Origin of the sequence: Hyphomonas oceanitis SCH89, assembly GCF_000685295.1 — a bacterium.
Lineage (GTDB): Bacteria > Pseudomonadota > Alphaproteobacteria > Caulobacterales > Hyphomonadaceae > Hyphomonas > Hyphomonas oceanitis.
Genome location: NZ_ARYL01000001.1, coordinates 57538 through 282944, shown reverse-complemented (window position 1 = coordinate 282944; position 225407 = coordinate 57538). Strand labels below are relative to the sequence as shown.

Below are 225407 nucleotides of genomic sequence, written 5' to 3'. Positions count from 1 at the left end.
CGATGCGGGTCTGCGTCGTGCGCTCATTGATCTTTTTCTGCACCACGGCGAGTTCTTCGCGGCTGAGATTGTCGCGCAGCACCTTGTCCATGCGGGACTGGATCTTCTCGCGCATGCCGGAGCGGTCGAATGTGGCGCCGGCCTCGCCCATGCTGGCGCGAACCTTTTCGAACTCGGCTTTCATCTCATTCTGGATCTTTTCCTTGCGGGCAGGCTCGAGGTCGAGGCCAGCGAGGAGGGCATCAGCCGGGTTGCCGCCCGGGCCGCCGGGCCGCCCGCCGCCACTGCGCGGCGCCTGGTCACTGCCGGTTTCGGACGAGATGACGGTCACGCCCTCGCTCGGTGGGCGGAAGCGGACGGCCGCTTCAGGAATGCGCAGCACGCCTTCACGCTTTTCAGCGGTGATTTCCACGTTGGCCGTCATGCCCGGCAGCAGTCGGCCGGAGCGGTTTTCGGCGGCGATGACGACCGTATAGGTGACAACGTTGGAGAGGGTTTCAGAGGCAAGGCGGACCTGTTCAACGGTGCCCTTGAAGGTTTCGGTCGGGTAGGCATCGACCTTGAACGTGGCCGGGTCGCCGGCATCAATGCCGCCAATGTCGGACTCAACGACCGCTGCGTCGATCCGGATATCGCCAAGATCCTGGGCGATCTGGAAGAGGATAGGCGCAGAGAAAGAGGCCGCGACGGTCTGGCCGACATCGACGGAGCGTTCGATGACCACGCCGTCAATGGGGGAGCGGATGATGGTGCGGTCAAGATCGAGCTGTGCCGATTTCAATGAGGCCTGGCGCTGGGTCAGTGTGGCCTCGGACGAGCGCAGCTGGGCGCGTGATACATCGAGCGACGCCTTGGACACGGCGAGGGTGCGCTCGGCATCCTCAAGCGATGAGCGGGCAATCGCGTCTTGCGCGAAGAGCGATTTGACCCGCTCGTATTCTTTTTCGGATTGCGCATAGCTGGCTTCTGCCGACGCAATATTGGCCTTTTGCACATCGAGGCTGGCGCGGGCGCTGGCAATGTCGGCCTGCGCCGAGGCCACGCGGCTTTCGAACGTTTGCGGGTCAATGCGGGCGATGATCTCGCCTTCCTTGACCTCGGAATTGAAGTCGGCGTCGAGCTCGATGATCTGGCCGGAAACCTGCGAGCCCACCTCGACCGTCGTCAGCGCGCGCACGGCGCCGGAAGCGGTTACAAGACGGGCAACATCCCCGGTGTCGACAGCGGCCGTCTCTACCGTGAAGTCGCCCGCTGCGGCTTTGCCCGGTCCGCGCAGGAACAGGGCCCAGACAAGGAACAGGGCCACGAGGGCACCGAGGCCATACAGAAGTTTCGGGTTAATCTTGCGGATCAATGGACTGCACTCGCTCTCGCATCAGGGTCATGGTCAACACGTCCGGCCAACCTGGAGGGGGCCGGGCGCATGGGCCTTTTTATTTCGGAGCGTTGCAACGCGCCTGCCAGATAAACGACCGGCGCACGTCTTTCCGTCGCTTGGAACTGTAATTCCAGTCAACGATAGAGGGAAAACAGCCTGAAAAGGCGTTTTTGCCTATTTCTTGGGTTCAAGACGGATGATGCCGTCATCCTGCGAGCTGGATTGGGCTGCTTCCGAGTCGAGCAGGGCAGCCTCGGAATCCAGGTTCAGGTTAAGGTCAACACTGGGATCGCCGCCGAAATCACCGCCGCCGAACGTGCCGGAACCGATCAGGCGGGATTCGCTGCTGCCGCCGAGATTAAGGTTCATGGAGCCGCCGGACGATGTGGTCTCGCCTGTGGTCGGGCTCGGGAGGTTCAGATTGAACGAGCCTGCCGCGTTTTCATCCGTCGAAACCGTCTGGACGTCTGCGCTGTCGGAGCCTTGCGAGCAGGCCGTGCCGGCGAGAACAAGGGAGGCGAGGGCGAAAGCAGTGATCGATTTCATGTTCATGCACCTGATCTTGCAGCGGCCATCAGCGGTCCGCAAGCTTCTGTTGCACAACGTCCCAGAAAATGGCGGCACTATCAATGCCGGAAAGGGACTTGATGGCCTGCACGCCGGTTGGCGAGGTGACGTTCACTTCCGTGAGGCGCCCGCCGATGACGTCAATACCGGTGAGGATCAGCCCACGGCGCTTGAGTTCAGGGCCAATTGTTTCGCAAATGCGCATGTCGGCATCGCTGAGATCGGATTTCTCGGCCGTCCCGCCGACGACCAGGTTTGACCGGACCTGTCCGCTCATCGGGCGCCGGTTGATCGCGCCGACGGGCTCGCCGTCGATCAGGATGATTCGCTTGTCGCCCTCGCTGACGGCCGGAAGGAAAGCCTGCACCATGACGGGTTCGCGCGAGCGGGTAAAAAAGACTTCGAGCAGGGAATCCAGGTTGGAATCGTCAGGCTTGAGGCGGAACACGCCTGCACCGCCATGGCCGTAGATCGGCTTGACGATGATATCCTTGTGCTTGTCGCGGAAGGCCAGGATGTCCCTCATCTCCCGCGTCACCAGCGTCGGTGGCATGATTTCGGGGTGGAGGAGGGGAAAGATTTTCTCGGGGCTCGACCGCACGCCTTCGGGATCGTTCACAACGAGTGTTTCGCCGGAGATCAGCTCCAGCAGGTGGCAGGCGGTGATATAGTTGAGGTCAAAGGGCGGGTCCTGACGCATCAGGATGACGTCGACATCCTTTGCAAGGTCGAGCTTGACCGGGTCGCCAAAGACCCCCGGTGTCTCGCGCACACGCTGCACCTTTGCCGGGCGGGCCCAGGCCGTGACCCGGCCCTGCTCATAGGACATCTGGTCCGGCCCGTAGACAAAGAGTTCCGCCCCGCGCGCCTGGGCGACTTCCGCCAGCGCAAAGGTGGTATCACCGTCGATCTTGACGTTTTCCAGTGGATCCATCTGGATCCCGACACGCAATGCCATGTGGCGCCCGCTCCCATTTCATGCGGGCGGCGGCTTTAGTGGCGCACCGGCCCTGTCAGTAACTCACTCCGAGCAATTCGGCATCGGTCTCGGTTCCATATGTAGGGCTCGGCGTCGGATTGTAAGAGGGGGCGGCCTGCGTTGTCGGCGCGGCCGGGCGCTGGACCAGCTCACGGATGCGCACATAGGAGACGACCTGGCGCACGCCGCCGACCACGCTGGCCTCTTCAGCGGCGCGTTTCAGTTCGTCAGCCGTGCGGGCCGTGCCCATCAGGTAGACCACGCCGTCATAGGTCTCGATATTGTAGTTGAGGCTTTTTACCGTGCTCGATCCGATCAGGCGGGCGCGCACGCGGCTGGAGATCAGCTCGTCAGACATGTTGGCCATAAAGCCGCCTGCGGGCTCGATCTTGATCTCGTTGGCAACGTCCATGACCCGTGTCGACGTCCATGCGATGCCTTCGGCCTGTACGCGGTCAGTCGGATCATCGACCCGGCCGGAGAGCAGGACGAGGCCGTTATTCACTTCGACATCAACCTCGCCGAAGCGGTTCAGGCTTTCGGCCAGCAGCTTGGTCTTGATTTCGGTGGAAGCGGTCGTGTCGTCCACGGACTCGCCCAGCGTCTTGTCTTTCGCGGCAGCGAGGCCAACAGCGCTGGCGGCGCCGACGGCCGCAACAGCGCATCCTCCCAGAGGCAGGACAAGGGCAAGGGCGGCGGCGGCAAGTCGCAGGTTCATTCTACACACTCCAGTGGCTGGTGGTCCGGGGACGTCGGAATGACACTGTTCCAGACTTACGGCGAAATTCTGGCAGTCTCCAAGTAAATTGCAGTTCACACTGTGTTTGGGCGCATGTGTGACGGGCCTGAGTGTTTGGGCTGGCTGTGCCTCGGCAGGCATGTTAAAGTCCCACCATAGATACAAGAAGGAATTGAGACCCTGACTTCCAGCGCCCCGCGGACACTGCCCGCAAAGAGTGCCACGATTGACGACATCCGCTTGGTTGCCGAGGCTCTTGCCAAGGCCCTTGAGGATGACAAGGCTGAAGACCTCCTGTTCATTGACCTGGACGGAAAATCTTCCCTCGCCGATTTCATGATCATTGCGTCAGGCCGTTCCGGCCGGCATGTCGCCGCGCTTGCAGACCATCTTTCCCATACGGTGAAAAAGCTGACCGGCCGCCCGGCCAATGTCGAAGGCATGCCCAATGCTGACTGGGTGCTGATCGATACCGGCGACGTGATCGTTCACCTCTTCCGGCCGGAAGTGCGTGAATTCTACAATCTCGAAAAGATCTGGGCCTCCGACACGAGTGCCCATCGCGCCACGCAGCACTAGGCGCCTATGCGCCTGACGCTCCTGTCCGTCGGCCGCCTGAAATCAGGCGCCGAACGCGACCTGTTCGATGAATATGTCAAACGGGCGCTGCCGATTGCGCGCAGCCTCGGTTTCCGTGGCATCGAGGAAATTGAAGTCGCGAGCGGTGGCGGTCTGGATACCGAGGCCGAGCGTATCCTCGCGAAGATACCAGCCGGCGCCAATGTCATCCGTCTCGACGAGTTTGGCCGTAACGTGACTTCGCAGGATTTCGCGAGCCAGCTGGGCCGCCTGCGCGACCAGGGCGTGCCGGATCTTGTCTTCCTGATTGGCGGGGCAGAGGGCTATGGCGACGCCGTGCGGCGCGCCGTGCCTGATATCATGGCTTTCGGGGCGCAGACCTGGCCGCATCGGCTGGTCAAGGCGATGCTGGCCGAACAGGTCTACCGTGCCATGTCGATTCTGGCAGGAATGCCTTATCACAAGGCCTGAAGCTTAGGTTTTGAGGGAAGAGTAAAAGAGACCTCGAAGCTGAAAGGTGGGGGGACGCAGCTTCAAGGTCTCTTTATAGATGTCCAGCGCTTGGGAGGGTTCAGTCGGGAGGGACTTACTGGCCATCTGAGAGTGTTTACGTACAACGCCCGATTTTGGTTCCAAAATAATCAGGAAAAAATCAGCCGGCGTAGAGCGATGGATTAGGGGCGAGCGCCATCATCAAAAGCGCCGTCGCGAGAATCCCAAGAGTCGCTACAGAAACGACCTTCGCAATCACATTTGCCTGACCCATTTGTATCACCCTTGTGTCTCGCCAGTGTCCCAAATGGGGACGTGTCTGCCTGATGAACACATTCTAAACGGAATAGGTTCCATGCGTGGCACGTATGGGGCATTTTAAGGGCAGGCCCGCGTGCGCGATTGATCCGGCGTCCGTGTCGCCCTAGACCTTGTCGCGGGACATTTCGGACAGAAAATGGGACGCAGATGGTCACGGCCGTAAAGGACTTCCTGAAGGTTTACTGGCCGTTCGTGCTGGTGGCCTTGCTTGGTGTCTTCGTCACGCTGATGCTGATGGACCCGGCGCCGCCGAAACACATCAAGTTTGCCGCTGGCGCGCAGGGCGGGGCATATTACGCCTTTGCTGAACGCTATCAGCGCCTGCTGGACGAGCAGGGGATAGAGGTCGAGCTGGTCCAGACGGCGGGTTCGGTGGAGAATTTGCGCCTGCTGGATGAGGGGCAGGTGGATGTCGCGCTGGTGCAGGGCGGGCTGGCAAAGCCGGGCGATGCGGCCATGCTGCGCTCGCTGGGCGGTCTTTTTCATGAGCCTTTCTGGGTGTTCGTGCGCGAAGAGGCGGGCGTCACCTCATTTGGCGACCTGAGATCGAAGCGCTTTGCCATTGGCCCGCTCGGGTCCGGCACGCGTATCCTTGGCGTTGAATTGCAGGACGAGTTTGACGGGACATGGCCGGAGGCCTCACGCAATACACTTTCAGGCACGCCGGCAGCCGATGCCCTGATTGCCGGTCAGATTGATGCGGCGGGTTTTGCTGCATCACCGGACGCGCCTTATGTGCAGACGCTGCTGCGGGCGCCCGGCATTTCCCTTTTGTCTTTTGAGCGGTCCGAGGCGCTGTCACGGCGCCAGCCCGCGCTGGCGGCGGTGACGTTGCTCCGTGGTGTGGTGGATATCGGGGCGGACATTCCGGCGCGGGACGTGCCTCTGGTCGCCCCGGTGGCGCAGCTGGTTGTGGCTAAATCGCTCCACCCGGCCATTGAGGCACTGCTGGTCGATTCCGCGAATGCGATCCACCAGGACGGCAGCATTCTGGCCCCTGCGGGCGTCTTTCCGGATCCGAACTGGACCGATCTGCCAGTCAGCCGTCAGGCTGAGCGCTATTATGAGAATGGCCCGTCCTTCCTGCGCCGCTATTTCTCTTTCGACGTCGCGAACTTTCTGGACCGGGCCTGGATTCTGGCCATCCCGCTGCTGACGTTGATGTTCCCGCTCGTAAGGGTGGCGCCGCCGATCTATCGCTGGCGTGTGCGCCGCAAGATCTACATCTGGTACAAGGACCTGCGCGATCTTGAAGCGCGCGGCCGGGCGATGCCGAGCAAGGAAGAGCGGGTAGAGATTACCGATGCGCTGGAAGACCTGCAGGTCGAGATCGGCGAGATGGATGTGCCGCTCTCCTATACCGACGACCTTTACCGCCTGCGCAACCATGTCGAGTTCGTGAAGCATCTCGTGATGAACACGCGGCCAACGCCCGGGCTTGGTATCTAGGCGAGGTTCGCCTCTTTCACTGCCGACAGGAAGGTGCGCGAGACGGGTGCTTCCTTGCCGGATTTGAGCACCAGCCATAGCTTGCCGTCCTCGCGGCGCGTATCGGCAACGCCGTCTGTTGCCACCCACCATGACCGGTGCACCTGAAGCCCGCCGGCACCTGCCAGTTCCCGCATCGCATCGGCGAGCCGCATCAGGATCAGTTCCTCGCCGCGATCGGTGTGGATGCGCAGGTAGTGGTCTTCAGAGGAAATCGCCCAAATCGCTGCGCCGCGATATTTGACCGGCAGGCGCTCAAGGAATGTGGCCCGCGCGTCGGAGGCCTCGGCGGCGCCGAGCGGCGGGGCGCGCCTTGCCTGCGCTACGACAACACCGCTCGCCACCATGACAAGGCAGACAGCGTAGACATAGACGTATTGGATGAGGAGGCCGGTCGCGCTGAAATACCCGCCCAGCGCCAGGAAAAAGGCGACGAGCGAGATCGTCACCGGAACCGCGATCAGGGCCGCCGCTACGCCAACCCTCAGCGCAACATGCTGTTCTGCAAGGTAGCGCTCGAACGTGGCCGGAATGGCCCAGATCGCCGCTGCGCCCCCGACGCACATGGTGATCAGCCACATAAACAGCCGTAGCGTGAAGGAGCCGCCCGTGTCGTAGACGCCAAACCATGTGAACGCCAAGGATACGCCGATAAAGATGGCGGCCGTTCGCAGGAAGGGGGTCAGGCGGCCCGTCATCGGCTGAAGAATCCTCCTGCATTTCGCGCTTCGTGAACTGTTCTGACTGCATTTCACGCAGGATTCCAGTCACTCCGTGCAAACGCGGTGGCGGGCATGCGGGGAAGGGGAGAGGTGTTGGTCACAACCCGCCCCAAGGAGTTTCCCATGACACAGCCTGCCCCCTCCCGGACCCATCGCCGTCCGTTCCGTGACCAGATCCGGCGCAACAAGACCTGGATCGTCCTGATCATCGCGGTCATCGCCTATCTTCTGATCAGCCGCATGATGCTGGAAGCCGCTGGTAGTCCGCCGATCCGTTTCCGCCTGGATGTCTCGCCGCTGATGCGGTCTCCCTGGGTGCTGAAGGCCCATGTCGCAGGCGCGCTGAGTTCGCTCGCCATCGGGGTGTTCCTGCTGTCTTACACGAAGGGTAGGCGCCTGCACCGTGTGCTTGGCTATACCTGGGTGGTGACGATGGCCGTCACCGCCATCAGCTCGTTTTTCCTGACAGGGCTGAATGGCGACCATTTCAGCTTCATCCATGCGCTTTCCGCCTGGTCGGTGATTGTCCTGCCAATGGCCGTGGCGGCGGCGCGGCGGCATGACATCAAGGCCCACCGCAAGCACATGACGAATATGTTCCTGGGTGGCATGATTGTGGCCGGTCTGTTCACCTTCCTGCCCGGTAGGATGATGTGGTCAATTTTCTTCGGTGTTTGATCCATTCTTGCCTTACTGCAGCAGCAGAACCCCGCTACACATATTGGCAATACGTCAGAAAGGCGGGAGGCAGACATGAAGCGCGCAATGGTCCTGGCCGGCTTGATTGGTCTTGCGGCGTGTCAGGCGCCGGGTCCGATTTCGATCCCCGGCCTTACACGTTTATCCGCCAGCCCCGAAGAGGCGCTGGAAGCTTATTACCGCACACTGCCGGATGATTTCTTCCCGCGCGCGCCAAAAGGCCTGCCGCTTCCGCCCGCCGACCAGCCGATCACGCGCCTTTTGGTCGCGTCCTGCCTGAACGAGGAGGCGGCCGAAGCACCTGCGCTTGAGGAGATCGCGAAAGAGAAGGCCGACCTCTTCCTGATGATGGGCGACAATGTTTATGGCGACATGGACGGCAAGCAGGTGCTCAGCAATCAGGCTGAGCTGGACGAATTGCGCGAGAGTTTCCGCGATCTGGCTGCGCGGCCGGATTTTCAGGCCGTACGCGCCGCCCATCCGATGATGGTGGCCTGGGACGATCATGATTACGGCGCAAATGATGGCGGCAAGGATTTTCCGTTCCGGCGCCTCTCCGAGCGCATTCACGAGCGGTTCTGGGGCCTCGAGAAGCAGGATGTGGGCGCATGGCCGGGCACCTATTATGCCCGCACGTTCGGGCCTGAGGGCAAGCGCACCCAGATCATCATGCTGGACACGCGCTTCTTCCGCACACTGCTGACGCGCACGGACGAATATGGTGCGAAGGGCAAGGAACGCTATGTGCCCTCGGCGGATGTGCGTCAGGACATGCTCGGCACTGACCAGTGGACCTGGCTGGAAAACCAGTTGCAGCAGCCGGCTGACCTGCGCCTCATCGTGTCGTCGGTGCAGGTCGTGCCGACCGACGGGCAGGGCTATGAGTCCTGGTCGCGCCTGCCGCTCGAACAGTCGCGGCTCTATGGCCTGATAGGCGAGACCGGGGCCAAGGGTGTCGTGTTCGTATCAGGCGATCGACATGCAGCTTTCCTCTATCGCAAGGAGGGCGTTCTGGACTATCCGGCCTATGAGCTGACCGCGTCCTCACTCAATGCCTCCTTCTCCGACACGACGGACGAGATGGACATCGCCCAGATCGGCGCTGGATATGCTCCGGAAAATTTCGGGGCGATTGATATTGATTGGGAAACCGGCACGGCTGCATTGTCGATCAAGGCCGATGATGGCGCGACCGTTGAGGAGACCACGGTCAAATTCAAATGATAAAGGCGCGGGACAAGCCCGCCCGCCACCAGGAAGTCGATGTCTGACACCCGTAACGTATTCGTCCTGATTCTTTCCGTCATGATCGTCCAGATCGCGGGAGGACTGCTGAGCATGCTGACGCCGCTCGGCCTTGAGGCGATGGGAACGGGGCCGCAGGCCATCGGTGTGATCGCCGGCTTCAATGCGGCCGGCTACATGATCGGTGCCTGGTCGGCGCCGCGCATGCTGGGGCAGGTCGGCAATATCCGCCTGTTTGCGGCGGCTTCCGCGATGAACGCCGTTGCCGTGCTGGCGCTGTCGCTCTGGCATGATGCCGGCTTCTGGGCGATTGCGCGTCTCGTGCAGGGCGTCGCCTTTGCCTACATGTTCACCAGTATCGAGAGTTGGATGGGCGAGGCCGTGCCCGACAAGTCGCGCGGCAATGTCATGGGCATCTACCATACGGGCGCCAAGCTCTCGCTGATGATCGGGCCTTTCTTTGTGGCCGGCATGTCGCCGCTCGACAGCCGGGCCTATGTCTGGGCCGCGCTTTTCCTGACGCTGGCGCTGGTGCCGGTCTGCCTGACCCGGCAGAAGGAGCCGTCGCCGCCGGATCGCAAGTCGATGCCCGTGGCCGAGCTGTTCCGTATTGCCCCGGCTGCCGTGATTGGCGTGTTCCTGGCGGGGGTGATCAATACCGGCACGCTGGCCCTGCTGCCGATCTATTTCGAAGGGTTCAAGCTGGCGGGTGGCGGCACGGCGGCTGTGGCCATTGCTGGCGCGGCAGCCTGGCTCGGCGGCCTTGTGCTGCAATGGCCCGCGGGTGTGCTTTCCGACCGTATTGAGCGGCGCCTCGTTATTGCCGGCATGTGCACAATGTCTGGCATCGCGTCATTGCTGATCGCCATTTTCGGTGTCGCGCTTGGCGAGATCGGCGTGATTGCCGTGCTCACCGTCTGGGGGGCAGGGGCCCTGTCTTTCTATGGCCTCTGTGTGGCGCATGCGATTGACCGCACGCCGCGCGGCCGGGTGCCGCAGGTCATGTCCGGGCTGCTCTTCGTCTGGGCGGCGGGGTCCATTGTCGGGCCGCTAATGTCGGGCACGGCGATGCGCATGGCCGACCGGGTCGGCCTGTTCGGACTGGCAGGCGTGCTGCTGCTGGTACTGGCAGGCCTGATGGTGCTGCGCGTGAAGCAGCGGGCGGCCCCCACGGAAGCCCAGCAGGAAGAGTGGAGCCCGATAACGCCAACATCGCTCGCCTCGGTAGAGCTTGACCCGCGCAATCCGGAACTTGAGGCCTGAAGCTGCATCCAGATACGCGTACCCAGCCAGTTGTCGGCACGAATAAGCCTGTTATACAGCCCCAACCAATAGCGGGGCGGCACGCGGCCTTCTCGCACGCGACGCAACCATCAGGGCATTCCATATGAATATTCACGAATACCAGGCAAAAGCGGTGCTGAAATCCTTCGGCGCTCCCGTTGCCGAAGGCGTACCGGTCCTCTCCCTCGACGACGTCCAGAAGGCGGTCGATACGCTGCCAGGGCCGCTTTGGGTGGTGAAAAGCCAGATCCATGCAGGCGGACGCGGCAAGGGCAAGTTCGTGGAAGCCGAAGCCGGTGAAAAAGGCGGCGTACGCCTTGCTTTCACGAAGGAAGACGTCCTGGCCCACGCCAAAGAGATGCTCGGCCATCACCTCGTGACCGCCCAGACCAGCGCAAGCGGCAAGCAGGTCAACCGCCTCTATATCGAAGACGGCGCCGACATTGACCGCGAGCTTTATCTCTCGATCCTCGTTGACCGTGAATCCGGCAAGGTGGCTTTCGTCGTCTCGACCGAAGGCGGCATGGATATCGAAGCGGTTGCCCACGATACGCCTGAGAAGATCATGACCCTGCCAGTTGATGGCGGCGTGACCGAAGACGATGCCTCGAAGCTCTGCGATGCGCTGAAGCTGGAGGGCACAGCCCGCACCGACGGCATGAAACTCTTCCCGATCCTCTACAAAGCCTTCACCGAGAAGGACATGGCGATGCTGGAGGTCAACCCTCTGATCGTGATGGAGAACGGCCACCTGCGCGTGCTCGACGCGAAAGTCTCGTTCGACGGCAACGCCCTGTTCCGTCACCCGGACATCATCGAGCTGCGCGACAAGACCGAAGAAGACGAGAAGGAAATCGAGGCCTCTGAATGGGACCTCGCCTATATCGCCCTCGACGGCACGATCGGCTGCATGGTCAACGGCGCAGGCCTCGCCATGGCCACCATGGACATCATCAAGCTCTACGGTGAAGAGCCAGCGAACTTCTGTGACGTCGGCGGCGGCGCCGGCAAGGAGAAAGTGGCTGCTGCGTTCAAGATCATCATGAAGGACCCGAACGTGAAGGGCATCCTCGTGAACATCTTCGGCGGCATCATGAAATGTGACGTCATTGCCGAAGGCGTGATCGCGGCCGTGAAGGAAACGAACCTCGCTGTTCCGCTGGTCGTTCGCCTCGAAGGCACGAACGTGGAACTCGGCAAGAAAATCATCGCCGACTCCGGTCTCAACGTCATCTCCGCCGACGATCTCGACGACGCGGCCCAGAAAATTGTCAACGCGGTTCGCGGCTAAGGAATACTCATGTCCATTCTTATCGATAACAATACCAAGATCCTGACGCAGGGCATGACCGGCAATACCGGTTCGTTCCACACCAATCAGGGCCTGGCTTATTACGGCACCAAGATGGTTGGCGGCATTCACCCGAAAAAGGGTGGCGAAATGTGGAAAGCCGACAACGGCACCGAACTGCCGATCTTCTCGACTGTCGCTGAAGGCAAGGAAAAGACCGGCGCCACCGCGTCCGTTGTCTACGTCCCGCCAGCCGGCGCTGCTGCAGCCATTGAAGAAGCCATCGACGCGGAAATCCCGCTGATCGTCTGCATCACCGAAGGCGTGCCTGTGCTCGACATGGTTCGCGTCAAGGCGAAGCTCGCGAAATCCAAGTCGCGCCTGATCGGTCCGAACTGCCCCGGCATCATCACCGCCAATGAGTGCAAGATCGGCATCATGCCGGGCTCCATCTTTAAGAAGGGCTCTGTCGGCGTCGTTTCGCGCTCCGGCACCCTGACCTATGAAGCCGTGTTCCAGACCACCCAGGTGGGGCTTGGCCAGACAACGGCTGTCGGCATTGGCGGCGATCCGGTCAAAGGCACGGAATTCATCGACATGCTGGAAATGTTCCTTGCCGATGACGAAACAAAGTCCATCATCATGATTGGTGAAATTGGCGGCAGCGCAGAAGAAGACGCAGCCCAGTTCCTCATCGATGAGGCCAAGAAAGGCCGCAAGAAACCGATGGTCGGCTTCATCGCCGGTCGCACGGCGCCAAAAGGCCGCACGATGGGCCATGCAGGCGCGATCGTGTCCGGTGGCAAGGGCGATGCAGAAAGCAAGATTGCTGCGATGGAGGCTGCGGGTATCCGCGTGTCGCCATCACCTGCACGCCTTGGCACGACCATGGTCGAGGTGCTGAAGGGCTAAGTCGCCCTGAATTGTATGAGCCAGGGCGGCCGGTTGGCCCGTCTGGCGAGGCCAGGTTCTGACCGCGTCGGCCGTCCTGCAAAAAGTTCCTGGTGACAGGAACACAGCAAGGTTTCGTTCCTATATGATGGGGAACGATTTGGTCCAGAGGACGGAAGACATGGCAGACGACGGCAGCCCGGTGAATGGCGCGCGCAGCAAAGGCAATGCGGCGATGCTCGACACGGCTTTCCTATATGGCGGTTCGGCCCAGTGGCTCGAGCAGATGCAGGCAGCTTATTCGCGCGACCCTTCGTCGGTGCCGGAAAGCTGGCAGGCTTTCTTTGAAGAGCTTGACGACAATCCAAACAATTCTGCGCTGAACGCCGCCGGCGCCAGCTGGAAACGCGCCGACTGGCCGTTGCAGAAGAAGGGTGACGAAGTCGCCGCCTTTGACGGTAACTGGACCGGGCTCGATCCGCGTATCGAGAAGAAGATCAAGGCCGACAAGCCAACCGCGTCGGAAGCCGACATCGCCCAGTCGGTCAAGGATTCCATCCGCGCGATCATGATGATCCGCGCCTACCGGATGCGTGGCCACCTGGCCGCCAAGCTCGATCCGCTCGGTCTTGAGGATTTCGGCGCGCAGCCGGAACTGAACCCCGAGACCTATGGCTTCACCGAAGCCGACATGGAACGCCGCATCTTCATCGATTTCTATCTCGGCCTCGAATACGCGACCGTGCGCGAGATGCTCGACATCCTGCGCCGCACCTATTGCTCGACGCTCGGCATCGAGTTCATGCACATTTCAGATCCGGCCGAGAAATCCTGGCTGCAGGAACGTATCGAAGGCCCGGACAAGGGCGTTGCCTTCACGACCGAAGGCAAGAAAGCGATCCTCGCGAAGCTGATCGAGGCGGAAACATTCGAGCGCTTCCTGCACAAGCGCTATCCCGGCACCAAGCGTTTCGGCCTTGATGGCGGTGAAGCGGCTGTCCCGGCGCTGGAACAGATTATCAAGCGCGGCGGCGCCCTCGGTGTCGAGGAAATCGTTGTCGGCATGCCCCACCGGGGCCGCCTCAACATGCTGGCGGCCGTCATGGGCAAGCCTTACGAGCAGATCTTCTTCGAATTCCAGGGCGGCAACACGCAAGGCGCCGACCAGTTCGGCTCCGGCGACGTGAAATACCACCTCGGTGCCTCGTCAGATCGCACCTTCGACGACAATCATGTTCACCTGTCGATGAACGCCAACCCGTCTCACCTTGAAGCGGTCGACCCGGTCGTGCTCGGCAAGTCGCGCTCCAAGCAGGAAATGCTTCACCGTGAAACCGGCGAGCTGGTGCGCACGAAAGTGCTGCCATTGCTGCTGCACGGCGACGCCGCCTTTGCGGGGCAGGGCGTTGTGGCTGAATGCTTCGCTTTGTCGGGCCTCTCGGGCTACCGCACGGGCGGCACGATCCACTTCATCGTCAACAACCAGATCGGCTTCACGACCAGCCCGATGTATTCGCGCTCGTCGCCTTATCCGTCGGATGTTGCGCTGATGGTTCAGGCACCGATCTTCCACGTCAATGGCGACGACCCTGAGGCCGTCACCTATGCAGCCAAGGTTGCGACCGAGTTCCGGCAGAAATTTGCCAAGGACGTGGTTATCGACATGTTCTGCTACCGCCGCTTCGGGCACAACGAGGGCGACGAGCCCATGTTCACCCAACCGGTCATGTATAACGAGATCAAGGGCCACCCCTCGACCCGCGAAATCTACGGCCAGCGCCTCGTCAGCGAAGGTATCCTGACAGCCGAGGAGCTCGACAAGCAGGTCAGCGATTTCGAGAACTATCTCGATGCCGAGTTCGAGAAGAGCAAGAAATTCCAGGCCAAGAAAGCCGACTGGCTGGACGGCGAATGGAAAGGCCTTGGCCTGCCGGAAGACGATGAGCGTCGCGGCAAGACCGGCGTTTCCAAGAAGCGCCTGCAGGAACTCGGCAAGACGCTGACGACCGTTCCGGACGATATCGAGATCCACAAGACGCTGACCCGCGTCATCGAAGGTCGTGCCACGGCGATTTCCAAAGGCGAGGGCCTCGACTGGGCAACCGCCGAGCATCTCGCCTTCGGCACGCTGCTGGAAGAGGGCTTCCCGGTCCGCCTGTCGGGCCAGGACGTTGGCCGCGGCACGTTCTCGCAACGCCACAGCCATTTCGTCGACCAGACGTCGGGCGAGCGCTACACGCCGCTGAACCATATCAGCGACAAGCAGGCCCATTATGAAGTCATCGACTCGCTTCTCTCCGAGGAAGCGGTGCTTGGCTATGAATATGGCTATTCGCTGGCCGACCCGAACACGCTGACCCTGTGGGAAGCCCAGTTCGGCGACTTCGCGAACGGCGCGCAGGTCTTCTTCGACCAGTTCATCTCGTCGGCCGAGCGCAAATGGCTGCGCATGTCGGGCCTCGTCTGCCTTCTGCCGCATGGCTATGAAGGGCAGGGGCCGGAGCACTCTTCCGCCCGCCTCGAGCGCTTCCTGCAGATGTGCGCGGAAGACAATATGCAGGTGTGCAACCTGACGACCCCGGCGAACTATTTCCACGCCATCCGTCGCCAGATTCACCGCGACTTCCGCAAGCCGCTGATCATCATGACACCGAAATCGCTGCTGCGTCACAAGCTGGCGACATCAGCGCTGGATGACATGACGACGAAGTCCTCGTTCCACCGCATCCTGTGGGACGATGCCGAGACGCCGGGCCGCGAAGGCAAGGTGAAGCTGGCCAAGGACAACAAGATCCGCCGCGTCGTGATGTGTTCGGGCAAGGTCTATTACGACCTGTTCGAAGCCCGCGAGGAAGCCGGTATGGACGATGTCTACCTGATGCGGATCGAACAGTTCTATCCGGTGCCACGCCGCTCGATCATGACCGAGCTGAAGCGTTTCCCCGGCGCCGAACTGGTCTGGTGCCAGGAAGAGCCACGCAACATGGGCGGCTGGACCTTCATCCGTGACGAGATTGAATGGTGCGCCGGCCAGATCGGTTCGAAGAACCCGCGTCCGCGCTATGCCGGTCGTCCGCCTTCGGCCGCGACCGCGACGGGCCTCATGTCCAAGCACAAGGCCGAAATGGCCGCCTTCATCAACGCGGCCCTCGGCCCCGATCCGGTCGACGACAAGATCGTCGCCATCTGATCGCCCTTTCCAGATATTCCAATACGGACCTTAAAACATGACCGACATTACAGTCCCTACACTCGGCGAGAGCGTCACCGAAGCCACCGTCGGCCAATGGCTCAAATCGGCCGGTGACAGCGTCAAGCGCGACGACGTGCTCGTCGAACTGGAAACCGACAAGGTTTCCGTCGAAGTCTCCGCCCCCGAAGACGGCGTCCTCTCCGACATCGTCGCGAAAGAGGGTGACACGGTGGAAATCGGCGCACTGCTCGGCCGCGTGAATGCCGGTGGCAGCGCGGGCAAGGCTGCCCCTGCCAAGGCCGAGGCTTCTGCGCCCGCCAAGGACTCCAAGCCCGCTGCCAAGGAAGAGGCGGCCCCTGCAGCGTCCGGCGGCAAGATGACCGATGTCGTCGTGCCTGCCATGGGCGAAAGCGTCGCCGAGGGCACGCTCTCGACCTTCCTGAAAAAGGTCGGCGACAGCGTCAAGAAAGACGAGACGATTGCCGAGATCGAGACCGACAAGGTCGCGCTCGAAGTGCCGTCGCCTGCTGATGGCGTCATCGCCGAACTCGTCGCCAGCGAAGGCGACGGCGTAACGCCCGGCTCCGTCATCGCGCGCATCAGCGCGGGAGGTGCCGCTTCCGCACCCTCTGCCAGCCCGGCTTCCCCGCCGCCGCCAGCTGCCAGGGCCGCCACCGAAGGCGCGCCCGTGTCGCCATCCGTGCGCCGCATCTCGACCGAAGCCGGTGTGGACCCGTCTAACATCCCGGGCTCCGGCCGCGATGGCCGCGCCACCAAGGCCGATGCCTTGGACTATGTGAACAATGCCGCGTCGAAGGCCTCATCCTCCAATGCCGTGACCGAATCCCACGCACCACGCGACATTGGTCCCCGCGAAGAGCGTGTCCGCATGACCCGCCTGCGCCAGACCATCGCCCGCCGCCTGAAAGAGGCCCAGGACAGCGCCGCCATGCTGACCACGTTCAATGACGTGGACATGGGCGCCATCATGGACCTGCGGAAGAAGCATCAGGACAGCTTCGTCGCCAAGCACGGCATCAAGCTCGGCTTCATGAGCTTCTTCGTGAAGGCCTGCGTCAACGCGCTGAAGGAAGTCCCGGCCGTCAATGCCGAGATCGACGGCACCGACATCATCTACAAGAACTATTACGACATCGGCGTTGCCGTCGGCACCGACAAGGGCCTCGTTGTGCCGGTCGTGCGCGACAGCGATGACCTCTCGCTAGCCGGTATCGAGAAATACATTGCCGACCTCGGCAAGCGCGCCCGTGACGGCGATCTCACGATCGGCGACATGCAGGGCGGCACGTTCACCATCTCGAATGGCGGCATCTATGGCTCGCTGATGTCGACACCGATCCTGAACCCCCCGCAGTCCGGCGTGCTCGGCATGCACCGTATCGAGAACCGCCCGGTTGCGATCAATGGCCAGGTCGTGATCCGTCCGATGATGTATCTTGCGCTCAGCTACGACCACCGCATTGTTGACGGCAAGGAAGCGGTCACCTTCCTCGTTCGCGTCAAGGAAGCGCTGGAAGATCCGGAACGCATGCTGCTGGAAGTCTAGTCCCTGATGGTCAGCCTGTTCGACGCCATCGGCATTGTTGGCGTCGTTCTGACCCTTCTGGCCTACCTGCTGCTGCAGGCGGAGCGAATTGAATCGCGCTCGCGGCTCTATTCGGCGCTGAACCTGTTCGGTTCGGTCGCGATCCTCGTGTCGCTCGCTTTCGACTTCAATCTCTCGGCGGCCCTCATGGAGGGCTGCTGGGCCCTGATCAGCCTTTACGGGCTGGTCAAGGCCGTGCTGTCCTTCCGGCGCGCCCCGCCGGTCTAGGCATCTAGAAGGGAAGGGGCTGCAGGTCCGGCGCCACCCATTCCCGCCGCGCGGCCACCGAGAACAGGACCGGCTTCGACCAATAGGTCAGCAGCCAGTCGGGCTTGCCGAATTCGCCCGCCATCAGATCCTTCAGCACAAAGTGGAGCGGCGTGTCAGCCGCAGCTTTGGTCAGTGACAGGCGCGCCGCCCGCAGCGAGGCCTGCGTGATGGTCTCATGATAGCCTTCCGTGTCGGAATTTATCCCGCCTACGGATTCATTATAGGCGCGGATCATGCCCGGCATGTCGCGCTGCGCGGCCTCGAAGTCGGCGCGGACCAGCCAAAGCGCGGCCGCGAAATGCCCAGCATGGGTCCATTCCGCCTTGGGCAGGGTGCGGTCGACAAGGCCGCGGGCGATGCGTTCAATCTCGGTATCGGATGTAAAGGTCATTTTCAGTGTCCATTCTGAGGCCGGCAGGGTCCCGGAAAAACAAAAGCCCCGCCGGCGGTGGCGAGGCTTGTGGGTCCGGGGCTGGTCCTGCTGGGGTTCAGTCAGGGGCCCTTTCGGCATGCACACGCCCGCTCCGCCCGGAAATCCGGACCTGTTGTTGCTGCTGGAGAGTGTTCATCGTGTGCATATCGTCCGCTTACCAAGGGTTGCAGATGATTTCAAGCATGGGCGGATCAGGTCTTCGCTGTCAGCCAGGTGCGCATCAGAAGTGTTTGCACCAGAGGGGAGGGGCGCTCGAATCCGTTCTGTGCAATCAGCGCTTCGACGGCAGCGGGGGTGTGGACCGCGAAATCGCGCCCGAAGCCTGCGCGGTAATTGTCGAGTCCTTCCGCGTCTGCGCCCGTCTCCCGCAGCATCTGTTCCCATGTCGCATAGAGCCGTCCGCTGGCCTTGTCGGTCATGTCGGCGGCAAGGTCGGCATTGACCAGCAGGGCGCCGGGTTTCAGGCGCGCGGCAATCTCCGCGAAGAAGGCGCCCCGCGACGCATCGGTCTGCAGGAAATGTGAGACGAGCAGGCTCGTGGCGGCATCATGCAGGGGCGCGCCGCCAAGGCTTTCTATATAGCCGACATGGATCGTGCAGCGGTCAAGAATTCCTGCAGCCTCAGCCTTCTTCCGGAACACGTCCAGCATGGCCCCGGCCGGGTCCACAGCCGTGAAGTGCCAGCCGGGATGGCGGGCTGCGAGCGCGATGATTTCCGATCCCGTTCCGGCACCGACGACAAGGATATTGGCGTCATCCGGCAGGGACGCGAATGCAAGGTCTGTGACGAGATGGATCACATCGCGGAATGGTTCTGCGCGAGCGAATTTGGTGTCATATTTTTCGGCGTGCGCCTTGTCGAACATGAGGGTGGGATCGAGTTGGGACATGGAATCTCCGGGTAAGGGCAAGGAAATGTAACATAGTTACATTTCTGTCCTGCGCAATGCCCGCGATTGCCTGTCGCACCTGTCTCCCTTGCCGCCCGTGCCATCCCCATGTAACGGGCAGCACTTAGCCAGACGGGGCAAAGCCCATGACGACCTATACATCCGACCAGCGCCATCATACGGCCGAGACGAGCGAGACCATGGAACAGGTCCGCTACGAGATCGACCGGATCGACCGCCTGCTTGTGGAAATCCTGGCTGAGCGCCAGTCCTTCATGGACGCTGCCGCCCGTATCAAGGGTGACCGCAAGATCGTACATGACCGTCCCCGCATTGAGGATGTCGTGACCAAGGTGCTGGCTGCCAGTGCCGAGGCAGGCCTGTCACCGGCCATCGCGGAGCCTGTCTGGCGCACGCTGATCGACCGCTGCATCGCTTATGAATTCGGCAGCTATGACGCCCGTTTCGGCCCCGGCGACGCCAGTTCGTAAGCGGCCCTCGCGACCGCCTCCAGCGTGTCGCCCAAGATGTCCTTCACATCCCCCAGCATGACGGCGGCGGCCGTGCGACTGGGCGTGGCCTCGCCCCGCCCGAGGCGCTCGGCCTTTTCGCAGATGGAGGCAAGACGCAAGGCACCAATGCCCAGGCTGGCGCCCTTGAGCGTATGGGCGGCATCGGCCCATTGCGAGGCATCCGCCATGGGGTCGAGCAGGCGCGACCATATCTCCGCCTGATGCCTGAAAATCTCGATCACTTCGACCGCCAGTGACTGGTCGCCGCCTGTCATGGCGCTCAGATGGTCCCGGTCAAGCAGGGCAAGCGGGGCAGGGGCAGTATCGGTCATGGGCAGACTCCGGAAGCGCTCTCGCACTCTCTCACGATCATCTTTCCTCAAAGGTTAACGCAATCCGTCGGTCTGTTCACGAACCCTTACGAAGATTTATCGATTGGCGGAAAAGCCCTTTCGCTGTATGATAGAGCCTTCATCCGGGGCCTGAGAGTCGCCCCACGTTTATGGGGACTATCATGATCGGCATCGCTGTGTTCATCCGGAACCTTGTCCTTGCAGGCATTTTGGCCTGGCTGGGGCTCGAATTCGCGCCATCAGAGCCTGATGAAAGCGCCGAGACATCGCAGGCAGAGCCTGTTGTTGTCAGTATGCTGGGTTAGGGCGGCGGCCTGCCGGGCCCCGAAAAAGCCTGTATTCCGGCCTCGCCGCAGGCTTATTGTCGCGGTATAGTTCCAACATGACGGATACGCCTTCAGCTCGCCCGTCCGGCCGGGATCTCCTGGCCAGGCAAGAGGCGTCGGAAAACTTCGAGTACGCCCGGCATGGTGGCGGCTGGATGGTCGTCACGGGATTCCTCATAGGTGTGCTCTGGTTCGTCGCTGTTGCGGCAGGCGTGCTCGGCTTTGTCGGCCTTGATGCCCTGCTGGCCCAGCCACCGGCCATTCTACTTGCTGGTGGCCTCGCCGCGCTCATTCCGGGCATGATCATCATCATGGCCGGCTTCATGGCGCGCACCAATCGCCGCGCCTCTGCCTCCAATGCCCTCGTGATGGAAGCGGCCATTCGTCTGCTCTCGCCCGCGCGTGAGGCCGGTACTGAAGGCATCACGATTGCCGAGCAGATGAAACAGTCTGCCTCCGAGGTCGACCGCGCCATGGCGCACGCGATCTCGGCGATGAAGGCCATGTCCGGCGAGATTGGCGACGAGCGGATGCGGCTGGAATCAGTGGCCTATGCCAGCGCCGACAATGCACGCGACCTTGCCCAGCGTCTTGCGTCCGAGCGGACGGCGCTTGAGGGCCTCGCCCGTGACTTGCGGGCGCAGATCGAATCCATGAACGAAGCGATCCCGCGTCAGGCCCAGCAGATGGTCAATGCGGCCCGCATGGCCGGTGATGAAGTCGCCCGCGCCGATGAAGCGCTCGACGCGCGCCTGCATGGCATGACGGTCGCTGGCGAGTCGCTCGCCGCCAAGCTGATCGATCTGGACGGCCTCGCCCGCGATGCCTCTGTTCGCACCGAAACGCTCACATTCGCCGTCAGCCGCGTTGAAGAGAAACTTGAACAGTCCCGCAAGCTCGTCGACGCCGCCGTGAGGGCAGGGGAGATCGCCGCTGCCGCCGCCTCGACCACCGGCGACGCGTTGAAGGATGCTGTGTCCTCGGCGCTTGATGGTGCCCGCTTTGCCAATCGCGAGATCAACCAGTCGACCCGCGCCGCGGCTGAGGAAGCCGCCAGCGCGCTCGCCCGCCTGCGTGAAGCCGGCGAGCAGGCTGCCGTCGCCGTCCGCGCCGCCGGCAATGCGGCACGCGCCGAGACGGACATGATGAACCGGCGCCTCGGGGCGACGTCATCGGCGCCGAGTTTGCCTGCAACGCCCGCAAAAGCCCCCGAAACGGTCCGGGAATGGTCCGAGACGCCCCCCGCCGCGACCGCAAGCCCACCCGTCAAGCCACCCGCTGCGCCCCCTGAACCCCCGCGCATGAACGGCCACGCAAATGGCAATGGCGCTGTCAACGGCTATACGAATGGCCACGCGCATCCTGCTGCAGACTCTTTCGGCCCGGCCGCCCCACTGCCATCGCGTTCGGCTCCGACACGGGCAGCGCCGCGTCCGAGCATGGAAGACGAACTCTTCGACGCCGCCGCAGACCTGCTGGCCTCTGCCAGCCTCGGTGCAGACGTGGAGAAGGAAAAAGACAAGGATATCAAGGCACCTGAGGCGCCCGTGCACGATGCTGGCCCGGCCGACTCCAATCCGCCAATGTTGCGTCGCCGCTTCGATGACAACGAACCAGCCAAGCCGGCGACACCTGCGCGGCGGGCAACAGATGTGCCTGGCGCGCAAGCCAGTAGCGGCGCGCTCGTGCCATCTCCCGGCCGGTCATTGCAGTCGAGCAGCGACATGGGCTGGCGAGACATCATTTCCGATATGAGCCGCGATGAACCTGCTGCGACGCCGACAGATCGCGAAGAAATTGCCGACGAAATGATCCAGCGCCTGCAGACCTCCGGCATCCTGTTGCCGGAAGCCTTCCGTCCGAAGGCCAAGCGCAAGATTGCCGAAGCGGCCCGCCAGGGCGATCGGGAGCGTCGCGCCGCAATCATGGATAATGCCGGGCGTCAGGTGGAGCGCGTGACCCAGCGCCTGCGCAGTGACCGGGACCTGCTACAGCTCGCCCGCGAGTTCATCTCGCTGGAAGAGGAAGACGCGCTCAACGCACTCGAACAGACGCAGAAGACCAGCCGCAATGCGAGCCCGCGCCTTGCTGCCTACCTGCTGCTGGATGCTGCTGCAGGCGCCAACGCCTCCTAGACGCCGACGATCTCGCCCTTGGTGGCTTCGGTCTTCACCCATTTCATGAAGTCACGCACGTCTGGCGACAAGTGGCGCCCTTTGGGCCAGACCAGCCAATAGCCGAAATCGATCAGCGTTGACCCGTCTGCGAAGGGGGCGACAAGTCGGCCTGAGGCCAGATCTGCTGCGGCAATTGCCTGCTTGGCCAGCGCAACGCCGCGACCGGCAGCGGCGGATTCGATGACGAGAATGGCCTGGTTGAAACGCGGCCCGCGTGCGCCGTCGACGCCTTCGACGCGGCGTGCGCGCAGCCAGCTCGCCCAGTCAGGACAGGACGGATCGTTCTCGCTGCTTTCATCATGCAGGAGTGTGTGGTGACGCAGGTCTTCCGGACGGCGGATCGCATCAGGGCCTTCCAGCAGGGAAGGGGAGCAGACCGGCAGAACGGTCTCGTCGAGCAGCTTTTCTGATTTCAGGCCGTCATAATTGCCCCGTCCATAGCGTATGGCGAAATCGGCATCGGCCATGGTGAAGTCGGTAAGGCCCATGTCGGCCGAGATCCACGCCTCGGTATCGGGGTGTTCACGGTGGAAACCGTCGAGTTTGGGGGCCAGCCACTTGGCCGCAAAGCTGGGTGCGCAGGAGACCATGACGCGTCCCTTGCGGGCAGGCGCCTGCATGATGCGTCCGGCTTCGGATATGCGCTCAAATGCTTCGCGCACCAGCGGCAGGCTGGCCTGCGCGGCATCCGTCAGCAAGACGGAACGGCCCGTACGCTTGAAAAGCGGCGTTCCGGCATAGTCTTCCAGCTGCCGAATCTGTTGTGAAATCGCCCCTGGCGTGACATTGAGTTCGTCGGCCGCCTGTGTGAATGACAGGCGTCTGGCGGCCGCTTCAAAGGCGCGCAGGGCGTTCAGGGGCGGTAGTCGGTCGTTTGGATCGGACATGAATAGTAACTCTAAAGGCTCGCTGTAGGGGTTCACGGTTGCGCCTGAGCCGTCAATAGCCAATTTGACCTTTGATCGATCAGCAATACTAAACAAGAGTGGCCTTCGCATGCGCCAGTTTCCGGCCTTCTTCAACCTTGATAATGCATCCGTTGTTGTTTTCGGAGGCGGGGAAGAAGCCCGTCGCAAGGTTCGCCTTCTGGCTGCGACACCGGCCCGAATTACCGTCATTGTCTCGAAAATTGACGCCGGTTTCGCAGAGGAATTCGCGGGCCGCATCACGATCGCGCCGCCGGAACATGCCGGACCGGCGCTGGATGTGGCGCGCTTTGCCATTGTCGCGAACCGTCTCGATGCCAATGCGGAAAAGGCGATCACCATGGCGCGGCAGTACGGTGTGCCGCTGAACGTGGTCGACCATCCGGAACTTTGCGATTTCACCGTTCCCTCGATCATTGACCGGGGCGATGTGGTCGCCGCGATCGGCACCAACGGGTCGGCGCCTGTCCTCGCCAAGTCCATTCGCGAGAAACTCGAAGCGCTGCTGCCGAAACGTATCGGCGACCTGGCCGCGCTTGCCAGCCGTTTGCGCCCGGATGTGAAAGCCGCGATCACCGACAGCAAGGCGCGCCGTCGGTTCTGGGAAACCGCGCTGACCGGCCCAACGGCAGACCTCGCCTATGCCGGCGATCTTGAGGGCGCCGAAGCCGCCATGCGCGCGCAATTGCAGTCAGGCGCAGCGGCCGAAGGCATCGTGCATATTGTGGGAGCAGGACCCGGCGACCCTGAACTGATGACATTGAAAGCGCTGCGCCTGATCCAGGAAGCCGACATTGTTTATTATGACCGTCTCGTCAGCGACGAAATTCTCTCCCTCATTCGCCGCGACGCCGACCGCGTGCCGGTCGGCAAGTCCAAGGGCGACCATTCGGTGCCGCAGGAAACGATCCACGAGCTGCTGATCGCCTCGGCGCAGGAGGGCAAGCGCGTCGTGCGCCTCAAGGGCGGCGACCCGTTCATCTTTGGCCGGGGCGGGGAAGAGCTGGAAGCGGTACGCGCGGCGGGTGTCGCGGCCACGGTCGTTCCCGGTATCTCCTCGGCGCTTGGCTGCGCTGCGGCTGCAGGTCTGCCGCTGACCCATCGCGACCATGCGCAAAGCCTTACGTTTGTGACTGGCCACGCCCGGGCAGGCGGCGTGCCGGATCTTGACTGGGTCTCGCTTGCCCGGCCTGCGCAGACAGTTGTCGTGTTCATGGGTGTCGGTACATCGGCGACGATTGCGGAGAAGATCATCGCGGCGGGGCGTGCCCCATCGACCCCTGTTGCGGTCATCGAGAATGGCACGCGCGACAATGAAATCCGTGTGTTCGGCACGCTCGCTGAACTCCCCCACCTCATCCAGCGCGCCGGCATCAAGGGCCCCGCGCTGCTCGTCATCGGCGAAGTGGCTGGCCTGCCTGCAGAAGCCATTGCCCAAGCCTTCAAGGAACATGTCGCATGAGCTCCGTTCGCCCCAAGCTGAAGCCCGAAACGCCAAAATCCATCACCGCGTGGGAGACCGCCACTGGTCGCACTGTCTGGCTGAAGGCCGATGGAGGCTGGACAACTGACACCGCGCAGATCGCAGCCTTTACGGGCGAAGAGGCCGAGGAACGCCTCGCCGCCGCTGCGAAGCAGGAAGCGATCATCACCGATCCCTATTTCATGGAAGTCACCGAGACCGGCGGCATTACTGGCCGGGAAACCCTGCGCGAATCCATCCGCGCCAACGGCCCGACCGTAGCCTATGGAGACAAGGCATGATCCGCATCTTTGGCGATTCCATTTCGGGCAACTGCCTGAAAGTGAAATGGGTGGCGACGCAGCTGTCTCTTCCGCATGAATGGATCGAGATCGACATTCTCAAGGGCGAGAGCCGGACGGATGAATTCCTCGCGCTGAACCCGTTTGGCCAGGTCCCGGTCGTTCAGTTCGACAATGGCCGTACACTGGCCCAGTCCAACGCCATCATCCTGCATCTTGCCGAGGGCTCTGACCTGATCCCGGCCGACGCGTTCGAGCGGGCCAAGATGTTCGAGTGGATGTTCTGGGAGCAGTATTCCCACGAGCCGACGATTGCCGTGCGCCGTTTCCAGAAGCTCTACCTGAAAAAGTCAGACGACGAGATCGATGCGGACTTGATGGCCAAGGGCCGCCGTGCGCTTGGCCGGATGGAAATGGCGCTCATCTCCAGCGACTGGATCGCCGGGGGAGAGGCCCTGACGCTCGCCGACATTTCCCTGCTCGCCTATACGCGCCTCGCGCACGAAGGCGGCTTTGACCTGAACGAATTTCCTGCCGTGCACGCCTGGGTCGCCCGCTGCGAGCTAGAACTCGGCCTGCCACACCTTCACGAGGTCACCCATGTATAGATATGACGAATTCGACGCGCAGATCGTCAAGGAACGCGTCGCCCAGTTCCGCGGGCAGGTCGAGCGCCGCCTGTCGGGCGAATTGCTGGAAGACGAGTTCAAGCCGCTGCGCCTGCAGAACGGCGTCTATCTCCAGCTCCACGCTTACATGTTGCGCGTGGCCATTCCCTATGGCCAGCTGAGCGCACGCCAGATGCGCATGCTGGCGCGCATCGCCCGTGAGTATGACCGCAATTACGGCCACTTCACCACACGCCAGAACATCCAGTTCAACTGGGTGGCCCTGAAGGATATTCCGGACGTGCTGGCCCTGCTGGCCGAGGTCGAGATGCACGCCATCCAGACCAGCGGCAACTGTATCCGCAATACGACGTCGGACCATTATGCCGGCGCCGCGCGCGACGAGATCATGGACCCGCGCCCCTGGTGCGAGATCATCCGCCAATGGTCGACCTTCCATCCGGAATTCGCCTTCCTGCCACGCAAGTTCAAGATCGCCGTCACCGGCGCCGCGCATGATCGCGCGGCGATCCGCGTACATGACATTGGCCTTCACATGCGTGAGCGTGATGGCCTGCGCGGCTTTGAAGTGCATGTCGGCGGGGGGCAGGGGCGTACGCCGCACATTGCTGCGCTGGTCAACGAGTTCGTGCCGGAAGACCGGTTGCTCGATTATCTCGAAGCGATCATGCGCGTCTACAACCTGCACGGTCGCCGGGACAACAAGTACAAGGCACGCATCAAGATCCTCGTGAATGAACTTGGCGAGGAAGAGTTCACGCGGCAGGTTGAAGCGGAATTTGCCGCTCAGCGCAGCCATGAGAAGATCGACCTGCCGCAGGCAGAGATCGACCGTATACACGCCTATTTCGCGCCGCCTGAGCTGGCGACGAAGCCTGACACGTCGGACGCGTTCGAGGCGGCCAAGGCGAGCGATAAGGTCTTCGCCCGCTGGGCGCGCACGAACCTGCATCCGCACGTCACGCCGGGCTACACGTCCGTCACGGTCAGCCTGAAGCCGATTGGTGGCCTCGCTGGCGATGCGACCGACGCGCAGATGGAGATCATCGCGAATCTGGCCGAGACCTATGGCCAGGACGATATTCGCGTCAGCCACGCGCAGAATATTATCCTCGCGCATGTTGCCTTGGACGACCTGCCAGCTCTGCATGCAGAGCTGGACGCGGCGGGCCTTGCGACGCCGAACGAGAGCCTGATCACCGACCTGATCGTCTGCCCGGGCCTCGACTATTGCAACCTCGCCAATGCCCGTTCGATTCCAGTTGGGCAGGCCGTGCAACAGGTGTTTGCTGATCCTGACTATCAGGAAGATATCGGCCGCCTGCACATCAATATCTCAGGCTGTATCAATGCCTGCGGACACCACCATGTTGGCCATATCGGCATCCTCGGCGTCGACAAGAAGGGTGAGGAATTCTATCAGATCACCTTTGGCGGCCGCGCCGACGAGAAGGCCGCGATTGGCGATATCGCCGGCCCCGGCCTCAAATCCGAAGACGTTCCCGGCGCCCTCAAGCGCGTTGTAGACCGCTACCGCGAGCTGCGCAGCGGCAAGGACGAGCTGTTTATCGACACACTGGGCCGCATCGGCCATGACCCATTCAAGGAAGCCCTCTATGCCGCTGATTAAGAATGGCGCCGAAATCGACGATATCTGGGCCTATGTTGACGGTGAAGCAGAGCTATCCGAAGGCGGTTGCTTCACGGTTCCGCTGGCACGTTTCCTTGCTGAGGCCTCGACCCTGGCTGAGCGTAATACGCAGGTCGGCGTGCGCCTTGCGCCTGATGACGATGCGGCGCTTCTGGAGCCATACCTGCAGCAAATACAGCTAATCGAGATCGCTTTCCCGAAATATACGGACGGCCGCGGCTTCAGCCAGGCCCAGCTCCTGCGCCGCCGCTTTGGCTATGAAGGCGAGCTGCGCGCGGTGGGCCACGTCCTGCGGGATCAGTTATTCTATATGAACCGTTCAGGCATCGATGCTTACGAGACATCCCGTGCTGCCCTATCTGAAGTGGTAGACGCATTGAAGGAATATTCCGAAGTCTACCAGCCCGCTGCGGGCGGTCGGGTGCCGGTGTTCCGCAAGAGACACGGAAACTAGAGCCACATGCCTTATGGTGACATCATCGCTCGGAACGCTGAAGCGCCCGAGATCCGCCTGGAACGTCTTAATACCGAGCTGCGCGATGCGTCAGCACAGACGGTCCTGCGCGTTGCGATGGTGCGTGAGTGGCCTGAGAGCCTGACCTACGTGTCGAGCTTTGGTGCCGAAAGCGTCGCCATGCTGGCCCTGATTGCCGATGTCGACCCTTCGCTGCCGATCGTGTTCCTCGATACCGGCATGCATTTTCCGCAAACGCTTGATCACCGCGATGAAGTGATTGAACGGCTCGGCCTGACTGGCGTGCGTTCGATCCCGCCGTCGGAGACAGAGCGCAAGGTGCTCGACCCGAAGAACGATCTCTGGAAAACCGATACCGATGCCTGCTGCGCCCTGCGCAAGGTGCGCCCGCTGGAGCCGGCCCTTGAAGGCTTCTCCGCCTGGATCACGGGCCGCAAGCGCTTCCATGGCGGTGCCCGCATGTCGCTGCCGGTCTTCGAATTCGCGAATGGCCGCTACAAGGTGAACCCGCTGGCTAACTGGACGCCGGAAGATGTCGAGCTGATGATCAAGCAGCGTAATCTGCCGCGTCATCCGCTGGTCTCGCAGGGCTATCCATCGATTGGCTGCTGGCCGTGCACCAAGCCTGTTGCTGAAGGCGAAGACGTACGCGCCGGTCGCTGGGCGGGTCAGGCCAAGACTGAGTGCGGCCTGCATGTTGACAAGAACGAGCGCCCTCGGGTGTTCTAAACCAACACTACGGGTGGGGCGTCACACCACGCATTCCCGCAGCGCCCTCTCCGGTTTGGAGGGGGCGTTTTCTTTTCAGGCTCTGGCGGCGAAAACGTGCGCCAAGGCGACAGCCCCGGCCGTTGCCACGTTAATGCTGTCAAAGCCCCCCGACATGGGGATGCGCACCGGAACGGCTGATGCGATAAGATCGTCCGGCAGGCCCGGCCCCTCGGCGCCGAGCAGGACAGCGAGCTTGTCCGGCACGGGGAGGGAGGCGAGCGGCGCGGCATCGGCGCGCGGCGTCATCGCCCAGACCGTATAGCCGGCATCCCGCGCCGCCCGCATCATCTCCGCACCGCTGCCGCCATGGGCGAAGGGCAGCCACAGGGTCGATCCTGACGAGACGCGGATGGCCTTGCGATAAAGCGGGTCGCAGCATTGCGCGTCGAGCAGGACGGCATCGGCGCCAAACGCGGCCGCATTGCGGAAGCAGGCGCCGACATTGTCGTGATTGGACAGGTCGGACAGCATCAGCAAGGTTGTGGGGAGGGGGGATCGCTGCGCGACTTCGCTCAGGGCGAGGGCTGCATCTGCAGCCGTGTCGCCCTTCATGCCGCAGGCCAGAACGCCCCGGTGCATGGGGAAGCCCGCGACCGCATCCATCACGTCCTGCGGGGCGACATAGACTGGCACATTTGCGGGGACATGGGCCAGAATATCGGCCAGCGGCTCCAGCCGTGTTTCGCACAGGAAGAGGCTTTCGACAGCAAAGCGGCCACGACGTAGCAGCGTTTCGAGTGTGACTTTGCCTTCGACGATGAACCGCCCCCCATGGCCTGATGTCAGGTCCTTTTCGCGAATGGACGTGTAGGGCGCGACCCGAGGGTCGTTTGCAACCAGAATGCGTATTGCCTGATCAGGTAACATCTGGTTGGTTCTGTCCTGAAGACGGGAAAAGGGGGGGCGCTTGCATGACCGATACGGCTGGACCGAAGCCTTATGAGCAATCGCCGGCACCGCGCAAGTCCCGCAAGGTGTACTGGATCGTTGGCTCGCTCATCCTTGCAGCCATTGTGCTCGGCACATGCGTCAATGGTGGCATCAAGGCTTTCAAGGCGGTCAGTGCCCGCAGTGCCGCAACGGATGAGATTGTCAGGCAATTCATGGCTGACGGATTGCCGCCGGCCAGCGACCCGATTTACTCTCGCCGGATCGAGATTTCCCAGAAAGCTGTCGACGATACCGACCGCTATATTCGCCAGTATGGCGCTGTCACTGAATTCTCGGCTCCGAATTGCACGATCAGGAGTGCCGCAAACACGGATGCGGCGAAATCAGGCACGTTCGCCGACTGTGCCATGTCTGTCGTATCGGAAAAATCGCCGGGCCGCGTCACGGTACAATGGGTGAGGGAAGAAGAGGCCTGGAAGATTATCGGCTTCAATGTGGCCTATAGCGACCAATCCGTGCTGCTCGACAAGGCTGAGCAGGCCGACAAGATGGTCCCAGAGGCGCCTCAAGCGGCAGCCGAAGCCCCAATGGACCCGGCTGCCGAAGAGTAAGCTTAATTTGCCACGGCGCCTGCGGCTGTCGGCATGCCCTGTTCCTTGGCCATGCGCTTCATGGCCTTTTGCAGTTTCTCGAACGCCCGCACCTCGATCTGCCGGATGCGCTCACGGCTGACATTGTACGTTTCCGAGAGTTCTTCGAGCGTCTTTGGCTCCTCAGACAGGCGGCGCTCGGTGAGGATGTGCCGCTCGCGCTCGTTGAGGTCTTGCATGGCATTGCCGAGCAGGTCCATGCGGGCGTCATATTCCTGACGATCCGCGAAATTCTCGGCCTGGCCCTGGTCATCATCGGCCAGCCAGTCCTGCCATTCCATGTCGCCATCAGTGCCCATGGGTACGTTCAGCGAGGCATCGGAGCCTGACATACGGCCGTTCATCGAGAAGACTTCCGCCTCAGTGACGTTCAGTTTTTCGGCGATCAGGCGCGCCTGTTCAGGGCGAAGGTCGCCTTCGTCGAGGGCTTTCATCTCGCCTTTCAGGCGGCGCAGGTTGAAGAACAGCTTCTTCTGGGCGGCCGTCGTGCCGAGTTTCACGAGGCTCCACGAGCGCAGGATATATTCCTGGATCGCAGCGCGGATCCACCACATGGCATAGGTCGCCAGGCGGAAGCCTTTTTCGGGGTCGAATTTCTTCACCGCCTGCATGAGGCCGACATTGCCTTCCGAAATCACTTCAGCCATTGGCAAGCCATAACCGCGATAGCCCATCGCGATCTTCGCCACGAGGCGAAGGTGGGAGGTCACCATCTTTTCGGCGGCTTCCGTGTCATCATTCTCGAGCCACTTGCGGGCGAGCATGAATTCTTCGTTCTTCTCGAGCATCGGGAACTTGCGGATTTCGCTGAGATACCGGCTGAGGCCCTGTTCGGGGCTGAGGGCGACCGAACTACGTGCAGAAACTGGGTTGGCCATTATAAATCCTCCTTTTGGAACCTATCCCGCACCTGCAGCAATGGTTCCCGTTTAGGTGTTCCGAGTGTGTTCTTAGCCCCGCTTTGCGGCGACGTATTCCCCGGAAATGCGCATGTATGTCATCGCGCTGCAGCATAAATAGGAAATACGGCCTTCCTGTGAAGGTGGCGTGGGCAAAAAAATGCCCCGCTCCGGGGGGGAAGAGCGGGGCAGTTACGGGGTTTGTTGGTTAACGTACCGGAACTCTATGCCCGACTTGGTTCCAACCTCGTCACCGCTGCCTTGAGCGCATCAAGACGCGTGTCGAACTGCTTTTCCTTGCTCCCGGGCAGGCCGGTGGCGAATTGATGCAGCACTTGTCCGACAGACTCGTTCAAGCCGGTGACATAAACCTGCTTGCCGGAGTCTGCTGCGTCCTCGACGATGGTTTCTACGGCCCTGACCGCCGAGACATCGATGAAAGGGACACGGGAAAAGTCGAGAATGATGATCTCCACTTTGTCACTCGCCTTGCTGCGGACATGGTGGCCGAGGTCAGCCGCCGCACCAAAGCTGAGTGGTCCGCCAAAGTCGAACATCATTACCCGGCCGCCTGAGCGTGACAGGATCTGCGTCTCTTCTTCGGTGGAGAGGCGTGGTTCGTCTTCCTGAACGGCTTTGATCTGATCATCGGCAAGGTTCTTGATGAAGGCGAGCGCTGCGAGCACCACGCCAACTGCCACAGCCGTGATCAGGTCGACGAACACGGTGAGCCCAAGCACGAGCACCATGAGGCCCAAGTCCCAGCGAGGCCCTTTATGGGCGCGCTTCAGGTAGGAGAAGTCGATCGTATCGACACCGACCTTTACCAGGATACCGGCCAAAACCGCATGCGGAATCTTCGCGGCAAGCGGGCCAAGGCTTATGACGATCGCCAGCAGCACGAGGGCGTGTGTCATGCCGGAGATGCGCGTGCGGCCACCGGACCGGATGTTGATCACAGTGCGCATGGTTGCGCCGGCGCCGGGAATGGCACCGAAGAAGCCGCCAAGGGCGTTACCGATGCCCTGACCGATCAGTTCCTTGTTCGACTGGTGACGCGTGCGGGTCATGTTGTCTGCGACAAGTGACGTCAGCAAGCTGTCGATTGAGCCGAGCACGGCGAGAATGAAGGCCGCCTTGATGACGATGAGGGCGGAGTCCACATTGACGGCCGGCAGTACGAAGCTTGGGAAGCCCGTCGGGATGTCACCGAGGAGCGGAGCACCCGGGATGGCGATGCTGACCAGCGTGCCGATCACGAGCGCGGCCAACGGGCCGGGCACATAGGCGGCAAACTTCTTCGGCCAGCTGAACACGATGCCAAGCGTCAGAAGGGCAATCCCGACGGCAATGAAGTTAGGGTCCATCAGCGCGCCGGGCACGGCCGTGAAGGCCGGAATCGTGCCCCCGCCATCCGGTTCATGACCGAAGAGACGGGCAAGCTGGAGGGCGATGATGATTACACCGATACCGCTCATGAAGCCTGAGATGACCGGGTAGGGCACCAGTTTCACATATTGGCCGAAGCGCATGAAGCCGAGCAGGATCTGCATGAGGCCCGCAAGGATAACGGCGCCAAAGACGAGTGCAGGGTTGCCGCCGAGCGCGGCATAGAGACCGGCAAAGACGACGACCATGGGGCCGGTCGGGCCTGAGACTTGGGATCCGGTGCCGCCAAACAAGGCAGCAAAGAAGCCAACAAAAATGGCGCCCCAGAGGCCGGCAATGGGGCCGGCGCCTGAGGCTTCACCGAAGGCGAGCGCGAGGGGAAGGGCGACGATGCCGGCGGTCAAGCCGCCGAACAGGTCACCCTTCAGATTCGAAAGGTCAAAATAGGGCGCGCCTTTCGGCTGCGCCCCTGTCTGGGGTGTTGTCATAGACTTTTTCCGTTGTCTGGGGGTCAGGCCGCGCAGTCGTGATCGCCGGCAAGTTCGGCAATCTGGCTGGCATAATGCGCATCTACCCGGATGAATGTGTTTTGGTTGGCGTCGAAGGCGGACACGTCGCCTGTGCGGATGTCGTAGACCCATCCGTGCAGTTCGAGATCGCCCTTGGCGAGGCGACGCGCGACGCTTGGATGCGTACGCAGGTGCTGCAGCTGGACGAGAACGTTCTGCTCGATAAGCATCTGCATCCGGTCTTCCGGTGTGCCGTTCGGAGCCAGCTCGTCGACGATATCGACTGCTGACTTGGAATAGGCCAGCCATTTGCGAACATGGTCCAGCCCTTCAAGGCCATCCGGGTGCATCGCGCCATTCATGGCACCGCAGCCAGTATGTCCGCACACGACGATATGCGGCACTCTCAGAACTGCTACTGCATACTCGATGGCCGCTGTCATGCCGCCGGTATGCTCGGTATGTGGTGGAACGATATTCCCGGCATTGCGCGCGTGGAACAATTGACCGGGTTCGGTTTGGGTAATCATTGCCGTTTCGATACGGCTGTCGGAGCAGGTGATGAACAGTGCTTCGGGCGACTGGCCCTGGCTAAGTTCTTCAAACAGGTCCTGTTTACCGGGATAAACGTTATTCTGGAAGCGGACGACGCCCGCAGCAAAGCGTGGCATGCGAAACTCCTTTTCGATGCGTGGGAGGAAAGCTGGATAGGATGTCAGGTATGACGCGGTGGGCGTCTCAGGTATCGCGCGGCGGATCCACAGCTGAGCGGGTTACCTCGCTGTAGCAGCGGCAAGCACTTCGGCTTTTAAGGTCTGTCGCTGGCACTAAAGGGACGCTCCGGTTCGTTCGCACAGTCGGTATTTCGGGGCTTCCAATACATAGTTCCAATACGAAAACACTCTTGTTTCGATAGTCAAAGTCTATCAAAGTGTCGGCTTCAACCAAAGGAAACCCTGATGCGTCCTACGTTGCGGCAATTACAGTATATCGTCGCCGTGGCCGAGACCGGAAAATTCCACGAGGCGGCGAAAACCCTCAACGTCTCTCAGCCCAGCCTGTCGGCCCAGATCGCTGCGGCCGAGGCGCAACTGGGCGCCGTGCTGATCGAACGCGGGCGCAATGGCGCGATCATGACGCCCACGGGAGAGGAAGTGGTTAGGCGCGCACGCGTAATCCTCACACAGCTGGAAGACCTGAAGACCGTTGCCCGGCAAACCGAAGGGCGTGTCGCCGGCCGCTACCGTCTCGGCACGGTGCCGACAATCGGGCCCTACCTGCTGCCGAGCGCTGTGAAGGAACTCCACCGCCTGTTCTCGGACCTGCGCATGAGCGTCCGTGAGGAGCGCACGATCGACCTGGAGGAGAAGCTCAATGACGGCCGCCTCGACATGATCATCTCGACGCCGGAAGACCATGTGAATAGCGAAAGCATGTCGCTGTTCCAGGAGACACTTTTCATATGTGCCGCGTCCGATGATGAGCTCTCGCAAGGCGAAGGTCCGGTTGATATCAGTGCCTTGCAGGGCAGGGAATTGCTCAGCCTTGGTTTCGGTCACCGGCTCAGCGTCGTGATCCAGATGCTCGCCGATGCAGCGGGCGCGCATGTCAGTACGGAATATGAAGGTACGTCGCTGGACGCTGTGAGGCAGATGTCAGCCATGGGGGCCGGCGTTGCCATCCTGCCCAATCTTTACGCCGTCGTTGAAGCGCAGCGTGACCCCGGCCAGGTCGTGCGGCCGCTGCGCCATCTGCTGGCGACCCGTGATGTCAGCCTGATCTGGCGCACAGGCTCGCCGCTAGGCCGGGATATTGAAGCGCTTGGCCTTGTCTTCCGCGATGTGGCGATGGATATTCTTGAGTCAGAGGCGCTACGGCCTGCAGGCCGGCCGGTCAGACGTCGGTGACCTGTTTATGTGCCTCGGCGAAATATTCGGTTGAGCGCATCTCGTGGAGGCGGCTGGCGGTACGCTGGAATTCGAAACTGCCATCGCCGGACGGATAAAGCGCATCCGGTTCGGCGGCGGCACTCGCCACGAGTTTCACCTTCGCTTCATAGAGCTCGTCGATCAGCATCACGAAGCGAGCGGCTTCGTTGCGGTTCTCAGGCGAGAGCAGGGGGATGCCTTCAAGGAACACCGCGTGAAAATGGGCGCCGATCGTATGATAGTCGCGGGCACCGAGCGGGCGGGCGCACAATTCTTCAAAGGTGAAGCGGGCCGTGCCCGCTGCCTCGCGCGACACTTCCAGCTTTCGGCCTTTGACCTTGAGCGTGCAGTGCTGCGGCGTTGCGCCAAGCGTCAGCCGGTGCCACGCCTTGTCCAGCGCAGCGTCTGCCTCGGGCCCAAGTGGTGCGTACCAGACGGGCGCCTCGCTCAGGCGGTCGAGGCGATAATCCCGGTCGGAGCTCAACTCGAACACGTCGCAATTGGCCTTCAGGATATCCACGAAGGGCAGGAAGAGGGGACGGTTGATGCCATCGGTATAGAGGTCGTCGGGGTGGCGGTTGGAGGTTGCCACGACGGTGACGCCCTCGTCGAAAAGGGCTTCGAACAGGCGCGACAGGATCATCGCGTCGGCGATCTGCGTCACCTGGAATTCGTCGAAGCAAAGCAGGCTCGCGCCTGAGGCGATGCGGTTCGCGGCTGGCGCGATCGGGTCGTCGCCCGCTCCCTTGACGCGCCATTCGGATCGCTTGCGTTCGCTTGCGTCCAGCTTGCGCCACTCGCCAAGCATGTCGTGCACGCTGCCCATGAATTCGTGGAAGTGAACCCGGCGCTTGGAGGTGACAGGGGCCGCCTCGAAGAAGAGGTCCATCAGCATGGATTTACCGCGCCCGACGCCGCCCCACATGTAGAGACCATGGACGGGCGCGGGCTTGGAGAACCAGCCGCCTTTACCCTTATTGGCCAGTCGACGGGCGAGGTCATCAAGGCGCGCGGCAGCCTTGGCCTGCGCGCTATCAGCATCAATCAGGCCTTCGGCGATCCGCGCCTCGTAGCGGTCCAGTACCGAGATCATGCTGTCATCAGCCAATGCGGTGCGCCACTTGTTCGACCAGTTCCCGCCAGGCAGCCGGACGCAGCAGCATTGCGATGACGAGTCCGGTCAGCGCGCCGCCGAGGTGGGCGCCGTGCGCCACCATGGTCTGGTCGCGCTGGGAGAGGATGAAACTGATCACGATGAAACCCACGCCAAAAACGATGGCCCACATGGGGATAGCGAAGAAGAGGTAGAGCATCGCAAAGGGATAGAAGAGGCAAAAGCCCGTGATCACGCCCGATGTTGCGCCCGAGGCGCCGACGGCGCGGTAGTTCGGCTGGTTATGCTTGTCGGCATATTCCCAGACATTCCCGCCCAGCATGGAAGCCGCGTACAGGATCAGGAAGCCGCCGGAGCCTACATAGGCTTCGAGGATCTTCCCGAACGTGTAGAGCACGTACATGTTGATGAAGAGGTGCATGCCATTGACGTGCAGGAAGGCCGACGTGACGAAGCGGAACCATTCCTCGCCTTCCCGGATCGGCTTGATCCAGAAACAATACCGGTCGAACAAGTCGCGATTGTTGAACGCCAGGACGCTGGCGATCACATTCAGGGCGATCAGCACAAGTGTGGTAGGGTAGACGAGCAGGGCGTCCATGGCGTTCTGATCCATCAAATGGGCAAAGCCGCCCGAAGGGTTAACCCGGGCGGCTTAGCAAGGTCATTGGGGAGTCTGCAAGCACAAGCTCCCGTGAGGTGTATTCGCTCAGGCGGCCCGGGCTGGGGCAGCAGCAGCAGGCATTTGCTCAAGCAGGAAGTCCTCGAACGTATCCGGGCGCTGGATAAAGCGATTGAAGGGCAGGCTGGCCTTGAAAACGGCCTTTGGCGCGATATTGGCGCCGCAACGCAGCGCGGCTTCCACAACCTGGTCGCGCGTGTCCATCGAGGAGACAACCGCGATGCGATATTTGCCCATATTGGCGACGCGCGCGATTGTCATGTCCGGGTCGACACTGTCTGGCAGGCCGAGGTCGAGGACAACGAGGTCGAAGCGCTCGAGACGGAGGCGTGCCTCGGCGGCCATCAGTGTCGGCGCCAGGACGAGATCCACCTGAATGCGCGAGCGGGCGGCTTTGTCGGCGGCAATCGCCAACATGTCGCGAACCGGCTCGTGATCTTCAACCCAAAGAACTTTCATACTACTCTACCCCGTAAAGGTTATTGCTGCCTGAGCGTCTGTGTGTGTCTGCGCCCGTCTGAAGATGACCTTGCCACCGGGGCCTTACAGCTTGGTAAAGCAGAACTTTCCGAAGTGTTGAAATCTCAACAGATCGGCATTTCCGGGAAAGTTTTTTGGCCCCTCCAAACCTGCCGCATCCGCTTTCCCGTAAGGGGAGTTCATGTATGCTGAGGGGCAGGGAAACGCATGCGAAGAAAAAAAGCAAAAAAAATACATGACAGACGAAATCCTGCCACCGGCCACCAAGGTGCCGCCTGTATCGGCCTTCCATGTCGATGACAGCGAGGCTGACAAGCATATTGTCGACGTGCTGATCGAGGAGCGCTGCCCGCGTATCCGGGAGCACTGGTCGTGGCCGCTGGTGCGTCCGGCCCTCTACAAGGTGCTCGGTTATGGCAAGGCCCGTCGCATGGCCGACGAGATTGTTCAGCTGAATGGCCGTCAGTCCTTTGATCTCCTGTCAGAGCAGCTTTCCTTCGATCTCACGATAGATGGTATCCAGCGCATGCCGAAAACCGGCCGACTTATTGTGGCGGCCAACCACCCGACGGGCCTAGCTGACGGCGTCGCCGTCTGGGACCTGCTGAAACAGGTGCGCGACGACATCATCTTCTTTGCCAATGCTGACGCGGTGCGGGTGAACCCGAAGTTCGAGGATGTCATCATCCCGGTCGAATGGGTTGCGGCCAAGCGCACACCCGCGAAGACCCGTGAGACATTAAAGCGCGCGGCTGAGGCTTTTAGTGATGAGAAATGTGTCGTCATCTTCCCCTCCGGCCGGCTTGCCCGGCGTGTCGATGGTACGTTGCAGGAAAAGGACTGGTTCTCCACGGTCATTGGTCTCGCACGCAAGCAGAAGGCGCCTATCCTGCCGCTCAATGTGGATGCCCGGAATTCTGCGCTCTACTATCTGTTCTGCGACCTCAATGATGAGTTGCGAGACATTACGCTCTTTCATGAATTGCTGAACAAGCGCGGCTCGAAATTCAGCATGACATTTGGCCAGTTGATCGACCCGGCAAGCCTTGACGGCGATGCCGGTGCGCTGACGGAAAAACTGAAGCATCATGTCGCTTATGACCTTCTGAAGAACGCCGACGCTGCCTTTAGGCCCTGACGTTGCCGCACTGGTGGCAAGCTTCACTTGAACTTGCCTGCGATGCGCTCTAGACGCGCTCGCCATGCTTGAAATCATTCCTGAAACGCCCGCTCTCCACGCCGTCGCCATCGAGTCTCTGTTCGATGTCACATTCGGTCCGGGCCACTTCGCCAAGACCGCCGAGCGTCTGCGCGAATTCTCTCACTCCCTCCCGGCGATCAGCCGCGTGGCTGTGTTAGATGGCGAGATTGTCGCTGTATGCCGTGTGTGGCCGCTTGTGGTCGGGGAGGCCCGAACGCGGGCCCTGTTTTACGGACCGGTCGCCGTGACACCGGAACAGCGCGGCAGCCGGCTTGGTCAGGCTGTGACAGTGGCTGCGCTTGAGGCGGGTGAAGCTCAAGGCTGGCCAGCGGCTGTGCTCATCGGTGCGCCAGCCTATTTTTGTGAGATCGGTTTTGAAGTCACCCCGCGCGGGCAGCTTGTTTTCCCGGGTCCGCAAGATCAGGGCCGCGTCATGGTAAAAAGCCTCGCGGGTGATGCGAGCCAGCTCGCAGGTCTGGTCACGGCGCTCTAGAGAGAGGGCTCAGCCCTTCTTGGGACGTTGATCCAGAGGCAGGGAATATTCCGCCGGCACGCCGTCAAGATACATGCCCTCGTGGAACAGTTCGCCCTGCATGTCGCGCGCGGTGCCGGGGCCGTTCAGGAAGCCCCTCGCGAACAGGCCCGCCATGACGACGCCGCTATCGGGAAGTGTGAGTACGCCATAGCCCTCATAGACGCCATCATTGGTCTTGCCTTGATAGCTCGCCATAAGGGCCGGGCCTTCATAGATATCATCGGCATATTGCTCGATTGGCGGATAAGCGGCAGCGACTTCAAGTGCTCTGGCTTCAGCCGCGCGCGCGGCGAGCTGGTCTGGGGTAGGGGCTTCAGGCAGGGCTGCACTGTCTGACTCCGGAACCGGAGCGACCGGATCCTGCGGCGTTGGCGCGCGAGGGCCGCAGGCAACACACATTATCGCGACCAAGCTGGCGAGCGTCGTTCGGGAATATGGCATGGCGGCCTCCTTGTGATGCGTTGCCAGTGTACCACACTGTGGACTTGGGCGACACATCCGCTCGAGCGCTTGATTGCCAAGCTTGCCTGCGCGCTTTAGTTACCAATCAGGGCGTCTTGTGCATGGGGGTGACAAATGACGGATCTCCGCCTGATCCAGTATTTCGAAGCCGTCTACAGGCTTTTGAGTTTTTCCAAGGCCGCCGAGGAACTGCATCTGACGCACTCGGCCGTTACGCGCGCCATCAAGGCCCTCGAAGACGCCTGGGACACACCGCTCTTCTATCGCACAACGCGCTCTGTTGTACCGACAGAGGCGGGTGAGCGCCTCTATCCGCGGGCGGTGGAATTGCTGGCCTTTTCAGCGACTGTGATGCGCGAGACCGTGTCCGGCGACCGGGAGCTAAAGATTGTCGGTGGGCCTATCGCCTATGACATCCTCCTGCCGACCGTCATCAATGCCTATCGACAGGTCGCGCCGCGCATGCGTGTTCGGGCCGATGTGATGTCACCCCACGCCGCTGTTGAAGCGCTGGTGCAACGACACGCTGACGTGGTTATTTTCAACATGTCGACCCTGCAGGCCATGCCGCACGCCAGCCGACTGCGGTTCAATGAGATCATGTCTGAGCCCTACATCATGGTGTTCCGGCCAAACCATCCGATCATGGACATGGACAACCAGTTTGAATCGCTGCTGGCTTTTCCATGGGCCTTCCCCGGGTATCTCGACTATCTCGATGGCCAGCTGCCGGACGGAATGGCGGAAGCCCTGGCCGGTGCGGATGCGCCGCAATATACGCTCTACAGCCCGACCGCCTGCATGAACCTCTCGATGATGTCAGATATCCTGACGATTGTTCCGGTGTCTCTGGCGCAGGCCAATCTCGATAGCGGCCGCCTCGCAGGAAAGCGGCTTCCGGGATTACCCGACTATCGCGTGGGGCTGGGCTTCCGGCGAGAGGCGGAACAGGAGCCCCATATTCGCGATCTTCTGGGGTGTGTTGATTCCGTTGGACGAACACTCAGCCGCGAAAATGCTCAACGGTTGAAAGAGTTATCGTGAATTCCCCTCAAAGGTTAACTTGAGACTGTTGCGCACAAATAAGCAACAATTACTCAATTGTACTCAGGAGTGTGCTGTCGTAACTGACCTTGGTCTTTGTGATGTGGCGCGTCCCCCACCCAGAGCCGCATCACGGCTAAAAGGCACTTTGCCAGGCAGTGTATCCCCGCTGCCTGGCATTTGCCCCTTTATGAGACCCATTCTCCCAATCGATTGTTTGATGCGAGTTGAAGCGGCTGCTTATTGACCCTCACGCCGCCACGCCAAAATCAACAGGATCACCAGCAGCGCAGCTGCAAGAATGCCTGGCAGCAGCGGCTGGCTCGTGGACGAGCGAACCGCATAGGCGCCGCGCTCACGCAGGCCCAGCCAGTTATTGCCAGCCGCCGCACCGCGTGCGCTGACGCGGCGTATATCAGGAATATCCGTACCCGCCGCATTCAGTCGGAAGACGCCGCCGCCGGTCTGTTTCGAGAAAGGCGCCATTATCTCGGTGCTGGACTGAAGGTCGGCATATTCCTTCGGATTGGCGGGACCGTTCAGGGCCACCGCTTCCAGCCCGCCAGCTTCGGCCCGGTAGAGTCCCAACTGGTCGATAGGCGCTTCGGCCGTGAAGATGCCGGGGGCCTTCTGTCTCCAGATGGGTTCAAGGATGCGACCTTCCGGTGTTTCCAGCTGGAGCGGCGGCGCAGTATCGAGCAGGGTGCGCAGCTCCATCTTGGCGGTATCGCCTTCAGCCACGAGGCTGAGCCGGCGCTCTTCTAGTTCCGGCTCTTTCATCATCCAGTGGACTGTGCGCCGGATCAATTCCGAGAAGGGGCCGCCGCCATCATGGCCACGTGCCCAGAGCCAGATCTGGTCGGACATCAGCATGCCCACGCGGCCCTTGTCGACGCGGTCGACAATAAAGAGCGGCTTGTCGTCCGGCCCGCTCATCAGCACGTCGCCCGCCTGCGCAGTGGCCTCGATATAGCGCATCCAGCCGCCCCATTTCTGGCCATCAAGCGGCGCCGTCACGGCGTGGCGCTTGCCGACTTCAGTGAGTTTCGGGATGAACTCGCCCGTACGGATGCGCCCGGTCGGGGAGGCGGGGAGAACGGCGGCGAGGGGAGAGCGGGCGAGGCTTCCCGGCCCTGCGAAGGGCTCGCCTGCCGCAATCAGCAGCGCCCCGCCATCGGTCACATAGCGGGCCATGTTCGCGAGGTAAGACTGGGTGATGACGCCCCGGCGCTCATACTGGTCGAAGATGATGAGGTCGAAATCCTTCAGCTTGTCCTCGAACAATTCCTCTGTCGGGAAGGCGATCAGCGCGAGTTCGTCGGTCGGCGTGTAATCGGTCTTGTAGGGGGGGCGAAGGATGGTGAAGTGAACGAGGTCGACCGAGGGGTCGGATTTCAAGAGGTCGCGCCAGACACGTCCGGCCTGGTTTGGCTTGCCGGTGACAAGAAGCACGCGCAGCCTGTCGCGCACGCCTGCCAGCGTCGAGGCGGTACGATTGTTCGCCAATGTCAGCTCTTCGCGGCCCGGCGGAACTTCGACGACAATCACATTCTCGCCCCGCCGCTCGATCTCAATCGGCAGCGGCGTATCCTCGCCGGCCTTCACCTTTACGCGTTCGGCCTGTCCGCCATTCAGCGACACACTGAGTTCAACTTCGCCGCCATCCGGGTCATCGACGCGCACGATCAGGTTTGCGGTTTCGCCAACAATCCCGAAATTAGGAGCGTCGACGATCCGGACCCTCCGGTCGCCGCGATCAGGATCGCCCACGACGAGCCCATGAACCGGCCCGATGGCCCTGCCCTGGTCCGCGCCGGTTGGCAGGTCGTGGACCTGACCATCGGTCACAAATATCGCGCCCGCAATCCGGTCGCGAGGAACATCCGCCATCAGACCTTCCAGCGCGCCATAGAGATGCGTGCCATCATCATGCGGGTCGGATTCCAGTATGCGGACTTCCAGCGACGTGTCGGCCTCAAGTTTTGACTTCAGCTCTATGAAGGCGGCATTGGCGGCGCTCGCCCGGTCGCCGAACTGCATGCTCTCGGATCGGTCGAGGATGAGTGCGGCCACCGAGGGCAAGGGCTCGCGTTCTTCTTCCACGAGAGACGGATTGGAGAGGGCGGCCGCGAGCAATGTCAAAGCCAGTCCGCGTGTCAGCGCGGCCCTGCCACGCAGCACGACATAGGCGCCCCACGCTAGTACAGCGACGGCGACGACCAGCCAGAAGACCGGCCAGCCGAGGAATGGCTCAAAGTTGAGGCGTGTCGCATCGATCATTGCGGGTCTCTTTCAGGCGACGGGCCCAATACGTCGCTCAGGTCATTCCCGGGAGCGGTGCCACGCAAATCGTTCGGCGCGATGGCGCCGCCATCCTCGGCGCCCGTGTTGCTGATTTCGCCTTCGCCCTCGCCGAGGCGTTCGAGAAGGGCTGGGAGGTGAACCTGGTCGTCCTTGTAGTTGCCGGTCAGGACATACATCACGAGATTGACGCCAAAGCGGCGCGCCATTTCGCGTTGCTGCGGGCCACCATCAACGGAATAGAGGTCGCGGCCCCGGTCATCCACCGCCCAGGCGGACGCCCAGTCTGCATCCCCGACAAACAGGCGCGAGACGCCGTCGCCGCGCGGAGCGTTGGGGCCGCCGGTTTTCTCGATCCACAGGCGGCGGTTTGCAAAGCGGCCGGGAAAATCGTCAAGCAGGTAGAAACTGCGTGCGAGGACATGATTGGCTGGCACCGGTTGCAGGGGCGGGGCATCGAGCCCCTCAAGCAATTTTTCCAGCGGAGCCACACTCGTGTCCGTGCCAACCGTTCCGCCTGCACGCGTGTCGATAATCAGCGCGCCGCCAGAGCGGAGATAGGTGTTGAGATGCGCAATGGCCATGTCTGACAGCGGCGGGGCGTGGTCGGAGACGTTGAAGTAGATCAGTGGATAGAGTTCCAGCGCGTCCGTCTCGAGGTTCAGGGCATCTGGCTCGGCGGGCTCGACGGACGTGCGTAAGCTGAGCACGGAGGAGAGGCCTGACAGGCCCGCGCGGGTGCGCTCATTGAGGGCGCCATTGTCGGTTTCCACATAGCCGAAGCGCATTGTCAGGGCCGCGTCGATCTCCTTCTGAGTCGCATTGCCGGTGCGCGGAAGCGCATCAACCTGCGGCGCTGTCGAGACGCGGCGGAAGGAGCCGTCCGGCATCTGCTGATAGCGATAGGACTGGGCTTCGGCGCCTTGCGGCAGGGTGGCGGCCATGGCGCAGATCAGGAGCAGGGCCGCTGCGCCCTTTGCCGAGCGCCCCAGTCGGGGCAGGTGACCGGCCACAAGGAGGGCAATGAACAGGTCCAGCACGAGCAGGATGGCGGCAATCGCAAGCAACGGCCCGGCAAGCCGCAGCGAGCGCGCCTCTGCATCACCCAGCAGGCGCGCTGACATCGGCCATGTATCGATCAGGTTTGGTTTGGCGTCGGCACCAGCATTGAGCGCAAGGGTGCCTGAAGGCCCCTGATAGAGGCCCGGCGGATGGGCTTCGGATGGTTTTACCGTGTCGAAATCGCCAGCTTTAAGGGGCGCCGCACTGGCGCCCGCTGCAGCCAGACGACCGTAACCGTCAAGCACCAGTTGCGGCGTGTAGGCGCCCTCGGCGTCGCTGACCGCTTCCCCGCGTCCGGCCGCAATGGAGCGGCGCAGCATCTGCTCGAACGTGGCGGAATAGGGCAGGTTCGACCAGTCCGGCCCGGCGGTGATGTGGAACAGGATCAGCGTGCCTGATCCGCGCGAGTCCGATGTCACCAGCGGGCTGCCATCGGCGAGGCGGGCCCATGTCTTGCGTCCGAGATCCGGTGCAGGCTTCGCGAGCACCTGTTGGCGGATGCGCACGTCTGATGGAATGGGCAGGCCCGCAAAGGGCGATGTTGCGGGGAAGGGCGCCATGGCCTGTGGTTCGTCCCAGGCGAGTGCGCCACCCAGCGCGCGGGAGGATCGGCGCAGCGCCACGGGAAGCAGGTCATCACCCTGAGACGCAAGGTGCGGCCCGGCAAAGCGGATCAGCGCGCCGCCTTGCTCCACCCATTCTGTCAGGCGTTTCGCGTCTTCCGGCTGGATCTGGCCAATGTCTGTCAGGATGATCGCATCGGGCGATGTGGCGACCAGCGATTCAATGCTGCCTTCGGTGATCGAGGCAAAGGGTTCGAGTGCCTTACGGACATAGTGCATATCGGAGAGAAGCGGCTGCGCGGCAGCGCCTGCATCGACGAGACCCACACGGCGCGACCTGTCAGATGAATCCCAGAGCCAGACCGTGCCTGCGCCCTGACGGCCTGTCGCGGTGAAACGCGCCACACGCGAGAGGGCTGCGGCGGGGATGGTGAAGCTGGCAGTGGCCTCGCGCTCGCCGTCCGCAAACACGACTTCCGATGTGGCGAGGGCGGAACCATCCAGCGTGAGGGCGGACACAAAGCTGCGCTCCTCGCCGCGCGGCTGGACGCGGCGCGCGGTGACAGACACCGAGTCTGTCTGCGAGGAGATTCCGGTGATGGCAGCAGGGCCGGTGGGCGGCGCAGCATAGACCGAGAGCGGCGCCATCGCAGCTAGCGCGGCGGCAAAGGCGCGCCCGCCTTCATCCTCAACGCCATCACTTGCCCAGAAAATGCGGTCCGGTTTCAGGCCGGAGTCTTTCAGTCGTTTCAGCGCCTCGGTCCGGTCTGTGCCCCAAGGCTGTGGACGAAGCGAATTCAGGCGCTTGGCCATGTCGGCGCGCGACAGGCGCGTTGCGGGATCGGCATTCAGTGTCTGCGGCGCGGTCAGCAGGAGATGCGCCGGAGCATCGCGCCCGCCCGTATCGAGCGTTGCGGTTGCGGCGTCCACCAGCTCGCTCCAGCGCGGCGCCGAAGGCCAGCCATTGTCCACGACAACCAGCAATGCGCCGCCGGCATCGGCGGCCTCATTCTTCGCGCCGGGCGCATAGACGGGCTGGGATAGGCCGGCGATGGCGGCGGCTGCGGCCAGCGTGCGGATCAGCCAGACCCACCAGGGCGTGCGGGCAGGTGTTTCTTCTTTTGGCTCGACGCCTTCGAGCAGGCGCAGTGACGGCAGCTCGACATCCTTTGGCGCAGGCGGCGTTGCCCGCAGCACCCACCAGATGATTGGCAGCGCCAGGAGCGCGAACAGCGCCAGTGGTGCGCCGAAGAGGAATGGGCCCAGTGCTGTCATCCGCGCGCCCCGAAACTCTCAAGCGCCATTTTCAGGCGGGCGGCGCCATGCAGGCTGGGTGTGGCGGTCGTATGTGTGACAAGGCGCCAGCCGATCTGGGTGGTGAGTGTCTGCAAGGCGTCGCGCTGTTCGGCAAACTTGCGCTTGTACTCGTCGCGCATCGTTTCGGCGCGGCCAAGGATGCGGTCAACCATGGCGCCGGGCCGGTGCAGCTTGACGCGGCCCTGGAACGGAAAATCGAGTTCGATGGGCGCGGCGACCGCCAACAGAACCCCTTCGGGGCATTTGGCAGCGAGCGGCTTCAGGCGCGCCTGCCATTCCGGGATTGGATCATAGAAATCGGACGCAATCACCAGGGTGGCCGATGTGCGTGGCGGCGGCGGGAAGGGGCGGCCCGCGCCATTGGAAATATCCTCCGACAGCCGATCAACCGCGCGTTTGCCGAAGCTCGGCGTGCGGCCAGCGCCAAGCGCGCCGATACGCTCGCCATCCTTGGACATCATCAGGCCAAGCGCCAGCATCAGGAGGCGTGCTTCATCCGCCTTGGTGCGGATGTCGCCTTCGCCCTTCCAGTTGAAGCCCGGATGCGGGTCGCACCAGAACAGCACCGTGCGCGCGGTTTCGAGTTCTGTCTCGCGCACGAACAGGTCGTTGCCCTTGGCCGACCGGCGCCAGTCGACCCGGTCGGCGGCGTCTTCCTGCGTGTGGTGGCGATACTGCCAGAACTGCTCTCCCGTGCCCGCGCGGCGACGCCCTGCGCTGCCGATATGGGCAGCTTCAGAGGCCTCGGCCTTGAAGTTCAGGTTAGGCAGCTGGCGGGCCAGCGCCTCGGCTTCAGCGCGAAGATCGGAGAAGGGAATCATTTATTGTCGCGCGCTCGTATCGGACAGCGACTTGCACTTCCTCTAAGATCACGAAGTGCATTCCAATCTTTATTGTCTAAGGCTTTTTGTGCCGGGACGGCTAATTCTTCGTATTTCTCTAAGACGTAGGTTTGGTCATTTTCATTTGGAAGCACTATTTCGAAAGTTTCGTTGGTTGCCTTGTAGGTCGAAGGTTTGCCTGAAAGCTCACGCTCAAAAAGCACAACCCCACTTTCGGTAGCAAAAGTCCAGGACTTAGGCTTTAATCCAAGAGGGTCTTCAGCGTACCGCATATTTTCCTTTTTTATTTCAAATTGGTGGGCGACGATTTTGGCGGCTAGGCAATCCAATAATTCTCTTTGCTCTTGAGCTTGCGCTAGGAAAGGGCCGAAGAGGATCGGCATCGCCAAGGTTACACTCAATCGCTTGAACAAAATTACGCCACCTTCCGCGCGAGGTCGTTGATCAGGTCGGTCAGGCTCGGCGCTTCGCCGGTCGGGTCATAGCGCATGGCCATGCGGTGGCCGAGGCAGGGTTCGGCGAGCGCTTCGACATCTTCAATCGATGGCGCGAGGCGTCCGCGCAGCAGCGCGCGCGAGCGTGCCGCCAGCATCAGTGCCTGCCCGGCGCGCGGGCTTGGGCCCCAGTCGACGAGGCGCTGAACGCGGGCGTCAGAGGTCTGCTCGGGCCGCGCTTCGCGGATCAGGCTGAGGATCGCCGAGACGATTTTCTCGCCAACCGGCATGCGGCGCACGAGGGCCTGAATGGCGATGAGATGGTCCGCATCGAGCGCCGCGCGCACGGTGCCTTCGGCGCCGCCAGTCGTCTCGATCAGGATGCGGCGCTCGGTATCGAGGTCAGGATAGGCGACATCCACTTTCAAGAGGAAACGGTCGAGCTGGGCTTCCGGCAGGGGATAGGTGCCTTCCTGCTCGATCGGGTTCTGGGTGGCCAGCACGTGGAAGGGCGCGGGCAGGTCATGGCGCATGCCTGCAACGGTCACATGACGCTCCTGCATGGCCTGAAGCAGGGCAGACTGCGTGCGGGGCGAGGCGCGGTTGATTTCGTCGGCCATCAGCAGCTGGGTGAAGATCGGGCCGCGCAGGAAGCGGAAGCTGCGCTGGCCTTCGGCGGTCTCGTCCATGACTTCCGAGCCGAGGATGTCGGATGGCATCAGGTCCGGCGTGAACTGGATTCGTTGGTTTGACAGGCCGAGCGCTGTGCCCATCGCCTCGACGAGGCGCGTCTTGGCAAGGCCCGGCGCGCCGATCAACAGCGCGTGACCACCTGCCAAAACAGCGGCCAAAGCCAGCTCGATGACGCGCTCCTGCCCGAAGACAGCCTTGCCGATTTCGGCCTTCACCTGACGCAGGGTCTCGGTTGCGGCCTCGGCCTCGGCAACTATGTCATTCGTATCGACTGCAGTATCGGCCATATAAAGAGCGCCTCCGGCTTCACGTATCTGGTAAACAAACCTATGTCTAAGGCGTCATCATGGCGGAGTGAGACGTGAAATCCAGTCCCGACAACACATTGAGCCTAGAGGAGACGCTTAAGGCTATCCTGCCGGATGGCAAGCTGTCCGGGAAGCTGCCGCCTGTGGATTCGTGGAATCCGCAAAATTGCGGCGATATCGACATGGCCATCCGCGCCGATGGCAGCTGGTGGCATGAAGGCGGCCGCATGAATCGCGAGCGCATGGTGAAAATGTTCTCGCGCATCCTGCGCAAGGATGAAGACGGGAAAACCTATCTCGTCACGCCCTATGAAAAAGTCGTCGTGGATGTTGAGGATGCGCCCTTCATTGCCGTGCGCGTTGATCGCGCAGGCGAGGCAGGGCCGCAGCAGGCGCTCGCCTTCCTCACCAATGTCGGCGATGTAGCCGTGGCCGGGCCGGACAATCCGATCCGCGTCGAAACCGATGCCGAGACCGGCGAACCTGCGCCTTATGTCCTGGTGCGCGGACGGCTGGAGGCCAAGATCGCGCGACCGGCCTTTTATGAGCTGGTCGATATGGCAGAGGCTGATCCGAAAGACGAAACGGTGCTCGGTGTCTGGAGCCAGGGCGTATTCTTTCCCATTGGCGCGGCAGCCTGAGCCGGATGCCGTATACCAATCTCGATGATTTCCTGACGCGCGCCGCTGCCCGGTTGACGCCGCCCATGGACGAAATGACGCTGCAGGACACCGGCGACCTGGATTTCCTGACGCCGGAAGAAGTGGCCATCATCCGCCCTGCGGCCGTATTGATCGGCATCATCCCGCGAAAGAGTGGCGCCACGGCCCTGCTCACTGTGCGCCCGACAACGATGGCCTCCCATCCGGGGCAGGTCGCCTTTCCGGGGGGCAAGGTCGACCCGATTGACGTGGACGAGGTCGCCGCCGCCCTGCGTGAAGCAGAAGAAGAGGTCGGTGTCGTACCCGAGGACGTGGAAGTGATCGGCAAGGCGGCGCCCTATGTGACCGGCACGCGCTTTCGCATCACGCCTGTGCTGGGCGTGCTTCCGGCCGATTTTGTTCCCGTGCCAGACCCGACGGAAGTGGCCGATGTGTTCGAAACCCCGCTCGAATTCCTGATGAACACGGCGAACCACACGATGGGCCACGCCACGTACAAGGGAAAGAAGCGTGAGTATTACGAGATGCCCCATAACGGCTATCGTATCTGGGGTGTCACGGCCGGGATTATCCGCCGTCTCTACCAGACGCTATATGAAGGGGGCGATTAGGGGTTTGGAATGAGCGTTTAGGGGCTTATCTAGACAGAGACCTGAATTGGAGGGGACTTTTGGCTGGCAGACTCGTTTTTGAGCTCTTTATCTTTTCGATCCCGTTCCTCGTGTTCGGGCTCTACGTGCTGGTCACGACCAATGCGGAAGTCGAGGGGCGCCGCAAATGGCCGATCCAGATCCTGTTCCTGATCGGTTTGGTTCTGGCGACGGCGGTCTGGTTCCTGTTGATCCTGCTGGAAAAGAAAGAGCGCGATGTTTGCCACGAGCCCGCCCGGTTCGAGAATGGTGAGATCATTCCTGCGCGCGATTATCCGTGCGAACAGAATGTACGCGATGTGGGTGTCCCGCTGAAGCGTGATCCGGGCATCGTGCCTCAGGGCGCTGATGGCCCGTCCGATTCGCATGATCCTTCGGAAATCCAGGCGCGCTATCCGGAAACCGTTGAATCCGACAGCCCAGATGACCCCGATTGACCCGATTTCGCCCTCCTGGCTGAGCGGGGAGGGGACGCAGGCCGTCATGGCGGCGCTCGAAGCCGCGCGTCCCGGCGGCTCGCGCTTTGTTGGCGGCTGCGTGCGTAATGTGTTTCGTGGCACCACGCAGGATGACGACGATATTGATATCGCCACGCAGCTGGAGCCGCCCGCAACCATGGCGGCGCTTCAGGCCGCGGGCATCCGCGCCCTCCCAACCGGCATCGAGCACGGCACGATCACGGCCATTTACAAGTCCCGCCCATTCGAGATCACCACGCTGCGCCGTGACGTCGAGACGGACGGGCGCCGCGCGGTCGTCGCCTTCACTGAGGACTGGGCGGAAGACGCCGCGCGCCGCGATTTCCGGCTGAATGCCCTTTATGCCGACCTCAATGGTCAGGTATTCGAGCCGATTGCCCAGGGCGTTTCTGATGCGCTGTCAGGCCGCGTCATCTTCATAGGGGATGCGGATGAACGCCTGCGCGAGGACTATCTTCGGATCCTTCGCTTCTTCCGCTTCAACGCCTGGTATGGCGAGACGATTGACCCGGACGGTCTCGCCGCCTGTGCGCGCCAGATGCAGGGTCTCGACAAGATTGCGGCTGAGCGCATCTGGAAAGAGCTGAAAAAGCTCCTCACGGCGCCTGACCCCTCTGCGGCTGTGCTGGCCATGGAAGAATCGGGCGTGTTGGAACAGGTGCTGCCGGGCACCGAGGCGGGCGGTCTTGTCGCGCTGTGCGAGGCAGAAAAGCGGGCCGACCTCAGCGCAGACCCGATGCGCCGCGTCATGGCCCTATTGCCACGGCGCGGGCGGGAAGTGGATGCGATGGCCGCGCGCCTGAAGCTCTCGAATGAGGAACACCGGCGTCTGTCAGCCTGGGCCAGCGCAGGCATGGATCATGTCGAAGGCCTCGCCCCGCAGGACCTGCATGCGGCGATCTATGCCTATGGACCTGAAGCTGTGGCGGATAGGGCTGTGCTGGAGGCGGCGCAGACAGAGCGGACTGGTTATCTGGCCGCGCACCTTGAAATTATTGACGACTGGAGGCGTCCTGTCTTTCCGGTTGGCGGGGATGACGCCTTGGCCGCCGGACTGATTGGCCCAGAAATCGGTGAGGCCCTGCGTGCGGCAGAAGCGGCCTGGATCGATAGTGATTTCACGATGGGGCGCACAGAATTGCTCGCCCTGATCAAGCGCCCGGATTAGCGCCCCAGAGCGACGCAGTCATGTACGACGCGAACAGCAGCCAACCCAGATAGGGCAGCTGGATCAGGGCTGCCGTGCGTGAATGCCGATCAAACTCGCGCACCATCGCAAAGGCCAGCAGCAACAAGCCGGCCATGATGCAGAAGGCGAGCCCTGTATCCTCAAGCCCGAAAAAGGCGAGATTCCAGATCATTCCCACGCCGAGAAGCATGAAATAGAGGCCAAGCGCGCTGCTCGCGGCCCGGAAGCTTCCGGCCGATTTCGAAACCATGAGCGCGCCAGCTACGACTGTAATCAGTGCCACAGGCCAGGCGGCCATCACGGCTGTTCCGGTCGGCACGAGCGGCGGCTTTGCGAGGCCCGCATACCATTCCAGGGATGCACCGCTGACCACCATCAGGCCAAGGCCGCACGCCACCACAGCGCTGGCCACGACCAGAACCCCGCTTGCCCACGGAAAGGGATATTCGCGTACCACCACCATAGGGTGATTGTACGCGCCTAATGGCCATCCGTCATGACAGATCGTTGAAAACAGGGATTATTTCGCGATGCTGCATTGCGCAGGGCAGGATTGCCTCAGGGCCACTTCACCACGGGCGGCATGCTTGAGAGAATGCTGGTGACATTGCCGCCGGTTTTCAGCCCGAATGTGGTGCCCCGGTCATAGAGCAGGTTGAACTCGACATAGCGCCCGCGCTGGATCAGCTGCTCCTCCCGCTCGGCTTCGCTCCACGGACGGTTCATGCGACGGGCAACCAGTTTCGGGTAGATATCGGCGAACTGGCGACCAACCTCCTGCGTGAACGCGAAATCGCCATCCCAGTCGCCCGAATTGAACCGGTCGTAAAATATGCCGCCGGTGCCGCGCGGCTCGTTGCGGTGGGCGAGGTGGAAGTAGGAATCACAATGATCCCGCATGGCGGTAAAATCTGCGCCGTCATAAGAATCGCACGCCGCCTTCATCGCGGCATGGAAATCCACAGAATCTTCAAACGCCTGATCGCGCTGGTAATCGAGCAGGGGATTGAGGTCGCCGCCGCCGCCAAACCAGCTGTCGCTGGTGACCAGCATGCGCGTGTTCATGTGCGCAGCAGGCACATGCGGATTTCGCGGGTGGGCGATCAGGCTGACGCCGCTGGCCCAGAATCGTCCGTCGGATTGGTCCGCGCCGGGTATCTGGGCGGCGAAAGCTTCCGAAAATGTCCCGTGCACAAGGGAAAAATGGACACCGACCTTCTCGAACACCCGGCCCCGCATAAGGCCCATACGGCCCCCGCCCAAGTCTTCCGTGCCATCTCCGCGGGCCCAGTCGGTAAGTTCGAACCGCCCTGCGGAGCCCTTATAAAGGGGTGGGCCGGCCGCATCTTCGAGTGCTTCAAAGCGGGCGCAGATCTGCTCCTGAAGGGATTTGAACCATGCGCTGGCAAGGGTCTGGCGGGTATTGAGATCGCTATCGGTCATGCTGCTTTTGATGCGCTGTTGGCGCGCCTGCGACAAGCGCACTGTTGTCACAGGCCACAAGTCAGGATAACGCGCGTCGGATAAGTGTTTTACCGGGCTTCCCGTGTCGCCTTGCCGCAATGGGCAGGGGAGGGCGGCTTGTGTAATACGGGGCCAAGATTCTGCCTTGAAGGACGGGTACAGCGTGACTGATCAAACTGCACATTCCCATGACGATGCCGTCGACGAAGATCGCCGCAATTTTATCCACATCGCTACGGGCGCTGTGGCTTTTGGCGGTGTCGCCTGCTTCGCGATCGCAGCTGTCGACCAGTGGAACCCCGCTGCCGATACGCGCGCCGCGTCGGCGCTGGATGTCGATATCTCCAAAGTGCCACTCGGCAGCGAAATTCGCGTTCTGATCGGCGGGAAGCCTTTCTTCATCCGTCACCGTACGCCGGCAGAGATTACCGCCGCCGAGAACGTCAACGTTGCCACGCTGCGCGATCCTGAAACCGATGACGAGCGCCTCCGCCCGATGCAGGACGGCAAGCTGAACCGCGCCATCCTGATCACGTCAGGCGCCTGTACCCACCTCGGCTGCGTGCCGGTCGGTCCTGCGCAAGGCAATGTGGGTGAGTATGGCGGCTGGTACTGCCCGTGCCACGGCTCGCAATACGATACATCCGGCCGCATCCGCAAAGGCCCGGCCCCAACGAATCTCCCGGTTCCGAACTACACGTATGTGTCGGCAACCGTAGTCAACATTTCCCTCTAAGGAAGGATACCTCTGATGAGCGGACATGAATCATCCTACACGCCCAATACCGGCTTCGAAAAATGGCTCGACAAGCGCCTGCCCATCATCCGCTTTGCGAATGACACGGCAATCACGTTCCCGACGCCGAAAAACCTGAACTACTGGTACACATTCGGTGGGATCCTCGCGATCTGCCTCGTGGTCCAGATCCTGACAGGTGTCATCCTGGCGATGCACTACGAGCCGAACGTCAACGGCGCCTTCGCCTCGGTCGAGCGCATCATGCGCGACGTGCCATTTGGCTGGCTGCTGCGCTATATCCACTCCAACGGCGCCTCGATGTTCTTCTTCGCCGTCTATATCCACATGTTCCGCGGTCTCTATTACGGGTCGTACAAGGCCCCGCGCGAAGTCCTCTGGATCCTCGGCTGCGTCATCTTCCTGCTCATGATTGCAACGGCCTTCCTCGGCTACATGCTGCCATGGGGCCAGATGTCCTATCACGGCGCCAACGTCATCACGTCGCTGTTCGGCGCCATCCCGCTGATCGGTGAAAGCCTTCAGACATGGATCCTCGGCGGACCATCCATCGGCAACCAGACGCTCCAGCGCTTCTTCTCGCTGCACTACCTGCTGCCATTCATGATCGCCGCTGTCGTGATCCTGCACATCTGGGCGCTTCACGTGCCGGGCAACAACAACCCGACCGGCGTTGAAGTCCAGGACGTGGAAAAGGACACCGTGCCGTTCCACCCGTATTACACGATCAAGGACGGCTTCGCGATTGCGCTCTACCTGATGCTGTTTGCTGCCTTCGTGTTCTATGCTCCGAATGCCCTCGGCCACGCCGACCAGGCCATCGAAGCGAACCCGCTGGTTACCCCGGCGCACATCGTGCCCGAATGGTACATGCTGCCATTCTACGCCATTCTTCGCGCCATTACGTTCGATCTCGGCCCGATCCCGGCCAAGCTGCTCGGCGTGATCTTCATGTTCGCGGCCATCGCCATCCTCTTCGTGCTGCCATGGCTCGACACGTCGAAAGTGAAGTCGATGCGCTACCGTCCGGTTGCCCGTCAGTTCTTCTTCGGCTTTGTCGTGGTCTGCCTGCTGCTCGGCTGGTGCGGTGCCAAGGCGCCTGACGCGGCTGTGATCCCGGCGCTCCAGGGCGATAAGGTCCTCGTCGTCAGCTATACGGAGAACGGTCAGGAAGCGACCAGCGAATACAAGGGCGGCGGCGAAGCCTATCTTGACGCGAAGCGCTTCATGGCCAGCCTGCCGGAAGATGCCAATCCGTCGCTGGCTGCTGTTGCAGCGCCGACCTTCCAGTTCGCTCAGCTCTCATTGATCCTGACGATCTGCTACTTCGGCTATTTCTTCATGCTCTTCTTCATCGGTCTGACCGAGAAGCCGAAGGAACTGCCGGAATCCATCCACAAATCCGTGCTCAAGCGCCACAAGGCGTCGACAGCAACCGCCGTTCCGGCCGAATAGGGAGCCTCGAGGGAATTCCATGAAAGCGTTCCGCATCCTCGCTGCCGGTCTTGCCGGTCTTAGCCTCGCCGCCATGGCGCACGCCGAAGGTGGCGCCGCAGCGCACCCGCATGAGCCTGAAGGTGGCTGGCCATTCGACGGCATCACCGGCCAGTTCGATATGCCATCCCTTCAGCGCGGCTATCAGGTGTACCGGGAAGTCTGCTCGTCCTGCCACTCGATGAAGCTGTTGAGCTATCGTAACCTGGGTGAGGCCGGCGGTCCGTTCTACGATTCGGACTATCCGAACCCGAACGACAATCCGTTCGTCAAGGCGCTCGCCGCTGATGTCGAAATCCAGAGTCCGACACCGAATGAGGTTGGCGACTATGATTTCCGTCCTGCAATGCCTGCTGACACATTCCGTGACCCTTATGCGAACGTGAATGCTGCCCGCGCCGCGAATAATGGTGCGGCCCCACCGGATCTCTCGGTTATCGTCAAGGCCCGTCATGGCGGCGCCAGCTATGTTTACAGCCTGCTCTCCGGCTATCCGCACGAAGATGCGATCAGCACGCGTGAAGTTACCCCGGCAGCCGTGACGACACCTGCGTCGGACAATGGCACGCCGGATGACCCAAGCGACGACGTCGCTGAAGTGTCGACGCCTGCCGAAATGCAGACGATCATCGACATGTCGAAGGTCCATGTTGCAGGTCACGAAGCGGCTGAAGGCGAGCACGGCGATGCCGGCCTGCTGATCCAGCCTGCTGGCCAGTACTACAATCCCTACATGGCAGGCGACACGACCCCGCAATATATCGGCGATCCGCGCCAGTCACCTCCCGGCGGTTTCCTCGCCATGGGTCCGCAACTGACCCCGGGACGCGTCACCTACGCTGATGGCACCGAGGCGACAACGGAACAGATGGCCCATGACGTGGCCCAGTTCCTGGCATGGGCCAGCGAGCCGAAGCAGATCACCCGCAAGTCGCTTGGCCTGCCGGTCATGATCTATCTGGGCATTCTGTCGGTCCTGCTCTGGTTCTCCTACAAGCGCATCTGGCGCAAGGTCGAGCACTAGGCACCTTGCCGGCAAAGGCACACAATTCAGCCGTCCGCCACGCGACCGTGGCGGACGGCTTTTTGATTGAAGCCCTGACGCGCCGCATCTGGACCGGCCGTGTCAGCGCCGAATCCACCGTCTTTCGCGAAACGCCTGAGAGCGTTGCTGCCCAGCTTGCCAAGGGCGGCGGGGTTATTCTTGAAGTCGACGGTGAACCGATCGGCTCGGGCCGGTTCGTGCCCGTTCCGGGCCCCGGCGGGCAGGGCAGCTGGATCGAGATCAAGCGGATCGGTGTCCTACCGGGCTTTCAGAAGCAAGGATTTGGCGCCGTCATTCTTGATGAACTGGAACGCATGGGCCGTGCGCGAAAGGCTGAAGGTGCGCAGCTCGCCATCAGGGCGGATCAGCCTCGCCTGATCGTGTTCTATCAGGCGCTTGATTACAGGCCCGCAGATGATGTTGTGCTGACGACACCGAACCCGCTTTCCCCGCCGCCTTTCGGCATGCGCAAGATTTTCAGGACTGATAAATGACCCAATGGACACTCGGCATAATCGGCGGCTCCGGACTCTACGAGATCGAAGGCCTTGAGAACCGCCGCGAAGAGACGGTTGAGACGCCCTGGGGCGCGCCGTCTGATACGCTGGTGCGTGGTCGCATAGGCGATGTCGAGCTGGTTTTCCTGCCGCGTCACGGCAAGGGCCACCGCCTCACGCCGACAAGCGTTCCTTACCGCGCCAATATCGCAGCCCTGAAGGGGGCCGGTGTGACGGACGTCCTGTCCATTTCGGCCTGCGGCAGCCTGAAGGAACAGTATGTTCCGGGCCATTTCGTCGCCGTCGACCAGTTCATTGACCGCACAGTGGCCCGGGAATCCACCTTCTTTGGTCCGGGAATGGTCGCGCATGTCTCCATGGCGCGCCCGGTATGCTCCCGTCTGTCGACGCTTGCGGCCGATGCTGCCGCGTCTGTTGGCGCCGAAATGCACCGCGGCGGCACCTATCTCGCCATGGAAGGCCCGCAATTCTCGTCGCTGGCGGAATCGAAGCTCTATCGCCAATGGGGCTGCGACGTTATCGGCATGACGGCCATGCCCGAAGCCAGGCTCGCCCGTGAGGCAGAGCTGCCCTATGCCACGCTCGCCATGGTCACGGACTATGATTGCTGGCGCGAGGAAGAAGAGGCGGTCAGCGTGACCAATGTGCTGGAAATCATGGGAAAGAACAGCGCGATTGCCCGTCAGGCCGTGGTGAAACTGGCCCAAAGCCTGAGCGGAACGGAGCGTACCCCGTCGCCCGACGGCATCGATACATGCCTCGACTATGCCTTGATCACGGCGCCTTCCGCTCGCGACCCTGAATTGCTCGCAAAACTTCAAGTGATTGCAGGGCGCGCCCTGCAAGGTTAAGGTTTCCTTTCAATTGACCAATGGCTGGCCTTGGGAGGCGGCGGGACGATTGAAGGGGACCTCAGAATGAGCGAGTCGGATTTCTATACCTTCTTCACCGGCGGCCTCGGTCTGCTGATTGCCGCTGCGCTGCTGATCGCCTGGCAGCTCTGGCGTGTCCGGGATGACGAACGCGAGGGCGCCAAGTCTGCGCTCGAGGGTGTCAGCCACGAATTGCGCATCAACCTGCAGCGCATGGTCACGGAAGTTGCCCAGCTCGCCGCCAACCATGAGGCTGGCCCGGACGCACTCTTGCCGATCCGCCATCCCCAGCTCGATGGCGTCAACTCCACCATGATCCGCGCCAATCGCAACGCGATTGCGGTTGTCGGGGCGACCTATCAGGAGCTTGAAGCCCGCAAGATGAGCCTCCGCGCGGTTCTCGCACAAGGGCGCGATCCCGCCGCAGCGCTTGATGATGCCATGGACGCGGTGATCAACGGCATTGCCACGCTCTACATGTGGGAAGTCCATAACGGCGCCCGTCCCTCCGATGCCGGCACTGTGCGCAGCTGGCACGTTCGCGACTGGATGAAGAGCCATGGATTCACGCAGGATGCCCTGCCAGGCATGTATTTGCGCGATGAAGTGGTCGAACGCCTGCGCACCTATGGCCTGCATCTGACGCCTCAACCGCTGACCCACACGGCGCATGAATATTACAATATGCAATATGACAGGCATGCCGATATACGCGGTCCGCTCTGGCGCCGCAAAGTGGACAAGGACGTGGATGAAGTCGTTATCGAGGAAGATGACGATGAAGTTACAGCGACTCCCGACGATGCAGTCGCCAAAGAGGCTGAATTGCACTGATCGCCTGAAGGGCGAAACGGGGCGGTTTCGGGGCATTTTACAGGCAGCAGGAACCGTAGCGGTCACTTGGGCGTCAGTTGCTCAGGACCAGCAAACGGAGCCTCGTCATGAAACGCACACTCACCGCAACTGCCGCCATCATGGCCCTTCTTGCCATGCCTGCCTATGCGCAGGTTTCCGGCATCGACACGACCACCACACCGTCAACAGACGCCTCGATTGATATAGACCCGCCGGCCATGGAAACCGGTGCTGACATCATGGCTGACGGCGAGCCCTACCCTGATGATGTGATGGATATTGAGACGCGCGAAGAGGCCGGAATGGCCATTTCTGGACCCGAGGCCAATGCGGAAGCCGAAGCGGCTGCAGACGCTGAAGCCCATGGCGATGCTGATGCCGAGATCGACACTCAGATCGACAATGAATTCGAGCCGGAACCCGATCTGGACATTAGTTCCCACCTCGATCTGAAAGTTGACAAGCAATAGCTCGACCCTCCCGACCTCAGGCGAGCTGCGTCCACCCCTGCAGGCTCGTCATGAGCGGCCCGGCACGCGTTTTTCAACGTGGGCCGGGCCTTTTACGTTTGCGGAATAGGAATAAGGTGCTTCAAGCGAATGCCGCTGCGCTGAGGAGAGATCACATGAAATACCTGATGGCCGCATTGGCCCTTTCATTGCCCCTCGCGGCCTGCGCAACGCCGACTGCGCCAATTGCGTCGGCTCCTGTGGTCGAGGCTGTTGATGCAGCGGCGGAGACGGCCGCAATTGTTGCCGTTCTCAACGCACAGGACACGGCCTGGAACCGGGGCGATATCGACGCCTTCATGGATGGTTATTGGCGCTCGCCCGAGCTGCGCTTTGCCTCTGGCGGCAATATCACGCGTGGCTGGGACGAAACGAACGCCCGTTATCACCGTGTCTATGGCACGCCGGAACTGATGGGCATGCTGACCACGACGGATTATGAGATCGTTATCCTGTCCCCAGACGCCGCGATTGCCCATGGCGCCTGGATGCTGGAGCGCGATGGCGACCGGCCGTCCGGCCTCTATACATTGGTCATGCGCAAGATAGATGGCGAGTGGCTCATCGTGTCCGATACGACCACTTCCGCCGACTGAATCAGATTCCGCATTTGCATGACGCGTCAATGCAGGCAAAAACGCCTGTGGGGACGGAGAGTCACGCATGAAGCGCGCAACACTTGATAACGAGACCAGCAACTTCCAGCTCGAACGCGAGATCGAGCGGCCGTGGTTTCGCCATCTGATCACTGTGCTCATCGTTATCAACGCGGTCGTTCTCGGCGTGCTGACCTACCATTCCCAGCTGCCGCGCGGCGCCGTGATGGCCATGGAAATCTTCGACCATGCGGTCACTTGGGTCTTTGTCGTGGAGATTGGCCTGAAGCTCGTCGTCTATCGGATGCAATTCTTCAAGTCGGGCTGGAATTGGTTCGATTTCGTTGTCGTTGGCGTATCGATGGCCCCCGGTGGCGCTACGTTCAGCGTTCTGCGGGCCATGCGGGTGCTGCGTATCCTGCGCCTCTTGCACATCGTGCCGGTGATGAAGCGCATAACCGAGGCGTTGATGAAAGCGTTGCCCGGTATGGGTGCCATTTTCGCTGTTCTGGCGCTCGTCACATATGTTGGCGCGGTCATGGCCACCAATATGTTTGGCGAGACCGATGATCCAGACGTTGCGCTCCTCTTCGGCGACCTGCCGAAATCGGCCTATTCCCTGTTTCAGGTCATGACGATGGATGGCTGGCGGTTTGAAGTGGTCCAGAAGGTGATCGACGACGGCAATCCCTATGCGTGGATTTTCTTCATTATCTTCATTTTCATCGCCAGTTTTGCCATTCTCAATCTGTTCATCGCCCTGGTCGTTGACGCTCTTGCCTCGGAGCAAAAAGCGCTTCTGGAAGAGGGTATTCACGATATCGAGGAAGAAATCGAAGAGGAGTTCGACGAAGCGGAAGGCCAGCGCGGTGATATCATTAAGCTTCTGACCGCCCTGCGTGCCGAGATTGCAGAACTGAAACAGGCTGTTGAGACGCGCGAGCATTAACCCTGCGTCAAGCTGCGCGCTTTTGCTTCACGCATATGTCAGCCCTGCTCACTCACATTCTGCGCAATTCCTGCTATAAGAGGGCAGGATGAATCTATGGTCTCGACTGCTGGAGGGCGGACACCGCCCGTTTGAACCGGATTCGTCCGATCCCGAACCCGAAGGCAATGATTGCGCGCCCGATCCCAATGATGTCGGCTTCACCGCCGCTGTCGTCGGCCTGGGGGCCAAGCTGGCCATGGCGGATGGTGCGGTGACGGACCGGGAAATCATGGTCTTCTCGCGCGTCTTCCGCGCCGCGCCGGAAGACGCCGACAATGTCAGGCGCGTCTTCAATATCGCCCGCCAGACGGTTCGCGGCTATGAAAGCTATGCGCGCCGCATTGGTCGGAAATACAAGAATCGTCCCTGCCTCTTGGAAGGCGTGCTGGATGGCCTGTTCCAGATCGCTGGCGCAGACGGGGTTATCACCGATCCTGAAATGCAGTTTCTCGCCACGGTGGCTGAGGCTTTCGGTTTCAGCGATGCCACGTTCCGCCGCATCCGGGCGAGCCATCTCGGGCCTGATCGCGACGATCCCTACCATATCCTCGGCGTGCCCCATGATGCGGAGTTCAAGTTTATCCGCGCGGCCTATCGCCAGTTAATGGCCGATAACCATCCTGACCGTGTGGTCCATATCGGTGCCCCGCGTGAGTTCGAAGATGCGGCCCATGCAAAGGCCGCCTCGATCACGGCGGCCTATGCTCAGATCCGTACGGAACGGGGCCTCCTGGTGCGGCCCGACTAGGCAGTTCACGAAATTGGCATCATGGTCGCAGTAAGCGCGATTGACGTGCCGCCATGATGACGCCATCTTGGTAAGCGATAAAAGGATCTGTCATGACACAAAATGCATCAGGCCTGTTTCCCTTCACGCTCGCCAGCGCTGCGCGCGGCGGGATGGCGCTATTCATCCAGGTGATGATCGGCATGGTCCTTCTGGCCGCTGCCGGCATGTTCGCCGTAATGACGGCCTTTGCGGGCCTCATCCTCGCGGGCGCGGCTCTGGTCATGCGTTTTGCCGGTGCCCGCAGCACGCCAACGATGCGCCCTCGCACCGAGGGTGAACCCCTGACGCTCGAAGCGCGCCGCACGCCACGCGGCTGGACCGTTGAATAGACGTACCCACGCAAATGATAAATTGAACAAACGGCCTGCTTCCAACGCAGGCCGTTTTGTTTTTCGCTACTCTTGACACGCATGCGCTACATATGTAGCGTAGAGTGTGACAAGCGCAGTGAGGCACTTATGTCCCAACCCAACTCTTCCGAACTTGCGGTTCTGAAACACCTCTGGAGAGGTGGCCCGCAAAGCGCCCGCCAGGTGCACGACGCTGTTGGACCGGGGCAGGGATGGAAGCCCTCCACCACGCGCACCGTGATTGCCCGCATGGAAGAGAAAGGCTGGGTTGCCCGTGCCGACGTTCACGGCATGGCGGTGTACACTGCCACCCTTGACCGCACCGCGACGCTGGGCGGCCTGGTCCGCCATTTCGCCCGACAGGTGCTGGACATGGACGGGCCGATCCCGGCCGCGCTTTTTGCCGAAAGCCCCCATCTCTCAGATGCCGAGCTAGACGAGCTGGATGCCATAATCAATGCCGCAGAGGACAAGAAAGGCGACAAGGCATGAGCCCGTTGGGTCTGGTCTTGCTCGCCCTTGGCTGGAGCGCCGTTGTCTGGGCGGGTGCCAGCCTGATCTGCCGGATGAAGCCCACGCCGAAGCTGGCGCAGGCAATCTGGCGTGGCGCGGCGCTCATGCTGGTTGCGCCGTTTGCTGCCTCACTGTTTGTGCCGGGCCTGTCCATGATGGGTGTCGCCCCGCTGACGGATGTACCGATGCTGGAGCCGTTGATGGTTGGGCCGGAAGGGGGCGTGGCCGTCTCCGCCCCGGTGTCGGCTTATAATTTGCCGGAGATTGGCACGCTGGTGCTCGGCGTGCTGGCCGCGGGCTGGCTGGTGCGCTTCGTTCTGTGGCTGGTCAGTCAGGTGCGGCTGCAGCGCATCAAGGTGCGCGCATTGAGAACGAACCGGCCGGTCGGTCACTGGGCCGAAGCGCTCGGCCTCTCCCGCGTGCCGGAAATCCGTGTCATACCGCGCGGGTCGCCTTTTCTGGCGGGCGTGTTCAGGCGATCCGTCTACGTGCCATCGGCTCTGATCCGGGGGGAGGGCGCCCAGCAAGTGATCGTGCACGAACTGGTGCACCTGAAACGCGGCGACCTGATCGCCAGGCCCTTGGAGCGGATCGTGGCAGACCTGCTCTGGTTCTCACCCTTTGCCTGGGTAATACGCGACCAGCTCGACTTCTGGCGAGAGGCCGTGGTGGACGATGACACAGTCGAATTAACGGGCGACCGGATCGCCTATGCCCGAACCCTGACGTCTGCGGCGCGCATCTCGCGCGATGCGGCAGTGCTGCCTGTGGCGGCATTCATACTCAGGAAGAAAGGAAACCTGAAAATGCGACTCAACCAATTGTTGACCGAAAAAACCCGGCCCCGCCGTCTCGGCCTCGTCATGGCCGCCGCGCTGGCCTGCGCTGCGCCGCTCGCCCTTGCGCAGGGCATGCTGATCAAGGGCGCCGCCGCCGCGCCGGGCGCGCCGACGCCAGCGCCAGAAGATATGCCGGTAACGCCTGCGCCAGACCTTGTCGTGGCGCCGCAAACCGTACAGGAGGCCTGCAGCCCCTACAATACCTGGTGGGCGGATCGCCAGCCATCTGCTTTCTGGATGGCGCGTCTTGAGGCCTCGCAACAGGACAACCAGAAAGCTGGCCTGAACCTCGGTCAGAACTGGGTTCCCGAAGAAGTGACCAACCCGCAGCCAGGCTATCCCGTCGCTGCGGCGAAAGACAAGATCAGCGGTGCCTGTGAGGTCATGTTCGATCTGGGCACCGACGGACTGCCAAGGGACATGATGGCAGAGTGCTCCGATCCGGTCTTTGTGGAGGAAGCGGCTAGAATGTCGGGTGCGCGCTTCAAGCCCCATATCGGTCCGAATGGCCGTTCGATGGTGGTCAAGGGCCAGCGCTATCCGCTGCAATTCTGCATCGAGTGATGAAGCGGGGATGGTTGGTGATCGGCGGGCTGATGGCGGGCTGCGCCGCCATGCCCAACAGAGCGCAGGAAGTCGTTCGTCACCAGACCATGCGCCTCGAAGGGGGCGCGGAGGCGACCCTTAGGGTGGATTGCCCGCCCGGCGAACTGGGCGTTTCTGCCCGCCACAAAACGAATGGATTATTCGTGGTCACGGAAAGCCGCTCTGCAGAGCCGGGCGTCTGGTGGGTGAGTTTTGCCAACCCGGCACACGTGCCCCTTATCGAGGAAGTGTCGATACGACTCACCTGCAAATGAGGATGTGTCCCTAGCGGTCGAAGAGTTTCGAGACGCTTTCCTCATTGGCGATGCGGCGGATGGCTTCGCCGAGGAGGGGGGCGATCGGGAGAACGCGGATCGACTTGGATTTCAGGGCGAGTGCCGAAGGCTGGATCGTGTCGGTCATGACCAGTTCGTCGAGCACTGAGCCTTCGATCCGCTTGACCGCTTCACCCGACAGCACGCCGTGCGTGACATAGGCGGAAACGGAAACGGCGCCGTGGTCCTTCAGCGCCGCTGCCGCATTTGCGAGGGTTCCGCCCGAGTCGCACATGTCATCGAGCATGATGCAACGGGCGCCTTTGACTTCGCCGATAATGTTCATCACTTCCGACTTGCCGGCTTCAGGGCGGCGCTTGTCGACGATGGCAAGGTCAGCGTCGATCCGCTTGGCGAGCGAGCGTGCGCGCACCACACCGCCGACATCGGGCGACACGACAATGATCTTGTCCTTGTGGAACCGTTCCTTGATGTCATCGACCATGACCGGTCCGCCGAACAGGTTGTCGGTCGGGATATCGAAGAAGCCTTGAATCTGGCCTGCGTGCAGGTCCACGGTCAGCACCCGGTCAGCGCCCGCCGAACAGATGAGGTTGGCGACAAGCTTCGCCGAGATGGGCGTGCGGCCGTCGGTTTTGCGGTCCTGGCGGGCATAGCCGAAATAGGGGATGACAGCCGTGATGCGGCGGGCCGAGGCACGTTTCAGGGCATCCATGCAGATCAGGAGCTGCATCAAATTGTCATTGGCGGGATAAGAGGTCGACTGGATCACGAAAACATCTTCGCCGCGGACATTCTCGTCGATACGGACGAAGATCTCCTGGTCAGCGAAGGATTTCACCTCGGACCGCGTCAGGCGCATGTCCAGATAGTCGGCGATGGCCTCAGCCAAAGGGCGGTTTGCATTGCACGACAGTAGTTTCATGAATCTATCAGCCTTGATTACCCGCCACCCGTGTCGCTTTTGTAACAAAGCCCCGCGAGTCGCAACCGGCAAACGCGGTTGATTTTGCATTGAGTCGCCAGAAAGACTTCGCAGGGTGAATGCGACACCCCTACAGGTTGCGCGTCAGCCCGCGAGCATAATGACCGAGCCGTTGCGGCCATAGTCTGCCTCGCCGCGATTATTCCGGCGCCGGTTGGAAAAATACATGTCTTCCAGCGCACACGTATCGTGGCCGATATCGGTAACCCCGCCAATGCCCACGGCGTCGAGCCGCTGACGAACGAAGCCGGGCAAGTCAAACTGGAACCGGTCGCCGATTCCCGGGCGGAACAGAACTTCGCTGCCCGGCGATCCAGCCATGAACGTGTCACGAAATTCCGGGCCGACTTCATAGCTTGCCTGTCCGATGGTCGGGCCGATGGCCGCATGAATGCGTGCGCGTTCAGCGCCCATGCGCGTCATGGCCGAAACAGTTGCTTCGAGTACGCCGCCCAAAGCGCCTTTCCAGCCGGCATGCGCCGCGCCGATAATGCCGGCTTCTGCATCAGCAAAAAGCACAGGCGTGCAATCTGCCGTCAGGATGCAGAGCCCAATCCCGGGTCTGTCGGTCACCATGGCATCCGCCTGCGGGCGCTCTGTCCAGGGTGTTTCGACCGGAACGACGCTGGCCGAATGCACCTGGTAGCAGGAAAGCAGCTGCCGCGCGCCAAGCGTTGCGGCCACCAAGGTGCGATTGCGGGCCACATTGTCCGGCTTGTCGCCAGAGCCTTCGCCGACATTGAGGCTGTCATAGAGCCCGCTTGAGACGCCGCCCTGGCGGCCGAAGAATCCATGCGTGACACGGGGCAGGCCCGACAGCGCCTCGCTTGTCGTGAACGGGATGCCGGCGCTCATCGGGCTGGCTCGGCTTCAACGCGGCGGGCAGGGACGGGCAGGCTGCACACATCAAGCACCATAGGGGGCACATGCACGACGGCCGGGATGCCGGAATAGTCCCGCTTGGATAGCTTGAGCGCCTCCCATTCAGGGCTCGGCGTTGCCATCACCTCATAAACCGGACGGGACGCTTCGGGCAGATCCGCCGCCAGCGAGGCCTTCAGGATTTCATTCCCTGCGAGACGGTCAGCGCGTGCTGCAAAGGCGTCTTTTGCCGCGTCTTCGCCCTTGTCGAAGAAATCCGGAATGTTCGCCTCGTCTACGGGATCAACCCGCTTCAGGCGGTGTACATTGTCCATGCCGTCAATCACGCGGCCGAAAACGGTATAATTCCGGTCAAGATAGCGGCGCGGCGCCAGCGGAATGAAGAATTCGATGGAGGCCGTGTCAGGGCCTGTATCGCGCGCCATGCCTAGGGCGCCGGGGCAGTTCAGCAGCCATTCCTGCTCGCCCTCGCGCCCGACCGCGAAACCGTCCCGATGGCCAGCTGTTTCAGCAAACAGGTCTGCATTGCCCAGCGTCGTGAAGCCCTCCGCAGGAACGGTGAGCTCTGCCTCCAGCGGCAGGAGCGGCCAGTCGCCCAGCCGTTGTTCGAATTCGAGGCCCGCCTGCGCGACGTGGCCCTCAATGACCCGATAGAAGTATTCGCCGTCATAGGTTCCGGCACGTACCGCCTGCCGGAATTCGGCAACGTGTGCAGGCGCGGCATCGGCGGCCAGTTCAATGGCGACCGGGCCTGTTGTTGTTTCGAGGATAACAAGGTTTTCGGGATCGACGCGGCGCCATTCAGATGCCGGCGCGCCCATATCGCCTGTTTGCGCCATGGCGCACTCCATCAGGGCCCACGCCGCTCCGACTGCACCAATCCACCGCATCCTCTGCATCCCCTTTCAATCAGACCTCTGGCGCAGTTGCCGCTTGGCTGCTAAGCGCCTGCGCCATGTACCAGATAACCGCTAAAGGCGCCCGCGCGCCAATCGAAACTGCATGGGACGCGCTCGCCTGGGCCGATCCGTCGCCTGCAGGTGCCGTGGATGCCAAGGAAGATGGCCGGCTCGCCTGGCGCCTCGATGCCTTTTGCGAGACGCTGGAAGAGGCCGAGGAATGCGTCGAGATCATTACCGAAGCCTCGCCTGAACTGATCGCGCGCATTGAAGAGCTGCAGGACCGCGACTGGGTCACGCTGTCACTCGAAGGCCTGCCGCCGGTTGAAGCGGGCCCGTTCATTGTTGCGGGAAGCCATGCCCTGGCGCGCACATCGCCCGGCAAGATCGCTGTCCTGATCGAAGCCGGCCCCGCCTTCGGCACCGGACACCACGGCACAACGCTAGGCTGCCTTCTGGCGCTGGACGAAGTGCGCCGTAACCGCGCCATCGGCAAGGTGCTGGATCTCGGCACGGGCTCGGGCGTACTCGCCATCGCAGCCATGAAGGGCGGTGCCCATTCTGCCATCGGCACTGATATCGATTTTGACAGCGTGCGCGTTGCCAACGAGAACGCCGAGAAGAACCATGTGTCCGGCTTCACGGCCCTGCACATTACCGGCGCCAATACACCGCGTATCCGGCAGGGCGGGCCGTATGACACGGTCTTCGCGAATATCCTGATGAAGCCGCTGATCGGCCTTGCGCCGACCATAGCGCCGCTCACGGCGCCCGGCGGCACGATCATCCTGTCAGGCCTGCTGCACCATCAGGCAGGCCCTGTGCGCAGTGCTTTTGCCGCGCGCGGCCTCAACTTTCAGCACCGCATCAAGCGGGATGGCTGGTCCACGCTGGTCTTCCGCAAGCCGGGCTGACATGGCTCTGTGAGCTGCCAGCGGCTTTCCAAGGGGCCAGCGCGGCGGTAAGACTGCAGCCATGAGACAGACATTTGATATCAAGGGCGGGCCGCAAGACGGTCGCACCCACTTGCCGCTCCTTCGCAAGGCGCTTTCCGCAATGAATCTCGACGGCCTCTATGTGCCGCACGATGATGAATACCAGAACGAATACCTGCCGGACGCGAATGAGCGCCTCGCATGGGTCAGCGGCTTTACCGGCTCGTTCGGCAACGCATTCGTCTTCACCGATCGCGCCATCCTGTTCGCTGATGGCCGCTACACGCTTCAGGCCGCCGACCAGACCGACCCGAACCTGTTCGAGGTCCAGGGCATTCCCGAGCCCGGCGCCTTTGGCTGGCTCGCCCAGCAGGACATGGCAGGCAAGACAATCGGTTATGATCCACGCCTCATCAGCCCGAACGAGGTGGCTCAGCTCAAAGCCGCTGCAACTTCCGCAGGCGCCAATCTTGTCGCGGTCGCCGAAAACCCGATCGACCGCGCCTGGGAAGGCCGCCCGGAGCAGCCAACCGCGCCAGTCGTGCCCCATGATGTCGCTTATGCGGGCGTGGAGCATGCCGAAAAGCGCGTGAGCCTCGGCAAGGCATTGAAGGCCGACAAGGCCGACGCGACGGTGATCACGTCCCCTGCATCAGTGGCTTGGGCGTTCAATATTCGCGGCGGCGATGTCAGCTGCACGCCGCTGCCGCTTGGCCGCGCCATCGTGCGCGCCGACGGATCAGCCGAGCTGTTCCTCGACGAAGTGAAGGTCAGCGACGCCCTGCGCACCCATCTTGGCAATGGCGTCACGCTGCGCCCGCTGTCTGAACTCGAAGCGGGCCTGCAAGACCTGAAGGGCAAGACCGTCAGTGTCGACCCGGACGTTGCCTCGGCCTGGTTCTTCGACACGCTGGAAGCCGCAGGTGCCAAAGTGCTCAAGCAGCGCGATCCGGTCGCCCTGCCAAAGGCCTGCAAGAACGCGGCAGAAATTGCCGGCACGACTGCGGCGCACAATCGCGACGGCGTCGCCCTGACCAAGTTCCTCCACTGGCTCGATACCGAAGCCCAGAGCGGCAAGGTCACCGAGATCGAAGCCGCCATGAAGCTGGAAGCCTTCCGCGAGGAATATTCCGGCCTGAACGACCTCTCCTTTCCGACCATCTCAGGCGCAGGCCCGCACGGCGCGCTCCCGCACTACCGCGTCTCGACCGCGTCGAATCTGGTTCTGGAAAAGAATTCCCTCTTCCTCGTGGATTCCGGCGGCCAGTATCTCGACGGCACGACGGACGTCACGCGCACCGTGGCCATCGGTAAGGCGAGCGATGACATGCGCAAGCACTACACACTCGTGCTCAAAGGCCATATCGCGCTCGCCGCCGTGCGCTTCCCGAAAGGCACCACCGGCACGCACCTTGATGTGCTCGCGCGCCACGCGCTCTGGCAGGCCGGGCTGGATTACCAGCATGGCACCGGCCATGGCGTCGGCGTGTATCTCGGCGTCCACGAAGGGCCGCACCGCATCGCAAAGCCATGGAACGCCGTGCCGCTCGCACCCGGCATGATCGTGTCGAACGAGCCCGGCTATTACCGCGAAGGCCAATACGGCATCCGTATCGAAAACCTGCAATACATCACGCCGCCAGCCCCCATTCCGGGCGGAGAGATCGACATGATGGGCTTCGAATGCCTGACATGGGCGCCGCTGGCGCGAGACCTGATCGTGGTCGATATGCTCTCGGAAGCCGAGCGGGACTGGGTCAACGCCTATCACGCGCGGGTGCAGGAGATCCTGTCGGGCCGGCTTGAGGGCGATGTGAAGGCGTGGCTTGAACAGGCCTGCGCAGTGATCTGATCGCGTTAACGAAAAAGCGTATTGTTCTTGCTTTGTTCCAATGGTATTGGAACAGGCATGATCCTGTCCATTTCGATCCGCGATTTCGTTCTGATTGACCGCCTGGATATTGAGCCGGGCGCTGGCTTCACTGCGCTTACGGGCGAAACAGGGGCCGGCAAGTCGATCATTCTTGATGCCTTGTCGCTCGCCATGGGCGCGCCCGCTGACCGGTCCTTTATCCGGAATGGCACACAGCAGGCGAGCGTTGCGGTCGAGTTTGGCCCGCCGTCGCGCCACCCTGTCTGGGCCCTGCTGCAGGAGCAGGGCATTGAGGCCTCGATGGACGAAGCCCTGACGCTGAAGCGCGTTATCCGCACCAGCGGCCCGGCGCGGGCCTTCGTGAACGATCAGGCGGTCAGCGCGGCGCTCCTGGCCGAGATCGGCGAAATGCTGGTCGAGATCCACGGGCAACATGCGGCCTCAGCCCTGATGCGGCCCTCCATGCATCGCCGCCTTTTGGACCAGTTTGCGGGCAATGAAACGCTCCTGTCGGCCTGTTCTAAGGCTTTTGACGCCCTGCATGAGGCGCGCGAAACGCGCGCGCGGCTCGAAGCCGAGCAGGCCGATGCCATTGCTGCGCGTGAATGGCTGGGGCAGGCGGTTGAGGAACTTGAACGCCTCGCGCCGGTTTCGGGCGAGGCTGAAGAGCTGACCACCCGTCGCATGCGCCTGATGCAGTCCGAGCGGGTCACCGAGGCCGTCAGCGAGGCTGAAACCGCCATGGATGGCGCAGATATGGAGACAGCGCTCTCGCGCGCTGCGCGGGCCGTCGAGCGCATCTGCCGCTTGCCCGGCTTTGAAGGCTCTGATGAGACGCTCCCTGTCGCGGCGCGAGCAGCCGCAGAGGCGATTGAGCGGGCGATCATTGAAACGCGTGAAGCGGGTGCGGCCGTGTTCGGTCTTGAACGGCTGATCTCTCATGACACCTCTGCGCTCGAAAGCGCCGAGTCACGCCTCTTTGCGCTGCGCGCACTTGCCCGCAAGCATATGACAGAGCCTGAGGCCCTGCCAGACCTGCTCGCGAAGTTGCGTGGCCAGCTCGACCTGGCTGAGGCTGGCGAAGATGCCCTGATTGCCGCGCGCAAGGCAGAGACGGCAACGCAGGCGCGCTACCATCAGGTGGCAGAGAAGCTGACCGTTGCCCGCAAGGCGGCCGCCGGCCAGCTTGAAAAGGCCATCGCGAAAGAGCTGGCCCCGCTGAAGCTTGGCCGGGCCACCATTGGCATCTGTGTTGAGGCCCTGCCGGAAGGAGAGGGCGGCGCTTTTGGCGCTGACCGCGTGGAGTTCGAGGCCGAGACCAATCCCGGCGCCGGGTTCGGCCCCCTGCGCAAGATTGCCTCGGGCGGAGAACTTGCCCGTTTCTCGCTGGCGCTTAAATGCGCGCTGGCCGAGGCAGGCTCGGCCCAGACCCTGATCTTCGATGAAGTCGACCAGGGCGTTGGCGGGTCTGTCGCTGCCGCCATCGGTGAGCGCCTCGTGCGGCTGGCTGGCGCGCGGCAGGTCTTTGCCGTGACACACAGTCCGCAAGTTGCCGCTTCCGCCGCAGCGCAGTGGCTTGTTGAAAAAGACCATGAGAATGCTTCGGGCTCTGGTGGCACACGCGTTCGCGGGCTAGATGACAGCGCTAGGCAGGAAGAAATTGCCCGAATGCTCTCTGGCGCCGAGGTCACCGAAGAGGCCCGCGCTGCCGCAGGGAGGTTGCTGGAGGATGTATGAGCCAACCCGTCCCCGTCGAAGCGCTGACGCCTCAGCAAGCTGAAGAAGAGCTGGCACGTCTGGCCGACGCGATCCGCGAAGCCGACGAAGCCTATTACCAGAACGATGCGCCAAGCCTGACCGATGCGGAATATGACGTACTGCGCCAGCGCAATCTGGCCATCGAGGCACGCTTTCCCGAACTGAAACGTGCCAATAGCCCGACAGACAAGGTTGGCGCCGCTGTCAGCGATGGCTTCAACAAAGCGGCTCATGGCGCGCCCATGCTCTCGCTCGACAATGCTTTTTCCGACGAGGACGTGGCTGAATTCGTTGGCCGTATCCGGCGCTTCCTCGGGCTTTCCGAAGACGAACCGGTCGCCATCACCGCCGAGCCCAAGATCGACGGTCTCTCCCTCAGCCTGACCTATGAGAAAGGCCAGCTCGTGCGCGCCGCCACACGCGGCGACGGACAGGTGGGTGAGGATGTCACCACCAATGCCCGAACGCTGGACGATGTGCCCGAGGCCCTTGCCGGGAAGGGGTGGCCGGACAGCGTCGAGATCCGCGGTGAGGTCTACATGTCTCATGCCGATTTTGCCGCGCTCAATGCCCGTGAGGCCGAGGCCGGCCGTAAGGTCTTCGCAAATCCGCGCAATGCGGCTGCCGGTAGCCTGCGCCAACTCGACATCGAGATCACCAAATCCCGCCCTCTGAAATTCTTCGCCTACGCCTGGGCCGCCGCCAGCGCGCCTTTTGCCGAAACCCAGACCGATGCCATCGCGCTCTTTGCAAAATGGGGCTTCGACGTGAACACGCTCATGACGCGTGCGGAGAGCGTCGAAGGCCTGATCGCAGCCTATCGGGATTTCGAACGCCAGCGCGCCAGCCTCGGCTATGACATTGATGGCGTTGTCTACAAGGTCGACCGGCTCGACTGGCAACAACGGCTCGGCTTTGTCAGCCGCGCGCCCCGCTGGGCCATCGCGCACAAGTTCCCCGCCGAGAAGGCGACGACCCTCCTCGAAGGCATTGATATCCAGGTCGGGCGTACGGGCTCGCTCACCCCGGTCGCGCGTCTGACGCCCGTCACCGTTGGCGGGGTCGTTGTGTCGAATGCCACCCTCCATAATGAAGACGAGATCGCGCGCCTTGGCGTCAAGGTCGGTGACACGGTCGAGATCCAGCGCGCCGGGGATGTCATCCCGCAAGTCCTGCGAGTGGTCCGGGAAGGGTCCGGGAAGCCCTTCGAAATGCCCCATGAATGCCCCGTCTGCGGGTCCGCAGCGGTCCGGGATGTGGACGAGAAGGGCGAGGCAGATGTGCGTCGCAGGTGCACAGGCGGCCTGGTTTGCCCGGCGCAGGCCGTCGAACGGCTGAAGCATTTCGTATCGCGCAAGTCGCTTGATATTGATGGCTTAGGCGCGAAACAGGTGCAGCTCTTCTACGAGAAGGGTGTCGTACGTGCCCCGCAGGATATATTCCGCATTGAGCAACGCATCTCTGAACTAGGCCTGCCGCCACTATCTGCATGGGACGGGTTCGGGGCCCAATCCGCCAAAAAGCTCCTCACGGCCATCGATGCCCGCCGCAAGGTGCCCTTTGCACGGTTCCTGAACGGTCTGGGAATACGCCATGTTGGCCAGACAACGGCCAACCAGTTCGCCCGTCACTTCCTGTCCTGGAACACGTTCTGGACCCTTGTCGTGGCAGCGGCGGAACAGGGACCGGACGGCGAGGCGACAGCAGAGATAATGGGCATAGATGGCATTGGCGGCGCAGCCGTTGGCGCCCTCAGTGCCTTCGTCAATGAGCCTCACAATGCTGAAATGTTGGCTGCCCTCCTGTCCGAAGTTACAGTCGAGGATGAGACGGCAGCGGCCAGCGACAGCCCCGTGGCCGGCAAGACGGTCGTCTTTACCGGCACGCTGGAACGCATGACGCGGGACGAAGCCAAGGCGCGCGCAAGCTCGCTCGGCGCAAAAGTCTCCGGATCGGTGTCGGCGAAGACAGATATTCTCGTCGCGGGCCCCGGCGCAGGCTCAAAGCTCACCAAGGCCGAAGCCCTGGGCGTCAAAACGCTCACGGAAGACGAATGGCTGGCCCTGATCGAAGGGGAGTAAGGCCTATTTTCCGCCCGGAAGGATTTTCTGTATCAGGGTGCGTTTCGGCGCGACGGCCTCAGGATCAAGGCCTTCCTTGGTCAGCAGGCTGTAGCTCATCTTGTACCAGACGCTGGTCGGATAGTTGTAACCGAGCGTGGCGCCCGCTGCGAGTGCCTGATCGCGCAGGCCCAGTGTCAGGTAGGATTCTACAAGGCGGTGAAGGGCCTCGGGCGTGTGGGACGTGGTGTCATAGGTCGTCACCACGGTCTTGAACCGGTTCACTGCAGCAAGGGTCTGGTTCGAGCGCAGGTACCAGCGGCCAATCTCCATTTCCTTGCCCGCGAGCTGGTCGTTGACCATGTCGATCTTGATGCTGGCATCGCGCGCATAGGAACTGTCAGGATACCGGCGTGTCACGTCCTGAAGGGCGGCCAATGCCAGTTCGGTCGTGCGCTGGTCGCGGCCGATATCGACGATCTGGTCGAAATAGGAACAGGCGATGAGGTAATAGGCGTAATCTGCCTCAGACCCGCCCGGGTGCAGACTGAGATAGGACTGGGCCGACGATATGGCCTCGTCATAGTCGCGCGCCTGGTAGTTGGCATAGGCCGTCATGACCATGGATTTGCGCGCCCACTCAGAATAGGGGTGCTGGCGCTCGACTTCATTGAACAGCAGAATGGCGCGAGGATAATTGCGCTTGTCCAGCTGGACGGCAGCGGCGTTGTATAGCTGTTCAACCGGACGCTCGACATAGGCGAGTTCCTGCTTGCGCTTGCTACCGGACTGGCAGCCTGAAATGGCGACTACAGTGGCCAGGATCAGAAGGCTTGGGCGGAGTTTCAGAAGGGACATGCCGGTCGGGAACTTTCAGCTGTGAATGTCTTCAGCTTGATTAGCCTGATCTGTACCGGATTTCCAAGGATCATTGTCATGCGGCGTGTTAAGTGGTCGCAATGAAGCTTCGGCAGACGGGGCTACCTTATACCGAAACGCGGGCGCGCACGGGCATTTCTGCCTCGATATCGGCGTCCGTTTCCCAGCACCAGGCGGACGGCGTGGCCAAAAGCTTGCGCACAAGCGCATTATTGAGCGCGTGACCGGGCTGGACAGCGTCATAGCTGCCAGCAATCGGGGCGCCGGCCAGCATCAGGTCGCCGACGGCATCCAGCATCTTGTGGCGCACGAATTCATCTTCGGCGCGCAAGCCTTCAGGATTCATCACGGCGCCGTCTTCAAGGACGACCGCATTATCGAGCGAACCGCCGCGGGCCAAGCCATTGGCGCGCAGCATTTCCACGTCACGCGCGAAACCGTAAGTGCGGGCGAAGGCAAGGTCGCGAGCGAACATGCCCGGCGCCAGACGCAGCGCCATCTGCTGAATGCCGATGACGGAATCGTCGTATTCGATACGGGCGCGAAGCGTCAGCACGGAATCATCGGAGGGTGACAGCGTTGCGCGTTTCGGGCCATCGATAATCTCGACAGTCTCAAGAATGCGGATGCGGCGACGCGGGGCAGACTGTTTCTTCAGGCCGGCCTGAAGCAGCAACTCGCAGAAAACAGCCGATGAGCCGTCCATGATCGGCACTTCGGGCCCATCAATATCGATGATCAAATTGTCGATACCCATACCAGCGAGCGCGGCCATGAGGTGTTCAACCACTGCAACGGAGACTCCCGCCTCATTTGTCATCGTCGTGCCAAGGCGCGTGTCAGACACGGCGTCAGCATGAGCGTGGATGGTGATGTCGCTGGCATCAAGGTCTGTCCGGCGAAACACGACGCCGGTGCCAACAGGAGCAGGCTTCAGGACAAGCCGGGCCTTTTCGCCGCTGTGAACGCCGATCCCGGCACAAACCGCCGGGCGTTCAATTGTCTGCTGCATCTGCATGCTACTTAACCTTATCGACTCGTCACTTCAGCCTGCAATCTGGAGGGGCTGGGCCACAAGTACAAAACACGCCTTGTTTCGGCGTGTTACAAAAAGGGCCGTGATCTGCATCACGGCCCTGTATTTGTTGTATTTATTTTGAAACAATCTGGCTGGCCAGACCCTGTATTTTATGGCCGGATCAGTGGTTCGCCGAGCGGCGCAGGAAGGCCGGGATTTCGAGGTCTGCATCATCGAACGGTGCAGCTTCAGGGTGGTCGTCCGGCGAAGAGATGATCTGGGCTGGAACGTGCGCTTCAGGCGCGTCGTCATTCTCGCCCTGCGGATTGCGGCGCCAGCCGAACAGGTGGGAGAAGCCTGACGCACCCTGTTCAGGACGTGCCTTGTCCGGGGCAGGGGCTTCCTTGCGCGATCCGAAAACGGCGTCTGCGGTCACTTCATCCTCGCCCTCGGCGCCCTCATAATGGTCCGCTGGCAGGGGCTGGCCCTTGAAGTCGGACCGTGGGTCGCTCTCTTCCGAACGCATCGGCGACGTATGGCCAGTGATCACCACGGGACGCTCTTCACCCTCTGCGGCGCTTTCAGACTTGGCTTCGACTTCTTCTGCAATCGGCGCGGCGATTGGCTGGCGAACAGTTTCACGAACAGGCTGCGGTTCAGCTTTGATTTCGTCGGCGGATTCAATACCAGCGGCAACCACTGACACGCGGATCTTGCCTTCGAGTTCCGGGTCAAAGGCCGAGCCGAGAATGATATTGGCGTTCGGGTCGATCTCGCGACGGATCTCGTTGGCCGCTTCGTCCAGTTCGAACAGCGTCATGTCATAGCCGCCGGTGATGTTGATCAGAACACCCTTGGCGCCTTTGAGGCTGACTTCGTCGAGCAGCGGGTTGTCGATGGCGGAACGGGCGGCCTCAAGGGCGCGGCCTTCGCCTTCAGCTTCGCCCATGCCCATCATGGCTGTGCCCATGCCGCGCATGATCGAGCCGACATCGGCAAAGTCGAGGTTGATGAGGCCGGGCATGACCATCAGGTCCGTGATGCCGCGAACGCCGGAATAGAGCACGTCGTCGGCCATGCGGAAGGCTTCGGCAAAGGTCGTGCGGTCATTGGCGATGCGGAAGAGGTTCTGGTTTGGCACCACGATCATCGTGTCGACATGCTTGCGAATGTCGATCAGGCCCTGATCTGCAAGAGCCATACGGCGGGCGCCTTCAAAGCCGAATGGCTTGGTGACGACGGCAACCGTGAGGATGCCCATTTCCTGCGCCGTGCGGGCGATGACAGGGGCTGCGCCCGTGCCCGTGCCGCCGCCCATGCCGGCAGCGATGAACACCATATGGGCGTCTGTCAGGTATTCCTTTATCTCGGCGATCGACTCTTCGGCCGCTTTCGCGCCGATTTCAGGCCGCGCACCTGCGCCAAGGCCCGACGTCGTTTCAGGGCCAAGCTGGATGCGCTGCTCTGTCTTGGAGCGGTTGAGCGCCTGAGAGTCTGTGTTGGCGACGATGAATTCGACGCCTTGCAGGTTGGCCTCGATCATGTTGTCGACAGCGTTTCCGCCTGCGCCGCCAACACCGAAGACGAGAATCCTGGGCGTGAGTTCATGTGTCATTCGCGTACCTCAATCAACATTCCGGAACCGGTATGAAGAGCACCTTGGCCCCTCACGGCTAAAAGACAGTTAAGTGAGGGCAAATGGTGTCAGAAATTTTCTCTGAGCCAATGGAATGCCTTGTTCACTGCTCCGCTGCCTGTTTCGGTCCCATAATCCTTCACTGCGACGCCTGCCCCAGCTGCGTCCACGAATCCCAACTCCGAATACAGTAGCAGACCCGAGGCTGTGGAAAAAGCAGGCGTTCCCAGTGTTTCGCCAAGAAATTCGGCAATTGTCGGGCGGCCGAGCCGAACAGGTGCGTTGAGGATACGGGAAGCCACGTCGCGCACGCCCGATAGCTGGCTCGCGCCACCGGTCAGAACGATGCGGCGGGGAAGGACCGAGCGCACACCACTGGCATCCAGCGTTTTCTGTACGAGCTCGAATGTCTCTTCGATACGTGGCGCGATGATTTCGGCAATGGCGCCTTTTTCCATGCGCATGCCCTGCAGGCGGCCATCATCACCAAGGCGTGGGGCTTCGATGCGTTCAGCAAGGCCGGGGCCTTCCAGATTGGCTGTGCCGTAGACGGACTTGAGCCGCTCGGCGGCCGCAAATGTCGTGCCGATACCCTGCGCGATGTCGCTGGTGACATGTGTCCCGCCTGTGGGCACCAGGCCAAGCCATGCTGGCGAGCCGTTGAGATAGACCGATACGGCCGTAACACCTGCGCCCATGTCGATGCAGATGGCGCCGTTCTCAATCTCGTCATCAATCAGCGTGCCGGCGCCGCTCGCGATGGAAGAGGGCACGAGGGCCGAGACGCCGAGATGGGCGCGGCCGACGCATTCGACGAGGTTCTTGATGATGGGGCGAGGGGCCGTGACAACAGACAGCAGAATACCGAGCTGTTCGGCATACATGCCCGCGGGCTGGCGCACACCTTCCTGCTGATCGACGCGATAGGCGACAGGCCATGCGGCCAGAACATCGACGCCCTTGGAGGGCGCTTTGGAAAGGGCCAGCGCTTGCAGGCGCTTAATTTCCTTGTGCGTGATCGAACGTCCGCCAATCTCGATAGCGGCCGTTACCAGTGTGCAGGCGAGTTTCGGGCCGGTAATGCCGAGGATGACTTCGCTGATCTGCTCGCCGGCTTCACGCTCGGCATCTTCCACGGCGAGGCGAATGGAGCGCTCAAGGCCTTCCATGTCGGTGATGGCCCCGCCATTGAAGCCGCGCGATTGCTGGCGGCCGCCGCCGAGAATCTGGAAACGGCGCGGGCCGCTGCCATCATTGCGGCCGATCAGGCAGGTGATCTTGGAGCAGCCAATGTCCAGCGCAGCCACTGTGCCACTGCGGGAGCCATTCATGGCGGTGCGTCTGGACTGTACATTTGCCATCAGGAACGGGCTGCCTCTGCAACTTTGATTGCGCCGCCTTCAAGCGCGGGTGACAGGTAGACGCGGCCCTTGTTGCGCAGGTCGATCATGGTGACCGGGCGCTGCAACAGGGCAGTGCGCGTTTGCAATTTTGTCAGGCGGGCGAGGGCGCTTTCCATGCCGGTGTCTTCCGGCAGGCGAACCGTGGCGCCATTCACGAGGCGCACATCCCAGCGGCGATCAGCAACGCGCGTGGCGATGGCGAGCCGGGCGGCGACGTCTGGCGCCTCCTTAAGGGCTTTGACGAGCGCAGGCGCGGCAAGCGGCGCGCCGCGGCCGGCCAGGCGCACGAGGGTCTTGTGGTCATCGGCATTGGCGTCCGGCAGGATGCGGCCGAGGCCGTCGACAACAGTCCATTCCTTGCCATCGTGCCAGAGGGCAACCGGCTCTGCCGCATCTGCGATGATCACGATTTGGCCGGGCCACAGGCGGTGGACACGCACGTTGAGCACCTTGCGGGTGCCCTCGACGCGGTGGCGGATCAGTTTCGGGTCGGCGCGGAACATGTTCTCGCCGGGTTCGATCATGGCGGCGGCGCGCACATCGTCGGCCAGTGCCGGGTTCTGCTCAAGACCGAGCACGGAGACATCATTGACCGACACGCCCGCCATACGGGCCGTGTCATCCATGAAGCCGCCAAAACGCGTTTCGATCTGCGACAGCGATCCGCCCATCCAGGCAGCCGTTGCCACAATGATGGCGATCAGCATGACCAGCCCGAACAGGATGGACGAGACGCGGATCTCTTCGCCCGTCGACTCATCTACGATGGTGGCGGGGCGGCGGCGCGAACGGGAGGGGACAGACTGGTTCCGGTTTACCTTTGGCATGAAGCATCCTCGATCATCCATGCGACAAGCGCTTCGAAGGACATGCCTACGAAAGCGGCCTGTTCGGGGACAAGCGAGGTGGGCGTCATGCCGGGCTGTGTATTTGTTTCCAGGATCACGAGGCGGTCTCTCTTGTCGTCATAGCGAAAATCGGATCGCGTCGCGCCCCGGCAGCCGAGCGCCTGATGTGCCCTGAGAGCTGCGTCCATCGCGGCTTCGGTCACGTGAGCAGGCAGGTTTGCCGGGATCACATGCTGCGATCCTCCAGCCTGATATTTCGCATCAAAATCGTAATAGTCCCTTAAGGTCGTGATCTCGGTAACAGCGAGGGCCCGGTCGCCCAAAACGCCGACTGTCAGTTCGCGGCCGGGGATGAATTCTTCGGCCATCAGATTGTCGCCATAGTGCCAGCCGGAGCCGAGCAATTCCTGCGGCGGGCTATTGGCCCCTTCGCGCACGATCAGCACACCAAAGCTGGACCCTTCCGCGACCGGTTTGACGACATACGGGGGCTTTAGCGGGTGGCTTGCGGCGGCTTCCGCGCGGGTAACGCGCTTGTCAGCGGCGATTGGCAGGCCGGCATCCCGGTAAACGGCCTTGGATTTCAGCTTGTCCATGGCCAGGGCCGAAGCGAGCACGCCGGAATGAGAATAGGGCAGGCCCATCACTTCGAGCAGGCCCTGTACGCAACCATCCTCGCCCCAGGGGCCATGCAGGCCGTTCAGCACGACATCGGGTTTCGCTTCGCTAAGTTGTGCAGCCAGATCGCGCCCGGCATCAATCTCGACGACATCATATCCTGCACCGCGCGCAGCCTCTGCCATCTGTTTGCCTGATGATAGCGAGACTTCGCGTTCGGAAGACCAGCCCCCGTAAATGACTGCTACGCGCTTCATGGCCTGTCCTTCTTGCAAGTTGAGTGCGGGTTTTCTGCCGCTTGCCACCGCCTATGCCGCACGAAAGCGGCATGAGTCAGGCGAAACCGGATCATGCTCCGGCTCAAGTTACGAAAAAGTCACCAAGAGGGGATTGCCAACACATGACTACATATGTAGTCATGTGTTATCGAATTACGATACGACCTGATCCCTAGCGCCGCATGCGTCCCCAAGACAAATTATGCCAGGAAACACGCTCACATGAAACACCCGGTTCCGATTTGCGCAAGCGTCTTCCTTGCACTGGCAGCGCCCAATGCAATCGCAGCCGAGGCGGTTGAAGCGAACACGGGTGAGACGCCGACGGTCTACACACCAGAGAATTTTGCCCAGTTCGCGCCGCGCACCGCCCTTGAAATGGTCGAGCGAATTCCGGGTTTCTCAATCGACGATGATGATGACGGGTCTCGCGGCTTCGGGCAGGCGACCGGAAACGTCCTGATCAACGGACAGCGCGTTTCCGGCAAGTCGAACGGAGCGGAATCCGCGCTCGGCCGGATCGCGATCGCCAACGTGGCGCGCGTTGAATTGCTCGACGGAACGGCGCTGGGCATTCCCGGCCTGTCAGGCCAGGTGGTCAATGTGATCACACGGGAGACGGGCGGCGTTTCCGGCACATGGCACTGGAAGGGCCGGGTGCGGGAAAACCTGCCGCCCACTTATAATGACATGGCGCTAAGCCTGTCTGGCGGAAAGGGCGCGGTCAGCTGGACGGCGGAAGCAGAAAGCGCGCCTGAGCGCGGTGCGGACGCCGGGCCCGAACGCATAACCGACGCAACGGGCGCTCTAATAGAAACCCGCAAGGAAGATTATACCCATGCGGCCGAATATGCCTCTCTCGCCGGATCGCTCGCCTGGAAGCCGGTGGGTGGCAACATCGCGAACCTCAGCGCAAAGATTGGCACCTACGAACCGGACGACAAGGAGATATCGAAGCTGTTTCCCGTCGGCGGCCTTGAAGGGCGACGCCTGTTCCAGGGGTCTGAAGACGAGAAGACAGCGGAGCTGAGCGCCGACTATGCCTTCGACCTCGGACCGGGGCGCCTGAAGACGATTACGCTGGCGCGCCGCGAGGAAAGTCCGACGACAGATCGGGTGCGGGGGGGCAATCTCGATGGCGCCAATGCATTCGACTCCCTCTTCAACCAGACAGTCTATGAAGGCGAATATATCCTGCGAGGAGAATATGCATGGGTGCCGGCGCCCGGCCGTGACTGGCAGGTCTCGCTGGAGGGGGCATTCAACTTCCTTGAGGCCCAATCCCAATTGTTCGCATCGGAAGGCGGGGCGCCGCTGGCCGAGATATTCCTGCCCAATGCAAACTCGCGCGTCGAGGAACAGCGCGGTGAGCTGACTGTGACACATGGCCGTGCCCTGTCAAAAAGTGTCAGTCTTCAGGTTTCCTTAGGCGCTGAAATGTCTGAACTGTCCCAGACAGGGGACGCCGAGAACGTTCGTACATTTACCCGGCCCAAGGGCTTTGCCAGCCTGTCCTGGCAAGTCGACCCGTCCCTGAAGCTGGTTACGCGGATTGACCGCGAAGTTGGTCAGCTCGATTTCTTCGATTTCATATCCTCGGTGAACCTGAACCAGGGGAATGGCAGCCAAGGCAATTCGGAGATTGTTCCGGAGCAATCCTGGAAGGTTAGCCTCTCGGCCGAGAAGGATTTCCGGGATTGGGGGGCGGCGACGCTGACCGTGTTCGGCTCGGACATCGAAGACATTGTCGACCGTGTGCCGATTGGCGCAGGCGACGGGCCGGTAATCTCGATTCTGCATGGCGGGTCGGTGCCGACCTCGACGCGACGGTGAAATTTGCCAAGCTGGGACTCACCGGAACGCAGCTGACCTTTCATGGCGAATGGCGTGACTCCCGTGTCGCCGACCCACTGACCGGCGTGGACCGGCCAATCAACGGTGACACCATCTACTCTCTAAATGCCGAACTGAGGCGGGATATTCCCGAGACGGATTGGGCTGTCGGGATATTCCTCGAATCCTATAACGAGAATAAGGTGTATCGCCTCGACGAAGTGACCCATCAGGGCAATCAGCCAGCCTTTTCCTATGTCTATGTCGAGAACAAGGACCTGCTCGGCATGACAGGCACCCTGACGCTTGGCAATATTCTGAACCAGCATGACTGGTACTGGCGCGAGACCTATGCGCCCAATCGGCTTGGCGCTCTGCTTACCCGTGAAGCGCGCTCGCGCGACTTCGGACCGATCGTCTCCTTCAAGCTGAAAGGTACATTCTAGGCAGGCCGCCCGATGCGGCGCACTTCCCAGCGCAGCTGGACACCGCTGTGATCCAGCACGCGGGTGCGAACGGTCTCGCCAAGCGTTTCCAGATCGGCAGCTGTCGCGTCGCCCGTATTGATCAGGAAGTTGCAGTGCAGCTCGGAGACCTGCGCGCCGCCGACGCGAAGCCCGCGACATCCGGCAGCGTCGATCAGTTTCCAGGCAGATCGCTGGTTCGGCGTACCGGGCGGATCTGGATTGGCGAAAGTCGACCCGGATGTTTTTTCGCGTATCGGCTGGGTCTCTGAGCGGCGTTTCTGCAGAGCTTCAATATCTGCCAGAATGTCCGCCGGAGCGCCGGTGTCATTGCCTTCGAGCAGCAGGCGCGTAACGATCAGGTCGTCCGGCAAGTCGGTGTGACGATAGGAAAAGTGGGCTTCCGGCAGCGCGCCGGGCCGCCCTGGGCCGCGATAGACAATACGGCTGCCGTCACGCCGGATACCTTGCAGGCTGACAAGCGCATCGCGCAATTCCTTGCCATAGCAGCCCGCATTGGTGCGCGTGGCGCCGCCCAGCGATCCCGGAATGCCTGACAGGAATTCCAGTCCCTTGATGCCGTTTTCTGCGGCGGCCTTCGCGACAGACAGGTCCAGCGCCCCAGCGCCAGCTGAAAGTGAGATACCGTCCTCGGCCTCGACGTTGCCCCAGGCCTTGCCCATCAGGCGCACGACCACGCCTTCGATGCCGCCATCGCGCACGATCACGTTGGAGCCAACACCCAGAACCGTGACGGGAATGGCGGGGTCCAGCTGCTTCAGAAATTCAGCAAGGTCATCGGCGTCGGCCGGCAGGAACAGCCAGTCGGCCGGTCCGCCAACGCGGAACCATGTATAGGGGGCAAGGATCGCCTGCGCGATAAGTTTGCCACGAACGGGGGGGAGGGAAACAGCGGTCTTCACGGGCTCTGGCGTCGCCGGAACTTGGCCGCCTGTCAAGCGGGCGGTGGCTTTGCTGTGCCCAAGGCTTGGGCGCTACTGCGCTGAAACCCCGTCGTGGCGCCTTAATTGCCCTGACCTTGTTGACCTGTTGGAACCCGATTGGGACCGTAACCGTAGATCGAAGACAGAGAAGGCTAGCCAGATCGCACCACAAGAGACTTTCAAGCATAAGACCCGCTGGATTAAACGCTTCCGGCCGCCGGTCGTGTTTGCGCTGTTGGCAGTCGCATGCGGCGCGGGCCCGCATTTCCTGCCAGAAGACATTGCTCTTCCGCCTGTCATCGTCAGCACGCTGTCCGTGCTCTCCAGCGTCTTCATCGTCGGCGCCATTGGCTGGGCGATAACCACGACGGTGGATGCGCTGATAAAGCGCCGCCTTTCCATGCTGAAAATGGACCAGCCGGATGACCTGACAGCGCGCAAGCTGGCGACCCGGCTGGACGTCACGCGGCGCGTTTGGGTGGTCATAGGTGCCATTGTCTCCGTCGCTGCTGCCCTGACAGTTATCCCGGGCGTCAGACAGTTCGGTGTTAGCCTGTTTGCCTCTGCAGGCATTGCCGGTCTGGCGATCGGTCTCGCGGCGCGGCCGGTGCTAGGCAATCTGATCGCAGGGCTGCAAATCGCGTTTACACAGCCTATCCGCATCAAGGATGCCGTCGTGGTCGAAGGCGAGTGGGGCTGGATTGAGGAGATCGGACTTTTCTATGTCGTCGTAAAGATATGGGACTGGCGCCGCCTGGTTGTGCCCGTGTCCTATTTTATTGAGAAGCCGTTCCAGAACTGGACGCGGCAATCGGCATCAATCATCGGCAGCGTCTTCTGGTATGTCGACTACCGCGCGCCCGTGAAGGAAATGCGCGAGAAGCTGACAGAGATCTGCAAGTCCACACCACTCTGGGACGGCGATGTGGTGAACCTGCAAGTGTCTGAGACCAAGGACAATGCAACCCTGACCATCCGCGCCCTCGCCAGCGCGCGCAACTCGCCTCAGGCTTGGGACCCGCGCAACGACCTATGAGCCAGGGCGGCGCGCCGAATCCGGCAGCATAGCCAGGTCGCGGGCTTGTTCCACCCATCTATCGCGTGTGATGCGGCCTTTGAAGTGCTGCAGCTTTCCGTCGACCCATTCGATGTCCTGCGGGCTCCATTCGGCCACCTGCCAGAAATAGAACACACCGACTTCGTGGAGGAGTTCGCACAACATGGGACCAACGCCGTTGATGCGCTCAAGGTCATCGGCGTCACCGAAGGCGGCCTCAACGAGCAGGTTGGCCTCGTCATCTTCACGCCGTGCCTCGTTGATCGGGTCGAGTTCGCGTGGCGGCGGGGGAGGGGGCGCGACGGGCGTGGCGGAAACGGCAGGTGAGGGCGAGACCGCAGCAGGCGCTGTCCGTGTTCTCGATGCGCGCTCTGTTTTCGGCGCGGCCGGTTCAGGTCGCGCCCGGAGTGTATGGTGGATGGCTGCGAGACCATATTCGATAGCGTTGAGCCGGTTCTCCATCGCCTCAAGGTCGAGATTTCCCTCAATGGCCTGAACGGCGTCCAGCACAGGCGTGAAGTCTGTCGGCGTCTGCGTGAGAAAGGCTTCCTGCAGGCTGGCGATGCGGCGTTCAACCGGGGCGAAGTCCGGCGTTCCCGGCATGGCTGACCGGATGGCACCCACGGTTTCTTCCAGCGCGGCAAGGCGTTCGTACATCGGCGCGAGGTTTGGTTCTGGGATGGTGAAGGTCGCTATCGCATGTTCAACGCTGACGAGGCGCTGGTAGACAGCGCCCATGTCCGGCATTTCGATACCGGATACGCCCGAGGCGACGGCCGTGATGTCCGCAGACAGTTTGTCCATGTCGCGCTTCTGGGCCGCTTCGAGCCGTTCGCCGAGCTGCTTCAGGCGGGTCTCAAACTCCGAGAGGCGAGTCTGGACCGGGCCAAGGTCGGTCGCAGGGCGGTCAAGGCCGGCAATTGTCAGGTCGAGACGGGCCAATCCGCTGTGCAGCGGGCCGAGATCGACCTCGGGAATCTTGAACGCGGACAGCGTTTCCTCGATCTTTCCGAAGCGGGCTTCGACCGGCTGAAGATCGGTATTGCGCAGCTCGCTGACGGCGCTGGCGATGGAGGCAACAGCCGCATCAAGCGCAGTCAGGCGGTCCTCGAGTTTGGTGAAACGCGGGTCGACATCGGCAAACCGTGTTCCCAGCCCTGACAGGCGCTCGTCCAGAGCGGCAAGGCGCGGGTCTTGCGCGGTCATGCGGCCCTCGATGTCTGTGAGGCGTGAGGCGATGCCGGAGAGGTTTGCATCCACGCCGTCAAACTTGCCATGCAGCGGTGCCAGATCTGTTTCCGGCACGGTAAAGCCGGAGACGGACGCTTCGAGCGCCGCCAGACGCTGGTTGACCGGTTCCATGTCCGGCATGCGCAGCGAGCGGACTGCCGACGAGATCAGCGCCATCCCGGCTTCATAGTCTTCACGGGCCGCAGGTTCGGGGCGAGCCTCGATCGCCGCGAGACGCTCAGTAATCAGCTCATAGGACTCGGTAACGTCCATTTGCCGGTTCTTCAGCCACCAATAGGCAAGGACGGCGCCCAGCACGGCGGCCAGGAGCAGGAGAGGGAAAATCTGGGCAAGAAGAAAGAACATGGTTTTGAACTCGGGATTCCAGAAGGCCCGATCGGGCGGCTTGGGTCAATCAGATGCACGGACGACGCGAATTTCGATCCGGCGGTTATGGGCGCGGCCTTCGGCCGTAGTGTTGTCGTCAATGGGGCGGCGGGCACCAAAGCCTTGGGCGATCAGGCGCTCAGCAGGAATGCCCCGCTCGATCAGCGCCTCGCGCACGGCTTCGGCACGGGCATCACCGAGTAGTTCGTTGGCATTCGCACTGCCCATGCTGTCGGTATGACCTTCAATTCGCAGGGTTCCGGGGCAGTTCGCGGCGGCGTCTGCCACCGACTGCAGCAGGTCATTGCTCGACGGGTCAATCGCGGCGCTGGCGAGTGCAAATTCGATATGCGTCCCGCTCAGCAGGTCTGCCAGCGAGCTGTCGCATGTTGCGACGGCTTCATTCGGCAGGATGTCGACATTGCCAAGACGCCCGACGGGCAGGGGCTGGGCGATGAGCTGTTGAATGCGGGCCACGCCGTCATTCGGCAACTCGCAGCGGAGCGAAAACTCTTCATTGAGGAAAGTCGCAACGCCCTGGTCGCATTGGCCAACGGCCGAGATGCCTTTGAGGGCGACTTCGGCATAGGCCGGATTGTCGGCAACGTGCGTAACCGTCAGCAAATCATCAACGCGTGTGATGTGCTGTCCATCGACAAGGCCTTCGGCGGCGGCAGCGAGCGAGCTGCGGGTCACTTCATCTGGCACGTTGCCTTCGAGTTTCAGGATGCCGTCCGACACCCTGAAGGTCCATTCCGGCTTGCGGGTCGGGATTGTCGACGTAATGGGCGCTCCATAGCGTGCGCGCACGCGGGTCACCGGGCGCTCGTCGCCAAACAGGGCAGGCATGCGCGCCGCACGCACCAGGGAAACGAGCTGTTCGCCTTCCATTGGCGTTGCGGGCTGGCCTTCCAGCCAGACCTGCTGTCCCGAAACCACGGCCTGCGCCCATCCCGCATCATTCGTTTCAATCACCTGCTCGGTTGAGCGGATGACCGACTGTTCGATGACATATTTCGCGAAAGGACCCATGCCGATCCAGAGGAGGACAAGCAGGCCGAAGGCGGGCACGAAACCATAGGGCATGAAAGGCAGGCGCCGGGCCGACCGGTAGCGGATGCGTCGCGACTCCGTTCGCTTTTCCAAGAGGCTGAAAGTGGCCATTATCCCGATCCCGGCGCATTCTGCGCTGTGTCATGTAACAGCGTGCGGCAAAGCGGTGCAAGCCGAGTGTCCTGATACGGGAATCTGCCTTGATCAGCCGAAGGGCAGGGCAGACCACACGCGCATGAGAAGATATATTGCGCCCGCAAGGCCGAGGCCTGCCGCAATCAGCAGAAGGCCGTCACGTGCTGTCAGGCCAAGGCCGAAGAGTAATACGGCGAGACTGGGCAGGACTGGTCCAAAGGGTATCAATCCCAGCGGAAACATTATCAGCGCGGCAGCGATGCAGACGAGCGCCGAAAGGCTGATAAAGGGCGGCCGCGACAGGAAGGCGAGGCGCGGTTTGAGCACCTTGTCCACGGGCCGGGCATATTGGCGCGCATTCTCCACACCCGTGACAAGCGCCGACCGGGGAAATGAGAAATCGAGAATACGCTTTGGCACCCACGGGAAAGCCCGTCCGAGCACGATCTGTCCGGCGATCAGCAGGATGACCAGGGCAACCAGCCAGCTCGTGCCCGGAATGATCGTCAGCGGTGAGATTGCGATAAAGCCAAGCAGCAGCAGGATAGGCCCATAGGACCGCCTGCCAACGGCGTTCAGCATTTCGCGCACGCTGACGTCTTCGCCAGCCGTTTGCTCGCTGAGGCTCGCAAGGAGCGATTCCAGGTTATTTACCTTGGCCATGCCCGCTTCCTAACGCGATCCGATGTGTCTGCACACATGAATCGCGTCAGGGATGGGATGGTTCCCTAGGCGGCCTTGCGCTTGGCCTTGCGGGCTTCGAGCTTGTTCACCGCATGGAGGTAGGCCTTCGCACTGGCGACAAGCGTATCCGGATCAGATGACCGGCCCGTCGCCATTATGCCTTCACCGTTCAGGCGGACCGAGACGGTCGCTTGTGCATCGGTACCGCCGGTGACAGCATGGACCTGGTAGAGATCCAGCACGCTGTCATGCGGGACGATTTCGCGGATGGCATTGAAGACGGCGTCCACGGGGCCGTTGCCGCGCGCGATGGCGTATTTCTCTTCGCCTTCAACCGTCAGGTCGATCTCGGCCGTCTGCGGGCCATCCGTACCGCAGACGACGCGCAGGCGTTTGAACACGATGCGCTCGCCTTCGGCGGCCAGCTGGTCGTCAACCAGAACAGCAATGTCGTCATCGAAGACGTGTTTCTTCTTGTCGGCCAGCGTCTTGAAGCGCTTGAAAGCGTCATTCAGGGCGTCGCCTTCGAGGAAATAGCCCATGCTTTCCAGCTTGTCGCGGAAGGCGTGGCGGCCGGAGTGCTTACCCATGACAAGCGAAGTTTTCGCGACGCCGACGTCTTCCGGCTTCATGATCTCGTAGGTCTCGGCATTCTTCAGCATCCCATCCTGGTGGATGCCGCTTTCATGCGCGAAGGCGTTCTTGCCAACGATGGCCTTGTTGTACTGCACCGGGAACCCGGTGATTCGGCTCACCATGGCCGAAGCGCGCGACAGGTAGATCGGATTGATGCCGGTCGCATAAGGCAGGGTGTCCTCACGCACTTTCATCGCCATGACCACTTCTTCCAGCGCGGCATTGCCGGCGCGTTCGCCGAGGCCGTTGATAGCGCATTCGATCTGGCGGGCGCCATTGGCGACAGCCGAGATGGAGTTGGCGACGGCGAGGCCGAGGTCATTGTGGCAGTGGGCCGACCAGATGGCCTTGTCGGAATTCGGTACGTTCTCGATCAGGCGGCGGAAGAGGGCGCCATATTCATCGGGGTGCGAATAGCCGACCGTATCGGGCACATTGATCGTCGTGGCGCCAGAGGCGATGGCGACGTCGATACATTTGCACAGGAAGTCGAAATCGGTGCGGGTCGCGTCTTCGGCGCTCCATTCGACATCGTCTGTGTGGTTGCGGGCCTGCGCGACGGAACGGCCGACGGCTTCGAGCACGGCATTCGGGCCCATTTTCAGCTTGTGCTTCATGTGCACGGGGCTGGTGGAGATGAATGTGTGAATGCGGGGGCGGGCCGCCTTTTTGACCGCTTCGGCGCAGCGTTCGATATCGCCCGGCGTGGAGCGGGCGAGGCCGCAGATTATGGCGCTCTTGGACTGGGCGGCGATGGCGCTGACGGCGGCGAAGTCGCCGTCGGATGCTGCGGGGAAACCAGCTTCGATGACATCGACGCCCATGTCTTCCATCAGGCTCGCGAGTTCGAGCTTTTCTGTATGGGTCATGGAGGCGCCGGGCGATTGCTCGCCGTCACGCAAGGTTGTGTCGAAAATACGGATATGTGGATTGGCAGTCATGATGTTTGCGGCTCTGCTTAATGAGAAAAAGGGGGGCTGGAAGCATTCCCCTGGCCGCGCAACTGCCTGTTACCTAGGCGGTCGGCTCCGGCCAGGGGCCGGTAAGCAGGAGGCAAAGGGGCAAAATCTTGCACATGGCTGGTTTAATCATCTTGTTTCGGCCCCGTGTCAACTGGGTTGTCGCGGATCAAAGGGACAGATTGCCCCTTCGGACCCATGCGCGTCCGGGCATAAAGCGCGATGGCGGCATAGATCGCGGCGGCGATGAAGGCCGCGACGATGGCAAGGCCCGGATTGCCTTTCATGGCGGCAAACAGGCTCTGTCCGGCAAAGGCGATCAGCGCGATTTTAGGTAGGATACCCAGCGCCATGCCCAGTGCAAAGTTGGTGTATTTCGCCGAGCTGACGCCGAATGCCATGTTCACCATGACAGCTGGCCCCGTCGGGACATTGCGGATCAGCGCGCTGGTGGCAAAGGCATTGCGGCCGACAAAACTCGACAGGCGATTGGCGGTTGCCCCGGCATAGCGGCGGAACATTTGTTCGCCTGCCAGACGGCCGAGCCAGAAGGCCAATGAGCCGGAAAACATGTTGGCAATCCACGCATAGGCAAAGCCAAGCCAGGGGCCGAACACTGCGACAGCTGCTGCAATCAATGCGAATTGGGGCACGCCCAGAAAGGCGGCGACGCAGAAGACGAGAATGATGGCAGGCAGGCCCCATGGGCTGCCGGCGACGGTTTCCATCCAGGCATTGAGCGCTTTCTCGCTCGGCATGATGCCGAGTTTGCCGAGGGCGAAGAGGATGGCGACACCGACCAGCAGGGCTCCGCCGAGGAGCAATGTCCTGCGGGCTGGTTGGCTGGCGGTCTTGTCCATCTCACTCATGGGCGCATCGAATGGAACCAGTGCGCCCGTGCGTCAAGCGGCGCGATGCATCGCGCTTATGCCGCTGCTGCGCCCTCTGCAGCCGCAGCAGCGCTTGCCCAGGCCCATTGGAAATTATAGCCGCCGAGCCAGCCCGTCACGTCCACGCATTCGCCGATGAAATAGAGTCCGGCAAGGTGGCGGCTTTCCATGCTTCGGGAGGACAGGCCGGACGTGTCTATCCCACCGGCCGTCACCTCTGCTGTGCGCCAGCCTTCTGTGCCTGCGGGGCGCACTTTCCAGTCCTTCAGCGCCCCCGCAAGGGCCTCCAAAGTGGCGTGGGATGTGTCAGCCAGGCGTAAAGTGTGGGTATTCCCGGACCATTCCCGGACCAGTTCGGCCAGGCGCTTGGGAAAAAGCGTCTCCAAGGCGGAGCCAAGCGTCTGCATCGGCCGCTCGCGCTTGGCCGCCTTCAGGGCTTCGGCAATGTCGGTGCCTGGCAGGAGGGAAAGCGTCACCGGCTCGCCCGGCGACCAGTAGGAGGAGACCTGAAGGATGGCCGGCCCCGAAAGGCCGCGATGGGTGAACAGCATGGCTTCGTCGAAACTGGCAGTACCCGCCTGGGCGCGGACATCGCAGGCCACGCCCGAGATGGACGCAAAGTCTTCCTGGTCCGCGCCGGTAAAGACGAAGGGCACAAGGGCAGGGCGGGTGGGAATGACGTCATGGCCAAACTGACGGGCAATGTCATAAGCGAGACCCGTCGCGCCCATTTTCGGGATGGAGAGCCCGCCGGTGGCGACCACGAGCTTCGGCGCGGTCAAGAGGCCGCCCGATGTGTCTACCGTGAACAAGCCATCGGCATGGGTAACGGACTTTATCTCTGTGTTGAGATGCAACTCGGCGCCGGACGCTTCCATCTCGTCCAGCAGCATCTTTATGATGGCTCCGGATTTCTGGTCGCAGAAGAGCTGGCCGAGTGTCTTCTCATGCCAGGTGACGCCGTGGAGTGCGAGAAGGTCGATAAAGTCGGCCGGCGTGTAGCGCGCGAGGGCTGACTTGGCGAAATGGGGGTTCTGCGAAATGAACCTGTCTGCGGCCGTATGGATATTTGTAAAGTTGCAGCGGCCACCGCCGGAGATGCGCACCTTTTCCGCAGGCTTTGACGCATGGTCGAGCACGATGGCTTTAGGTCCTGCCTGTCCCATGCGCCCGGCACAGAAGAGGCCGGCTGCACCTGCGCCGAGAATGATGGCATCATAAGGGGAAGGCGGCATGACTGGCATCGCTGGCCTATGCAGCAGCCGGGCCCTGCAAGGCAAGCCTGATCCACCCTGTCAGCGTGACTTGCAAGGCCTCGCGGCGCTGATCGGTGGCCAAGGGCGGCCATTAAAAAAGGCGATCCCGGCGCTGTTGCGGGATCGCCTTTAAATTAGTGCAGGGGTGCAGGCGATCAGGCGCCCGCTTCGTCGCCTTCAGCGGCCTGTGACGTGACATCAGCTGCTGTCTCGCCAGCAGCCTCATGTTCATCAAGTGCTTCCATGAGTTCAGCCGACATGCTGATCTCCTTGGACATGTCAGCAAGGGCCGCATCCATGACGCGCGTCCAGGTCTTGCTCAGGCCACCACCGGTCTTGTCGGAATAATAGCCTTTGAACTGGTCAGTGAAGACGACTTCACCGCTGGCAGGATCTGTAAGGGAGAAGTTGATCTGGACGTCACCGAAGAATTCAACCGTCACAAAGCCGGTTTTGTAGTCGAGCCAGAAACGGGTGAGTTCTGCAGAGACTTCGAGCGACTTTCCGTCGGGCTTGGTCGTGACGGTATGGCCATTGGCCTCAAGCGTCTTGGTGATGACATCGGCGACTGTATCGGTCGGTGCTGTCTTCGTTCCGATGGCACCCATTACCATGCCATAGCCGTTCCGTTTGTCGCCGATACGGGCAGTCTCTTCTGCCTTACGGCTGTCTTTGACTTCTTTCAGCACCAGGACTTCCGGCGACACCTCCGAGAGCAAGGCTGGTTTCGCGGCATCGTCAGCGAGACCAAGAGAAAGATTTGTTGTGCCGGTTGCGCACGCTGAAAGCGAGAGTGCGCCAAGGGCGATCCAGAATGTCTTGAACACGGTGTTTCCTTTTACCTGTAAATGATTTCATACGCGACACGCTTGCCGGACTTTGCCGCAAGCTTTTCCATCGCAGCCGAAAGGCTTTCGGGCGTGATGTTTTCAATATTTTCCGCCTGTTTCCCCACCTCTTTCTGGTAGACGTCCCAGACCCGCTCCTTCCCGTCCTTCATGATGAGGTGGAGCTTGAGGAATGTGGTGAGCTGAGTGCCGTCGAACGAGTTGCGCAGAAGGCCCCAGTCCTTGATCTCAACGCGCAACAGGTGGCTCGCCTCTGCAGCATCCGCCAGCTCCATGCCTTTGGCTTCCAGTGTTGACCGGATGCTGCTTTCTATAATGTCTCTGAGCGGGAGCGCATTGGCCGCTTCCAGATAAGGTTTGGCCAGGTCTGCATCCTGATCAGCATTGATCGCGGAGTTTATCCCGGCCCCGATAATGCCAGCGAAGACTGCGGCTGTGGCGGTTTCACCCATGCGTTCATAGACGACCATGAAATGGCTGTCGGAATCATCGACACTGAGGTCCACTGCGGCAATCGGAATAGCCTGCAGCGTTTCCAGATCATCAGCACAAGCGCTCTGCGCAAACACGAGCGCACCAACGGCTGCAGCCGTAGCAAACAATACAGATCGCATGATTTCCCCCAATAATTCGCAACCTATGCGTGCCAATATTGGGGGTCAAGCTGAAAATTTACATTATGTTAATAAATTCAATTAGGTAGCGCGCACCTCCCAAAAGAAAAGCGCACCCCGGAAGGGGCGCGCTAGGCTTACTCTACGTTTCACTCCCTTTGGAGTGATGCGGTTAGTCTTACGCGGTGACGGACTCGCGCTGTTCGGCATGTTTGCCTTCGCAGATTTCCTCGACGATCTTGGCGTTGAAGTCGCCCAGGTCGTCTGGCGAGCGTGACGTCACGAGGCCGGAATCGACGACGACTGACTGGTCGAGCACGCGGGCGCCTGCGTTCTTGAGGTCCTGCTGGATGGCCGGATAACCGGTCACTTCACGACCATTTACGAGGTTGGCCGAGATCAGCACTTGTGGGCCGTGGCAGATCGCGAAGACAGGCTTCATCTGGCGGAAGAAGGCCGAGGTGAAATCCTTGGCTTTCTGGTTGGTGCGCAGCGTATCCGGGCTGAACAGGCCGCCGGGAATGAGCAGGGCGTCGAAGTCATCGGCCTTTGCATCATCCAGAATCATGTCGACCTTGAATGTATCGCCGTGTTCGCGGTGCTTGTTCGCCTGGATCGTGCCGTGCTTCAGCGAAACGATTGTTGTTTCGCCGCCAGCATTCTCGATGGCTTCCTTCGGTGAGGTCAGCTCGATCTGTTCAAATCCATCTGTGGCGAGGATAGCGAGTTTTCGTCCTTGAGCGCGTTGAGTCATAAGTATGTCTCCTTGCTTCTAGTGTTCTGGTGCGTCAGCAGACCACGCGAGAGGTCTGCGCCGCTTCAGGAATATCCCTGTGCCTAATCAATGCCCGGAACCTGTAATGGTTGCAGGTGAAACTGTTACGCTTGGGTAATGTCCAGAATGAACGTGGGCGGACTTTATTTCGTTTGTCCGCCATCGACCGGCAAGACGGCCCCCGTGACGAAACTCGCAAGTGGGCTGAGCAGGTAGGCGGCGGCCGAGCCGATTTCCTCCGGCTTGCCGAACCGGCGCAGCGGCACTTCGCGGCGGATCCATTTCTTCCAGGAATCTCCGCGCTCGCCTTCGGAGCGGGTTTCCCAGTCACCGCCCGGGAAGATGATATTGCCGGGGGCAATCGCGTTGACTCGCACGCCCGATGGCCCGGCCACGCGGGCAAGTTCCTTGGCGAGGTGGTTCATTGCCGCCTTTGACGTGCCGTAGGTGACGGGTGTGCCGAGCGCGCCGAGGCCTGCGATGGACGTGATCATCAGGACTGAGCCTTCCTCGCGCGGGGTCATGCGGCGCAAGGCTGAACGGGCAAGCTTGAAGGCGGAATCCAGGTTCTGGCTGATGCCGCCATCCCAGGTCTCGTCATCAACTTCAAATCCGGGAGGGCAGGGGTGAAGCCCGACATTGGCGACGGCGCCCCAGAGTGGGCCGAACTCGGTCTCGATGGCGTCGATCATGGAATCGATGGTCTTGGAATCGCGCAGGTCGCCGGCGCGGGCCCAGAGCTTGTCTTCGCCATATTGCCTGGCGAGCCGGGCGCGCTGTTCCTCAAGCGCTTCAGCGCCGCGGGCGGCGATAGCAACCTTGGCACCCTCAGCGAGGCAAGCCTCGACAATACCGAGGCCGATGCCGCGGCTGGCGCCAGCGACGAAGATGACCTTGTCCTTCAGACCGAGATCCATGACTTATTCTCCCTGTTTTCTTGTTTGTATGTCTTGAGGTGGTTGTGGCGCAGCGGCCAGCGGCGCCTTGCGGCTGATGACGAAGGCGGCGCCAATGGCGAGGAAGCCGAGGCTGCCGGCCATGGGCCAGGGGTGTTTCCAGAAGAGGAAGATCGTCCCGGCGGCGGCGAGCGCCATGCCGGCCAGCGCCGCAGCCTTGCTGCGCATGCCGATCCGGCCGGTCTCAACGAAGGTCTGGATCTGGGGGCCTATGCCGGGTCGGGCATAAATCCACGCGGCCCAGCGCGGGTCGGACCTGACAAAGGCAAAGGCGGCGACAATCCAGAAAATGGTCGTCGGCATGACGGGCAGCACCACGCCAATCGCCCCCAGCGCGAAAGCGAATATTCCAAGGATGCGCCAGGCCCACATGCTGGCATACATCGGGCGCAATGCGGCGGCTGGCAAGGTAGATAAAGACTGCAGCGTCGGGGCAGCTTCCTGACAATATCGCAATATTCCTTTGAATTGACCCAATCGCGCCCTGTTGGCGCCGTGCCCAAGCGGTGTATGGATACCAACAGAAAATGCAGGAGAAGTTCATGGCGCAGTTCGGAACGGGCACTCGAGGCAAGTACAAGGCTGTCATGGCAGCCTTGCTCTTCGGTCTGGTTGCGGCGTGCGGGGGCGGAGGCAAGGACAAGCCGGCAGATGATGCCAGCATGGCCGGCGAAGTCGTCCAGCGCTCGCCCAAGGACCAGGTCGCCGCCCGCCAGCGTGAGCAGCGCCGCCAGAAGGCCCTCGCTGCGCAGGAGCAGGAATTCTCCTATTTTCGCTATCGCATCGACACCTCGGGTGAGCAGCCGCTCGCCTGTCTCGTCTTCTCCGCTGCGCTCGACCCCAAGGCCGACTATTCGCCCTATGTTGAATTCCGCCCGGCCTTCCGGCCTGCGCTTAGCGTCGAGGGACGCGAACTGTGCATTGGTGGCCTGACCTTCGGCACCAGCCGCACGGCGACCATCCTGTCCGGCCTACCTTCCGCTGACGGGCGCACGCTGAAGCGTGAAGAGAGCGTGCCGATCGATTTTGCCGACCGGCCGCCTTATGTCGGCTTCAAGGGCGCAGGTGTGATCCTGCCGCGCGAGGATGCTGACGGCCTGCCAATCGAGACCGTCAATGTAGACAAGGTGACCATAAAGGTCTCACGCATCAATGACCGTGCGCTCGCCTTCAAGAGCATCACGCAAGGCGAAACCACGGCGCAGGGCCGTTATTCCTATTCCTGGGGCGAAGACAGCCCGAGCGAAGTTGAAACCGAGCTTTGGTCCGGGACAATGGAGATTACGGCCGAACAGAATGCGCCGGTGATCTCGGTCTTCCCGTTGCAGGACGTGATCGGCACGATGGAGCCCGGCGCCTATTATGTGCGCATTGAGGACGCGGCCAAGCTTGATCCTCAGGAAGGCCCGCCAGCCTCGTCCAGTCGCTGGATCATGCTGACTGATCTGGCGATCACCGCCTATCAGGGCGAGGATGGCCTCGATGTCACCCTGCGCTCGCTGCAGGACGGCAAGCCCGTGCCGGACACGACGGTTCAGCTTGTGGCGATGAACAATGAAATCCTCGCCGAGACGCGCTCCAATGAGCAGGGCCGTGTTGCCTTTGATGGGCCGCTGATCAATGGCGCCGGCAATCTCGCCCCGAAAATGATCCTGGCCTATAGCGCCAAGGGCGAACTCGCGGCGCTGGACCTGGCGCGCGCGCCGGTCGACCTGTCCGAACATGTTGCCGGCGGGCGCCGCACGCCGGGCATCGTTGACGCCTATGTCTATACCGAGCGCGGCATCTATCGCCCTGGTGAGACGGTTGAGATTTCGGCACTGCTGCGCGACCGTGCGGGACGCCAGGTCGAGAAGCGTGCCGGTAATCTGGTGATCTATCGCCCGAACGGGCTGGTCGCGGAAAAGGTGCGTTTTGATGCGCCTGATTCCGGTGCCGTCCTCGACAGTTTCGAGCTGCCCAAGGGCGCCTCGCGCGGCCAGTGGCGCGCAGCCATCGAGATTGACGGCTTGGCGGAAACGTCTGGCGCGGCCACCTTTGCGGTGGAGGACTTCGTTCCCCAGCGTATCGCGGTTGACCTGAAGGCCGACGACAAGACGGCGATGAAACTTGGCGGCACGCGCGAAATCAGCGTCGCCTCGCGCTTCCTCTATGGCGCGCCCGGCGCTGGCCTGACGGTGAAGGCCGAAGCGCGGCTTGAGCCGCAGCCAAAACCTTTCCCCGCCTTTGACGGGTTTGCCTTCGGTCGCTTTGACGCGACATTTGAGGAGCGCATCATCGAACTGCCCGACCAGACAACGGACGGGGCAGGGGCCGCGACGGTGCGGGTTGCGCCCGGCAATGCCGGCAGCAATGCAGGCCGTCCGCTGCGGATCAATACGGTCGTCAGCGTTCTGGAGCCCGGTGGCCGCGCGGTGACAGACAGCGTGCGGATCCCGTATCGCCCGGAAAGCCTTTATATTGGTCTCAAACCCGGCTTCGATGACTCCGTCGAAGAGGGCGGTGACACGGTCTATCAGGTTGTTGCGGTCAATTCCGATGGCGCCGCTGTGGCCCAGCGCCTCGCCTGGAAAATGCTGGCGATCGACTATCATTATGACTGGTATCGCGACGGCGACGAGTGGCGCTGGCGCCGGTCGCGCACCGTGACCAAGGTGAATGAAGGTGTTGTCTCGACAACTGCGGGCGGCACAGCCGAAATCAAGGTCAGCGGCCTCGAATGGGGCAGCCATGAACTCGTCGTCGAGGCCGAGGGCGTCAATGTCGGCGCAGCTGCCAGCGACGATTTCTATGTCGGCTGGGGCGGACGTGTCTCCGACGATGGCGTCGAAGCACCTGACCGTGTCCGTGTCATGGGCCCGGAACGCTCACCAACGCCCGGTCAGACAGCCGAGATCACCATCATCCCGCCCTATGACGGGCAAGCCCAGATCGTGGTCGCGACAGACCGGGTCCTTTCAGTCCAGAACCTCAATGTGACGGCTGGCGGCACACGCGTGTCCCTGCCAGTGACCGAGGAATGGGGCGAAGGCGCCTATGTCATGGTCAACGTCTATACAGAGCGTGACCCTGTGCTTCAGGCCAAGCCGCGCCGCGCTGTCGGCGTGGCGCACGTGCCCGTCAACATGGATGCGCGCACCTTCAAGCTGACCGTGAATGCCCCGAAAGTGGCCCGTCCGCGCGGCGAACAGGTTATCGAGGTCGATTTCGGCGGTGGCCCGCGTGAGCCTGTCTACCTGACGCTCGCGGCCGTCGACGAAGGCATTCTCCAGCTCACCAAGTTCAAGAGCCCGGACCCGGTCGCCTATTATTACGGCCAGAAGGCGCTCGGCGTGGAACAGTATGACGATTACGGTCGCCTGCTCGATCCGAACATGGGCCTGCCTGCCGAAGTGCGCACCGGTGGTGACCAGCTCGGCGGCGAAGGCCTGACCGTTGTGCCAACCAAGTCCGTTGCGCTCTTCTCAGGCCTCGTCGATGTTGGCCGTTCCGGCAAAGCGAAAGTCCGCTTTGACATACCAGACTTCAATGGCGAGCTGCGTATCATGGCCGTGGCCTGGTCGAAGACCGGCCTTGGGCAGGGCGACGCCAAGATGACCGTCCGCGACGCGGCACCATCCGATCTCATCTTGCCGCGTTTCATGGCGCCCGGTGACGAAGCCTACCTCACCGCCAGCATCGACAATGTCGAACTGCCCGCCGGCGAGTTCACCGCCGAGATATCCAGTGCAGGTCCGATCGAAGTGGCTGAAAGCCGCCTCACGCGGACCTTGCAGACGGGCAAGCGCTCTGACGCCCCCGTCCGTGTGGAAGCCAAGAGTGAAGGCATTTCGCAGGTGCGCATCGCCGTGACCGGCCCGGACAAGTATTCTGTCCAGCACACCTATGACATCCAGACCCGCTCGCCCTACCTGCCGGAGACACGCTCGACGAGCGCGCTCATGCAGCCGGGCCAGCAATATTCGATCGATCCGAAACTGCTGGCTGGCTATGTGCCGGGATCAGCGGATGTCACGGTTGGCTTCTCGAGCATCCCGGTCGACCCGGCGACGCTCTATGCCTCGCTCGATCGCTATCCCTATGGCTGTACCGAACAGACGGTCAGCCGCGCGATGCCGCTGCTCTATTCCGAGCAACTGGTCGCAATGGGGGCCAAGGGCTCGCGCGACAATGCGCGTGACCGGGTGCAGACCGCCGTCAATACGATCCTCAACCGTCAGGGGGCTGAAGGCGCCTTCGGGCTCTGGCGCGAAGGCGATGGGTATGCATCGCCATGGCTCGGGGCCTATGCGACGGACTTTATCTATCGCGCGAAAGCGGCCGGTTATAATGTGCCGGATGAAGCGCTCGACCGGGCCTATGGCGCCCTTCGCGCGATCTCGACCGGCGACCAATGGCGCGTCTATGGCTATGACACGGACGTCTATGAGAGCCGTTATTCCAACGACACGCAGGAACAGATGATGTTCCGCTCAGCGGCCTACTCGCTCTATGTTCTGGCCAAAGCAGGGGAGGCGGATATCTCGCGCCTCCGCTACCTGCATGACCGCGAATTGTCGAACATCGACAGCCCGCTCGCGCGTGCCCAGATCGGTGCCGGCCTGGCCTTTATGGGCGACCGGTCCCGCGCGACCTCGGCCTTTGAATCGGCTGAGAAAGCGCTCGGCTACGACAATACCGGCGACTATTACCAGACGCCGCTGCGCGATCTGGCCGGTGTGATGGCTCTCGCCAGTGAAGCCGACATGACAGAGCTTGTGGCTCGCCTCGCCGAACGTCTCGGCAAGGACGTGCCGGAAGCCGATGCCATGACCACGCAGGAAAAGGCGTTCACGCTGCTGGCCGTCAATGACTTCAACAAGGGCGAGAACGCGTTCCGCCTGATGGTCGAAGGCCTCGGTCGCGGCAATGATGACGAGCGCCAATACCTCGTCTCGGAAGCCCAGGTCGCTTCCGGCGTCAAGTTCAAGCTGGAAGGCAAGGCGCCGATGTTCCGCACCGTGCTGGTCACCGGCGCCCCTGAAAAGGCCCCGCCTGCGGCTTCGTCCAAGCTGAAGACGGACAAGACCTTCTACACGATGACCGGTGGCAAGGTGGACCTCTCCCGCGTCAAGCAGGGCGACCAGCTGGTCGTGCGTGTCTCGGTCACGCCGCAGGAAAACCGGCTCAACCCGGTGATTGTGGCAGACTTGCTGCCAGCCGGTTTCGAGATCGAGACCGTGCTGCGTCCCGCCGATGGCCGCCGCGAGGGCGAAACATCCGGTGCGTTCGCCTTCCTCGGCGATCTTGCCTATGCCCAGACGCAACAGGCACAGGATGACCGCTATGTCGCGGCGCTGGATGTCTATGGCGAGCCATTGACGGTGGCGTATGTCGTGCGGGCGGTAACGCCGGGCGACTTTGCAATGCCGGGCGTGGTGGTCGAGGACATGTACCGGCCCAGTGTCTATGCCCGCTCGGCCCCTGGCCGTGTGACCATCACGGGCAGCACCGGAACTGCGGCGGGAGGCAAGTAGGCTGATGGGGCCAGGCAGGCGCCTTCTTGCCGGGTTTGCCCTGCTTGTCGGCGCGGCTTTCGCGCTGGATGCCCTGCTGCCGCCGCCGCTGGAGCGGGCAGGGGAGATCTCGGCCCTTGTCACGGACCGCGCCGGGAAACCCCTGCGCGCCTTCCCGACCAATGACGGCCGCTGGCGTTTCCATGGCGATCTCGACAAGATAGACCCGGAATTCATCGAGGCGCTGATCCGCGTTGAAGACAAGCGCTTCCGCCAGCACCATGGCACTGACTGGACAGGCATGGTCCGCGCGGCGGTGGACTCTGCGCTTTCGGGCCGGGTTGTCTCTGGCGGTTCGACGATCACCATGCAGACGGCGCGGATGCTGGAGCCGAGGCGGCGCAATATCGGCTCCAAGCTGATCGAGATTGTCCGTGCGCACCAGATTGAGCGGCGCTTGTCGAAAGACGAAATCCTCGCGCTTTACCTCACGCTCACACCGTATGGCGGAAACCTAGAAGGCGTGCGCGCGGCCAGCTGGAGCTATTTCGGGCACGAGGCCGACCGGCTGACCGATGACGAGATTGCACTTCTGATTGCCTTGCCGCAGTCGCCTGAGGCACGGCGGCCTGATCGGCGCCCCGAGCAAGCCGCGAAGGCGCGTGACTGGGTCGCCAGGAAGCTCGCCATGTATGGCGTCTTCTCTGCTGATGATGTGGCGGATGTGGCGGCCTCCGGTGTGCCGGGCCGTCGGCGGGATTTTCCGGACCGCGCCTGGCATGGCGCCGCCAAAGCGCTCGCCAGCGGGCCGCGCGGCGATGTTCGCTCGACACTCGATGCGGGCCTGCAGGCGGAAGTCGAGCGCATCGCGCTGACGCAGGCCGAGGCGGCAGGCGCCGATGTTCAGGTCGCAGCACTGGTCGTGCACATTCCCACACGCGCCGTGCGGGCCATTGCGGGTTCTGCATCGCGCGAGCGCCCGGGCGGCTGGCTCGATCTCACGGCGCAGGCGCGCTCGCCGGGCTCGACCCTGAAGCCCTTTATTTATGCGATGGCGTTCGATGATGGCTCTGCTGCGCCCGACACGCTGATCTCGGACCTGCCGCGCCGCTTTGCCGCCTACCAGCCGGAGAACTTCGACCGCATGTTTCGCGGCGATGTTCGTGTGTCGGATGCCCTGCAGCACTCGCTGAACGTGCCCGCCGTCATGATGCTCGACAAGGTTGGGCCGGATCGCTTTGTCTCGCAATTGACGCTGGCGGGGGCGAGCCCGCGCATTGCCGGGTCAGCCAGCCATCAGGCGGGCCTTGCCATTGCGCTTGGCGGGGCGGGCCTGACGGCGCGCGAACTGGCCGTTCTCTATTCTGCGCTCGGCGACAAGGGAATCGCCAAGCCGCTGGTCTGGCGTGCCGATGAGGAAGCCGCCGTTCATGACCAGCCCGGACAGCGCCTGATCGGCGAAGCGAGCGCGGACGAGATTCTCCGCATCCTGCAAAACGGTCCAACACCGGCGGGCCGTGTGCCGGGCCGCCTTACCGAGAATGCGCCGCAGATCGCCTTCAAGACGGGCACATCCTATGGCTACCGCGATGCCTGGGCGGCGGGTGTGGCGGGCGATCTTGCCATCATTGCCTGGATGGGCCGCGCAGATGGCGCCCCCCGACCGGGCGTGACAGGTGGCGACGCCGCGCTGCCGATCCTGTTCGAAATTGCCGACCGCGCCGCGCATCACCTGCGCGACACAGGCGAGGCACGCGGACGGCTAACCAGCGAGAAGCGGTTGAAATCCAAGGGCGCCATCCGCGACTTTGCTGCAACGGCCCCGCCGCAGATCCTTTTTCCGCCAAGCGAGGCGGAACTCTGGGCAGGCACGGTCGATGGCAAACAGGCGCGTGGCTTCGTTCTGGCCGGTCGCGGGGAAGGGCATCTTTCCTGGTATGTTGATGGTGCGCCCTGCGACATCGACGACGCCGGTGCCCCGGTCTGGTCACCGACGCGCGAGGGCTTTTACACGGTTACTGCAGTGGATGCTGCAGGTCGTGCCAGTCGTGTGCGGGTCAGGGTGCTGACCGGGCCTGCCTAAAAACACGGCATTGCCCCATTTTTGACACGCCGCGACAACACGGGGGCAACACAAATCCGTTAAGTCTGCGATTGCTGTCTTTTCGATAGCGGGGCTCATCCCATATGTCGCTGCAGACGGAGCATTTGTCCGCCGTCCGTAGAATTCAAGAGTTTGCCATGCGTATTCGTTCAGCCCCCTTCATTGCCATCGTCGCCGGTGTTGCCGCGACAAGCCTTGCGTTCATTTCGAGCGCAGGCGCCGAAGACAAGCCCGCCAGTGAAGCACCCAAGCATATGTCCTCGGCCGTTTTTGCCGGCGGATGCTTCTGGTGCGTCGAATCCGATTTCGACAAGGTGGACGGCGTCATCGAGACGGTTTCGGGCTATACGGGTGGCCATGTGGCCAACCCGACCTACAAGCAGGTCAGCCATGAAGACACGGGCCATTATGAGTCGGTAAAGGTCACCTATGACCCCGACGTGGTCAGCTATAACCAGCTCGTGACTTATTTCCTGCACCATATCGACCCGACGGACGCTGACGGCCAGTTCTGCGACAAGGGCGAGAGCTATCGCAGCGCCATCTTCGTCTCAACGCCCGACGAGCGCGCAACAGCTGAAGCCGATATTTCTGATGTCTCAGGTGTGCTGCCGTCCCCGGTCGTGACGAAAGTCATCAATGCCGACACGTTCTGGCCAGCCGAAGACTATCATCAGGATTATTACCAGAAGAACCCGCTCAAGTATCGCTACTACCGCGCCGCGTGTGGCCGGGATGCGCGCGTGAAGGAACTCTGGGGCGACGAGGCCACCGGTCACTGATCCTTTGGTGCGGGGCAGGGCGGGGTCTTGAACTCCGTCAGCCCGTCATGCCGCGCTTCCCAAGCATCGTCGTGGCGCTCCGGCGCAAAGCCTGATGCAATATAGAGATGAAAGCGACGCTCCAGCGCGCACCCATTCCGGCGTTTGCCGAGTGGGATAATGATGTCTCCGGCATTCTCGAGCGTCTTGAAGTCGCTACGCATCATGGGTCGCATGTCGGCATGCAGTGAAACGACCAGCACTTTCTCATCCAGCGGCGGCGCCATGGCCACCGTTTCGGAAAAGCTTTTCGGCACGCCATAGCGGCGCCACGAGATCAGCGGCAGCGTGCGCTCCCGGGCATAATAGTCGAGCCCGTGCCAGACCTCGCGTTCGTCGACCAGAACGGATGTCGCGCCAATCTCGGCCGCCTTCTGAAACACGGCCCTCGACGCCGTGTCCCATCCCCGCGTGCGCTTCAGCTCATTGTCGAAGCCGGCCTCTGAGGCTGCCGAGGCAGGCAGCAGGGGAACCGTCACGAACATCACGCCAAGGGCCGCATGCAGCGCAAGGCTGGCCCACAGCCAGCGCACGCCCGTCGGTGCCATCCGGATCAGCCAGGCCGCGACCAGTACGCTCGCTGCCGGCCAGGCGGTTGCCGCCCAATTGGCGTTCGCCCGCGACAGCACGGCCTGCACGAGAATGATGACCAGCACGGGGAGAACGAAGCAGAGCAGCCAGCGGTCGCGCGGCTTCACCTCATCGCCCGCTTTGCGCATGGCACACAGGCCGATGACGAACGCGATCAGGCTGATCGGGCCGAACACGCCCATCTGGTCGGCCAGAAAGGTCAGCGCGTGGTCGGGATGGAACAGCTCGCCGCCCAGATTCGCATTGTCGACGGTGTGGCTGACCGTCTTGAAATCATTCGCGGCGTTCCACGCGATATGCGGCGCGAAGATTGCAGCTGCGACCAGTAGCGCAAGGAGGCCACGCCATGACAGCAGAGCCCGGCGCGTCTCCCGGTCCAGCACGAGCGCCAGCGCGATCCCGATGATAAAGTAGAGCATCGCATATTTTGACAGGAAGCCCGCGCCCACGGCCATGCCGAGGCCCACGGCGCTGACCCAGCGTCCGTCGCCGCTGCGCAGTCGCCAGAGTGCATAGAGCGCCGCGCACCAGAACGGCATCAGCACGCCATCGGTCGAGATAACGGCCGATGAGAGGATCACCGCCGGCATCAGGGCATAGAGGAAGGCGGCATACATGCCCGTGCGGGCATCATAAACAGCGCGGCCGAGCAGGAAGAGGAAGATGGCCCCTGCCGTATGAAGGAAGGGCGCTGCGAGCCGCACGGCCCATTCGCCATTCCCCATCAGTGCCGTCACGCCATGTATCACCCAGGCAATCATCGGCGGCTTGGAATAATAGCCCCAGTCCAGCGTTTCGCCCCATCGCCAGTACTGGGCTTCATCGGCATAGAGGTTCAGCGGTGACACGAGCAGGAAGCCGACCCGCAGCACAAGGAGCAATCCAAGGCCGAAGACCACAGTGCGCCAATAGGTGGAATCCGATTCGCGACTCAGCCCTGCCATGTGGTCTCACCTTGATACATTCTCTGCTTATGCAGTGCGTGGCCCGTCTAATACAGCCCCAAAATCAGGCAAGCCATGCCCTTCGCGAGCCCAAAGCGTGGCTTTTTTGCATCGCACAAAAACCAATGGTCTGATTCACTGCACACTACGTTGAACCTTCAAAAACTTGTCACTAATCCGTCATGCAGGGAGCGTAAGCGACCGCCAACCGACCTGATTGTGAGAGAGCAGGCCGGACCATCATACGGATCAGGGGAAAATGATCATGAATTGGAACACATTCGGTCGCGGCATGGCGGTATCCGCTATTGCGCTCAGCGTCGCAGGCATCGCCTCGGCGCAGGTTACAACCTCCAGCATGCGCGGTCAGGTGACCAATGCGGAAGGCGCCGCGGTGCCAAACGCCACCGGTCGTCATCACACACACGCCTTCGGGTACGATGTCCGCCGCTGTTACCAGCGCGAACGGTGATTTCTCGGCTCGCGGCCTTCGCGTCGGCGGCCCTTACACAGTTGAAGTCACGGGCGGCGAATTCACGCCGGTCACCGTCACCGACATCTATATCGATCTCGACCAGACATACCCGCTGAACCTCACGGTTTCCGGCGAGCGCAAGCTTGAAACCGTCGTCGTCACAGCCAACCAGCTGCAGACCGGTTTCTCCAGCGAAGGCCTGACGACCACCCTTGGTCTTGCAGCTCTCAACGAAGTCGTCTCGATCGACCGCGACATCACGGATGCTGCTGAGCTTGATCCGTTCGCCAGCGTGAACGTCCAGACGGGCGGCGCAAAAGAACTTACGATTGCCGGCGCCAACAACCGCTTCAACACGCTGACGATTGACGGTGTGGCCCTGAACGACCGCTTCGGTCTCAACGCCAACGGCTACCCAACCCAGCGCTCGCCAATCTCGTTCGATGCGATCCAGTCGCTCTCGGTTGAATCGGCGCCTTTCGACACGGAATATAACGGCTTCACGGGCGGCACGATCAACGCTGTCACCAAATCCGGTACGAACGAATTCCACGGTTCGGCTTTCTACTTCAAGACTGACGACTCGATGGCCGGCAGCAAGAGCGGCGACCTGAAGGTCGACCGTAATTTCGAAGAGAAAACCTATGGCGGCACGATTGGCGGCCCCATCATCAAGGACAAACTCTTCTTCTTCCTCTCGTACGACAAGTATGAAGAGGCGGCTGCCCTTCAGCGCGGCCCAACCGGTTCGGGCGCGGTCAACATCGAAGACGTGACACCAGGCGACATCTCCGAAATCCAGGACATCATGCAAAGCGTCTACGGCTTTGACGTGGGCGACTTCGGTGCAGGCGTGCCGCCGGTCGAAGACGAGAAAATCCTCGGCAGCATCGACTGGAACATCTCCAACGATCACCGTGCGAAGTTCACCTATATCAAGACCGAAGGTGCGAGCATCACTGAGCAGAACGGCAACAACTTCCTGCAAGGTGCCGACCTCGCTTTCCCGTCGTCCTGGTACAACAACTCGGAGAAAGTGGAATCCTTCATCGGCCACCTTTATTCCGACTGGACGCCGAATTTCTCGACTGAGGTCAAGATCGCCAAGACGACCCAGGCTACAGGCGCAGACAGCCTGAACGGCGCTGAATTCTTCCTCGGTTCTGTCGAGACCTCCACAGGCACCGTCATCGCCTTCGGTCCTGACCGCTTCCGTCACGGCAACGAGCTCGACCAGGAATTCCTGCAGTACAAGCTTAAGGCTGAATACCTGCTTGGCGATCACACGCTGAAAGCCGGTTTCGAGCGTGAGGAAGTCGATGTCGACAATCTCTTCGCCCAGAACTCGGAAGGCACATATGCCTTCGCGTCCATCGACGACCTTCGCAACCAGATTGCGACGGACGTTTCCTACGCGAACGCCATCACGAACGATGAGAACGACCTGCGTGCGATCTGGGGTTACAATTACAACTCCATCTACCTGCAGGACAGCTGGGATATCCGGAACGACCTGAACCTGATGTTCGGCATTCGCTACGACTATTACCAGTCGAAAGGCAAAATCCGTCCGAACCAGAACTTCCAGGACCGTTACGGCTTCTCGAACACGAACGACATTGACGGGCTGGACGTGATCCTGCCGCGCTTCGCCTTCAAGTGGGATGCGAGCGATGACATCACGGTCCGTGGTGGCCTCGGCAAATTCTCCGGTGGCTCACCGGGCGTTTGGGTCTCGAACAGCTACTCGAACGACGGCGTCATCAACGGCGAAGTCTTCGATTCCGGCACGATCAATGTTCCGAACACACCAGAGGCAACGTCGGGCAACTACATCCCGCAGAACCTTCTGGACCAACTGGCAAACACATCTCCGGATGGTTCGGTCAATGCGCTCGACAATTCGTTCGAGATCCCATCGACCTGGAAAGCCAATCTCGGCGTGGCTGTGAACGTTCCAGGCAACTGGCTGGTCACTGCGGACGTGCTCTACAACAAGCTCGAGAATGCACCTTACTGGTATGACGCGACCTGTACGGCTGTGTCTGCTTCGCCTGACGATCGTCCGGTGTACTCGTGCGGTCAGGGCACCATCAACGGCGTCACGTCCAGTGCGCCGCAAGCCATCCTCGTCGGCAGCGTCGACAAGGGCAACTCGCTCCTCTGGGCCCTTTCGGCCAGCAATGACTGGGAAACACCCGTTGGTGATTTCGACGTGTTCGGCAGCTATACGCATGCTGACGTCAACGACATCGGCATGGGCACTTCGTCGACGGCAACGTCCAACTATTCGGACACGGCACGCTGGAGCTACCAGAACCCGCGCACCGGTACGTCGAACTTCGAAGTCGAGCATCAGTTCAAACTGCGCCTGAACTGGGAGAAGGAATTCTTCCGCGGCTACGCCACGCAGGCTTCGCTGTTTGCAACACGTCGTTCGGGCCAGCCTTACACCTACACGTTCAACACGAACGGTCGTAGCGATGTGTTCGGCATCAACGAAAGCAGCGCGGATGATGCGGGTGCGACACTCTACGTGCCAACCGGTTTCGACGATCCGCTCTTCTCGCCTGACTCGTTCGGTGGTGACGTAGGCCTCCAGCAGGACTTCTTCACCTATATCGCAACGTCCGAACTCAATCAGTACAAAGGCAAGGTTGCGCCACGTAACGGCGACAATTCCCGCTGGTCGACGCTGGTTGATCTTCGCCTCCAGCAGGAACTGCCAGGCGCGATGAAAAATCACCGCACCAAACTGTTCCTCGACATCGAGAACCTCGGCAACCTGATCGACAGCAATGCCGGTCGCGTCGAGCGCACCCGTTACGAGTACAAGCGCCAGGTTGCTGCCGCTTCGATCGTCAATGGCCAGTATGTCTACGGTGATCCAGGTCGCGATGGCGTCTGGGGCACAGGCGACCGCGACGAGTCGACATTCAGCACCTCGACCAATTCCGAGGTCCTGAACCAGTCCTTCTGGCAGATCCAGATCGGTGTGAAATACGAGTTCTAGGTCGCTTCGCGATCCGGAATGCAGATTTGGGAGGGCGGCCTGCTATGCGGGCCGCCCTTTTCCTTGTTTCAAAGGTGTGGCAATGCCAGCGACCATGACCGAAGCAACTTTCTCCCTCCCGCCCGAATGGGCCCCGCAATCCGCCCTCTGGTGCGGCTGGCCGCGCCTTGCTGAAGAATGGGGCGGCAATTATGACGGCGCACGCGCTGAAATTGCGGCACTGATCCGTGCCGCCGCCGCTTTCGTTCCGGTGAAAGTTGCCGCTGGTTCCGAAGAAGCTGCCCGCTCCGCGCAGGCAGCTGTGGGTGACGTGGCGCAAATCGTGGAAGTGCCGACGGGTGACATCTGGCTGCGCGATACCGGACCGATCATCACGCGTGGTGCCAGCGGCTTTCAGGCTGAAACCTTCCGCTTCAACGGCTGGGGTGGCAAATATCTCATGCCGGGCGACACTGAAACGGCTCCCGCGATTGCCGGTGTTGAGGGTGTTCCTGTACGTGCGCATGATACCGTGCTCGAGGGCGGCGCTATCGATGTTGACGGGGAAGGCCGTTTGCTGACCACCCGTCAGTGCCTGCTCAATCCGAACCGCAACGGGGCCTGGACCGAGGCCGATGCCGAAGCCGCGCTGGCCGAGGCCTTTGGCGTTAAAGAAGTCATCTGGCTCGGCGACGGACTGCTCAATGACCATACTGACGGTCATGTCGACAATATCGCCCGATTCATCGCGCCGGGACATGTCCTCTGCCAGCACCCGACCGGTGAGCAGGATCCCAATGGGGAAGTGCTGCTCGCCATTGAGGACAAGCTGCGCACGGCTGGTCTCATGGTCTCGACCATCTCTTCCCCCGGCCCGGTCGATTTCGGCGACGGCGAGCCGGTGCCAGCCAGCCACATGAATTTCACCATCACCAATGGCGCTGTTTTCGTGCCGACCTATGATGAGCGCTTCAGTCTTGTCGCGCTTGCCGAACTGCGTCCGCTCTTCCCCGGTCGCAAGGTGATCGGCCTTCCGGCATTGAACATTCTGCGCGGCGGCGGCAGTTTTCACTGCATGACCCGCGAAATTCCCGCCTAAGAGACCCGCAACACCCCAAGAACGGTCTGCGAATACCCAAGCAAGATCCTGCAGCGCCCCTAACGGATACCGCCCATGACCCGCTCCATTACACTCGCCGCCATCCAGTTCGCACCGTCCGACGACGTTCAGGACAATATCGACCGCGTCGCCGGCTTCATTGAAGAGGCCGCGGGGCGTGGCGCCGATGTCGTGCTGCCGCCGGAACTCTTCTGCGGGTCCTATTTCTGCAAGACGCAGGAAGAGGAACATTTCGCCCGGGCCCTGCCATGGGAAACGCATCCGGCCGTCGTGCAACTCGCTGAAATTGCAAAGAAATGCGGCGTCGTCATACCGGTCTCGATCTATGAGAAGGATGGCCCGGCCTATTACAATTCGCTTGTGATGCTCGATGCAGACGGCAGCGCCATGGGCGTCTACCGCAAGAGCCATATTCCAGATGGCCCAGGCTATCAGGAGAAATTCTACTTCCGTCCCGGCGATACGGGCTTTCGTGTCTGGGACACGCAGAAAGGCCGTATCGGCGTCGGCATCTGCTGGGACCAATGGTTCCCGGAGGCCGCGCGCGCCATGGCGATGATGGGAGCAGACGTGCTGCTCTACCCAACAGCTATTGGCGCAGAGCCGCAGGATTCAACGCTCGACACGGCCGGGCGCTGGCGCCGGGCAATGCTCGGCCATGCTGTGTCGAATGTCATTCCTGTCTGCGCGGCCAATCGCATGGGCGATGAGGGCGGGCAGGTCTTCTACGGCACAAGTTTCATCGCAGACCAGACCGGCGAAGTCGTCACTGACTTCGGCCGGACCGAGGAGGGTGTGATCCTCGCAACATTCGACCTCGATGAGGTCGACCGCGAGCGGGCTGCATGGGGCTTTTTCCGCGACCGGCGGCCGGACCTTTACGGCAAGCTGGTCTAGGCCTGCGTCACGCGGCGGGCCTTGTCGAACCAGTCGGTCATCACGCCGCCCGGCACGCGGGAGAGATCCCTGTACCATTCCGGCAGATTGTTGATTGCGTCAGCCGTATCACCCCAGCGGCGCAGGTTTGCGTCCGCTGCCGTGTGAAAGGCTTCGCGCATCTTGATCTCGTCCATAGGCTGGAAATCGGGCACGGCCTGAGCACTTGCGAAGCTCTTTTGCGCCGTAAGCATCATCTCGAGGGTAGAGGCTGTAAGGGAAAGAGAAGCGCGCCACGGCGCGAGCCAGAGGTCCATCATCGGGAATTTCCTTGTTTCCAAACAGGATAGTAGACACGTTATGGTGCAGTGCACAACAAATCTCGTGCCAAAACTCCTTTCGCTGCCCCGTTTTCGCCGCGAGCGAATGCACATAATATCGAATCATGCCGGATTTCCTGTCCAACCATTTCACGCCTTCGCCCGCTCGCGGGCGGGTCCTCGTGTTCGATTCGGGGGTAGGGGGATTGACCGTCGCGGAGGAGATACGGGCACTGGCGCCTGCGCTGGGCGTCCACTACGCGGCCGATAGCGGGTTTTTCCCCTATGGCGACAAGAGTGACGACGAACTGATCGAGCGTATCCCGCGTGTCGCGAGGATGCTGTGCGATCATGTGAGGCCTGATGTGTTTGTCATCGCCTGCAATACGGCGAGCACGCTGGCGCTGCAGGAAGTGCGCGCCGTACTGGATATTCCCGTTGTCGGCACCGTGCCGGCCATCAAGCCTGCGGCGGCGTTTAGCCAGACGGGCACGATTGGCCTGCTCGCCACGCCGGGCACGATCAGGCGGGCCTATACGGCGCGGCTGATCAATCAGTTCGCGGGCGGCCACAGAGTTATCATGCATGGCAGTATCGAGCTGGTCCGGCTGGCCGAGGCGCATGCGCGGGGTGAGGACGTTCCGATTGAGGCCATTGCTGCAGCCCAGGCGCCACTCTTCGATGCACCTGGCGGGGATCAGATCGACACGATCGTGCTCGCCTGTACGCATTTCCCGCTTGTGCGTGGGCAACTGATTGCCAGCGCGCCGCGCGGTGTCAGCTATGTGGATTCCGGTGCGGCGATTGCCCGCCAGACCATCCGCGTGCTTCCGCATGAAACGGAAGCACGCGGCATTGGCGGTTCAGCTTACCTGACAAGCCCGCCGGAAGAGTCGCCAGACCTGGCGCTCGTTCTCCGGCGTTACGGCTTCCCGGACGCTCACTTCGTGGCTTTGGACCCGATCGCGATGACTTCTGCGCCAACTGCGTTGTAAAGGCTTGGCCAAGGGGCATCGTGAACGATGGCCACTTCGGTTTCGCCAAAGCCGTTGAAGCGGCTTGCCATGGCGCGGCCATAGGCACCGATATTCCCGAACTCGAGATAGTCGCCCTCTGTCAGGCCAGCAGGCAGCCAGACTTTTTCAGGAAACTTGTCGGTCGAATCGCAGGTCGGCCCGTAGATCGTGTACTCAGCCATGCCGCGCAGCTTGCGGCCATTGCCCGTGATCGCGCGGACAGGGAACTGCCAGCGTTCGTGCACGGCATCATAGAGCGAGCCATAGGAGCCGTCATTGATGTAAAGCGATCCGGGCTTGGCCAGTTCGACACGCACGAGCAGGCTTTCGGCTTCAGCGACCAGCGCGCGGCCGGGCTCACACCACAGTTCGGCGTTTTCCAGAACGAACATGTTCTCGAACGAGGATTCCACCATCGAGGCGTAGGCTTCCAGCGAAGGCGGTGGCGTGTCGGCATAGATCGACGGGAAGCCGCCGCCGACATCAACGATGTCCACGGTGACGCCAGCCGAGATGATGATGCGCGAAACGTCTGCCATGGCCGTGGCCCAGGCGGTGGGTTTCATCGCCTGGCTGCCGACATGGAAGGACACGCCCAGCTCGTCCGCATAGCGGCGGGCTTCGCGCAGGATCGCGGCTGCATCGTCTTCGGTTGCGCCGAACTTGCCGGTCAGTGGCAGCGTTGCGCCGTCATTCGACACCCCGATGCGCACGATGATCGTCAGATCCTTCGCATAGTTCGTTTCTTCGAGAATCTTCTGCAGTTCTGCCTGCGTGTCGGTCACAAAGATGCGAACGCCATACTGGTGGTAGGCGCGGGAAACAGCGCGGCGGTTCTTCACGGGGTGAAGGAACGCCATGCGGGCGCCGGGGAAACGGTTGTAGATCAGTTCGATCTCGTTTTCCGAGGCCACATCAAAGCTGTTGATGCCGGCGGCCCAGAGGGCGTCGAGCACGTGAACGCCAGGGTTGGCCTTCACAGCGTAGAATGGCTGAGCCGGGAAGCTTTCCCGGAACCATTTCGCAGCCGCTGTCACCCGCTCAGGGCGGAAGCAGTAAACAGGAACATCGGGCTCTTGCGAGCGCACAATATTATAGGGGGTAGCATAGGAGTGCATGACACCTAACCTCCAAAGGGCTTTTAACCAGCTTCGGGCGTTAGTGCAGGGGGCCCCCAGTTTAAGGGTTGGCCCAGATGTCCGCCACATCCGTATTCGGGCTGTGAGATATGCGATGATGATCTGGGGCGCAAGTAAAAATTTTGAAAGTTTGCAGCGATGTCGCAAAAACGTCATGAAACTTCGACGTGATTGTCATGTCTGCGGCGTATTCCGGCGACCGAAAGCCCGATCCGGGATACGATTCTTCAGGAGACCTGCAATGAAATCTGGCATGACTTTTGGCGCCATCAGCCTAATGGCCCTGGCGCTTGTCGCCTGTGGCAAGACCGACCTCTCTACGCTTGATGCGTCCGAAGCGGCGCCGGATCGTCCGGAACTGACTGGCTCGAGCGAGAAAATCAAGGTTGTGGGTTCGTCGACTGTCTCGCCTTTCGCCACAACTGTGGCCGAGCGTTTCGGCGCGACGTCAGGTTTCCCGACCCCGATTGTCGAGACAACGGGCACAGGCGGCGGCTTCAAGGCCTTCTGTCAGGGCGTTGGCCCGGACCAGCCGTCGATTTCGGATGCTTCGCGTCCGATCAAGGACAGCGAAGCCGAACTCTGCGCCAGTAATGGCGTGACGGAGATCACCCCGGTCGAGATCGGCTATGACGGCATTGTCATCGCCAACTCCAAGGAAGGTCCGGATTTCGACGTCACCAAGACGCAGCTCTATCTCGCACTCGCGCAGGATGTGCCAAACGAGGCAGGCGAGTTCGAGCCGAACCCTTATAAATCGTGGCATGATGTCGATGCCAGCCTGCCGGACGAGCCAATCATGGTGTTCGGCCCGCCGCCAACATCCGGCACGCGCGACGCGTTTGTCGAGCTGGGCATGGAGCATGGCGCCGAAACCGTTCCGGCCATGGCTGCGCTGAAGGCCAGCGACCCGAAAGCCTTCGCTGACCGCGCACACACGATCCGCACCGATGGCGCGTGGATCGATTTCGGCGAGAATGACACGGCGATCATCCAGTCGCTGGTCAAGACACCGACTGCCATGGGCGTGCTGGGCTTCTCTTATCTCGAACAGAACGCTGACCGGGTGAAGGGCGCACACCTTTCCGGCGTGCCGGCCACATTCGAGATGATCAATTCAGGTCAATATGGGCTGTCACGCGTTATGCTCTTCTATGTGAAGGATCAGAACCTGACGCTGGTACCTGGGCTGATCGATTTCGTTGAAGCATTCACGTCTGAGAGCGCATTCGGACCTGATGGTTATCTGGTCGAGAAGGGGCTTATCCCGCTTAGCGATGATGACCGCGCGGCTCAGCGTGTGATCGTCGAAGGACTTAAGACCGCCTCCAATTAGGGCTGGTAGCGCTACGCGCTAGTCAGATTCGCTGACTTTATCCGGGAGGGATTTGCGTTTCGTGGACGCAAGTTCCTCCAGCTCATCTTCCGTCATGGACTCGTACATATCCTTTGACGCGCCGACGAGATCGGACTTCTTCTGCTCACCGCGCTTGGCGGCGAGCGCCGCGCCTGCGGCTTTCTGCTGGGCTTTTGACTTGGCGTGCATGACGGGGCCTCCTGCTTATGTCTGGTTCAGGAGCAACGCCATGTGAGGCGGAAGGTTTCCTGGCCTAAAGGCCTTCGATGGGCGGTTTCTTGCGCCGCCGCAGACGGATCTTCTGCCAGAAGCGACGCCTTGCCGGAGCGGGAAGGGGCTGCAGGTTTTCGATGAAGGCTTCCGCGCAGGCTTTCCAGCTATAGGTCTCGGCAAAGCTGCGGCAGGTCTTGCGGTCCAGCTTCAGGCAGTCGAGCGCGCCCTGACGCAAATCGCCGCCAACCGGAGTGATCGTACCAGCGCCGGAGCCCGGGATCACATCGCGCGGCCCGGTCGCATCAAAGGCCGCGACAGGTATGCCGGACGCCATGGCTTCCAGCACGACAAGGCCGAACGTATCGGTCAGACTCGGGAAAACGAACACGTCAGCGCTAGCATAGACCGTCGCCAAATCCTCGCCGAACCGGCCGCCGAGGAAGGTGACATTCGGATAATTGCGCTTGAGTTCTTCAAGCTGGGGTCCTGCCCCAACAATGACCTTTGAGCCCGGCAGGTCGAGTTCGGCAAAGGATTCGATGTTCTTTTCAACGGCCACGCGACCCACATTCAGGAAGATCGGGCGCGCCAGCCCCTTGAACGGGTCATTTTCTGCACCTTCCGGGACACGGCGGGCCGGATTGAACAATTCGGTATCGACGCCGCGCGTCCATGCGACCAGATTGATGAACTTACGGGCCTTCAGCTCCTCCACCATCGAGGGGGTCGGGACCATCACCTTGCCGGAATACTTGTGGAACCAATGAACAAAAGAATAGCCCCACGATACCGGAACCGGCAGGCGAGCGGCCACATATTCCGGGAACCGTGTATGATAGGCGGTCGAGAAGGGGTGTTTCACCCTGAGGCACATTGTGCGCCCGGCCATGCCGAGCGTGCCCTCGGTGGCGATATGGATCGCGTCGGGCTCGAATTCGTGGAACCGCTCCTCGATCTTGCGGCGCGCAAAGAGCGCCAGCTTGATCTCCGGATAAGTCGGCAGCGGGACCGTGTGGAACCCGTCTCCGGGATGCACAATCTCCCAGATATGTCCCATGGCCTCGGATTCAGCGATGACGCGCTTCATCGTGCGTACGACGCCATTGACCTGGGGGTCCCAGGCGTCGGTGATCAACATGATGCGCATCGGGTCTCCTCGAGGCCGTTTGACGGTCGGCGGCAATGTGGCGGGGTTGGTTTCATACGTAAAGAGGTGGAACAACAGCCCTAAGGCTCGCGTTGGCTTCTATGTGACGATATAGCTGTGCCCGTAAACCCGAATTTTGCGCAGGCTTTTACCGCGCCGTACATCACTCTCTTGAACCCCCTGATATATGGAAACCTATATGCCTGATTCTCTGACCCTCGCCTCCCTCGATTGGGATGTCCTCGATGAACACAAGTTCGACGATGAGGAGGGGCTTCTTGAGGGACTGGTGAAACCGGCGCCACTGGACGATGGCGCGCGCCTTGCGGCAGTGCGCCGTGGCCGGGAACTGGTCGAGATTGCCCGCAGCCGAGGCCGCAAGAAAGGCATGATGGAAAGCTTCCTTGAGGAGTTTGGCCTGTCGAACTCTGAAGGCCTCGCCCTCATGTGCCTCGCGGAAGCCCTGCTGCGTGTTCCGGACGCTGAAACGCGTGATGACCTGATCGCCGAGAAAATCCGCTCTGGCGATTGGGCCTCTCACTTAGGTCAGTCGGAAAGCTGGCTGGTTAATGCCTCGACATGGGGTCTGATGCTCACCGGCTCTGTTATCGGCGTTCCCAAAGCCCTGCAGAAAGGCCCGGGCGCTTTCGTTCAGGGCCTGATCCGTGAAAGCGGCGAGCCCGTCATCCGCGCCGCCATGATGCAGGCCATGCGGATCATGGGCGAGCAATTTGTCCTTGGCCGGAACGTGAAAGAAGCCCTCAAGCGCGGCAAGCGCATGGTGAAGGCCAATGAGGCCGCTCATTTCAGCTTCGACATGTTGGGGGAGGGTGCCCGCACCTCTGAAGATGCCACGCGCTATCTGAAGGCTTATGAGTCCGCGGTCGATGCTGTCGCTGCCGAAAAGGACAAGTCCGTCCTGCCAGAAAAGGCCAGCGGCGTCTCCGTCAAGCTGTCCGCCCTGCACCCACGCTTCGAGGCCGTGAACGAAGCACGCGTGATGGAAGAGATGTATCCCTCCCTGCTGGCGCTTTGCGAAAAGGCGGCCGCTGCCAATATACACCTTTGTCTTGATGCTGAGGAAGCAGACCGTCTGGTGCTCAGCCTGAAACTGTTCGAGCGGCTGGCCCGTGAGGCGTCCCTGAAGGACTGGACCGGCCTCGGCCTTGCCGTACAGGCTTACCAGAAGCGCGCGCTGCTGGTCATCGACAAGTTGTCGCGACTTGCTGAAGAGACCGGCCAGCGCTTTATGGTGCGCCTTGTTAAGGGTGCGTACTGGGATAGTGAGATCAAGCATTCCCAGATTGAGGGCTACCCGAACTTCCCGGTCTTCACGACGAAGCCGGGTACGGATGTGCATTACCTCGCCTGCGCCAAGGCCATGCTTGAGGCGGCGCCCAGTATCTATCCGCAATTTGCAACGCATAACGCCCACTCGCTGGCAGCGATCGACCTGCTCGCTGAAGCGGCTGGCGTGACGCATTATGAGTTCCAGCGCCTGCATGGCATGGGCGAGGCCCTTTATGACGCCGCCGATGCCGGCAAGCGCGTGCGCGTCTATGCGCCCGTCGGGGCGCACAAGGACCTTCTGCCCTATCTCGTTCGCCGCCTGCTCGAGAATGGCGCGAATGCAAGCTTCGTTCACTCGTTCCTTGATCCGGATGTGCCGGTGGAAGACGTGGTCGATGATCCGATCACGCGCATCGAGATCGGCCCGCGTCGCCACCCCGGTATTCCGACGCCGCCGCGCCTTTACGGGCCAGAGCGGCGCAATTCCACCGGTCTCGACCTGAGCCAGAAAGCTGTGCGTGACTCGATGGACAGCGCACTCAAATCCTTCCGCGACAGCCCGGCCATTTCGGCAGGGGCTATTGTTTCCGGCAAGGCCGATACCGGCGGCGGCGACATGGTCCGTGTGCCGTTCGATACCGAGCATATTCTTGGCGCCTGCAAGGAAGCGAGCCCGCAAGCCATCGACAAGGCCCTCAAAGCGGCGGTGAAGTTCCAGCCTTCGTGGGACAAACTCGGCGGTGCCAAACGCGCTGAACATTTGCGCGCGATGTCGGACATTCTGGAAGAGAATGCATCGCGCCTGATCGCCCTGATGTCACGCGAAGGCGGCAAGACGCTCGCCGATGGCGTGGCCGAAGTGCGTGAAGCCGTGGACTTCTGCCGCTATTACGCCGCCCAGGCCGAGCATGAGTTTGAAGGCGCCGTGCGCCTGCCGGGACCGACGGGTGAGACCAACCACATCTCGCTACATGGGCGCGGTGTGTTTTGCTGCATCAGCCCGTGGAACTTCCCACTCGCCATCTTTACCGGCCAGATCGTGGCGGCGCTTGCAGCGGGCAATACGGTCGTTGCCAAGCCTGCTGAGCAGACGCCGCTGGTCGCGTTCGAAACTGTTCGCCTGTTCCAGAAAGCGGGCCTACCGGTCGATGCGCTTCACCTTCTGCCGGGCAAGGGCGAAACGGTCGGCGCGGCCCTGACGAGCGATCTGCGCGTGTCGGGTGTCTGTTTCACCGGCGGCACGTCCACGGCCCGCCTGATCAACCGCGCCATTGCTGATCGCGATGGTCCGATCATTCCGCTGATTGCAGAGACGGGCGGCCTGAATGGCCTGTTCGTCGATACGACCGCCCTGCGGGAGCAAGTGATTGATGATATTATCGTGTCGGCCTTCGGGTCTGCCGGTCAGCGCTGTTCGGCGCTACGGGTTGCGTTCCTGCCGAAGTCGACCGCCAAGAGCCTGATCGAGGGCATTATCGGCGCGATGAACGAATTGAAGCTTGGTGACCCGGCTGAAGCCGATACGGATGTCGGCCCGGTGATTGATGCAGAATCGCGTGAGGTGCTCGAAAAGCACCTTGAAGCCATGGCCAAGGAGGCGAAAGTTCTCCACCAAGTGAATGCTGGCAAGATCGGCGAGCGGGGCTTTGGCTTCGGGCCAGCCTTGGTCGAACTGAAGTCGCTTGACCAGATCACGGAAGAGAAGTTCGGCCCCATCCTGCATGTCATCCGCTACGACCCCGATGATATCGACGAAGTCGGCGCAAAGCTGAAAGCAAAAGGCTACGGCCTGACGCTCGGCATCCATTCACGTCTTGAAAGCTTCCATAATGAAGTGAAGGCGGCCTGCCCGGTGGGGAATACCTATGTAAACCGCTCGATGACCGGTGCAGTCGTGGGTGTGCAGCCATTTGGCGGCGAAGGCCTTTCCGGCACGGGCCCCAAGGCGGGCGGGCCACATTATCTCCATCGTTTCGCCAATGAACGCGTGGTAACAGTGAATATCACGGCGCAGGGCGGCGATGCGGAGCTGCTGAGCCTTTAAGAGGATACCGGACCGATGCTGAAACTTGCTGTCTCTGCCGCCCTGAGCGTGCTGATCCTGACGGGATGCGGCAAGAAGGCTGAAGCGCCGGACGTCGAGCCAACGCCTGCGACAGGCATTTCGGGAGAGGCACAGCCGGCCAGCGAACCTGTGGCGGAGCCGGGCTCTCTCGCGGATGTGCCGCACAAGGCGGAGGTCTCCAATGAGGCCTTTGTCGGTTCCGTCACGGTGGACGATGACCTGTTCGCGGTGGCGCCTGCGCTGGCGGCTGAGCTGATGAAGGATGGCAAGGGACGCATGGCGGCGATGCAGTCCGATGCCGAGACCTACAAGGAAGCTGACCCGGAATATTTCAATGCCTACAGCCTGTCGATCGAATGGACGCTTGCGGCCAAGGCAGGCGATCTCATCAGCATTGAGGGCTTCACCTCCGCCTATACGGGCGGGGCACATGGCAATTACGGGACCGATGCGCGGATCTATGATCTGGCGGGCGGCAAGGAGGTTTTTCTGCGCGACCTTCTGGCAGACCCCGATGCCGCCATGCAGGATGCCCTGCCAGTCGTGCTGAGCGAGATTGCGCGCCTGCGGTCGGAAAAGTCCGGCGGCAGCGGTTCAGAAGCGACATTCCGGGGGGAGGCGGCGGATGCCGTTTCCGTTGACAGTCTGATGGAAGGCGAGATCGGCCTTGTGGCCTCGACAGAGGCGGACGCGTTTGGCGGCTTCGTCGTGCACTTTGCACCCTATGAAATCGCCTCTTACGCGGAGGGCGCCTACAAGGTCGTCGTGCCGCAGACCGTGTTCCATCAATTCCTGAAGCCGCAATATGAAGACCTCTTTGCGGGTGAGCCGGTTACCGAGGAATAGGGCAGGGCCCGAAGTCGAAATCCTGCGCGTTGGAGCCATCTTCCAGGGAAATCCGGGCGGATAGTCCGGCCTCTGTCTTCCGGTAGACAATCAGCTGCGGATAGTCGTGTGCGGGTTCGGCGAAACTGATTGATGTGTCCGTTCTGCTGATCTCGGGGAAGGGCGACGGGCCCTTTCCCGCAGGATAGGCATTCATGACGGCGGGCGGGCCGGGATCGATACGGGTCTGCTCGAAGAAGCTGACCGCGCCGTCTTTCAGGCTCACGGCATATCCGAAATAATAGCCCTGCTCGGAGGGCGACCAGACTTCGCGATAGCTGCCATCCGCGTTCTCCCAGCAGCCGGTGAGCCAGTCGAGCGAGGCCTCGCGCGCTGATGACGGGGCCGATGCGCAACCGGCGATGAGAAGCAGGGCGGCAAGGCGCTTCATGGCTTCACCAGTGTGCAGCCGAGAGCGGGCGTGAAGCTTGCCTCGGACTTCACAAGGCCGCCGAGCACGCTGGCCGTTGTAACCGCGCCGTCATCGGTGACGGTTACGGCGCTGATATCGACGGTGAAATCATCCATGCAACTCTCCATCGGGCGTTCGCCAACGTGGAGACAGGAGCAGACCTGCTTGGCGCCATAGGCGGTGGCCACCTTCGCATAGGCGACCTGATCCTTCAGCCAGAACTGCCAGCCGAGGCCTGCAATGACCAGCACGACAGCGAGTGTGATCAGAAGGAGTTTGACGAGTTTCATGTGATGCCCCCGCACGGTGCGGGAAGATAAGCGCGAAACCGCGTCAGGGGCAACAAGGCGCTATTGCAGGGCGTCATGGTCGATACGCATCAGGCGGAAGCGCGAACCGGAGTCGGGGGCAACATCGATCAGCCCCGGCCAATTCTCACCCGCTGCGAGGGCGCCGAACAGAGGCGCGGGCGCGCGGTCCAGTTCCAGATCCATGCGGCAGACCGCAACATAGTCGAAGGGGGCGAGCGCTTCGCGGCGTCCGTCAGCGTCGTCGCGCGTAAACGTTTGTGCGACCATGCTTATGCTGGGCGCAGCGCGGTGGAAGGGCAGGGAGGCAACCGGATGGTGCCCGCCAGATGTCTGATTGTACTCGGCCAAGGTGAAGGACATGCGCGGGGGCGCCATGACTGTCCCCGGCGGCGCTGTGTCCAGTACGGAAAGGTCTTGGTTCAGGCAGGCATCGCCCTTCATCACCATGATGAGATCGATTGCTGGATCGGTCCGCCTGATCGCGATGATGATGACGGTGATTGCAAGCACGGGAACGACAAGAGGAACAACACGCGTGCGCAGCGAAGAAATTCGCCCATAGGCCTGCACCAGTCCTGGGACGAACAGGGCTGCGAAGGACGCGGCAAAGGGGAAATTCCGGTTCTGCAGGAGTGCCAGTACAACGGCCGCGACAGCGATAGCGTACAAAACGCCCGCGCTAGCGGTCCGGGGGCGCGTCCATGTCCAGATGGCGATGAGCACGCCTGTGAGCGCGACCGGACCAAAAACAAGAACCCTCGGTCCGCCTTCCGCATATAGCCTGATGAAATCATGTTCCTGCAGGACCCGCGATAACCAGAATTCCTTCGCGACCGGGTCGACCATGTATAGCGGGCCATGATGACATTGCGGGAAGGCGATCCAGAGGCCTGCAAGCAATAGGGCGCCCGGCATGGCCAGACTGCTGAAGCGCGCGGCGCGGCTGGAAAAAGCGGTCATGCCCCAGAGCCGGGGTGCGAGGGCAATGATACCTCCGCTCACTGACAGGGCGAGGATCCATGGCGCGGATATGGCATCGCAATAAACCTGTCCCAACCCGGCAGGCCCGATCAGCACAAGGCTGCCGGGCAGGGTCAACAGGCCGAGGGAGAGTCCCGCCTGACGGAACCGGCGTATATGGCCTGCCTCACCGGTCCAGACGGCAACAAGGCCGAGACTGACAAGGGCAATCGCAATGAAAGGTGTGCATTCAAGACCGACGGCAATCGACAGGAAGCTGGCAAGCCCGACCAATAGCCCCGCATGCCGGTGCGGCGATACCAGACCGAGGCTGAGGGCCATCATCAGGACAAGCTGGACATTGTGATGGTCGATCCGGGCAGGATAGAATTCCGGCATGACGAGGAAGGATGCCAGCGCAGCCATAGCGACGGGTATTGCACCTGGCGTGCGGCCAGTCAGGTGTTGCATGACCCTGACCGTGAGGGCTGCATACACCACGAACCATAGCGGGGGCACCACGAGCCGTGCGATGCGAAAGCCGCTGTCAGTGTCCATGAACGGGCTCAGCGCCCATGTGATGAAGACATAGGGCGCATCGACAAGCCGTGACCAAGGCGACTGGTAGACATCCGGCGTCTGCAGGAAGGGCCAGGACGGATCATGCCATTGGCCATCCCGCAGGAGGTCGGCGATCTGTAGCCGGCGGGCGATATCGTCGACATCCGAAAGATAACTGTTACCCGGTGGACCATCCATCAGGAGGAGCCCGGCGCCGACCAGCAGGAAGCAGCCGAACAGCAGCCAGTAGGGGTTATCGGGCCTGGAGCCGGAAGAAGACGATAAGGACATGCAGGGCCTTCAGGACACGAAGGCGCACCATCCGACAAACCCTTTAAGCAAGGCCTAAGTCCGGGAAGAGGCCAGGCAGTATCAGAAGGCCTTTGACGCGTTTCCGCAATTGCCCCTAAGCTTTCGGCAAAGAACAGGGGAGGAATGGCTGTGGGCCATCATGTCTTGAAACGGGCCGCGCTGAGGATCAGCCTTGTTGGGCTTGTGATGATCGGGAGCTTTTGCGCCTCCGCTCAGGAACTGGTGCCGCTGCCGCCGCAGCCGGAAGGGCTGGCCTGGCCAACGCAGGGCTGGGAGACGGGAGAGATGGCGCCGGATGTTGCCGCGATTGTCCAGCCGATGATCGACACGGCGATTGCCGGCGAGAAGGCCGGGCCGATGGGCGAGACGCGGGCGGTTGTGATCATTCATCACGGCAAGCTGGTGGCCGAAGCCTATCGCGACGGGTTCGGGCCGGACACGAAACAGGTCTCGTGGAGCATGGCGAAATCGGTGACGTCGGCTCTGGTGGGGCGGGCGGTGAGGCTGGGCCTGATCAAGGATATCGATGCGCCGATGCCGACGCCGTTCGATGCAGGCGATAAGCGGGCAGAGATCACCTGGCGCCAGTGGCTGACCATGACGGACGGGCTCGACTATACCGAGATCGGCGCGACGGGGATGGCGGACAATGATGTCATTCAGATGATGTACGGGCCGGGACGATTCGATGTGCTGGACTATATCAAGGATCAGGTGCCGGCTTTGCATGAGCCGGGGACTGTCTGGAATTATTCGACGGCGGCGTTTCATTTGATCGGGCATGCCCTGCAGGGGCTGGGGCCGGACTATGACAAACTACGTGATGAGCAAAGACTGGTTGTTGCCCTGAACGATGGTGATCGCGAGGCTGTGCGAAACTGTGAGCGTCTCCGGGTTTTGGGCGATGCCAACTTGCCGGAAGCATGCAAGGACCTGTTAAAGCGCCAAGGTTCTGCGCAGTGACTTGCGGGGCGACGATCTCATCAAGAACCTGTTTGTTGCGACGGGCATGGATGCCCTCGTGGAATATGATGCGGCCGGCACATATCTCGGCGGCTCCCTCGTCTGGGCGTCGGCGCGGGATTTTGCGAAGTTTGGTTATCTCTATTTGCGGGATGGGGTGTGGGATGGTGAGCGCCTTTTGCCGGAAGGCTGGGTGGATTTCTCGCGGTCGCACCCGGAAGGGCCAAAGGAAAACGTCTATGGCGCGGGCTTCTGGCTGACGACGGGCGGGGCCGATCCGGTGCCGTCCTACCAGCAACGTGATGCGCCGCCCTGGGACAGTTTTGCGGCAGAGGGCCATGAGGGGCAGACCATTTTCATCGTGCCCTCGCGCGACCTTGTGATTGTGCGTCTCGGGATCATGTCGAATGAGGGCGAGAACTGGCCGGACCTGTTCCGCTGGAACCAAACGATTGCGGGCGCCTTTCCTGAGGTGACGACGGAATAGGCTGCGCGTGCGGCGCCTGTTGGGGCGCTTGGGGGTGAGGTTTGGTTTATCGGGATTGGGTTTGCGGGTCAGGTGTCCGGAATAGGTCCAACATATCCGTATTCCCGGCGAAAGCCGGGATCTCTTGCGGGTGGGCTGGAAGCCATTGAGAGAGGCCCCGGCTTTCGCCGGGGACACGGATGTGTGGGGGGGTGAGGTTCTCCGCTCAAAGCAGTGCTGAAACTGTGGGACAGCGGTAGTGGGTTCCATGGATGTTTTGGTGTGGTGGACATGTCGTCAGACAAATAGACCACGTCCACGCGGCCATGGTTTGTAACAGCCCAGAGCATTTGCGAACCGGGGCCGCCATTGGCCCTGAACCATGCACGCAAACGCTGGATGCGCAGGAAGATCAGCGGCCAGATTGGCAGCAGATACCATGGCAGGCCCTGCATGGGGCGGAAGAGGCTGAAGTCCGGCATCGGCGTTGAGTATACGCCGGGGTGTTTTGGGGTTGGATAAGTCTAGTCCCCGCCCACCATGAAATGGGCCATGAGGGCCGTGACCGGCTTGGACTTTTCTTCCTGCCAGGCTTCGGCGCGGACCGACGCCATGCGGCGGCCCATCTTGGTTATGTAGGCACGGGCGTAGAGATCCTTGGCGTGGCCCTGGCGCAGGTAGTCTATGGTCAGGTTGATCGGGCGCGGCGGACGGGCGAGGTCTGTCACGAGGAAGACCTGCGCCATGGCCGTCAGTTCAAGGAAAGACGAGATCGCGCCGCCATGCAGGGCCTTGATGGTGAAATTGCCGATCAGCTTCTTGGAGAAGGGGAGGACGGCCGTCATCTCGTCGCCGCGTATGTCGCAGCGCATGCCGAGTTTCTGGGCGAAAGGCGTGCGGGCGAGGAAAGCCTCGACCTCAGCGGCGCGGGGATTGGCTTCATAGGGGGTCATGCGAGCGACTCCAGCTTGTCTGCCGGGCGCGGCTGGTTGATGGCGAAGGCGCCGGCGGCGGTGGCAATCACCTTGTCGCGGGTCTCGTGATAGGCCCAAGCGCGCGTGAAGCAGACCGTGCGGGTGGTGTGGTAGCATTCGGCCTCGCCGATAATGGCGCGGCCCTTGTCGGCCGGGCGCATGTAATCGATGCGCAGGTCGAGCGTGGCAACGAAGCGGAAATCGGGCAGGATGGCACTGCAGGACATGCCGCAAAGATTGTCGAGCAGCGTGGTGATTACCCCGCCATGGATGACGCCCGTGTCCGGGTCACCGACCAGCGTCTCATCCCAGGGCTGGCTGCCCCAGACACGGCCTTTCTCGATGCGCGTGACTTCGAAGCCGAGGTCGCGCGCCCATGGCACGGCCTTGGTCATCATTTTCATGTTCTCACGCATGAGCGTCAGGCGCTGTTCCAGATCTGAGAGGTCGGCAGACATTATTGGAAGATCCTGTCGCGGTTTTTCGGCATCCGACGGAGCGGCAATGGGCCCCTTTGCGGAACTGACGTCGCGTCATCGTTCATGTGCAGGCCTCTTCATTTGACGTTCCAGTCGCCACGGATAACATTTGGGCCATGACGTGGAAACAGTTCACGCAGCGGGAGGAGACGGCCTATGGCATTTGATGGCAGCAGCAAACCGAAAACATGCATCATTGGCGCCGGGTGCTCGGGCTTCACCATGGCCAAGCGCCTGAAGGACAAGGGCCTGCCGTACGATTGTTTCGAGATGTCGGACAATATTGGCGGCAACTGGTATTACAAGAACCCGAACGGCACCTCGTCCTGTTACCAGAGCCTGCATATCGATACGTCCAAATGGCGCCTTGCCTTCGAGGACTATCCCGTGCCGGAGGACTGGCCGGATTTCCCGCACCATGCCCAGCTGCTGCAATATTTCCACGATTACGTCGACCATTTCGGCCTGCGCGAGACGATCACGTTCAACACGGCGGTGACGAATGTGGAGACGCTGCCGGGCGGGCGCTGGAAAGTGACGCTGTCGACCGGCGAAGCGCGGGAATACGATGCCGTCGCCGTGGCCAATGGCCATCACTGGGATGCCCGCATGCCGACCTATCCCGGGCATTTCGAGGGTTACCAGGTCCACTCGCACCATTACCGCGACCCGTTCGAGCCTTATGACTTCCGGGGCAAGAACGTGATGATCGTCGGCGCCGGCAATTCGGCGATGGATATTTCCTCGGAACTGTCGCAGCGGCCGATCGCGAAGAACCTGTTCATCTCGATGCGGCGCGGCGTCTGGGTGCTGCCGAAATACATGGACGGCTCGCCCGCCGACAAGGCGGCGCTGCCGCCATGGTTGCCATCGAAGCTGGGCCGGAAACTGGCGCGCGCAAAGATCAAGAAGACCATCGGCATGATGGAAGATTATGGCCTGCCGAAGCCCGACCATGAGCCGCTGGACGGGCACCCATCCGTGTCCGGCGAGTTCCTGACGCGGGTTGGCTGCGGCGACATCAAGCCGAAGCCGGGCATCCAGAGCCTTGATGGCGACAGTGTCGTATTCACCGATGGAACGCGCGAGCAGGTCGACGCGATCGTCTGGGCGACGGGCTATAATGTGACCTTCCCGTTCCTGAAGCAGAAAGAGCTGATGCCGCAGGAGAACACGTTCCCGCTGTACAAGCGCATGGTGAAGCCGGGCTTCGAGACGCTGTTCTTCCTCGGGCTGGCCCAGCCGCTGCCGACGCTGGTGAATTTTGCCGAGCAGCAGTCGAAACTGGTCGCTGCCGCGCTGACCGGGGAGTATGCCTTTCCCGATGCGGCGGAGATGGACAAGGTGACCGAGGCCGACGAGCAGCTGCACCTTGGCCACTTCTATGACAGCCCGCGCCACCGGATGCAGGTGGATTTCGGCGTCTACGTCGCGGATTTATTGAAGGAAATCAAACGCGGGGAGAAGCGCGCGCACGCGGTTGCCTGATATTAACCTAGCGGCAGGCATAGTCGGGGGAATGACGCGCCTGATCCCCGCCTTCCTTATGCTGTTCATGGCAGCCGCCTGCGCCTCGTCGCCGGCGCCGACACGGGTGGGCGCCTATAATCCGCGCTTTGAGGAGCCGCCGCCATCGCCGCCCATGCCGGTGCCCGGCACGCTGCAACCGAACGCCTATTTGCAGGTGTGCGGTGGCATGACGGTCAGCAATTCGCCGGTCGCTTATCCGGGCGGCTGGGTGGAGGATTTCAAGCCGATTATTGTCGTGAATGGTGTTGTGCTGGTGACGGTGCCGACGAATGATGCCTGCCTGTCGTCAGGCTTTGGCATTCGCGGCGGCACGTTCCATGAGGGCATCGACCTGACGCACCGGCCTGCAGGGCCTGTCTATGCCGCCGCGCCGGGCCGCATCATCGAGGCGCGCATGTCGAGCGGCTACGGGCTTCAGGTGCTGATCGACCATGGCAATGGCGTCTATACGCGTTACGCGCACCTCGCTTATCTCGACCCCGGTGTCGCTACCGGACGCGAGATCGATTACGGGCGCCCGGTGGGCATGATGGGCCAGACCGGCAATGCGCAGGCAATCCACCTCCATTACGAAATCCTGACAGGCAATTATCACAACCCCAAGGGGTCAAAGGGCCTGCAAGTGCGTGACCCGTTCAGTTTTCCTGCCTATGATTACCTCTTCGCGGGGTCTTAGAGGGATATAGGGGGGACGGTATGAGCGAGACTGGCAGCGCCCGGTTTGCCGGGCGATTCCTTGATCCATCCCTCATTGCGCGCACCTATCGCGACCCGCTGGCCTGGATGAGCCTTGCGACGGACCTTGTGCCGATTGCGGCGATTCTCGTGTTCGGCTGGGGCGCGACGCCGCTTGTGGCGCTCTACTGGCTGGAGAACCTCATCATCGGGGCCTACACGATCCTGCGGCTTGGCGGGGCGGCGGTGGTGAGTTTCATCAACCTGGCGACGGCGCTCTTCATGATCCCGTTCTTCACGTTTCACTATGGCATGTTCTGCTACGGCCACGGCCTGTTCATCCGCAGCTTTGCCGGCGGGGAGGGGAACGGGGGCGGCGCTGCACCGATGGACCTCGTGACCTGGGCGCTTGGCAGCGGCGATGGCATGCTCTGGTTTGTCGGGCTGATCATCGTCACCAATGCCGTATTCTTCCTTGTCGACTATATCGGCCGGGGCGAGTTCCGCCGCACCGACCCGCCCGCCGAGATGTTTGCGCCCTATGGCCGGATCGTAACGTTGCATGTGGCCATCATTCTCGGCGCCTTCATCGCGATCGCCACAGACGAGCGACTGTTGGGCGTCCTGATCCTGATCGCGATCCGCGTCTTGTTCGGGATCGTGCTGTCGCTGCTCAGGCGCATGAAGCTGGATGGCGGACTGGGTAAACTGGCTGGAAAATTCGCGCAGCCCGTGTAAAAAGTTGACGCATGGTGACGGATGGGCGCATGATTGCGCCAACAGCCGTCCCATGGCGGCAAAAGGGAAGTACATGTCCAACACAGCTGATTCACTCGCCGCATCCGGCAAGCGGGCCCGTTCCAAGGCTGCCAATCGCCGCGCCATCCTGAGCGCGGGGCGCCGGGTGTTTGCGCGTATCGGGTTCGATGCGACCACCGTGCGGGACATCATCCGTGAGACGGACCTCGCCGCAGGGACTTTCTACAATTATTTCAAGTCGAAAGAGGAAGTGTTCGAGGCGATCGCCGAGGATTCGACCTATCGCTTCCGCACGCGCCTCAGCGATGTGCGGGCGCGGGCGACCACGTTCGAAGACTATATCCATCAAGCCTATCACGCCTATTTCAGCTTCGTTGCCGCCGAGAATGAAGAGGCGATCCGCATGGGCGCCCCGCACATGGCGCTGATCGGCGTGCGCGTGGATACGCCGGAAATGCTGGCCATTGCCGATGAGATCCGTTCGGACCTCGACCATGTCCTGTCGGCGGCAGGCGCACCGGTGACGGATATCGATTTTCTCACCGCTGCCGCCATCGGCATTGCGCGGGAAATGGGCGATCACATGTTGCAGCGCCGCCCGGTGGATGCAGTGGCCGCAACAAAGTTTGCCACGGCCCTTTTGCTTGGTGGTGTGCGCGAGGTCTCCGGCAAGCCGCTTTGAGGAACCGCTTGGCGGACCTTGGGTAAGGGCGGTAAGCTGGTGTGAAAACAGCAGGTGGGAGCCCGGCCAATGAGCCTTCAGCAGACAATTGCGAAACTGATATTCAAACTGCCCAATGGCATGCTGGTACGCATGGCGGGCGGCAAGCCGGTTGTGATCAACGGCAGGACGCTTGAACCGCAGCTGCAAATGGTGGCCTGGAACGGGCGCAACGCGCCGCCACTGTCGACCTTGCCAGCTGAGGTGGTGCAGGCTGCGACGCGCGAGCAGCTGAACATGCTGGCGGCCAAGCCCGAGCCGGGCGTCGCCATCGAAGACTTCACCATTCCGGGCCCTGACAAGAACCTGATCCCGGTGCGGCTCTACCGGCCGGACGATCAGGAACCCGCACATCCGCTGATGGTCTATTACCATATGGGCGGCGGCGTGATCGGCGATCTCGACACGTGCAATGCCTTCTGCTCGATCATTGCCTCGGTGGCGAAATGTCCGGTTCTGTCGGTCGACTATCGCCTTGCCCCGCCGCACAAGTTTCCGGCAGGCATTGATGATGCGCTGGAGGCCTATGAATGGGCGCTGCGAAATGCCGGCAAGTATGGCGCGCCGGAAGGCGTGGCGGCCGTCGGCGGCGACAGTATGGGCGGCAATTTCTCGGCCATCGTCGCGCAGGAAATGAAGCGGCAGGACAAACCAATCCCGGCCATGCAGCTCTTGATCTATCCGGCCGTGGACCTGGTCGAGGAATTCCCGTCGCGCAAGGATTTCGCGGGCACGTTCTCCCTTTCGACCGACACGATGAACTGGTTCATGGAGCAATACCTGCCGGAAGGCTTCGACATGAGCGACCGGCTGCTCTCGCCCGGCCAGACGGGCGACCTGAGCGACCTGCCGCCTGCCATCGTCATTACGGCTGGCCACGACCCGCTGGTGGATGAGGGCGACGATTATGCCCTCCGCCTTGGCCGCGCGGGCGTCTACGTGAAGCACAAGCGCTATGACACGCTCGCCCATGCCTTTACCGCCTTCACGGATTTCTCGCCGGGGTCGCGCAAGGCCTGCGTGGAAATCGCCGAGATGGTCCGCGACATGTATGGCCGCCTGTGAGAGCGCTTGTCTGTCATAAGATCACGGATGACTTTTCCGGGACCGAGGTGCGCGACGTGCCGATGCCGGAGCCGGGCCCCGGCGAAGTGCGCGTGCGCGTCAAGGCGGCCAGCGTCAACTTCCCGGACCTGTTGCTGACGCAGGGCAAGTACCAGCTGAAACTGGAGCCGCCCTTCACACCCGGCATGGATTTCTCAGGCATTATCGATAAGCTCGGCCCCGGCGTAACCGGCCCCTTGCGTGAAGGCACGGATGTGGCTGGCGGCGTACGGGCAGGGGCCTTTGCTGAATTCATCTGCGTGCCGGTGGAAGGCCTTCAGAAGAAGCCGCCCGCAATGAGCTTTGCCTCGGCTGCCTCTTATTCCGCAGCTTACCTCACGGCCTATGTCGCGCTGGTGCGCCGCGCAAACCTGCAGCCGGGCGAGACGCTGCTGGTACATGGCGCGAGCGGCGGCGTCGGCCTTGCGGCAGTGGATGTCGGCAAGCTGCTGGGCGCCACGGTCATCGCCACAGGCGGCTCTGACGAAAAGCTGGAGAAGGTCGTCGCGCATGGCGCTGACTATGCGATCAATGTGAACCAGGGCTTTCGCGACAAGGTGAAGACGCTGACGCACGGGCGAGGCGCGGATGTCATCTTCGATCCGGTTGGCGGTGATGTGTTCGATGAAAGCGTGCGCTGTATCGCCTTTGACGGGCGCCTTCTGGTGATCGGCTTTACCTCAGGCCGTATCGCTACGGTGTCGACCAATATGCCACTCATCAAGGGCTTCTCCGTGGTCGGCGTGCGGGCCGGGGAATATGGACGCCAATTCCCGAAGAAGGGCCGCGAGAATGTCGATACGATCTGGCAATGGGCCCGTGACGGCAAGGTGAACCCGCGCGTGCATGCCGAAGTGCCACTGGAAGAGGCGATGGATGCCTTCGCCATGCTGTGGGATCGCAAGGTTGTCGGCAAGGTCGTGGTGACGCCCTAGGCGGACCAGAGGACGAGGCCGACAATCCCGGCGGCCACAAGCAACACGCCGAATATTTCGCGGGCAGTGACGCGTTCCCTGAACACGAAGATCGACGCGCCGATCATGAAGAAGACTTCGACCTGGCCCAAGGCCCGTACGAGCGCGGCGTTCTGCAAGGTGAAGGCCGTGAACCAGGCGAGCGAGCCCAGCATGCCGACAAGACCGACCCAGGCCGCGCTGCGCCAGCTGGCGAGCAGGCGAAGGGTCTCGCCCGGTTCGCGCAGGCGCAGGAAGGCAAGAATGGCGACGGCCTGAAAGCTGGTCACGAAGGCGAGGGTGACTGTCGCGCGCAGGAACACGCTGCCATCGGCCAGCGACAGTGAGGCGCCGCGATAGGCCACCGCCGAGAGGCCGAAAAGGCCGCCCGCCGCAATGCCGATCAGCGCCTTGCGATCAAGGAAATTGCGTCGGCCTTCCGCATCTGCCGGGATCGAGATCAGGATCACGCCGACAAGGCTGATGAGGATGGCGATCGAAACCGCCAGCGAAAGATGATCGCCCAGCAGGACAATGCCGAAAAGGGCCGTCTGGATCGGCTCTGTCTTGGTGAAGGCCGTCGCGACGGTGAAGTTCTTGTGGGAGAAGAGATGGATCAGCATGCCCGTCGCAAGGATTTGCGCGAGTCCGCCCGCCATGCCGCTCAGCATGAAGGTGATGTTCAGGGGAGGGGCCTTGGCGCCTGTGGACAGCAGGAGGCTGCAAAGCAGCGCCAGCGCCAGGGGCGCAGCATAGACAAACCGGGCCGCCGTCGCCCCCCATGTCGAAAGCGTGGCGCGCAGCTTCTTCTGCAGCGCAGACCGCAGGTTCTGCAGGAACGCTGCTGCAATGGTTATGGGGATCCAGATTTCCATCCGGCGCTTGGACAGCAGCCGGATGGATTTGTCAAAGGTGGGTCAGGGTGCCTTTAGCGCACCCGCGTACATTGGGGGAAAGTGGTCGTGCCCTGTTGCAGCACGGCATAACGGCCCTGGTCCCAGAAGACGACGCGCGACGGACCGATGCCCGATTGGTAACGCATGCCCTTGTCGGCCTCAACCTGTTGCAGCTGGTGCACTTCGCCGTTGAACATGACGGTCGCGATCGTGCCGACGACGCTCGCTTCAAGCTGAAGCGCGCCACATTCATAATAGGGAGAGATCACGTCAGAGCTATACGGCGCTGCATAGGCAGGATCGTTCGCCATGCGCATATCGCCTTGTTGTGAGGCCGAAGGCGGCGTGACGGCGCAGGCGGCAGCTGTGGCGGCGAGCGTGAGTGCGGCGAATGTGCAGGCGCGTTTCATGACGTATCTCCGGTTTTCTATTTGTCCGGGGGAACAGCGGGCAGGCAGCGGAATGGTTCCGCCGCCTGCACAGCGTTCGCCTAGCGGCGGGCCGTGATCGTGTCGCCATTTGGCGCATAGATGACCAATGCGCCATCCTGCGTGATCGTGTACTGGCGCGCACTGCCGATGATGTCGGTAAAGGCGCGTTCCTGGTTCATTAGGGCCGGTGGGCAGGCCTTGCGGGTCATCACCATCTCGGTGAAGCGCAGATCCTGGCCAGTGGCAGCATAGCCTGCGCTGAACGTGTTGCAGCTGGCATTGCCGGTGACGCGGCCATTGCTGTCAAAGTTGATCGAGGCACGCGAGAAGTCGATCACGCCTTGGCGCGAGATGTCTTCCACGACCCATTCAGGCCCACTCAGCATCGCGCCATAGCCGGGATTGGCCGGATAGGGGCTCGCGTCAGGATAGGGCGCCGGATAGGCGTTGCCGGGCGTGCCGCTGACAAGGAAGAGCGTGCCCATGTCGGTATAGGGGCCATAGAGATCGACCGGATAGACTGTGTCGGTTGTCCAGAATAGTTCGCCGGCGGGGCTGCGGATTGTGGCCCGCAGTGTGTAGATGCCGTTCGGGTCAAGGTCGCGGTCATCAACCGTAATGTTGAAGGGTACCGGCACTTGCGCCGTTCCAAGATTCATCATGGCTTCCGCAACAATCGTGGCGGGGACATCCATGCGCGATGTGTCGCTGATCGTGACGGTCGCCGTGCTGCCAGCAGGCAGCGCGATACGCTCGCGATAGGTCAGCTGGCCGGTAACGACGTGTTCTGTAATCTGGTTTTGGGCCGGGTATTGGGTCGGCGTGGCGGCGCAGGCGACGGCCATTGTGCCGAGCGCGACGGAGGCGAGGAGGGTGGTGAGTTTCATGGCGGCGTTTCCCTTTGATGGACTGTCGGGAGGCCGCGTTCTTGCTATGCCAGCGCGCGAGTCCCGTTCGCAGATGCCAACGGCCCTGCGAACGGAAGGTTCCGCGTGCCTACACCGTGCGCTTCGCCTTGTCGGCGTCATTGGTGGCGGTGATGGCGTCCTTGGCGGCTTGCCATTCTGCGTCCCCCCAGGCGGTGAGCTGGGCGAAGTTGCCGCCGGACGCATTGTACATTGCGCCGTCAATGGCGATGGTCTGGCCGTTGATGTATTCGGCGCCGGGGCCCATCAGCAGCACGGCGAGATTGACCAGTTCGTGCATCTCGCCAACACGGCCCATCGGGTTTGCCGCGCCTGAATCCATGCGCTTGGCGCCTTCGGCATCGGGCGAGAGACGTTTCGACATGCCCTCGGTGGGGAAGGGGCCGGGCGCGATGGCATTGAAGCGCAGGCCATAGCGGCCCCACTCGACGGCGAGGCTTTGCGTCATCGTGTTGACGGCGGCCTTGGACATGGCGGAAGGGACAACGAATGGTCCGCCATTCCACACCCATGTCGTCAGGATGGAGATGACATTGCCCCGGTTGCCGCCCTTGATCCACCGCTTGCCGATATCCTGCGTCATGTAGAACGTGCCACGGAACACGATGTTCGAGATCGCATCGAAACCGCGGATCGAGAGGTCTTCCGTGCGCGAGATGAAGTTGCCGGCCGCATTGTTGACGAGGCCGGTGAGGGGCCCGTGCTTGGACCAGATCGCATCATTCATGTCGGTAATGGCTTCAGCCACGCGGATATCGCACGCATGCGGCACGACCTTGCCGCCATGTTTCTCCATCAGTTCCTTGGCGGTCTCTTCACATACGCCGCCGCGCCGGCCGCAAATGTGGACTTCGGCGCCGAGCTTGAGGAAGCCTTCGGCCATTTCCTTGCCGAGGCCGGTGCCGCCGCCCGTGACGAGGATGCGTTCACCCTTCATCAGGCCATCGCGGAACATCAATTGTGACGTATCCATCAGTGTTCTCCCTGGTTGAATTCTGTTATGGACCATAGCTCCAATGGAGCTGGAGGAACGACCATGAAACCCGTCATTTTTGCATTTGTCTCCCTTGCCCTCGCGGCAGGATATGCCGCTGCCGACCCTCTCGATGTGTACGGCACCTACGCGACCGAGGAAGAGAACTCGCACATCCAGATTGCCGATTGCGGCGACGGCACGCCCTGCGGCACGATTGTCTGGATCGACCCGGCGAGCGTCACGGAGGGCAAGACGCCTGCAACGGCCACAGATGCAGACGGCAAGAAAATTCTCGGCCTGACCATGCTGGAAGGCTTCAAGAAGACCGCCAAGGGCTGGGCTGACGGGACGATCTACAATCCGAAGGAAGGCAAGACCTACAGCTCCAAGATGAAGCTGCTGGATAGCGGCATTCTGGAAGTGAAGGGCTGTGTCGGCTTCCTCTGCAAGACGCAGAACTGGAAACCGGTGGGCTGAGGCGGGCTACGCGCGGTTGCGGGCTCGCAGGATGCTAATGGCCATGTGCCAGAGCAGGTAGACTGGAAGGCAAGCCAGTCTCCAGACGATCCAGACAGGTATAAGTACGAGTAGGCCGATCCACATCATTCCGAGTGTGCCCCTAACGAAGTGGGAATGAGTGAGACTACCGAATGCATCGAGGTAGTTTGCCGCATATGTAACAAAGACGTGCGGGTTTTCCTGTTGGGTGGCTGCAGATGACAAGCCGACGAAGACCACGCCGACTGGCACACAGATTATGACGAACCAGAACAGGCTGATGCTCGAAAAATTGAATACCCAGGCAAACACGAAATCAAGCAGCGCTATGATTGCGGGCTGCCTCGGCATTGATTCCTCTGTGACAGCCGTATCTTTTTCCCGCCGTTCCAAGATCGACTCTTTCAGTATTCCGCCCCTGGATCATCTAGGGTGTAACTAGAAATAGAAGATAAAGCTCAAGAAAGCCTTTCCCATAATTCCGCAATTCTCTGGTAGTGGTTTGCTGGAAGGGGACAGTATTCACTTCCGGAAGGGCAGGCTGACCAGCCGCCAGAGTATCCAGACGGGCAGCATGATGCCGGCGCCGGCAAGGGCGGGCTTCCAGAAATTCTGCAGGGCCCAGCCGGCGGCGGCGAGCGTCTGGCGCACAATGGCGCCAATGGCGGCAGGAATATCGACGTCCGGCGAGGACGGGTCGAAATTCGAGGCGAGCACGACAAAGCCGACGAGGATGCAGAGCGCGACCAGCTTGATCCAGCCCCATACGCCAATACCGAAGAGGCGCTTCAGGATCGGACGGGGCGGTTCCTTGACGGGTTTCGGGGGCGGCGCCGGTTCGGCGGGCGGCGGTAGCGGTTCTACAACAGGTGGTTCGCTCTCATTCATCTTCCGCATTGTCTAGCACAGGATTGCCCTTGTAGGCGACATTGACCTGGTGCGGGTAGGGGATGGTGATGCCTTCGCGGTCGAACGCTTCCTTGACGGCCTTGGTCAGGTCGGCGCGTACCTGCACGAATTCGGGCGTCGCCACCCAGGCGCGCAGGCGCAGCTTAACACTCCAGTCGGCCAGCGCATGCACGCCGACCCATGTGTCTGCCTTGGACAGCACGCGCGGATGATCATTAGCGAGGTCCAGCAGCACTTGCAGCGCGTGGTCCATGTTGTCGTCATAGGAGATGTCGAAATAGAGGTCGAAACGGCGCCGCGTCTGGCGCGTGTGGTTGATCAGGGGATCGGCCCAGATCATATTGTTGGTGACGATGACGACCTTGTTGTCGATCTGTTTCAGCGACGTTGTGAAGGGCGAAATATCGGTCACTTCACCTTCCAGATTGGCAAGGCTGACATAGTCGCCGATCCTGAAAGGGCGGAGGATGGCCAGCATGACGCCTGCTGCAACGGATTTCATCGTGTCCTGCAGGCCGAGGCCGATGGCGAGACCCATGGCGCCAAGCACGGCCGCGAGGGATGTGGTCGGGAAGCCGAGCTGCGTCAGCGCCGTAACGATCGCGATGGCGAAAATCAGGTATTTCACCATTGAGCCGGCAAAGGCGAACAGGGTGTCGTCTGCACCCGTGCGACGGTGGGCCTTGCCGCCGAAATTGCGCAGCGAACGCGCGATCCAGTTGGCAAAGAGGATGGCGACCACAAGGATGACCATAGCCGCAATGGCGCCTGCGCCACGCTCTTCGATCATGCTGCGCCAGTCATAACCCGCCAGGCCAAGCGGCAACGGCGACATAAGGATCAAGGCGAACATGCGCGCAACGGAGGCGCCAAGGTCCCAACTTGACCCCTCGAAATCATGATCCTTCGGAGTCACGATCTTGCCGACCAGCACGACCAGCCACTTCACCCCAATTGCAACAATCCAGATTGCCACAACGGCGGCCAGCACAAGCGCCCATTTCAGGACCTGTGGTTCAGCGGCCTGCGCCCAGGCGGGCCAGCCAGTCATGTCGATCTCGGGCATCATGATCGCACTCATGTCACGCGCCGGGGCGGGCTTCAACTGAACTTTCACGCATAGGTGACTGGTGAAACAGCCACACTTGCGGCAGGTGGAAGGCAACAGAGCGCAGGAGCCATCGCATGAACAAACAGGTCGTCCAGCAATATTACGGAGACATCCTGCAATCTTCATCGGACCTGCGCACAGATGCCTGCACCACCGATGCAGCGCCGCCGCTGCATGTGCGCAAGGCACTGGGCCGTGTGCATGACGCGGTTTCGGCGCGCTATTATGGTTGCGGACTGGCCATTCCGGCGCAGCTTGAAGGGCTGCGCGTGCTGGACCTTGGCTGCGGGGCAGGGCGGGACGTCTATGCGCTGGCCAGTCTTGTCGGCCCGAACGGCCATGTCACGGGCGTGGACATGACCCCGGAACAGCTGGCCGTCGCCCGCGAGCACGAGGCCTGGCATGCCGAGGCGTTCGGCTATGACAGACCCAACACGACCTTTATTGAAGGTGAGCTTGAGAAGCTGGACGCGCTGGATCTGGAAGCAGGCAGCTTCGACCTCATCATCTCCAATTGCGTGATCAATCTTTGCTCCGACAAGCCAGCCGTGTTCCGCGCCGCGCACCGCCTGCTGAAGCCGGGCGGCGAGCTTTATTTCTCGGACGTCTATGCCGACCGTCGCATTCCGGCGGACCTTGTGAAGGACCCGGTCCTCTATGGCGAATGTCTGTCTGGTGCGCTCTATTGGGGCGACTATCAGGCGGTGGCCATGGCGGCAGGCTTTGGCGACCCGCGCGTGGTGGACCATCGCCCGCTGGCGATCCTCGATCCGGAACTGAAAGCCAAGGTTGGTCAGATCCGCTTTGCCTCCGTCACTGCGCGCCTGTTCAAGCTGGAGGGGCTGGAGCCGGCTTGCGAGGATTACGGACAGGCGGTGATCTATCGCGGCGGCGTGGAAGGCATGGAGGACGTGTTCATTCTCGATGCCGAACACGCCATCGAGCAGGGGCGCGTGTTCCCGGTGTGCGGCAACACGCTGGCCATGCTGATGGAAACACGCTTTGCATCCTACTTCGACGTGGTGGGCGCAGGTGACAGGCATTTTGGCCTGTTCCCCGGATGCGCGGCGCCGGACGTGTTCGCACAGGGCGATGTGCCGGCGGCCGCACCGGTGGGCGGGTGCTGTTGAGGTCTATTCCTTGTTGACGTTGACCTGGTGCGGATACGGGATCGAGATGCCGGCTTCGTCCAGGGCGTTCTTGACGTTCTGGATCAGCGACCACCGGACTTCCCAATAGTCCGGCGTATTCACCCATGGCCGGGCAATGATGTCGACGGAGCTTGAGTTCAGCTCGCTGACCCGCACCACCGGGGCAGGGTCCGCCAGCACGCGCTTGTCGGCCTTTATGACGCTCTCGATCACGTTCATCGCGTTTTCCATCCCGTCGCCATAGTCGATGCCGAAGACGAGATCGATGCGGCGTGTCGGGTAACCGGCATAGTTCTTGATGATGCCATCTATGGCCTGGCTGTTGGGCACGATGACCTGCACATTGTCGGGCGTGGCAAGGATTGTCTGGAAGAGATTGATCTCCTTCACCGTGCCACCTTCGCCGGCCACTTCGATATACTGGCCGACGCCGTAAGGGCGGAACAGCATGATCATGATGCCGGACGCGATATTGCCAAGCGCGCCCTGCAAGGACAGGCCTATGGCCAGGGTCATGGCACCGAGGATGGCGACGAAGCTGGTCGCCTGAACCCCGAAGAGTTGCAGCGCGGCGATCAGCGTGGCGGCCGTCATGAACCAGCGCACGAGCGAGGCGAAGAAGCTGCCCAGCGTCTCGTCTATGTTCGGACGCTTGATGGCCTGCTTGCGGACGAAGCTGGCCATGGCACCGGAAATGCGCAGGCCGATGATCAGGACGAGGAAGGCGCCGAGCGCTTTCAGGCCATAGCCTGCGAGGGCCGGCCAATGTTCCTCGAACTGGGCTTGCCAGTCGATATTATTCAGAAAGTCCATGAAATGCTCCAGATGTCAGGCGGCCTGCACAGCGCCATGGGCGCCGCGCGTCAGCCGCAGAGAGAGGACGATGACAGTAACCACGCCCGTCATGATGGCGAGCCAGTTCATGTCCGTGATCGTCCAGTTGTTGAGAAGGATACCGAGCAGGCCCCAGCCGAGTGCAACGTAGAACCAGAGGCTACGGCTGATGAAACGGGTAAAGACCCACGCGGCCAGCGCGGCGGGCACGAGCGTGGCCCAGAGCATGAGCCATGGCTGGTCCGTCGCGCCGAGGTTTGAGAAATGGCGAATGGTGAGCGGGATGGAAATGGCGGCGGCCACCGTGATCCAGCCGGAGAGGAGGCCGGTGGCCATGTCCGCCGTGAGCTTGGCGATGCTGCCGCCCATCCCGCGCATGCGGTCGAACTGCCAGGCGGACACCCAGGCTGCGGCAACAATCGGAAACAGGAGCACGAAGTCCAGCGGTTGGGACATGATCAGTTGCGCGCTCAGCATCCAGACCACGTTCATCAGGCCCGCAATGGCGAGCGGCATGGCAATGCGTTCCATCCACGGCTCACGGCGCAGCAGCAGGAACAGCGCGAAAGCGAGATAGGCGGCGAAGATTACGCTCCAGATCGAAAAGAAGACCGGCAGCGGTTGCTCCGGCGCACCAAGGTCACGCGTCGCATTTCCGATCGGCGTACCGATTCCCGCCAGCGGCGCCAACGCGCCCGAAAGCGGCTGCAGCAGCGCAAGGAGAATCAGGATGAAGGGCCGTTGTTTCTGCATAAGGGCTGATATGTACCTCAAAACGCGCCTGTCCACGTCGCCCAACTGAAAAAAGTTTGATGCAGGAAGACGAATTGGCGTTATACGCCGACGCCTCTGCGGAGATTCAACAAAGGAATTTGCTCATGGCAATCAAACCTGCGGCCAAGAAGGCCGCTGCGAAACCTGCAGCCACCAAGGCGGCTGTCGCGAAAAAACCTGCGGCCACGAAAGCGGCTGCAAAGCCTGCCGCGAAAGCCAAGCCTGCTGCAAAAGCAAAACCGACTGCAAAAGCCGCTGCGAAACCAGCTGCTGCACCGGCCAAGGCTGCAACGAAAACGGCAACGACCGTCACACTGCGTCAGATGTCTGTCGACATGGCAGAGACCCACGGTCTCACCAAGAAACAGTCGCAGGAAATCTTCGACGACATGGCGACACAGATCACGAAACGCCTGAAAAAAGGCGAGCGGATCCGTATCAACGGTCTCGGCACGCTGGAAGTGCGCAAGCGCCCGGCACGCATGGGCCGCAACCCGGCAACGGGCGAAGCCATCAAGATCAAGGCTTCGAAGAAAGTCGCCTTCCGCGTTGCGAAGGAACTGAAAGAGACCGTCTGATAACGGATTTCTTTTTGAGCTGATTTGAAAGGGCTGGCCCGCAGGGGCTGGCCCTTTTTTAATGTGCTTGAGGCTGTTCGCCGCTCGCGCGGCGGCCTCTGCGCCTGCGCCTTGCTTGTGTTGGCCGTCTTTATTGACCGTGCTCGGCGAGCAGCGCTTCAAGCGTTTCGATCCGGTCGGCTTCGGCGGTTGGCTTGTCCCAGCGGATGCGGTTGATGCGCGGGAAGCGCATGGCGAGGCCGGACTTGTGGCGCGGCGAGCGCTGCAGGCCTTCAAAGGCCACTTCCAGCACAATGCCCTTCTCCTTGTTCGCCGTGACCGAGCGCACCGGCCCGAACCGGTCGATCGTATTGGCGCGCACAAAGGCGTCGAGCTGTTTCAGTTCCTCATCGGTAAAACCGAAATAGGCCTTGCCCACCGGGGTCAATTCGTCTGCGTCATCCTTCTCGCGCCAGACGCCGAACGTGAAATCGGAATAGAAGCTGGAGCGTTTGCCATGCCCACGCTGGGCATACATCAGCACGGCGTCGACGAGATAGGGATCGCGCTTCCATTTGTACCACAGACCCTTGGGCCGCCCGGCGAGGTACGCACTGTCCCAGCGCTTCAGCATCACGCCTTCGATTTCCGGGGCAGGGGGATCAAGCCGTGCATCATCCAGCTTTGCCAGCGTGGTGATGGGCACGAGCGGCGACAGGTCGAACCGGTCACTCTCGATTGTGAGGATGAAATTCTCCAGCCGTTCGCGGCGTTCGCGGAAGGTCAGCCCCCGCACGTCGCGCCTGCCATCGACCAGAAGGTCATAGGCGCGGATGAAGGCCGGATGCGTTTCCATTTGTTTCTTCGAGACGGTCTTGCGGTTGAGACGCTGCTGCAATGCGTTGAAGGGTGCGACCGTGCCATCGGGATTGCGCACCAGCAGTTCGCCGTCGAGCGTGCCTTCAAAATCCATCGCGGCCACCACATCCGGGAAGGCGTGCGAAATGTCATCGCCCGTGCGCGTATAGATGCGCCGCGTGCCGCGTTCGGCGGACGCCTGCACGCGGATGCCGTCATACTTCCATTCGGCGGCGAAGGCCTCGGCAGTGATGTGCGCGGGGTCGACGGCATCCGGATTGTCCCGGTCGGCCTTTGGCACCAGCGGGTGGGCGAGCATGACCGGACGGAAGGGCGCGGCGATATCGGGGCTGGGACGTTCGGCGCGGTCTTCGAGCCAGGCGAAGAGCGATTCATAGGGCGGCGCGAGGCCGTGCCAGATCTCCTCGATCTCCGTCACGTCCTTGTTGCCGAACTCCGCCAGCGCCAGCTTGGCGAGCCGCGCGGAGACGCCGATTCGCAGGCCGCCGGTCAGCAGCTTGAGGAAGGCCCAGCGGCCCGTGGCGTCGAGGCCGTCGAGCCAGCCGGCGACAAGGCGGGGTGTCTCGGCGCGCGTCGCCTCGTTCAGCGTTTCGACAATGTCCGATAGCGGCGGCGTGCGATTGGCGCCGCGCGTGTCGGGCCAGACGAGGCTGACCGTTTCGGCGAGGTCGCCGACATAGTCGTAGGAAAGCGCGAGCAGTTCGGCGTCCATCCGCCCGTCCATGAGGGAGCGGATCATGGCGGGCTTGGCGTTCGGAATGTCGAGATCGCCCGTGATCGCGCCGAGGGCATAGCCGCGGTCCGGGTCGGGCGCAGCGGCGAAATAGGCTGCCATCAGGCGCAGCTTGCCGTTGCGGGAAGGCGTCAGGACCAGTCGGTCAAGGAGTTCGGCAAAGGCTTGCATGCAGTCCTACATAGGGCCAAACAGGGTTCATGACAGCGTCGGAAACAGGCGCGCAGCCGCTAATGGCCCATACGTCTCAAAGGGAAATTCGTTCATGACGCTCAAGCTTCACCATCTCAACGCCTCGCGTTCGCAGCGCATTGTCTGGCTGCTGGCCGAACTCGGCGTGCCGCACGAGATTGTCCACTACAAGCGCAATGCCGTGACAAACCTCGCGCCGCCGGAGCTGCTGAAGATCCACCCGATGGGCAAGTCGCCGCTGCTGGAAGACGGCGATGTCGTGATCGCCGAGACGGGCGCCATCGCGGAATACCTGATGGGCAAGTATGATACCGACTATCACCTGCACCCGCGCCCCAGCTCGCCGGAATTCCCGCGCTATCTCGAATGGCTGCACGCCGCCGAGGGGGCCATCTTCCTGCCGGGCCTGCTGCAGGTCTATTTTGCCCGCGTCGACATGACGGGCAATCCGGCCAAGGAAATGATGGCGGCAGAACGTGAGAAGGCGGCCAGCACGATCGAGGCGCACCTCGCCAGGTATCCGTACTTCGCAGGGGAGCGCTTCACGGCAGCCGACTGCCTGATGGGCTTCCAGATCCTGATGTCGGATGCGCAGGGCGGCCTCGCGAACCGGCCCGCAACAAAGGCCTGGTTCGAGAAGATGAAGGCGCGCCCTGCCTATCAGAAGATGCTGGAAGTGGGCATCTAGGCAGGGGCCGGGATTCGCCGCCCCTGCCTGCGCAGGGGACACGGAAACCATGTTACGGACCTGAATTTCGAATACCCCATACCTCCTGAAGCCGTGTCCCCTGCGGAGGCAGGGGCGCGGCGGGGCGGCACTATTTGCACACGTCCGGATTGGCATCGCAGAGCGCCATGACCGAGCTCATCCAGCTCGTGTAGCCCTGCAGGTTTGTGTAGCGGCCATTATAGTCGCCGGCGCAGAACTCGCCGGTGGCGCGGTTCTGTTCGACGACGGAGAGCACGCCGACAACGGTCTTTGAGCCATCTGCCTCTGCGACGTAGAGCGGGCCGCCGCTGTCGCCGATGCAGGGGCCTGCGCCGCCTGCGCTGGCGACGTTTATCAGGGATGGCCCGTCAGCGGTGATCTTCAGCTGTGTCGACATCAGGTCGTTCGACAGGTTGCCGCCGTAGTGGGTGAGGCCCCAACCGGCCATGTCGGCCATGGGATAATTGGCGGGCGCCAGTGGCTTCTGCGTGGCGCCGTAGCGGGCGACGGGCACATCGGCGATGGGGGCGATCTGGGCGTCGTCGAGGCGGATCAGGGCGAGGTCATTGGCGTAGCCATTGGACGTCCCGAGATAGCCCGCATGGCAGACGGCGACCGTGGCGCTGGTGACCTTGGCGAGGGGGCTACGGATATTGGCGGCGTCGCCGATGAGGCGGAGTTCCTGGTAGTCGTCGTCAACGCAATGGGCGGCGGTGACGAACCAGTTGGGGGCGATGCGCGTGGCGCTGCAGTGGCCACTGGTGATTGTGCCGTCGGGCTGGGGCGTGCGGGGCTCGAGCTTCACGATGCCGGGGAAGCTGGCGAGACTGGCGGCGAGGCCGTTGACGGCTTCGGGCGCGGCGAGGGTCTCGTCCTGTATCGTGGCGCCGGAAACTGCAGCAATCGTTGGGGTTGGCGGGCTGCCGGCAGGGCGGCCACAGCTGGCGGCATTGAGCGATGCGAGCGTGATTTCGGGCACCTGAACGGCAAGGGCCATGCCGCCCACGGATTCGGGCTGCAGGGCGGCTTCGTCGGGTATTTCCGGACCGCTTTCCGGGACTTCCGTGTCCGTTCCGGGGGCGTTCGCGGGTACTTCCGAGTCCGTTGTGGTGGTACTCGCTGGGGTTTCGGGCACCACTTCGACGGAACTCGTGACGTTCTCGTCGAAGAGGTCGCTCGGTAGCTGGTCGAGCGTGCCGGACGTGTCGTCCGATTTCTCGGCGGCGGTCTCTGGCGGGTCACCCGGCAGGCGGATGGCGTCGCAGGCCGTGAGCGCGAATAGGGCGGCTGTGGCCGCGAGGAGGGCTGGGTGTTTCATGTCGTCCCCTTTGAAAGCACCGATGGCCCTTACTAAAGGGGCCAAGGCGCGGCGGGGTCAACCTGCCTCGTCGTCATAGGCGACCATGCGCAGGGGCCGGGCGCGGCGGCCTTCAAGCTCTGCCCAGCGGACAAGGGCGTCTTCACGGCCATAGGTGACCCAGAGTTCTTCCGGGTTCACTTCGCGCACCGTCTCGGTCAGCTCGTCCCAGTCAGCATGGTCGGAGATCACCAATGGCAGCTCCACGCCGCGCTGTTTCGCCCGCTGTTTGATGCTCATCCAGCCGGAGGCAAAGCCGAGAATCGGGTCGGGGAAGCGCTGGGCCCATTTGCCTTCAAAAGCGCCGGGCGGGGCAATGATGATCTTGCCGCGAAAGGCCTCGCGGGCAGCCTTGGATGTGTCGTCACTTGTGGCGAGGACGAGCGTGCCAAGGTCGATGCCGACGGACTGGTAATGTGCGCAGAGCTTTTCGAGGCTGCCATGGATGAAGATGGGCTCGTCATAGCCAGCAAGACGCAGGTGGCGAATGACGCGCTGGGCCTTGCCGAGCGAATAGGCGCCGATGCAATGGGCGCGTTCGGGAAAGTCCTTCACGCTTTGCAGCAGGCGATTGATCTCGTGGCCCGTATCCGGGTGACGGAAGACGGGCAGGGCGAAGGTCGCCTCGGAGATGAAGACGTGGGTGTTCTCGACGGGCTCGAAACTGGCGCAGGTCGGGTCGAAGCGGCGCTTGTAGTCGCCGGTAAAGGTCATGCGCAGGCCCTTGTGCTCGACGATGATTTGGGCCGAGCCGAGGATATGACCGGCGGGCGCGAGCCAGACGGTGACGCCATTGATCTCGATCGTCTCGCCATATTCGAGCGCCTGCGTGGACTTGGCGAAATTGGCGCCATAGCGGCAGGCCATGATGGCGAGCGTGTCGGGGTGGCTCAGCACTTTGCCATGACCGCCGCGTGCATGGTCTGAATGGCCATGGCTGATGACGGCTCGCTCAACCGCGCCGCGCACCGGATCGAGATAGAAATCCCCCGGCGGGCAATAGAGGCCCCTGGGTGTCGGCTGCAGCAGGAGGTCAGGGCGGAGCATGCCTTGAATGTAGGCGATTGCACAAAGCGGGGAAGGGGCTGGCTGCCGTGCCTTCCGCTTTGGGCTCAAGTGGGGTAGGCGGTTCAGCCGCATTCCCCGCACCGAGGGCTCCTCCCATGCAAGTCGGCATCGATTTCGGCACGTCCAACACGTCCATTGCGTTTCGCAGCGCGGGCGGCACGCAGCTGATCGCGCTGGAGCCGGACGCCACGTCGATCCCGACGGCGGTGTTCTATGGCTCGACGTCCGGCGAATATGCTATCGGCGCAGAAGCCGTGAATGCGTATGAGTCGGGCGAGGAAGGCCGGTTGATGCGGTCGATCAAGTCTGTGCTGGGTTCGTCGCTGATTGACGAGACGACGGAAGTGGGGCGGCGGCGCCTGCCGTTTCGCGATGTGATCGCGCATTTCCTGACGCGGGTGATTGCCCGCGCCGAGGCGGAGACGGGTGAGCGCGTCGACTCGGTGATCCAGGGGCGGCCGGTCTCGTTCAATGATCGCCACCCGGAACTCGATGCGCGGGCGCAGACCATCCTTGAGGCCTGCCTCAATGTGGCGGGCGTGGACCAGGTGGAGTTCCTTGACGAGCCGGTGGCGGCGGCGCGGTCCGTAAGCTTTCAGGCGGGCCGGGAGAAGCTGGTCTTCGTGGTCGATATCGGCGGCGGTACATCCGACTTTTCGGTCGTGCGCATCTCGGCGGACAATGCGGGCTTTGATGTGCTGGGCAGCGCCGGGCTTTACGTGGGCGGCAATGATTTCGACCACATGCTGAGCTTCCATGAGCTGTCGAAACTGTTCGGGCATATGGAGACGCTGTCGCTGAACGGCTTGCCGGTGCCGTCATCGCCCTATTCGATCCTGTCGGACTGGAAGAGCCTCAACAAGCTCTACACGCGCGATGTGCAGAAGCAGATCACCTGGATGAAGATGAACAGCCCGCAGAGCGAAGGCATCCTCGCCTTCGACTATCTGGTGCGCCACCATGAGGCCCACGCCTATGCCAAGCGCACCGAGCAGATCAAGATCGGCCTCAGCGGCGCCGACCAGCAGATATTCGCCTATGACACGCCGGACGCGCACCTCGAAAAGCTTGTCACGCGGGCCGCGTTCGAGGGCCTGATCGACGAGGCGATTTCCAAGATGGATGCGGTGGCGGTGGAATGCCTCGCGCGGGCCGGGGCACGGCCCGAACAGATCACCGATATCGTCATGGTGGGCGGTTCGACCTTCATTCCGCTGGTGCAGGAGAGGCTGGCCGCCCGGTTCGGCAATGCGACGCTGTCAGCGAATGATCGCTTCGGCGCCGTGGCCAAGGGCCTCGCGGTGCATGGCGCGGCGATGGCGAAGGCCAGCGGTTTTGGCATGAGGGCGGAAATTTAACTCAAGGTTCCAACTCACCCGACAGGACCATATCAAGGCACGTCCGGTTTGCACCAAACGCAGCGATTTTGGCTTCGTTTGAAAAAGCGAGTTTTTCGATCTCTATCGCTCTGACAAATTCACCGGTCGCTGCATATGCGCAGGCCAATGTGTCGTTTGCATTCAAGTCCGACGGATCAATAGCATAGACTTTTTGCGAAAGCGTGAGGGCGCGCTGTGCAGATGCTGAGTCTTGGAATTTTTCACTGGTGACGATCATCCAAGAAAGGTTATTATGTGCGGTTGTGCCGTTTGGTCTCAGTTCAATGGCTTTTTCAAAGACATTGCGTGCTTCTTCTTTTTTTCCTTTTCCGGACAATCGTGAGCCAACAAGCCCGAGGTGGTAGCCTTTAATTTCGTCCCGCGTCATATTTCTCAAATAGCCAGCGCGAATTTCAGTGTCTTGATCAAATCCTTGTCGGGAAGTACGCGAGCGCCCCCTTCGAAAATCGTCATCTGTGACAATGGCTGCAGAATTGGTATCCCAGTTAATGTAGGTCCCGTCGTCAAACGTCCATCGCACAAAGTTGTGGTTTGGGACCTCGACAAAAGTGATTGGCAGTTCCAGTGCGTCACCGATTCCCATGATCAAGTAGGATCCTAGATCACAATCAAAGTGGTAGAACATCTCATCTTTATGCGAGTTGAAAAACTTCTCACGGCCTCGGGTTAAGTGAGTCTGGGGTCGAGGTGGCTCCGCAGAAAGCATATCCCTCATGAGCGTCGTTTTGATATGCAAAAGAAAATGATTTTCCACTAACACCTGCTCAATTGCCAGTAGCGCTTTCAGCGCCTCGCCTTCATCCGATCGTGCCTTTTTCACATTGATCTTCTGAGCAGCGAAGGCTTTAAATGTATCGGATGTCAGCTTATCGATCTGGTTTTCGGCAGAGACGTATAAGCTTGGATCGTCAATCTGGGTTTCTACAGTGAAAGCCTGTCTTTCCAATTCCAGCAATTCTCGGGCAAGCGTCGGTTCGTGGTGTTTTTCCGGACTGGATGGGACAGCAGTACACGCGCAAATTGCTCCAAAAAGAGGCGCCAAAAAACAAAGCGATTTCATAATAAGTTCCCCCATGAACTTCTAATTCTTCATACGAAATATGGTGTAATCAGTTTGAAGGCGCCGAAGCCCTGCTCGGGAAACTACCAGCAACTCATCGCTCGATTTGACTTACTCCTAAGCATGCACGGATTGGTTTATAACATTTTCTCTTATAGGGTGAGACTCAAATCTCGTTTCGCCCACTCAGCATGAGAAATTTTCCCATGCGCGGCGCCAAACCCGTGATGTGTCGGTTGCTGCCATTGTAGTGTCTGCCTTTTCCGCAATGACGCAGGAGGGCGGCAATACAGAGGACATTGGTGCCGCGCTCGCCGTGCATTGCGCTTGCAGTGGCAAAAGCCTGATCAGGCTTTCGTGCGGAACAGGGTTTCGGCTGCGCTGCGAAAGGCCTCGGCGTCTTCGGCGCTGTAAAAAGGGCGGGAGGCGAATGTCCTGCCGTCCGGCGCGGTGAGAATGACTTTCCACGTATCCAGTGTTTCCACCCAGTCGAGTTGCTTGACCGAGAAGCGGACCTGATCGCGCGGCGTGAAGGCATGCGTCTCTGCCACGCGGAACGGGCGGTTGAGCGTGATGCGGAGATGGCCGGGCGATATGATCCACCGGGACGAAGCGACGATCATGGCTGCGCCGAGAAAGAATATGCCGATGAGCCACGTGGCGAGCACGATGAGGACAATCACGGGCGAGACAGAACCGGGCGGCCACAGGCCGTGTCGCAGGAGCCAGGCCGGGATCAGCAGCATGGCCAACCCTGCCAGCACCAGCATGAGGCGGACCACAAGCGTGGTGGGAATGTCATGGTCGATCCGGGTGGTGCGCGGTGGTACCATTGCCTTAGCCCGCCGACATGCCGCGCACATGCGCAGCGCGGATGGGCAGCGGGAGTTTCACAAGCGCCTCGTAGATCGTGATCATGGCCTTGCAAGCGGCCATGGCCTGTTCATCCGTCGGGTCCGGCGTGCCGATGTAAGTCGCGCCGCTGGCGGCCTCTGGCGCATCCTGCAAAACCTCGACCATCCATTGCTGAACCTCATCGGGCGGTGTGATGGTGACGACACCTGTGGCGGGCATATTCATGATGTCGAGCGTGATGGCGCTTTCGGTATTGCGCAGTTCAGCCAGCCGGTCGGAATCGATCCGGGGCGCCAGCCCCATCAGCACGCGGGCGCAAGCCTGCGCGTCTGTCTGCTCATATTCGTAGTATGACTGGAGTGTCACTTCGGCAGCATCTGATGCCTGCTGATCCGTGGCGCGGAGCATGGCCTTGCTGGTTTCTTCAAGCAGCATTGGCCTGATCGCCTCGGCTCCGGCCTCCGTTGCCTCAAGATAGGTTGCGCCTGCGCCGCGGGCCTTCGTACCGGCGTCAAGGAAGAGGGGCTCAGTGTCCGGACGCAGGCGGAAGAGCGCAAGTATCAGGGCCACCTCCATTCGTCCCTGGGCAGCGGCCTTGTGGAACTCGGGCAAGACCTGCGCCCTGAATTCGGCACGGCGAAGGGCGAACGTGTCCGCGCCGGTCAGGTCCCGTTCTGCCTGACCGTCCGGCGGCGCCGTCGGCATCAGCGCTTTTGTGACACAGGCTGCCAGCAGCAGGCCTGCGATGATCAGGGCCGCGAGGAGCAATACTTGAGTCTGCGTCATCGACTGAATGCCTCTCCCTATTTGGTCTTCTGCACGACAGGCGTCGAAAGAGGGGCAACGGGGTCAGCGCGAGCGTCAGCCTGCCGACATGCCGCGCATATAGGCCGCGCGGCGGGCCAGCGGCAGTTTGCCCAGCTCCTCATAGATCGTGATCATGGTCGTGCAGATCGCCATGGCCTGTTCATCTGTGGGATCGGGCGTGCCGATATAGGTGGCGCCGGTGCCTGCCGCCGGCTTGTCCCTGAAGACGCCGCCCATCCATGTCTGTACATCCCGCATCGGCGAGACCTCGAAACCGCCCTGGTCAGGCGCATTCAGGATGTCGACCGTGATGGCGCTTTCAGCATTTCGCAGTTCATCCATCCGGTCGGAGGCGATCCGGGGCGCGAGGCCCATCGCAGCGCGGGCGCAATCCTGCGCGTCAGTGGTCTCGAACTCGCGGAACTCCTTGAGCGTCACATTGGCAAAGTCCGAGGCCTGCTGGTCGGTGGCGCGCAGCATGGCCTTGTTGGATTCCTCGATCAGCACTGGCCGGATGGCGTCGCCGCCCGCGCGCCCGGCTTCTTCATAGGTGGCGCCTTCCCTGCGGGCTTTGGCGGCGGTTTCGAGAAAGAGGGTTTCCGTTTCCGGACGCAGCCGGAAGAGGGCGAGGAACAGCGCTGCATCCATCTGGCCCTTGGCCGCAGCGGTCTCGAATTCGGGGATGATCATCGCCTGCAGTTCGGCCTCTTCAGTGCTGAATGTGCCGGTGTCGGCACTGTCCAGCTGTGCTTCGCCGTCCGGCGCTGGTGGTGGCTCCTGCCTGCCGCAGGCGACCAGGAGCAGGCCTGCACTGAGCAGGACGATATGCATGAAATTCCGAGTGTGCGTCATTGGCGGTAAGCCTCCCCGTTTTTGTCTTCAGGATTAGAGGCGTCGTAAGGGACGCAAACGGGTCAGGGCGCGCATGGGGTTGTGCAAATCTTAACTGCCCCGCCATACTTGCGACATGAAGCGATGTGCATAGACTTGCACACTCAACAGGAGAGATTTGCCCATGCGTCCCGCCAGAGCCGTGATCGTGTCCCTTGCTGCGCTTGCAGTGTCTGCCATGCCTGCTTTGGCGCAGGAGGGCGGCAATACAGACGAGATGGACGCCGCGCTGGCGGCTGGCTGGAAAGCCAGTTTCACCTGCTCTGACCTGTTCAATGCCGGTCAGTCCATGGCGGAGATCGAGCAGAACGATCTCTCGGGCATCTATCCCGATTACCAGCGCGCCTATGACAAGCTGCCCGGCGCGCAGGTGAACACGCTGCAGAAGACCGTGTCGGTCACCTATTCGGCGACGATGCCGCCGCGCATTGCGGCCTGGCGCCCCGGCTTTGGCTGTACGCAGCTGCCAATCGGCGCGGATTCGAGCCAGATTGCGTTCCTGCCGCATTTCGCCAGCTGGCCTGCTGCGCCCGCCGCTGACCGGGGCAGCGCCATCGGCTCGAACGTCAAGATCCAGCTGCGCACCGAAGAGGCCGAACGGCTGGAACTGCCGGTCTCATCGGCCTTTGACGAGCGTACCTATGGCAATGGCACGCGCACCAGCGCTGTGCTGGTCGTGCGGGACGGTCAGGTCGTGGCCGAACGCTATGCGCTTGGCGTAGACCATGAGACACCGCAGCGGACATGGTCTGTCGGCAAGTCCATCGCGGCGACCGTGCTGGGCGCAGCGCGTCGCAACGGCATCATCGATATCGACTATCCAGCCGTGGTTGACGCCTGGAACAATGGCGCCGACCCGCGCCGCAACATCACGATCCGCAACCTGATGCACATGGCGAGCGGCCTCGACAGCGGCGAGCGCGGCTCGCGCACCGACCGGATCTATTTCGGCGGCGGACGTGTGGTCGATCAGGCCGCGACCAAGGTGCTGGAAGCGGCGCCGGGCACGCGGTTCAAATATGCCAATGATGACACGCTGATCGCGATGCGCGCGCTGCGCGAGGCGATGAAGGATGATGATGCCTTCCACCGCTTCCCGTATGAGAAAGTGCTGAACAAGATCGGCGCGGCGCACACGACGATGGAGATTGACTGGAACGGCGATTTCATTGCGTCGAGCCAGGTCTGGTCAACGGCGCGCGACCTTGCGCGCGTGGGCCAGCTCTACTTGCAGGACGGCATGTGGGGCAATGAGCGCCTGCTGCCGGAAGGCTGGGCGAAATTCGTGCGCACGCCAGCGCCTGCGCAGCCTGCGACGGGCCCGGGCTATGGCGCGCAATTCTGGCTGATGACCGATGCGCCGGGCGTGCCGTCTGATGTGTATTACATGGCGGGCAACAGGGGGCAGTATGTCGTTATCGCACCGAGCATGAATGCCGTGATCGTGCGCCGCGGCTATGACGCCAATGGCGGTGCAGGCTTCGAGATCAATGACTTCACGCGCGACGTGTTGCTGGCGCTGCAGGCCGCCGATGATGAGCGGGCATGGCAGCGCTCGCAGGCCGAGCTTGAGACGCAGATGGAGAACATGACGCCGAAGGAACGCGCGAAATTCCTCGCGGACCAGCAAGCCGCGCAGGCGATGCAGGCCCAGCCGAACTAGGCCTGAAGGAGCCTATTTCGTGCCCATGCCTGACTCGGGCAGGGGCTTGAGGTTCGAGATCGTCTGGTGTTCGGCTTCGTTGAATTCCTTCATCATGGCGGAGCCGTTGATCGCGACATCGACGCGGGAGATGTGCGTGCGGCCGTCAGGCGCGCGGGCGCAGTCGAAATTCAGCTTGAAGGTTTTGATCTTGGCGATCGGCAGGGGGCGGAACGGCTTTTCCGAGACCATCTCGACGGAGAGGATGGCGGGCTCATCCTTGGCGACGACGACCGTGCCGGTGAGGTATTTGTAGATGTCGTCGAGATCGTCGGGCTTGGTGCCTTTGTGGGGCTTGAACGTATAGGTCGCGGTGGTGGGGGATTCGGTGACGAGGGCGGCGTCGGCGGGGATGTTTTCGCCCAGGCTGCTGCACCAGATGTCGCCGTCGGTGTCAGCGTCCATCTTTTTCACCAGTTTGCGGAAATCGTCGGTCCAGTCCGTTTGGGCTGGCGTGATGACATGGAGGCGCTCGCCTTCCGGTTTGGACGGGTCGACGCGGATCATGGCCTCGGTGTCGCTGTTCTGGACAGTGACGTCGAACATGTAGAGCGGGCCGTCCGCCTTGGCCGCGAGGGCGTCTTCCAGCGGTGTGCCCGCATGGGCCGAGAGGGGCAGCAGCGCCGCGAGGGCGAGCGGGAGGTAAGCGTGGCGCATGATCTGTCCTTCGGTTCGGCGTGAGGTTGTGTCAGTACAGGCTTCACCTGAACCGGGCCTGAAAATAAAGAGGCAACGGACCCGTCTTGCGTTAGTTTAATCCTGACATGCCTGATAGCGCCGCCCTGACATATAGCTTGCCGGAGCCCTTTGCGGGCTGGTTTGCTGCGCGTGGCTGGCAGGCGCGGGCGCACCAGCTGGCGCTGACGGAAGCCGCGCTGGCGGGCGAGAGCGCGCTGCTGATTGCGCCGACGGGCGGGGGCAAGACGCTGGCGGGTTTCCTCGCGAGCCTGATCGAACTGAGCAGGGCTGGTTCATCCTCCCCCGCTTGCGGGGGAGGTGCCCCGAAGGGGCGGAGGGGGGGAAGCCTCAGCTCATCCAGTCGGGTGGGGCGACGTGGGTGCCGCTGGCGGGCATGTCGGGCTGGGGATAGCGTTCGAGCAGCCGGGCGACGATGGCGTCGGCGACGCGGTCGGCTTCGCGCAGGGGTTTGTAGCTCCAGGTTTCAAGCGTGCCGCCGAACCAGCGGGCGGCGCCATGCTGGATCAGGCTATCATGCAGGCGGTCGAACTTGTCGTGGCGGCCTTCGAGGCGCGCAATATGAATCGGCAGGCCGTGCCAGGCGGCGTCCGACAGCATGTTGGAACTGTCCTCGGTGACGATGGCGACGTCAGAGAAAGCGAGCCAGGCGATATAAGGGTTCTGGCCGTCTTCGGGGCCGGACCAGAAGCGGGCGCCAGTCTGGTCTGCCACGTTGCGGAAACGGGTGACCATCTGCAGAGGCGTGCGTCGCGACGTCGTGATGCGCAGGCGCCAGCCGAGGCCCGCGAGCTGGCGCAGCTGGCCTTCGAGGCGCTCGGCGGCGGCCTCGGTGAACGTGTGCGTCTTTGAATCGCCGCCAATGATGACAATGGCGCTCTTGGCGCGCTCGTCGGCGAGATCGGCAAAGGCCTGGCCGGCATCCTCGATCGTGTCGGGCGCGAAATAGGAGGGCGAACCGATCGTCTCGATCACGTTCGGGCCGGTGACTTCGTCATGGCTGGGGGCGACCAGCATGTCGAAATTGGACGGGTCGATATTGGGGTCGAGGATCTGGACGGTAAGCGTCTTCCCGCCAGACAGTTCGCGCACGGCCCGCGTGAAGGGGGCGGAGCGGCGGCCGGCGGCAATCCAGACTGTCGGCCATGGGCCTTCCAGCACGCCGCGCTGGGCCGCAGGGAGGGAATGCGGGAGCAAGGGCCATTTGTCGGCGGGCAGCCATGTCCATGGCGCGCGCGGGCTCAGCGTGACCGGGTCGGCCCGGTGCGCGGCGCCGTCGATGTGGGCGATCTTCATCCAGCGGCGTGTTTCGCCGAGCGCCTGCAGGATTGCGCGCACCTGCGAGGCGTTGCCTGCGCGGCCATCGGACACCGCCCAGACTGAAGGTCCGAGCAGGCCCGCCCCGCCCATTATTTGTACTCGACCTTGGCTATCTCGTAGGCCCGGGCGCCAGAGGGCGCGGAGACCTCGGCTTCGTCACCTTCCTCTTTGCCGATCAGGGCACGGGCGATAGGCGAGGTGACGGAGATCTTGCCGAGTTTCACGGAGGCCTCGTCTTCGCCGACGATCTTGTAGGTCTGCTCATCTTCGGTATCGACGTCGACAATGGTGACGGTCGCGCCGAAGCGGATCTTGGTGCCGGAGAATTTCGAGACATCGATGACGTCAGCCCGGGCGAGCTTGTCGTCAATCTCGCTGATACGGCCTTCGATGAAGCTCTGCTTCTCCTTGGCGGCATGATATTCGGCGTTCTCGGAGAGGTCGCCATGCGCGCGCGCTTCGGCGATCGCCGCGATGATGCTCGGGCGTTCGACGGATTTCAGAGCCTTCAGTTCTGTCTGAAGCGCAGCATGGCCTTCAGCGGTCATGGGAATGCGTTCCATGTCAGGTCCTTTATTTTGTATATTGGCGCGAAATGCTTGTCGCAAAATGAGAGGCCGTCAAGTGGGCCTCGGTCAGACCGATTGCAAGGCGCGCACCGAGATTTCCCGTGTTTTCAGGCTCGTAATGGCCTGAACGGAGGCAATCGAGGCTGAAAGTGTTGTGAAATATGGGATCTTGCGGTTAACGGCGGTCCGGCGGATCGACGCGCTATCGGACAGCGAGGCGGCACCTTCAGTTGTATTAAACATCAGTTGCACGTCGCCATTGATCATGGCGTCGACGATATGGGGCTGGCCTTCAAGCACCTTGTTGACGCGTTGAACAGGCAGGCCCTGCTCCTCAAAGAAGGTGGCGGTGCCGCTGGTGGCGATCAAAGTGAAGCCCATGTCGACCAGTTTGCGGGCCGCTTCGGCAATGGCTTTCTTGTCGGAATCGCGCACCGAGATGAAGACCTTGCCGCTTTCGGGCAGGCGGACGCCGACGCCGAGCTGCGACTTCAGGAAGGCCATGCCGAAATCATCGTCCCAGCCCATGACTTCGCCGGTTGAGCGCATTTCCGGGCCAAGCTGCGGGTCGACACCCGGGAAGCGGGCGAACGGGAAGACGGCTTCCTTGACGGCGACGCGGCGTGGATTGGCATTGGTCAGGTCGAAGCTGGTGAGCGATTCGCCGGCCATGACCTTGGCGGCAATGCCCGCAATCGGTGCGCCGACTGCCTTGGCCACGAAGGGCACGGTACGGCTGGCGCGCGGGTTGGCTTCGAGGACGTAGATCTCGTCGCCTTTGACCGCGAATTGGATGTTGATGAGACCGCACACCTTGAGCGCAAGGGCGAGGGCCTTCGTCTGTTCCGCGAGGCGGGCCTGCAATTCGGCAGACAGCGTGTAGGGCGGCAGGGCGCAGGCGCTGTCGCCGGAATGGACGCCCGCTTCCTCGATATGCTCCATGATGCCGGCCACGTGGACGTTCGTGCCGTCGCAGATCGCGTCGACGTCGACTTCGATCGCGTCTGACAGGTAGCGGTCGATGAAAAGTGAGGCGTCGCCGGAGACCATAAGGGCCTCGGCGGCGAACTTGCGCAGGTCTTCGTCATCGCGAGCGATTTCCATGGCACGGCCGCCGAGCACGAAGGAAGGACGCAGCATGACCGGATAGCCGATCTCGTGGGCCTTCACTTCAGCTTCTTCCACGCTGCGGGCGACGCGCGAGGGGGCCTGCTGGATATTCAGCTTGTCGAGCAGGGCGGCGAAGCGTTCGCGGTCCTCGGCGAGGTCGATGGAGTCGGGGCTGGTGCCGAGGATTGGCACATTCTCGGCGTGCAGCGTGCTGGCGAGCTTCAGCGGGGTCTGGCCGCCGAACTGGACGATCATGCCTTTCAGCGTGCCGGCGCTCTGTTCCTTGTAAATGATCTCCAGCACATGCTCGTCGGTCAGTGGCTCGAAATAGAGACGGTCTGACGTGTCATAGTCGGTCGAGACGGTTTCCGGGTTGCAGTTGACCATGATCGACTCGATGCCGAGGTCTTCCATCGCGTAGGCCGCGTGGCAGCAGCAATAGTCGAACTCGATGCCCTGGCCGATCCGGTTGGGGCCGCCACCGAGGATGATGGCCTTGTCGCGGGTCGAGGGCAGGGCCTCGCAGTCCGGCGCTTCGGTGCCAAACGAGGCGTGCTCGTAGGTGGAGTAGAGGTAAGGCGTCTTGGCGGCGAACTCAGCGGCGCAGGTGTCGATGCGCTTGTAGACTGGGCGCACGTTCAGCGTGTGGCGATAGCCGCGGATCCAGGCTTCTGTCTTGTCGACCAGCTGGCCGAGGCGCTTGTCGGAGAAGCCCATGGATTTCAGCTCGGTCAATGCGCGCGCATCATCAGGCAGGCCTTTGGCGCGGACCTTGGCCTCGACTTCGGTAATCTCCTGGATCTGGCGGAGGAACCATGGGTCGATGGAGGTGACGCCATGCACTTCCTCGACGCTCATGCCTTCGCGGAAGGCCTGTGCAACGACGCGCAGGCGGTCTGGCGTTGGCAGCGCGAGGGCCTGGCGCAGGGCAGCGTCTGTTTCAAACGGCAGGTCATCAAGGCCGCTGAGGCCCGTCTCGAGCGAGCAGAGCGCTTTCTGGAGGCTTTCCTGGAAGCTGCGGCCGATAGCCATGGCTTCACCGACTGATTTCATCGCCGTGGTGAGGACCGGATCGGCGCCCTTGTACTTCTCGAAGGCGAAGCGCGGTATCTTGGTGACGACGTAATCGATCGTTGGTTCGAAGCTGGCGGGCGTGACGCCGGTAATATCATTGTCGAGTTCGTCGAGCGTGTAGCCGACGGCTAGCTTGGCAGCGATCTTGGCAATCGGGAAGCCGGTGGCCTTGGAGGCCAGCGCCGAGGAGCGCGAGACGCGCGGGTTCATCTCGATGACGATCAGACGGCCGTCTTTCGGATTGACGGCGAACTGCACGTTCGAGCCGCCCGTTTCGACGCCGATCTCGCGGAGGACCGCAATCGAGGCGTTGCGCATGATCTGGTATTCTTTGTCGGTCAGCGTCAGGGCCGGTGCGACCGTAATGGAGTCACCTGTGTGCACGCCCATCGGGTCGATGTTTTCGATGGAGCAGATGATGATGCAATTGTCCGCCGTGTCGCGGACGACTTCCATCTCGTATTCTTTCCACCCGAGCAGACTTTCATCGATCAGGATCTGGGCGTTTGGCGAAGCGGCGATGCCAGAGCGGCAAATCTCTTCGTATTCCTCGACATTGTAGGCAATGCCGCCGCCTGTGCCGCCCAGAGTGTAGGCGGGGCGGATGATCGCCGGAAGGCCCACGGTTTCGAGCGCGTCCATCGCGGCCTTGAGGCCCGAGATGCGGTCATAACCCTTGATCTTGCCATTCTCGCCGCGGATTTCCGGTGAGGCGATGATGGCGGCGCGCGGGTTTTCGAGGCCGATCCGGTCCATGGCTTCACGGAACAGCTTGCGGTCTTCGGCCATCTCGATGGCTTCCGCCTTGGCGCCGATCAGCTCGACGCCATGCTTTTCGAGGACGCCGGCATAGTGGAGGTCGAGTGCGCAGTTCAGCGCCGTCTGGCCGCCCATCGTGGGCAGCAGGGCGTCAGGCTTTTCGACTTCGATGATCTTCTCGACAATTTCTGGCGTAATCGGCTCGATATAAGTCGCGTCGGCGAGGTCCGGATCGGTCATAATCGTCGCCGGATTGGAGTTCACCAGGATGACCCGGTAGCCCTCGGACTTCAGCGCCTTGACCGCCTGAACGCCGGAATAATCGAATTCGCAGGCCTGGCCGATAATGATCGGGCCGGCACCGATGACGAGGATCGATTTGATATCAGTGCGCTTCGGCATGGTAATTCTCTCTCCCGGTCAAACGGCTGCCTCATAGCGGGGAGTCGGTGCCAAGGGCAAGGGTAAACAGGTCCGTGGCTGCTATCTCATCTGGCTTTGGGATAGCAGGGGGTAAGAGAGGGTCGTGTTGTCGCAGCAGAGTGACGGCGGCCGATCAAGCCATGCGGCCTTCGGAGTCGATTGACGTGTGCTCCTGGACAAGGCGCCACTCACCATTCTGGATCTCCCAGACGGCAGAAACAGCCTGGCGCTGGATCATTGACGTGCCCTCGTGTGTCTCGCCTTCAAAAAGCGTAAAATAGGCCGCTGATGCGAGGCTCTGCGACGCTCGGATGTCGACATCCGATGCGATACCCAGTTGCCAGGAACGAAACGTCTCGCGCAGGACCGGCATCCAAACGGCTTGGTAAGTATCAAATGAGTCGCTCAAGGCGATATCCGAACCAAAATCACTCATCATGTTCAGATTGCCCTCACCCATGAGCGGGCGCAGGACTTCCATATCTGTCGTGCAGGCGTCGCTCGACCAAGCGTAGACCCATGCGTCTACGCAGTCACGCACGACAGCCTCAGGAGCACGTCGGCTCACCATGGCCAGGAAAGCGGGTGTGTCATCACGGACAGGATAGGCGGGCGTCATGGAGTGTTCCAGGTCTACGTCCGGCTGATGTGCGGACCTGGAAGAAACGGCGTCACTTGGGGAGGCGTTCCGGTATCGGACAAGGTCATTCAAGGGCGGAATCTGGGCGGATTGTGGCAGACGTGATGGGCCATTTCGCGCATAAAAAAAGCCCCGCACTCCTGATGGAATACGGGGCTCATCGCGGCGAAGTCTAATCGCCGATCAGTATGGTACTACCAACGACGCGAGTCGTAAGGGTACCGGTCATATGCGTTGGCATAGCCGTCGCCATCAGCATCACGTTCGTCTTCCTGGTCTTTCACGCCGGGCATGTCGCAGTCTTCAGACTCCGAACAGCCTTTGGCTGCACCGGCTGCACCACCGAGCACACCACCAATAACGGCGCCACGCTGGGCATCGCCATCACCAACATTGTTACCAATCACGGCACCTGCAACGGCGCCTGCTGCTGCGCCATAAGCGGCGTTCTTCTCAGTCGTACCGCTGGATGTACAAGCGGCGAGGACAATGGCGCTCGCGCCTGCTGCGAAGAGCTTCATATAGGTTGTCATTGTGTGCTCCTTATCTTGATCACGGGGTACAAACGTCCTGTGACAAGGAGCGGTTCCATGCTTTCCTGTTACAAGCTGGTTAGGAAAACGGGCGCAATCGCCATCAGGTCCAGCGTTTGGACAGTTTCTGGCTCATAATGTCAGCTTCTTCGCGCGCGGCGCCCTGATACCCTGTGACGCTATCGGCTACGAAGGGATTGGACTGGCGCTCATGCCCGAACGTCGAAATCGGGCCGTGGCCGGGCACGAAACGCATGTCATTGCCGAGCGGCCACAGCTTGCCGGTGATGGAGTCGATCAGCTGCTGGTGATTGCCGCGTGGAAAGTCCGTCCGGCCAACAGAGCCCTGGAAGAGAACATCGCCGACAAAGGCGAGGGCGCCTTCCTTGTTGTAGATCACGACATGGCCGGGCGTGTGCCCAGGACAGTGGGCGACACCAAATTTGGTGCCGCCAAGCTCCAGTTCGTCACCATCGTGCAGGTAGCGCGTGGGAGTGACGTTCTTGCCGTCCGTGATGCCATATTTGGCGCCCTGCGCTTCGACTTCGTCAAGGAGCCACTGGTCGTCCTCGTGAGGGCCGATGATGGGGCATCCCGTGCGCTCTGAAACGGCCGTGGCCGCGCCGGCATGGTCCAGATGCCCATGCGTGAGCCACACAGCGACGATCTTGACGCCGAACTGCTCCGCCGCCGCCATGAGCCGGTCAACTTCGCCGCCCGGATCAATGAAGACGCCTTCCATGGTCGCGGTCGACCAGATCATGGACGTGTTCTGCTGGAGGGGCGTAACCGGAATGATCCGGATTTCGAGCTTGGGCTGGGGCGCTTGATCAGTCATGAGCCAAAGATAGCGACGCGAAGCCGTTTCGTGAAGCATTTCCCGGATTTTCGTGGGGTAAAGGTGCGCGCTGCCCGATCAGGAACGGTAATTCTGAGGCCTGAACAAAAATGACCGCCCGGTCGCCCAAAAGGGTCCAGAGCGGCCATTCTGTCCACCATTCGCAGGCAATACGGATCCCCACCCAGCCTGCGTAATTGCGATTGGTCAAATTTCACGGAGGAAACCCATCCAATTGTAAGTTTTACATACCACTGGTATGATAAGGCAACAATAGGCCAAATGACCAATGGTCAAGCGTACGCCAGAGCAAGCTGAGGAGACCCGCCGCACTATCCTTGCAGCGGCCCGGCATCTGTTTGAAACAAAGGGGTATACGGACACGTCAATCGCGGCGATCGTTCACGATGCCGGCACGACCAAGGGTGCCCTGTTCTACCATTTTGCAAACAAGGAAGCCCTGTTCAGGGAAGTCTGGACCGAGGTGCAGCTTGAAATGGACGCCGAAACGCGCGCCGCTGCGGCTGCAGCCATCTCGTCGACCGATCCCTATGCAGCCTTCCTTGCTGGCACGCGGGTTTATTTCAAATGGGCGTCCACTCAGGCCTACCAGCGTATCGTGCTGACAGACGGGCGCGCCGTGATGGGCCTCGATCGGTGGCAGGAGAATGACGATCGGCTAGGGCGCAACAACGTCGCCAATGGCCTGCGCTATCTGGCCAAGCAGGGCCATATCAGCGATGAGCGGGTCGTTCCGATGTCGGTGATGCTGCTCAACGCGCTGAATGGGGCGGGATTTTCGCTGTCGCGCAAGGATCCGGGCGTAACAGCGGACAATCTGTTCGAGGCTTTCGAGGAATTGCTGCGCGGACTGCGCTAGGTCAGCGGGTCAACGCGATCGATGCCCGACTGGTTGACCCGCCACCAGCCAGCGATTCCATAACGACGCGCCTGGGTGACTTCCACAGCATGGGGAACCGTTTCCGATAGCATGAACACAGCGCCGGCCCCTTCGGGCAGCAGCCGGGCAACTGGGACATCCGCTTCGTCTGCGCCCTCCGGCCAGATGACAAGGGCACCGCCAAGATCATCGCTCCAGGCTTCGTTAAGATAGACGACCAGCGAGATGACGCGGTTGCGCGCCCCTGCGAAACTGTCGACGTGGCGATCATAGAAGCCCTCGACCGGATAGACGGCAAAGCAGGCCTCGAAATCGAAAAGGCCCAGCATCAGGGCGCGGTTCAGGCTTTCACGAATGGGCTCCGCCCAGGCCAGGAAAGCCTTCTGGGCAGGGCTTGATCCATCCATCCAAGAGATGCGGGTGCGGCGCACATCGCGGGCGAGCTGGAACATGTCCTCGCGCCCAATGCCAGCCGGGTCGAGGTCCTGCTCTATGTCGCGCTCGAGGATTTCGGCGCGAAGCGCTGACACGAGCGCGTCCGGCAGCATGTCCGGCTGCCAGCTCCAGCCCTTAAGCGACAAGTCCCCGGCAATGACGCCGAGCCTGTTGTCACTTGGAGGCGCGACAGCGATGTCCATGCGGATCAGGTGTGCAGGACGATCCGGCCTGCGCCGGAAGTCTTAGCCACGATGGTCGGCCATCAAGCCGGCAAAGCGGTCGAACAGGTAGAAACTGTCCTGTGGTCCGGGCGATGCTTCGGGGTGATGCTGAACCGAAATGATCGGCTTGCCCGCGACGCTGAGGCCGGAATTGGTGCCGTCAAAAAGTGACGTGTGGCTCTCCTCGACGCCTTCCGGCAGCGTCGACGGATCAACTGTGAAGCCGTGGTTCATCGACACGATCTCTACCTTGCCGGTCGTGTGGTCGCGAACCGGGTGGTTGGCACCATGGTGGCCTTGGGCCATTTTCATCGTCTTGGCGCCGAGCGCGAGCGCCAGCAGCTGGTGGCCGAGGCAGATGCCGAGGATGGGCGTGCCGCTGGCAATCACGTCGCGGATCATGTCGCCGGAGCGCAGGATGGTCGCTGCCGGGTCGCCGGGGCCGTTGGAGAAGACAACGCCATCAGGCTTCAGCGCCGCGATCTCGGCAGCCGTCGCATCGCCGTTCACGACGGTGCTGCGGGCGCCGACGCTGGCGAGGTTGCGGAGGATGTTTTTCTTCACACCGAAATCCACCACGACGACGTGGAATTTCGCGTCCTCGAGCGCGCCATAGCCACTTCCGGCGGCCCATATCTGCTGGTTGTTTTCGTAGTTCGCGTCGCTGACAACGTCTGCTGCGAGGTCAGCGTCGTCCAGGCCTTTCCAGGCGCGGGCCTGTTCGATAAGGGCATCGGTATCGATACCGCCCTCAGGCTGGTGACAGATGGCGACCTTCTGCATGCCCTTTTCGCGGATCAGCCGGGTCATTGCGCGTGTGTCCACACCCGAGAGGCCGATAATGCCGCGCGATTTCATCCAGGCGTCAAAGTGGCTGGTGGAGCGGAAATTGGACGGCGCGGTGATAGGCTCGCGGAAAATGGCGCCGCGAGCGGCTTTCATGCCTTCGAGGGACGATTCTTCCTGATCGTCGGCATTGGCGCCGACATTTCCGATATGCGGGAAGGTGAAGAGAACGACCTGCGAGGCATAGGAAGGGTCCGTCAGGATCTCTTCATAGCCGGTGATGCTGGTATTGAAGCAAATCTCACCGACATTTGTTCCTGCAGCGCCTGCGCCGAATCCTAGGAAAATGGTGCCATCTGCCAGGGCGACGGCTCCCGTCGCTGGTGAGTCAGCTTGAACTTTGGTGTCTTTAGTCATATCTCATTTCGCTTCCGGGCCGTTTCCCGGTCGTTAACCCAACCGACCGAAGATTTTGTCCGGTTAATGGGGCTGAGTCTGCGCATCGTCAAGCAATGTGGCGCATGCGGCATGTGAAAGGCAATAACGGCATGGGCCGAGAGGATACAACTGATACGATGTCGCTCAAGGCGCGCATCGTCCAGGCATTGAAATCCGAGACCGAAAAAGGCGCAAGCGACGTCCGTATGGCGACGCTGCGACTGATCGAGTGCGCCGTGCGCGACAGGGATGTCTGTGCGCGTGGACGCGGTGTCGGCGAAGGTTGCCCGGACGCGGATGTGCGCTCGGTGCTCGAAACCATGGTCGCCCAACGCGAGGTGTCCGCCCGCGAGCATGAGGAAGCCGGTCGCATTGAAGATGCCATTCGCGAGCGCGAAGAAATCGAAGTCATCCAGAAATTCCTGCCGGTGCCGCTGAGCGGCACCAAGCTTGAAGCGGCGGTGAAAGATATTGTCGAAGACCTCGGCGCGTCCAAGCTCAAGGATGTCGGGCGCTGCATGTCGGCCCTGAAGAAGAAATTTCCCGGCATGATTGATACGGGCAGTGCCGGCAAAGCGGTCCGCGAAGCGCTCTCTCGCTCCTGAGGCAACTCGATATTGAAATCTGTTGAAGCGACTGCGCCCTGCGCGGTTCCTCCACAATTCCTTTCCGAAAATGCAGACTTTAAGGGGAACCGGGCGGCGGCATATCGCGTTGAGCGGATGTTATTGCAAGGAAAGGACCTTACTATGAAACATTATATTGCCCCTATCGGTGCCGTCGCCGCTATCGCCCTTCTGGCTGCCTGCTCCGGCGCTGACACGACCGTTGACACTGCTGGTGTGAACGACACGACAGCTCATACTGAATCCACTGACATGGCTGACGCCACGGTCGACAAAACGACCATGGATGAGGTCGAAGTTGCCCGTGCCTCGTACGTGATGGCCGCTGGCGAATATGAAGCCTCTGAGCTGATTGGTGATGACATCATCGGCGCAGATGGCGAAAAAATCGCTACGGTAGCTGACGTCCTCATCGGCAAGGATGGTGCGCCGGGCCAGATCGTCTTCCGGGACGGTGGTGTTCTGGGTGTTGCTGGGGACCTCGGCACGCTCCCGTTCAGCTCGGTCAGCGTGAAGCTTGATGCCGAAGGCGAGCCAGAAGTTTCTGCCGCTCTCGTCGACGAGTCGCTGGAAGGCGTTGCTGAATTCGAGCAGGATGGCCTGAATGATTATAGCCTCGCTTCCGAGCTGATCGGCACCAATGCCGAACTGGCCGTGGCCGACAACTACACACGTATCACCGACCTGATCATGGATGCTGAAGGCCATGTGAAACATGCCGTCGTTACGGATGGCGTGTCGGGTGTTGCCTCTGACGAACGCCTCGTCATCGACTTTAACGCCATCACGGTTGTTCAAGGCGACAGCGAAGGTGAAGTCATGATCAACAAGACACCTGAGCAACTGAAAACTGCTCCCGTCCTCCACGACATGGACTAGACCTCGCGCCGGATCGTCCGGTACGAAATGAAATGGCCCTGCCGCAAGGCGGGGCCATTTTCATATTGGCAGCCTCTCCGGCTATTTCCGCGTTTCCCGAAATGCCGCAACGCGCTACACTCAATCCAATGTCCCAGACCGTGCGCATCCCCGATGGCTTCGTCGAAGAACTGAAGGCCCGCATCCGGCCTTCGGACGTGATCGGCCGCAAGGTGAAGCTGGTGAAGAAGGGCAAGGAATGGGTCGGCCTGTCTCCCTTCACCAATGAGAAAAGCCCGAGCTTCTACGTCAACGACCAGAAGCGCATATTCAAATGCTTCTCCTCCGGCATGGGCGGCGACGTCATCAGTTTCATCATGGAGACCGAGCGCCTCTCCTTCATGGAAGCTGTCGAGAAACTTGCCGAAGAAGCGGGGATGAGCCTGCCTAAGGCGAGCCCTGAGGCGGCTGAGGAGTACGATCACCGCAAACGGCTACAGGCCGTGTGCGAGGCCGCTGCCGACTATTTTGAAGACCGGCTGCAATCGACTGAAGGCGCGGCGGCGCGTGCCTATCTGGAAGGGCGCGGCCTCCTGCCGGCAGCTTGGCGGCGCCACAGGCTCGGCTATTCACCTGATGACTGGCGCAAGACCATCGAACACCTGAAGTCCGAAGGCTTCACGATGCCGGAGATCCTCGAGGCGGGCCTCGCCAAGGAAAGCGACAAGGGCGGCGAACCCTATGATGCCTTCCGGGGGCGCCTGATGTTCCCGATCCCGGACTCCCGGGGCGGCATCATCGCGTTTGGGGGCAGGGGGTTGACGCCTGACGCCAAGCCGAAATACCTGAACTCCGGCGACACACCGCTCTTCCACAAGTCGCGCGTGCTCTATCGCTACAAGGCGGCGCGTGAGGCGCTCGGCTCGGGCGAGGGCGGCGGCCTGATCGTCTGCGAAGGCTATATGGATGCGATCGCGCTGGCCGAGGCCGGCTTCGGGCACGCAGTCGCACCGCTTGGCACCGCGCTGACCGAGGACCAGATCTCGCTTCTCTGGCGCGCAGGACCCGAACCGGTGCTCTGTTTTGACGGCGACAAGGCGGGGGTCGGAGCTGCCTTCCGTGCGCTCGACCGTGCGTTGCCTCATGTCGAACCGGGTCGGTCGCTCTATTTCGTCCTGCTGCCCGATGGAATGGACCCCGACGACCTGATTCGCGAGCGCGGCCCTGCGGCCATGACAGAGGCCTTGGACAATCGTCTTGCCCTTTCAGAACTGCTCTGGCGCCGTGAGCGCGATGCCGAGCCGCTCGATACGCCCGAGCGCCAGGCCGGGCTGGAGGCACGCCTCGCCGCAGCGTCGGCCCTGATTCAGCATCCCGGCGTACGGGCCGCCTATGAACGCGATCTGAAGGCCCGCATGCGCGATCATTTCTGGCAGGTGCGTCAGGCCAGCCGCAGCAATAATAACCGCAGCACCAACGCCGGTAATAACAGTTACAACAACAGGAAGCGCCCCGGAACGGGACAGAATCCCGCCTCAGGCGAGTCGGGTCAGGCGGCATTGAAGAGTGGCGCGCCAGCCAAGCTGCGCGGCCTTGGGGCCGTTGTACGGGCGATTGACAGTCCCTTCCTTCTGGCGCTCGGCACGGAAACGCTGGCGGCCTCGATCTTCCCTGATCCGGATGTCAGCCAGATACGCGACTGCGTGTTGGACTTTGTGAACGCAGGGAAAGCTATTGACCGCAGCGTCATGAGCGCCCATTTACTCGAAACTGGGAACATGCGCGCTTCCAGATTGCTCAAAGATTATCCTGACACGCCTCAGATAGCGGCCGATGGGCCCGAGGCACGGGAATGGCTTATAGCCCTCGAGCAATACATGGCGGTGAGAGGTTCCGACGGGCAGGATCCCGGCTCTGGCACAGAAGCTGCGAGCGGGGAGTCAACGGCGTCGCCATCTGCGTGGCGCCGAAGGCATCAGCTTGTCGCAGAACGTAGGGCCCTCAAGGCCCGCATGAACGAGGCAGCAGGAAAAGTCGGCGAAAGCTGAAGGCGCAGGGCAATTTTGGGCAATCCGGCAGGGCAGATGCCGGAGCACCCACAGGAGAGAATTGAATGGCAACAGCCACCAAAAAGAAGAACACCGCGGGTGATGGTGAAGGCGAAGACGAAAAGGACGGCGAAACCGCCCTCGTCGATTTCAACGCAACCGACGTCAAGAAAGTTCTGAAGCGCGCCCAGAAGCGCGGCTTCATTACGCATGACGAAGTCAACGCCCTGTTGCCAGCCGAGGACATGACCTCGGATCAGATCGAGGATGTGATGTCCCAGATCTCGGAAATGGGCATTGCGGTGGTCGAGAGCGAGGAAGAGGCCGAAGCCGAAGGCAAGGCGCTCACCAAGATCGAAGACAAGAAAGTTGTCACCAAGAAGGGCAATGCGCGCGGCTCTGACCGCACGGACGACCCCGTGCGCATGTACCTGCGTGAAATGGGCGCCGTTGAACTGCTCTCGCGCGAAGGCGAAATCGCCATTGCGAAGCGCATCGAGGCCGGCCGGGACGCGATGATCCGCGGCCTGTGCGAAAGCCCGCTGACCTTCGAAGCCATGATGGTGTGGCGCGACGAGCTTATCAACGAGCGCATCCTTCTGCGCGACCTGATCGACCTTGAAGCGACTTATGGCGCGGAAAACCCGCCGCCTGAGCCCAAGCCCAAGGAAGAAGAAGACGAAGCCGACGAGGCGAAAGCCGAAGGCGAAGAAGGCGCAACCGACGACGATGAGGACGACGAGGACGATGCTGCGGCAATGTCCATGTCGGCCATGGAAGCGGAACTGCGCGAAGGCGTGCTCGCCAAGCTCGACGAGATTGCTGACGGTTTCGGCCGTTACCGCAAGCTGCAGGACAAGCTGGTTGGCCGTCGTCTCGAAGGCAAGGACCTCACACCCAAGGCCCAGGCCGAATATGACGAGCTGTCGAACAATATCGTCGACAGCCTGAAAACGATCCACATCAACAATGCCCGTATCGAGGCACTGGTCGAGCAGCTCTACGCCATCAACAAGAAGCTGATGGGCCTGGAAGGCAAGCTGATGCGCATGGCTGACGCGCATGGCGTGCCACGCAAGGAATTCCTCGAGAACTATTTCGGCCACGAACTTGAGCCGGAATGGGGCGAACGCGTCAAGGCGCTGTCGGCGAAGTGGAAACGCTTCATCGAAGGCAAGGATGACGAGATCGAGGCCGTCCGCGGCGAGATTTCCGAAATCGCGCAGGAAATCGGTATTCCGATCGATGACTATCGCGTGCTGGTCCAGACCGTCCAGAAGGGTGAGCGCGAAGCGCGCATCGCCAAGAAGGAAATGGTCGAAGCCAACCTGCGTCTCGTGATCTCGATTGCCAAGAAATATACGAACCGTGGCCTGCAATTTCTGGATCTCATCCAGGAAGGCAACATTGGCCTGATGAAAGCCGTCGATAAGTTCGAATACCGTCGCGGTTACAAGTTCTCGACCTATGCCACCTGGTGGATTCGTCAGGCTATTACGCGCTCCATCGCGGACCAGGCCCGTACGATCCGTATTCCGGTGCACATGATCGAGACGATCAACAAGATCATCCGGACGCAGCGCCAGATGCTGCACGAGATTGGTCGCGAGCCGACACCGGAAGAGCTGGCTGAAAAGCTGGGCCTGCCGCTGGAGAAGATCCGCAAGGTTCTGAAGATCGCGAAAGAGCCGATTTCGCTGGAAACACCGATTGGCGACGACGAGGATTCAAACCTTGGCGACTTCATCGAGGACAAGATGGCGCTTCTGCCCGTCGACGCCGCGATCCAGTCGAACCTGCGCGAAACGACCACCCGCGTGCTCGCCTCGCTCACCCCGCGTGAGGAACGCGTGCTGCGCATGCGCTTCGGCATCGGTATGAACACCGATCACACGCTGGAAGAAGTCGGCCAGCAATTCTCGGTGACCCGCGAACGTATCCGCCAGATCGAAGCCAAGGCGCTGAGGAAACTCAAGCACCCGTCGCGGTCGCGGAAGCTGAGGTCATTCCTGGATACGTAGCAGGACGCATGATCAGGTTTAATTTTGCCGTCTCATCTTGAGGTTGAGTGACTTTGCGTGCATGCCCCTAGCTGGGCACGGGGAGAAACCTGATGATGCGCGTGGCATTTTTTGCACTGTTTGGTGCGGTGATATTGGCAGCCAGTGGATGCGGCGGAGGGGGCGGCGGAGAATCAGCCGTTCCTGCTGCGCCGCCACCGCCTCCACCGCCACCCAACATTCCGCCCGTTCTGCAGGTTTCCGTATCAGCGGATCAGTTCTTCTCGGACGAACTTTTCGTCATTAGTGCTCGAGGCTCTTCGGATGCCGATGGCGACCTTTTGAATTATTCAATCACGCAGATTTCGGGTTCCTCCGCCGAGATAACGGATGGACTGATTGGTGCTTTTGAGTTGCAGGCACCCAGTATTCCGGCCGGACGAATTGAAGAATTAGCGTTCGATGTCAGCGTGACTGACGGAAAGGGTGGCAGTGATACCGAGCGTGTGCGGGTATCGGTCAGGGGGTTCTCTGGACCCGGACGACCGGTAGGTATATTCGATCCGCCTCTTACCCTGATTGTCGGCAACGCTCCAAGGCCGGGAACAGTCAATCGAGGTCTACGTGAAGTGATTGCCACTCGGACACCTAACGCGGCCGCAAATTCGAGCACTCAAACAATCTCATTCATCGGAGAACCACTGACATCGAGCTCTTTCGATTACTCTAATGACCGCAATCTGCGTGTTGACGGTACATTCGGGGATATACAATTTGTCGGCTATGGAACGCTGAGCTCAAATATCGGGGCTAGCGGTGGCAGCGAGTTTTCAGTGCTCAGCGAAACAGAGGACAAGCTTCGCTGGTTCATAGCCAGTCGAAACGACGATCCCATTGTTTTTTCAGAGGCTGACAATATTTCCATAACAGACCCATGTCACGTAGTGGGGGCGACGGACTCCAGCCAGGATTTTATATTGGTTGGTCAGCGAAATCGCGGACTATCTGTTGTCAGAATCGTTGCAGTCGATCCAGACGGTGACGGAATAGCGGTCGAATTTGACGATTCCGTTATCTACAGCCTGGATGTCGGTCGCTCACTTTGCCATGTATTCCCAACTGTTTTGCCGGAGCGGGTCAGTCCTGAGTTCGTCAATGGGGACCTCGTTGATTTACCCGGAGTGATTGCCGTTGATTTTGACACAAATGAAATCGTGTTGATTGGCGACACTACGGACAATGGTGCCTACGAAGTGCTTGAGGTGATACCTATTGATACACAATCGACTGAGCCGATGAAGATTGTCGACGTGTTCTCTCGGGGAAATCCAAGTCTGGTACCACGTTACATTGCCATTCTCCTCACCAGCGGTATCCATGATGGTGAACACCGTTTGGTTGTCGTTTCCCAGAGCAACGACACCAAAGAAATATCTCAAGAAACGTTTTCATGGAGTGGCGGAGTGCCTGTTGCCCTCTTGAGCGGCCCGTTTGTCGGCGTAAGACCTAACGATCAAACGCGCCCTGACCTTGTCGTAATTTCGGGCACTTCCGAACAGTCTTTGGTTTTTGAGAATACCGTTCCAGAAGAATCGGGAGTAGCTACTGTCCCGAGCTTTGCAGCGCCTAAGTTATTCGATGTTGGCATTGGTGCTGGATCGGCCGTGGCCGCGATTAGCGAAAACTACACGGACACTGTGGTATTGGTCTCGTTTCCGGATACGGGTGAAATTCGAGAAATCAGACCACCTGGCGACTGATCAGGCAGCCAGCTTCAATCGAAGCGCGCTGCCTGATGGGCCGCCTGTTCCGCTAATTCCCTGTTCCAATAGATAGAGCATGGCGCGCACATAGCGCCCCGTCAGTGCACGCATCTCTTCATTCATTGGGCCGGAACGGGTGCGCAGGATGAAGCAGAGATCGCTGGCAATCGAGCCGAATAGCTGGAATCCAAAGAAGGGCCCCTGGCCCTGACAATCGTGAGCGATGCGGGCACATCAGGCGCCGCAATATCATTTTCCGCGCCCAGTTCGTAGATCAGGCTTCTCAACTGGGTGTGCGTGGATGTCAGCCATTCCTGACGCAAAACGTCGATCACATCGTCAGGAGACGCAATGTGTGGCTTAGGGTAATCCAGCCCTGCGAGCATGTCCTGCAGAGGATCGGCAGACCTGCCTCCGGGCTCTGGTCGGCCGCGCACGCGTACAATGGCGCTTACCAGGTCGCCCTGATCGATTGGCTTGGTGACATAGCCGCTAGCGCCTTTCGACAGGAAGCGCTCACGGTCGCCTGACATGGCATCCGCTGTCAGCGCGATGACCGGAATGTCATGGTACGGTGTATCTCCAGAGCGCAGGATCGCCAGTGCCTCCATGCCATCCATCACGGGCATATGGACATCCAGAAGCACGACATCGAATGTGCCGCGCGCAAGCGCATCGAGCGCTTGCTGTCCATTCTCTGTCTCGGTGATCTGCACGTCATACGGCGTCAGGAAAAGTTTCACCACTTCCCGGTTCACGCGGTTGTCGTCGGCCAGAAGAATGCGCAGGCCGGTGAGCGATGTTGCGGCAATCACGGGCGTCTCGGCGGAGGCCGCCTTCGGGCTATGGAGCGCGGCGGGCTCGGCCATGAATGTCAGTGTAAACGTGGAGCCCTTGCCAGGTTCGCTTTGCGCAACAACGTCGCCACCCATCATGCGCGCAAGGCGCCGGGTGATTGAGAGGCCAAGGCCCGTGCCGCCAAACCGACGCGTTGTAGAGGAATCCGCCTGCGAGAAATCAGCGAAAAGACCGGAGAGCGCTTCTTCGCTTATTCCAATTCCGGAATCGCGGACCTGAACCGTCACGCGCCAGTGGTTGGCCTCCTGCTCGGTGGTCACGCAGACGTTCACCTGGCCGGCATCCGTGAACTTGATCGCGTTCGATATGAGATTGGAGAGGCATTGCCGCACACGGACGGGATCAAAGCGCAGGGCGCTGCTGGCCGAGTCATCGACCGATACGATCAGGTCAATTCCCTTCTCGCGTGCTCTCGGTTCAAACAGGCGCGTGATGCGCTGCACCGCATGGCGCAGATCGCCGTCCACGGCGTCAATCGCCAGCTTGCCCGCCTCGATCTTCGACAGGTCGAGAACGTCGTCAACCAAGGACAAAAGTGTGCGCCCTGAATCCAGAAGGATCTCGACCTTGTCGTGCTGCGACGGTGTAAGCTCGGGGTCTGATATCAGGGACTGCGCCATGCCGAGGATGCCATTCAGGGGCGTACGAATTTCGTGGCTCATCGCTGCCAGGAATTGCGATTTGGCGCGGCTTGCGGCCTCGGTCTCGCGCGCTCGCGCTTCTGCCATCTTGTAGGCTGTAATATCGAAATTGATGCCCGCAATGCCGATCTTGCCGGATGGCAGACGCACGGGCAGCTTTTTCGTAAGCGCCGTCATCTCGGGGCCGATTTTCTCTTCACTGAGGGAAATACCTTTTGCGAGAACCTTTTGGTCCTCCCGCTCAAACCCCTCCCATTGCTCGCGGGGGTAAAGGTCCCGATCAGGATGCCCCAGATAGTCGGTCATCCCCGTGGCCTTCAGGATGAAGCGGTCCAGCGCGGCATTGCCATAGATGAGGTTCAGGTTTTCATCCTTGATGAATACCGGGTCGGGCAGTGCATCCAGGAATGCCTGCAACAGTTCTGCGATATTCTCGACAAGCGGTGATGTCCCATTATTGGATGACATACGCTTTCCCCCGATCTATTTTCGGGTGAAAATAGAGGAAGTTCGCGAATCGAGTGTTAACGCTACCTTTTGGGGCGTGGCCGTTCCGCCTTCGTCCCGTTTAATGCGTGCTCGGCGTTTTTAAAGGCCGGAGAACGTATCGCACTGCCGGGGATCGCCCGTGGTAATGCCCCGGCGCAGCCACTCCATCCTCTGCTCGGACGAGCCGTGGGTAAAGCCTTCGGGCGAAACGCGTCCGGTTGAGCGCTTCTGCAGCATGTCATCGCCGATCGCATTGGCGGTCTTCATGCCTTCTTCTACATCCCCCTGTTCAAGCGCGACTTGGCCGCCCGAAGCCTCAGCCGCATGGGCTGCCCAGACGCCGGCATAGCAATCGGCCTGGAGTTCAAGTGCAACGGAATACTTGTTGGCCTCGGCCTGGCTGCGCGCGGTGTTCTGGGCTTCACGCACTTTGCCAGATGCACCTGTCAGTGTTTGGACATGGTGGCCAAACTCGTGGGCGATGACATAGGCACGGGCGAAATCAGCACCGGATGCACCCAGCTTCGTTTCCATTTCCTGCCAGAAGGAGAGATCGAGATACACGGTCTGGTCGTTGGGACAGTAGAAAGGGCCCATGGCCGCCTGGCCAAAGCCACAGCCGGTATTCGTGCCTTGTGTATAGAGAACGGTATTGGGGGGCTGGTAGCCCTCCATCTGGGTGCGCCAGACGTCGTCGATATTGGTGCCGATGACATCGACAAACTGGCCGGCTTCGTCTTCCGGTGTGCCGACCGGCGCATCGCCCTGCGGCGAGGAAGAGACCGCGGCCTGGTCAAGAACCTGCGCGGTTTGCGAAGGGTCGATCCCGAACACGAAATAGCCGATCAGGGCGATAACAAGCACACCGATGCCGCCACCGGCAACGGCGCCGCCACTCATGCCCCGTCTGTCTTCAACATTGCCGCCCTTGCGTCCGCCTTGCCACCGCATGAAATCCGTCTCCCTGATATGCCGGAGGCCTGTGTCCGGGCTTGCGCAGTCTGGCCGACATTACTGTCTCAGCCCAGCCCGAAACGCACAAGAGTGCCCGGAGTTTCCGCATCGGTCATCGATGGCTTAGCGCCACCGCCGTTTCAGGCGGAAAACTCAGGTGAAATCGGCGTGGGCGCTGTAGGCGCAGGCGCGGCGCGCGGACAGGATATGGTTGCGCTGCGGGTTGCGCCATCCGGCCAGGTTCAGGGGCGGTTCCAGCTGGCGTACCAGCAGGGAACGCGCCTGCGCCGTGTCGCAAGCCAGGGGCAGCTGCGCCACATGAAGGGCCTTGGCCATCCAGTCTGACAGGCGCGCCTCGCTGTCTGCCGTGAAGGCGAACGAGAAGCCATCGTCCCATAGGTTAGTCAGTGCCACTTCGAGTGCCAGCTCGCGCTGCAGCAGCGCGCCGAGGCTGCGTAAGGGCGACGTGGAGCGGTTCGCATTGAGCGTCCCTACGAAATGATCGATATGGGAAGCGCCCGTCACATTGTGGCCGATATAGATCAGTCCATCATCGGCCGTCATCAGGCCGGGAAGGGAAAATCCCTCTACCAGGTAAACACCATAAACGCCGCGGGCCCTCTGCGATTGGCCATGCCAAACAGCCCGCGCTGCCGCCAGCGCGCTCCTTACGTCTTCGATCAACATTACCCCAACTCACGCAACCTTTGAGGGAAGTGTTAACGCTCACTAACCTTTATGTCCATATCAGGAACAAGATAATTTCGACTCATGCTTGCTTTCTAACGCGCTCGCGTGGTCACCCGCCCATCTCGTGCCAGAGGTCCATGGCTTGACAGAGGCCATCCTGCTGCAATGCCGCCTGCGCGCCTGAGTTGAACTGGTCGCTGGCTGAAGCCGCCCAGACTGCTGCTGCAGCATCAAAGCTGGTAAAGCCGATCTCCGACATGCCCCGTTCAATGCGGCTGCAGATCAGACGGGCCGTATCGGCGTCGCCTGTATCGTTCAGGCTGGCGATACGGTCGGCAAGGTCGAGCCGGGAAAAGATATAGTCGTAAACGGTCAGGTCTTCGCCGACATCGAAGGCGAGAATGTCGCCCGAGGGGATGCCCGTATAGTCCGGCTCCTGGCCATCATAGTCAGATGAGGCTGCCGTGAAGATTGAGGGGATGGGCTGGTCGAGATAGACCGCCCACTGGCCGATCGAGCCCTTGCCCTTGGTTTGCTTGATGTTGCCGGCTTCGGGCAATTCGGCCGAGACGACGAGGATCGGCGTATCGCTCCACGATTTCACCGAGAAGGCGCTCGTCGATTGTTCGGTGATTGATTGGCCGAACAGCGTCGTCGATTGCGTATTCAGGAAGTTCGAGGCTTCCAGCATCAAAGGTTGATTGAAATAGGTCACCAGTGTCGAGGCCGGCGCGATCAGGTTGGCCGCCGTCGTCAGCGCGCCCATGACGCTCGCCCCGGCACTGCCCTGGCGCTCGTCTGACAATTGCAGCCGGAAGCGGCCTTCGATTGTCGTGTTGGGGCCTACCTTGAAGTAGGGCGTGGCATAGACGGAAATGCTTTCATTCGTTGTCCAGGCTTCGCCTTCCTTGCTGTCGGACGAGAACGTGGCGGAGAACAGGGCCTTCGTCGCCTTGATGTCCGGCTTGGCGACATCGAATTCAGCGATCAGTGTACGTGTGACATTTCGCGAACCCATCATGCGGGAAAACCAGTTGCGGCTCTCCTTGTTATAGTTGCGCATTTCAAGCGGCTCTTTGCGCTGGCCCGACGAGACGCCCTCAATGTCATAGGCGTCCGGCTTCAGCGTGACGATCTGGATGCGCGTATAGCGGTCCTGAAGCATCAGGCCGTATTCGGAATAAAGCGCGGCTTCGTCGATCGCGACATCGATGAAGGGCAGGTAGTCCTTGCCGGGCTTCGCATTGTTCACGGCGCGGCCTACGGGCCGTCCCGATCCACGTCCCGGGCCGGACGATCCCACCATGGGCGGAGGTGGCGTCTCCACTTCAGCTGAAGGATAGGGCAAGCCGCGATCCGGGCCGTAGTCATCATCCTCTTCACTATAGACCGGCGGAGGCGGAGGTGGAGGAGGGGGCGGTGGTGGCGGAGCAGGGGGAGGAGGAGCCTCTGTTGCCGGTGTCGATCCCCCCGGCGTGACCTGCTTGGATGCACAACCGGCAAGAGCAAGCGAAAGCGCCAGAAGGCTGATCTGTAAATTCTTCATGGCGCGTCCCCGACCGTTTTGATTTTATGGTTAACAAACGGTAACAGAGGCCGGGTGCCAAAGCGAGCCGTTTTGCCGCCCACTATCATTCAACAGAGATTCCGCGCCGATCTGCTGGAACCCGGCTGGATTCGCCTATTTGTGCGGCTGTTTCTCGCGGCAGCGTTTGATCGCATCGGGCCTGAACAGGCTGGCATCCCTTGCCGCCAGCAAGGTCAGGCGAGGCGCAATGTGCTGCTGCGGAGCGCTGATTGTGGCGAGCGCGTCTGCCGGCACATCCGGCGCCGCCAGCGTCAGCTCACAGCCCGCTGCGTTGACCCGCATGGCAAGGCGAGCCGTGTTGATCGCGCTTGTGTCGTTCACGGACTTGGCAAGCACATAGCCGCAAAGCGCCAGAACGAACAGAATACGCATTTTTGCGCCGAGCTTTGGCAGCAGGATCAGTCCGGCAACGATCACGCTGAGCCAGGCATAGTTTGACAGGGTGATGTACCGGTTGGCGAACGCCTGCTCCGGGCCGAACGCCTGCCACCGCCCCAGCGCCGTCAACAGGCCTGCGCCAAGACTGAAGGCCAGCAGGGCCACCAGGCCGCGATAGGCCGCCAGAGATTTGCGGAAGTGCATCCAGCTAAGTCCGGCGATGGTGCCCAGCGCACCAACTGCCGCAGCCGCCACCAGCAGGCTGGCCGGTTTATAGATACGAGCCACGGCGCTCGCGGCGTAATTGGCCAGATAATGCCCAACGCCAAGCATGGTCTCCAGCGCGTTGCCATGCGGCAGCATCGTATCGCCATAGTTGCCGCGCGTTGCGCTGTAATGCAGGAAGAACGCAGCGAACAGGAGCGTCCACGTAAAACCAGCCAAGGCTCTCCGCTGCCGCGTGGTAACCGGCGCAAGGGCGATCAGGAAGAGGCCAACGGGCAGCAGGCACCATGCGGTAGCAAAGCCGTAAATGGCCACTGTGGCGGCTATGGCGGCCAGTCCCATACGCGCCCAGTTCAGGCCGGGCCGCATCAGAAGGGCAATACACCAGACGACCCCGGTCATGCTGGCAAAGATCGCCACCTGCCAGCCCCACAGCCAGTTTGCGGCCTGGTCCAGCGAGAAATAGATAAAGGCCGCCGCCGCCGTCACCCGCAACAGGGAGCGACCTTCACCCAGCTCATCAAGCGTGCGCCGCAGGATTTCGAACAGGGCGACAAATCCGAACGCCGCCAGAAGCAAGCTGATGCAGACATCCGGCCAGTGCGCCATGCCGGTCAGCTCGGCCGTGGCCAGCATCACGATATAGCCGCTCGCGTGCCAATGGCTGCCATGCTGGACGAAAAGGTCCGCAGGCTTCAGCGTTCCGGCCTGCGCCGCGTCCCATAGCGGAACGATGTCCCAGTGATCATGATAAGGCAGCTGGTAGTGGAAGATCAGCGTATAGGCTGCCGTCAGGGCAAAGAAGATGACGGGCGCCGCAAGCAGGCGATAATCGCGGCGTTTCGGGCCATCCGGCGCACGCTCGAACGCAAGGCCCTTGGACAGCATGAAGACGACAGGTGGGATGGTCACAATCGTGGTTGCGAACGCGAGCCAGAGATTGGCCCGGAACACATCCGTCATGATCACGAAGATCAGCACATTCAGCACAGCGCCGGTGATGGCCGCGAAGGCAAAGCCCGGCAGGGCCTGATGGTGAGGCACACGCGAGCCGAAGGTGAAGTGATAGTGTCCGAGGTATGAGACCGAAAAGGCGGTCAGAAAGCCCAAGAGCGTCGCCAGCGACGCGCGCATGCCCAGGCGTTCCGCCAGAAGCCAGAGGATGGCTGCATGGGTAAGTGTCGCGGCGACCCCCACGATGCCGAACCGGACGACCCGTGCAAGGCGCTGCATGGGCGCCAGCGGCTCACTTGGCGCCGTCATCGTCAGTCCCGCCAAAGATATCCTCGATGATATAGATCGGGCGTTGTTTGGTTTCAGCAAAGATCCGCGCAATATATTCTCCCAGCACCCCAATGCTGAGCAATTGAAGCCCCCCAAGGAAGAAGATGGCCGACGCAAGCGTGGCATAGCCCGGAATGTCACGCCCGAATGCCAGCGTCGAGATAACAATCCACATCGCGTAAATCAGCGCGCCCGTCGCGATGACCGTGCCGATGACGGACCATATTCGCAGGGGCAGTGCAGAGAAGGAAATGATCCCGTCCCACGCATAGCTGAAGAGCTTCAGGATCGGCCACTTGCTGCTGCCCGAGCTGCGCACACCGACATCGTAAGGCACGCTTTCCTGCGAAAAGCCGATCCAGGAATAAAGGCCCTTCATGAACCGGTTGGTTTCCGGCAGCGATCTGAGGGCATCGGCGGCGCGGCGGGAAAACAAGCGGAAGTCTCCCGCATCGGCCGGTATCTTCATTTCGGCTGTCGACGCGAAAATACGGTAGAACTGGCGCGACAAGGTATTGCGCAACCAGCCATCATTGCGGCCATTGCTGCGCGCGCCGTACACAACATCAACGCCGCGATCCGCAACTTCCAGCATGGCCGGAATGGTTTCCGGCGGATGCTGCAAGTCGGCATCCATCAGCAATATCCTGTCGCCCCGGGCTTCTTGGATACCTGCCAGCATGGCGGCTTCCTTGCCGAAATTACGGGACAGTTTCACGATGCGCATTTCCGGCACGCGTTCACATGCAGCGATAAGGGCCGCCAGGGTGGCGTCGCGGCTGCCATCGTCCACGCCGACAATCTCGAACGAGCCGCCGATCAGCGCCATTTGGGCGGTCAGGCGTTCGAGCAAGGCGTCGACATTTCCCGCTTCATTATAGAACGGGATGACGATCGACAGGGCAGGAGTGTCTCCACTCGGCGTTGCAGTATGTTTGGATATCATGCTGGACACACCGGACATCTGGAGACATGCGCGTAGTGACATGCAGCCTGGTATTTGACAATGGCGGGCCTTGGGGCGGGCCTATGGGCTAGCCTGACGCCCTTATGTGGCAGAACCATTGCAGGGAGCGTGGCGGGCCTGTTTTTTGCAAGCGTTGCAAAATGGGGCTTTACGCTTCAGATGCTGCAGTGCCATAAGCCGCTTGCCGACGGGGCAGCAGAACCCCATATACTCACTGTGAGCATATTTGCCACGCTGTCTAATCGCCGGGAGGGCACATCCTTGTTGCTCAACATGTTGAAAGCCAAACTTCACTCTGCCACGGTCACCCAGTGTGACCTGCACTATGAAGGTTCCATCTCCATCGACCAGGACCTGCTCGACGCGTCCGGCATCCTGCCGCACGAGCGCGTGGACCTGTGGAACGTCACCAATGGCGCCCGCCTCCAGACATATGCGCTCGAAGCGCCGCGTGGCTCGCGCACGATTGGCGTCAACGGCGCTGCGGCCCGTCATTTCGCTGTCGGCGACAAGATCATCATCGCGGCATTTGCCAGCGTCGAGGCCGAAAAAGCCCGCCAGCATGCACCGACGGTCGTGCTGCTTGACGACGCCAACGAGATCAAAATCCCGGCCTGACCCGCGCCGCGACTGATTTTACAATTTCATGGTTGAAACCCGCGTAACCCTCGCGCAGGTTGCAATGCGAACAAAGCGTTGCGGGGAATCATGCGGGCATTCATACTGGGATTGGTCATCCTGCTTCTGGGCCAGTCGGCACTGGCGCAGTCCGATGCGCCACATCCCGCGCTTGAAGCCTACGGCGAGTTGCCCCGTGTGCGCCACATGGCCATGTCACCGGACGGCGAGACGGTGGCCTTCGTCTATCGCCAGAATGGCTCTGACGTTATCGCCACGCTGGATATTGCCACAAAGGCCATCACGCCGCGCCTGTCGGTCGACAATATCGCCACCCGCAATATCTGGTTTGCCGACGGCAAGCACCTGATCCTCAGCGTCTCCGACACCAAGGACCTCTACGGTTACAAAGGCAGCTTCGAATACTCGGAATCCTTTTCCCTGAACCTCGATACAAACAAGTCGCAACAATTGCTGCGGGCAACGCGGGACATCTATCCGGCGCAAGCCGGCCTCGGCAAGATCGTCGGCGTGGACAGCGAGGCTGGCCAGGCCCTGATGCCGGCCTACATGCTCCGCCAGTCCAATCGGTCAGGCATCCCCGAGTTCGACCTGCTCAAGGTCGATCTGGACTCCGGTTTTGGCAAAGGTTTCAAATCGGGCACGCCCTACACGATAGACTGGTTCGTCGACCCCAAGGGTACGGTCCTCGCTCGCGAGGAATATAACAACTCCACCAACATGTACCGCATCTACAGCGACCTCTCCGACGGACGCGGCCCCATCTACGAGGAGCAGGCATCGCGCCCGCCCTTCAACCTGATTGGCGTCAAGCCAGACAGGTCCGCGCTGATATTCGTCAGTGACGCCGATGAGAATGAAGGCTTCGACGCGATGTTCGAACTCGGCATGGATGGCGAGATCACCGGCCCGGTCCTGGCGCGCGAAGGCTCCGACATGGAGAGCGTCTTCCGCGACAAGAACCGCATCGTCGAAGGCATCCGCTATGCCGGCCCGTCGCCCAGCTACTTCTTCTATGATGAAGCGCTCAACAAGGACGTGCAGGCCCTGGTGGACCGTTTCGAAGGCGGCTCCGTGGAAATCGTCAGCCACAGCCGCGACTGGAACAGGATCCTCGTTTCCGTTTTCAATTCCTATGGCGTTAACAAATACGTCGTGCTCGACCGTAAGTCGGGCGAACTGATCGGCCTGATGGATGACCGCGATGAGATCCCGGTGGAGGCCGTCGGACAGGTTCTGGCGATCTCCTATCCCGCGCGTGACGGGCTCAACATTCCCGCGATCCTCACGCTCCCGGCGGGCGTCAGCTCTGCCGATCTCGCCAACCTGCCGATGGTCGTCATGCCGCACGGCGGGCCTGCCGCTTATGATGCTGTCACGTTTGACTGGATGGCGCAGTATTTCGCCAATCGCGGTTATCTCGTGCTTCAGCCGAACTTCCGCGGCTCCGATGGTTACGGGCGCGAGTTCCTGCATGCCGGTCATGGCGAATGGGGCGCGAAGATGCAGGACGATGTCAGCGATGGCGTGGCAGCGATGATCGCCGAGGGCCTCGTCGATCCGGCGCGCGTCTGCATCGTTGGCGCCAGCTATGGTGGCTATTCCGCCCTGGCAGGCGGCGCCTTCACACCGGACCTCTACAAATGCGTGGTCGCTGTGGCGCCGGTCTCTGATCTTCCCAGAATGATATCGGACGAAGCATCCAATTACGGGTCGCGGCACTGGGCTGTCGATTACTGGAAAGAACTTATCGGCGATCCCAAATCGCCCACCGTCAATCTCGACGCCATCTCGCCTGCCAACAGCGCCGCGGCATTCAAGGCGCCTGTCCTGCTCATCCATGGCAACAAGGACACCGTCGTGCCGATCAGCCAGAGCGAGGGCATGCAGCGCGCGCTCGAGAAAGCTGGCAAGTCCGTGAAGTTCATCCGCCTCGACGGCGAAGACCACTGGCTCTCCGAAGGCGCCACCCGCATCGAGACGCTGCGTGCCATGGCAGACTTCGTCGAGGCCAATATCGGGGCCCGCTAGAAACCGGCAGGTTTCGGCAGGTCCGTGCTGGAAAGGCAGATCACCTTGAAGCGCTCGCCCATGTCCTTCGGGTCGATCAGGCGCTGGGCGGCGTTGAAGATCGCTTCGGCATCGTCCTCATTGGCTTTCACCAGCTGGTTCAGCCGCGCCTGCGCGCCAAGGCCCAGCAGGAACATGCCTTGCGGCGTCGGCCCGTGCACGTCGAGCCCGGCGCTGGCCGCAATCCGTTTCAGGCGACCAAAATCCACGTCGACGGTCAGGTCCGTCTCACCCGGGGCCAACAAGGGCGAGACTTGCTCGCCATCCTTGAAGGCGCGCAGGGAATCCCCCGGCGCCCGGTCCACCGGACCATAGTCGATCAGTAGCGCATGCACAGGCAGGCCATTGGCCGCGCGCGTTGCCAGTTCAGCCACCAGGATGTCGAGCCCGATCTGGACTTCCACGCAATTGGCCGTCTGCGCCGTGCCCTCAGGTGCGCTTCGGCCATCGGCAGCAAGGCCGAAAGCCAGTGCGCCTTCCGCATCCAGCCCGACAACACATTCGCGCCAGTCCTCGCCATCGCGGCGGAACTGGCGTGCGGGCAGGCAGTCGAGATATTCGTTGGCGAGGATGATCGTCGGCAGCGCTGGCACTTCGGATGCCTGCTCGGCAAATTGCGGCTCGTAGACGGCCAGGCGCTCGACCTGCACATCGCGCAGCGCCGGGCTCGGCTCGACGAGATAGAGTTGCATCGCGTCCGCAAACGGCTTGCCCCCCGCCACGAAGGCCATGCGCAGCGCGTCCTGCATCAGCACGCCGCGCCCCGGTCCAATCTCGACCAGACAGAACGCCGAGGGCGATCCAATCGCCTGCCACTCATGCACCACCCAAAGGCCCAGCAGTTCGCCGAACACCTGGCTCGTTTCCGGCGCGGTGATGAAGTCCTGGCCCAAGCCTGGACGGGTGGCATAATAGCCGTCCTGCCTGTCATGCAACGCAAGCTGCATATAGGTCGAAACGGGTATCGGCCCGCCGGTTTCGATCAGGCGAATGAGGCGTTCTTTCAGGGTCATATCAGTCTAGTCAGGTGAGTGCAGGGGCTTTGGCTTGAGCGCGTTCCAGACCAGCCATGCGCCGCCGATCCACATCGGGGTCGACAGGATCATGCCCATGGTCAGGCCGAAAGGCAGGTCGCTGGCGAAGGAATCCGGCAGGCGGAAATTCTCGACGATGGAGCGCCCGGTGCCATACATCAGCAGGAACAGGCCCGCGACGAGTCCAGGCTTCTTCAGCGCGTTGAACTTCCAGATCAGGATCGAGGCCACGATTAGCGGCAGCAGGCCTTCCAGCGCCGCCTCGTAAAGCTGGCTCGGATGGCGCGCAAACTCATGGCCATTATAGACCCATTGCTTCGCCACCCAGTCATAGGCCGGCGGGGTCGAGCCCGGCACGACGCCTTCGGGAAAGACCATGCCCACGGCGGCGTCGGTCTTGCGGCCATAAAGCTCGGCATTGATGAAATTGGCGAGCCGGCCGAACATGATGCCGATCGGCGCCACGACGCCCGCAATATCGCCCAGCGGCAGCAGGTTCAGCTTGCGGCGCCGGGCGATCACGATGATGGCCAGCGTCACGCCGATCAGGCCGCCATGGAACGACATGCCGCCATCCCATATCTTCAGCACGCTCATCGGGTTCGCCGCGATCACGTCCTGCTGGTAGGGCACCATGTAGAACAGGACATAGCCAAGCCGTCCGCCGAGGATGATGCCCAGGATGATCCAGAACATGATGTCGTCGAGATCGTCTTTGGTGGCTGGCGCCTTGCCACCGAACATGGCCGGACGGCTGATCAGTGCCGTCGCATACTGCCAGGCCAGCATGATGCCCGCGATATAGGCCAGCGCATACCAGCGCAGGTGGAACGTCCCGAGCCCGACAAAGCCGAAGTCGATCGACACGAGCGCCGGGCTGATTTCCGGGAAATGAAGGGCCTGCGCTGCCATCGGCACGGCCATCAAACTCACAAGGTCTGTCATGCGGCGTCTTTTCCCTGTCTGGAATGCGTCCTATCTGTTAGGCAGCAGACAATCATGCCCAGCCGCCCCGCGCGAAGGAGTAGCCTCATGGCGAACACAAATCCACTGCTCGATGACATTGCGGGCCTGATGACCGGCGCCATGGGCGCTGCCCGCGCCGCTGGCGAGGAAGCCAAGACCGCCGCCCAGTCGCGTGTCCGCGCGCTGATCGCCGACATGGACCTCGCCGGGCGTGACGAAGTCGAGGCCCTGAAGGCCCTCGCAACCGCTGCGCTTGAACGTGTCGAAGCGCTCGAAGCCCGCGTTGCGACGCTCGAAGCCGACGCGAAAGCGAAATAGGCCCAACCTGTAGAATAGTGCCGTTAACCTGTAGACTTAGGTAGACGCGCCTTTACGCACTTGCTTAGCTGCCCTTGGCCTCGGCACGCGAATCCTGCACCGTGCATACGAGACCGAAAGGGGAACCCATCATGAGTCTTGATCTCTCCCGGAGTGAGATTGATCTGCCAGACCCGCTTGAACGGGTCGAAGAAGCGCTGGAGACGGCTGGCTGGCAGTATGATCGCGACGACGATGGCACGATCCAGGCCGTGGCCGAAACCAAATGGGGCGACATGGGCGCCCTGTTTGCCTATCGCCCGGATCCCTCCGCAATCCATTTCTCGATGACGCTTGACGTCAAGCCGGTGCCTGCGCGCCGCGCGGCGATTGCCGAACTCATCATGATGGCGAACGAGCGCCTCTGGCTCGGCCATTTCGATTACTGGGCCGATGAAGGCGTCATCATCTTCCGCTACACATTCTCGATGCTCGACCGGGATGAAGTCTCCCCCGGCGAGGCCCGCGCCGCCATCGCGGCAGGTGTCAGCGCTGTTGACCGGTTCGTTCCCGCCTTCAACTTCCTCATCTGGGCCGGCAAGTCGCCCCGCGAGGCGATTGAGGCGGTCATGTTCGAAACCCACGGCGAAGCCTGAGACAGACGCACATGGCAGGCAAGGCAGTGTCCGCTCCGACTATCGTAATGATCGGCGCGGGGCGTATGGGCGCCGCGCTCGTGCGCGGCTGGCTCGCCGCGAAGACCAGGTCGCGCATCATCCTGATTGATCCGACGCCGTCCGAGGAAGTGTCGGGCTGGGCCGAGGCTGGCAAGGTCCAGCTGAACCCCGCGCCTCAGCCCGCCGATATCCTAATCCTCTGCGTGAAGCCGCAAGTGTTCACGTCCGTTGTCGAGGACACGTCCGCTTTCGTCGGCCCGAAGACGCTGATTGTCTCGGTCATGGCGGGCATCTTGATGAAGCAACTCGCGGCTGCGTTTGACACGCCCCGCGTGATCCGCGCCATGCCGAATACACCGGGCGCCATCGGGCAGGGCGTGACGGTCATCACCGCGCCGCCCGGAGCTGATGCGGCCGACATTGATGTGGTCACCAGTCTGCTCAAGCCGCTCGGCGATGTTGAAGGCCCCATTGATGAGAAACTCATCTCGGCGGCGGCCGGTGTTTCGGGCTGCGGCCCGGCCTATGTCTTCCTGCTGGCAGAAGTGATGGCCATGGCGGGCGAGGCGGAAGGCCTTCCGAAAGACCTGGCCGCCCGTCTTGCCCGCAAGACTGTCGAGGGGGCCGCTGCCCTGATGGCATCCACCGGCGAAGCCCCGGATACGCTGCGTAAAGCGGTCACTTCACCCAAGGGAGTGACGCAGGCTGCCCTTGACATCCTCATGGATGAGGGTGGGATGCCAGCCCTGATGAGAAAGGCTCTGCGTGCGGCGGCCAACCGTGAAAGGGACCTCTCTCGCCAAAAGGATTAGACGAGGGAATGCCCGTGGCGCGAAATGCAAGCATCATCGACCAAGGCCTCCGCGCCGCGCTTGAACTGGCGGCAGAGAAACCCTGGGCTTCGCTGACGCTCGGCGAGATTGCCCTGCGCGCCGACCTTACCCTGAATGACTTCCATGGCATTGCCACGCGCGAAACGCTGGCGGACGCTGTCGATGCCCATTTCGACCGCGCCATGTCCGCCGAAGGCGTCGCCAGTGACGACCTTCCCCGCGAGCGCCTGTTCGAAGTCATCATGCTGCGCTTTGAAGCGATGGAAGACTATCGCGACGGGCTGAAATCCCTTTTCAGCTATCGAGAAACCGCGCCAGAACATCTGGTGCGTCTTCCCGCTGCCCGCGCCGCCTCTGCCCGCTGGGCGCTGGCCTCTGCCGGGCTCGATGATGACAGCGGCGGTCCGCTCAACCTGAAAGTCCTGGCCACGGCGTTCGTCATCGCCCGTACCGAGCGCGCGTGGCGCAAGGAAACGAGCGGTGATTTCGCACTCACCATGGCCGCACTGGATAAATCACTGCGCGCTGCCGAGGCGCGCATGGGCTGGATATCCCGCTTCACCGGGCGCTCCACGTCCGACACAGCCAAACCAACACAAGAAAACGATGCACCTGAAAAAGGTGCCACTGGGGAGTAGAATACATGAACCGTCCGGGATTAGACGGAAACCCGCTGGAGCTGACGCCCGGCTGGTTTAACGACCTGTTTGAAACAATCGGGATTGATGCCGAAGTAAAGGGCCTGACGGCCAAGGCGATCGGCACGGGCCAGATCGGCGAGAATGTCCGCTTCGTGTTCGACTATGCCCACAAGGGCGAAAACGCCCCCGACACGCTTGTCGGCAAGTTCCCGTCCGGCAGCGAAGCGAGCCTCGCGACGGCCCAGATGCTCGGTCACTACAAGCGTGAGGTCATGTTCTACCGCACCTTCCCGAAAGTGGCGGGCCGCATCACGCCGGGCGCCTTCTATACTGACTATGACGAGGCCACCAATCGCTTCGCCCTCATCATGGAAGACATGGCGCCGTCGGAACAGGGCGACCAGCTGAAGGGCTGCTCGGTGGCTGAAGCCGAACTGGCGCTGGCATCAGCCGCTGTTCTTCACGCCGCCTACTGGCAGGACGAAAGCCTTGACCAGCATGACTGGTTGCAAGGCACCGCAGCTGCGCCGCCGCCCGCGCTGACGCCCGAGCAGGTTGCCGGCCTCTGGACCGGTTTCAAGGAACGCTACAAGGACCAGCTCAAATCTGACGTCATCGAGGTCGGTGATGCTTATGCCGCTGCCTTGCCGCGCTGGAGCGAAGCCCATGAGGGACCCTTCGCGCTGACCCATAATGACTTCCGGCTCGACAACATGCTGTTCGGCAAGCCCGGCGCACCGAAGCCGATTGCGCTGGTGGACTGGCAGACAGCGGCCAAGGGTGCGCCAGCCAATGACGTCGCCTATTTCATCGGCGCAGGCCTCACACGTGAAGAGCGCCCCAAGCATGAGAAGGCCCTGCTGCGCTATTATCATGACCGGCTCACAGAGGCGGGTGTGACCAGCTACAGCTTCAGCGATCTCTATGACGATTACCGCTGGTTCTCGTTCTACGGCATGTCGGTTGCCTTCGGCGCGGCCATGCTCGTCAAGCAGACGGAACGGGGCGACGAGATGTTCCTCACCATGCTTCGCCGGCATGCCGCGCAGGCCCGGGATAATGACGCGCTCGCACTTCTCGCCTGAAATTTTTTTAATGTGAATCGCAATAAAACCGGGGAAAAACGGCATTTGTCCCGGTGCGGGACAGCTTTCCAAACATCCTCCTAACGCGGGGGGCGAAACTCACACGTCTCCTTATGCGTCGGCTTAAATCCGCTCGTGTACACCACTGTCTGAGGGCCTGAAGAAGTCGGGTTACGACATGACCGAAGAATGGTGTGTGGATATGGAAATGCAGAACGCAAACATGACGAGCGTCAAAGGCCCGGACGGCCAGATGCTCACCCTGGCAGACCTGCCATCGCCGGGGATTTCCCGTTGGGTGACGCGCCGCAAGGCAGAAGTCGTTGCGGCCGTTTCAGGTGGGCTGCTTTCACGCAAGGCTGCGTGCGAACGCTACAACCTGACGGACGAGGAATATGAAGGCTGGGAGAAGCTTTACTCCCGCCATGGCATCAAGGGCCTGCGCACAACGCGGCTCCAGAAGTACCGCCGCTAGTCGGTCCGGTATTCGTTACCAACAGCCTGCCCGTTAAACACAAATTTACGGGCAGGCCGCTATCACCTGAATTGAACTCCGTTTTTCCGGAGGATTCAGGAGAGGTTGATGGCAAGCAGATCCGGCAAAGGTAAACCCGGCGCGGGCCCCTCTTCACGGGCGCTCGCGATGGCGGCGTTTGTCATCGCACTCGGCCTGCTCGCCTGGCGCGGCAGTACATTGCTCACCGCCGACCATCCGCTCCCCGCTTCAGCGACCCCGCTCGAAGTCTCCCTCATGAACCTGGTTGATCCCGTCGCCGGACCCGGCAATGCGCGCATCAGTGTCACCACGACCGCCACCGGCGGCCGCACCGTGCTCGTCCTCCTGGACGCGGCCGAAGCAGCCCAGGCCTCCATGATCGAAAGCCTCGTCACCACCGCTGCACGTCTCGACGTCGCCTCGGGTGACTTGCTCGTTATCCAGACAGCCCCCTTCGCGCGCGGCGCGCCCGGACGGCCCGACGCGGAGGCCTATGGCGAGCTTGCGCTCCTCGCGCTGCTTGCAGGTCTCGCCGGCTGGCTCGGCTTTGCCCACGAATGGACTCGGAAGTCCCGGGAATGGTCCGGGAATACCCTGAAGCGCCCCCGGAAGCGCCCGCGCGCTCCCTCGCAACGACCCCTATGCGCCCCCTTCGGACCGTGCCAGTCACTAGTGATGTCGCTGACCTCGCCCGCAAGGATCCGGCTCGCGCGGCTGATATCCTGCGCGGCTGGATGAAGAACGGGACGGACGCCGCATGAGCGCTCTCGCCGTCATACCTGCAACAAACATTACAGCGCGCGACGGTCTCGCCCGCTCCGCCCGCCTGATGCGCGCCCTCGGTCCTGAGGCCGCCGGCATCTGGGCCGAGCTTGAGCCCGATGAAGCCCGCAAACTCACCGCCGCCATGGACGCCCTCGACGACAATATGGACGGCGAAACCGAAGCGGCCCGCAGCTTTCTCGATGCGCACCGCAGTCTCGGTCCTGCAACAAAAACAACAGGTTCCGTCTGGTCACGTCTCTCGGCCCTAGACACTGGGGCCCTCGCTAACCTGTTCGTAGACGAGCACCCCCAGACGCTCGCCTTCGTCCTGTCCAGGCTGCAAGGCGACGCCTCCGCCCGTCTCCTGCGGGCCCTCAGCCCGCGTGTTGCCATCGATGCGATGCACCGCCTGCTGCACCTCGGCCCGGTTCACCCCGGCGCGGCAGCCAGCCTTGAATCCTATATCGCACAACAGATCGACAGCCTGCACGGCAACGCCCGGCAAGGCGGCCATGAAAGCGTTGCCCGCATCTTCGACCGCCTCGACAGCCGCCTCGAAAAATCCTTCCTCGCTGCATTGGATACAGCAGAACCCGGCGCCGGCGAGAAGGTCCGCGCGCTCATGTTCACCTTCGACGACCTGGCGCGTCTCGACGCAGCCGGCCTGCAGACACTGCTCGCATCCGCTGACCGTTCCACCCTGATCATCGCCCTGAAAGGCGCCCGCGAAGAGACCGCCGCGGCCTTCTTCCGTAACATGACCCGCCGCGCTGGCGACCTCCTGCGCGACGAGATTTCTGCCCACGGCGCCGTGCGCCGCAGCGAAGTCGAAGCCGCCCGTCAGGCCCTGGTCTCGCTGGCGCGCGACCTCATGGCTCGAGGCGACATCCGCGCCACTGGCGGCCGGGAAGACGAGGAATTGATCGAATGACCCATCGTGCCGTGAAGTCTGTCCAAGCCTTTGAATTTCGTAGTGATTTTACGCTTCCTGCAGAGCCTCGGCAGCCGCAGCGCGAGCAGATGGACCTGTCAGCGCCGGAGCTGGCCCGCCTCCTGTCGCAAGCCCGGGCTGAAGGCCTCGCCGAGGCAACCCGTCTTGAAGCCTCGCAGACGGAAGAGCGCATGCAGGCCGTCACGCTGAAGCTCAACGAAGCCCTCGCGGACCTCGTTACGCTTGCCCGCCATATCGAGACAGGTGCGTATGAGGGGCTGGACGTCGCCAAGTCGCTGAATCTTATCAATGCCACCGCCCAGCGCATCATCGACGGACAGGGCGACCTGTTTGCGACGCGTTAACGATTTGACACGCACACTCGCTACACTTTAACGGCTAGAGCAGTCCCAAGGAATCGTCCGGCCCATGCAACCTGCCAATCCCGCCCTTGAAAAGTCACTGATGGACGTGCCTGTGCGCGTCGATGTCGTGCTGGGTGAAGTGCGCATGCCGATTGAGGAATTGATGGCGCTGTCGCCTGGCGAGATTGTCGCCCTTGAGCGGCGCACCAATGAAATGATCGACATTTACGTGTCCGACCGCCTGATGGCCCGTGGCCGCCTCGTGGTCGCAGATGGGCAGCTCGGCGTCACGCTGTCCGAAATCGTCGACGAACGGGCGGCCGCTTAGGCCACTGATAAATCCATACATGCCGTGAATGCTGCCCTGTGAGTAAACGGGGCCTTTCGTGAATCTGCTGTCATGTATGGTAAATCCTAACTCATCACAGGCTTTTGTTAACCTTTTCGGGCGTTAACTAAACGTGTTCAGGAACCGACCTGTCACGTGGTGAGGGCTGCGCGGGAAGGTCCACAAGTTACGAGGATGCCGCACCTATGCGCATGAAGATGTTCGCAGCCGAGTCCTTCGAGGCCGCCAAGGCGATGATATTCGCCGAAATGGGCGCCGACGCGGTTATTCTGTCGGAGCGTGAGATTGACGGCGGCGTAGAAGTGCGCGCGGCTACCGACAAGATGGGCGGTGGCATGGTGCCCAACGAGCCCCTGTTCCTGCGCGAAGCGCGCGGTAGCGGCGGTGGCCATGGGCGTGGCATTGAAAACCCGCTGTTCAGCCGCGTTCGCGACGCACTGCTCTGGCATGGTGCGCCACAGCGCTTTGCTGACCGTGTGGCCGCCGAAAGTGCGGGCCGCAACGGCGTCCAGTTTACCGATCCGGAAGACGCAATCGCTGAAGGCGTCTCGCGCCTCGTCGCTTGCGACCCGATCCTGCCCCGGCTTGACCGGGATATCGTCCTTGTTGGCCCTCCCGGCCATGGTCGCACGGCGACCGCTGCAAAGCTGACCCGCCGCGCTGCAGTCGCGCGTTGCGAAGTCATGCCCGTCGCAGCCGACCTTGATGGCACCGCCGGTGGCCAGCAACTCGCCGCTTATCTCGAGCTTGAGCAGGACCAGATCCGCAGCGTGCAAACGCCGGACGCTCTGTTCGCGACGCTCCGGACCCTGCGCGCCCAGAACCGCCGCTGCATCATCGACATGCCGGCGATCAATCCATTCGACGAAGACGACATGGCGAGCCTTCAGGACCTGATTTCCGTCATCCGCGCTGAGCCCGTCCTTGTCCTCTCAGCTGAAGGCCACCCCGAAGACCAGGCGGAGGCAGCCAAGTGCTATGCCCGCGCCGGTGTGAAGCGGGCCATTCTCACCAAGCTTGATGTTGTCCGCCGCCGCGGCGGCTCCATCTCCGCGTTGTCGTCTGCCGGCATCGCCTTTTCGCATTTGGCCGTGACGCCGTTCATCGGCGGCGGCCTGGTACCGGCCGCGCCCTCGCGCCTGGCCGCTCTCTTGATGGAAGACGCCCCCGGCGATGTCATCGCCATGAAAGGAGCCGCGTAGCCCTATGAGTTTCATGCTTCGAAAATCCCAGGATCGGCCGCAAGCGCGACCGACCCCACGCGTGGCCCCCGCCTCGATCATCGCTGTTGCCAGTGGCAAGGGCGGTGTCGGCAAGACCTTCATGGCAATCACGCTCGCCTCGGCCTTCGCCCAGGCCGGTAAGCGAACCCTGCTTGTCGATGGCGACCTTGGCCTCGCCAATGTCGACGTTCAGCTTGGCATCGCACCTGAGACAGATCTGGCCGCCGTTATTGCGGGTTGGGTTGAACTCGATGATGCGGTGACACCTGTTGATGGCGGCGCGGCTGGCGGTGGCTTCGATGTGCTGCCGGGCCGTTCAGGCTCCGGCGCGCTCGCTGAGCTGCCACCGGAAGAAGTTGCCCGTCTCGCTGCCGGTCTTTCGGCGCTTGCCCTGCAATACGACCAGGTCGTGCTCGACCTTGGCGCCGGTATCGAAGCCAACTGCATGCGGCTTGCCCGTGCGGCCGATAAGGCGCTGATGGTTATCACTGACGAGCCAACGTCGATGACGGATGCCTATGCGTTCATCAAGGTTCTGCGTGGCTACGCGCCAAATGTTGAGCCCGTGATCTGTATTAACCAGGCCGACACACGGGCTGCTGGCCAGCGCACATATGAAGCGATTGCGCGAGCCTGCCAGACTTTCTTGGGATTCCGTCCACACCTCGCCGGCATCGTTATGCGCGATCCAAAGGTGCGTGATGCGATCCGTTGCCAGAAGACGCTGATCTCTACTGACCAGCAAGCACAGCCGATCCAGGATGCGATCGCCATCTCCCAGATGCTGATAGGTAACGCCCCTGCGGCGGAGCTTGGCTATTAATCAGTGTGAATAAAGTGGAATTACACAAGGGAATCCGCACATACCGTTAACCTTCGTTAAAGGAAGCGCCTGTAGGATTCACAAGGTTAAACAAAGCGACTAGGTTTGTCGTAGGCTGATTCGGGAGACGAGCGATGCGCGTCCTATTAATTGAAGACGATAGCGCTGTAGCGCGTTCTATCGAGCTGATGTTGAAGGCCGCTGGCTTCAACATCTATACCACCGACCTCGGTGAAGAAGGTGTCGATCTCGGCAAAGTCTACGAATACGACATGATCGTACTCGACCTCTCGCTGCCGGATATCTCCGGCTACGAAGTGCTCAAACAGCTCCGTATGGGCCGTGTGAACACGCCAGTCATGATCCTGTCGGGTAACCCTGACATCGAAGCCAAGGTGAAAACGCTCGGCTACGGCGCCGATGACTATCTCACCAAGCCATTCAACAAGGATGAGCTGATTGCCCGTATCACGGCAATCGTGCGTCGTTCCAAGGGGCACGCTGAAAGCGTCATCCGCACCGGCGAAATCCTGGTCAATCTGGATGCCAAGACGGTCGAAGTCGACGACGAGCGCGTCCACCTGACCGGCAAGGAATACCAGATGTTCGAGCTGCTCTCCCTGCGCAAGGGCACGACGCTCACCAAGGAAATGTTCCTCAACCACCTCTATGGCGGCATGGACGAGCCTGAACTCAAGATCATCGACGTGTTCATCTGTAAGCTCCGCAAGAAGCTGCAGCAGGCCACCGGCGGTCAGCATTATATCGAAACCGTCTGGGGCCGTGGCTATGTGCTGCGCGATCCGCGCCCGAGCTCGCGCTCGAACGAGGTTGAAGAGGCCGCCTGAGGCGCCCTTTAATGCCTGAATTTTGAGAAGCCCGGCTTTCCCAGCCGGGCTTTCTTGCATCCGGAGACATGTTTTTTTGCAGCTCGGCAAAAAGTCTTCAAGTTTCGTGCGTATGTGTCTCTGTAGACTTGGGGATACTGATGATGAGAGCTCGGCCATGATGCTTCGCAAATTTTCCGCCGTCCTTCTTGCGCCGCTGATGCTGGCAGGGTGTGTAACACTGGAGCGGGGCGACGCGCCGGTTCAGGACCTTACACAAAATGCTTATGTCGCCGGTTTCAGCCCCGATGTGCGCATGGCGGGCGGGGATGGGGCGGCTTTCATCGACCGCATGTCGAAGACGATCAAACGCCTGCAGGCTCGGCCAGGCAATGACGCGATCGATATCCTCGCGCTCTCAGGCGGCGGCGCGGGCGGCGCATTCGGGGCAGGCGCCGTCGTCGGCATGACCTATTCCGGCAAACGACCCGAATTCGAGATCGTGACCGGCGTGAGCACGGGCGCCCTGATCGCACCTTTCGCCTTTCTTGGCCCTGAGTGGGACGATGAGCTGACCGAAGCCTATGTCGGCGGCATGAGTTCCAACCTGCTGAGCCGGCCGGGCATCGGCACAATGTTTCGCGTGGGTGTGTATGATGACACGTCCCTGCGTGAAATGGTCGAGCACTATGTGACGCCCGAACTTGTCGAAGCCGTGGCTCGCGAAAGTGCCAAGGGCCGGATCCTGCTGGCCGCGACAACCAATCTGGACAGCGAGGAACCCGTCATCTGGGATCTCGGTGCCATTGCGCAGCAAGGCGGTGAGAAGGGGCGGGAACTGTTCATCAATGTGCTTGTGGCCTCGTCCAGCGTGCCCGGCGTGTTCCCACCAGTCATGTTCGATGTAGATGCGGACAATGGTGCCTATCAGGAAATGCATGTTGATGGCGGCACGACCGTCCCCTTCTTCATCGCGCCACATGCCGCCTTCATCACCGACGAGAAGCTCGACGACCTGAAGGACGTGAACATCTACGTGATCATCAATGGCCAGCTCGCCACGCTGCCGCATGCAACGCCGGTCAGCACAGTGCCGATCACGATGCGCGGGTTCTCTGTTGTGCTGATGTATATGGCGCGCACGGAACTGGTTCTGACGGCCTCCTTCGCGCAGAAGCACGGGATGAAGCTGAAATATGCGAGCATACCGGCCGCCATGCCGTTTGCCGGGTCGCTCGACTTTGAAACGGAGAGCATGCGCAATGTCTTCCATTTTGCGCAGGCCTGTGCGGCGGAAAACCATCTCTGGCTCGATGTCCAGGATGCGCTGGATCGCGTTGGCGGCACAGCAAAAGGCGACGAAGCCGACGAATGCAAATTCGGACCGCCAGTAGAAACGCCTGAAGATCCTGCTGCGCCGACTGGCTAGGTTCAGACGACGTGCACACCCGCTGTACCGGCTTCCATGCGGCCGATAATGGTAGCCCCGATGTGGCCGTGCCTTTCGAATGTGGCGAGCACGTTTTGCGCCGCGTCGGGTGAGCATGAGACGAGCAGGCCGCCGCTGGTCTGCGGGTCGCACAGAATATCCAGTTCAGGGGCGCTCAACGGTCGCTGAATGGTCACAGAAGTCCGCACGGAGTCCCAATTGCGGCCTGAAGCGCCCGTCTTTACGCCCGCTTCGGCCAGCCGCCGTGCGCCATCAAACACAGGCACCCGGTCGGCCTCGACAACGCCCGTGAGTCCGGCGCCGCGACACATTTCCGAAAGATGCCCAAGTAGTCCGAAACCTGTAACATCTGTTGCAGCGTGAACGCCCACCATCCCGGCGAGATCCGTTCCCGGCGTGTTGAGCCGCGTTGTCGAAGCGATCATCTCGGCATAGTCAGCGTCGTCGATGATCCCGCGCTTCAGGGCGGCGCTATAGATGCCGACGCCCAGCGGCTTGCCGAGGATCAACACGTCGCCAGGCCGTGCGCCGGAGTTCAGCAATAGCTTGTCAGGATGAACGAGGCCGAGCGCCACGAGGCCATAGATGGGCTCTGCAGCATCAATTGAGTGCCCGCCCGCAATCGGCGCGCCTGCTGTTTCGGCAACGGATTGTCCGCCTGCGAGGATCGCGCGGATCGTCTCGTTCGAGATTTTGCCTATGGGCATGCCCACAATGGCCAGAGAGAAGATGGGCTTTGCGCCCATGGCGAATACGTCCGACAGCGCGTTGGTCGCGGCGATCCGGCCGAATGTGTGCGGGTCGTCAACGATGGGCGTGAAGAAGTCGGTTGTCGCGACCAGTGCCGTCGTTTCATTCACGCGATAGACAGCCGCGTCGTCGCTGGTCGCGGCATCCACGATCAGGTCGGAACTGCCCAGCGCCAGCGGCATTTCGCTCAGAATGTCAGCCAGTACGTTCGGCGCCAGCTTGCAGCCGCAGCCGCCGCCATGGGCGAGCGATGTAAGGAGCGGTTCTGGTGTCTGGGTGTCGGGCATGGTCTCAAGTCCTACTCTGCCCAATGGGCTTAGCGCGCGGGCCTCTGGCGAGGCAATGAAAACCTGCTAAGCGTGAACACGATGCCTTACCTTGAAACCGTCACTGACCTTGGCCCCGAATCCTTGTCCCGCTTCGATGCCATCATCGACGTGCGCTCGCCCGCCGAGTTTGCTGATGACCACCTGCCGGGGGCAATCAGCCTGCCTGTCCTGTCGAATGACGAGCGCGCCATTGTCGGCACGATCTACAAGCAGGAAAGCCCATTCCGCGCCAACCGTATCGGCGGCGCCATCGTCGCGCGGAATATCGCGCATCATCTGGATACCGCACTGGCCGATATGCCGAAGGGCTGGCGCCCGCTCATCTATTGCTGGCGGGGCGGCATGCGGTCCAACGCGATGGCGACGATCCTGTCGTCGGTTGGCTGGCCCGTTGGCCTTGTGAAGGGCGGCTACAAGACCTGGCGGCGAGAGGTCGTTGGCGGGCTTGAACTGGATGAAATGCCGCTGCCCGTTATTCTTGTCGATGGCCCAACCGGCAGCGGGAAGACGGCGATCCTGAGCGAAATTGCCCAGCAAGGCGGGCAGGTGATCGACCTGGAGGGCATAGCCAATCATCGCGGCTCTGCCTTTGGCGGCTTCGATGATTTGCCCCAGCCAGCCCAGCGCCTGTTCGAGACCATTATCTGGGACCAGCTGCGCCAGTTCGACCTGTCACGGCCGATTTACGTAGAGGCGGAATCGGCGCGTGTGGGCCTGCGCCGTGTGCCCCGACGTCTGTGGCACAGCATGCTGGCGGCGCCGCGTGTCGAGATCCATGTGCCGGCTGCTGCACGCAGCACTTTCCTCGTGTCGGCCTATGGCGACGCGGTGAGTGACAGCGACAGCGTTGCCCGCTCGCTGGACCTGCTGAAGCCGCTACACTCGAAGGAGACAATCGCCGAATGGCAGGCGCTGGCGGATGCGGGCGATCATCGCCAACTGGCGGAAGCCCTGATGCTGGAACACTATGATCCACTCTATGCGCGAAGCCGGAAACGGCGCGAGGATATGCCGGTTCAGATCGTGGAGCTGGACGCGCTGTCGCCAGCAGATATTGCCGCGGCTGCTGAGGCGATCATAGCGAAAGCCTAGCCGCGCGCTTGAGCTGTGCCCATGCGAGCGAGTTCATCTGCGCGTTCGTTGCCTGGGTCGCCGTCATGGCCTTTGACCCATTTCCAGGTGATGTCGTGACGCTGGCAGGCTTCGTCGAGTGCCTGCCACAAGTCCTGGTTCTTCACGGGCTGTTTCGAGGCCGTTTTCCAGCCATTACGCTTCCAGCCCTTGATCCACTTGGTCAGGCCGTCCTTCACATAGGTGGAGTCGACATGCAGCGTGACTTTCGACGGTTGCTTCAGCGCATTCAGCGCCTCGATGGCGGCCATCATTTCCATGCGGTTATTGGTCGTCTGCTTTTCGCCGCCGAACAATTCCTTGCGATTCTCGCCGGCAATGAGCAGGGCGCCCCAGCCGCCGGGGCCGGGATTGCCGCTGCAGGCGCCATCCGTCCAGATTTCGATCAAGTCAGTCATTACGTTTCAGGTGATGGGCTTCGCGAGAGCCGTCAAGCCTGCTTTAGAACACGCTGATGTCGACGTCGCGCAGCTGCTCGTCTGGTCGCACGATGGCATAGAACAGGAAGCCGCAACCCACGCCGGCGAGCGCGCCAACACTGGCACCAGAGACAAGCGCGCCGATAGCTGTCGGGATGCTTTCCATAAGCCCGAAGATAAAGGTTGTGCCGCCCACCAGGATTGCGCCCCAGATAGCGGCCCAGCGGATATAGGGCGTGCGGGCGGCGATCCGGCGATGCGGCATCCTGCCTATCGAGAGGCCCAGCGCCAACCATGCGGCCGGGACTGTCACGAGGAACAGGACGAAATTGAGCGCCGCGAGCTGTAGGCCCGTCGTGACGCCGCTCGTAAACGTGCTTTCAAAGGGCACTGTGCCGCCGATGTTGAACAGGCCGAGGAGGATTTGGACAAACGCCAGCAATAGCCCGCCGATGATCGAGACGCCAAGACAGGCGGCAAGGGCGCTGAGCAAGAGGCCGAGTTTCACGCGCTTGATGTGCGTGTGCAAACTGCCATCCGCATAGGCTGGAGAAGTGGAGCTTGCGGGAATGCCTGTTTCGTTCGTCATGGCGCTCCCTTCGCGAAGCTCATCCACCATAGCCGGCGGCGCTGGTCACCTTGCGATGAAAGGACAGTCGCCCGGCATATTCGAGGGGATTCTTGGGCCTTACGAGGGCGCCTTCGGGCGTGTCGGTCCAGTCGACAAGGCGCGTCAGGAAGAAGCGCAGAGCTGCGCCGCGCGCAAGGATAGGGAGGGCTTCGCGTTCGGCATCCTCAAGCGGACGCACGCTTTCATAGCCCGCGATCAGGGCGGCGCCCTTCGAGAAATTGAACTGCAGGCCTGCGGCCTCTCCCGCAGCGCCATCCTCGAACGCCCAGGCATTGAGACAGACGGCGAGGTCGTAGGCCAGCGCATCGGTGCAGGCAAAATAGAAGTCGATGGCGCCGGAGAAATCGTCGCCGAGGAAGAAGGCATTGTCCGGGAAGAGGTCAGCGTGGATCGTGCCGCGAGGCAAAGGCAGGTTGTCGGGATCAGCCTTTGCGATGGCCGCGATATCTGTCTCGATGCGTCCGGCAAGACCATGCAGCAGGGTGTCGGCGCTCGCCGCGCGGCCTTCCCAGAGACGCGGCCAGGAGGCGGGGCCGAGCGCATTCGGACGCGTTATGCCGAAGTCAGCGAGCGCAAGGTGCATGCGCGCGAGGCCTTCACCCAGCCCCCGGCACTGAACGACGTTCGGCCGACGCGGCGAGAGACCCTCGAGAAAGGAAATGATGACCGCGTCGCGGCCTTCCAGCGTCCGCAGGGCTTTGCCATCCTTGCCCATGATAGGTTCGGGGCAGGGATAGCCCTTAGCCGCGAGGTGCTGCTTCACGCCGATGAAGTAGGGTAGGTCTTCAGCCTTCACCCGCTTCTCAAACAAGGTGAGGATGAAACGCCCTTTCGAGGTTTCGAGAAAATAGTTCGAATTCTCTACGCCTTCGGCAATTCCCTTGAAGGACAGGGCTCTGCCGAGGTCGTATTCAGCCAGGAAGGCGGCGAGCGCCTCGTCGGAAACGTGAGTATAAACAGCCATGGGGGGCTGGCTTAAGCAGTTTTCGAGAGCATGTCACGCTGCAGCGTCTTTCCAGCCAGAAGATAGTGGATCGCGGCCCAGCCATAGAGGGTCGCGAAGATCACGATGGTCCATTGCAGGCCGCGTGCATTCGCGCTGGTACAGGCCGCAGCTTGGTCTGCGCTGAGGTCAGACACGACCTTGCACGCCTCGATCGAGAGGCCAAGATCGGCGCCAGACAGCATCATGGATTTCAGGAAGGTCGAGAGTACACCCGCTAGCGTCGGGCCGAGTCCAATGCCAATCAGGTTGACCGAGAACAGGGTTATCGCGACGGCGGTTGCGCGGGTGCGGCTGTCCACGACGCCAGCCGAGACGGCATACATCGGGCCGAGGTAGAAGTAATGAAGCAGTGCTGCCAGCATCAGGGGCGGGATCATCATGGCAACAGATGGGCTGAGATAGCCCATCCAGTAGAGCGGCACGGACAGGCCCATGCCGAGGGCCGGCATCCAGGACAGCGCCGTCGGATAACGCTTCGACAGCTTGTCGGCGAGGAAGCCGGACAAGAAGACGCCGATGGCTGCCATCAGGCCAAGCACGAGCGAGAAGATCAGCGCTGCCTCAGTGAGTGTCAGATTATGCGTGCGCAATAGGAATGAGGTTGAGAATGCGGCGATGCCGTAGCCCGCGAATGACGCAATGGCGGCTCCGGTGACGACATGGACATAGGTGGGTTTGCGCATCAGCCCCTTCAGCGCAACGATGAAGCCATCCGGTGTACTTTTGCTGTTCGCGTTAGGTGGATCGCTATAGCCGCGAGGCGGCTCCTTGACTGTCAGCCCAATGATGACCGCGAAGATCACGCCCGGCAGGCCGACGGCCACGAAGGCGATCCGCCACCCTTCGACATTTTCCCAGGCAATCAGGTTCTGTGCCCAGGTCCAGCCCCAGTCACCGAGCAGCGCATGGACATTGTGGCCGGTGATATAATCATTGATCGGCCCGGCGGAGAGGCCTGCCAGCATACCGCCCAATGGGACGCCAAGGGCATAGATCGACGCGGCGGTCGCGCGGCTGGTTGGCTTGAAATAGTCTGCAATGACAGACTGGGCGGGCGGCGTACAACCTGCTTCACCAACACCCACGAGAAGGCGGAAAATGAACAGCGTCATGAAGCTGGTCGCAAAGCCGCAGAGCACGGTCATCAGGCTCCACATCGTCAGAGAGACGAGGATGATCAACATCCGGCTCTTGCGCTCGGCCAGGCGGGCGATCGGGATGCCAAGCGTGGTGTAGAACATGGCAAATGCCAAGCCGCCCAGAAGGCCCATATGCCAGTCTTCGAGCTTCAGGCTCATCTTGATCGGCTCGGTCAGGATCGCAAAGATCGACCGGTCGATGAAGTTGAAGATGTAAACGATGAGGAGTGATGACAGCACGAACGCTCGATAGGTCGGCGTGCGATACCCGGTTTCATGGCCCGGGCGGGCTGTGGCGGCGTCGGTCATTGGCGTCTCCAGTCAGTCAGTGCAGGACAGTTGGTTTTTGGCGGGTAGCCATAATGCTCAAAGGGCGTCCGGATTGTAGCGGTCGCGCAGATAAGTCCGGCTGGACATGTAATAGCAGCCTGCGGCAAGAATAAAGACGAGCACGGTTGCCGCCATGGACTGGCGAAGGCCGTCGCCATAAGCGGCGCAGAGCGCAGGGCCAGCCTCACCAAGTTCGAGGACCTTGGCGCCGCACATCTTGGGATCGAACGTTGCTGCCAGGTCGCCGTAGCCGGACAGGCCAATCTCGCGCGCCATGAAGAAGTCGCTCATTGCGCCAACGAAGAGCGGGCCGATGCCGTTACCGATCAGGCTGATGATGAGGAGCAGGACGGCAATGGTCGTGGCGCGCGAACGCGGGCTCACAATGCCTGTGCCAACTGAATATTGCGCGCCGAGATAGGCATAATGTCCAATCGCAGCGATGGCCCAGAGCGCGAACGCCATGCTGAGTGTGGGGCTGAAGAAGGCGGCGATATAGGCCGGTACGGCGATGAGCAAACCCACGGCTGGCAACCAGGCCACAACGGCAGGATAGCGGCCGCTGAGCTTCTCCGACAGGAGACCGCCGATGAAGGTGCCGAACGCAGCGAAGGCTGCCAGCGGTGCGCCATACATGACGGCGGCTTCGCGAACACCAATGCCATGCACGCGCTGCAGGAACGGTGCCTGGAAGCTGATCAGGCCATAGCCAACGAACGCAACCAGCGCTGCGCCAAGCGCGAGCCACCAGAATGTTGGCTTCACGCCGAATTCCTGGAACGCCTCGAAGAAGGGGGCCTTACGGAGGGGGTCTGCATCCGGTGGATCGGAATAACCGCGCGGCGGTTCCTTGATGGTAAGCCAGAGGATGAGGGCAATGATGGCGCCGGGCGCGCCGATCACGACAAAGGCGATTCGCCAGCCTTCAACTGTGGTCCAGTCCATGCCGGAAAACATGAAGCCGAGACCGATTGAATTGATCCAGGCGCCGAAGTCCGCGCCTTTGATCGAGGCAATCGTGCCGCCGAACAGCTGCGCCAGAACGCCGCCGAGGGTCACACCCATCGAGTAGATACCGATGGCATTGGCGCGGCTTTTTGGCGGATAATAATCGGTGATGATTGAGTTGGCGGGCGGTGTGCAGCCGGCTTCGCCAACGGCCACGCCGACGCGGAACAGGAGCAGCCACAGAAAGCCCGTCGCCATGCCGCAGAGCGCCGTCATGATTGACCAGACGATCACGCAAACAGCAATCACCATGACGCGGTTGCTGCGGTCGGCCCACATCGCGATAGGAATACCCATCAAAGCGTAGAAAAGGGCGAATGGCGGCCCGGAGAGCAGGCCCCACTGGGTATCATTCAGGCTGAACGTGTTGATGATCGGCTGTGCGACGACCGAAATGAGCGTCCGGTCGATGAAATTCAGCGTATAGATCAGCATCAGTGCGATCAGGACATATGAACGGTAACCCTTGGTCCCAAAGCCCGTAATCTGTCCGTTCGACGCGGTTGTGTCGCTCATGCGCTGTCAGCCTCCCTGTAATGATTCCCGCGCATCTGACGGCGCTTGTCTATTTTCGCTCACGGTAACCGCCTGCCGATCATCTGCAAGCATTATCGCGGCGTCAGTCTCAGATCAGGCCCGATGAGCGGAAGCTGGTGACGCCGCTTGTGCCAGCGATGAGATGGTCGTGAACGGTGATGTCGAACGGGTCGAGGACGTCGATGATTTCGCGTGTCATGTCGATGTCAGCCCGCGACGGCGTCGTATCGCCTGAGGGGTGGTTATGGACCAGGATGAGGCTTGAGGCTTGCAGTTCGAGGGCGCGGCGGGCGATTTCGCGGGGGTAGACGGGGGCATGGTCGACCGTTCCGTGCCCCATCACCTCGTCGGCGATCAGCTGGTTCTTGCGGTCAAGGAAGAGCACGCGGAACTGTTCACGCTTCTCGTGCTGGAGTTCAGTGCGAACATAGTCGATCAGGGCGCTCCACGACGAAATCGCGGGGCGTTTACGTATTTCTTCGCGGGAGGCGCGCGATTGCAGTTCGGCGATGGCCTTGATGTAGGCGGCGACGGACTCGCCTATGCCGTCCACTTTCACCAGATCAGCGCCGGGCGCGGCGAGAATGCCTGAGAGGCTGCCGAAACGGGCCATCAGGCCTTTGGCGATGGGTTTGACGTCTTTGCGAGGAATGAAAGCCATCAGCATGACCTCAAGCACTTCATAGTCTTCGAGGGCGCTGGCACCGCGCTTCAGCAGCTTGCTGCGCAACCGCTCGCGATGGCCTTGCCAATGCGGCTTTGCGTCTGGCTGGCCGTCTGTGCCCCCCGGCATGGCCTATGGCTTGACAGTGTGGGGCGTATCGAAGCCCTTTGGCGACTTGGTGAAGATTTCGACGCCGGTTTCGGTAACGCCAACCGAGTGTTCGAACTGGGCTGAAAGTTGACGGTCACGCGTTACGGCCGTCCAGCCGTCAGGCAGAATGGCCGCGTCCTTGCGGCCAATGTTCAGCATTGGCTCAATAGTGAAAAACATGCCGGGGCGCAGTTCCGGGCCGGTGCCATAGTCAGATGAGTGCACGACATTTGGCTCGTCATGGAACAGTCGACCAACGCCGTGGCCACAAAAGTCTTCAACGACGGAAAGGCGGTTCAAACGGGCAATCTCGGAAATTGCGCCGCCAATATCGCCGAAACGGGCGCCGGGCTTCACAGCATTGATGCCGGCCATCATGGCTTCATAGGTGACATCCATCAGGCGCTCGGCCTTCCGCTTCACTTCGCCCACGCCATACATGCGCGAATGGTCACCGTGCCAGCCATCTAGGATACAGGTGACATCGATATTGGCGATATCGCCTTCCTTGAGGGGCTTGGGGCCCGGAATGCCATGGCAGATGACGTGGTTCAGCGAGATGCAGGATGCGTGGCGATAGCCGCGATAGCCGATCGTGGCGGACTGGGCGCCATGGTCGAGCACGAAATCGCGAACCAGATCGTCCAGATACTGTGTCGTTACGCCAGGCTTCACTTCGCCTACAAGCATGTCGAGGCATTCGGCAGTGAGCTGTCCAGCCCTGCGCATGCCCTCAAAGCCCTCCGCATCATGGATACGGATTTCGCCAGTGCGCATGGGGAGAAGGGCGGTTGAATCGTTCATCAAAGTGGCTTTCCAGTCTATGGCGGCCAATGTGGCAGCGATTGCGGGAAATTTCTACCCCGCTCCCTGTGAAATCAGGCTTCCAGACTGGCATCCAGACTGATGTCGATGGCGCCCAACGCTACGGATAGTGGGCAGCTTTCCTTGGCCTTTGTCGCGATTGACTGGAAATCCGCCTCACTTGCGCCGGGAACCTTGCCGACGAGCGTGAGGGCGCTGCTGGTGACCTTGAAGCCGCCGCCGTCCTTTGGTTCAACGGTTACGACAGCCTTGGCATCTAGCTTGTCGGCCGGCGTACCGTTATCGGCCAGCATGGCGGAGAGCTGCATGGCAAAACAGCCCGCATGGGCAGCCGCGAGCAATTCTTCCGGATTGGTGCCGGACTTGCCGCTCTCATCCTCGAAACGGGCCTTGAAAGAATAGCCGTGGTTCTGGAGGGCGCCGCTTTGCGTATCGAGTGTCCCGGTGCCCTCCTTGAGAGTGCCTTTCCAGATGGCTGTTGCATGACGTTTCATGGGGAGCTCCTTGCTTTGCGATTTCAGGGTTCAGTAAAGGGAATGCGCCGCGTGGGACGATGTTCCGGCCCCGTCCTCAGCCATGGCGCTTGTCCTTGGGTTCCTTGTTGCTTTGCCGGGGATGGAAGCTATCCTCCCGCAAAATCAACAAGGGGAGCCGAACGCTATGAGACAACCTGCTCACTATCTGAAAGGGCTTGCCGCCAGTTTGCTCATTGTGGGTGCAGCGGCGTGCGCCGCAGGGCCAGCCGGGGCTCCGCCAGAACAGGTCGCGCTGGCCCCACAAGCTGCCGCGGAACCGGCCCCGGCGCCTGCCGACAAGACATTTGACGCGCTGGAAGCTTCTGCCTCCGGAAAGGGCTTTACGTCGGCGGGCCTTGCTGCACTGGACACGGCCATGGCGGCAGCTGTGGATGACGGCGCGGTCAAAGGCATTTCGACCCTGCTCGTGAAGGATGGGCATGTGGCCCACTATTATGAGCACGGAATAATGCGCGCAGCCGATCAGACGCCTATCAAGGAAGATACGATCTTCCGTATCTATTCCATGTCCAAGCCGATCACCGGCGTCGCCCTGATGACGCTCTACGAGCAGGGCGCTTTCAGTCTCGATGACCCGATCACGAAATTCGTGCCAGAGTTTGCCGACCTCAAAGTGCTGAATGGGGTGGATGCAGACGGCAATATGATTGTCGAAGACATGGATCACGTGCCGACCATGCGGGAGCTGATGAGTCATACCGCCGGCTTCGGCTATGGGCTTGGTGGTGACGACCCGGTCAACACGGCTTTCCGCAAACAGGGCGTGCTCGCCTCGCCGGATCTCGACACGTACATCTCCAAAGTTGCCGGCATTCCGCTGATGTTCCAGCCGGGCAGCGACTGGTCCTACAGCACTGCCGTCGATATCCAGGGCTACATCGTCCAGAAGATTTCCGGCAAGCCGTTCGGCGAATATCTGCAGGACACGATCTTCACCCCGCTTGGTATGACGGATACGGCGTTTTTCGTACCAGAGTCCAAGCGCGACAGGTTTTCGGACGTCTTCACACACAATCCTGAAAACGGCGATCTGGTGCCACTGGATGATCCGGGTTTTGCCTATCGCGAAGGCGCATTTGGCATGGAGGCGGGGGGACACGGACTCGTCTCCACGCTCGCCGATTATGCCCGTTTCTGCCAGATGCTGGTGGATGGCGGCGAACTCAACGGCACCCGCATTTTGAAACCTGAGACAGTCACGTTGATGCGCACCAATGTACTGCCGGAAACCTTCCACCTCTTCTCCGACGGCAACAGCGTCAACCCAGAACGCGCTGGTCACGGCTTTGGACTGGACTTTGGGGTTCTGGTGGATCCGGCTCCTACGGGCACTTTGATGCCCACCGGAACCTATTACTGGGGCGGTGCGGCGGGCACCTGGTTCTGGATCGATCCGGTCAATGACCTGTTCTTCATCGGCATGGTCCAGGTCTTCCCGGCGGGCAGCATGGACAATGCCTTTCGAAAGGAATCCGGCGACCTCGTGTATGAGGCCCTTGATCAGTGACTGAAACCCCACCCACCGCAGCCGTCCTGTTGATCGGCGACGAACTCCTCTCGGGGCGCACCCGCGACATCAACCTGCAGCAGATCGCCAAGTACCTGGGACCGCTCGGTATCCCGGTTGTGGAATCGCGCACCGTCTCCGATGTGCAGGCGAGCATCGTAAAAGCAGTGAACGACCTGCGCGCGGAGTACACTTATGTGTTCACGACGGGCGGCATCGGTCCGACACATGATGACATCACGGCGGATGCGATTGCGGCGGCCTTTGGTGTCGGCATCGGCGAGCATCCGGAAGTGATTGCCATGCTGGCCGAGCGCTATGCCGAGATGAAGACCGAGTTCACGCCCGCGCGGCGTCGCATGGCGCGTGTTCCGCATGGTGCAAGCCTTGTCGCTAATCCGGTGTCGGGCGCGCCCGGCTTCCAGATGGAGAACGTGTTCACATTGGCCGGTGTGCCGCAGGTGGCGCGCGCCATGCTGGAAGATATCGGTCCGCGCCTTCGCACGGGCGCCGTCGTTCATAAGGTGACCATTCGCGGCGTCGGCCTGCGAGAGGGCGATATTGCCGAGCCACTTGGCGCGATGGCGGTAGAGATGCCGAATGTCGCGTTTGGTTCCTATCCATGGTTTCGGTCAGTTGGCGACAATGGCGTCCATCTCGTGGCCAGCACGATCCATCCGGACCTGATCGACACGATCACCCAGCGACTGGAAGCTATCATCTCCGCGACCGGCGTCACGCCGGAGCGCGTGATGGAGGAGGCGGGATGATTGCCGCCTTGAAGCGCACGCCGGTAATATGGGGCCTGTTCATTGCGCAGCTCCTGATCTTTCCCGCTTTTGCGCTTTTCAGTGACGCGGTTGGCGGTCGCTATCTCGACACGATTACGACGGGCGAGGGATGTCGCGCCCTGATTGCCGGAATGACCGAAGCCCAGCGGAGCGCGCATTTCTGGCTCACCGTGTTGCTCGATACGGCCTACCCGCTGGCCTATGGCGGGTTCTTTGCGGCCATGGCGCTGCGCTTCTTTGGGCGGTTCGGACCAATTGCTGCCTTGCCGGCGCTGGCGACCATCATTGTCGACCTGACCGAGAACACGGTCCAGGCGCTGGCCCTCTCCGGCGCGGCGGATGCGCTTGACGCAAAGTCATGGTTGACGCCCCTCAAGTTCGGGCTGTTTTTCCTCGCTGCGGCGATCGCCCTCGTCGCGCTGGTCATTGCAATGGCTCATCTTTTCCAAAAGCGGAAAGCCTGACCGGACCGGAGCGATCCACCGCCAACAGATATCAGAAGGAGACGGCATCATGGCCGAGAACATTATCCAGGTTGAGCGCGATGGCGCGGTCGCCATTGTCACGCTGAACCGGCCGGATGCGCTGAACGCGCTCAGCCGTGCGCTGCGCACGGAGATTTCCCGTGTCTTCATGGAGCTGAAGGGCGATCCTGATATCCGCGCTGTTGTCCTGACGGGCGCAGGCCGCGCCTTCACGGCGGGCGTCGATCTGAAAGAGGCGGGCGAGACCGGTTTTGCCCTCGGCGCGGACGGTGGTTCGATTGATATCGCCAAGGCGATCGGCGAATATCCGTGGCCGGTAATCGGTGCGATCAACGGCTTTGCGATTACCGGCGGTTTCGAGCTTGCCCTTATGTGCGATGTGCTTCTGGCGTCCGAGAATGCGAAGTTCGCCGATACGCATGCTCGCGTCGGCATCATGCCGGGCTGGGGGCTGTCGCAGAAACTGTCCCGCCTGATCGGCACGAGCCGGGCCAAGGAACTGTCTTTCACCGGTAACTTCCTCGATGCCGACACAGCTGAACGCTGGGGCCTCGTCAATCGCGTCTACAAGGCCGACGAGCTGCTTCCTGCCGCGCGCAAGATGGCGCATGAGATGACAAGTTGTGATCCGGTCCTGCTGCGCGGATACAAGAAGATGATTGATGACGGGTTCGCCATGCCATTCGGCGAGGCCCTGAAGGAAGAGGTCCGCCGCTCGGCTGCGCATGCCGCCAGCGTCACCGCGGAAAGCGTCGAGGCGGCCCGCAAGAAAGTCACCGAGCGCGGCCGCGGCCTGAACTAGAAGACTGAGGAAACACCAATGAGAGACGTCGTAATCTGTGAGCCCGTTCGCACGGCTGTGGGTGGCTTTGGCGGGGCCTACAAAACCGTTCATGCCCATGAGCTGGCGAGCCACGTGATCCGCGAACTCATGGCGCGGACCAATGTGCCGGCCGAGGCGGTCGAGGACTGCTTGTTCGCGCAATGCTATCCAACCATGGAAGCACCAGCCTTCGGGCGGATGGTGGCGCTGGACGCTGGCCTCACCACGACAACGGGCGGCTACCAGATCGACCGGCGCTGCGGTTCCGGATTGCAGGCCGTTATCAATGCCGTGATGCAGGTTGCAACCGGGGCGAACGATCTTGTCATCGCGGGCGGGGCAGAGAGCATGTCCAATGCGCCTTTCTTCTCGATCGACATGCGCTGGGACATCAAGGGCGATGGCCTGATGCTGCAGGATGGTCTGTCGCGCGGGCGCTACACTGCGGGCGGCAAGTACCACCCGGTTCCGGGCGGCATGATCGAGACGGCAGAAAACCTGCGTCGCGACTACGAGATCACACGCGAAGCGCAGGACGAATTTGCGCTGGCTTCGCATCAGAAGGCGGCGGCGGCCCAGAAGGCAGGCAAGTTCGCTGACGAGATCGTGCCCTTCACCGTGAAAGGCCGCAAGGGTGACACGGTTGTGGCAGAAGACGAGCATATCCGCCCAGACTCCACGCTTGAGAAGCTGTCGTCACTTCGGGCCATCCGGGGCAAGGCGGATCCGGATGCGACCGTTACGGCGGGCAATGCATCGGGCCAGAATGACGGTGCGGCGGCCTGCATCGTCTGTACGCGCGAGGCGGCGGAGAAATATGGGCTGAAGCCGCTTGGGCGGCTGGTTTCCTGGTCTGTGGCCGGGGTTGGTCCGGAAGTCATGGGCATCGGTCCAGTGCCTTCCACACAGAAGGCGCTGAAGCAGGCGGGTATCGAGATCAAGGATCTGGACGTGATCGAGCTGAACGAGGCCTTTGCCTCTCAAGTTCTGGCCTGCACCAAGGCGCTGGGCTTCACCGATGGCGACATGGAAAGGCTCAATCCCAATGGATCGGGCATTTCGCTGGGCCACCCGGTGGGAGCAACGGGCGTCCGGATCCTGACAACCCTCCTGCGGGAGATGGATCGGCAGGAAGCGCGTTACGGTCTGGAAACCATGTGTATCGGTGGCGGGCAGGGCCTCGCTGCCGTGTTTGAACGGGTTTCCTGACAGTCTCGGGCCGGGCTGGCGCTTGCCAAGCCCGGCGGCGACGAATACTCACAAACGGCACGCGGGCGTGGCGAAATTGGTATACGCAAGGGACTTAAAATCCCTCGGCCGCAAGGCCTTGCCGGTTCAAGCCCGGCCGCCCGCACCATGCATTATGGCCCATAGGCACTGTATCCAAAATATCACATTTTGCGGAATCTGAGGCTTTCTGCCCCTGATCGGCCCGGATTCGGCTTCGATCCCCCCATGCAAACTGGGAATGACACCTATATAGCCCTCAACGGAACCAATCGGGCCCGGAAGACATATCTACAGAGCGGATCGGGATAATCTGACTCGAAGGACAAACATGATGCTACGCTCACTTATCGTCTCTACCAGTTTCGCCCTGATGGCGCTCTCGGCGCAGGCCAGCCCTGAGGCTGAAGCCCTGATTGCGGGAACCGCCACGCAGATTTCCAACGCGGAAGCCAGCGAGAGCACAATCAAGCAGGCAGTGGACATTGATGCCATCGCGAACTTCACGCTTGGCAAATATTCGCGCCGGGTCAGCGATACCGACAAGACACGCTTCAAGAGCGCATTCGAGAAATTCCTCGTCGGCACGTTCCAGGACCAGAAGAACAAGCTCAAGAATGCGACGGTCGAGGTGATCGGCTCTGTTGATCGCAATGACAAGGATTCCGTCGTTGAGACCCGCGTCACCCAAGAAGGTGAAGACCCCCAGACCGTCCGCTGGCGCGTAATTGAGCGCAATGGCGAATGGCGTGTCGTTGACGTTGAAGTGCTTGGCCTCTGGCTCGCCATCGAGCAACGCGCCCAGATCGCGGCCATTCTCGACAAGCCGCGCGCCACCATTGATGACGCGATTGCCGCTCTGGATTCCTGAGCCAAACGGCTTCAATGCCATAAAATACATAAGGGCGTCAGCGCAGCTGGCGCCCTTATCTTATTGTGATGCAGCGTTGATTGGGGCAGTTTCCCAGCAACATTATCAGGGGACCCATTCGACAATGTCTTTGAACTTCAAGAGCCAGCTCCAGAATCTGGATGGAATTTACGCCGCCTTGTTTTCCGCTGCGGAGGTCATTTACGCCGAGCTCAAGAAAGGCGCAGGACTGAAGTTTGCGACATCCAGCAACGAGTCCGGCGACGACCAGATCGAGCTGGACGTGATTGCTGACGAAGCCTTCTTTGATGCGCTCAAGAGCGATGGCAATGTCAGATACGTCGTGTCTGAAGAGCGGCCGGGCCTGAACAAGATTTCGGACGGCCGCTACAGCGTGGCTCTCGATCCGCTGGACGGCTCCAAGTCCGCATTGGTGGGCATTCCTTCAGGTGCCATTTTCGGCATTTTCGAGAATGCTGAAGTTGCCAGGGACTTCAACGGCAAGAACATTGTCAGCGGCGGATTCTTCGTCTTTGGTATGAACCTCGAAGCCTACTTTGCGGATGGCGACAAGGTCTACAAGGGCATCTTTAACCAGGACACGTCCGAGTGGAAGGTTCTGCCGATTGAAGGTGGATTGCCGACAGCTGATGTCTTGGCGATTAACGGCCAGAACCAGATGGTTTGGGACGGATGGCTACAGGCGCATTATGCGGACCTACTCAGCACGCACAACGGAACGGCCAAACCCCACAATATGCGTTGGTACGCGTCCATGGTTTCAGACATGAAGCGCATGGTCCTGCAAGGCGGTCTGTTTGTTTATCCACGCGCCAACATCAAGGGCTATGAAGAGGGCAAGCTTCGCCTCGTCTATGAGGCAATTCCCATGTCATTCCTCATCGCCGCCATGGGCGGGTCTTCGACGGATGGCGACCAGTCGATTCTCAAGGTTCCTGTTGAATCCCTGCACCAGAAGACGCCTGTCTTCATCGGGGAGAAAAGCAAGATTGAGCGGGTCGAAGCCGCCAAGAGAAACCACGCTTAACTCAATGCGCTCTGGTCCGGACTAGGCCGTCAGCCAGTCCGGACGGACATAGGGCTCGCCGAGGTCGTGGGCGACGGCCTGATGCGCGATCTTGCCGGCATCGACGGTTAGGCCATGGGCAAGGTGTGGGTTTTCGTTGATCGCCGCGCGCGCCCCTTTGTTGGCGATCTGCAGGACGAAGGGCAGCGTCGCATTGTTGAGCGCATAGGTGGACGTACGCGGCACGGCGCCGGGCATGTTGGCGACACAATAGTGCAGGATGCCGTCGACGTCATAGATCGGGTCTTCGTGGGTCGTTGCGTGGCTTGTCTCGAAACAGCCGCCCTGGTCGATGGCGATGTCGACCAGCACAGCGCCCGGCTTCATCGTTTTCAGTTGCTCGCGGCTGATGAGCTTGGGGGCTGATGCGCCCGGGATCAGGACAGCGCCAATGATGAGATCGGCATCCCTGATCGCTTCGCCAAGCGAGTGGGCTGTCGAATACATGGTCTTGAGGCTGCCGCGGAACTGTTCGTCGAGTTCGGCGAGGCGATTGTTGTTCCGGTCGAAAATGGTGACGTCGGCGCGCATGCCGACAGCGATTTCGGCTGCATGCGTGCCCGAGACACCGCCGCCAATTATGACGACTTTCGAGGGCATGACGCCTGGTACGCCGCCGAGCAGGATGCCCCGTCCGCGCTTGGTGCGCATGAGCGCCCATGCGGCGACCTGGAGCGACATGCGACCCGCGACCTGGCTCATCGGGCGGAGCAGTGGCAGGCCGCCTTCATCATCAGTCACGGTCTCATAGGCGATGGCCAGGCAGCCGGAATCCATGAGCCCCTTGGCCTGCACAGGGTCTGGCGCCAGGTGGAGATAGGTGAAAATCGTGTGGTCCGGTGTGAGACGGGCGGTTTCCTCAGGCTGGGGCTCCTTGACCTTCACGATCAGTTCGCTGTCAGCGAATACGGCTGCGGCGTCAGGCAGGATGGTGGCGCCGACCATGGTGTACGCTTCGTTTGCGAAGCCTGAGCCGAGCCCGGCCCCGGACTGCACGTTCACATGATGACCTGCGCGAACAATTTCGCTGACACTTTCAGGTGTCAGGCCGACACGGGATTCCTGTTTCTTGATTTCCGTTGGGACGCCAATACGCATAATGGTTCTCCTTGGGGCAGGATATGCCTATATACCCCCGTCTTGTGGAATCCTAGTCTGCTTCATGCCGCTTCGTCGATGATCTCTTCGACATCGATTTTTTCTTCCACACGGGAGCTGTCACCAATCGCGAAGCGCTCGGCCTCTTCCTCCATCCATTCCCGCACTTCCGGTTCTGGCACGTCGAGCGTGAGCAGAATGTCGGCCACCATTTCGATGCCCTTGGGCTGGCCGCCAGCAAGGTGGGCGCGCACGCCGATGTCGAGATAGCGCTCAAGGTCGAGCCGGGAGTCGACGGCCACGAAGCGCTTCAGGTCCGGGAAGCGCCGGGTGATCGTGGGCGTCACCTCGCGCGAAACTTCGTACCGTGCAAAGCCGAGCACGACCGCGCGGGCATTGCTGCCGCCGACGGCCTCGACGAGCTTCATATTGCTCGCATCGCCAAAGGAGACCTTGTAGCCATCGGCCACGGCCGCAAGGAAGCGGTCCGGGTCTCCCTCAAGCGCGATATAGGGAATGTCGTGGTCGACCAGCGCGTCGATGGCGAGTCGTCCGGCGGAAGACATGCCGATGACGATGACGGGCCGGTCGGAGATGGACGTGGCCGAGGTTTCGATGGCGGTCTTGCTGCGCTCAGCCAATTTTCGCGAGAGGCGTACGCCGAGGGCGGCCCAGGTAGGCGCGAGCGCCAGGGACAGTGCGACGGCGGCGACGATACTACTCATCACGCCGGAAGACAGGCCGGCCACAATGGCGCCCAGCGACAGGACAACGAGGGTGAATTCCGAGCCTTGCGCGAGCAGGAAGGCCATTTGTGTGGCGCCCGGCACGCTCCATTTGTTCAGGCGGGCGGCGACATAGCCGAGGGCGGTTTTCATGACGAGTATGCCAGCGGCGCTGAGGATCACGAGCGGCAGATGGGACAGAAGGGCAGGTACATCGATGGAGAGGCCGACGCTGATGAAGAAGAAGGACAGAAGCAGCCCGCGGAACGGTCCCATCTCGGTCTGCACCTGGTGGCGGAAGGGTGTGCCGGAGACCGCAAGGCCTGCCAGGAAGGCCCCAAGCGTCAGCGACAAGCCGATGATGGCCGTGGCGCAGGCGGCTGCCAGCACGAGAAGCAGGGTAAAGGCGGTGAACGCTTCGGCATTGCGGGTGGCAACGAGCGTGCGAAAGACGGGGTTGATCAGGTATTTGCCGGCCAGAAGTGCGGCGCAGAAGGCAATAACCGTTTGCACGACCGAGAGGCCGAGGGCGGCATAGAGCGGCACGCTGGCGCCGCCAAGCAGATAGTCGGAGACAAGTCCGGCGAGTCCCTGTGCACCCACCTCGGAATTGCCCAGCGAACTGGCAAATATCATCAGGAAGATGGCGACAATGTCCTGAAAGATGAGGACGTGCGTGGCGGAGCGGCCAATAGGACAGGAGTTCTGCTCGCGCTCGGTAAGGATGCGGGCGACGACGGCCGTGGATGAGAGACCGAGACTGAGACCGACGGCGAGCGCGATGGCCCAGTCCACGCCGATCATGGCTAGCGCGGCGGCAGCGATCAGTCCGGTAAAGAAGAGGTGCATTGGCGCGAGGCGCAGGAGGTCGCGCCGGCTTTCATTCAGCTCGCGCAGGGAGACGTGCATGCCAATGTCGAACAAGAGGAACACGACGCCCAGCTCTGCCAAGAGGTGCGTGGCGCTGCTTTCCTGGATCAGGCCTAGAACGCTGGGTCCGATCAGGATGCCGACAATCAGGTATCCCACGATAGGGCTGAGCCGGAGCGCTTTCGATGCCAGGGCGGCAGCCGCGCCAAAGCCGAGAAGTGTGATTGCGGGAACCAATGCCTCGACTGGGGTCAGTTCTGCGGCCATGCGTCGTTCACGTCTCCTGTTGATGGGGAAGCCCCCGCGGGCCTTCGTAGAACCTAGTGCGTCCGAGGCAGAATTACAAAGGCCGCCAAGTCCATTTTGGACTGGCGGCCTTCACCTTGCTGCGCGTGGGGAGGGCAATCAACTCCACACACAGTACGGGAGGAAGATATTCCCTTGCCTTAGAGGCTCTTCGAAAGTGTCAGCACGAAGCGGTCGTCAGAGATGTCGACATCATCAACATCGGTGCCCCAGTAGCGCAGGTCGACGTCGATACCGACCGGTGTGCTATACGTGCCGCCGAGTGACCAGTTGGTGTAGTCGCCGCCACCGTCGAAGCTGTAATTACCAACGCTGGCGTCGATCGACAGAGCGTCGGTCAGGCCATAGCCAGCAGTTGCGTTCAGGTAGACGTTCTGGTTGTCCGGATCCCAATAGGCTTCGCCGCCGATGGCGAGACCGCTGGCGAATTCATAGCCAAGGGCGCCCTTGATTTCGAGGAAGTCGAGATCGGATTCATCTGCATCCGGGTAGGCGTAGTAGATCACGCCAACATCCCAGCTGATGCCGCTCTCGAGCGCACCGGCAAAGCCGCCGTAGAAGTCAGCTTCGATATTGGTGTCGGAAGCGTCACCGAAATCGACATTCGACGCCCATGTGCCGACGTAGAAGTTGCCGTTGGCATAGTCGAAGCCGCCCTGGATGGCAGGATCTTCGTTGGACTGTGAGACGCCGCGCCAGACATAGTCTGACGTCATGGCTACGTTTCCTGACCATTCACCTTCAGCCATGGCGGTGCCCGTCGTAGCTAGAAGAGCAACAAGGGCGACCCCCGCCCGTGATACCTTGGTTTTCATTGTTAGTACCCCGTTTTCAAACCGCTCCTTATTTGGAGCGCGAGACCGAGGATTGCGCGCGATTCCGCACGTTTCGAACCAAATTCTCTATCAAGGATAGACTGACGTCCGAACGCTGAACTTTTGTGCATCGGCCAATTGGATATGCCTAAGTATCGGGCGTTTGGTGAGATGCTCACCGGGCAGACAATGGGGCGTATCCAAGGTGCATTCCGGCGTCCACGAGCAGGGTTTCGCCGGTGATGTGGCGTGAAGCATCGGTCAGGAAAAACACGGCTGAATCGGCAATGTCGTCCGGCCCGCTCGCGACATGAAGGGGCGTTGACGCAGCGACACCTGCTTCCATTTTCGTGTACTGATCAGCGCTCATTTCGTCCTTGAACCAACGGGTGCCAATGAAGCCCGGGCACACCGCGTTGACGCGGATGGCAGGCGCCAGTGCGCGCGCGAGGGAAAGCGTCATCGTGTTCAGTGCGCCCTTGGTGGCGGCATAGGCAACGGACGACCCGATTCCCGTAACGCCTGCAATGGAAGAGACGTTCAGAACAGCTGCTGCGCGTCCGGCCTGCGAATAGGTCGCCGCCAACAAGTCGCGGCAGGCCTGCATCATCAAGAACGGGCCGACGACATTGACTGCATATGTGTCGAGGAAGTCTTCCTTGCTCAATGCGTTGAGGTCCGAATGATCCCGGGCGTGGCGCGTGATGCCTGCATTGTTCACCAGTATGTCGAGACGGCCGTGCGCATTGGCGGCGTCTGCGAGCTTCTGGCAGCCTTCTTCGGTGGAAACGTCTGCCTGCACGAGCCGCGCCTGCGAGCCCAATGCCTGACAGTCTGCAACAGTGGCCTCGCCATCTGCGACGGATCGGCTGCAATTAATGATTACTTCTGCGCCGCGCTCGGCAAGCTTCAGTGCAATGGACCGGCCTAGCCCTGTTGCAGAGCCCGTAACGACTGCTGTGCGTCCGGAAAGATCACGAAGTTCTGCCATGTGAGGTCCACCCTTGGTTTTCATATTGTTGGGTGACCTGAAGAAGCCTGCCGCCGCGGAAAGTCAAGTTGCGCCACAAATCGAATTCGTGACAAAGCCGTCAACAAACCGGAAACTGTTGCAAATTATACAGGATCATCAAGTTGGAGGCTTGGTGCATGGATCAGGGGTTCGAGGGACTGCTCGCTCAGATCACTGGCGTTATGAAACTGTCTGAAGAAGACGCGCACCGCATTTCAACCGAACTTTACCGAGGCGGCGTAAAATCGCTGACCGATGGGGCCGCCCTGTTCGACATCAATGCCCGCCTCGCCGGAAGCGACACGACTTGGGATCGGCTGTTCGTCAGTGCCGTGCGTGACTATGTTCTTCTCCATAGCGATCCCCGCAACTGGGTCACCGAAGACGAAGCCGACTGGCTGATCGAGCAGATTGACCGTCAGGGCATTTGCCCGATTGCCTCGGAAATAGACCTTCTGTTGCAGATCATGCGCTATGCCGAAGGCGTGCCGGACCGGCTCGGCTATTTTACGCTGAAAGTGGCCTGTGACCGCATTTCTCAACTTGGCAAGGCGACAGCCGAGGATGTCGAGCGGGTTCGCCGGGCGCTGATCGTGCCGGCTGGCGAGGGGGCAGGCTGGGTCACTGGCGCCGAGGCCGAGCTGCTGGTGCGCACCAATGACAAGATCGGCTTTGCAGCCAATGATCCGTCATGGAACGACCTGTTTGCCCGCGCGATTGCCAACCATCTCATGGCGCGTGCTCATCCCGAACCAAAGTCTGAGACATCCATACTTTCGCGCGATCACTGGATTGGCGACATGCGGCCCGAGCCGGGCACCTTTCTTGAGGATGTGCGTGCGGGTTTTTCAGAAGGCGGATGGTTTGCACCAATCAGCCAGAGCGAAGACCGGGCAGAGGCAGCACGCCGCGCAGCCCATGCCGCCGCCCGCCGCGAAGCCGATATAAGTACGGAAGACGAAGCCTCGTGGTTTCTCAAATGCGTCGGCGAGGAAAAATCTGTCAGCCTGGCCGAACGGGCGCTGATTGATTTCCTGAAGCTTGAAGCCCCGGGTTTTACGCAAGGACTTGCCGTAGCATCCTGATCGCTTAACGGTGGGTTCCATGCTCTGGCTAAACCTTCTTGTTGCGAGCGGCATGGTCACGCTGACTTTCACAATCCACTTCGTGGGCCTTGTCGTGTTATCTGCCATACTGCGCGAGCGGCGGGTGCATCCGGTCAACCTGACCTCGGTTTTCGGGCAGGGCGTCTCTATCCTGTTCGTTGTCATCAGCCTGTTCGGTCTGCATTCGGTACAGATATGGACCTATGCCTTTGCCTATCTGGGCCTTGGCCAGTTCAGTGGACTGGAGGAGGCGTTGTACTTTTCGACCTCCGCTTTCACGACGGTTGGGTTTGGCGACGTCGTGCTCGGCGATGACTGGCGTATGCTCGGCGCGGCAGAGGCCGCCAACGGTTTTCTGCTGATTGGCTGGTCGACGGCCTTCCTCGTGGCCGTCACGGCCCGCGTCAGGGCCTTTGAAGCGGATATCGAAAAGCTCGAGGACTAGGCCCGGCTGGCTCGGAAAAGGCGTGTGCCGCCGACGGCCAGTCCCACCAGAATGACACCGCCGACGACAAGGCTGCCCGGATTGGCGCCCAGCAGTTCGAAATACTGGGTGTAGAAGTGAATCGACAGGAAGACGATCGATAGCGTCGAGAGAAAGCCACCGCGCCGGGCTTTCACGATCATGGCGATCAGAAATGCCGCCCAACCGAGCGTGAAGACCTCGTCAGGGATGTCGATCGCCTGCGCCTCCCAGTTCTGACGGGCGCGCCATTCGTCCGGCGCTAACCAGTGCTGGCCGATGTGGTCGCCCCAGAGCGAACCGACCCAGAAGGCGAAATTGACCATGAAAAGCGATGTGCGCGCCGCGATGGTGGCGAGGCTTTCATAGGCGTCCGCGAGCTCGCCGCGCAAAGCATAGAACCCGGCTGTCAGGGCGCCGAACAAGAGGATGGTCAGTGTCGGCTCCTCAACGAAGATGCCATAGCTGGCATGCCAGTAGCCTGTGCCTGAGCCCAGCGTTGCGCCGAGGGCGAGCACAGCGGGCGCCACGAGGAAGGGCGAACGGTACCAGATGGCCGCCGCACCCAGCACCCCCGCGATGGCCAGCGTCGGGTAGAGCGACTCTGCCGATTCGCGGAACTCCCATCCGATCCAGCCAGCAAGACCGAGCGCCCCCATCAGGGTGAGCCCGGCGCCGAGGACTTTCAGTGAGGCGTCGACATCTATGCGTCGCAAGGCCTCAGCCCCGCCAAGCGCGGTCAGCGCAAGCATAAGGCCCGTGGCCGGATTGGGTACAAGTGCGATCGTTCCCGCAGCGACCGAGAGCGCCCCGAAGATCAGGAGCAGGTTGATGAACAGGCTGCCCTTCCGGTCTGGCAGGGCAAAGCCTTTCAGGCGTGTGGCCTCTTCGGGTGAGATTTGCCCTTCATTTACGAGGGCTTCCAGGTCGAGACGAATGAATTGCATGTGAACGCTCACTATCTATTGTGAGCGTTTGCTAACATGCGTAGCTGGTTCTGGCAAGCCAATTTGACGCTTGGGCAGTGTGGACAAGAGCGAGCCCGCAGCTTAACTCGAACCCGATATGAATTGCCAAACAGGCCAGGGGTGAAATGTTCAAGAAGATTCTGATAGCCAACCGCGGCGAAATTGCTGTTCGCGTGATCAAGACATGCCGCCGCCTGGGCGTGAAAACTGTGGTCGTTTATTCCGATGCCGACGCTGGCTCGATGGCCGTGGAGATGGCCGATGAGACGGTCCATATCGGCGGCTCGCCAGCGTCTGAATCCTACCTCGTGGCCGACAAGATCATCGACGCGGTGAAGAAGACCGGCGCCGAGGCCATCCACCCAGGCTTTGGTTTCCTTTCCGAGAACCCGGCTTTCGCCAAACGTCTCGAAAAAGAGGGAATCGGCTGGATCGGCCCGAACGCACACGCCATCGAAGCCATGGGCGACAAGATTTCATCGAAGAAGCTGGCTGCTGAAGCCGGCGTGTCGACCGTGCCGGGCCATATGGGCCTGATCGAGGACACGAAGGAAGCCGTGAAGATCTCCAAAGAGATCGGCTATCCTGTGATGATCAAGGCGTCGGCTGGCGGCGGCGGCAAGGGCATCCGTGTCGCGGCCAATGACAAGGAAGTCGAAGAAGGCTTCCCGGCCGTGAAGGCGGAAGCCAAGTCCTCTTTCGGCGACGACCGCGTCTTCATCGAGAAATTCATCCTCGAGCCGCGCCACATCGAGATCCAGGTGCTCGGCGACAAACATGGCAACTGCATCTACCTGAATGAACGCGAATGCTCGATCCAGCGCCGTAACCAGAAGGTCATCGAAGAGGCGCCTTCGCCGCTGCTCGATCCCGAAACGCGCAAGAAGATGGGCGAACAGGCTGTCGCGCTTGCCAAGGCTGTGAACTATGACAGCGCTGGCACGGTGGAATTCGTGGCCTCCGGCAAGGACAAGGGCTTCTACTTCCTTGAAATGAACACCCGCCTGCAGGTGGAGCACCCGGTCACCGAGATGATCACCGGCGTCGACCTCGTCGAGCAGATGCTGCTGTCCGCCTATGGCGAGACGATGAAGCTCAAGCAGTCTGATATCGGTATCAATGGCTGGGCCGTCGAAACCCGTGTGTATGCGGAAGATCCGTATCGCAACTTCCTGCCGTCCATTGGCCGCCTCAAGCGCTTCCATCCGCCTGTCGAAGGCAAGCTGGGCAAGGGCGAAGTGCGCATGGACAGCGGTGTGCGCGAAGGCGACGAGATTTCCATGTTCTACGACCCGATGATCGCCAAGCTTATCACTTGGGGCAAGGATCGCGACACGGCGCTCGACACACAGGCCGAAGCGCTCGACCGTTTCTACATTGAAGGCATCCAGGACAATATCCCGTTTATTGCGGCTGTGATGGACGAGAAGCGCTTTCGGTCCGGCAATATCACGACGGCATACATCAAGGACGAATTCCCCGAGGGCTTCCACGGCGTCGAGCCGACGAAGCTGCAGGAGACGCAGCTGATTGCATCTGCCGCTTATGTCCACGGCTTCATGTCGCGCCGCGCGCAGCTGGTCACAGGGCGCATGTCGCCCGTACCGGAAGCACGCAAGGACTGGGTCGTCATCCTGGGCGACAAGCATCATCCGGTGCAACTTGAACTGGGTGAGGATGGTGACGCGCAAATCACGATCAATGGCGGCAAGCCGCATTCGCTGGTGACGAGCTGGGAGCCCGGCCAGCACCTGATCGAGGGCGTGCTGGACGGTAAGTCCTTTGCTGTGAAGTTTGCTGACCGGACCGAAGGCTATCTCTTCCGCCATCGCGGCGTGGCCCTGCGCGCGTTGGTTTGCACGCCAACCGTGGCAGATCTGCATTCGCGCCTGCCCGAGAAGGAAAAGCCGGATACGTCGAAACTCGTCATCTCGCCGATGCCGGGCCTTGTCGTGTCGATGGATGTGGAAGTCGGCCAGGAAGTGCAGGCTGGCGAAGCCGTCTGCGTGGTTGAGGCGATGAAGATGCAGAACATTATCCGCGCAGAAGCAACCGGCACCGTGAAAGCGATCAATGTCGAAGCGGGCGCCAGCGTTGCGGCCGACGAGATCATGGTCGAGTTCGCCTGATCGGTCTGAGTTGATAAGGCAATTATAGGCATTTCACTGGCCCCGGGCCGGTGTTTCCGTTACCCTGCGTGAAGGCCATGCAGGGAGAGCCCCATGAATCTTTATCTCAGCCCGAACGGGCGTATCGACCAGTCCACTTACTGGCGCGGCGTGATCACGCTTTTCGTCATCAGCGCCGTTGTCTCGGTTTTGTCGGCGTTTGTTTCGCCCTTTCTCGGCCTGCTTGGACTTGTCGTCGTGTGGCCGTGGATTGTGCTGCATGTGAAGCGTTTCCATGACGCGGATCAGACCGGCTGGATCACGATCGGCATGGTCGTGCTCGCGATCATCCTGTCGACGGTCCTCAGCTTCATTTTGCCTGCCTTGTTCGGCGTGGATGCCGCGGCCTTACAGGCAGAAATGATGCGCGACATGGAAGATATTTCCTCCAGCAACGATCCGGGCGCGGTACTGGCTGCCAGTATGGAGGCTTCCAAGAAGGTCGCGCAGGCGCAGCTACTCCCGAGCATACTGTCGACCGCTATCGTCACTGGCGTGATCGGCTTTGTGATGAGCCTGTTCAAGTCCACCCCTGGACCGAACAAGTATGGCCCACCGCCTGGCATGGGCGCGGTCGACACATTCGCCTGAGCCAAAGGGCAGTGTGATATGTGACTTTCAAGAGCCGGAGGCCGTCTCCGGCTCTTTTGTCTTGCATGAATTTATCGTTTATTGATAAAAGGCGCTAATATGGGCGCCCAATGGCGTCATACCGAGGAGACTGCCCACTCATGGACGTGCAACATGTCCTGCTCAGCCCCAAGGGCCGTATTGGCTCCAGCGACTTCGGTCGCGGCCTGATCCTGCTCACGGGAATCATGATGCTCGTTCAGATCGCTTCAGCACTCGTCGCGCCAGCTTTCGGCATCCTGCAATACCCGCTGGTATTCTCCTATGTCTGCGTGTTCGGCAAACGGCTGCATGATGGTGGCCGCACGGCGTGGTTCTATCTGGCCTTCCTCGCCGGCTATTTCTTCATCGTCACGGTGGGCAGTGCCTTCCTTCTGCCTGTCCTTTCGCCAGATGCCTTCTCGATGCAGGCGGAATTCCAGAAAGTGGCGCAGTCCGGCGGCATTGCGGCGGCGTTCGAGGCCATGACCCAGGACGCTCAGAAACTCGCGCGGCAATCCGTTCTGACCACGATTGTCACCTTCCTGATCGCCAGCGGTATTCTTGGTCTTATCGGCGGACGGCTGAAGTCTGATCCCTCCAGCAATGTTTATGGCCCGCCAACCGCCAGGTCAGACCAGCCCGGCACATTCTCTTGATGCTTTCGCAGGACACATCACCGATGCAAGATTCTTCCGCCATGATCGACCCGCACCGCCCCTGGATCCTTGATCGCCGTGACGACCCGGCTGCGATGAACTGGATCCAGACCCTGTTCAATCCGATGGGCAAGTCCAGCAAGTTGCATTTCAGCCGGGCGTGGACCTTCATGTTCATGGGGCGCCTGCTGCTCTACATCGTGCCGACCTGTGTGGTGGCTGTGCTGGCCGTGGCAGGCGTGCAGACGGCGATGCTGAACAAGCCGGTCAATCTGGGCCCCGTGCCTGTGCCGACGCTTCTGGTGCCCTTCGTCGTGTTCGTGCTGGTGACCGAGTACACATCCTTCGTGGCGCACCTGCGTAGGCTGGCCGAGGCTGGGCGCTCCACCCTGCTGGCGGGTATTGTGTTGATCCCGCTGATCCTTGCCATGCTGGCCTTTGCAGGCGGCGTGGCAGGTGGCATTGCCCAGCATGAGGCGCAGGTCGCCAAGGTGGCGCTGGAAAAGGAAATTGCTGCCGACCCTGCGAAAGCCGCTGCTGCCAAGGCGGAAGAGAATACGAAAGCACCGCAACGGCGTGCCCCGCCTGCTGAACCGCAGACAGCGCGTCAGATGGCAATTGGTGGTGGCCTCGGCATGGCTATCCCTATCTGGATGCTGGCCTCATTCGGTGCCATGCTTTGGACGCTGCTCTACGTCGCGCGGATGCCGAATGGCGGCGTAGGGGAATTCCACACCGGTAGCCACATTCCGGAAAATGAAGGCCTGCGTCGCCCCTACGAAACCGCCTGAAGCGGACACGGAACGGTCACAAGGCGGCTCGCGAAGACGCGTTCAAAGGCATCGCGCAGGGCGATGTCTACATCGTCCATGCTCGCCGGAATGCCGAGATCGACAAGACTTGTGACCCCATAGCGCGGATCAGCGATGCCGCAGGGCGTTATTCCTGAGAAATGCTCGAGGTCCGGCTCCACGTTCAGCGAAATGCCGTGATAGCTGACCCAGCGTTTCAACCGCACGCCGATCGCGGCGATCTTGTCTTCACGCAATGAGCCACCCGCCTGTGTGCGGTCGACCCAGACGCCGACGCGGCCGTCACGCGGGCCTGCCTCTACATTGAAAGCGGCGAGGGCGGCGATGATCCAAGTCTCGAGGTTCTGCACGAACGCGCGAACGTCGCGTCCACGGGCCGATACGTCGAGCAGCACATAGGCCACCCGCTGGCCGGGGCCGTGATACGTGTACTGGCCGCCACGACCTGCATCAAACACGGGGAAACGATCTGGTGCTTTGAGGTCTTCGACCTTGGCGGAGGTGCCGGATGTGTAGAGCGGCGGATGCTCCAGAAACCAGACGAGTTCGGGCGCTTCGCCCTCCCGAATCGCCCGCGCACGGGCCTCCATAAAGGCGATTGCGGCCTCATATGGTATCGGGGCATTGGAAACGGCCCATTCGACGTCAGGAAATTTCTGCATGATAGGTGGCATATAGGCGATAATCGGGGCTTCACAAAGGTTAGCGCGCGCCTTATACGGCCCGTCTGCCTATTACAGACCAGTGTGCGGTCATGGCGGAATTGGTAGACGCGCAGCGTTGAGGTCGCTGTGGGGCAACCCGTGGAGGTTCGAGTCCTCTTGACCGCACCATCTGGCCCTCTTTTAGGGGCCAGCCTTCCGTGACAATCCGCACATCGCAACCTTTCGGTATGGGTCACGTATGTCTTCCAGCGCTGTGGATAATGCGCGGGGGATTTCGGATATGAGTGATTTTCTTGGATATCTGGCCATGGCGACCGGCATTGTTGCTGCCGTGCTGGTGTCAGCCAATCTCAGCCGCAAGATTACAGGCTATGCCTTTATTGTATTCACGGTCTCGTCGATTGTCTGGGTGATTGTGGGCACTTTCAAAGGCGAGCCGCCGCTGATCATACAGAATGTGGCGCTGACAGCCGTGAATGTGTTCGGCATATATCGCTGGCTCATACGCAAAGAGAAGCCGTCATGAAAAAGCCACCCGGAAGGGCGGCTTTTGTCAGGCCTGAATGCGCTGGTGGGTGGGACCCTGGTAGGTCAGAAGCAGGACTTTACGTCGCCGCAGGCTGGTCGCGAGGCGGGCGCGCTGTGCCACGCATGTCAGCGCACACGCGAGGCCGGTAAAGACCATAGCGCAAGCGGCACGGATGTTACCGGTCGATATTACATGGCGCAGGCTAGCGAGGTTTCCGCCTCTCCGAAGGGTGGCAGTAAATGACTGTTGGGGGGAGGACGTTCGTTTCATGCAGTTTAGAACTGCCGATGTGCGTTTTGGTTCCCGCAGATTAACCGACCACTCAGCATCTTTTTAAGCGTCGGCGCAGGGTGTGGAAATTTCGCGGAAATCAGGGAACGCTAATCGCCGTCATCTGTTGATTCACCAAGGGGTTATAATCCCGAACCCAAATGAATGGAGAGGAAAGCATGACTGATACAATGACACGCCCATCCACCCAATCGAACAATGCGCTGATTAGCTCGGCCCGCGTTGAAGGCACGCACGTCTATAACGCGCAGGGCGAAAAGCTCGGTACCGTCGACGCCATCATGATCGACAAATACGAAGGCAAGGTCGCCTACGCCGTCATGTCGTTCGGCGGGTTCCTTGGAATCGGTGAGCAATATCACCCGCTGCCATGGCAATCACTGGACTATGACGAGCGCAAGGACGGCTATGTCGTCAACATGACGACAGAAGAGCTTAAGTCCGCGCCGACATTGGGCAAAGACGAGTACGACCGCCTGAAGGATCGCATCTATGGCGCGGCAATTTACTCCCACTATGGCCATACGCCATACTGGATTCCGATCGCCTAGGATCCCATACAGGTAGATCCGGGGCCGATGCCATTTGCATCGGCCCCTTTTGCATCGCAATGTTTTGCAGGAGGACGCCATGACCGAGATGCTTGATGCCACACTAGAGGGCCGCTTGCTGGCCCAGCGCCAGATTCTCGCTGAACTGCTTGCGGCCTGTGACCGGGCCGGCGGGCCGCTATCAGACTGGGTCAGGGCTTTCGTCGCTGACGACTATGGTCCGAAGGACTATGCAGAAGACCCCGGCGCCGTGCCGAATGCGGCATTCGCGGTGGAAAACATAATTGCTGAGGAGAAGCGGATGCTGGCGTCTGAAACCCAGCGCATCCTCGATGCCGATGCGCGTGGCTAACGGTCACTCGACCTGAGCGATCTTGAAATACTGAAGCATGTCACGGGCGGCCACATAGTCTGGCTTTATGGCGGTCGCCGTTTTTAGGTCTTCATAGGCAAGGGCGATGTCATTGCGTGCCCAGTGGGCCAGGGCGCGATTGTAGTACGCGACATGCTGGCGCTTGGAGCTAACTGTCTGGGGATATGAAAGTACGTCAATTGCCTCATCAAATCGGCCAAGACGGACAAGCACAGCGCCGAGATTGATGGCAATATCCGGCGATGCGGTTGCGCTGGCATTTGCATCTTGCAGATGCGATAGCGCGGTGTCCAGGTTACCCTGCCTCATCAGGATGATACCCGTATTGGCAAGCGTGGCTGCACGGGTGGCAGGTGATAGCGCCTCGTCATTAAGTGCAGCCTCGCAGAGATGCAGGACAGTGTCCGAGTTCTCGTCCGGAACAGCGACACGCTGGGCGCATGTCTCAGCCTGGTTCTGTCCGTAATGATAGATGATCGCTTGCGCATTGGCGGCCGGCACGGATGCGGCGACGACGAAGACTGCGATAGGGAAGAAGCCGAGGATTTTCATCTACTAAGCCTTTCTGTGAGTGCATATACACTATATGGGGTGCGCAAGGGCGCACTGGTGAGAAAAAGCCCCGTCCGGCGATGGGCCAGACGGGGAAGTTGCATGCCGGTAAACGGAGGGCTGGCTGACAGCTTGGGTCGACACGACACACAGAATGAGATTAAAGTGTATATACACTTTAATCTCATTGTCAATGTGAATTTTGCCCGAAGACAATGCAAATAAGTGTTCCGTTGATGCGCCCTCAGAAAACTGCAAATGGACGAAATAGGGTGGTTCCTTCAAAATCTCCCCATGTCCTGCTGCCCGTGAATGGTCTGCCTAAGTCTAAGGGGGCTCGCCCGCTGTGGCGGAAGGCACAGGGCCGTATAGAGGAAGTGCTTGGCGAGGCGAAGCCGCGGTATCTCTCCGCTGCTCTCTTTCTGATACGGCAAGAGATCATCGTCGAAGCCTGATCCGCTCATGACTCCGCTTGCCGAAACGCATTAAGCCCGGCAAGAACAGCGCCATGACGGACACTTCGCAAACCACGCCTCCGGCGCCGGACGCTGCCGAGATTGATGCGGCCCTGCTGGCGGACATGTCGGATGCCGTTGAAGAACGGGACGTCCGCTGGCTGGCCCGCACGCTGCAGCGCATGCACCCGGCCGATGCCGCCGATGCGCTGGAACAATTGCCGTATGACACGTTCGAGGAAGCTGTTGAGCTACTCGGCGGAGAGCTCCCGCCGGACATCCTGATCGAGCTGCGCGATTCCTATCGCGAAGGCGCCGTTGATGTTCTGCCGGACCACGCGGTCGTCAACGCGCTCGACGAGCTTGATTCCGATGATGCGACCACAATTCTAGACGACCTTGAGGATGATCGCCGTGAGCGCATCCTTGAAGATCTTGCTCCCATTGACCGGGCCCAGCTGGAGCGCGGCCTCTCCTATGATGAAGAGACCGCCGGCCGCCTCATGCAGACAGAATTTGTGGCCTTGCCCGAATTCTGGACCGTCGGTCATTCCATCGACCATGCCCGAAAGCTGGGAACGGAACTGCCGGAAGTTTTCTACGAGGTTTATGTCACCGACCCCGCCCACCGCCTGATTGGCGTTGTGTCGCTGGCCACGCTGCTGAGGACGCACCGCGAAGCACAATTGTCGGACATCATGGAAGACCCCATGTCCAACATCACGACCGATATGGATCAGGAGGAGGTCGCCTACCAGTTCCAGAAATACTCGCTGGCTTCCGCCCCGGTAAAGGATGCTGCCGGTCGCCTCGTCGGGATGATCACGGTCGATGATATGGTGGACGTCATCCAGTCTGAAAACACGGAAGACCTTCTCTCTCTTCTCAACGTCAGCTCGGCCGACGGTTCGGACAGTGTCTGGGACACGGTGAAGGCGCGTGCGCCCTGGCTCGCGGTGAATCTTTTTACGGCCTTCATTGCATCCGCCATCATCTCCATCTTCGAGGGCACGATTGAGCAGCTTGTCGCGCTGGCCGTGCTCATGCCGGTTGTCGCGGCACTCGGTGGCAATGCCGGCAGCCAGGGCCTCGCAGTTGCCGTTCGCGCCATCGCCGAGCGCGAGCTGGACGGTCCAGCCGCACGCCGCGCCGTTTTGCGTGAATTCCTTAGCGGTACGGTTAACGGGGTTATCTTCGCCATTGGTGTCGGCATCATCGCCTTCCTCTGGTTCCATCAGGTCAAGCTGGCCCTTGTGATCGCCGTCTCCATGCTGGCCACGTTCATGTGGGCAGGGCTGTCGGGTATTCTCGTTCCGCTGAGCCTAAAGCGTCTTGGGGCCGACCCTGCCGTGGCCTCGTCCGTCTTCGTTCTGACGCTGACAGACGTGATGGCTTTCTTCAGTTTCCTGGGCCTCGCGACCCTCGTTTTGCTGTAATTTGGGGTGTTTCTGAGCAGTGATTTCGCCGCGCAGGCGAACAGGCGCGCCATTTGCAGAGTGGCGCGATAGTAAAAGTCCAATTGTATCAATACGGGAGCCATCGGAATGGCCCGGCCAATGCGAACGTCTCGACAAGGTCTCGAGCTCATCAAGAGCTTTGA

The 225407-nt window shown here is 61.4% G+C and carries 219 protein-coding genes, 2 tRNA genes and 2 pseudogenes (2 of these 223 only partly in view); 119 read left to right on the top strand and 104 right to left on the bottom strand.

Annotation, left to right across the window (positions count from 1 at the left end; genetic code table 11):
- From HOC_RS01365 to HOC_RS01350, 4 genes are all read right to left on the bottom strand, one after another.
- Window positions 1-1354, bottom strand: the 5' portion of a protein-coding gene (locus HOC_RS01365) for an efflux RND transporter periplasmic adaptor subunit (RefSeq protein ID WP_051624404.1). 149 nt of this gene lie to the left of the window's left edge; the window shows 1354 of its 1503 coding nt (coding positions 1-1354); it begins with the start codon at window positions 1352-1354; its stop codon lies off the left edge, out of view.
- 198 nt (window positions 1355-1552) lie between these two features.
- Window positions 1553-1924, bottom strand: coding sequence for a hypothetical protein (locus tag HOC_RS01360; RefSeq protein ID WP_156950334.1), 372 nt, complete (start codon window positions 1922-1924; stop codon window positions 1553-1555).
- A gap of 28 nt (window positions 1925-1952) precedes the next feature.
- The gene (gene gshB, locus HOC_RS01355; protein WP_035535017.1) at window positions 1953-2903 is read right to left on the bottom strand and encodes a glutathione synthase; all 951 of its coding nucleotides are present in this window, start codon (window positions 2901-2903) and stop codon (window positions 1953-1955) included.
- Between the two features lie 55 nt (window positions 2904-2958).
- Entirely contained in the window at window positions 2959-3642 is a 684-nt protein-coding gene (locus HOC_RS01350) for a BON domain-containing protein (protein WP_051624403.1), read from the bottom strand.
- Window positions 3643-3903: 261 nt separating this feature from the next.
- Between HOC_RS01350 and rsfS the strand changes: the two genes are divergently transcribed.
- The 3 genes from rsfS to HOC_RS01335 all read left to right on the top strand — a co-directional run bounded on the left by rsfS (window position 3904) and on the right by HOC_RS01335 (window position 6504).
- A complete protein-coding gene (rsfS, locus tag HOC_RS01345; RefSeq protein ID WP_206741390.1) occupies window positions 3904-4242 on the top strand; it encodes a ribosome silencing factor in 339 nt (112 codons plus the stop codon).
- Window positions 4243-4248: 6 nt separating this feature from the next.
- The gene (locus tag HOC_RS01340) at window positions 4249-4713 is read left to right on the top strand and encodes a 23S rRNA (pseudouridine(1915)-N(3))-methyltransferase RlmH (protein ID WP_035535015.1); all 465 of its coding nucleotides are present in this window, start codon (window positions 4249-4251) and stop codon (window positions 4711-4713) included.
- A gap of 489 nt (window positions 4714-5202) precedes the next feature.
- A complete protein-coding gene (locus HOC_RS01335; RefSeq protein ID WP_035535012.1) occupies window positions 5203-6504 on the top strand; it encodes a TAXI family TRAP transporter solute-binding subunit in 1302 nt (433 codons plus the stop codon).
- Here HOC_RS01335 and HOC_RS20910 read toward each other — a convergent pair.
- Window positions 6501-7241, bottom strand: coding sequence for a LytTR family DNA-binding domain-containing protein (locus HOC_RS20910; RefSeq protein ID WP_051624402.1), 741 nt, complete (start codon window positions 7239-7241; stop codon window positions 6501-6503). The genes HOC_RS01335 and HOC_RS20910 overlap by 4 nt on opposite strands.
- Window positions 7242-7388: 147 nt before the next feature.
- Here HOC_RS20910 and HOC_RS01325 point away from each other — a divergent pair, with 147 nt between their 5' ends.
- The 8 genes from HOC_RS01325 to HOC_RS01290 all read left to right on the top strand — a co-directional run bounded on the left by HOC_RS01325 (window position 7389) and on the right by HOC_RS01290 (window position 17702).
- Window positions 7389-7943 carry a DUF2306 domain-containing protein gene (locus HOC_RS01325; protein WP_241766839.1) on the top strand — a complete coding sequence of 185 codons (555 nt, stop codon included), beginning with the start codon at window positions 7389-7391 and terminating at the stop codon, window positions 7941-7943.
- A gap of 75 nt (window positions 7944-8018) precedes the next feature.
- Window positions 8019-9188, top strand: coding sequence for an alkaline phosphatase D family protein (locus HOC_RS01320; protein ID WP_035535007.1), 1170 nt, complete (start codon window positions 8019-8021; stop codon window positions 9186-9188).
- Between the two features lie 39 nt (window positions 9189-9227).
- Entirely contained in the window at window positions 9228-10472 is a 1245-nt protein-coding gene (locus HOC_RS01315) for an MFS transporter (RefSeq protein ID WP_035535004.1), read from the top strand.
- 124 nt (window positions 10473-10596) lie between these two features.
- Window positions 10597-11784, top strand: a complete 1188-nt coding sequence (gene sucC / locus HOC_RS01310; protein WP_035534999.1) for an ADP-forming succinate--CoA ligase subunit beta — start codon at window positions 10597-10599, stop codon at window positions 11782-11784.
- Between the two features lie 9 nt (window positions 11785-11793).
- Entirely contained in the window at window positions 11794-12696 is a 903-nt protein-coding gene (gene sucD, locus HOC_RS01305) for a succinate--CoA ligase subunit alpha (protein WP_034736184.1), read from the top strand.
- Window positions 12697-12856: 160 nt separating this feature from the next.
- Window positions 12857-15865 carry a 2-oxoglutarate dehydrogenase E1 component gene (locus tag HOC_RS01300; RefSeq protein ID WP_035534996.1) on the top strand — a complete coding sequence of 1003 codons (3009 nt, stop codon included), beginning with the start codon at window positions 12857-12859 and terminating at the stop codon, window positions 15863-15865.
- A gap of 37 nt (window positions 15866-15902) precedes the next feature.
- Window positions 15903-17435, top strand: a complete 1533-nt coding sequence (odhB, locus tag HOC_RS01295) for a 2-oxoglutarate dehydrogenase complex dihydrolipoyllysine-residue succinyltransferase (RefSeq protein ID WP_035534993.1) — start codon at window positions 15903-15905, stop codon at window positions 17433-17435.
- A gap of 6 nt (window positions 17436-17441) precedes the next feature.
- Window positions 17442-17702, top strand: a complete 261-nt coding sequence (locus HOC_RS01290; protein WP_035534989.1) for a CBU_0592 family membrane protein — start codon at window positions 17442-17444, stop codon at window positions 17700-17702.
- Window positions 17703-17706: 4 nt separating this feature from the next.
- Here the strand turns inward: HOC_RS01290 and HOC_RS01285 are convergent, their stop codons facing one another.
- Both HOC_RS01285 and HOC_RS01280 read right to left on the bottom strand, forming a co-directional pair.
- Window positions 17707-18135, bottom strand: a complete 429-nt coding sequence (locus HOC_RS01285; protein WP_035534987.1) for a hypothetical protein — start codon at window positions 18133-18135, stop codon at window positions 17707-17709.
- A 233-nt stretch (window positions 18136-18368) separates the two neighbouring features.
- Window positions 18369-19067, bottom strand: coding sequence for a class I SAM-dependent methyltransferase (locus HOC_RS01280; RefSeq protein ID WP_035534983.1), 699 nt, complete (start codon window positions 19065-19067; stop codon window positions 18369-18371).
- A 146-nt stretch (window positions 19068-19213) separates the two neighbouring features.
- Between HOC_RS01280 and HOC_RS01275 the strand changes: the two genes are divergently transcribed.
- Window positions 19214-19558, top strand: a complete 345-nt coding sequence (locus HOC_RS01275; RefSeq protein ID WP_035534980.1) for a chorismate mutase — start codon at window positions 19214-19216, stop codon at window positions 19556-19558.
- Here HOC_RS01275 and HOC_RS01270 read toward each other — a convergent pair.
- Window positions 19519-19911 carry an Hpt domain-containing protein gene (locus HOC_RS01270; RefSeq protein ID WP_035534977.1) on the bottom strand — a complete coding sequence of 131 codons (393 nt, stop codon included), beginning with the start codon at window positions 19909-19911 and terminating at the stop codon, window positions 19519-19521. The genes HOC_RS01275 and HOC_RS01270 overlap by 40 nt on opposite strands.
- Window positions 19912-20093: 182 nt before the next feature.
- Here HOC_RS01270 and HOC_RS22065 point away from each other — a divergent pair, with 182 nt between their 5' ends.
- Window positions 20094-20237 carry a hypothetical protein gene (locus HOC_RS22065; RefSeq protein WP_156950333.1) on the top strand — a complete coding sequence of 48 codons (144 nt, stop codon included), beginning with the start codon at window positions 20094-20096 and terminating at the stop codon, window positions 20235-20237.
- Between the two features lie 77 nt (window positions 20238-20314).
- Window positions 20315-22393 (top strand): phage holin family protein, encoded by a 2079-nt coding sequence (locus tag HOC_RS01265; protein ID WP_156950332.1) that lies wholly within the window; start codon window positions 20315-20317, stop codon window positions 22391-22393.
- Here HOC_RS01265 and gcvA read toward each other — a convergent pair.
- The gene (gcvA, locus tag HOC_RS01260; protein ID WP_035534970.1) at window positions 22390-23322 is read right to left on the bottom strand and encodes a transcriptional regulator GcvA; all 933 of its coding nucleotides are present in this window, start codon (window positions 23320-23322) and stop codon (window positions 22390-22392) included. The genes HOC_RS01265 and gcvA overlap by 4 nt on opposite strands.
- A gap of 109 nt (window positions 23323-23431) precedes the next feature.
- Here gcvA and cysG point away from each other — a divergent pair, with 109 nt between their 5' ends.
- The 6 genes from cysG to HOC_RS01230 are packed head-to-tail and all read left to right on the top strand — an operon-like array spanning window position 23432 to window position 28609.
- Window positions 23432-24823: a siroheme synthase CysG gene (gene cysG, locus HOC_RS01255; protein ID WP_035534966.1), complete on the top strand. Its 1392-nt coding sequence runs from the start codon at window positions 23432-23434 to the stop codon at window positions 24821-24823.
- Window positions 24820-25125, top strand: coding sequence for a DUF2849 domain-containing protein (locus HOC_RS01250; protein ID WP_035534965.1), 306 nt, complete (start codon window positions 24820-24822; stop codon window positions 25123-25125). Before cysG ends, HOC_RS01250 begins: the two co-directional genes overlap by 4 nt.
- Window positions 25122-25733, top strand: a complete 612-nt coding sequence (locus tag HOC_RS01245) for a glutathione S-transferase family protein (RefSeq protein WP_156950331.1) — start codon at window positions 25122-25124, stop codon at window positions 25731-25733. The genes HOC_RS01250 and HOC_RS01245 overlap by 4 nt, the downstream gene beginning before the upstream one ends.
- Window positions 25726-27384 (top strand): nitrite/sulfite reductase, encoded by a 1659-nt coding sequence (locus tag HOC_RS01240; protein ID WP_035534963.1) that lies wholly within the window; start codon window positions 25726-25728, stop codon window positions 27382-27384. The genes HOC_RS01245 and HOC_RS01240 overlap by 8 nt, the downstream gene beginning before the upstream one ends.
- Window positions 27371-27859: a DUF934 domain-containing protein gene (locus HOC_RS01235; protein WP_035534961.1), complete on the top strand. Its 489-nt coding sequence runs from the start codon at window positions 27371-27373 to the stop codon at window positions 27857-27859. The genes HOC_RS01240 and HOC_RS01235 overlap by 14 nt, the downstream gene beginning before the upstream one ends.
- 6 nt (window positions 27860-27865) lie before the next feature.
- A complete protein-coding gene (locus tag HOC_RS01230; protein WP_051624401.1) occupies window positions 27866-28609 on the top strand; it encodes a phosphoadenylyl-sulfate reductase in 744 nt (247 codons plus the stop codon).
- A 75-nt stretch (window positions 28610-28684) separates the two neighbouring features.
- Here HOC_RS01230 and HOC_RS01225 read toward each other — a convergent pair whose 3' ends face one another.
- Window positions 28685-29518 carry a TrmH family RNA methyltransferase gene (locus HOC_RS01225; RefSeq protein WP_035534959.1) on the bottom strand — a complete coding sequence of 278 codons (834 nt, stop codon included), beginning with the start codon at window positions 29516-29518 and terminating at the stop codon, window positions 28685-28687.
- 44 nt (window positions 29519-29562) lie between these two features.
- Here HOC_RS01225 and HOC_RS01220 point away from each other — a divergent pair, with 44 nt between their 5' ends.
- On the top strand, window positions 29563-30153 hold the full coding sequence (locus HOC_RS01220) for a hypothetical protein (RefSeq protein WP_035534956.1): 591 nt from the start codon (window positions 29563-29565) through the stop codon (window positions 30151-30153).
- Window positions 30154-30155: 2 nt separating this feature from the next.
- Here the strand turns inward: HOC_RS01220 and rpoH are convergent, their stop codons facing one another.
- The 3 genes from rpoH to HOC_RS01205 all read right to left on the bottom strand — a co-directional run bounded on the left by rpoH (window position 30156) and on the right by HOC_RS01205 (window position 33660).
- The gene (gene rpoH / locus HOC_RS01215; protein WP_035534953.1) at window positions 30156-31070 is read right to left on the bottom strand and encodes an RNA polymerase sigma factor RpoH; all 915 of its coding nucleotides are present in this window, start codon (window positions 31068-31070) and stop codon (window positions 30156-30158) included.
- A 245-nt stretch (window positions 31071-31315) separates the two neighbouring features.
- Window positions 31316-32968, bottom strand: a complete 1653-nt coding sequence (locus tag HOC_RS01210) for a SulP family inorganic anion transporter (RefSeq protein ID WP_051624400.1) — start codon at window positions 32966-32968, stop codon at window positions 31316-31318.
- Between the two features lie 23 nt (window positions 32969-32991).
- A complete protein-coding gene (locus HOC_RS01205; RefSeq protein ID WP_035534950.1) occupies window positions 32992-33660 on the bottom strand; it encodes a carbonic anhydrase in 669 nt (222 codons plus the stop codon).
- A 288-nt stretch (window positions 33661-33948) separates the two neighbouring features.
- Between HOC_RS01205 and HOC_RS01200 the strand changes: the two genes are divergently transcribed.
- Window positions 33949-34896: a hydrogen peroxide-inducible genes activator gene (locus tag HOC_RS01200; RefSeq protein WP_035534947.1), complete on the top strand. Its 948-nt coding sequence runs from the start codon at window positions 33949-33951 to the stop codon at window positions 34894-34896.
- On the opposite strand, the gene zapE is transcribed toward HOC_RS01200, so the two are convergent.
- The 3 genes from zapE to HOC_RS01185 all read right to left on the bottom strand — a co-directional run bounded on the left by zapE (window position 34883) and on the right by HOC_RS01185 (window position 37172).
- The gene (gene zapE, locus HOC_RS01195; RefSeq protein ID WP_241766836.1) at window positions 34883-36025 is read right to left on the bottom strand and encodes a cell division protein ZapE; all 1143 of its coding nucleotides are present in this window, start codon (window positions 36023-36025) and stop codon (window positions 34883-34885) included. The genes HOC_RS01200 and zapE overlap by 14 nt on opposite strands.
- Entirely contained in the window at window positions 36018-36647 is a 630-nt protein-coding gene (locus tag HOC_RS01190) for a rhomboid family intramembrane serine protease (protein WP_241766834.1), read from the bottom strand. The genes zapE and HOC_RS01190 overlap by 8 nt, the downstream gene beginning before the upstream one ends.
- A gap of 93 nt (window positions 36648-36740) precedes the next feature.
- Window positions 36741-37172 carry a response regulator gene (locus HOC_RS01185; protein WP_035534944.1) on the bottom strand — a complete coding sequence of 144 codons (432 nt, stop codon included), beginning with the start codon at window positions 37170-37172 and terminating at the stop codon, window positions 36741-36743.
- Between the two features lie 256 nt (window positions 37173-37428).
- Here HOC_RS01185 and HOC_RS01180 point away from each other — a divergent pair, with 256 nt between their 5' ends.
- Both HOC_RS01180 and HOC_RS01175 read left to right on the top strand, forming a co-directional pair.
- A complete protein-coding gene (locus tag HOC_RS01180) occupies window positions 37429-38331 on the top strand; it encodes a 1-acyl-sn-glycerol-3-phosphate acyltransferase (protein ID WP_035535198.1) in 903 nt (300 codons plus the stop codon).
- A gap of 64 nt (window positions 38332-38395) precedes the next feature.
- On the top strand, window positions 38396-38887 hold the full coding sequence (locus tag HOC_RS01175) for a GNAT family N-acetyltransferase (RefSeq protein ID WP_035534941.1): 492 nt from the start codon (window positions 38396-38398) through the stop codon (window positions 38885-38887).
- Window positions 38888-38896: 9 nt separating this feature from the next.
- Here the strand turns inward: HOC_RS01175 and HOC_RS01170 are convergent, their stop codons facing one another.
- Window positions 38897-39370, bottom strand: a complete 474-nt coding sequence (locus HOC_RS01170) for an MORN repeat-containing protein (protein ID WP_035534939.1) — start codon at window positions 39368-39370, stop codon at window positions 38897-38899.
- A 135-nt stretch (window positions 39371-39505) separates the two neighbouring features.
- Between HOC_RS01170 and HOC_RS01165 the strand changes: the two genes are divergently transcribed.
- Window positions 39506-40435 carry a LysR family transcriptional regulator gene (locus HOC_RS01165; protein WP_035534935.1) on the top strand — a complete coding sequence of 310 codons (930 nt, stop codon included), beginning with the start codon at window positions 39506-39508 and terminating at the stop codon, window positions 40433-40435.
- Window positions 40436-40675: 240 nt separating this feature from the next.
- On the opposite strand, the gene HOC_RS01160 is transcribed toward HOC_RS01165, so the two are convergent.
- From HOC_RS01160 to HOC_RS01140, 5 genes are read right to left on the bottom strand one after another with little or no spacing between them, the layout of a single operon-like run.
- The gene (locus HOC_RS01160; RefSeq protein ID WP_035534933.1) at window positions 40676-42715 is read right to left on the bottom strand and encodes a hypothetical protein; all 2040 of its coding nucleotides are present in this window, start codon (window positions 42713-42715) and stop codon (window positions 40676-40678) included.
- Window positions 42712-45636 (bottom strand): DUF4159 domain-containing protein, encoded by a 2925-nt coding sequence (locus HOC_RS01155; protein WP_084146068.1) that lies wholly within the window; start codon window positions 45634-45636, stop codon window positions 42712-42714. Before HOC_RS01155 ends, HOC_RS01160 begins: the two co-directional genes overlap by 4 nt.
- Window positions 45633-46499 carry a DUF58 domain-containing protein gene (locus tag HOC_RS01150; RefSeq protein WP_035534932.1) on the bottom strand — a complete coding sequence of 289 codons (867 nt, stop codon included), beginning with the start codon at window positions 46497-46499 and terminating at the stop codon, window positions 45633-45635. Before HOC_RS01150 ends, HOC_RS01155 begins: the two co-directional genes overlap by 4 nt.
- The gene (locus HOC_RS01145; RefSeq protein ID WP_035534930.1) at window positions 46496-46933 is read right to left on the bottom strand and encodes a hypothetical protein; all 438 of its coding nucleotides are present in this window, start codon (window positions 46931-46933) and stop codon (window positions 46496-46498) included. Before HOC_RS01145 ends, HOC_RS01150 begins: the two co-directional genes overlap by 4 nt.
- Window positions 46934-46935: 2 nt before the next feature.
- Window positions 46936-47934 carry an AAA family ATPase gene (locus HOC_RS01140; protein ID WP_035534927.1) on the bottom strand — a complete coding sequence of 333 codons (999 nt, stop codon included), beginning with the start codon at window positions 47932-47934 and terminating at the stop codon, window positions 46936-46938.
- 74 nt (window positions 47935-48008) lie between these two features.
- On the opposite strand from HOC_RS01140, the gene HOC_RS01135 reads away from it, so the two are divergent.
- From HOC_RS01135 to HOC_RS01120, 4 genes are read left to right on the top strand one after another with little or no spacing between them, the layout of a single operon-like run.
- Window positions 48009-48596, top strand: a complete 588-nt coding sequence (locus HOC_RS01135; protein WP_035534924.1) for a DUF1285 domain-containing protein — start codon at window positions 48009-48011, stop codon at window positions 48594-48596.
- 5 nt (window positions 48597-48601) lie between these two features.
- Window positions 48602-49228, top strand: coding sequence for a CoA pyrophosphatase (locus tag HOC_RS01130; protein WP_035534921.1), 627 nt, complete (start codon window positions 48602-48604; stop codon window positions 49226-49228).
- Window positions 49229-49287: 59 nt separating this feature from the next.
- A complete protein-coding gene (locus HOC_RS01125; RefSeq protein ID WP_035534919.1) occupies window positions 49288-49704 on the top strand; it encodes a DUF6111 family protein in 417 nt (138 codons plus the stop codon).
- Window positions 49691-50914 carry a CCA tRNA nucleotidyltransferase gene (locus tag HOC_RS01120; RefSeq protein ID WP_035534914.1) on the top strand — a complete coding sequence of 408 codons (1224 nt, stop codon included), beginning with the start codon at window positions 49691-49693 and terminating at the stop codon, window positions 50912-50914. The genes HOC_RS01125 and HOC_RS01120 overlap by 14 nt, the downstream gene beginning before the upstream one ends.
- On the opposite strand, the gene HOC_RS20905 is transcribed toward HOC_RS01120, so the two are convergent.
- Both HOC_RS20905 and hemF read right to left on the bottom strand, forming a co-directional pair.
- Window positions 50898-51347, bottom strand: a complete 450-nt coding sequence (locus HOC_RS20905; protein ID WP_162174794.1) for a TspO/MBR family protein — start codon at window positions 51345-51347, stop codon at window positions 50898-50900. The genes HOC_RS01120 and HOC_RS20905 overlap by 17 nt on opposite strands.
- A 146-nt stretch (window positions 51348-51493) precedes the next feature.
- On the bottom strand, window positions 51494-52378 hold the full coding sequence (hemF, locus tag HOC_RS01110; RefSeq protein WP_035535190.1) for an oxygen-dependent coproporphyrinogen oxidase: 885 nt from the start codon (window positions 52376-52378) through the stop codon (window positions 51494-51496).
- A 184-nt stretch (window positions 52379-52562) separates the two neighbouring features.
- Here hemF and petA point away from each other — a divergent pair, with 184 nt between their 5' ends.
- The 14 genes from petA (at window position 52563) to HOC_RS01040 (ending at window position 63388) form a co-directional block, all read left to right on the top strand.
- A complete protein-coding gene (gene petA / locus HOC_RS01105; RefSeq protein WP_035535188.1) occupies window positions 52563-53135 on the top strand; it encodes a ubiquinol-cytochrome c reductase iron-sulfur subunit in 573 nt (190 codons plus the stop codon).
- Window positions 53136-53150: 15 nt separating this feature from the next.
- On the top strand, window positions 53151-54611 hold the full coding sequence (locus tag HOC_RS01100; RefSeq protein WP_035534913.1) for a cytochrome b: 1461 nt from the start codon (window positions 53151-53153) through the stop codon (window positions 54609-54611).
- Window positions 54612-54630: 19 nt separating this feature from the next.
- The gene (locus HOC_RS01095; RefSeq protein ID WP_035534911.1) at window positions 54631-55674 is read left to right on the top strand and encodes a cytochrome c1; all 1044 of its coding nucleotides are present in this window, start codon (window positions 54631-54633) and stop codon (window positions 55672-55674) included.
- Between the two features lie 62 nt (window positions 55675-55736).
- Window positions 55737-56189, top strand: a complete 453-nt coding sequence (locus HOC_RS01090) for a GNAT family N-acetyltransferase (RefSeq protein WP_162174793.1) — start codon at window positions 55737-55739, stop codon at window positions 56187-56189.
- Window positions 56186-57064, top strand: coding sequence for an S-methyl-5'-thioadenosine phosphorylase (locus HOC_RS01085; protein WP_035534905.1), 879 nt, complete (start codon window positions 56186-56188; stop codon window positions 57062-57064). Before HOC_RS01090 ends, HOC_RS01085 begins: the two co-directional genes overlap by 4 nt.
- 66 nt (window positions 57065-57130) lie before the next feature.
- Complete coding sequence (locus HOC_RS01080) at window positions 57131-57919, top strand: hypothetical protein (RefSeq protein WP_035534902.1); 789 nt, start codon at window positions 57131-57133, stop codon at window positions 57917-57919.
- 107 nt (window positions 57920-58026) lie between these two features.
- Entirely contained in the window at window positions 58027-58410 is a 384-nt protein-coding gene (locus HOC_RS01075; RefSeq protein WP_035534899.1) for a hypothetical protein, read from the top strand.
- Between the two features lie 155 nt (window positions 58411-58565).
- Window positions 58566-59045 carry a YybH family protein gene (locus tag HOC_RS01070; protein WP_035534895.1) on the top strand — a complete coding sequence of 160 codons (480 nt, stop codon included), beginning with the start codon at window positions 58566-58568 and terminating at the stop codon, window positions 59043-59045.
- 67 nt (window positions 59046-59112) lie between these two features.
- Window positions 59113-59994, top strand: coding sequence for an ion transporter (locus HOC_RS01065; RefSeq protein WP_035534892.1), 882 nt, complete (start codon window positions 59113-59115; stop codon window positions 59992-59994).
- An 88-nt stretch (window positions 59995-60082) separates the two neighbouring features.
- Window positions 60083-60784 carry a molecular chaperone DjiA gene (locus tag HOC_RS01060; protein WP_035534889.1) on the top strand — a complete coding sequence of 234 codons (702 nt, stop codon included), beginning with the start codon at window positions 60083-60085 and terminating at the stop codon, window positions 60782-60784.
- Window positions 60785-60876: 92 nt separating this feature from the next.
- Entirely contained in the window at window positions 60877-61155 is a 279-nt protein-coding gene (locus HOC_RS01055) for a hypothetical protein (protein ID WP_035534886.1), read from the top strand.
- A 129-nt stretch (window positions 61156-61284) separates the two neighbouring features.
- A complete protein-coding gene (locus HOC_RS01050) occupies window positions 61285-61668 on the top strand; it encodes a BlaI/MecI/CopY family transcriptional regulator (RefSeq protein ID WP_035534882.1) in 384 nt (127 codons plus the stop codon).
- Complete coding sequence (locus HOC_RS01045) at window positions 61665-63092, top strand: M56 family metallopeptidase (RefSeq protein WP_035534880.1); 1428 nt, start codon at window positions 61665-61667, stop codon at window positions 63090-63092. Before HOC_RS01050 ends, HOC_RS01045 begins: the two co-directional genes overlap by 4 nt.
- On the top strand, window positions 63092-63388 hold the full coding sequence (locus tag HOC_RS01040) for a hypothetical protein (RefSeq protein WP_035534878.1): 297 nt from the start codon (window positions 63092-63094) through the stop codon (window positions 63386-63388). Before HOC_RS01045 ends, HOC_RS01040 begins: the two co-directional genes overlap by 1 nt.
- A 10-nt stretch (window positions 63389-63398) precedes the next feature.
- On the opposite strand, the gene HOC_RS01035 is transcribed toward HOC_RS01040, so the two are convergent.
- From HOC_RS01035 to HOC_RS01025, 3 genes are all read right to left on the bottom strand, one after another.
- Window positions 63399-64334, bottom strand: coding sequence for a ribose-phosphate pyrophosphokinase (locus HOC_RS01035; protein WP_035534876.1), 936 nt, complete (start codon window positions 64332-64334; stop codon window positions 63399-63401).
- A gap of 144 nt (window positions 64335-64478) precedes the next feature.
- Window positions 64479-65249 carry a peptidoglycan editing factor PgeF gene (pgeF, locus tag HOC_RS01030; protein ID WP_035534874.1) on the bottom strand — a complete coding sequence of 257 codons (771 nt, stop codon included), beginning with the start codon at window positions 65247-65249 and terminating at the stop codon, window positions 64479-64481.
- A complete protein-coding gene (locus HOC_RS01025; protein WP_162174792.1) occupies window positions 65246-66166 on the bottom strand; it encodes a peptidylprolyl isomerase in 921 nt (306 codons plus the stop codon). The genes pgeF and HOC_RS01025 overlap by 4 nt, the downstream gene beginning before the upstream one ends.
- 65 nt (window positions 66167-66231) lie before the next feature.
- Between HOC_RS01025 and HOC_RS01020 the strand changes: the two genes are divergently transcribed.
- The 4 genes from HOC_RS01020 (at window position 66232) to ligA (ending at window position 72822) form a co-directional block, all read left to right on the top strand.
- Window positions 66232-67089 (top strand): 50S ribosomal protein L11 methyltransferase, encoded by an 858-nt coding sequence (locus HOC_RS01020; protein WP_035534868.1) that lies wholly within the window; start codon window positions 66232-66234, stop codon window positions 67087-67089.
- Between the two features lie 61 nt (window positions 67090-67150).
- Window positions 67151-68962, top strand: a complete 1812-nt coding sequence (locus HOC_RS01015) for an aminopeptidase P family protein (RefSeq protein ID WP_035534864.1) — start codon at window positions 67151-67153, stop codon at window positions 68960-68962.
- A gap of 57 nt (window positions 68963-69019) precedes the next feature.
- Window positions 69020-70720, top strand: coding sequence for a DNA repair protein RecN (gene recN, locus HOC_RS01010; protein ID WP_035534860.1), 1701 nt, complete (start codon window positions 69020-69022; stop codon window positions 70718-70720).
- Window positions 70717-72822: an NAD-dependent DNA ligase LigA gene (gene ligA / locus HOC_RS01005; protein WP_035534857.1), complete on the top strand. Its 2106-nt coding sequence runs from the start codon at window positions 70717-70719 to the stop codon at window positions 72820-72822. The genes recN and ligA overlap by 4 nt, the downstream gene beginning before the upstream one ends.
- A 3-nt stretch (window positions 72823-72825) precedes the next feature.
- Here the strand turns inward: ligA and HOC_RS01000 are convergent, their stop codons facing one another.
- The 6 genes from HOC_RS01000 to HOC_RS00975 form a co-directional block, all read right to left on the bottom strand.
- Window positions 72826-73659 (bottom strand): outer membrane protein assembly factor BamD, encoded by an 834-nt coding sequence (locus tag HOC_RS01000; protein WP_035534854.1) that lies wholly within the window; start codon window positions 73657-73659, stop codon window positions 72826-72828.
- A 127-nt stretch (window positions 73660-73786) separates the two neighbouring features.
- On the bottom strand, window positions 73787-74692 hold the full coding sequence (gene lpxC / locus HOC_RS00995) for a UDP-3-O-acyl-N-acetylglucosamine deacetylase (RefSeq protein WP_035535186.1): 906 nt from the start codon (window positions 74690-74692) through the stop codon (window positions 73787-73789).
- Between the two features lie 187 nt (window positions 74693-74879).
- Window positions 74880-76313 (bottom strand): cell division protein FtsZ, encoded by a 1434-nt coding sequence (gene ftsZ, locus HOC_RS00990; protein WP_035534851.1) that lies wholly within the window; start codon window positions 76311-76313, stop codon window positions 74880-74882.
- Between the two features lie 89 nt (window positions 76314-76402).
- Entirely contained in the window at window positions 76403-77695 is a 1293-nt protein-coding gene (gene ftsA, locus HOC_RS00985) for a cell division protein FtsA (protein ID WP_035534848.1), read from the bottom strand.
- Complete coding sequence (locus tag HOC_RS20900; protein ID WP_051624397.1) at window positions 77695-78564, bottom strand: cell division protein FtsQ/DivIB; 870 nt, start codon at window positions 78562-78564, stop codon at window positions 77695-77697. The genes ftsA and HOC_RS20900 overlap by 1 nt, the downstream gene beginning before the upstream one ends.
- Window positions 78552-79460 carry a D-alanine--D-alanine ligase gene (locus tag HOC_RS00975; RefSeq protein ID WP_035534842.1) on the bottom strand — a complete coding sequence of 303 codons (909 nt, stop codon included), beginning with the start codon at window positions 79458-79460 and terminating at the stop codon, window positions 78552-78554. The genes HOC_RS20900 and HOC_RS00975 overlap by 13 nt, the downstream gene beginning before the upstream one ends.
- Window positions 79461-79703: 243 nt before the next feature.
- Here HOC_RS00975 and HOC_RS00970 point away from each other — a divergent pair, with 243 nt between their 5' ends.
- The gene (locus tag HOC_RS00970) at window positions 79704-81314 is read left to right on the top strand and encodes a TonB-dependent receptor plug domain-containing protein (RefSeq protein ID WP_035534839.1); all 1611 of its coding nucleotides are present in this window, start codon (window positions 79704-79706) and stop codon (window positions 81312-81314) included.
- Window positions 81311-81760: a hypothetical protein gene (locus tag HOC_RS00965; RefSeq protein WP_035534837.1), complete on the top strand. Its 450-nt coding sequence runs from the start codon at window positions 81311-81313 to the stop codon at window positions 81758-81760. The genes HOC_RS00970 and HOC_RS00965 overlap by 4 nt, the downstream gene beginning before the upstream one ends.
- Here the strand turns inward: HOC_RS00965 and murB are convergent.
- A complete protein-coding gene (murB, locus tag HOC_RS00960) occupies window positions 81757-82737 on the bottom strand; it encodes a UDP-N-acetylmuramate dehydrogenase (RefSeq protein WP_241766831.1) in 981 nt (326 codons plus the stop codon). The genes HOC_RS00965 and murB overlap by 4 nt on opposite strands.
- A gap of 220 nt (window positions 82738-82957) precedes the next feature.
- Here murB and HOC_RS00955 point away from each other — a divergent pair, with 220 nt between their 5' ends.
- On the top strand, window positions 82958-83758 hold the full coding sequence (locus HOC_RS00955) for a mechanosensitive ion channel family protein (RefSeq protein ID WP_241766830.1): 801 nt from the start codon (window positions 82958-82960) through the stop codon (window positions 83756-83758).
- Here the strand turns inward: HOC_RS00955 and HOC_RS20895 are convergent.
- The 11 genes from HOC_RS20895 to HOC_RS00900 all read right to left on the bottom strand — a co-directional run bounded on the left by HOC_RS20895 (window position 83753) and on the right by HOC_RS00900 (window position 94574).
- A complete protein-coding gene (locus HOC_RS20895) occupies window positions 83753-85375 on the bottom strand; it encodes a hypothetical protein (RefSeq protein WP_051624395.1) in 1623 nt (540 codons plus the stop codon). The genes HOC_RS00955 and HOC_RS20895 overlap by 6 nt on opposite strands.
- Before the next feature lie 45 nt (window positions 85376-85420).
- Window positions 85421-86560, bottom strand: coding sequence for an OmpA family protein (locus HOC_RS00945; RefSeq protein ID WP_035534834.1), 1140 nt, complete (start codon window positions 86558-86560; stop codon window positions 85421-85423).
- Between the two features lie 93 nt (window positions 86561-86653).
- On the bottom strand, window positions 86654-87247 hold the full coding sequence (locus HOC_RS00940; RefSeq protein ID WP_035534831.1) for an exopolysaccharide biosynthesis protein: 594 nt from the start codon (window positions 87245-87247) through the stop codon (window positions 86654-86656).
- Between the two features lie 65 nt (window positions 87248-87312).
- Window positions 87313-88845, bottom strand: a complete 1533-nt coding sequence (locus tag HOC_RS00935) for a 2-isopropylmalate synthase (RefSeq protein WP_035534828.1) — start codon at window positions 88843-88845, stop codon at window positions 87313-87315.
- 143 nt (window positions 88846-88988) lie between these two features.
- Complete coding sequence (locus HOC_RS00930; protein WP_084146064.1) at window positions 88989-89732, bottom strand: TVP38/TMEM64 family protein; 744 nt, start codon at window positions 89730-89732, stop codon at window positions 88989-88991.
- Between the two features lie 56 nt (window positions 89733-89788).
- The gene (locus tag HOC_RS00925) at window positions 89789-90988 is read right to left on the bottom strand and encodes a BaiN/RdsA family NAD(P)/FAD-dependent oxidoreductase (RefSeq protein WP_035535172.1); all 1200 of its coding nucleotides are present in this window, start codon (window positions 90986-90988) and stop codon (window positions 89789-89791) included.
- A gap of 176 nt (window positions 90989-91164) precedes the next feature.
- The gene (locus tag HOC_RS00920; protein ID WP_035534825.1) at window positions 91165-91836 is read right to left on the bottom strand and encodes a YajG family lipoprotein; all 672 of its coding nucleotides are present in this window, start codon (window positions 91834-91836) and stop codon (window positions 91165-91167) included.
- Between the two features lie 11 nt (window positions 91837-91847).
- Window positions 91848-92471: a hypothetical protein gene (locus tag HOC_RS00915; protein WP_156950329.1), complete on the bottom strand. Its 624-nt coding sequence runs from the start codon at window positions 92469-92471 to the stop codon at window positions 91848-91850.
- A gap of 178 nt (window positions 92472-92649) precedes the next feature.
- Window positions 92650-93225, bottom strand: a complete 576-nt coding sequence (locus tag HOC_RS00910) for a type 1 glutamine amidotransferase domain-containing protein (RefSeq protein ID WP_035534820.1) — start codon at window positions 93223-93225, stop codon at window positions 92650-92652.
- A 164-nt stretch (window positions 93226-93389) separates the two neighbouring features.
- Entirely contained in the window at window positions 93390-94163 is a 774-nt protein-coding gene (locus HOC_RS00905; RefSeq protein WP_035534817.1) for an SDR family NAD(P)-dependent oxidoreductase, read from the bottom strand.
- A gap of 3 nt (window positions 94164-94166) precedes the next feature.
- Window positions 94167-94574 (bottom strand): YbaN family protein, encoded by a 408-nt coding sequence (locus tag HOC_RS00900; RefSeq protein WP_162174791.1) that lies wholly within the window; start codon window positions 94572-94574, stop codon window positions 94167-94169.
- A gap of 170 nt (window positions 94575-94744) precedes the next feature.
- Here HOC_RS00900 and HOC_RS00895 point away from each other — a divergent pair, with 170 nt between their 5' ends.
- From HOC_RS00895 to msrA, 3 genes are all read left to right on the top strand, one after another.
- Entirely contained in the window at window positions 94745-99718 is a 4974-nt protein-coding gene (locus HOC_RS00895; protein WP_035535166.1) for an alpha-2-macroglobulin family protein, read from the top strand.
- Window positions 99719-99722: 4 nt separating this feature from the next.
- Window positions 99723-101780: a penicillin-binding protein 1C gene (gene pbpC / locus HOC_RS00890; RefSeq protein WP_035534815.1), complete on the top strand. Its 2058-nt coding sequence runs from the start codon at window positions 99723-99725 to the stop codon at window positions 101778-101780.
- Between the two features lie 158 nt (window positions 101781-101938).
- Window positions 101939-102583: a peptide-methionine (S)-S-oxide reductase MsrA gene (msrA, locus tag HOC_RS00885; RefSeq protein ID WP_084146063.1), complete on the top strand. Its 645-nt coding sequence runs from the start codon at window positions 101939-101941 to the stop codon at window positions 102581-102583.
- On the opposite strand, the gene HOC_RS00880 is transcribed toward msrA, so the two are convergent.
- On the bottom strand, window positions 102577-104157 hold the full coding sequence (locus HOC_RS00880) for an ArnT family glycosyltransferase (protein WP_035534813.1): 1581 nt from the start codon (window positions 104155-104157) through the stop codon (window positions 102577-102579). The two genes, msrA and HOC_RS00880, sit on opposite strands and share 7 nt — an antisense overlap.
- A gap of 265 nt (window positions 104158-104422) precedes the next feature.
- Between HOC_RS00880 and HOC_RS22555 the strand changes: the two genes are divergently transcribed.
- The 4 genes from HOC_RS22555 to aguB all read left to right on the top strand — a co-directional run bounded on the left by HOC_RS22555 (window position 104423) and on the right by aguB (window position 109641).
- Entirely contained in the window at window positions 104423-104629 is a 207-nt protein-coding gene (locus HOC_RS22555; RefSeq protein ID WP_206741517.1) for a hypothetical protein, read from the top strand.
- A complete protein-coding gene (locus HOC_RS00875) occupies window positions 104598-107645 on the top strand; it encodes a TonB-dependent receptor (protein ID WP_206741516.1) in 3048 nt (1015 codons plus the stop codon). The genes HOC_RS22555 and HOC_RS00875 overlap by 32 nt, the downstream gene beginning before the upstream one ends.
- Before the next feature lie 94 nt (window positions 107646-107739).
- On the top strand, window positions 107740-108723 hold the full coding sequence (locus HOC_RS00870; protein WP_035535160.1) for an agmatine deiminase family protein: 984 nt from the start codon (window positions 107740-107742) through the stop codon (window positions 108721-108723).
- Between the two features lie 75 nt (window positions 108724-108798).
- Window positions 108799-109641 carry an N-carbamoylputrescine amidase gene (gene aguB / locus HOC_RS00865; RefSeq protein WP_035534810.1) on the top strand — a complete coding sequence of 281 codons (843 nt, stop codon included), beginning with the start codon at window positions 108799-108801 and terminating at the stop codon, window positions 109639-109641.
- Here aguB and HOC_RS00860 read toward each other — a convergent pair.
- Window positions 109638-109940 carry a hypothetical protein gene (locus HOC_RS00860; protein WP_035534808.1) on the bottom strand — a complete coding sequence of 101 codons (303 nt, stop codon included), beginning with the start codon at window positions 109938-109940 and terminating at the stop codon, window positions 109638-109640. The two genes, aguB and HOC_RS00860, sit on opposite strands and share 4 nt — an antisense overlap.
- Window positions 109941-110065: 125 nt before the next feature.
- Here HOC_RS00860 and murI point away from each other — a divergent pair, with 125 nt between their 5' ends.
- Window positions 110066-110935, top strand: a complete 870-nt coding sequence (gene murI, locus HOC_RS00855; RefSeq protein WP_035534805.1) for a glutamate racemase — start codon at window positions 110066-110068, stop codon at window positions 110933-110935.
- Here murI and HOC_RS00850 read toward each other — a convergent pair.
- A complete protein-coding gene (locus tag HOC_RS00850) occupies window positions 110881-112074 on the bottom strand; it encodes a type III PLP-dependent enzyme (RefSeq protein WP_035534802.1) in 1194 nt (397 codons plus the stop codon). The two genes, murI and HOC_RS00850, sit on opposite strands and share 55 nt — an antisense overlap.
- Window positions 112075-112336: 262 nt before the next feature.
- On the opposite strand from HOC_RS00850, the gene HOC_RS00845 reads away from it, so the two are divergent.
- Window positions 112337-113431: a substrate-binding domain-containing protein gene (locus HOC_RS00845; RefSeq protein ID WP_035534799.1), complete on the top strand. Its 1095-nt coding sequence runs from the start codon at window positions 112337-112339 to the stop codon at window positions 113429-113431.
- An 18-nt stretch (window positions 113432-113449) separates the two neighbouring features.
- Here the strand turns inward: HOC_RS00845 and HOC_RS00840 are convergent, their stop codons facing one another.
- Together HOC_RS00840 and HOC_RS00835 are read right to left on the bottom strand one after the other, a co-directional pair.
- Entirely contained in the window at window positions 113450-113641 is a 192-nt protein-coding gene (locus tag HOC_RS00840; RefSeq protein WP_035534796.1) for a DUF3008 family protein, read from the bottom strand.
- 64 nt (window positions 113642-113705) lie between these two features.
- Entirely contained in the window at window positions 113706-114812 is a 1107-nt protein-coding gene (locus tag HOC_RS00835) for a glycosyltransferase family 4 protein (protein WP_035534793.1), read from the bottom strand.
- A 199-nt stretch (window positions 114813-115011) separates the two neighbouring features.
- Here HOC_RS00835 and putA point away from each other — a divergent pair, with 199 nt between their 5' ends.
- Together putA and HOC_RS00825 are read left to right on the top strand one after the other, a co-directional pair.
- A complete protein-coding gene (gene putA, locus HOC_RS00830; RefSeq protein ID WP_035535158.1) occupies window positions 115012-118146 on the top strand; it encodes a bifunctional proline dehydrogenase/L-glutamate gamma-semialdehyde dehydrogenase PutA in 3135 nt (1044 codons plus the stop codon).
- Window positions 118147-118161: 15 nt separating this feature from the next.
- Window positions 118162-119013: a DUF3298 and DUF4163 domain-containing protein gene (locus HOC_RS00825; RefSeq protein WP_035534790.1), complete on the top strand. Its 852-nt coding sequence runs from the start codon at window positions 118162-118164 to the stop codon at window positions 119011-119013.
- Here the strand turns inward: HOC_RS00825 and HOC_RS20890 are convergent.
- From HOC_RS20890 to HOC_RS00810, 3 genes are read right to left on the bottom strand one after another with little or no spacing between them, the layout of a single operon-like run.
- Window positions 119000-119443 (bottom strand): DUF6265 family protein, encoded by a 444-nt coding sequence (locus tag HOC_RS20890; RefSeq protein ID WP_051624392.1) that lies wholly within the window; start codon window positions 119441-119443, stop codon window positions 119000-119002. The genes HOC_RS00825 and HOC_RS20890 overlap by 14 nt on opposite strands.
- The gene (locus tag HOC_RS00815) at window positions 119440-119754 is read right to left on the bottom strand and encodes a hypothetical protein (protein ID WP_051624391.1); all 315 of its coding nucleotides are present in this window, start codon (window positions 119752-119754) and stop codon (window positions 119440-119442) included. Before HOC_RS00815 ends, HOC_RS20890 begins: the two co-directional genes overlap by 4 nt.
- Before the next feature lie 60 nt (window positions 119755-119814).
- Window positions 119815-121587 (bottom strand): hypothetical protein, encoded by a 1773-nt coding sequence (locus tag HOC_RS00810; protein ID WP_035534787.1) that lies wholly within the window; start codon window positions 121585-121587, stop codon window positions 119815-119817.
- Window positions 121588-121737: 150 nt separating this feature from the next.
- Here HOC_RS00810 and HOC_RS00805 point away from each other — a divergent pair, with 150 nt between their 5' ends.
- Together HOC_RS00805 and HOC_RS00800 are read left to right on the top strand one after the other, a co-directional pair.
- Window positions 121738-122571, top strand: a complete 834-nt coding sequence (locus tag HOC_RS00805) for a serine hydrolase domain-containing protein (protein WP_162174790.1) — start codon at window positions 121738-121740, stop codon at window positions 122569-122571.
- A 1-nt stretch (window position 122572) separates the two neighbouring features.
- Entirely contained in the window at window positions 122573-123058 is a 486-nt protein-coding gene (locus HOC_RS00800) for a serine hydrolase domain-containing protein (protein ID WP_051624389.1), read from the top strand.
- Between the two features lie 503 nt (window positions 123059-123561).
- Here HOC_RS00800 and HOC_RS00795 read toward each other — a convergent pair.
- Both HOC_RS00795 and HOC_RS00790 read right to left on the bottom strand, forming a co-directional pair.
- Window positions 123562-123990, bottom strand: a complete 429-nt coding sequence (locus tag HOC_RS00795; RefSeq protein ID WP_035534785.1) for a PaaI family thioesterase — start codon at window positions 123988-123990, stop codon at window positions 123562-123564.
- Window positions 123987-124469: a PaaI family thioesterase gene (locus HOC_RS00790; RefSeq protein ID WP_206741515.1), complete on the bottom strand. Its 483-nt coding sequence runs from the start codon at window positions 124467-124469 to the stop codon at window positions 123987-123989. Before HOC_RS00790 ends, HOC_RS00795 begins: the two co-directional genes overlap by 4 nt.
- A gap of 177 nt (window positions 124470-124646) precedes the next feature.
- Between HOC_RS00790 and HOC_RS00785 the strand changes: the two genes are divergently transcribed.
- From HOC_RS00785 to HOC_RS00760, 6 genes are all read left to right on the top strand, one after another.
- On the top strand, window positions 124647-125978 hold the full coding sequence (locus HOC_RS00785) for a flavin-containing monooxygenase (protein WP_035534781.1): 1332 nt from the start codon (window positions 124647-124649) through the stop codon (window positions 125976-125978).
- Window positions 125979-126009: 31 nt separating this feature from the next.
- Complete coding sequence (locus tag HOC_RS00780) at window positions 126010-126696, top strand: M23 family metallopeptidase (RefSeq protein ID WP_051624388.1); 687 nt, start codon at window positions 126010-126012, stop codon at window positions 126694-126696.
- Between the two features lie 20 nt (window positions 126697-126716).
- Complete coding sequence (locus tag HOC_RS00775; RefSeq protein WP_051624387.1) at window positions 126717-127433, top strand: DUF6498-containing protein; 717 nt, start codon at window positions 126717-126719, stop codon at window positions 127431-127433.
- A 73-nt stretch (window positions 127434-127506) separates the two neighbouring features.
- Entirely contained in the window at window positions 127507-128136 is a 630-nt protein-coding gene (locus tag HOC_RS00770; RefSeq protein WP_035534778.1) for a TetR/AcrR family transcriptional regulator, read from the top strand.
- A 69-nt stretch (window positions 128137-128205) separates the two neighbouring features.
- Complete coding sequence (locus tag HOC_RS00765; RefSeq protein WP_035534775.1) at window positions 128206-129240, top strand: alpha/beta hydrolase; 1035 nt, start codon at window positions 128206-128208, stop codon at window positions 129238-129240.
- Window positions 129237-130214 (top strand): NADPH:quinone oxidoreductase family protein, encoded by a 978-nt coding sequence (locus tag HOC_RS00760; RefSeq protein WP_035534772.1) that lies wholly within the window; start codon window positions 129237-129239, stop codon window positions 130212-130214. Before HOC_RS00765 ends, HOC_RS00760 begins: the two co-directional genes overlap by 4 nt.
- On the opposite strand, the gene HOC_RS00755 is transcribed toward HOC_RS00760, so the two are convergent.
- The 4 genes from HOC_RS00755 to HOC_RS00740 form a co-directional block, all read right to left on the bottom strand.
- A complete protein-coding gene (locus HOC_RS00755; RefSeq protein ID WP_035534769.1) occupies window positions 130211-131107 on the bottom strand; it encodes a DMT family transporter in 897 nt (298 codons plus the stop codon). The two genes, HOC_RS00760 and HOC_RS00755, sit on opposite strands and share 4 nt — an antisense overlap.
- A 53-nt stretch (window positions 131108-131160) precedes the next feature.
- Window positions 131161-131538, bottom strand: coding sequence for an MliC family protein (locus HOC_RS00750; RefSeq protein WP_035534767.1), 378 nt, complete (start codon window positions 131536-131538; stop codon window positions 131161-131163).
- Window positions 131539-131618: 80 nt separating this feature from the next.
- Window positions 131619-132446, bottom strand: coding sequence for an META domain-containing protein (locus HOC_RS00745; protein ID WP_035534763.1), 828 nt, complete (start codon window positions 132444-132446; stop codon window positions 131619-131621).
- A gap of 109 nt (window positions 132447-132555) precedes the next feature.
- Window positions 132556-133458, bottom strand: a complete 903-nt coding sequence (locus HOC_RS00740; RefSeq protein ID WP_035534761.1) for an SDR family oxidoreductase — start codon at window positions 133456-133458, stop codon at window positions 132556-132558.
- A 63-nt stretch (window positions 133459-133521) separates the two neighbouring features.
- On the opposite strand from HOC_RS00740, the gene HOC_RS00735 reads away from it, so the two are divergent.
- On the top strand, window positions 133522-133938 hold the full coding sequence (locus HOC_RS00735; RefSeq protein WP_051624386.1) for a DUF2147 domain-containing protein: 417 nt from the start codon (window positions 133522-133524) through the stop codon (window positions 133936-133938).
- A 6-nt stretch (window positions 133939-133944) separates the two neighbouring features.
- On the opposite strand, the gene HOC_RS00730 is transcribed toward HOC_RS00735, so the two are convergent.
- From HOC_RS00730 to HOC_RS00720, 3 genes are all read right to left on the bottom strand, one after another.
- Window positions 133945-134310 carry a hypothetical protein gene (locus tag HOC_RS00730; RefSeq protein ID WP_035534759.1) on the bottom strand — a complete coding sequence of 122 codons (366 nt, stop codon included), beginning with the start codon at window positions 134308-134310 and terminating at the stop codon, window positions 133945-133947.
- Window positions 134311-134481: 171 nt separating this feature from the next.
- A complete protein-coding gene (locus tag HOC_RS00725) occupies window positions 134482-134856 on the bottom strand; it encodes a hypothetical protein (protein ID WP_156950327.1) in 375 nt (124 codons plus the stop codon).
- The gene (locus HOC_RS00720; RefSeq protein WP_162174789.1) at window positions 134840-135949 is read right to left on the bottom strand and encodes a mechanosensitive ion channel family protein; all 1110 of its coding nucleotides are present in this window, start codon (window positions 135947-135949) and stop codon (window positions 134840-134842) included. The genes HOC_RS00725 and HOC_RS00720 overlap by 17 nt, the downstream gene beginning before the upstream one ends.
- 104 nt (window positions 135950-136053) lie before the next feature.
- Here HOC_RS00720 and HOC_RS00715 point away from each other — a divergent pair, with 104 nt between their 5' ends.
- Complete coding sequence (locus tag HOC_RS00715; RefSeq protein ID WP_035534756.1) at window positions 136054-137109, top strand: methyltransferase domain-containing protein; 1056 nt, start codon at window positions 136054-136056, stop codon at window positions 137107-137109.
- 3 nt (window positions 137110-137112) lie between these two features.
- On the opposite strand, the gene HOC_RS00710 is transcribed toward HOC_RS00715, so the two are convergent.
- Entirely contained in the window at window positions 137113-137943 is an 831-nt protein-coding gene (locus tag HOC_RS00710) for a mechanosensitive ion channel family protein (protein ID WP_084146059.1), read from the bottom strand.
- 15 nt (window positions 137944-137958) lie between these two features.
- On the bottom strand, window positions 137959-138717 hold the full coding sequence (locus HOC_RS00705; RefSeq protein WP_035534753.1) for a hypothetical protein: 759 nt from the start codon (window positions 138715-138717) through the stop codon (window positions 137959-137961).
- A 290-nt stretch (window positions 138718-139007) separates the two neighbouring features.
- Between HOC_RS00705 and HOC_RS21645 the strand changes: the two are divergent.
- Window positions 139008-139316 (top strand): annotated as a pseudogene (locus HOC_RS21645) (HU family DNA-binding protein); the annotation flags it as partial.
- Window positions 139317-139446: 130 nt separating this feature from the next.
- Here HOC_RS21645 and HOC_RS00695 read toward each other — a convergent pair.
- On the bottom strand, window positions 139447-141078 hold the full coding sequence (locus HOC_RS00695) for a cisplatin damage response ATP-dependent DNA ligase (protein ID WP_035534749.1): 1632 nt from the start codon (window positions 141076-141078) through the stop codon (window positions 139447-139449).
- A 94-nt stretch (window positions 141079-141172) separates the two neighbouring features.
- Here HOC_RS00695 and HOC_RS00690 point away from each other — a divergent pair, with 94 nt between their 5' ends.
- Entirely contained in the window at window positions 141173-141787 is a 615-nt protein-coding gene (locus HOC_RS00690) for a glutathione S-transferase family protein (protein ID WP_035534745.1), read from the top strand.
- Window positions 141788-141917: 130 nt separating this feature from the next.
- Here HOC_RS00690 and HOC_RS00685 read toward each other — a convergent pair whose 3' ends face one another.
- Together HOC_RS00685 and HOC_RS00680 are read right to left on the bottom strand one after the other, a co-directional pair.
- Window positions 141918-143126, bottom strand: coding sequence for a S1 family peptidase (locus tag HOC_RS00685; protein ID WP_051624383.1), 1209 nt, complete (start codon window positions 143124-143126; stop codon window positions 141918-141920).
- Window positions 143127-143183: 57 nt separating this feature from the next.
- Window positions 143184-144212, bottom strand: a complete 1029-nt coding sequence (locus HOC_RS00680) for a ligase-associated DNA damage response exonuclease (RefSeq protein ID WP_035534742.1) — start codon at window positions 144210-144212, stop codon at window positions 143184-143186.
- Between the two features lie 116 nt (window positions 144213-144328).
- Here HOC_RS00680 and HOC_RS00675 point away from each other — a divergent pair, with 116 nt between their 5' ends.
- Window positions 144329-145591 (top strand): Hsp70 family protein, encoded by a 1263-nt coding sequence (locus HOC_RS00675; RefSeq protein WP_051624382.1) that lies wholly within the window; start codon window positions 144329-144331, stop codon window positions 145589-145591.
- Between the two features lies 1 nt (window position 145592).
- Here HOC_RS00675 and HOC_RS00670 read toward each other — a convergent pair whose 3' ends face one another.
- From HOC_RS00670 to HOC_RS00655, 4 genes are all read right to left on the bottom strand, one after another.
- A complete protein-coding gene (locus tag HOC_RS00670) occupies window positions 145593-146708 on the bottom strand; it encodes a tetratricopeptide repeat protein (protein WP_156950326.1) in 1116 nt (371 codons plus the stop codon).
- Between the two features lie 332 nt (window positions 146709-147040).
- On the bottom strand, window positions 147041-147526 hold the full coding sequence (locus HOC_RS00665) for a hypothetical protein (protein WP_035534738.1): 486 nt from the start codon (window positions 147524-147526) through the stop codon (window positions 147041-147043).
- A gap of 4 nt (window positions 147527-147530) precedes the next feature.
- Window positions 147531-148334 (bottom strand): hypothetical protein, encoded by an 804-nt coding sequence (locus HOC_RS00660; RefSeq protein WP_156950325.1) that lies wholly within the window; start codon window positions 148332-148334, stop codon window positions 147531-147533.
- A gap of 75 nt (window positions 148335-148409) precedes the next feature.
- Window positions 148410-149207 (bottom strand): hypothetical protein, encoded by a 798-nt coding sequence (locus HOC_RS00655; RefSeq protein WP_035534732.1) that lies wholly within the window; start codon window positions 149205-149207, stop codon window positions 148410-148412.
- A gap of 163 nt (window positions 149208-149370) precedes the next feature.
- Between HOC_RS00655 and HOC_RS00650 the strand changes: the two genes are divergently transcribed.
- Entirely contained in the window at window positions 149371-150909 is a 1539-nt protein-coding gene (locus HOC_RS00650) for a serine hydrolase domain-containing protein (protein ID WP_084146058.1), read from the top strand.
- A 12-nt stretch (window positions 150910-150921) separates the two neighbouring features.
- Here the strand turns inward: HOC_RS00650 and HOC_RS00645 are convergent, their stop codons facing one another.
- The gene (locus HOC_RS00645; RefSeq protein WP_035534729.1) at window positions 150922-151605 is read right to left on the bottom strand and encodes a hypothetical protein; all 684 of its coding nucleotides are present in this window, start codon (window positions 151603-151605) and stop codon (window positions 150922-150924) included.
- 107 nt (window positions 151606-151712) lie between these two features.
- Between HOC_RS00645 and HOC_RS22890 the strand changes: the two are divergent.
- Window positions 151713-151952, top strand: a pseudogene (locus HOC_RS22890) (hypothetical protein); the annotation flags it as partial.
- A gap of 22 nt (window positions 151953-151974) precedes the next feature.
- On the opposite strand, the gene HOC_RS00640 reads toward HOC_RS22890, so the two are convergent.
- The 6 genes from HOC_RS00640 to HOC_RS00615 all read right to left on the bottom strand — a co-directional run bounded on the left by HOC_RS00640 (window position 151975) and on the right by HOC_RS00615 (window position 158910).
- Window positions 151975-153054 (bottom strand): mitochondrial fission ELM1 family protein, encoded by a 1080-nt coding sequence (locus HOC_RS00640; protein WP_035534726.1) that lies wholly within the window; start codon window positions 153052-153054, stop codon window positions 151975-151977.
- The gene (gene greA, locus HOC_RS00635; RefSeq protein ID WP_035534724.1) at window positions 153054-153527 is read right to left on the bottom strand and encodes a transcription elongation factor GreA; all 474 of its coding nucleotides are present in this window, start codon (window positions 153525-153527) and stop codon (window positions 153054-153056) included. Before greA ends, HOC_RS00640 begins: the two co-directional genes overlap by 1 nt.
- Before the next feature lie 72 nt (window positions 153528-153599).
- On the bottom strand, window positions 153600-156878 hold the full coding sequence (carB, locus tag HOC_RS00630) for a carbamoyl-phosphate synthase large subunit (protein ID WP_035534721.1): 3279 nt from the start codon (window positions 156876-156878) through the stop codon (window positions 153600-153602).
- A gap of 154 nt (window positions 156879-157032) precedes the next feature.
- Window positions 157033-157518, bottom strand: coding sequence for a nuclear transport factor 2 family protein (locus HOC_RS00625; RefSeq protein WP_035534718.1), 486 nt, complete (start codon window positions 157516-157518; stop codon window positions 157033-157035).
- 215 nt (window positions 157519-157733) lie between these two features.
- Entirely contained in the window at window positions 157734-158072 is a 339-nt protein-coding gene (locus HOC_RS00620; RefSeq protein WP_051615706.1) for a YMGG-like glycine zipper-containing protein, read from the bottom strand.
- A gap of 103 nt (window positions 158073-158175) precedes the next feature.
- Window positions 158176-158910, bottom strand: coding sequence for an MBL fold metallo-hydrolase (locus HOC_RS00615; protein ID WP_035535119.1), 735 nt, complete (start codon window positions 158908-158910; stop codon window positions 158176-158178).
- 289 nt (window positions 158911-159199) lie between these two features.
- On the opposite strand from HOC_RS00615, the gene HOC_RS00610 reads away from it, so the two are divergent.
- Window positions 159200-159790, top strand: a complete 591-nt coding sequence (locus HOC_RS00610; RefSeq protein ID WP_051624381.1) for a TetR/AcrR family transcriptional regulator — start codon at window positions 159200-159202, stop codon at window positions 159788-159790.
- Here the strand turns inward: HOC_RS00610 and HOC_RS00605 are convergent.
- A complete protein-coding gene (locus tag HOC_RS00605; protein WP_035534715.1) occupies window positions 159787-160449 on the bottom strand; it encodes a 2OG-Fe(II) oxygenase in 663 nt (220 codons plus the stop codon). The two genes, HOC_RS00610 and HOC_RS00605, sit on opposite strands and share 4 nt — an antisense overlap.
- A 42-nt stretch (window positions 160450-160491) precedes the next feature.
- A complete protein-coding gene (gene carA, locus HOC_RS00600) occupies window positions 160492-161673 on the bottom strand; it encodes a glutamine-hydrolyzing carbamoyl-phosphate synthase small subunit (protein WP_035534711.1) in 1182 nt (393 codons plus the stop codon).
- Between the two features lie 104 nt (window positions 161674-161777).
- Here carA and HOC_RS00595 point away from each other — a divergent pair, with 104 nt between their 5' ends.
- From HOC_RS00595 to HOC_RS22060, 5 genes are all read left to right on the top strand, one after another.
- The gene (locus HOC_RS00595; protein WP_241766828.1) at window positions 161778-162299 is read left to right on the top strand and encodes a GatB/YqeY domain-containing protein; all 522 of its coding nucleotides are present in this window, start codon (window positions 161778-161780) and stop codon (window positions 162297-162299) included.
- A gap of 144 nt (window positions 162300-162443) precedes the next feature.
- Window positions 162444-163199 carry a PRC-barrel domain-containing protein gene (locus HOC_RS00590; protein ID WP_035534708.1) on the top strand — a complete coding sequence of 252 codons (756 nt, stop codon included), beginning with the start codon at window positions 162444-162446 and terminating at the stop codon, window positions 163197-163199.
- A gap of 32 nt (window positions 163200-163231) precedes the next feature.
- On the top strand, window positions 163232-165226 hold the full coding sequence (gene dnaG, locus HOC_RS00585) for a DNA primase (RefSeq protein ID WP_241766826.1): 1995 nt from the start codon (window positions 163232-163234) through the stop codon (window positions 165224-165226).
- 65 nt (window positions 165227-165291) lie between these two features.
- The gene (rpoD, locus tag HOC_RS00580; protein WP_035534707.1) at window positions 165292-167247 is read left to right on the top strand and encodes an RNA polymerase sigma factor RpoD; all 1956 of its coding nucleotides are present in this window, start codon (window positions 165292-165294) and stop codon (window positions 167245-167247) included.
- 92 nt (window positions 167248-167339) lie between these two features.
- The gene (locus HOC_RS22060) at window positions 167340-168986 is read left to right on the top strand and encodes a hypothetical protein (protein ID WP_156950324.1); all 1647 of its coding nucleotides are present in this window, start codon (window positions 167340-167342) and stop codon (window positions 168984-168986) included.
- Between the two features lie 122 nt (window positions 168987-169108).
- Here HOC_RS22060 and HOC_RS20885 read toward each other — a convergent pair whose 3' ends face one another.
- The 6 genes from HOC_RS20885 to HOC_RS00545 form a co-directional block, all read right to left on the bottom strand.
- Window positions 169109-170956 carry a PAS domain-containing sensor histidine kinase gene (locus HOC_RS20885; protein WP_051624380.1) on the bottom strand — a complete coding sequence of 616 codons (1848 nt, stop codon included), beginning with the start codon at window positions 170954-170956 and terminating at the stop codon, window positions 169109-169111.
- A gap of 120 nt (window positions 170957-171076) precedes the next feature.
- On the bottom strand, window positions 171077-171928 hold the full coding sequence (gene ypfJ / locus HOC_RS00565) for a KPN_02809 family neutral zinc metallopeptidase (RefSeq protein WP_035534701.1): 852 nt from the start codon (window positions 171926-171928) through the stop codon (window positions 171077-171079).
- 156 nt (window positions 171929-172084) lie between these two features.
- Window positions 172085-172618: a GIY-YIG nuclease family protein gene (locus HOC_RS00560; RefSeq protein ID WP_035534698.1), complete on the bottom strand. Its 534-nt coding sequence runs from the start codon at window positions 172616-172618 to the stop codon at window positions 172085-172087.
- A 112-nt stretch (window positions 172619-172730) separates the two neighbouring features.
- Window positions 172731-174167 carry a hypothetical protein gene (locus HOC_RS22520; RefSeq protein ID WP_084146056.1) on the bottom strand — a complete coding sequence of 479 codons (1437 nt, stop codon included), beginning with the start codon at window positions 174165-174167 and terminating at the stop codon, window positions 172731-172733.
- 135 nt (window positions 174168-174302) lie between these two features.
- Window positions 174303-176075: a GtrA family protein gene (locus HOC_RS20880; RefSeq protein WP_051624379.1), complete on the bottom strand. Its 1773-nt coding sequence runs from the start codon at window positions 176073-176075 to the stop codon at window positions 174303-174305.
- Complete coding sequence (locus HOC_RS00545) at window positions 176059-177042, bottom strand: glycosyltransferase family 2 protein (RefSeq protein WP_035535107.1); 984 nt, start codon at window positions 177040-177042, stop codon at window positions 176059-176061. Before HOC_RS00545 ends, HOC_RS20880 begins: the two co-directional genes overlap by 17 nt.
- A gap of 282 nt (window positions 177043-177324) precedes the next feature.
- Between HOC_RS00545 and panD the strand changes: the two genes are divergently transcribed.
- Window positions 177325-177681 (top strand): aspartate 1-decarboxylase, encoded by a 357-nt coding sequence (gene panD / locus HOC_RS00540; protein ID WP_035535104.1) that lies wholly within the window; start codon window positions 177325-177327, stop codon window positions 177679-177681.
- Between the two features lie 90 nt (window positions 177682-177771).
- Window positions 177772-179733, top strand: coding sequence for an alpha/beta hydrolase family protein (locus HOC_RS00535; protein ID WP_035534693.1), 1962 nt, complete (start codon window positions 177772-177774; stop codon window positions 179731-179733).
- Here HOC_RS00535 and HOC_RS00530 read toward each other — a convergent pair.
- Both HOC_RS00530 and lgt read right to left on the bottom strand, forming a co-directional pair.
- Window positions 179730-180785: a class I SAM-dependent methyltransferase gene (locus HOC_RS00530; protein WP_035534690.1), complete on the bottom strand. Its 1056-nt coding sequence runs from the start codon at window positions 180783-180785 to the stop codon at window positions 179730-179732. The two genes, HOC_RS00535 and HOC_RS00530, sit on opposite strands and share 4 nt — an antisense overlap.
- A 6-nt stretch (window positions 180786-180791) precedes the next feature.
- On the bottom strand, window positions 180792-181751 hold the full coding sequence (lgt, locus tag HOC_RS00525) for a prolipoprotein diacylglyceryl transferase (protein WP_241766824.1): 960 nt from the start codon (window positions 181749-181751) through the stop codon (window positions 180792-180794).
- 87 nt (window positions 181752-181838) lie between these two features.
- Here lgt and HOC_RS00520 point away from each other — a divergent pair, with 87 nt between their 5' ends.
- The 14 genes from HOC_RS00520 (at window position 181839) to HOC_RS00455 (ending at window position 192513) form a co-directional block, all read left to right on the top strand.
- Complete coding sequence (locus tag HOC_RS00520; protein ID WP_035534686.1) at window positions 181839-182090, top strand: accessory factor UbiK family protein; 252 nt, start codon at window positions 181839-181841, stop codon at window positions 182088-182090.
- A gap of 131 nt (window positions 182091-182221) precedes the next feature.
- A complete protein-coding gene (locus tag HOC_RS00515; RefSeq protein WP_035534683.1) occupies window positions 182222-182725 on the top strand; it encodes a type III secretion system chaperone family protein in 504 nt (167 codons plus the stop codon).
- An 11-nt stretch (window positions 182726-182736) separates the two neighbouring features.
- Complete coding sequence (gene proC / locus HOC_RS00510; RefSeq protein ID WP_035534680.1) at window positions 182737-183558, top strand: pyrroline-5-carboxylate reductase; 822 nt, start codon at window positions 182737-182739, stop codon at window positions 183556-183558.
- Window positions 183559-183566: 8 nt separating this feature from the next.
- Complete coding sequence (locus HOC_RS00505) at window positions 183567-184217, top strand: hypothetical protein (protein ID WP_035534677.1); 651 nt, start codon at window positions 183567-183569, stop codon at window positions 184215-184217.
- A gap of 5 nt (window positions 184218-184222) precedes the next feature.
- Window positions 184223-185305, top strand: a complete 1083-nt coding sequence (locus HOC_RS00500) for a phosphotransferase (RefSeq protein WP_035534674.1) — start codon at window positions 184223-184225, stop codon at window positions 185303-185305.
- A gap of 178 nt (window positions 185306-185483) precedes the next feature.
- Window positions 185484-185780, top strand: coding sequence for a CtrA inhibitor SciP (sciP, locus tag HOC_RS00495; RefSeq protein WP_418887223.1), 297 nt, complete (start codon window positions 185484-185486; stop codon window positions 185778-185780).
- Between the two features lie 108 nt (window positions 185781-185888).
- Window positions 185889-186539: a hypothetical protein gene (locus tag HOC_RS00490; protein WP_035534671.1), complete on the top strand. Its 651-nt coding sequence runs from the start codon at window positions 185889-185891 to the stop codon at window positions 186537-186539.
- Window positions 186540-186558: 19 nt separating this feature from the next.
- Window positions 186559-187497 carry a flagellar motor switch protein FliG gene (locus HOC_RS00485; protein ID WP_035534670.1) on the top strand — a complete coding sequence of 313 codons (939 nt, stop codon included), beginning with the start codon at window positions 186559-186561 and terminating at the stop codon, window positions 187495-187497.
- Complete coding sequence (locus HOC_RS00480; RefSeq protein ID WP_035534668.1) at window positions 187494-187862, top strand: hypothetical protein; 369 nt, start codon at window positions 187494-187496, stop codon at window positions 187860-187862. Before HOC_RS00485 ends, HOC_RS00480 begins: the two co-directional genes overlap by 4 nt.
- Window positions 187863-187926: 64 nt before the next feature.
- Window positions 187927-188190 (top strand): FliM/FliN family flagellar motor switch protein, encoded by a 264-nt coding sequence (locus HOC_RS00475; protein WP_034744562.1) that lies wholly within the window; start codon window positions 187927-187929, stop codon window positions 188188-188190.
- Between the two features lie 206 nt (window positions 188191-188396).
- Complete coding sequence (locus tag HOC_RS00470) at window positions 188397-189413, top strand: flagellar biosynthesis protein FlhF (RefSeq protein WP_034744563.1); 1017 nt, start codon at window positions 188397-188399, stop codon at window positions 189411-189413.
- 4 nt (window positions 189414-189417) lie between these two features.
- Window positions 189418-190257 (top strand): nucleotide-binding protein, encoded by an 840-nt coding sequence (locus HOC_RS00465; RefSeq protein ID WP_034744565.1) that lies wholly within the window; start codon window positions 189418-189420, stop codon window positions 190255-190257.
- A 134-nt stretch (window positions 190258-190391) separates the two neighbouring features.
- Window positions 190392-191105 (top strand): response regulator transcription factor CtrA, encoded by a 714-nt coding sequence (gene ctrA / locus HOC_RS00460; protein WP_034744568.1) that lies wholly within the window; start codon window positions 190392-190394, stop codon window positions 191103-191105.
- Between the two features lie 157 nt (window positions 191106-191262).
- Complete coding sequence (locus HOC_RS00455) at window positions 191263-192513, top strand: patatin-like phospholipase family protein (protein WP_051624377.1); 1251 nt, start codon at window positions 191263-191265, stop codon at window positions 192511-192513.
- Between the two features lie 2 nt (window positions 192514-192515).
- Here the strand turns inward: HOC_RS00455 and selD are convergent, their stop codons facing one another.
- Window positions 192516-193571, bottom strand: coding sequence for a selenide, water dikinase SelD (gene selD, locus HOC_RS00450; RefSeq protein WP_035534665.1), 1056 nt, complete (start codon window positions 193569-193571; stop codon window positions 192516-192518).
- Between the two features lie 81 nt (window positions 193572-193652).
- Between selD and mnmH the strand changes: the two genes are divergently transcribed.
- On the top strand, window positions 193653-194705 hold the full coding sequence (gene mnmH, locus HOC_RS00445; RefSeq protein ID WP_035534663.1) for a tRNA 2-selenouridine(34) synthase MnmH: 1053 nt from the start codon (window positions 193653-193655) through the stop codon (window positions 194703-194705).
- Here the strand turns inward: mnmH and rnhA are convergent.
- The 8 genes from rnhA to HOC_RS00405 form a co-directional block, all read right to left on the bottom strand.
- Complete coding sequence (gene rnhA / locus HOC_RS00440; protein ID WP_035534661.1) at window positions 194702-195142, bottom strand: ribonuclease HI; 441 nt, start codon at window positions 195140-195142, stop codon at window positions 194702-194704. The two genes, mnmH and rnhA, sit on opposite strands and share 4 nt — an antisense overlap.
- A 43-nt stretch (window positions 195143-195185) precedes the next feature.
- Window positions 195186-195752: a hypothetical protein gene (locus tag HOC_RS00435; protein ID WP_156950322.1), complete on the bottom strand. Its 567-nt coding sequence runs from the start codon at window positions 195750-195752 to the stop codon at window positions 195186-195188.
- 19 nt (window positions 195753-195771) lie between these two features.
- Window positions 195772-196758 (bottom strand): homoserine kinase, encoded by a 987-nt coding sequence (locus HOC_RS00430; RefSeq protein WP_035534655.1) that lies wholly within the window; start codon window positions 196756-196758, stop codon window positions 195772-195774.
- An 11-nt stretch (window positions 196759-196769) separates the two neighbouring features.
- On the bottom strand, window positions 196770-198248 hold the full coding sequence (locus tag HOC_RS00425) for a spinster family MFS transporter (protein ID WP_035534651.1): 1479 nt from the start codon (window positions 198246-198248) through the stop codon (window positions 196770-196772).
- A gap of 57 nt (window positions 198249-198305) precedes the next feature.
- Window positions 198306-199793 (bottom strand): spinster family MFS transporter, encoded by a 1488-nt coding sequence (locus tag HOC_RS00420; RefSeq protein ID WP_035534650.1) that lies wholly within the window; start codon window positions 199791-199793, stop codon window positions 198306-198308.
- A 109-nt stretch (window positions 199794-199902) separates the two neighbouring features.
- Window positions 199903-200607, bottom strand: coding sequence for a RadC family protein (radC, locus tag HOC_RS00415; protein ID WP_035534648.1), 705 nt, complete (start codon window positions 200605-200607; stop codon window positions 199903-199905).
- A 3-nt stretch (window positions 200608-200610) separates the two neighbouring features.
- Complete coding sequence (gene map / locus HOC_RS00410) at window positions 200611-201432, bottom strand: type I methionyl aminopeptidase (protein ID WP_035534646.1); 822 nt, start codon at window positions 201430-201432, stop codon at window positions 200611-200613.
- A 74-nt stretch (window positions 201433-201506) separates the two neighbouring features.
- Window positions 201507-201947: an OsmC family protein gene (locus HOC_RS00405; protein WP_035534643.1), complete on the bottom strand. Its 441-nt coding sequence runs from the start codon at window positions 201945-201947 to the stop codon at window positions 201507-201509.
- A 166-nt stretch (window positions 201948-202113) separates the two neighbouring features.
- On the opposite strand from HOC_RS00405, the gene HOC_RS00400 reads away from it, so the two are divergent.
- From HOC_RS00400 to HOC_RS00365, 8 genes are all read left to right on the top strand, one after another.
- Window positions 202114-203496 carry a serine hydrolase domain-containing protein gene (locus HOC_RS00400; protein WP_035534642.1) on the top strand — a complete coding sequence of 461 codons (1383 nt, stop codon included), beginning with the start codon at window positions 202114-202116 and terminating at the stop codon, window positions 203494-203496.
- Complete coding sequence (locus HOC_RS00395; protein WP_035534641.1) at window positions 203493-204266, top strand: competence/damage-inducible protein A; 774 nt, start codon at window positions 203493-203495, stop codon at window positions 204264-204266. The genes HOC_RS00400 and HOC_RS00395 overlap by 4 nt, the downstream gene beginning before the upstream one ends.
- Window positions 204263-204751 carry a hypothetical protein gene (locus HOC_RS00390; RefSeq protein WP_035534639.1) on the top strand — a complete coding sequence of 163 codons (489 nt, stop codon included), beginning with the start codon at window positions 204263-204265 and terminating at the stop codon, window positions 204749-204751. The genes HOC_RS00395 and HOC_RS00390 overlap by 4 nt, the downstream gene beginning before the upstream one ends.
- Before the next feature lie 49 nt (window positions 204752-204800).
- Window positions 204801-205574 (top strand): enoyl-CoA hydratase, encoded by a 774-nt coding sequence (locus tag HOC_RS00385; RefSeq protein WP_084146051.1) that lies wholly within the window; start codon window positions 204801-204803, stop codon window positions 205572-205574.
- An 18-nt stretch (window positions 205575-205592) separates the two neighbouring features.
- Window positions 205593-206804, top strand: coding sequence for an acetyl-CoA C-acetyltransferase (locus tag HOC_RS00380; RefSeq protein WP_035534637.1), 1212 nt, complete (start codon window positions 205593-205595; stop codon window positions 206802-206804).
- 61 nt (window positions 206805-206865) lie between these two features.
- Window positions 206866-206952 (top strand) — tRNA-Leu (locus HOC_RS00375).
- Between the two features lie 201 nt (window positions 206953-207153).
- Entirely contained in the window at window positions 207154-207693 is a 540-nt protein-coding gene (locus HOC_RS00370) for an MlaC/ttg2D family ABC transporter substrate-binding protein (RefSeq protein ID WP_084146050.1), read from the top strand.
- Window positions 207694-207817: 124 nt separating this feature from the next.
- The gene (locus HOC_RS00365) at window positions 207818-208741 is read left to right on the top strand and encodes a class 1 fructose-bisphosphatase (RefSeq protein WP_035534634.1); all 924 of its coding nucleotides are present in this window, start codon (window positions 207818-207820) and stop codon (window positions 208739-208741) included.
- Window positions 208742-208762: 21 nt separating this feature from the next.
- On the opposite strand, the gene ald is transcribed toward HOC_RS00365, so the two are convergent.
- From ald to HOC_RS00345, 4 genes are all read right to left on the bottom strand, one after another.
- Complete coding sequence (ald, locus tag HOC_RS00360; protein WP_035534631.1) at window positions 208763-209878, bottom strand: alanine dehydrogenase; 1116 nt, start codon at window positions 209876-209878, stop codon at window positions 208763-208765.
- A 62-nt stretch (window positions 209879-209940) separates the two neighbouring features.
- Complete coding sequence (locus tag HOC_RS00355; protein ID WP_051624375.1) at window positions 209941-211740, bottom strand: cation:proton antiporter domain-containing protein; 1800 nt, start codon at window positions 211738-211740, stop codon at window positions 209941-209943.
- Window positions 211741-211919: 179 nt separating this feature from the next.
- Window positions 211920-212594, bottom strand: coding sequence for a TorF family putative porin (locus HOC_RS00350; protein ID WP_035534629.1), 675 nt, complete (start codon window positions 212592-212594; stop codon window positions 211920-211922).
- Window positions 212595-212769: 175 nt separating this feature from the next.
- Window positions 212770-213585 (bottom strand): SDR family NAD(P)-dependent oxidoreductase, encoded by an 816-nt coding sequence (locus HOC_RS00345; RefSeq protein WP_035534627.1) that lies wholly within the window; start codon window positions 213583-213585, stop codon window positions 212770-212772.
- A gap of 158 nt (window positions 213586-213743) precedes the next feature.
- Here HOC_RS00345 and HOC_RS00340 point away from each other — a divergent pair, with 158 nt between their 5' ends.
- Window positions 213744-214691: a hypothetical protein gene (locus HOC_RS00340; RefSeq protein ID WP_035534625.1), complete on the top strand. Its 948-nt coding sequence runs from the start codon at window positions 213744-213746 to the stop codon at window positions 214689-214691.
- A gap of 19 nt (window positions 214692-214710) precedes the next feature.
- Window positions 214711-215157: an ion channel gene (locus HOC_RS00335; RefSeq protein WP_035534623.1), complete on the top strand. Its 447-nt coding sequence runs from the start codon at window positions 214711-214713 to the stop codon at window positions 215155-215157.
- Here HOC_RS00335 and HOC_RS00330 read toward each other — a convergent pair.
- Entirely contained in the window at window positions 215154-216122 is a 969-nt protein-coding gene (locus HOC_RS00330) for a hypothetical protein (protein WP_035534620.1), read from the bottom strand. The two genes, HOC_RS00335 and HOC_RS00330, sit on opposite strands and share 4 nt — an antisense overlap.
- Before the next feature lie 146 nt (window positions 216123-216268).
- Here HOC_RS00330 and HOC_RS00325 point away from each other — a divergent pair, with 146 nt between their 5' ends.
- From HOC_RS00325 to HOC_RS00310, 4 genes are all read left to right on the top strand, one after another.
- The gene (locus HOC_RS00325) at window positions 216269-218272 is read left to right on the top strand and encodes an acetyl-CoA carboxylase biotin carboxylase subunit (RefSeq protein WP_035534618.1); all 2004 of its coding nucleotides are present in this window, start codon (window positions 216269-216271) and stop codon (window positions 218270-218272) included.
- A gap of 93 nt (window positions 218273-218365) precedes the next feature.
- Window positions 218366-218902, top strand: a complete 537-nt coding sequence (locus HOC_RS20875; RefSeq protein ID WP_051624374.1) for a DUF805 domain-containing protein — start codon at window positions 218366-218368, stop codon at window positions 218900-218902.
- Window positions 218903-219042: 140 nt separating this feature from the next.
- Entirely contained in the window at window positions 219043-219579 is a 537-nt protein-coding gene (locus tag HOC_RS00315) for a DUF805 domain-containing protein (protein WP_035534616.1), read from the top strand.
- 23 nt (window positions 219580-219602) lie between these two features.
- Window positions 219603-220370, top strand: coding sequence for a hypothetical protein (locus HOC_RS00310; RefSeq protein WP_156950321.1), 768 nt, complete (start codon window positions 219603-219605; stop codon window positions 220368-220370).
- Here HOC_RS00310 and lipB read toward each other — a convergent pair.
- Window positions 220355-221053 carry a lipoyl(octanoyl) transferase LipB gene (gene lipB / locus HOC_RS00305; protein ID WP_035534612.1) on the bottom strand — a complete coding sequence of 233 codons (699 nt, stop codon included), beginning with the start codon at window positions 221051-221053 and terminating at the stop codon, window positions 220355-220357. The two genes, HOC_RS00310 and lipB, sit on opposite strands and share 16 nt — an antisense overlap.
- 86 nt (window positions 221054-221139) lie before the next feature.
- On the opposite strand from lipB, the gene HOC_RS00300 reads away from it, so the two are divergent.
- The 4 genes from HOC_RS00300 to HOC_RS00285 all read left to right on the top strand — a co-directional run bounded on the left by HOC_RS00300 (window position 221140) and on the right by HOC_RS00285 (window position 222779).
- Window positions 221140-221224, top strand: a tRNA-Leu gene (locus HOC_RS00300).
- Window positions 221225-221336: 112 nt separating this feature from the next.
- Window positions 221337-221582 (top strand): hypothetical protein, encoded by a 246-nt coding sequence (locus HOC_RS00295; protein WP_035534610.1) that lies wholly within the window; start codon window positions 221337-221339, stop codon window positions 221580-221582.
- Window positions 221583-222034: 452 nt separating this feature from the next.
- The gene (locus HOC_RS00290) at window positions 222035-222427 is read left to right on the top strand and encodes a PRC-barrel domain-containing protein (RefSeq protein WP_206741514.1); all 393 of its coding nucleotides are present in this window, start codon (window positions 222035-222037) and stop codon (window positions 222425-222427) included.
- A gap of 79 nt (window positions 222428-222506) precedes the next feature.
- Window positions 222507-222779, top strand: coding sequence for a hypothetical protein (locus HOC_RS00285; RefSeq protein WP_035534606.1), 273 nt, complete (start codon window positions 222507-222509; stop codon window positions 222777-222779).
- Window positions 222780-222782: 3 nt separating this feature from the next.
- On the opposite strand, the gene HOC_RS00280 is transcribed toward HOC_RS00285, so the two are convergent.
- Complete coding sequence (locus HOC_RS00280; protein WP_035534603.1) at window positions 222783-223352, bottom strand: tetratricopeptide repeat protein; 570 nt, start codon at window positions 223350-223352, stop codon at window positions 222783-222785.
- A gap of 508 nt (window positions 223353-223860) precedes the next feature.
- Here HOC_RS00280 and mgtE point away from each other — a divergent pair.
- Window positions 223861-225243: a magnesium transporter gene (mgtE, locus tag HOC_RS00270; protein ID WP_035534599.1), complete on the top strand. Its 1383-nt coding sequence runs from the start codon at window positions 223861-223863 to the stop codon at window positions 225241-225243.
- A 108-nt stretch (window positions 225244-225351) separates the two neighbouring features.
- A protein-coding gene (locus HOC_RS20870; protein ID WP_051624373.1) for a lysozyme crosses the window boundary here: on the top strand, window positions 225352-225407 show its beginning. It continues 1168 nt past the right edge of the window; 56 of the gene's 1224 nt are visible here — the first part of the coding sequence; it begins with the start codon at window positions 225352-225354; the stop codon falls past the right edge of the window.

Bases quoted from the DNA above. Each gene is read 5' to 3' on its own strand.
- HOC_RS01185 (WP_035534944.1), bottom strand. From the start codon at position 37,172: ATGAAAGTTCTTTGGGTTGAAGATCACGAGCCGGTTCGCGACATGTTG.
- HOC_RS00370 (WP_084146050.1), top strand. From the start codon at position 207,154: ATGATGCTACGCTCACTTATCGTCTCTACCAGTTTCGCCCTGATGGCG.
- HOC_RS00770 (WP_035534778.1), top strand. From the start codon at position 127,507: ATGTCCAACACAGCTGATTCACTCGCCGCATCCGGCAAGCGGGCCCGT.
- ftsZ (WP_035534851.1), bottom strand. From the start codon at position 76,313: ATGACACATGAACTCACGCCCAGGATTCTCGTCTTCGGTGTTGGCGGC.
- HOC_RS00720 (WP_162174789.1), bottom strand. From the start codon at position 135,949: ATGAGTGCGATCATGATGCCCGAGATCGACATGACTGGCTGGCCCGCC.
- msrA (WP_084146063.1), top strand. From the start codon at position 101,939: ATGCGTATTCGTTCAGCCCCCTTCATTGCCATCGTCGCCGGTGTTGCC.
- HOC_RS00665 (WP_035534738.1), bottom strand. From the start codon at position 147,526: ATGGTACCACCGCGCACCACCCGGATCGACCATGACATTCCCACCACG.
- HOC_RS01270 (WP_035534977.1), bottom strand. From the start codon at position 19,911: ATGACCGATACTGCCCCTGCCCCGCTTGCCCTGCTTGACCGGGACCAT.
- HOC_RS01150 (WP_035534932.1), bottom strand. From the start codon at position 46,499: ATGATTCCCTTCTCCGATCTTCGCGCTGAAGCCGAGGCGCTGGCCCGC.
- HOC_RS00405 (WP_035534643.1), bottom strand. From the start codon at position 201,947: ATGAAACGTCATGCAACAGCCATCTGGAAAGGCACTCTCAAGGAGGGC.
- HOC_RS00835 (WP_035534793.1), bottom strand. From the start codon at position 114,812: ATGCGCATCATGTTGATCACCGACGCCTGGGACCCCCAGGTCAATGGC.
- HOC_RS01320 (WP_035535007.1), top strand. From the start codon at position 8,019: ATGAAGCGCGCAATGGTCCTGGCCGGCTTGATTGGTCTTGCGGCGTGT.
- HOC_RS00350 (WP_035534629.1), bottom strand. From the start codon at position 212,594: ATGAAAACCAAGGTATCACGGGCGGGGGTCGCCCTTGTTGCTCTTCTA.
- HOC_RS00785 (WP_035534781.1), top strand. From the start codon at position 124,647: ATGGCATTTGATGGCAGCAGCAAACCGAAAACATGCATCATTGGCGCC.
- HOC_RS00310 (WP_156950321.1), top strand. From the start codon at position 219,603: ATGCAAGATTCTTCCGCCATGATCGACCCGCACCGCCCCTGGATCCTT.
- pgeF (WP_035534874.1), bottom strand. From the start codon at position 65,249: ATGAGCGCCGGCATCCCGTTCACGACAAGCGAGGCGCTGTCGGGCCTG.
- ald (WP_035534631.1), bottom strand. From the start codon at position 209,878: ATGCGTATTGGCGTCCCAACGGAAATCAAGAAACAGGAATCCCGTGTC.
- HOC_RS00680 (WP_035534742.1), bottom strand. From the start codon at position 144,212: ATGCTCCGCCCTGACCTCCTGCTGCAGCCGACACCCAGGGGCCTCTAT.
- HOC_RS01035 (WP_035534876.1), bottom strand. From the start codon at position 64,334: ATGAAACTACTGTCGTGCAATGCAAACCGCCCTTTGGCTGAGGCCATC.
- HOC_RS00285 (WP_035534606.1), top strand. From the start codon at position 222,507: ATGACCGAGATGCTTGATGCCACACTAGAGGGCCGCTTGCTGGCCCAG.
- ctrA (WP_034744568.1), top strand. From the start codon at position 190,392: ATGCGCGTCCTATTAATTGAAGACGATAGCGCTGTAGCGCGTTCTATC.
- HOC_RS00290 (WP_206741514.1), top strand. From the start codon at position 222,035: ATGACTGATACAATGACACGCCCATCCACCCAATCGAACAATGCGCTG.
- gcvA (WP_035534970.1), bottom strand. From the start codon at position 23,322: ATGTCCGATCCAAACGACCGACTACCGCCCCTGAACGCCCTGCGCGCC.
- HOC_RS01360 (WP_156950334.1), bottom strand. From the start codon at position 1,924: ATGAAATCGATCACTGCTTTCGCCCTCGCCTCCCTTGTTCTCGCCGGC.
- radC (WP_035534648.1), bottom strand. From the start codon at position 200,607: ATGCCGGGGGGCACAGACGGCCAGCCAGACGCAAAGCCGCATTGGCAA.
- HOC_RS01000 (WP_035534854.1), bottom strand. From the start codon at position 73,659: ATGTCCCTTCTGAAACTCCGCCCAAGCCTTCTGATCCTGGCCACTGTA.
- HOC_RS00420 (WP_035534650.1), bottom strand. From the start codon at position 199,793: ATGAGCGACACAACCGCGTCGAACGGACAGATTACGGGCTTTGGGACC.
- HOC_RS01060 (WP_035534889.1), top strand. From the start codon at position 60,083: ATGAATCTATGGTCTCGACTGCTGGAGGGCGGACACCGCCCGTTTGAA.
- sucD (WP_034736184.1), top strand. From the start codon at position 11,794: ATGTCCATTCTTATCGATAACAATACCAAGATCCTGACGCAGGGCATG.
- HOC_RS01335 (WP_035535012.1), top strand. From the start codon at position 5,203: ATGGTCACGGCCGTAAAGGACTTCCTGAAGGTTTACTGGCCGTTCGTG.
- sciP (WP_418887223.1), top strand. From the start codon at position 185,484: ATGACCGAAGAATGGTGTGTGGATATGGAAATGCAGAACGCAAACATG.
- HOC_RS01285 (WP_035534987.1), bottom strand. From the start codon at position 18,135: ATGACCTTTACATCCGATACCGAGATTGAACGCATCGCCCGCGGCCTT.
- HOC_RS00500 (WP_035534674.1), top strand. From the start codon at position 184,223: ATGAACCGTCCGGGATTAGACGGAAACCCGCTGGAGCTGACGCCCGGC.
- HOC_RS00430 (WP_035534655.1), bottom strand. From the start codon at position 196,758: ATGGCTGTTTATACTCACGTTTCCGACGAGGCGCTCGCCGCCTTCCTG.
- HOC_RS20910 (WP_051624402.1), bottom strand. From the start codon at position 7,241: ATGACGGGCCGCCTGACCCCCTTCCTGCGAACGGCCGCCATCTTTATC.
- HOC_RS00765 (WP_035534775.1), top strand. From the start codon at position 128,206: ATGAGCCTTCAGCAGACAATTGCGAAACTGATATTCAAACTGCCCAAT.
- HOC_RS22060 (WP_156950324.1), top strand. From the start codon at position 167,340: ATGATGCGCGTGGCATTTTTTGCACTGTTTGGTGCGGTGATATTGGCA.
- HOC_RS00815 (WP_051624391.1), bottom strand. From the start codon at position 119,754: ATGAAACTCGTCAAACTCCTTCTGATCACACTCGCTGTCGTGCTGGTC.
- HOC_RS00330 (WP_035534620.1), bottom strand. From the start codon at position 216,122: ATGCAATTCATTCGTCTCGACCTGGAAGCCCTCGTAAATGAAGGGCAA.
- HOC_RS00340 (WP_035534625.1), top strand. From the start codon at position 213,744: ATGGATCAGGGGTTCGAGGGACTGCTCGCTCAGATCACTGGCGTTATG.
- mnmH (WP_035534663.1), top strand. From the start codon at position 193,653: ATGCCTTACCTTGAAACCGTCACTGACCTTGGCCCCGAATCCTTGTCC.
- HOC_RS00535 (WP_035534693.1), top strand. From the start codon at position 177,772: ATGCGGGCATTCATACTGGGATTGGTCATCCTGCTTCTGGGCCAGTCG.
- HOC_RS00480 (WP_035534668.1), top strand. From the start codon at position 187,494: ATGACCCATCGTGCCGTGAAGTCTGTCCAAGCCTTTGAATTTCGTAGT.
- HOC_RS00455 (WP_051624377.1), top strand. From the start codon at position 191,263: ATGATGCTTCGCAAATTTTCCGCCGTCCTTCTTGCGCCGCTGATGCTG.
- HOC_RS00795 (WP_035534785.1), bottom strand. From the start codon at position 123,990: ATGACCCCCTATGAAGCCAATCCCCGCGCCGCTGAGGTCGAGGCTTTC.
- HOC_RS01220 (WP_035534956.1), top strand. From the start codon at position 29,563: ATGACCGATACGGCTGGACCGAAGCCTTATGAGCAATCGCCGGCACCG.
- HOC_RS00355 (WP_051624375.1), bottom strand. From the start codon at position 211,740: ATGGCCGCAGAACTGACCCCAGTCGAGGCATTGGTTCCCGCAATCACA.
- HOC_RS01315 (WP_035535004.1), top strand. From the start codon at position 9,228: ATGTCTGACACCCGTAACGTATTCGTCCTGATTCTTTCCGTCATGATC.
- HOC_RS00425 (WP_035534651.1), bottom strand. From the start codon at position 198,248: ATGACCGACGCCGCCACAGCCCGCCCGGGCCATGAAACCGGGTATCGC.
- HOC_RS00615 (WP_035535119.1), bottom strand. From the start codon at position 158,910: ATGACTGATCAAGCGCCCCAGCCCAAGCTCGAAATCCGGATCATTCCG.
- aguB (WP_035534810.1), top strand. From the start codon at position 108,799: ATGACCCGCTCCATTACACTCGCCGCCATCCAGTTCGCACCGTCCGAC.
- HOC_RS00520 (WP_035534686.1), top strand. From the start codon at position 181,839: ATGGCGAACACAAATCCACTGCTCGATGACATTGCGGGCCTGATGACC.
- HOC_RS00850 (WP_035534802.1), bottom strand. From the start codon at position 112,074: ATGCACTCCTATGCTACCCCCTATAATATTGTGCGCTCGCAAGAGCCC.
- HOC_RS00750 (WP_035534767.1), bottom strand. From the start codon at position 131,538: ATGAAACGCGCCTGCACATTCGCCGCACTCACGCTCGCCGCCACAGCT.
- HOC_RS01095 (WP_035534911.1), top strand. From the start codon at position 54,631: ATGAAAGCGTTCCGCATCCTCGCTGCCGGTCTTGCCGGTCTTAGCCTC.
- HOC_RS00675 (WP_051624382.1), top strand. From the start codon at position 144,329: ATGCAAGTCGGCATCGATTTCGGCACGTCCAACACGTCCATTGCGTTT.
- HOC_RS01165 (WP_035534935.1), top strand. From the start codon at position 39,506: ATGACGGATCTCCGCCTGATCCAGTATTTCGAAGCCGTCTACAGGCTT.
- HOC_RS20900 (WP_051624397.1), bottom strand. From the start codon at position 78,564: ATGCCAAAGGTAAACCGGAACCAGTCTGTCCCCTCCCGTTCGCGCCGC.
- HOC_RS01290 (WP_035534989.1), top strand. From the start codon at position 17,442: ATGGTCAGCCTGTTCGACGCCATCGGCATTGTTGGCGTCGTTCTGACC.
- ftsA (WP_035534848.1), bottom strand. From the start codon at position 77,695: ATGGCAAATGTACAGTCCAGACGCACCGCCATGAATGGCTCCCGCAGT.
- HOC_RS00775 (WP_051624387.1), top strand. From the start codon at position 126,717: ATGAGCGAGACTGGCAGCGCCCGGTTTGCCGGGCGATTCCTTGATCCA.
- HOC_RS01025 (WP_162174792.1), bottom strand. From the start codon at position 66,166: ATGCGGTGGATTGGTGCAGTCGGAGCGGCGTGGGCCCTGATGGAGTGC.
- proC (WP_035534680.1), top strand. From the start codon at position 182,737: ATGGCAGGCAAGGCAGTGTCCGCTCCGACTATCGTAATGATCGGCGCG.
- HOC_RS01175 (WP_035534941.1), top strand. From the start codon at position 38,396: ATGCTTGAAATCATTCCTGAAACGCCCGCTCTCCACGCCGTCGCCATC.
- HOC_RS00315 (WP_035534616.1), top strand. From the start codon at position 219,043: ATGGACGTGCAACATGTCCTGCTCAGCCCCAAGGGCCGTATTGGCTCC.
- HOC_RS00715 (WP_035534756.1), top strand. From the start codon at position 136,054: ATGAACAAACAGGTCGTCCAGCAATATTACGGAGACATCCTGCAATCT.
- HOC_RS00295 (WP_035534610.1), top strand. From the start codon at position 221,337: ATGAGTGATTTTCTTGGATATCTGGCCATGGCGACCGGCATTGTTGCT.
- HOC_RS01210 (WP_051624400.1), bottom strand. From the start codon at position 32,968: ATGACAACACCCCAGACAGGGGCGCAGCCGAAAGGCGCGCCCTATTTT.
- recN (WP_035534860.1), top strand. From the start codon at position 69,020: ATGATCCTGTCCATTTCGATCCGCGATTTCGTTCTGATTGACCGCCTG.
- rpoD (WP_035534707.1), top strand. From the start codon at position 165,292: ATGGCAACAGCCACCAAAAAGAAGAACACCGCGGGTGATGGTGAAGGC.
- HOC_RS01170 (WP_035534939.1), bottom strand. From the start codon at position 39,370: ATGCCATATTCCCGAACGACGCTCGCCAGCTTGGTCGCGATAATGTGT.
- HOC_RS00515 (WP_035534683.1), top strand. From the start codon at position 182,222: ATGAGTCTTGATCTCTCCCGGAGTGAGATTGATCTGCCAGACCCGCTT.
- HOC_RS01045 (WP_035534880.1), top strand. From the start codon at position 61,665: ATGAGCCCGTTGGGTCTGGTCTTGCTCGCCCTTGGCTGGAGCGCCGTT.
- HOC_RS00610 (WP_051624381.1), top strand. From the start codon at position 159,200: ATGGTCAAGCGTACGCCAGAGCAAGCTGAGGAGACCCGCCGCACTATC.
- HOC_RS20885 (WP_051624380.1), bottom strand. From the start codon at position 170,956: ATGTCATCCAATAATGGGACATCACCGCTTGTCGAGAATATCGCAGAA.
- HOC_RS00910 (WP_035534820.1), bottom strand. From the start codon at position 93,225: ATGACTCAACGCGCTCAAGGACGAAAACTCGCTATCCTCGCCACAGAT.
- HOC_RS20880 (WP_051624379.1), bottom strand. From the start codon at position 176,075: ATGACGGCGCCAAGTGAGCCGCTGGCGCCCATGCAGCGCCTTGCACGG.
- HOC_RS00870 (WP_035535160.1), top strand. From the start codon at position 107,740: ATGACCGAAGCAACTTTCTCCCTCCCGCCCGAATGGGCCCCGCAATCC.
- HOC_RS01340 (WP_035535015.1), top strand. From the start codon at position 4,249: ATGCGCCTGACGCTCCTGTCCGTCGGCCGCCTGAAATCAGGCGCCGAA.
- HOC_RS00735 (WP_051624386.1), top strand. From the start codon at position 133,522: ATGAAACCCGTCATTTTTGCATTTGTCTCCCTTGCCCTCGCGGCAGGA.
- HOC_RS01085 (WP_035534905.1), top strand. From the start codon at position 56,186: ATGACCCAATGGACACTCGGCATAATCGGCGGCTCCGGACTCTACGAG.
- HOC_RS00325 (WP_035534618.1), top strand. From the start codon at position 216,269: ATGTTCAAGAAGATTCTGATAGCCAACCGCGGCGAAATTGCTGTTCGC.
- HOC_RS01325 (WP_241766839.1), top strand. From the start codon at position 7,389: ATGACACAGCCTGCCCCCTCCCGGACCCATCGCCGTCCGTTCCGTGAC.
- HOC_RS00900 (WP_162174791.1), bottom strand. From the start codon at position 94,574: ATGTGGGCCTGGCGCATCCTTGGAATATTCGCTTTCGCGCTGGGGGCG.
- HOC_RS00435 (WP_156950322.1), bottom strand. From the start codon at position 195,752: ATGACGAACGAAACAGGCATTCCCGCAAGCTCCACTTCTCCAGCCTAT.
- HOC_RS01240 (WP_035534963.1), top strand. From the start codon at position 25,726: ATGTATAGATATGACGAATTCGACGCGCAGATCGTCAAGGAACGCGTC.
- HOC_RS00935 (WP_035534828.1), bottom strand. From the start codon at position 88,845: ATGACTGCCAATCCACATATCCGTATTTTCGACACAACCTTGCGTGAC.
- HOC_RS00475 (WP_034744562.1), top strand. From the start codon at position 187,927: ATGCAACCTGCCAATCCCGCCCTTGAAAAGTCACTGATGGACGTGCCT.
- ligA (WP_035534857.1), top strand. From the start codon at position 70,717: ATGAGCCAACCCGTCCCCGTCGAAGCGCTGACGCCTCAGCAAGCTGAA.
- HOC_RS01080 (WP_035534902.1), top strand. From the start codon at position 57,131: ATGAGCGAGTCGGATTTCTATACCTTCTTCACCGGCGGCCTCGGTCTG.
- HOC_RS00975 (WP_035534842.1), bottom strand. From the start codon at position 79,460: ATGAAGCGCGTAGCAGTCATTTACGGGGGCTGGTCTTCCGAACGCGAA.
- HOC_RS00605 (WP_035534715.1), bottom strand. From the start codon at position 160,449: ATGGACATCGCTGTCGCGCCTCCAAGTGACAACAGGCTCGGCGTCATT.
- HOC_RS00640 (WP_035534726.1), bottom strand. From the start codon at position 153,054: ATGGGCGGGGCGGGCCTGCTCGGACCTTCAGTCTGGGCGGTGTCCGAT.
- HOC_RS00725 (WP_156950327.1), bottom strand. From the start codon at position 134,856: ATGCGGAAGATGAATGAGAGCGAACCACCTGTTGTAGAACCGCTACCG.
- HOC_RS00730 (WP_035534759.1), bottom strand. From the start codon at position 134,310: ATGCCGAGGCAGCCCGCAATCATAGCGCTGCTTGATTTCGTGTTTGCC.
- HOC_RS00685 (WP_051624383.1), bottom strand. From the start codon at position 143,126: ATGAAACACCCAGCCCTCCTCGCGGCCACAGCCGCCCTATTCGCGCTC.
- HOC_RS01265 (WP_156950332.1), top strand. From the start codon at position 20,315: ATGACGGATACGCCTTCAGCTCGCCCGTCCGGCCGGGATCTCCTGGCC.
- HOC_RS00545 (WP_035535107.1), bottom strand. From the start codon at position 177,042: ATGATATCCAAACATACTGCAACGCCGAGTGGAGACACTCCTGCCCTG.
- HOC_RS01245 (WP_156950331.1), top strand. From the start codon at position 25,122: ATGATCCGCATCTTTGGCGATTCCATTTCGGGCAACTGCCTGAAAGTG.
- carB (WP_035534721.1), bottom strand. From the start codon at position 156,878: ATGCCGAAGCGCACTGATATCAAATCGATCCTCGTCATCGGTGCCGGC.
- HOC_RS01055 (WP_035534886.1), top strand. From the start codon at position 60,877: ATGACACAAAATGCATCAGGCCTGTTTCCCTTCACGCTCGCCAGCGCT.
- HOC_RS00810 (WP_035534787.1), bottom strand. From the start codon at position 121,587: ATGTCCTTATCGTCTTCTTCCGGCTCCAGGCCCGATAACCCCTACTGG.
- HOC_RS00840 (WP_035534796.1), bottom strand. From the start codon at position 113,641: ATGCACGCCAAGTCAAAAGCCCAGCAGAAAGCCGCAGGCGCGGCGCTC.
- HOC_RS00625 (WP_035534718.1), bottom strand. From the start codon at position 157,518: ATGACGCCCGCCTATCCTGTCCGTGATGACACACCCGCTTTCCTGGCC.
- murI (WP_035534805.1), top strand. From the start codon at position 110,066: ATGCCGGATTTCCTGTCCAACCATTTCACGCCTTCGCCCGCTCGCGGG.
- HOC_RS00925 (WP_035535172.1), bottom strand. From the start codon at position 90,988: ATGCCGCCTTCCCCTTATGATGCCATCATTCTCGGCGCAGGTGCAGCC.
- HOC_RS00860 (WP_035534808.1), bottom strand. From the start codon at position 109,940: ATGATGGACCTCTGGCTCGCGCCGTGGCGCGCTTCTCTTTCCCTTACA.
- HOC_RS01160 (WP_035534933.1), bottom strand. From the start codon at position 42,715: ATGATCGATGCGACACGCCTCAACTTTGAGCCATTCCTCGGCTGGCCG.
- HOC_RS00970 (WP_035534839.1), top strand. From the start codon at position 79,704: ATGAAACACCCGGTTCCGATTTGCGCAAGCGTCTTCCTTGCACTGGCA.
- HOC_RS00695 (WP_035534749.1), bottom strand. From the start codon at position 141,078: ATGCAAGCCTTTGCCGAACTCCTTGACCGACTGGTCCTGACGCCTTCC.
- HOC_RS00780 (WP_051624388.1), top strand. From the start codon at position 126,010: ATGACGCGCCTGATCCCCGCCTTCCTTATGCTGTTCATGGCAGCCGCC.
- HOC_RS00710 (WP_084146059.1), bottom strand. From the start codon at position 137,943: ATGGACTTTCTGAATAATATCGACTGGCAAGCCCAGTTCGAGGAACAT.
- HOC_RS00280 (WP_035534603.1), bottom strand. From the start codon at position 223,352: ATGAAAATCCTCGGCTTCTTCCCTATCGCAGTCTTCGTCGTCGCCGCA.
- odhB (WP_035534993.1), top strand. From the start codon at position 15,903: ATGACCGACATTACAGTCCCTACACTCGGCGAGAGCGTCACCGAAGCC.
- HOC_RS01200 (WP_035534947.1), top strand. From the start codon at position 33,949: ATGCGTCCTACGTTGCGGCAATTACAGTATATCGTCGCCGTGGCCGAG.
- HOC_RS00645 (WP_035534729.1), bottom strand. From the start codon at position 151,605: ATGCGCCACGCTTACCTCCCGCTCGCCCTCGCGGCGCTGCTGCCCCTC.
- HOC_RS01180 (WP_035535198.1), top strand. From the start codon at position 37,429: ATGACAGACGAAATCCTGCCACCGGCCACCAAGGTGCCGCCTGTATCG.
- HOC_RS00465 (WP_034744565.1), top strand. From the start codon at position 189,418: ATGAGTTTCATGCTTCGAAAATCCCAGGATCGGCCGCAAGCGCGACCG.
- HOC_RS01250 (WP_035534965.1), top strand. From the start codon at position 24,820: ATGAGCTCCGTTCGCCCCAAGCTGAAGCCCGAAACGCCAAAATCCATC.
- HOC_RS00825 (WP_035534790.1), top strand. From the start codon at position 118,162: ATGCTGAAACTTGCTGTCTCTGCCGCCCTGAGCGTGCTGATCCTGACG.
- rnhA (WP_035534661.1), bottom strand. From the start codon at position 195,142: ATGACTGACTTGATCGAAATCTGGACGGATGGCGCCTGCAGCGGCAAT.
- HOC_RS22065 (WP_156950333.1), top strand. From the start codon at position 20,094: ATGATCGGCATCGCTGTGTTCATCCGGAACCTTGTCCTTGCAGGCATT.
- gshB (WP_035535017.1), bottom strand. From the start codon at position 2,903: ATGGCATTGCGTGTCGGGATCCAGATGGATCCACTGGAAAACGTCAAG.
- HOC_RS00705 (WP_035534753.1), bottom strand. From the start codon at position 138,717: ATGCAGAAACAACGGCCCTTCATCCTGATTCTCCTTGCGCTGCTGCAG.
- HOC_RS00380 (WP_035534637.1), top strand. From the start codon at position 205,593: ATGAGAGACGTCGTAATCTGTGAGCCCGTTCGCACGGCTGTGGGTGGC.
- HOC_RS00655 (WP_035534732.1), bottom strand. From the start codon at position 149,207: ATGACGCACACTCGGAATTTCATGCATATCGTCCTGCTCAGTGCAGGC.
- HOC_RS00560 (WP_035534698.1), bottom strand. From the start codon at position 172,618: ATGTTGATCGAAGACGTAAGGAGCGCGCTGGCGGCAGCGCGGGCTGTT.
- HOC_RS01070 (WP_035534895.1), top strand. From the start codon at position 58,566: ATGAAATACCTGATGGCCGCATTGGCCCTTTCATTGCCCCTCGCGGCC.
- HOC_RS00400 (WP_035534642.1), top strand. From the start codon at position 202,114: ATGAGACAACCTGCTCACTATCTGAAAGGGCTTGCCGCCAGTTTGCTC.
- HOC_RS00740 (WP_035534761.1), bottom strand. From the start codon at position 133,458: ATGGATACGTCACAATTGATGTTCCGCGATGGCCTGATGAAGGGTGAA.
- HOC_RS00790 (WP_206741515.1), bottom strand. From the start codon at position 124,469: ATGTCTGCCGACCTCTCAGATCTGGAACAGCGCCTGACGCTCATGCGT.
- HOC_RS00595 (WP_241766828.1), top strand. From the start codon at position 161,778: ATGCGGCATGTGAAAGGCAATAACGGCATGGGCCGAGAGGATACAACT.
- HOC_RS00845 (WP_035534799.1), top strand. From the start codon at position 112,337: ATGAAATCTGGCATGACTTTTGGCGCCATCAGCCTAATGGCCCTGGCG.
- sucC (WP_035534999.1), top strand. From the start codon at position 10,597: ATGAATATTCACGAATACCAGGCAAAAGCGGTGCTGAAATCCTTCGGC.
- HOC_RS01155 (WP_084146068.1), bottom strand. From the start codon at position 45,636: ATGACAGCACTGGGCCCATTCCTCTTCGGCGCACCACTGGCGCTGTTC.
- HOC_RS01205 (WP_035534950.1), bottom strand. From the start codon at position 33,660: ATGCCACGCTTTGCTGCGGGCGTCGTCCGCTTCCAGAATAACGTTTAT.
- HOC_RS00895 (WP_035535166.1), top strand. From the start codon at position 94,745: ATGGCGCAGTTCGGAACGGGCACTCGAGGCAAGTACAAGGCTGTCATG.
- HOC_RS00385 (WP_084146051.1), top strand. From the start codon at position 204,801: ATGGCCGAGAACATTATCCAGGTTGAGCGCGATGGCGCGGTCGCCATT.
- HOC_RS01280 (WP_035534983.1), bottom strand. From the start codon at position 19,067: ATGTCCCAACTCGATCCCACCCTCATGTTCGACAAGGCGCACGCCGAA.
- mgtE (WP_035534599.1), top strand. From the start codon at position 223,861: ATGACGGACACTTCGCAAACCACGCCTCCGGCGCCGGACGCTGCCGAG.
- HOC_RS00530 (WP_035534690.1), bottom strand. From the start codon at position 180,785: ATGACCCTGAAAGAACGCCTCATTCGCCTGATCGAAACCGGCGGGCCG.
- HOC_RS00505 (WP_035534677.1), top strand. From the start codon at position 183,567: ATGCCCGTGGCGCGAAATGCAAGCATCATCGACCAAGGCCTCCGCGCC.
- HOC_RS20895 (WP_051624395.1), bottom strand. From the start codon at position 85,375: ATGTTCTTTCTTCTTGCCCAGATTTTCCCTCTCCTGCTCCTGGCCGCC.
- greA (WP_035534724.1), bottom strand. From the start codon at position 153,527: ATGGAACGCATTCCCATGACCGCTGAAGGCCATGCTGCGCTTCAGACA.
- HOC_RS22555 (WP_206741517.1), top strand. From the start codon at position 104,423: ATGAATTGGAACACATTCGGTCGCGGCATGGCGGTATCCGCTATTGCG.
- hemF (WP_035535190.1), bottom strand. From the start codon at position 52,378: ATGACCGATAGCGATCTCAATACCCGCCAGACCCTTGCCAGCGCATGG.
- HOC_RS00345 (WP_035534627.1), bottom strand. From the start codon at position 213,585: ATGGCAGAACTTCGTGATCTTTCCGGACGCACAGCAGTCGTTACGGGC.
- HOC_RS00670 (WP_156950326.1), bottom strand. From the start codon at position 146,708: ATGGGGGAACTTATTATGAAATCGCTTTGTTTTTTGGCGCCTCTTTTT.
- HOC_RS01275 (WP_035534980.1), top strand. From the start codon at position 19,214: ATGACGACCTATACATCCGACCAGCGCCATCATACGGCCGAGACGAGC.
- HOC_RS01075 (WP_035534899.1), top strand. From the start codon at position 58,027: ATGAAACGCACACTCACCGCAACTGCCGCCATCATGGCCCTTCTTGCC.
- lipB (WP_035534612.1), bottom strand. From the start codon at position 221,053: ATGCAGAAATTTCCTGACGTCGAATGGGCCGTTTCCAATGCCCCGATA.
- HOC_RS01050 (WP_035534882.1), top strand. From the start codon at position 61,285: ATGTCCCAACCCAACTCTTCCGAACTTGCGGTTCTGAAACACCTCTGG.
- HOC_RS01225 (WP_035534959.1), bottom strand. From the start codon at position 29,518: ATGTTACCTGATCAGGCAATACGCATTCTGGTTGCAAACGACCCTCGG.
- HOC_RS00660 (WP_156950325.1), bottom strand. From the start codon at position 148,334: ATGACGCAGACTCAAGTATTGCTCCTCGCGGCCCTGATCATCGCAGGC.
- HOC_RS00875 (WP_206741516.1), top strand. From the start codon at position 104,598: ATGTCCGCCGCTGTTACCAGCGCGAACGGTGATTTCTCGGCTCGCGGC.
- HOC_RS00905 (WP_035534817.1), bottom strand. From the start codon at position 94,163: ATGGATCTCGGTCTGAAGGACAAGGTCATCTTCGTCGCTGGCGCCAGC.
- pbpC (WP_035534815.1), top strand. From the start codon at position 99,723: ATGGGGCCAGGCAGGCGCCTTCTTGCCGGGTTTGCCCTGCTTGTCGGC.
- HOC_RS00365 (WP_035534634.1), top strand. From the start codon at position 207,818: ATGTCTTTGAACTTCAAGAGCCAGCTCCAGAATCTGGATGGAATTTAC.
- HOC_RS01350 (WP_051624403.1), bottom strand. From the start codon at position 3,642: ATGAACCTGCGACTTGCCGCCGCCGCCCTTGCCCTTGTCCTGCCTCTG.
- carA (WP_035534711.1), bottom strand. From the start codon at position 161,673: ATGACTAAAGACACCAAAGTTCAAGCTGACTCACCAGCGACGGGAGCC.
- HOC_RS01040 (WP_035534878.1), top strand. From the start codon at position 63,092: ATGAAGCGGGGATGGTTGGTGATCGGCGGGCTGATGGCGGGCTGCGCC.
- HOC_RS00880 (WP_035534813.1), bottom strand. From the start codon at position 104,157: ATGGCAGGGCTGAGTCGCGAATCGGATTCCACCTATTGGCGCACTGTG.
- HOC_RS00650 (WP_084146058.1), top strand. From the start codon at position 149,371: ATGCGTCCCGCCAGAGCCGTGATCGTGTCCCTTGCTGCGCTTGCAGTG.
- HOC_RS00690 (WP_035534745.1), top strand. From the start codon at position 141,173: ATGACGCTCAAGCTTCACCATCTCAACGCCTCGCGTTCGCAGCGCATT.
- lgt (WP_241766824.1), bottom strand. From the start codon at position 181,751: ATGACAGACCTTGTGAGTTTGATGGCCGTGCCGATGGCAGCGCAGGCC.
- HOC_RS01065 (WP_035534892.1), top strand. From the start codon at position 59,113: ATGAAGCGCGCAACACTTGATAACGAGACCAGCAACTTCCAGCTCGAA.
- HOC_RS00945 (WP_035534834.1), bottom strand. From the start codon at position 86,560: ATGGCCACTTTCAGCCTCTTGGAAAAGCGAACGGAGTCGCGACGCATC.
- ypfJ (WP_035534701.1), bottom strand. From the start codon at position 171,928: ATGCGGTGGCAAGGCGGACGCAAGGGCGGCAATGTTGAAGACAGACGG.
- HOC_RS20890 (WP_051624392.1), bottom strand. From the start codon at position 119,443: ATGAAGCGCCTTGCCGCCCTGCTTCTCATCGCCGGTTGCGCATCGGCC.
- HOC_RS00335 (WP_035534623.1), top strand. From the start codon at position 214,711: ATGCTCTGGCTAAACCTTCTTGTTGCGAGCGGCATGGTCACGCTGACT.
- map (WP_035534646.1), bottom strand. From the start codon at position 201,432: ATGAACGATTCAACCGCCCTTCTCCCCATGCGCACTGGCGAAATCCGT.
- HOC_RS01020 (WP_035534868.1), top strand. From the start codon at position 66,232: ATGTACCAGATAACCGCTAAAGGCGCCCGCGCGCCAATCGAAACTGCA.
- selD (WP_035534665.1), bottom strand. From the start codon at position 193,571: ATGCCCGACACCCAGACACCAGAACCGCTCCTTACATCGCTCGCCCAT.
- HOC_RS01235 (WP_035534961.1), top strand. From the start codon at position 27,371: ATGCCGCTGATTAAGAATGGCGCCGAAATCGACGATATCTGGGCCTAT.
- HOC_RS20875 (WP_051624374.1), top strand. From the start codon at position 218,366: ATGAATCTTTATCTCAGCCCGAACGGGCGTATCGACCAGTCCACTTAC.
- HOC_RS00940 (WP_035534831.1), bottom strand. From the start codon at position 87,247: ATGGCCAAGGTAAATAACCTGGAATCGCTCCTTGCGAGCCTCAGCGAG.
- HOC_RS01130 (WP_035534921.1), top strand. From the start codon at position 48,602: ATGCCGTATACCAATCTCGATGATTTCCTGACGCGCGCCGCTGCCCGG.
- HOC_RS01015 (WP_035534864.1), top strand. From the start codon at position 67,151: ATGAGACAGACATTTGATATCAAGGGCGGGCCGCAAGACGGTCGCACC.
- HOC_RS01190 (WP_241766834.1), bottom strand. From the start codon at position 36,647: ATGGATCAGAACGCCATGGACGCCCTGCTCGTCTACCCTACCACACTT.
- HOC_RS00745 (WP_035534763.1), bottom strand. From the start codon at position 132,446: ATGAAACTCACCACCCTCCTCGCCTCCGTCGCGCTCGGCACAATGGCC.
- HOC_RS01140 (WP_035534927.1), bottom strand. From the start codon at position 47,934: ATGGCCGATACTGCAGTCGATACGAATGACATAGTTGCCGAGGCCGAG.
- cysG (WP_035534966.1), top strand. From the start codon at position 23,432: ATGCGCCAGTTTCCGGCCTTCTTCAACCTTGATAATGCATCCGTTGTT.
- HOC_RS01100 (WP_035534913.1), top strand. From the start codon at position 53,151: ATGAGCGGACATGAATCATCCTACACGCCCAATACCGGCTTCGAAAAA.
- dnaG (WP_241766826.1), top strand. From the start codon at position 163,232: ATGGCCCTGCCGCAAGGCGGGGCCATTTTCATATTGGCAGCCTCTCCG.
- HOC_RS00390 (WP_035534639.1), top strand. From the start codon at position 204,263: ATGATTGCCGCCTTGAAGCGCACGCCGGTAATATGGGGCCTGTTCATT.
- HOC_RS00620 (WP_051615706.1), bottom strand. From the start codon at position 158,072: ATGACAACCTATATGAAGCTCTTCGCAGCAGGCGCGAGCGCCATTGTC.
- HOC_RS00490 (WP_035534671.1), top strand. From the start codon at position 185,889: ATGGCAAGCAGATCCGGCAAAGGTAAACCCGGCGCGGGCCCCTCTTCA.
- HOC_RS01230 (WP_051624401.1), top strand. From the start codon at position 27,866: ATGCCTTATGGTGACATCATCGCTCGGAACGCTGAAGCGCCCGAGATC.
- HOC_RS00930 (WP_084146064.1), bottom strand. From the start codon at position 89,732: ATGAGTGAGATGGACAAGACCGCCAGCCAACCAGCCCGCAGGACATTG.
- HOC_RS22520 (WP_084146056.1), bottom strand. From the start codon at position 174,167: ATGAAGAATTTACAGATCAGCCTTCTGGCGCTTTCGCTTGCTCTTGCC.
- HOC_RS00915 (WP_156950329.1), bottom strand. From the start codon at position 92,471: ATGCGATCTGTATTGTTTGCTACGGCTGCAGCCGTTGGTGCGCTCGTG.
- HOC_RS01120 (WP_035534914.1), top strand. From the start codon at position 49,691: ATGACCCCGATTGACCCGATTTCGCCCTCCTGGCTGAGCGGGGAGGGG.
- HOC_RS00470 (WP_034744563.1), top strand. From the start codon at position 188,397: ATGCGCATGAAGATGTTCGCAGCCGAGTCCTTCGAGGCCGCCAAGGCG.
- rpoH (WP_035534953.1), bottom strand. From the start codon at position 31,070: ATGGCCAACCCAGTTTCTGCACGTAGTTCGGTCGCCCTCAGCCCCGAA.
- putA (WP_035535158.1), top strand. From the start codon at position 115,012: ATGCCTGATTCTCTGACCCTCGCCTCCCTCGATTGGGATGTCCTCGAT.
- lpxC (WP_035535186.1), bottom strand. From the start codon at position 74,692: ATGCAGCAGACAATTGAACGCCCGGCGGTTTGTGCCGGGATCGGCGTT.
- HOC_RS00590 (WP_035534708.1), top strand. From the start codon at position 162,444: ATGAAACATTATATTGCCCCTATCGGTGCCGTCGCCGCTATCGCCCTT.
- HOC_RS01300 (WP_035534996.1), top strand. From the start codon at position 12,857: ATGGCAGACGACGGCAGCCCGGTGAATGGCGCGCGCAGCAAAGGCAAT.
- HOC_RS00485 (WP_035534670.1), top strand. From the start codon at position 186,559: ATGAGCGCTCTCGCCGTCATACCTGCAACAAACATTACAGCGCGCGAC.
- HOC_RS00755 (WP_035534769.1), bottom strand. From the start codon at position 131,107: ATGGAAATCTGGATCCCCATAACCATTGCAGCAGCGTTCCTGCAGAAC.